Below are 230,686 nucleotides of genomic sequence, written 5' to 3'. Positions count from 1 at the left end.
CTAAGAAGGAAGTGAAGGGAATCTGGTTTTTGTGAAAGTCCTGATACTGTTTTGTGGCTTCGTGACAAGCGTATGTCATGTCGAATACGTTATCCTGTTGCTGTGAATAGAGCATTAGCGCATTCTGGTCTGCTTGTTTCATCGTTAACAGCAACTGGGTGATAAGCTGCTTGGCACGTACCTTTCGTACAGCACTCCGAGCGGTCAGCTCGTCGTTGTATTGTTCCAGTTCTTTCTGTAAGATTGATAGCGTCTGTTCGAGATCTTTCTCTTTCAGAACGGCATGGGTCTCTATACCGATAGACAATAGAAGTAGTAATATGGCTAAGAAACGTTTCATTTGATTAAAATGTTGTTTAGTTATGCAAAGATACGAAAAAAACTTCTTAATTCTGAAAAATAAGATTATTTATGGGGGAATTTAATGTATTTTTGATTACTTTTGCATCATAATCCTTATAATAGATTGAAAATGATACTGATTGCAGACAGTGGAAGTACAAAGACGGACTGGGCATTCGTACCTTCGGATGCGGACAGCCTTGAGATGTCATATCGCGTCTTTAGTACGCAAGGCATTAATCCATTTCATCAATCACAGGATGAGATATCTTCTATTCTTCAGGAAGAGTTGGTTCCTCAACTTCCTGAAGGAAAGGAAACCGTGACGAGCGTAAAATTTTATGGTAGTGGTGTGAGACCAGAATTTGAGATGCCGATGGTGCGACTTCTTCGTCAGTCGTTTTTATGTGCAGAGGATATTGAGGCACATAGTGATTTGTTGGGTACTGCTCGTAGCTTGTGTGGATGTAATGAGGGGATTGCGTGTATTTTGGGAACGGGTGCGAATTCCTGTTTGTATGATGGAAAGATTATTGTTAAGAACACTTCGGCTCTTGGTTATATCCTTGGCGACGAGGGAAGTGGCGCTGTGATTGGAAAGCATTTTTTGCATGCACTTTATATGGGCCTGTTGTCAGAAGAAATTAAGTCCCAATTTGAAAAACAGACAGGACTATCTTTGGCCTCGATTATTGATCGTGTCTATCGCCAACCTATGGCGAATCGTTTCTTGGCCAGTCTTTCAACGTTTATTTATGATCATCTTGATAATCCCGACATACGTTCACTTGTCGTTACGAGTTTTACTGACTTCTTCCGTTATCATATCTCACCATATAATCGTCATGATTTGCCTGTTTCATTTATTGGTTCAATTGCATGGTACTATCAGAAGGAATTATGCGAGGCGGCAGCCAGTCAGGGTTTCGTCGTAGGACAAATTCAAAAGAGTCCGATGGCCGGCTTATTGCGTTACCATAGGAAAACTCTTTCATGAAATGCCATCTGCTCGTTTTTCTAATGTGGTTTATAATACTCTTTGAGCGATTTCTGACACTCAATGCTCATTTGTCGTAAGTTTTATTATAATTATTTGGTTTTCTGAAGAAAAATGTGTATCTTTGCCATTGAATTAACCAGCCAATAATGATGAAACTGAAACTGTTCGTTACAATACTCTTTTTTATGGCGTTTGTGGCCTGTCGTGGACAACAGGGAGAACGTAGTGATTTCGTACGTGTGGCGAATGGACATTTTGTGAAGAACGGAAAACCCTATTATTACGTGGGTACTAATTTCTGGTACGGGGCAATTCTTGGCTCCGAGGGGCAAGGCGGAGATCGCGTGCGGCTCTGTCGGGAACTCGACTTTATGAAGTCTGTGGGAGTCGATAATCTTCGTATTCTTGTTGGAAGCGATGGGGAACGTGGGGTAACAACGAAGGTAGAGCCGACACTACAGGTGAAGCCTGGGGAATATAATGATACGATCCTTGCAGGTCTCGACTTCCTATTGCAAGAAATGGCTAAACGTGATATGGTGGCGGTTCTTTATTTGAATAACTCATGGGAGTGGAGTGGTGGTTATAGTTTCTATTTGGAACACGCGGGCGAAGGGCGGCAGCCACGCCCCAATGAAGATGGCTATCCTGTTTTTATGAATGCGATGACAAAATATGCAACCAACCAGAAAGCGCACGAATTGTTTTATGATTATGTGCGTTTTATCCTTGGTCGGACGAATCGCTATACAGGAGTGGCTTATAAGAATGATCCAGCCATTATGTCGTGGCAGATTGGTAATGAGCCGCGTGCTTTTTCTAGGGAGGCGTTGCCTGCTTTCGAGAAGTGGCTTGCCGAGGCTTCTTCTCTCATCCGTTCGCTTGATTCAAACCATCTGATTTCTATCGGTAGCGAGGGCGCGTGGGGCTGTGAAGGCGATTTCGATTGTTGGGAACGTATAAGTTCGGATGCCAATATTGACTATTGTAATATTCATCTGTGGCCTTACAATTGGGGCTGGGCGAAGGCTGATTCTTTAATTGAGAACTTGCCAAGGGCAAAAGAGTACACCCAGAAGTATATTGAACGTCATTTGGAGATATGTGCACGAATAGGGAAGCCTTTGGTGATGGAAGAATTTGGTTATCCACGTGATGATTTTCAATTCGCGTTGGGCACACCTACTAAAGGGCGTGATGGATTCTATGAGTACGTATTCTCACTGGTGGCTGATAATGCAGAAAAAGGTGGCTATTTCGCAGGCTGCAATTTCTGGGGGTGGGGTGGATTTGCTAAGCCCCAGCATTATGAACAGTGGCAGGTTGGTGATGACTATACGGGAGATCCTGCGCAGGAGGCTCAGGGACTGAATTCTGTTTTCACAGGTGATACTTCTACGTTGTCGGTTATTAAGTCACAAGCAGATAGGATGAAAAAGATAGAATAGTTATCAACTATAATTGTATTACATAAAGCAACTGCGTATGAAAAAATTATTTACCCTGATCGTTGTTGTGTGTCTTGCGACATATGCAAATGCACAGGAATGGGCTGAACAAGCTAAAGTGGAAGATACTCCGTTTGGTCTGATATCAGATCAGAATGTGAAGAAGAAAGCCACTCGTTCATTTGATGGGATTATATCTGCGGTTCTATGGGAAGGAGAATGCGTGTTTAATAATTCCCCGAATGAGGTTGGTATATGCATTGATGCAGAGGAATTCTCTCATGTTGCGGTTGGTGATGCTTTGGAGCTTGTATATTCTACATCATCTGTCGACATGGAGAATTGTTGTCAGATCAAGATGGTCAGTGCTAGTGTGGATGATGCCTTGGAAGGCAATGCTTCTGAGTTGAATGACAGAGGGTATGTCGTTGTTGAGGAGGGTTCGACGTTGTATGATATCATATTAACAGAGACCGATGTTGCCAATTTGAAGAAGAATGGATTGCGTGTAAGTGCCGACAATCTCGTGGTATCTCAAATCAATCTGATTAAATTGACTTCTTCTATTAAGGTTGCAGCCTCGGAATTTATACCGGCGAAAAAGAAAAAGAAGAAAACAAGTGTCAGTTATAATATGTCGGGTCAAGTGGTCGACGAAAATTATAAGGGTATAGTTATCCAGGATGGTGTAAAAATGGTAGTAAAATGAAATCCTTTAGTTCTTTGAGGTAGTTGAATACTATAGGCAAAAGACGAAGAAAACCGACTCTCTTTGTCTTTTGCCTTTTTAGTAAAAAAGTACTATAAATAGATAATATATTATTCTGCGTTTCGCTGTTTTTTGCGTAACTTTGCACCCGACAATTTGAAAGCTCAAAACTGTACATATAATGAAAAGACTGCTTGCTATTTTTCTTTGTTTAGCGACGTTGGGGAATCTGTATGCTCAGATTCGTGGTAATAATATTGTTGTGACTGTGCAACCAGACCATAGGGACTGGACTTATCAAACTAATGAGAAGGCAACATTTGTGATTAATGTGCTCAAATCTGGAACGTTACTTGATAATGTGAGTGTCGATTATGCTACCGGACCAGAGATGTATCAGAATGTCAAGAAGAACGTTGTCTTGAAAAATGGAACATTGAAGTTGACCGGCTCCATGAAGCAGCCTGGCTTTTTCCGTGTTGACGTGGTGGCTCATGTCAATGGCAAGAATTATAAAGGAGCCTGTAGCGTAGCCTTCTCACCAGAAAAACTGCAGCCGTCGACAGTCTTCCCACGCGATTTCTGCGATTTCTGGGAGAGTGCCATCCGTGAAGCACGTAAGACAGACCTGAATCCAACGAAACGGCTATTACCAGAGCGTTGCACAAAGGATGTGAACGTATATGAAGTTTCCTTCAATAATGAACGATGGGGGGTGCGTACCTATGGTATTTTATGTGTGCCCGTTAAAGAAGGCCGTTATCCTGCGTTGCTTAGAGTTCCTGGAGCAGGCGTGCGACCATATGCAGGCGATATTTATACGGCCTCTCAGGGAGCTATTACGCTCGAAATCGGTATACATGGCATCCCGGTAACAATGGAACAAGGAGTTTACGATGATTTGGGAAACGGTGCTCTTCAGGGGTACTGCGAGTATAATATGGAATCGCGTGAAAAACATTACTATCATCGTGTGATTATCGGTTGTATTCGTGCTCTTGATTACATTGCCGAATATACGCCGTGGAATGGACAGGAGCTGGGTGTGACAGGCTCCTCTCAGGGAGGTTTCCTGACATTGGCAACTGCCGGATTGGATCGACGTGTGACCTTTTATGCCCCTGTGCATGCGGCTCTCTGTGATCATACTAATTCGTTGCGTGGTATCGCATGCGGTTGGCCTCATTACTTTTATGGGAAACCCAATATTAAAGGATATCGATTACCCAATGAGCGTGACATAAGAACTACGCTTGACGACCAGATAGAGACCTCACGTTATTATGATGGTGTCAATTTTGCCCGTTTGATTACTGACAAACAGAAAGGATGGTTCTCTTTTGGTTATAATGATGACGTTGTGCCGCCTACAACGGCATGGGCCACTTATAACACAGTAAAAGGGCCCAAAGAAATCTCACCATATCAGGCCACATGGCATTTCTGGTATCAGGAACAATGGGATGAGTGGGAAGAGTGGCTATTGAAACAGATGAAGTTAAGATAGTATGTATATTCGTGGATTTATGAAGTAAGAATGATATGAAAAAGATTTATGTTATATCGATTATAGCGTTTGCTGTGACAGCTTGTTCTGCAGCGAAGCAGTCTGAACAGGAGAAGACAAAGGGTCAGCGGTTAATGGAACGCCTTGATACCCTTCGTCAGAGGGGATATATGTTTGGTCATCAGGATGATCCCTTTTATGGTCTGACATGGGAATACCAAAAAGACTCAAGTGATGTAAAAAATGTTTGTGGCGATTATCCTGCAGTGATGGGATTTGAACTGGGTGGTATCGAAATGGGTGACAAGAAAAGCCTTGATAGCGTTCCTTTTACGAAAATCACAGAGGAGATCATCAATCATTATAATCGTGGGGGCATCATTACTATTAGCTGGCATCCACGTAACCCGTTGACCACGATAGATGGAGGTGGTTTGGCTGGACAGAAGTTTCCTGAGGGTACTGCATGGGATATCAGTGATACAACTGTTGTGAGAAGTATTCTGAAGGGAGGAGAAAAATATGATCTTTTCCAGATCTGGATGCAACGCTTGTCTGATTTCCTTGCCACACTAAAGACGGAAGATGGTGAGAGAATACCCGTTATATTCCGCCCATGGCACGAGAATACCGGCTCTTGGTTTTGGTGGGGTGAGAGACTTTGTTCTGCGGAGGATTATAAGGCTTTGTGGAATATGCTTCAGGATAAACTAGATGCTGACGGATTTGATAATCTACTTTGGGCATACTCGCCGGGTATGGCTCCAGATCTCACGCAGGAGAAGTATTTAGAGCGTTATCCTGGCGACGATCGTGTCGGCTTGGTTGGTATCGATGGCTACCAGTGGGGTTCCAAGAAAGATTTTATAGCCCAACTGGATATGAATCTTACGATGCTCACGAGGTTTGCTGCAGAGCACGGTAAGGTAGCCGCTTTAACGGAATGTGGTTTGAAAAATCTCACTGACCCGACGTGGTGGACATCAACGCTTACTCCTGTACTTGATAAGCATCAGATAAGTTACTTCCTCGTGTGGCGTAATGCACGGCATGAGTGGTTCGGACCTTCACCATCGAAGCCTGATGCAGTCTTTTTTAAGGAAATGTACGATAAGAAGAACGTTCTTTTCTTAAAGGATATTACAGAATAATCAATAGAAAATAGAGATAAGGAAATGACAGAATTTGAAAAGAAAGTAGCAGCCCTGCGAAAGCGTCATGAGGAACTCCTGAATCGTAAAAACGAGGTTATGGAGTGGGACTGTTCGAATTCACCATTCTGCTATGCGGAGAATGGCATTTATGAGAAGTATAAGAACCCTGTTTTGACAGCTGCACATATCCCCTTGGAGTGGAAATATGATTTTAATGAAAAAGATAATCCGTATCTGATGCAGCGTATTATGTGTAATGCGACATTAAACTCGGGTGCCATCAAGTGGAACGACAAGTATCTGCTTATCGTCCGAGTGGAAGGAGCGGATCGTAAGAGCTATTTTGCGGTTGCAGAATCGCCCAATGGCATCGATAATTTCCGCTTTTGGGAGGAACCTATTACCATGCCAGACGACGTGATTCCTGCAACAAATATTTATGATATGCGTATAACAAAGCATGAGGACGGTTGGGTCTATGGTGTATTCTGTGCAGAACGCCATGATGATTCACAGCCAGGCAATCTCAGTGCTGCCACTGCCACTGCTGGTATTGCTCGTACAAAAGACTTGAAGACCTGGGAGCGCCTGCCAGACCTGAAGACAAAGAGTCAACAGCGTAATGTGGTACTCCATCCAGAATTCGTAGATGGCAAGTATGCCTTCTATACTCGTCCGCAAGACGGTTTTATTGATACCGGTTCAGGTGGAGGCATTGGGTGGGCACTGATCGATGATATTACCCATGCGGAGGTGAAAGAAGAAACTATTATCAATGCGCGTCACTATCATACGATTACGGAAGTGAAGAACGGAGAAGGCCCGCATCCCATCAAAACCCCGAAGGGTTGGCTTCACTTGGCTCATGGTGTACGTGCTACGGCTGATGGTCTGCGTTATGTGTTGTATATGTATATGACCTCGTTGGACGACCCCACAAAGGTTATTGCACAACCGGGTGGCTATTTCCTTGTACCAGAAGGTTATGAGTATCTCGGTGATGTGATGAACGTGGCTTTTGCAAATGGTTGGATTGCTGATGAGGATGGACGGGTATTCATTTACTATGCCTCTGCTGATACACGTATGCATGTGGCAACATCAACAATCGATAGGCTAATTGATTACTGTATGAACACACCAGAGGATGGCTTGACGACCGCCGCTTCTGTTGAGACAATCAAAAAACTGATTGCCAAGAATCGCAACTCGTAAATTCAAATCATAAACTGTCAATCAAAACACATTATCAAAATGGCAAAGTCTAAGTTAATTGAAAAAATCGGTTATGGCTTCGGCGATATGTCGTCGTCGACTTTCTGGAAGATCTTTTCCTATTATCTTCCTTTCTTCTATTCGAATATCTTCGGGCTGTCGCTCTTGGATGCCGGTGTCCTTGTGCTAATTACTCGTATATGGGATGCGGTCTCAGATCCGATGATGGGTATTATCGCCGACCGTACCAATACCAAGTGGGGTAAGTATCGCCCCTTCCTGCTTTGGGTGGCTCCGTTGTTTTCCATCTGTGGTATTCTCTTGTTTACGACTCCGGACTGGAATTACGGTGCGAAACTCATCTGGGCATATGTTACTTATATCATGATGATGACTGTCTATACGGGCATTAATGTACCATACGGTGCTATGCTTGGTGTGATGACCGACGACTCAAATGAGAAGACCGTGTTTTCTTCTTTCCGTATGTTCTTTGCCTATGGCGGATCGTTCCTCGCCCTGTTTCTGTGGGAGCCGTTGACGAATATGTTTGGTGGCTACAATACTGCTAACGGGTGGTTCTGGGGAATGGTTGTTGTCGCCTCGGCCTGTTTCGTGATGTTCATTCTGTGTTTCCTCCTGACTAGGGAACATCTGAAGACCATCTCGACAGTGAGCGTTGGTTCAGACTTTAAGTCGCTTCTCTCTAATAAGCCGTGGTGGTTGTTGATAGGTGCCGCCTTGTGCTCTAATCTTTTCAATACAGTCCGTGGAGCCACGGTTGCCTATTTCTTCCAGGATATCATAGGCCCGGATGTTAATTTGGTGTTCTTCACGATTTCCTTCCTCTTCTACGCAGGCCTGTTCCTTGGTATCGGTGAGGTGTCTAATATGGTTGGTGTGGCACTCTGTGTCCCCATCGCTAATAAATTAGGAAAGAAGACAACCTTTATCTTTGTGAACGCAGCCTTGGTTGTGCTCAGTATCGCTTTTTTCTTTGTACCATGTACACCTGGCGGTTTCTGGACAATGTTGATTTTGCAGATTGTCATAAGTGTCTTTACTGGTATCATGTCGCCGCTGATTTGGAGTATGTATGCTGACGTCAGTGACTATGCAGAATTGAAGAATAAGACAGCATCTACGGGCCTGATTTTCTCTTCTGCTTCTATGGCGCAGAAGTTTGGTGGTGCCATCGGTGGTGCGGCTGTACTCTGGTTGCTTTCTGCCTTCGGCTATGTTACAGATGTAGATCAAGTGGCAGCCTCTGTGGCGCAACCCGAAAGTGCTTTGATGGTACTTCGCTGGCTGATGAGCTTTATCCCTGCTGCTGTCGCACTGATTGCAATCCTCGTAGCCTGGTTCTACCCATTAACGACGGAGCGTATTGAAGAGATTAATACGGAACTGAAAAAGGTCCGTTCCATAGAATAAATATAAAAGCCAAACAATGTGTTTTAAAATGATGAGCGTGGAGATGCAGGATGTTCTACAGCAGAACATCCTGCGCTTCTGGCTCGATAAAATGGTTGATATCGAGAATGGCGGCTTCTATGGCCGTATTGACGGACATGGTATACTACACCCTGAGGCAGAGAAAGGTGCTATCCTCAATGCCAGAATCTTATGGTCGTTCTCTGCTGCTTATCGGGTGATGGGCTGTCCGGAGTATTTGGAGGCTGCAACGCGCGCCAAACGGTATTTCATCGATCATTTTATTGATCCAGAGTATGGTGGGGTGTATTGGAGCGTGGATTATAAGGGACAGCCTCTTGATACAAAGAAACAGTTCTATGCCATTGGCTTCGCCATTTATGGCTTGTCGGAATATGCTCGTGCAACTGGTGATCAGGAGGCGCTTGACTATGCGCTTCAACTTTTTGACTGTATAGAAGAGCATGCATACGATCCTGTTTATAATGGTTATATTGAGGCATGTACACGGGAGTGGGCTGAGATTGCCGACATGCGGCTCTCGGAATATGATGCCAATTATCCGAAGTCCCAGAACACACATCTGCATATTATTGAACCGTATGCCAATCTTTATCGCGTATTGAAGAGCCAGTATCCTGATAACCCCGATACATTAGGGGGCAGTGTTTTCGCACCGCAATACGGCCCTATGGCTTATTACGAGGATGTTATCCGAGTCGGACGCGCATTGCGAAACATTATAGGCATCTTCACGGATAAGATTCTTAATCCAGAGACACATCATTTAGACCTTTTCTTTGATATGGACTGGACGCGTGGTGCTGGGCATTTGGAGAGCTATGGACATGATATCGAGTGCTCATGGCTGTTGCATGAGGCGGCCATTGTACTTGGCGACTCGGAGGTCCTGGCAAAGGTTGAACCCATTGTGCAGATGGTCGCAAAAGCATCGGAGAAAGGTTTGCGCCCTGATGGTTCGATGATCCATGAGGCAAATCTTGATACTGGACATGTCGATGATGATCTTCATTGGTGGGTACAAGCAGAGAATGTGGTCGGTTGGTTTAACCTCTATCAGCATTTCGATGATCAGGATGCCTTGGAAAAGGCACAGCGTTGTTGGGATTATATCAAGAAACAACTGATTGATTACGACAACGGTGAGTGGTATTGGAGCAGGCATGCCGATGGTTCACTTAATACCGATGATGATAAGGCTGGCTTCTGGAAATGCCCATATCATAACAGTCGTATGTGTCTGGAGCTGATTGAACGTACTGCGGAGATGTAGAAAAGTTTTTCTCGTAAAGAAATTGTTTTATAGAAGAATTCTTCGTATATTTGCACTCGTTATGAAAAAGTTACTACTATTAATTGTGATGATGTGTGCGGCAGCTCAGCTACCAGCACATAATGAATTCGGAGAACGACCGAAACTTGTTGTTGGAATTGTAGTGGATCAGATGCGATGGGATTACCTGTCGCGGTATTACGACCAATTTCAAGATGATGGTTTCCGAAGGCTGATAGACAAGGGCTTCTCTTGTAATAACTGTCTTATCAACTATGTGCCGACGGTGACAGCTATCGGACATACAAGTGCTTATACGGGAACGACACCGGCATTCCATGGTATCTGCGGTAATAATTTCTTTATAGATGGCGAACCCGTCTATTGCTGTGCTGATCAGACCGTGGAACCTGTGGGAACTGATAATGCAAAGCGTGGTAAGATGTCACCACGTAACCTGCTTTCTACGACCATTGGTGATCAACTTAGGATGCATACCGATTTCCGTTCGAAGGTTATAGGTGTCAGTTACAAGGACCGTGCGGCAATCCTTCCTGCCGGGCGTTCGTCGGATGCTGCTTTCTGGCTTGACATAGACAATGGTCAGTTCATCACCAGTACTTACTATATGACGGAGTTGCCAGAGTGGGCGAAGGCTTATAACCGGGAACTGAAAAAGAATAAGCGTATGCAGGAACTGGGAAAGAGAATCGGTTATGATCCGTTGTGCGGTACAATAACAACGGAGATGGCGATTGCCGCTCTACAGGGAGAACAGCTTGGTAAAGGTGATGTGACGGACATGCTCTGCGTGAGTTATTCGCAGACGGATGTGATTGGTCATGAATGGGGCACGCGTGGAGAGCATACCGATGGCGCTTATTTGCAGCTTGACAGAGATATCGCCCGCCTATTGAAAGCTCTTGACGACCAAGTCGGTGAGGGAAACTATCTTGTATTCCTGACCGCTGATCATGGTGCTGCGCACAACTATCAATATATGGAGGATCATAAGATGAATGGTGGTGCGTGGAAAGGTGACATCGAGATGTTTGGAAGTGGCCTGGAAGGTTATCTTAAGGAGACGTTGGGTGCTGACTTATCCGTCATCAACAGTGTCAATGGTTATCGCGTATTTCTGAACAAGAAACGTATTGCAGAATTAGGTTTGGAAGGACAGAAAGTGAAGGATGCTATTATTGGCTATGCGCGGCAGATGCCCCATGTGCAGTTTGTGATGGATTTTGAGAAGGTGAATACATGGAGTGTACCCGACATTATCAGGAGCCGTGCCTTGCTCGGCTATCATCCTCGTCGTTCTGGTGATATACTGCTGGTGCTCGAAGCTGGATATTATGAGTTCTGGTCGGGTTCCTCGAAGACAGGTACTACGCATGGCGAATGGAATCCGTATGACGCACATATACCTCTGTTATTCTATGGCTGGAAGGTGGATCATGGATCAACAAGTCGTGAGGTGCATATCACGGATATTGCACCGACTGTATGTCAGATGTTACATATCCAACAAACGAATGCGTGTATCGGTGAGGCAATTCCGGAAGTAGTAAGATAAGAAGAAAGATTTTTATAAATATTCGGAAGATTTACAAATATTATTTGTACCTTTGCAGCGATTTTGCGGCAAAGGTACTTTTGTATCCGTGTAACTGCTTAAGAACGAGGACAATATTGTTATAATAGTATAATTACTTATGAATTTTACTTTGTTGATTACCGTCTTGTTGACGGCTTTAACATTGGTGGTAGGGGCTTACGTTGTTGCCAAGTTGATAGGACCACGATCCTACAATAAGGTGAAAGGTGAGCCCTACGAGTGTGGTATCCCCACACGAGGCACGTCATGGCTGCCTCTGAGCGTGGGATTCTACCTGTTTGCCATCCTATTCTTAATGTTCGACGTGGAGACAGTCTTTCTGTACCCGTGGGCAGTAGTCGTAAAAGACTTCGGTGCTCTCGCATTATTGAGCATTGGATTCTTTATGGTAGTATTGGTGTTGGGCCTGGCATATGCTTGGAAGAAAGGAGACTTGGAATGGAAGTAAGAAAGCCGAGAATCAAGAGTATTCCCTATGAGGAGTGGAACGACAATGCCTCATTGGAGAAGATCATCGAAGAACTCCATGAGGGAGGCGTTAATGTCGTTACAGGTTCTCTCGACCAATTGATTAACTGGGGACGATCAAACTCGCTGTGGTCATTGACCTTTGCCACCTCTTGCTGTGGTATCGAGTTTATGGCCTGTGGCTGTGCCCGCTATGACTTTGCCCGATTTGGCTTTGAGGTGACTCGTAACTCTCCTCGTCAAGCCGACTTGATCATGTGTGCTGGAACGATTACTCATAAGATGGCGCCTGCTTTGAAGCGTCTCTATGATGAGATGGCCGAACCGAAGTATGTGATTGCTGTCGGTGGCTGCGCTATCAGCGGTGGCCCCTTTAAGTCGAGCTATCATGTCGTAAAGGGTATCGAGGAGATCGTACCCGTTGATGTTTTTATCCCCGGCTGTCCTCCGCGTCCTGAGGCTATCATGTACGGCATGATGCAGCTTCAGCGTAAGGTGAAGATCGAGAAGTTCTTTGGTGGTGCCAACCATAAGCAGACTCAGGAAGAGCGCGAGCTTGGCGTATCCAACGAAGAGCTTACATTCCGTTATAAACTTGGTGATCATCGTCGTGAGCCAATTGTGGTAACCGATGTTCCCCAGGATTTTGTAGATGAGATGAAAACTGCGAGTGAGCAGGTTCGACCAGAGGTCAACCCTGCCCCGACAGAAGTAAAAGTAGAGGAGGACAAGGCATGAAATTAGAATTTCTATCATTCGATTTTGACAAGTTCGCCTCTGAGATGCAGAACTTGAAAGAGAAGAAACACTTCGACTACCTTGTTACCATTGTCGGAGAAGACTTTGGTGAAGAGGGACTCGGATGTGTCTATATTCTCGAGAATACTGATAACCATGAGCGTTGCTCGGTAAAGATGCTTGCCAAGACACAGATCTGTGGCGATGGCATGTCTTCCAATGGTACTGGTGTGACCGATGGTCAGCTGATCCCGTATATTCCTACGGTGTCAAACATCTGGCATGTTGCTGATCTGTTGGAACGTGAGGTCTATGATTTCTATGGGATAGTGTTCCTTGGGCATCCCGATATGCGCCGTCTGTTCCTTAGGAGTGACTTCAAGGGCCATCCTTTCCGTAAGGATTGGCAGTTTAATGATGAGTACACTCTGGAGGATGACATTGAGCCAGATTATGGCTTGGAGTACTATCTTGACAAGGATGGTCATCTCCAGTCTAAACAGAATAAGCTTTTCGGTCCCGATGACTATGTTATCAACATCGGTCCGCAGCACCCTTCTACTCATGGTGTGCTCCGTCTGCAGACGGTGCTCAACGGTGAGACGGTGAAGCGCGTATATCCACATCTTGGTTATATCCATCGTGGAATCGAGAAGATGTGTGAGAATATGACTTATCCTCAGACACTGGCTCTGACCGATCGTCTGAACTACCTCTCTGCTATGATGCACCGTCATGCTTTGGTCGGTGTTATTGAGGAGGGCATGGGTGTGGAACTCACAGATCGCATCAAGTATATCCGTACCATCATGGATGAGCTTCAGCGTCTTGACTCACACCTGTTGTACGTCGGTTGCTGTGCTCAGGATATGGGTGCTCTTACTGCGTTCCTTTATTCTATGCGAGACCGTGAGCACGTACTCAACTGCATGGAAGAGACGACAGGTGGACGACTGATCCAGAACTACTACCGTATTGGTGGTCTTCAGGATGATATTGATCCGAACTTCGTGAAGAACGTGAAGGATCTGGTGAAATACATGAAGCCCATCATTCAGGAGTATGTTGATGTGTTTGGTGATAATATCATCACCCATAACCGTTTTGAGAAGGTCGGTCCTATGTCGCTTGAGGATTGTATCTCATATGCCGTGACGGGTCCTGCCGGACGTGCTTCTGGTTGGAAGAATGATGTCCGCAAGAACCATCCGTACGATATGTATAGTCAGGTGGAGTGGGAGCAGATTACGATGACCGGTTGTGACACGATGGATCGTTACACTTGTCACATCCAGGAGATGTACCAGAGCCTCCACATCATCGAGCAGCTCATCGACAATATCCCCGAGGGCGACTTCTATGTGAAGCAGAAACCCATCATCAAGGTACCTGAAGGACAGTGGTACTTCTCGGTAGAGGGTGCCAGTGGCGAGTTTGGTGTATATCTCGATAGTCGTGGTGACAAGAGTCCATACCGTTTGAAGATGCGTCCGATGGGACTCTCGTTGACGGGGGCGCTCGATCCGATGTTGCGCGGACAGAAGATAGCCGACCTCGTGGCTACGGGTGCTGCTATTGACTTTGTTATTCCTGATATTGACAGATAGTCGGAGGATTGAAGAATTAAGAATTGAAAAATTGAAGTAATATGTTCGACTTTTCTATAGTTACACAATGGTTCGACGCTCTCCTTCGCGATACACTCGGTCTGGGAGATTTTCTGTCGATATTGATTGAGTGCGTGCTGGTAGGTGCAGGTATCCTTGTGGGATACGCCCTCATCGCTATCGTACTGATATTCATGGAGCGTAAGGTATGTGCCTATTTCCAGTGCCGTCTGGGCCCGATGCGAGTTGGTTACTGGGGTTTGCTTCAGGTGTTTGCCGATGTCTTGAAGATGCTCATTAAGGAGATCTTCTTCGTCGACAGGGCCGATAAGTTGCTTTATGCCGTGGCTCCGATTTTGGTGATCATCGGTTCTGTTGGTGCCTTCTCGTTCCTGCCGTGGAATAATGGTGCTACAGTGCTTGACTTTAATGTAGGTGTATTCCTGCTCACTGCCATCTCTTCGATTGGTGTAGTTGGAATCTTCCTTGCTGGTTGGGGTTCAAACAATAAATACTCTGTGGTTAGTGCCATGCGTGGTGCCGTGCAGATGATTTCTTACGAGATGTCGCTCTGCCTCTGTCTGATTACTGCTGTGATCCTGACGGGTACGATGCAGATGTCCGGTATCGTTGAGGCACAGACCGGTCCTTTCAAGTGGTTGATCTTCCAGGGACATATTCCCGCCATCATCGCCTTCCTCGTGTTCCTCGTGGCAGGTAATGCTGAGGCAAACCGTGGCCCGTTCGATATGGCTGAGGCTGAGAGTGAGTTGACCGCCGGACACCACACCGAGTATTCAGGTATGGGCTTTGGCTTCTTCTATCTCGCAGAGTTCCTTAATCTCTTTATCATCGCAGGTATCGCTGCTACGGTATTCCTCGGTGGTTGGGCTCCCATCAATATTGGTGTTGATGCTTTCGACACTGTAATGAACTACATTCCTGGTATTGTATGGTTCATGGGTAAAGCCTTTGCTTTGGTTTGGGTACTGATGTGGATTAAGTGGACTTTCCCACGTCTGCGTATTGACCAGATCCTGAAGCTGGAGTGGAAGTATCTGATGCCGCTTGGTCTTATCAATCTTGTGTTGATGACGGTCATCGTGGCTCTTGGATGGTATATTAAATAAGGTATAGCAATGGAAGATAATAAATCATATTTCGGAGAAATCGGACATGCTGTCAAGACGTTGGCTACAGGCATGAAGGTTACTTGGAAGGAATATTTCAAGGACTTCTTCACCAACAAGTCAACAGAGCAGTATCCCGAGAACCGCAAGACCACACTTCACGTGGCTAAGCGTCATCGCGGTCGTTTGGTGTTCAAGCGCAACGAAGATGGCAGCTACAAGTGCACGGCTTGCACATTGTGCGAAAAGGCCTGTCCTAATGGAACCATCAAGATTACTGCTCACATGGCAGAGGATCCGGAGACGGGTAAGAAAAAGAAGGTGCTTGACGACTATCTGTACGATCTGGGCGACTGTATGTTCTGCCAGCTTTGTACGAACGCCTGCAACTTCGACGCGATTGAGTTTACAAATGATTTCGAGAATGCTGTGTTCAATCGCAACAGTCTGGTGCTCCACCTCGACAAGGAAGTCTATGAGGGTGGGTCTTTGCCCAATCTGCTTGACGGTGGTGCACCGCTGACAATCGGTAAGTTTAACACCAAAACGAAGTAACGATATGGCAAACTATGTAATGTTTCTCATTCTCGCCGTTGTCATACTCGGTTCTGCCGTGATGTGTGTGACGACGAAGCGTATCATGCGAGCCGCAACATTCCTGTTGTTTGTGCTCTTTGGCGTGGCAGGTCTTTATTTCCTGCTCGACTATACGTTCCTTGGTGCTGCTCAGATATCAGTATATGCCGGAGGCGTGACAATGCTCTATGTCTTCGCCATCCAACTGGTGGGCAAGCGCTCTCTTCAGGGACTCGTAGAACGGATGAAGGGCAGTCGTGTCATCTATGGTGCGATGCTCTCGTTGGTAGGTCTGGCTACCGTCCTGTTCGTACTGCTTAAGAACAAGTTTATGTATGCTGCCTGTCAGGTAGCCGATGTGGAAGTACCGATGAAAGAAATCGGTATGTCGCTGCTCGGTACTGACAAGTACCAATATGTACTCCCCTTCGAGTTCATCTCAGTATTCCTGCTGGCATGTATTATTGGTGGTTTGGCAATCGCAAGAAAGGAGGAGAAGTAAGTTATGGTACCCGTACAGTATTATTTTATTCTCAGTGCACTGTTGTTTTTCATCGGTGTCTATGGCTTTGTCAGCCGTCGTAATCTGATCGCGATGCTCATCTCTGTGGAGTTGATTCTCAATGCCGTTGAGATTAATTTCGCTGCATTTAACCGTCTGTTGTTCCCTGGACAGCTCGAAGGCTTCTTCATGTCGCTCTTCGGTATCGGTGTGGCTGCAGCGGAGACGGCCGTAGCCATCGCCATCATTATCAATGTGTATCGCAACTTCAATAGCGATAATGTGGATAGTATTCAGAATATGAAACGATAGTTAAGGAGTTAAGAAGTAAAGACGTTAAGATTATGTTTAGTTACACGATATTTATTATGCTTCTGCCCCTGCTCTCGTTCATTGTTCTGGGCTTGGCTGGCATGAAGATGAAGCACAAGGTTGCTGGCTTGATCGGCACCTGTTCGCTTGCTCTCGTAACGGTACTCTCTTATCTCACGGCATTTCAGTATTTTGGAATGGATCGTGTGGATGGGGTTTATCAGACGGTTGTTCCGTATAATTTCACTTGGCTGCCGTTGGGCAGATTACATTTCGACTTGGGAATCCTGTTGGATCCGATCAGTGTTGTGATGCTGATCGTCATCTCTACGGTATCGCTGATGGTTCATATCTATTCATTCGGCTATATGCACGGTGAGAAGGGCTTTCAGCGTTACTATGCTTTCCTGAGTCTGTTCACGATGTCCATGTTAGGCTTGGTACTTGCCACGAACATCTTCCAGATGTATATGTTCTGGGAGCTTGTGGGTGTCAGCTCGTATTTGCTGATCGGTTTCTATTATCCGTTGAAGCCAGCCATTGCAGCCTCAAAGAAGGCCTTTATCGTGACTCGTTTTGCCGATATGTTCTTCCTGATTGGTATCCTGATGTTCGGCTATTTCACAGAGTCATTCAGCTTCTCGTTTGCAGGGCATGGGGCAAATGTCGTTATGGGTGCGGGCACCACACCGTTTATTCCTGTGGATATCGTAAGAGCCCTGAGTGCAGGAGCCTTTATCCTTCCGACAGCTCTTACGCTGATGTTCATTGGTGGTGCTGGTAAGTCCGCTATGTTCCCGTTGCATATCTGGCTGCCTGATGCCATGGAAGGTCCGACACCTGTGTCGGCACTCATCCACGCTGCAACGATGGTGGTGGCTGGTGTGTTCCAGATTGCCCGTATGTTCCCGCTTTGGATCACCTTTGCGCCTCATGCGCTGAGCATTGTGGTATGGGTGGGTGTATTCACGGCGTTCTATGCTGCTGCTGTAGCCTGTGCACAGAGTGACATCAAGCGTGTGCTCGCCTTCTCTACCATTTCTCAGATCGCGTTTATGATGGTGGCTCTGGGCGTGAGTCTGCCAGGCCATGGAACCATCTTTGACGATCATGCTCAGTTGGGTTATATGGCAGGTATGTTCCATCTGTTCACGCATGCGATGTTCAAGGCCTGTCTGTTCCTTGGTGCAGGATGTATCATCCATGCAGTCCATTCAAACGAGATGGCACTGATGGGTGGTCTGCGTAAGTATATGCCTATCACTCATGTGACCTTCCTCATCTCCTGTCTGGCTATTGCAGGTATCCCGTTCTTCTCTGGTTTCTGTTCGAAGGATGAGATTATTACAGCCTGCTTCAGTTACAGTCCGGTGGTTGGTTGGATCATGACAGGTATTGCTGCCATGACAGCTTTCTATATGTTCCGTCTGTACTATGGTATCTTCTGGGGTACGGAAAACAAAGAGGCTCATGCGCATCATACACCACATGAGGCTCCTTCATGTATGACCATACCTCTGATTGTGCTCAGTGTGATCACGGTTGGTGTCGGTATCTATTCCACGTTGGCAGGTTTCCTTGGATGGGGAGGCTCCTTCGGTAGTTTCGTCTCTTCGACGGGAAAGGATTATACCATCCACTTTGATACACAGATTGCTGTTACCTCAACGGTTATCGCCATCCTGAGTATATGTCTCGCTACTTATATCTATAAAGGGGAGAGTCAGCCGATTGCTGACCGTCTGTATAAGCAGTTCCCAAGATTGCATCGTGCAGCCTATAAACGCTTCTATCAAGACGAGATATGGCAGTTCGTTACGCACAGAATTATCTTTGCGCTCGTTTCTACGCCTATCGCCTGGTTCGACCGTCATATCGTTGATGGTACGTTCAACTTCCTGGCATGGAGCGCTAACGAAGCCGGTGAATCCATCCGTCCGTGGCAGAGTGGCGACGTGCGCCAGTATGCCGTCTGGTTCCTCACTGGTACGGTAGCGTTATCATTAATCCTTTTATGCATCTAAAAAGATATGAGTATATTAAGTGTTTTCGTATTGATTCCCGCCCTGATGCTTCTGGGATTATGGCTTGCCAAGAATCTCAATCAGGTGCGTGGCGTGATGGTGGCAGGTGCATCGTGTCTGCTTGCCCTTTCCATATGGCTGACCGTCTATTTCATTCAGCAGCGTGCGGCAGGTAACTCTGCAGAGATGTTGCTGACATATAGTGTGTCCTGGTTCAAACCACTGAACATTGCTTATTCGGTGGGCGTCGATGGTATCTCGGTGGTGATGTTGCTGCTGTCGAGCATTATCGTATTCACAGGAACCTTTGCCTCATGGCAGTTGAAGCCCATGACGAAAGAGTATTTCCTTTGGTTCACTCTTCTCTCAACGGGTGTGTTCGGTTTCTTCATCTCAACAGACCTCTTTACGATGTTCATGTTCTATGAGGTGGCTCTGATCCCGATGTACCTCCTGATAGGTGTCTGGGGGTCTGGTCGTAAGGAGTACTCAGCCATGAAGTTGACGCTGATGCTGATGGGAGGTTCTGCTCTGCTGATCCTCGGTCTGCTGGGCATCTATTTCTTTAATGGCCAATACAGTGGGTCATACACCTTTGAGTTGACCACGATTGCAGCCAATCACTGCATCCCTGGTCACATCCAGAACATCTTCTTCCCGTTTATCTTTATTGGCTTCGGTGTGCTGGGAGCTCTGTTCCCGTTCCACACATGGTCACCCGACGGTCATGCCTCTGCGCCTACCGCCGTGTCTATGCTCCATGCCGGTGTGCTGATGAAGTTGGGAGGTTATGGCTGTTTCCGTGTGGCTATGTATCTGTTGCCTGAGGCTGCTCAGGATCTCTCGTGGATCTTCCTGATTCTGACGACTATCTCGGTAGTCTATGGTGCACTGTCTGCCTGCGTACAGACCGACCTGAAGTATATCAATGCCTATTCCTCAGTGTCTCACTGTGGATTGGTGCTCTTCGCTCTTCTGATGATGAGTCAGACGGCTGTGACGGGTGCTATTCTCCAGATGCTTTCTCATGGTCTGATGACAGCTCTCTTCTTCGCACTGATCGGTATGATCTACGGTCGTACTCATACGCGTGATATCCGTGAGCTGGCCGGCTTGATGAAGATCATGCCTTTCCTCTCTGTCGGCTATGTGATTGCCGGTCTGGCCAACCTCGGTCTTCCCGGTTTCTCCGGCTTTATTGCTGAGATGACCATCTTCGTCGGCTCGTTCGGAGCTCATCCGCTCTCTGGCGATCCCAATACGTCGTTCCGTATGGTAGCCACCATTATCGCTTGTATGTCGATTGTCGTTACGGCTGTCTATATCCTGCGTGTGGTTGGTAAGATCCTTTATGGTGAGGTAGAGAACAAACACTACCTCGAGCTCACCGATGCTACATGGGATGAGCGCGTTGCAGTGATCTGTCTGATTTTCTGTGTAGCCGGTCTGGGTTGCGCACCTTTCGTGTTCAGCGATATGATATCACCGGCTGCTGGTTCGATCCTTCAGTCAATAGGTGTAATGTAAAAAAAGGAGGACTAAGATATGAATTATAGTGAATTCCTGAAAATGATGCCTGAGGCCTTCCTGGTTCTCTCGCTGATCATAGTTTTCTTTGGAGACTTCTTCCTGACGAAGGTAAAGGTTAAGGGATACCTCCTGCAATACCTGACAGTCGGCATGCTGGCCGTTACGGCCGTGGCAACACTGGCATATTCTGATCCTGTCTCAGCATTTGGCGGATTGTATGTCAGCTCACAGGCCGTCAATGTCATGAAGGTCATTCTCGCTTTTGGCACGATCATCGTCTGCATCATGGCCCAGCCTTGGATTGTCAAGTCGGCTATGAAATTGGAGGGCGAGTTCTATATGCTGGTACTGAGCACCCTGCTGGGTATGTTTGTCATGATGTCGAGTGGCAACTTCATGTTGTTCTTCCTCGGACTTGAGATGGCTTCGGTACCCATGGCCTGTATGGTCGCTTTCGATAAGTGGAAGAAGGATTCTGCCGAGGGTGCTGCGAAGTATATCCTGACCGCCACATTCTCCAGTGGTGTGATGCTCTATGGCATCTCGTTTATCTATGCTGCTACAGGCACTCTCTATTTCGACGATGTGGCTGCAACGATCACCGCTTCTCCATTGGCGATTATCGGTCTTGTGTTCTTCTTCAGCGGATTGGGCTTTAAGATCTCACTCGTACCTTTCCACTTCTGGACGGCCGACACCTATCAGGGAGCGCCGACGCCTGTGACTGGTTATCTGAGTGTCATCTCTAAGGGTGCCGCTGCTCTCACGCTGTGTATCATCCTGATGAAGGTGTTCCAGCCGCTGGTAGCTTATTGGGAGTATCTGCTCTATATCGTGATCGTGCTCTCTATCACCGTGGCCAACCTGTTTGCCATCCGTCAGAGTGAGCTTAAGCGCTTCATGGCGTTCAGCTCTATCTCACAGGCCGGCTATATCATGCTTGCTGTGGTGGGCAACGGACAACTTGGTGTGGCTGCGCTGACCTATTATGTGCTTGTCTATATCGTTGCCAACATGGCGGTCTTCACCGTCATCAATGTTGTTGAGAGCAATCACAACGGACGTACTGATATGGCTGCTTATAACGGATTCTACCAGACCAACCCCAAGCTGTCGTTCCTGATGACACTGGCCTTGTTCTCTCTGGCAGGTATCCCGCCGTTCGCAGGTATGTTCTCGAAGTTCTTCGTGTTCATGGCTGCTGCTCAGCAGGGTAGTGCCGCTGCCTATTTCGTGGTGTTCATTGCACTGATCAATACGGTGGTGTCACTCTACTACTATCTGCTCATTGTGAAGGCCATGTATATCACCAAGACCGACACACCGCTGCCCGCTTTCCAGAGCGACCTCAGCACCAAGGTGGCCCTGGCCCTTTGTACCGCTGGCATCGCCCTCTTTGGTATCGTCAGCTGTATCTATGAGTGGATTGCTGCCGCAGGTCTGTAATCCGTCATCAGATATTGATATAAACGACAGATCCCGATGATGTTTGATCATCGGGATCTGTCGTTTTTCGTATAGAGACGTCGACAGACGTGTCTGCTCCTTGTTCTCTTCTTATTTTAAGGCCTGTCCAAGGAATCGGGGTGTGTAGCCCTTCTTCGACTTGGCAATCTGTTCCGGGGTGCCGACAGAGAGAACCTGTCCACCCTTACGACCGCCTTCCGGTCCCATGTCGATGATCCAGTCGGCCAGCTTGATGACATCGAGGTTATGCTCGATGATGATGACGGTGTTACCACGGTCCACCAGTTTCTGGAGCACATCCATCAGAATACGGATATCCTCGAAGTGGAGACCCGTCGTCGGCTCGTCGAGGATGTAAAGGGTCTTGCCGGTATCCCGCTTCGACAGTTCGGTGGCGAGCTTCACGCGCTGGCTCTCTCCGCCGGAGAGGGTGGTGGACGACTGCCCGAGCTTGATGTATCCCAGTCCGACATCCTGTATGGTCTTGATCTTACGGAGGATATCCGGTACGTTCTCGAAGAACTCCACGGCCTGGTTGATGGTCATGTCGAGCACGTCGGCGATCGACTTGCCCTTGTAGCGCACCTCGAGCGTCTCACGATTATAGCGTTTGCCATGACATTCCTCGCAGGGCACCTGGATATCCGGAAGGAAGTTCATCTCGATGGTCTTGTAACCGTTACCGCCACAGGCCTCGCAGCGCCCACCTTTCACGTTGAACGAGAAACGACCAGGCTTATAGCCTCGTATCTTGGCTTCGGGCAGGTTGACGAAGAGGCTCCTGATATCTGAGAAGACACCCGTATAGGTCGCCGGGTTGGAACGCGGCGTGCGCCCGATGGGCGACTGGTCTACGTTCACCACCTTGTCGATATGCTCCAAGCCCTCGATGCGATCGTAGGGCATGGGACGTTTCAGGGAACGGTAGAAATGATGTGAGAGGATGGGCTGCAGCGTCTCGTTGATAAGTGTGGACTTACCCGAGCCGCTGACACCTGTGACGAGGATGAGACAGCCGAGAGGGAACTCCACGTCGACGTGCTTGAGGTTATTGCCCGTGCATCCCAAAAGACGGAGACGCTTGCCGGAGCCCTTACGACGCTGCTGTGGCAGTTCGATCTTCTTCGTTCCGTTGAGGTATTGTGCCGTGACGGTATCGGTCTGCAGCATCTCCTGTGGGGTGCCTTGGAACACCACCTCACCGCCCTTGCGCCCGGCACGGGGACCGATGTCAACGATATAATCGGCATTCAGCATCATGTCCTCGTCGTGTTCTACCACGATGACGGTATTACCTAAGTCGCGGAGCTCCTTGAGCGACCTGATGAGTCGCTCGTTGTCGCGCTGATGCAGACCAATCGAGGGCTCGTCGAGGATGTAGAGCACGTTGACGAGTTGTGAGCCTATCTGTGTGGCAAGACGGATGCGCTGACTCTCACCGCCTGAGAGCGAGGCCGACTGGCGGTTGAGCGCCAGATAGTCGAGTCCGACCTCAAGCAGGAAGTCGAGTCGTGTCCGTATCTCCTTCAGTATCTCTGCTGCAATCTGCTGTTGCTGGTGGTCGAGGTGTTCCTCTACATGGTCAAGCCACTCGCGCAGTTCGGCGATATCCATCGAGGCGAGCTCAGCGATGTTCTTGTCCCAGATCTTATACGAAAGTGCCTCTCTGTTCAGACGTTGACCGTGGCACTCGGGGCACTCGCACTCGGCGAGGAACTGGTCGGCCCATTTCTGTCCGGCGGCGGAGTCGTCGTTGTCCATGACGTTGCGCAGGTATTTGATGATACCGTCGAAGGCCACGAAATAGTCGCTGGACGTGTGTACTAGATCCTTGTCGATGCGTACGTTCTCGATGGCACCGTAGAGCACCTCACTGAGCGCCTCGTCAGAGATATCCTGAATAGGAGTCTTGAGACTATAGTCGTATTTCTTCAGAATGGCGTCGATCTGCCAGAAGATCATCTGGTTCTTGTATTTGCCCAGTGGAACGATACCGCCGTCGTGGATGTTGACCTTGCGGTCGGGGATCACTTTCTTCAGGTCGATCTGGTTGATGACACCCAGTCCTTTGCAGTGAGGACAGGCGCCCTGTGGTGAGTTGAAAGAGAAGTTATTGGGGGCGGGGTCGGAATAGCTGATGCCTGTCGTAGGACACATCAGTCGTTTGGAAAAGTACTTCACCTCTCCCTGTCCGCTTCCCTTGGAAGCAGCGTCGGTGACATCGAGGATCATGATCAGACCGTCGCCCTGTTTCATGGCGATGGCAACAGACTTCTTGAGGCGTTCCTCAGACATCTGAGCTCCACCTCCTTCGGAAGAGATAGCGGGGAGGCTCAGCTTATCGATGACCACCTCGATATCATGGTTCTTGTAGCGGTCCACCTTCATGCCTCTGACAATCTCCTTCATCTCGCCGTCTATCCGTATGTTCAGGTAGCCCTTGCGGCGCATGGCCTCGAAGAGCTCACGATAGTGACCCTTACGACTGCGGACGAGAGGGGCCAGGATAAAGATCTTCCTACCGGCATAGTCGTGGAGAATCATGTCGAGCACTTTCTCCTCCGTATATTTCACCATCTCCTCGCCAGTGGCGTAGCTGTAGGCCTTGCCGGCTCTGGCGAAGAGCAGACGCAGGTAGTCGTATATCTCCGTCGTCGTGCCCACCGTGGAGCGCGGGTTTTTGTTGGTAGTCTTCTGCTCGATGCTGATGACAGGCGACAGGCCTGTGATCTTATCCACGTCGGGGCGCTCCAGTCCGCCAAGGAAGTTACGGGCATAGGCCGAGAAGGTCTCTATATAGCGCCGCTGCCCTTCGGCATAGATGGTGTCGAAGGCCAGTGAGGACTTGCCGCTGCCGCTGAGTCCTGTGATGACGGTGAGAGACTGGCGCGGAATCTCTACGTCGATATTCTTCAGGTTATGTACACGGGCACCGTATACGTTGATCTTATCGTCTTCTCTTCTCATGTCTTAGTTCGTCGTCGTTCTTTCAGTATATCCCCTCAGCAGGTTCACGTCTCTGCGGATATGATAGGTCCGTCCGTCGGCCCCCTTGGCCTTGACGAGTACAAAGTATACGCCGTCTTTCACATCCTTCCCGTGGTAGGTGCCGTCCCATCCGTCGGCAGGGTCGGTCCACTCGTAGAGCTTCTGTCCCCAGCGGTTGAAGATGTAGGCATGGAACTCCACAAGACTCTGGTAGTCCTTGGCCTTGTAGATGTCGTTGATACCGTCACCGTTAGGCGAGAAGGCGTTGGGGAACGAGAGCTTACTCTCGCTGACGGTGACACGTATCACGACGGAGTCGAGACGCTCACCGGTGTCCCCCTTACTGACCAGGAGGGTGACTCTTGTCGTACCCGAGGTGGTGAAGGTGTATTGTGTGTTCTCCTCGTAGCGTACCATCATATCCTTGGCCTCTCCCTCCGTGCGGAAGTGCCACTCATAGGTGGGCGAGTAGTCTTCCATGGCGGTCGGGTTGGCACGGAAGGTCACCGTCAGTGGCGCCTGTCCTGCGAAGTCATCCGAGGTCTCGGTCTCCGCCCCGTTCTCGTCGGCATAGATGGCCGTAGGGGCCACGGAGGGCCGACTGCTCTGAGCTAGGCAGACGAAGGGAATCATAGCCGCGAAGAGGGGTAGGATGATCTGTCTTGTTCTCATGTATATGATAGTCAATTGAACGACAAAGATACGAAGAAATGTGGGAATATGGAAGGATTTTTAGTTTTTTTCGTGCGACTATTTGATAAATAGGTAAACGGTTGTAGTGTTTGTGCCAACGATCAGACTGTCGCGGGGTGATGCTGCCTGCTCGTTCCTGATCGTCCGATTGTCAAGAAAGAATGCCTAAAAAAGTGCCCGTCTGAAGTTGCAAACCAGAACAGCCAGGGGGCCTCTTTTATCCTCTTTTTGCCCTGTTTTGGCGTATCCGGAGTGGAGAAGGGGACTACTTGGGGTACCCCCGGCATCTTACAGTCAAGGAGATAATCTCCACGACCGTAAGGGATGGCACTTACGAGAGAAGGAGATTATCTCTTATAGGGTATAGGGATCATCCCTTTCACTCGTGAACCCTATCTCCACGACTCATAGGCCCTATCTCCTTGACTGTAAATTCCTACCTCTGTGCGGTATTTGTATAACTGGCTTGTTTTCAGCTGAATACGGAAATGGTCCAAAACTCGCGCCTACGACCCGCACTTCGCCGTTGATGACCTTGGCGCGAGTTATGAGCGTCGATTTGTCAAGATAATTACTGCTGTCGTCAAGCGATATGATGGCCTGTGGGAACACTGTTTGGTCAAAAGATGCTAAATAATTCCTAATTCTTAATTCTCAATTCACAATTATTTTGTACTTTTGTAGGCGGTAAGGATAAAACTTGGATTTATGACTCGACTATTAAGATATTGTTTGCTGTTGGTGACTTTCTTCCTGGCTGTCGGCATCATGTCGGCACAAGTGACGGATTCCATACGTGGTCTGCACAAGGTGAAGAAGAAGGAGACCATCTTCGGCATCTCACGGATGTACGGTCTTTCTATCGAGGAACTGATCCAGGCCAACCCTGAGATGAAGACGCCCGGCTACGAGCTGAAGAAGGGATTCGTCTTGCGGATTCCGTATCCTGGTAAGTCTGCGGTCGTCTCCCAACCCGTGCAGTCGGCCTCTAAGAGTCGGCCCGATGATGTGCGTGATCGCGCCATCCGTCTGGGCGTGATGCTCCCCTTGCATGATCTTAATGGCGACGGCAAACGGATGACGGAGTACTACCGTGGCGTGTTGATGGCCTGCGACAGTCTGAAGAAGTTGGGTATCTCGGTGGATGTGCATGCGTGGAACGCGGCCGAGGATGCTGATATGCTGAAGATCCTGAAGGACAAGGCGGCAGCGGAGTGTGACTTGATTATCGGTCCGCTCTATTCCAAACAGGTGGCTCTCCTGTCGGATTTCGTTCAGGAGCATGATATCCGTCTGGTGATCCCGTTCTCGATCAATGCCCCGCAGCTCGCGACCAACCGTCATATCTTCCAGGTGTGGCAGTCGCCGACGGAGATCAACGAGACGACGATCACCCGTTTCATGGAGCGCTTCAAGAAATACCATCCTGTCATCATCGACTGCAACGATTCGACGAGCAAGAAAGGGACGTTCACGACAGGACTGCGCCGACAACTCGAACAGCGTGGCATCGTCTATTCCCTCACGAGCCTGAAATCGGGCGAGGAAGAGTTCTCGAAGGCCTTCAGTCGTAAGGAGCGTAATGTCGTCATCCTGAACACGGCCCGTTCGCAGGAGTTGGGCGTTGCCTTCGCCAAGCTCAACGGTCTGAAGCATACCTATCCGGAACTGGAGATCTCGATGTTCGGCTATACGGAGTGGCTGATGTACAACCGTGCGCATCTGGAGAACTACTACAAGTTTGATACTTATATCCCCTCGGTATTCTATTATAATCCAGTCTCGCCGGCTACACAACGGTTCCAGCAGAAATACCGTTGGAATTTCCATGCCGACATGCAGAGCGTGCAGCCACGCTTTGCCATCACAGGCTTCGACCATGCCTATTTCTTCCTGAGAGGACTGAACAAGTATGGCATGAAGTTCAATGGGGCAAAGGGTATGTTCGGCTATCTGCCTATTCAGACAGCCTTACAGTTCGAGCGTTATGGCAATGGCGGCCTGCGCAACAGGACATTCCTCTTTGTTCACTATACGCCAGACCATGTGATCGAGACGATTAACTACTAACTGACGGGAGTCAAGGAACGCATTCTGTTTTATGAAGATAGTATTTGAGAAAATGATAGTGGGAAGATGGAAGCTGGTCATGTTGACGTTGGTCTTCGCTTTCCGCTTTTCGCTCATCACGTCGTATGCCCAGGTCGGCGAGTATCGTACCGACTTCGCCCTGGGTGTGAACGGCGGATATGTGATGAGTAATGTGTCTTTCGTTACGAAGGTCCCACAGGGATTGTTAGGGGGACTGACCGGCGGACTGACCGCCCGTTATACGTGTGAGAAATATTTCCATAGCATCTGTGCCGTCGTGGCGGAGGTGAACTATGCGCAGATAGGATGGAAGGAGAAGATCCTGACGATGGATGATAAGCCTGTGCCCTTGCATACGGACGAGACGCAGTCGCTGAGATACTCACGGAAGATGACGTACGTGCAGGTGCCCCTTCTGGCTCGTATGGGTTGGGGCCGCGAACGGAACGGTTTCCAGGGCTTCTTCCAGATAGGACCGCAGATAGGCTTCTATATGAAGGATGAGGTGGATGCCAATTTCGATGTGCGCCAGCCGGCGTTCGATCCAGGCAGGGACTACCCCAGGGAACAGAATCCGGAGTACCAGTACTATGGCAAGCGCGCCTCGCAGGTCGTGGCGCAGGATACCATGACGGTGAAGAACAAGTTTGACTACGGCATCGCCGTAGGTGCTGGTATGGAGTACAGTCATCGTCATCTGGGGCATTTCCTCATCGAGGGCCGTTATTACTATGGACTGGGGAACATCTATGGTGATTCGAAGCGTGACTACTTCGGACGGTCGAACTTCGGCAATATCGTCATCAAATGTACCTATCTGTTTGATATCGTCAGAACAAAAAACACTAAAATAAAATAATTAAAACATGTTCGAAAATCAACCAAAAAGTTTATTCGCGTTGGCATTGGCCAACACAGGTGAGCGCTTCGGCTACTACACGATGCTCGCCGTTTTCGCATTGTTCCTCCGTGCAAACTACGGACTCGATGCTGGTTGGGCAGGGGAGATCTACAGCGACTTCCTAATGCTCGTCTATTTCCTGCCTATCGTAGGCGGTTGGCTGGCCGACCGTTACGGCTTTGGTCGGATGGTGACCATCGGTATCCTCATCATGTTCGCAGGCTACCTGTTGCTCTCAGTGCCCTTGGGCGGTGATACGCTGGCACTGGTCGTGATGCTGGCCGCATTGGTGCTCATCGGTCTGGGTACTGGTCTCTTCAAGGGAAACCTCCAGGTGATGGTGGGCGATCTCTATAATGATCCGAAGTATGCCTCGCAGCGTGACTCGGGCTTCTCGATCTTCTACATGGCTATCAACATCGGTGCACTCTTCGCTCCGACGGCGGCCGTGCGCATCATGGAATGGGCCCAGCAGAACCTCGGCACAAGCGTCAACGACTCTTATCACTTTGCCTTTGCCGTGGCATGTGCCTCACTGATCCTCTCTATTGCCATCTACTATATCTTCCGTGGAACCTTCCGTCATGTGGAGGGCGGCACGAAGAAGGAGGGGGTGCAGGCTGAGGTCGAGGAACTGTCGAAGGAGGAGACGAAAGCGCGTATCGTGGCTCTCTGCCTGGTCTTCGCGGTGGTTATCTTCTTCTGGATGGCTTTCCATCAGAACGGTCTGTCGCTGACCTATTTCGCCGATGAGTTCACGGCTAGGACGTCGACAGGTGTCGAGAGTATGGCCTTCAGCGTGTGGAACCTCGTGGCCATCATCTTTATCGTCTATGCCCTGTTCTCACTGTTCCAGTCGAAGACTGCTAAGGGTAAGGCCATCTCTTTCGCTGTCATCGTGGTGGCTGTGGCCTTCCTGTTCTTCCAGTACGATGCGACGACGGGGCAGATCGTTGCTGTCTCGGCGCCTATCTTCCAGCAGTTCAACCCCTTCTATGTGGTGGCTCTGACACCTGTCAGCCTCGCCATTTTCGGCAGTCTGTCGGCCAAGGGTAAGGAGCCCTCAGCACCGCGTAAGATCGCTTATGGTATGGTGGTGGCCGGACTGGCTTACTGTCTGATGGCTGTCGCCTCGTTCGGACTGCCGATGCCGCAGACGACTGTTGGTGCCGACGGTGAATCCGTGGCCGTGCATGTGGCTGATGTCACACCGCAGTTGCTCATCTATACTTATCTGATTCTGACATTCGCCGAGCTGTTGCTATCGCCGATGGGTATCTCTTTCGTCTCGAAGGTGGCTCCTCCGAAGTATAAGGGTCTGATGATGGGTGGCTGGTTCGTGGCTACCGCCATCGGTAATAAGCTGGTTGGTGTGGGTGGCTATCTGTGGGGTAATATTCCTCTCTGGGCCGTATGGAGTGTCTTCATCGCACTCTGTCTCATCTCCGCAGTCTTTATGTTCTCCATCATGAAACGACTAGAGAAGGTGTGCTGAACCTGATACCCTTTTTAGTGCTCATCGCACTTATAACATGTTGCGTTACCGTCTTCGGTAACGCAACATTGGATGGGGCCAGTCAGGTCTCACTGCTGGTGGCATCGGCTGTCAGTGTGCTCATCGGTCATTTCTCTGGGCATCTGAAGTGGGAGAACCTGGAGAAGGAGGTGACGGATAAGATAGCCAGTTGTACACCGGCCATCATCATCCTTCTGCTGATTGGTGCCATTGGTGGCACGTGGATGGTGTCGGGCATTGTGCCTACGATGATTTATTATGGCATGCAACTGATTCGTCCAGAGGTGTTCTTGGTAAGCAGCAGCTTGCTCTGTGCCTTGGTGAGTCTCATGGTCGGTTCCTCATGGACCACCGTCGCTACGATCGGTGTCGCTCTGATGGGCATCGGAAAGGCACATGGCTTTGACGACGGATGGATCGCTGGCTCGATTATCACAGGGGCCTACTTCGGCGATAAGCTCTCGCCGCTGTCGGACACGACCGTTCTTGCCTCAAGTGTGTCAGGAACACCGCTCTTTACGCATATCCGATATATGCTCTACACGACAGTACCCACTTTCTGTATATCACTTTCCATCTTCCTGATAGCTGGTCTGACGATGGATGTCTCTGGGCATGGAAACGTGTCGGAGTTCATGGACGGTCTCCAGCATACCTTCGTCATCTCCCCGTGGCTGTTGATCGTACCCGTGTTGACGGGCGTCATGATTGCTCGTCGTTGGCCCTCGATGGTAGTGCTTTTCTTGGCCATCCTTCTTGCGGTTGTCGTCGCATTGGTTGTTCAGACACCGCTCGTCCATGCCATCTCTGAGGATGCAGAGGGTGGATTACTGGCCTCGTACAAAGGTATGATGCGGGTTTGTTATGGTAGTACGAACATAGAGACGGGTGTGCCAATGCTCAATGATCTGGTCCATACGAGTGGTATGGCGGGCATGATGCCGACAATCTGGCTGATTATCTGTGCCCAGACCTTTGGCGGTGCGCTTACGGCAACCGGTCAGTTACAGGATCTGATGCGCAGGGTCTTACGTCTCGTCAAGAGTACCGCCTCACTGGTGGCCTCTACTGTTGGTACGGCTCTCTTCTGCAATATCGCTACGGCTGATCAGTTCCTGTCGATCATGCTCTCCAGTTCTATGTTTAGGGAGACTTATCGGGAGAAGGGATATGAATCTCGTCTGCTGAGCCGTAGCTGTGAGGATGGTGCGACCGTCACTTCCGTGCTTGTGCCATGGAACACCTGTGGTCTGACGCAGAGTACTGTGCTTGGTGTGGCCACACTGACTTATCTGCCTTTCTGTTTCTTTAACTATCTTTCTCCTTTGACGAGTATCGTTGTTGCCGCCAGTGGATGGAAGATACATCGGACGAATAACAATCACTAAAAAACGATATCTGCTATGTCAATGTTTCTTGGACTTCTTATTTCTTCATTCCTCACATTGGTGGAGTATAATGTGGAGAATATCTTTGATACGCATCATGACGAGGGAAAGGATGATACGGAGTATCTGCCGGATGCCACTCGCCAGTGGACGGAAAAGCGTTATTGGAAGAAGTTGGACTGTATTGGGAAGGCTATCCTCTCTTGTTCCGAAGAGGGCATACCCGACTTGGTCGCCTTGTGTGAGGTGGAGAATGAGGTGACAATGCACGACCTGACCAAGCGCTCTCTCCTTCGGAATGCGGGATATGAGTATGTGATGACATCGTCGCCCGATGCCCGAGGTGTGGATGTGGCACTGCTTTATTCGCCGTTTTCCTTCTCTCTGGTCCGCTCATATGGCATTAGATTACCATTGATAGAGGGCATGAGACCGACACGTGATATTCTCTATGCTTGTGGTCAGTTGGTCTCGGGTGATACCTTACATGTGTTCGTGGTGCATGCTCCCAGCCGGCATGGAGGAGAGAAGGCTAGTCGACCGTTCCGCCTTCATGCTGCTGATCGGCTGTTGCAGTCGGTGGACTCTATCCGAGCTCTGTCACCGGATGCCTCAATCGTTATCACGGGTGATTTCAATGACTACCATGATTCCCCGGCATTGTTACGACTGTGTCAACATCATCTGAAGAATGTCACGAAAGAGGCTCCTGCCCGTTACGGCGTAGCAGGTACCTATCGATACAGGGGGGAATGGAACAGTCTGGATCATGTACTGGTGTCTCCTGTCGTAGCAGCTAAGGTGGATACGGCATTCATACAGTCGGAGAAGTTCTTGTTGGAAAAGGATAAGTTCTACGGCGGTTATCTGCCACGTCGAACCTACAAGGGTATGAAGTATCAGAAGGGCTATAGCGACCATCTCCCGTTAGTCACCCGATTCCGCTGGTAGCAGACGATCAGATAAGATACAGAATAATCAAGGCCCTATGAAGTAGGGCCTTGATTGGTTTATAGTGACAGCATGTTATACGCTTTCGTCTGTGGAATGAATTCCGGACTCAGCAGGTCGCGTTCTGCTTTGTACGACATGGTCTTGATACCTGCCAGACGGAATAGCATATGACAGACATTATCGGTCGTGAACTCCCGGTCGGCGGCCTGTTTGATTGTCTCCCATTCCGCCGTGTGCGACTGCTTCCATTTCTCAGAACACCAGACGATAAAGGGAATCTCTATCTGGTTCTTGATCAGTTCAGGCGTTATCTGATCTTGGCTAAGAATCTGTCGACCATAGAAGTCGCGGTAGTCGTACACCTCCTCACCATGGTCGGGGAAATAGATGAGTAAGGCGTTGGTCTCCTTCTCCATTGTCATGATCTGGTGGATAACAGCATCGTTATACCGAGTGGCATTGGCGTATTCGGCGATACGCTGACGACTCTCTTCATTGAGGTAGGGAGCATTGTCTTTGACATCCTTGGCAGTGAACACCTGATATTCCGGCACGTGAGGATACTGTGTGGTAGCAAGGAAATGCTGGCCTCCCAGATGGAAGATGATCAGGTTCCGTTTTCCCAGTCTGCCTTTTGTCTTCTTTTCGAAATCAGTGATGAGTCCTCCATCATAGGGCGCACCTGATTCGTTGATGGCCGTATAGGATAACTGCTGGATCCGCTCGTTGAACATTACCGAGTTGAGTGTAAAGGCCCAGGCTGCATCAGGATTCCATTTGTATTGGTTGTCCCAGAGCCACACATCATATCCTGCTTTCTTGAAGATGGCGGGGAAATACGGATAATCATACCAGCGTTCGTTCTCATGGACATTGTTGCTGCAGAGCACGTTCTTGAGGACGATACTGGTCATGTTGTGTGGCGACTTGACACGACTGAAAGCACAGAGTCTGTCCTCTGTCCGTTCTTCGCATTGGTATGGTGTGGTATCAAGGGTATAGCCGTAAAGTGAGGCATGATATTTGTTGTAAGACTCACCGATGACCACGATGATGTTCAGTGAATCACCGTTTTCGCAACTGACATCCTTGATGGCCTCTTCTGTTGCCCTGATCATGCTGTCGAGGTCTTGTCCTGCCAGATGGATCGCACTTAACGAATAGCATAGGTTGGGCATAGGCATACCATAGCGGAAAGGAACGTTCATCAGCCATCGTTCGGCCTCATAGGTGTTCCTGCATTTGATAAGACCAGCATATCTCCCAATGGCTGTGGCTCCGCAGATAACACCTGTGAGCACGAGAACAGTCAGCAGACATCTGATGACAGGCAGATTCAGTCTCTTACTGATCGCTTTCCTGAAACGCTCTCCGACGATGATCATGGTCAGTACAATGACGAAGGCACCAACGGTCTTGAGCATGCCGTCAGTCATCATATAGGTCTTGAAGAAGCCGGACACCTCCTTCGTGTTCGTCTCAAACATCAGAAGAAGGATCTTTGGAGAGATGTCTGTGCCAAAGGAATATCTCAGGTAGAAATTCACGATATAGACAACGAACAGTATGACATACAGGAGAAGATGTATACGAGTCTTCCTGAGAAGGTAACATACGACGTTGATGAGGTATGCCATGAAGATCATCTCCGCATAGCCCGACAGGATATCGCAGGTCTTATATTCGTGATAGAGGTGTTGATAGTAGAGAAGATCGAAGCCGCCCAGCATCAGAATGGAAAGAGCAAATAGGGGGATATTCCAATAGACAGGGGTTGTTATACAGGTGATACCTTTTGTAGAGATCTGTTTGATGGTTTGTAGGAGATGATGGTTCATGATAACAATTCATTTCTGGATATTGGGTCGTTGTAGACCATACCCTTTTTTCTTGTCGACGTACAACATGGACACGGCAATGATGGCTGCCCCCAGTGCCGTAAAACCGAAGATCAGCATCGATGTCGTATAGGTTGGGTCGGTCTCGTTGGCACGTCCCACGCAGACTGGTATGACAGCACGTCCGAAGTTCTGGATGAAAAAGATCATCGAATAGGCCGTGCCGAGACATTTCATGGGGATAATCTTAGGTACGCAGGGCCACAAGGCTGCAGGAGCCAGTGAATAACCGATAGAGAGGATCACCATCAGTGTGATGGCGATGGTGCTGCTGTGCATGGGTAGTGAGAAACCGAAATGGACGGCGGTCAGCATGAGGGCACCAGTGATGACCAGTGTCACGCCTTTACCATAGCGGTCGTAGATGAGTCCGAAGAGTGGTGTCATCAGGATCGTGCCGAAGGGGGCTATTGATGAGAAGAAGCCTGCCAAGTCTGCGTCCACACCATACTTGATAACCATCAGTTTGGTAGAGAACTTCAAGAATGGTGATACGGCGGAGTAAAAGAGCACGCAGAAGAGTGTGATCAGCCAGAAGCCGGGGTTACGGAGCGTCATACCGATATCGGAGAAACGGAACTCGTCGCTGCTGTCCTCAGATCTGACAGATGATCCGGCATCGGCGGATTTGTCTAATCGACGGTCCATCACGCAGAACACGAGGAACGCCAATAGCCCGATGATCAGAAAGGCCAGACTAAGGAGCAGGGGCGTAGAGAGGGAGAAGTGACGCGCTATCGGGGCAGAGATGCTGAGCGCGGCGGCTGTCCCCAGTCGGGCCATTGCCAGTTGGATGCCCATGGCCAGGGCAAGTTCATGACCTGTAAACCAGCGCACCATCGCCTTGGCGACCGTGATGCCTGTCATCTCATAGCCTACACCGAAGATGGCAAAGCCAAGACTGGCAACCGTTACAGACATGGGTAACTCGAAGCCTGCTAATGAGAAAACGGCCTCACCGAAATGTGCCGTGATGCCGTAGTACTTGAGAAGAGTTCCCGCTACCATCAGACTACAGGCGAGGACACCAGTGAAACGGATGCCCATCTTGTCGAGAATCAGTCCTGAGAAGAACAGCATGAGCAGAAAGACGTTGATCAGTCCGCTCGATCCGGAGAAGAATCCGTAGTCGCTAGGTGTCCATCCAAGACCGCCTGCCTCTTTCGGTAATTCCAACAACGTTTCCAGTGGCGACATGACGTCGTTTACGAAATAGCCCATCATCATGGCTGTTGCTACAATGAGCAGGACAGTCCATCGTGCCATGGGCGAGTCGTTGAGTCGTTGTCGGATTACCTCGGTCACGGTTGTCGCTATTTCTTCTTAACGGGGTCGCAAGTCAGATTACAGCCAAGCTTCTTGAAGATCTTGCGATCTACCTCTGAAAGCATGACCGTGGTGTGTACTTGACAATTGCGAAGCTTCGGCAACTGAGCCAAAGCCTTACGGCAATTCTCATCGTGAGTGGAGAGGACACTGAGTGCTACCAACACCTCGTCAGTATGCAAACGCGGGTTCTTACCACCCAGATATTCTATCTTCGTCTTCTGAACGGGTTCGATGAGACTCTGCGGAATGAGTTTTGCCTCGTGGTCGATCTCTGCCAGATACTTGGTGGCATTGAGTAGAAGAGCAGCACTGCAACCAAGAAGTGGCGTCGATTTGGCGGTGATGATGGTACCGTCCTCAAGTTCGATGGCTGCTGCCTGCAGACCAGTCTCCAGTTTCTTCTCGTAAGCAGCTGTCGTGACAGGGCGGAAAGCAGTGGTTATCTTCGCCTGATTGAAGAGCATGCGGATCTTGTTAACCTCACTCTCGTTGTCTGCGCCATCAGCCATCTTGTTGGTCGCATCGTAGAAACGACGGATGATTTCTTCCTTGGAGGCTTTGCAGCACACTTCATCGTCGCTGATGCAGAAGCCGATCATATTGACACCCATGTCTGTCGGCGACTTGTAGGGATTCTCACCATAGATACCCTCGAAGAGCGCATTCAGTACAGGGAAGATCTCAATATCGCGATTGTAGTTGACAGCCGTCTTCCCGTAGGCTTCCAGATGGAAGGGGTCGATCATGTTCACATCGTTCAGGTCGGCAGTGGCTGCTTCATAGGCGATGTTCACAGGATGCTTCAGCGGCAGGTTCCATACAGGGAAGGTCTCGAACTTGGCATAGCCGGCTCGGATGCCGCGCTTGTTCTCATTGTATAGCTGCGAGAGACAGGTTGCCATCTTACCGCTACCAGGACCAGGAGCAGTCACGATCACCAGCGGACGGGTGGTCTCTACATAGTCGTTCTTTCCAAAACCTTCATCAGATGCGATGAGCTCCACATTATGCGGGTAACCGTCGATGGGGTAGTGGATATACGACTTGATGCCCTCGCGCTGCAGACGGTGACGGAACTGGTCGGCAGCATGCTGACCGTTGTAGTGGGTAATGACAACTGAGCCTACCATGAAGTTACGACTCATGAATTCATCACGCAGACGGAGCACATCCTCGTCATAGGTGATGCCCAAGTCGGCACGTACTTTGTTCTTCTCAATATCCTCTGCACTGATAACAATGAGGATTTCGATGCTGTCGCGTAACTGAGCCAGCATGCGTAGTTTTGAGTCGGGCTTGAAACCTGGTAATACGCGTGAGGCGTGATGGTCGTCGAAGAGCTTACCACCTAACTCCATATAGAGCTTGCCGTCAAACTGAGCAATGCGCTCTTTGATATGCTCAGATTGTATCTTGAGATATTTGTCGTTATCGAAACCTATTTTCATAATAGCAGTGTATCTATGTGTTGATGTATTCCCTTGTTTACTCCGTGATGTTCGGAAGCTCCAGACCGATGCCTTTCTTACGGTCCACTACCTTAAGGACCAGCCCCAGGAGCAGGGCTGCCACACCCAGTGAGGCAAGCATGACGAGTGGAGCCGTATAATCGTAGCTGACAGCTGCTACATCGGGAGCAATCGTACCGTTCTTCACTCCCTCGACAATCTGCGGGTTGGTCTGGTCGAGCACCTTGCCGATGAGCAGGGGGAACAACCACAGACCGATGTTCTGAATCCAGAAGATCAGGGCATAGGCAGAGCCAATGACCTTAGCGTCAACCAACTTAGGCACTGAGGGCCACAGAGCGGCAGGCACCAGAGAGAACGAGGCACCCAATACGAGTATCGTCGTGTAGGCGATGATGATACCTCCCACGGCACTGTCCTTGAACATCGGCAGTACGAAAGCAAAGGTGAGGTGGCAGGCGATGAGCAGGAGCGATCCCAGTACCAGCATGGATGCAGCCTTTCCGTGATGATCGAGGTAGCTGCCCAGAATCGGGGTGATGAGCACGGCCAGCAGTGGGAATACTGCGAAGATGCTCTCTGCCGACTGGCGCATGAAGCCCATATAGCAATAAGTGATAAGTGCTGCGATTGACAAACCTAGCAAACCGTACTTCAGGTTGGCTTTCTTCTGGAAGTTTGAGGCGAAGCCGGCTGCGGCCACGACCAGCATGATCACATACTGGAAGATTGTTACGCTCGATGAGGCCCAGAACGAGTCGGCGTCAGGTGCCGTGAGTGTGAGGTTACACTGAAGCATATTCACGGCATACTTCTGGAAGGGGAAGATAGCGGAGTAGTAGAGCACACAAAGCAGTGCCACGATCCAGAAGCCCATGTCGGTCAGTATCTTGCCAAGGTCCGAGATCTTGAAGGGGTCGTCCTTCTCTTCGGCCTCACCAGTCTGAGTGTCAAGTTTCTTGTCCATGAAGAAATAGACGATTGACATGATCAGAGCAATGCACATCAGTACGACACCGAAGGCGACGCTGCGGCTGACGCTGACCTCACCGCCCAGACGGGCAAAGAACGGAGAGAAGATCATACAGGTGGCTACACCCAGACGGGCCAGAGCCATCTCGGATCCCATGGCCAGAGCCATCTCACGGCCTTTGAACCATTTCACGATACCGCGGCTAACGGTGATGCCTGCCATCTCACAGCCACATCCGAAGATCATGAAGCCACAGGCCGCAAACTTAGCTGAGGCAGGCATACCCTCGTAGAAGGGCGATACACCCAACTCATCGAAGACGGGGATGTAGTTGAGGTTGTTGTTAAACCATGTCTCAAGTCCACTTCCCATGAACGCCTCCGTCACCGCATACCATTTCACGCATGCACCAACGAGCATCACTGCGGCAGAGAGTACGGCTGTAAAGCGCACACCCATCTTGTCGAGGATGATTCCTGCGAAGATCAGGAAGAATACGAATACGTTGAGGAAAACCTCTGAACCCTGCATGGTTCCAAAGGCAGTGGAGTCCCAACCGCGAGTCTCTTGCATCAGGTCCTTGATGGGTGAGAGGATATCCATGAAGATGTAGGCACAGAACATGGCTAGTGCCAGAAGTAGTAGCGCTGTCCAGCGCATGGCTGCAGAGTCGCGCAGTGTTTTTTGAATTGCTTGAGTCATTATTCTATTACTTTATATTTTGCATCTATCGGTTTGCTCCGGGGAAACTCCCACTTTGCTCCGAGGAAAGTCCCACTTTGCTCCGAGGAAAGTCCCTCTCTACTTTAACCAACGATCGAGCCAGTTGAAGAACGTGCGCTGCCAGAGTATACCGTTCTGTGGCTTCAGCACCCAGTGGTTCTCGTCGGGGAAGATCAGCAACTCTGCCGGTATGCCACGCATACGGGCGGCATTGAATGCACCCATTCCCTGGTTGTAGACGATACGATAGTCTTTCTCGCCGTGGATACACAGGATAGGCGTGTCCCATTTGTCGACAAACTTATGGGGTGAATACTCGTAGGTACGTGTGGCATTAGCGGTCTGATCCTGGTTCCAATAGGCATCGTCGTATTCCCAGTTGGAGAAGAATACCTCTTCTGTGTCGGTATACATCGACTCCAGGTTGAAGGCACCGTCATGGGCGATGAAAGCCTTGAAACGCTTGTCGTGGTGACCAGCGAGATAGTAGACGGAGAACCCTCCGAACGAGGCACCCACGGCACCCAGCTTGTCTTTGTCGACATAGGGCAGGTTGTTAGCCGCATCATCGATGGCAGCGAGATAATCTTTCATGCACTGACCTGTCCAGTCGCCAGAGATCTGCTCCAGCCATTCCTGGCCGAAACCAGGTAGTCCGCGACGGTTAGGAGCTACGACGACATAGCCGTGGGAAGCCATGATCATGAAGTTCCAGCGATAGCTCCAGAATTGTGATACGGGACTCTGTGGACCACCCTCGCAGAAGAGCAAGGTGGGGTATTTCTTAGACTCGTCGAAGTTAGGTGGCAGGATAATCCACGTGAGCATGTCTTTGCCATCGGTAGTCTTCACCCAACGCTGTTGAACGGTGGGCTTGCCGAGTTGGTCGAGGATATGCTTGTTCTCGAAGGTGAGTTGCGTGACAGTGGTCTTCTCTGGCTTCTTAAAGGATGGCGTTACCACATAGAGGTCGGCAGGTGCTGTGTAAGAGTGGCGCTCCATGAGCAGCTGACGGCCATTGTTCATCAGGTGGATGGATCCGAAGTCGGCCCAAGTGTTGGTGAGTTGTTTCATTTCACCTTTCCAGTTGACGGCATAGAGATTCTCTGTGGCATGCCATACGCCGATGAAGTAGATCATCGCATCCTTAGAGTCGCTCCATACGAACTCATCGACGTTTGAGTCGAACGATTCCGTGAGATAGCGCTTTTCACCTGTAGCGAGGTTATAGCAGCACAGACGGTTACGGTCGGCCTCATAGCCGTTGCGCTCCATCGACAGCCACGCGATATACTTGCCGTCGGGCGAGAACTGGGGGTTGGTATCGTAGCCTACATTGTTCTTCAGGTTCTCCTCCGCATTGACCTTCTGGTATTTCATCGTCTTGGTAGGGTCGATCTCCGGCTCTACATATCCCTCCGGCTTGCAGAGGTTCTTTGTCTCTCCTGTACCTATATTATATAGGTAGATGTCGGAGTCGGTGGAGATGGCGTAGTTGATGCCTGTCTTTTTGCGGCAGGTATAGGCGATGGATTTCGAGTCGTTGCTCCATGCCAGTTGCTCAATCCCTCCGAAAGGCTCCATCGGGCACTCGTAGGGCTCGCCCTCAAGGATGTCTATACCGTCTTTGATGCCATCGGCAGTCACGTCAGCCACAAAGGGGTGTAGAATACTTTCCACATAGTGGTCCCAGTGACGGTACATCAGATCGGTCACCAGTCGGCCCGACGCCTTGGGCAGATCATCCGGGTTCTTCTTGATGATCTCGTTGAAGTCGATCGAGTGGAGCAGGATGACCTTACTGCCATCGGGTGAGAACTTGAAACCTTCGATGTCCTTGGATGTGTTGGATATCTGCTTGCGTTCAGAGCCGTCGGCATTCATCACCCAGAGCTGGCCATCGCACAAGAAGGCAATCTTGCCCTGATACCATGTGGGATCGGTCTCGCTCTTAGAGCCCGTGGTCAGCGTGGTGTTACCTGTACCATCGGCATTGATAACTGCAATCTTTTGTTGGCTCTTGTTGGCCTTGACGCTGTAGTAACCGATCTGGTATACAATCTGCTTACCGTCGGTACTTGCCTCTGCACTACCGATGCGCCCCATCGCCCATAGGGCCTCGGGGGTCATCAGGTCAGTTGACAACTTGATATTCTGTTTTCCGATCTTCACGTCGTCTTTTGCTTTTGAGGTGAGAGGGTGTAGTGTGAGTAATGCGAACAGAACTACGAGGGTTGATATCTTTTTCATGTTATTTTTTCTGTTGGTTCATGCGTTGGCGCTGCATCTCTTCGGCCTGCTTCTGCATGGCTTCGAGGCGAGCAGCGAGTCCGCTGGTTTTCTTTGTCGGATTATTCTTGTTCTTCTGATAGTTGGCTTCCAGAATGGCAAGTAACTTCTCGTCGTTGGTCGTCTTGCGGAGCACCCACATGATGGCTGCCGAGAGGAACAGCGAGATGAAGTAGTAGAAGTTCAGACCAGAAGAGTAGTCGTTAAGCAGGTAGAACATGAAGAGGGGCATGAGGTACATCATCCACTGCATCATCTTCATCTGCTCGGCTTGCTGACCCACCATCTGGTCTCTTTGCTGGCGCATGGTCATGTAGCTGTAGAGCACGTTGGCCACACAGAAGAGAATACAGGTCAACGACAGATGGTCGCCAATACCCCAGATATGGGTGCTCCATTCCACGATAGGATCGTAGGTCGAGAGATCATCAATCCAAAGGAAAGACTGACGTCGTAGCTGGATGGCGTTTGGTACGAAGTTGAACATCGCAATCCAGATGGGCATCTGGATGAGCATGGGCAGACAGCCACTCAGGGGCGAAACACCATACTGAGAGTACATCTGCATCATGGCCTGTTGCTTCTTCATCTGGTCTTCGGGCTTGTCGTACTGCTTGGTTGCCTCGTCGAGTTTCGGCTTCAGCACACGCATCTTGGCGGATGACATATAGCTCTTCTTGACCATGGGGAAGGTGATGGCCTTCAACAGCAGGGTAATCAGGATAAGTACGATACCCATCGAGAAGCCCCATGAGGTCAGCCAGTCAAACACATAGATCGTGAAGAAACGGTTGATATAGCGGAAGAGTGGCCATCCGAGATAGACAAGTTGTTCCAGATCGAGGTCTTTGCCGAAGGCACTCTGTTCCTCTACATCCTTGATCAGACGGAAGTCGTTAGGACCAAGATACATCTCAAACTCAGACGGACGTACGCCAGAGGGGTCGAAGGCGGTCTTCATTTTAGCGCAGAACTGCTTCAGATAACCTGATCCCTTTTCCTGGGGAATACTTGTCATCAGTGAGTTGGCTGCGAAGTCGTCTTTTGCAATCAGGGCGGCAGAGAAGAACTGATTCTTGAAGGCTACCCAATCGAGCGACTTCTCGATCTTCTCGTCGATCTTCTCCGACGTCTCGCTCAGGTAGTCGGTTCCTCCCTTACATTCTTTATAGGTGAGGGTAGAGTAGCGGTTCTCGAACGTGAAACCTTTTTCCTGTTGACGTGCGAGGTCAGTCCACTCAATATCCATCTCTTTGTAATTAGGTGCAAAGATGCCGTTCAGTCCCTTAACCTGTAGGGAGAAATGCAGCAGATAGTCTTTGCCAAGCGTATAGTCGAGCACAAGACTACCACCGTTGCCTGTCTGTGCCGTCATCGTCACCGTTGAGTCGGAAATGTTTGAGGGTGTGAAATACAGATCCTGCGTGATGATGTTCTCCGACTTGCCAGCCAACATGAAATTCATCTGCTGGGTCTTCTCGTCGAAGAGGGTTACATCCATTTTATTGTCACGGTCTTCGAAGCCTTTGATGACAGCCTTCGAGATGGTGCCGCCCTTGGTGCTGAAAGTCAGCTCAACCTTGTCGTTCTTGAGGATGACAGGCTGGTTGGTACCTTTAAGGGCAGAGAAGAAGATGGCCGTGGAATCGTCCGTGATTTCAGCCTCAGCCTGCGCTTTGCGCTCGGCCTCGCTGGCCTTCTGCTGCTTGACTGCGTTATCCTTGATGGCTGCTGCAATACTGTCTTGTTTTCGTGCGGCCTCGATCTCCTCGGCCGAGGGCTGGTTGTACCAGCTGAACCCGATTAATACCAAAGCGATGAGCACGAACCCGATAATGGTGTCTTTATTCATTGTTTATTCGTTTATGTTTTGCTTAATTTATATATTTACACAATAAATCAAGGTGCAAAATTACGAAAAAAATGCGAAAAGTATGCAATCGATAAAGAAAAAAATGTAACTTTGCAAATAGTTATGCGAAAACTAATATTATTCTTTGCGGCAGTCTCTGTGCTCAGCGCAGACGCCGCGCAGCCAAACGACACTCTGGACGGACGTTATTACCGTCTGTTCGCACCGTTGACGTTTTATCACAATGTAGCCGACAAGACGTTGGCTTTGAACTCAGAGTCGGCAGGTAAGGATGCTGTCATTGATGAGGTTGACGCTGCCCTGCTGAACATCTATCTGAATCGTCCGGATCTGGTAAGTACCACTGAAACGGAACTACAGGAGACTGGTAATATCCGTGAAGATGTGTATACACCGATAGAGAATCAGGTCGAGTTCGTGGAGAAGGTCGAGGCTCCTGTCATTGATGCGCCAGAAGAGATTATTGACACATTGATGGTTCAGAAACCTAAATTCTGGACCAGGAAGGGCGACGGTTTCCTTCAGTTCATGCAGAACTATGTATCTGGCAACTGGTATAAGGGCGGTGAAAGTAATTACTCTATGGTTGGTGCCCTGACGCTGGAGGCAAATTACGATAATAAGAATAAATGGAAGTGGGATAACAAACTGGAAATGAAGCTTGGCTTCCTCCGTTCTCGAACAGACTCGCTTCACAAGTTTAAGGCTAATGAGGACCTGCTCCGTTTTACAAGTAAATTGGGACTTGAGGCCGCAAAGAACTGGTACTATACGCTCCAGCTATTGGCATACACGCAGTTCACCAGGGGATTGAAATCTAACGATCCCTTTACCTACTCGGATTTCATGTCACCATTCAACCTGAACCTGGGTCTTGGTATGGACTACAAAGTTGAGAGCAAGAACAAACGACTGACGGGAACGATCAACCTCTCTCCGCTTGCTGTTAACTATCGTTATGTGGGACGTCTCCCCCTTGGACCTAGTTATGGCCTGAAGGTTGGTAAGCATACCTTGCTTGATTTCGGTTCTCAGTTGACGGCCGACTTGGTATGGAAGATGAATGAGAATGTCACATGGAAGTCAAGACTCTATGCCTTCACTTCTTACAAGCGAGCAGAGATCGAGTGGGAGAATACCTTTGAGTTGCGCGTCTCGAAGTATATCACAGCCAATCTGTTCCTCTTCCCGCGCTTTGACGATGCAGGAGTGTATGACAGCGACTTAGGCTATTGGCAGTTTAAGGAATACAGTTCGCTAGGTTTCACCTATGCGTTCTAAATCTAAAGCAGATAAGCAAACAGCCCACCAACTGGTGGGCTGTTTTAATTTATTTGGCTTCTGTCATATCGCCTTCAATGTAGAGTCTTGTCATCTCAACGGCTCCGTTGGTTCTTACCGTGATGGATTTCTTAAAATGACCTGGGAATTTACCCGTGCCGTTGTATGTCACTTTGAGTTTTCCTTGTTCTCCTGGTTTGACGGGAGTCTTCGTGTATTCGGGGACCGTACATCCACAACTGGCAACAGCTTGATTGATGACTAGGGGCTGCTCGCCAACGTTTGTATAGATGAAGGTATAGGTCACGATAGGATTTTTCTCAGAGAAAGTCCCGAAATCATGGGTTAACTTATCGAATTTGATCTCTGCAGGTTTCTGAGCAAATGCGGTAGTCATTCCGCATAAGAGCATCATTGTCAATACAATTAGTTTCTTCATCTCTGTATGTTTTTTTTGTTTAATTCGGTGGCAAAGATAATAAAAAATTAAGAAATAAGGAATAAGAATTAAGAATTATATTTGCTACTTATCATTTTTTTATGTAATTTTGCACCTCAAAAGAATAAAAAGAGATTAAATATGTATAGAAGCAAGACGTGTGGAGAGCTTAGGCTTTCTGATGCTGGTTGTGTTGTGACACTCGCAGGCTGGGTACAGCGTAGTCGTAAGATGGGAGGTATGACATTCGTCGACCTTCGTGACCGCTATGGTATTACGCAGTTGGTTTTCAACGAGGCCGTAGATGCAGAGCTTTGTGAGCGCGCGAACAAACTTGGCCGTGAGTTCTGTATTCAAGTAAAGGGAGAGGTCAGTGAGCGCCAGAGCAAGAACCCAAAGATGCCGACGGGCGATGTGGAGATTCTAGTGAAAGAACTGAATATTTTGAGTGAGAGTCTCACACCCCCCTTTACGATTGAAGATAATACCGATGGCGGAGACGATATCCGGATGAAGTATCGTTATCTCGATCTTCGTCGTGCTGCTGTCAGAAAGAATCTCGAGTTGCGTCATCGTATGACAATCCTGATTCGTAACTTCTTGGATTCAAAGGATTTCATTGAGGTTGAGACTCCGATTCTGATTGGTTCTACACCAGAAGGTGCACGTGATTTCGTAGTGCCTTCTCGTATGAATCCTGGGCAGTTCTATGCTTTGCCACAATCACCGCAGACATTAAAGCAGTTGCTGATGGTGAGTGGTTTTGATAGGTACTTCCAGATTGCCAAATGCTTCCGTGATGAAGATTTGCGTGCAGACCGTCAGCCTGAGTTTACACAGATCGACTGTGAGATGTCTTTCGTGGAACAGGAGGACGTGCTCCAGTTGTTCGAGGATATGGCTCGTCACCTGTTTAAGGAGGTTCGTGGTGTCGAACTGCCGCCTTTGCAGCGTATGACATGGCATGAGGCGATGCGCCGTTTCGGCTCCGACAAACCAGACCTCCGCTTTGGTATGGAGTTTGTCGAGCTGATGGATGTTCTCAAAGGAACGGGATCATTCCCAGTATTCAACGATGCTAATTATATCGGTGGTATCTGTGTGCCTGGTTGTGCGAACTATACCCGCAAACAGTTGGATCAGCTTACTGACTTTGTGAAGCGTCCGCAGGTCGGCGCCAAGGGACTCGTATATGTGAAGTTCAATGAGGATGGCTCTGTCAAGTCAAGCGTAGAAAAATTCTATGAGCCGGAAGTATGGGCAAGATTGAAGGAGGTGATGGGTGCCAAGGACGGTGACCTGGTATTGATTCTTAGTGGTGATAATGCCAATAAGACCCGAGTGCAGCTCTGCACGCTGCGTTTGGAGATGGGTGACCGTCTTGGACTTCGTGACAAGAATCAGTTCGTCTGTCTGTGGATTGTAGATTTCCCGCTCTTTGAGTGGAGCGATGAGGAGCAGCGTCTGATGGCTACGCATCATCCGTTTACGATGCCGAACCCCGATGATATACCTCTGCTTGATACGGCTCCGGAAAAAGTACGTGCTGTTGCCTACGATTTCGTCTGCAATGGCGTGGAGGTCGGCGGAGGATCACTTCGTATTCATGATGGAAAGTTGCAGGAGAAGATGTTCCAGATCCTTGGTTTCACACCAGAACGCGCGATGGCTCAGTTCGGTTTCCTTATCAATGCCTTCAAGTATGGCGCACCTCCTCACGCAGGTCTCGCTTTCGGCCTTGACCGTTTTGTCTCATTGATGGCTGGTCTCGATAGTATTCGTGACTGTATCGCCTTCCCGAAGAACAACAGTGGACGTGATGTGATGTTAGATGCTCCAGGCGAATTGGACCCCAAACAACTAGAAGAATTACAACTGAAATTGGATCTGCAATCGTCGGTTGACATACATCAAGAATAGGTTGCGTTTTGCTAAAAAAGCCTAAATATCAATAACTTGTCTGAAATAATAGTGGTATTTTTGCACACGAAAAATTTATGAGGAGTATTCACTTCAATACGAATTAATTTTTTTAACTATGGCAGAAAAGAAAGCAACAGCTAAGAAGGCTACTGAGACAAAGGCAGCCGCAGCTAAGAAAACCACAACTGTAAAGAAAGCAGCTGCTCCTAAGGCAGCAGCCAAAAAGTCTGTTCTCGCAGTGAATGCGGAGAACATCGGTTTCAAGGCAGGAGATGTTTATCAGGCACTGGCAGCAGCAGGAAAGGCGCTCACCGTGAAGGAGATCGCAAAGGCTGCAAAGATTTCAGAGGAGGAGACTCTTCTCGGTCTGGGTTGGCTCTTTAAAGAAGGCAAGCTCGTTAACGCCGGGGAGAAAGTTACATTAGCTTAATCCGTTAACGTACTATAGAAAAGGTCGGTAAGTTCGTGTTACCGACCTTTTTTAATCACATGACATACGACAGACAGATACTTCAAATCCTTACCGATGTTGGTGACAAGGGCATTAGCGTACAGCTGTTGGCCAAGCATGTTTATAACCTGAACTCTTCCTTGTTCTATACCCCGGATTTGGAGAATATCCATTCTTATGTCCAACAGTATCTTCTCAAGAATTCAAAATCTTCTTTATCTCTGATTGAGAGCATGGACCGTCGTGGATATTACCGCTTGAACATCCAGAATAATCAGGATGCTCGACAGTTGATGATTGATTTTAAACGGGATTTAGGCTCAGAGGAAAAAGAAGAGAAGTCTCCGAAAGACCTCTCTCTGGATCTGTTCCTCTGATTATAACTGCTTATATACTTTTTCGTAGACACTTAAAAGCATCTCTGCCGTTTGTCGCCAAGAGAACTGTTCCGCACGTCTGATACCTATATCTTCCTGCTTTCTGTAAAAAAGGTCATCCTCTTCTAACTGTATCATCTTATTCGCAATCTCATCGGGATCTTCTGGATTGACGAGAATGGCGTCAGGTCCTCCAATTTCTGGCATGGATGAAGTGTTGGATGTAATGACGGGAGTACCGCAAGCCATCGCTTCCAGAAGTGGGATCCCGAAGCTTTCTCTGAGAGAGGTGTAGAGGAATGCAAAAGCATTATTGTATATATATGGCAGGTCTTTGTTGACAATGTAGCCTGGAATGACTACTCTTCGCCAGATATTCTCGATATGGTTTTTCTCAATAATTGCTTTTAAGTACTCGTTATCAAGGTCGGCCATCAAGAGCTTGCGTTTAACATTCGATCTCTCCAGATATTTGGAATAAGCGATTAGTGTCCTTTCGGTGTTCTTCTTAGGGTCTGTATTGCCAAGGAAAAAGAAATAACCTTGAACGTCAATATACTTCTTGTATACCTGATTGAGGTCCTGAATAGGTTTGAACCAATCATTATAACCGTTATATATCATCACCATCTTTTCCTGGGGGATACCCAGTCTTGATTCGATATTGTTCTTCTCGTAGTTTGATACGGTGATAATACGTCTGCATTTTTTGAGGATCCGAGGTACGACCAATCGTCTGTAAAGCCATCCCATATTCTGGTAGAAGGACTTGTTCGACTTGTCACGAGGCTCCATGAAAATGATATCATGGAGCGTGAGTATTAGGGGTATACGACACCAGATTGGAGCTGTGTTGCTTGTGCAGTGTAAAATATCAATATTCCACTCCTTTGCTGCTCTTGGTAATGTGAACTGTTCCCATAAAGGATAGAAGCTGCCACCAATCTCAATGATATGAACATGCTTCGATTCTTCCAAGCATCTATCTTCGCCAGGCGCGACAAACACGAAATAGTCATTCTGGGTGTCCATCTTCTGTAGTTCCTTGATTTCTTGCAGAACCACATAATCCATTCCGTGCTTGTTCTTCCTGAAGATACGTTGCGCTTCTATACCTATTCTCATATCTGTTTGATAATTTTTGCAGGGATACCAGCTGCAAGTGAATGTGGTGGAATATCCTTCGTTACTACAGCACCTGCTGCAATGACAGAGTGCCTGCCGATTGTCACTCCCGGTAGAATAACAGCATTGGCACCAATCCACGTGTCGTCTTCTATTATGACCTGATCAGTGCTGACTCCTTGTTCATCGATTCTTTTCTGCGGATCTGAAAAAATGTGGTTGAGGGCTGTGATGGTAATCCCTTGGGCCAGGTTAACGTGACTGCCAATGACGACGGGACCAATGATTGTATTATGCAGACCGATACGAGTGTGATCGCCGATACTCACGTCACCCACGGCATTGTTAATGCATGCGAACGACTCGACGACAGAATAGTCTCCCAGGTGGAACTTCCTATAAGGAGGGGTGTCCATCCTGACAGATCCATGGATCACGGAATGTCTGCCTCGGTGCTGATATAAGGGCGCGAGCAGTCTGATATACCATCGCGGACGGGTTTCAACCTGATTCATGATGAACCAGGTCATTAGCTTCTTGAGTTTCGGACTAGCTTTCAATCTCTCTCTGATTCGCTCGTTGTCCATAGGCATATGTTATTAGTTGTTGATATTTTCGATGAGTTTTTTCCACTGTCCAATAATCTGGTCGATGTTAAATTGCTGGGCAATCTTGATGGCCTCTTCTGATTTTGATGGCCAGTCAATATGTGTGGCTTCTTCTAGTTGCTGTGCCAAAGAATCAATATCTCCATTTTTAAAATAGAGACCGAAATCACCCATGATTTCCAGACTTGTTGGCAGGTCTGAGGACACGACTGGTAGTCCGTGCGCCATGGCTTCAACGAGAACAAGTCCGAAGCCTTCCCATCTGGAACTGAGCACATAGATTTGAGCCTGGCTATAATAATCTTGTATGCGGTTCGTGAAAGGATGGATGGTGACTCTATCTTCTAAGTGAAGTTCTTGGATTAGCTCTCTGTACATTTCCTCTTCAACACCCTCGCCAACCAGATCTAGATGCCACTCTGTATTCTTTTGGGCAAACAGGTGAAAAGCTTTGATCAGTAGGTCGTATCCTTTATGTCGTCGTGAGAAGCGGCCAACAGACAGGAAGGTCTTAGAGTTTCCTACAGAACGCTTGTCAGGTATCAATGTTAAGGGATTATAGATGACGGTTGGCCGGAATCTTCTATCATATCGCTGATACGAGTCGGCATCATGATGGCAAAGTAGGATGACATCGTCCAACTCTCTGAACTGGTATACATAGTGGCGTTTCCGCTTTGCTCCGATGTAGATAAATGTATCACCGAATAGAGCCTCGAAAGAGTTGTGAATCCAACCGATAGTCTTAACTCCTGGCAGTTCCTTCTTGATGGTTGCCAATCTTCCTGCTAAAGGCGCATGGACACCGATAATAACTTGATAGTTGCCTTGTCTTAACTCTTCTGTCAGTGCTTGGCGGAGTTCATAAGGGAAAGAACTTCTGGCATAAAGATTGGATGCCCATTTGGAACTGGGACGGAGTTTCATGTAAAGTCCGCTATATGCTTTGCAAATTATATTCTTGTATCGTTTGACAGTCGGATATGTGAAGAAACGAAAGTGAATGTCAGTATCATTCAATTCATAGAGCGACAGGTCTTTGGCTTCTGGCTTGTCGAACGTGACGATAGTCACATCGTAGGTTTTTGCCAATTCCTTGGCAATCACAGCAGTAACACGTTGAACACCTCCGATGCTGAATATGCTGTCGACAAGAAAACAGATTCTCTTTCTCATCCAAATATCTCCTTAATTACGTGTCTCATCTGATTCTCCCACGATAGATCTTGGATAGAATCGCGAATGGCCTGAGGCGACATTCTTAACTGATGATAGAATCGAACAAGTTCATTGATGTCAATAGCAGACTCGTCGGCAGGCGCTTTCATAACGAACGGCTTGCAGTCAAAGTCTTGATCTGTTTCGGAATAAACAAACGGGATTCCTCTGGCTGCATATTCCCGATTCTTAAGTGTTTTGATGCTCTGGATTCCAACACGATGTCGTCCAAGACTACCGATGCCGAAGTCGCATGAGTCAAAAATACGGTCAAGTTCCTCTCCATGTTTCTTTCCGTGCAGAATCACATATTCATCCATCTGTAAGTCGGAGACTGTCTTCCTGAATTCCTTTTCTCCCTCAGCAGAGTAGAAGTATCCAACCACATGGAAGCGGACGATATAAGCAGGCTGTTGTGCGTAATAAACGGCAAGTCCTTTTACGACCCTATCGAAACCATGCCATCCGTGGATCTCAGCAACACCTATCAGATTCAATGATTTATTTGTGTCGTTTTCTGCTGTCTTAACCTTTACATTGCGGAAGTCAATGCCATTGGAGATTCTGATCGTCCGCTGTCCAAAGATCCTCTCATCGTCAGAGAATGTGATGATGGCATCCAAATGCCTGGCCAGTGAATGACGGAAAACCTTGTCAAGGAAGATCAGATTGTCCATTCCTTGTGCATGGTACTCTGTGTCATAAGGATATGTCGGAATCTCCAAGACAACCTTCATGCCAGCCTGCTTCATACGCTTCACCATTTTGATGGTGAATGGATTCGCATTATGATTCGAACGAATGTAGACAAAGTCGATATGTGAGTTGATAGCATATTTTACAATTGACGCGAACTCCGTTCTTTTAAGGATCTTGCTGATTGTACTATTGCCATAGTCTGCAATGACCGTATTGTCCACTATTCTTTTCTTAGAAGATGACTCGTCCATATAGCAGAGATGTACTTCCATGCCGCATGTCCTAAGTGCATCGACCTGGTACGAAACCTTTTTACTGATTCCATTATTGGGGTCAAATCCGTGGAATATGAGAAACAGGACTTTTTTCATAGCAGGTGTTTGTATTTGGCAATGACAGTGATGATGAAGACGGTAAGCCATCCTGGCAGGACTCCTAGTACGTAGAATGCGAGATTGGCCATCTTATATCTCTTGAAGGTCATAATCTCTAATAGAGAGGCAGGATGTTTCATCGCGTCTTTGATCGTTTTGTTTGTCAGAGCAGGGGTGATGATCTTCCTGTTTTTGATAAGTCCGGAAACGATATATAGCATCTGCGTCATACTCCTGGCGCATCTGGCTTCATAGTAGGGTTTCCCCTTCAAGGATTGGTTTTTGTTCTTGACGTAAGTGTAGATATCTATGAACTCCATAATCTCTTGCAGATTGATGGTATTTCTTCCTTGAAGGTTCGATAGGGAGTTATTTCGGATTACGTAATAGTAGGTGACATCAGGGAGTAATATGGCTTTAGTTACTAACGGCACCATGTCAGTACTGAAAATCACGTCTTCATGGAAACGACTTTGAGGAAATTCAAGCTGTTGTTCTTTTAAGAAACTGACAAGAAATAACGTGTTCCAGATATAATTCCGCAGGTTCTCATGGAGATTCTGGAATGCATAGGAGGCCAGTTCGTCGGGTTTGTTGAAAACCTTATATGGCTGTGAGAGGTAGCTGAGTTCAACGTTAGTGTTTATCGTCTTGACTGAACCATAAACGACCTCTGCCTGATTTTTTTCTGCTTCTGCATATAGCTTCTGTATACAGTCTGGGGTGATATAATCGTCGGAATCCACAAATAGCAAATACTTGCCTTGTGCTTTCTTGATAATCAGGTTTCTGGACATGCCAATACCCAGATTCTTTGATTGGGTGTGACAAAAGATCTGCTGTCCTTTGGGATGGGTCTCTTGTAGTTCTCTGATGATCTCCATCGTTTTGTCTGTGCAGCAGTCGTTGACAACCAGAATTTCCAGATTGCCGTCAAATGTCTGATTCAATATCGATAGCAAGCATTTCTGGATGTAATGCTCAACATTGTAGACGGGTATTCCGACTGTTACATCGTAAGTTGTTCCCATTTTAGACAGTAGCCGTTTTGATTTTATTGTGCTAAGGTAGCCATTTTTTTGATATCCCCCAAATAATCTGCCTGATTTTTTTGTTTTTCCGATAATAATTAGTACATTTGCGATGTATTCATAATCTGATGGAGGATGAAAAATCCCAAATATAAGATCGTATATTGTACACCTGCCTTGTATTCTGCTGGAGGGGTAGAGCGAATTGTTTCATTCAAGGCAAGCTACTTCGCGGAGCATCTCGGACACGATGTGACGATAATTGTGACGGAAGGGAAGGGACGTTCGTCATTCTTTCCTCTATCTGATCAAGTAAAGGTCGTTAATCTGGAACTGGGTTTTGAAGAACTGTGGACGGCTTCGTTTTTCAAAAAGGTTATTCTGTATCTCCATAAACAGTGGAAGTTCCGACGCATGTTGAGGGCAGAACTGATGCGTATCAGACCTGATTTTACGATTAGCATGCTTCGTCGTGAGATTAATTTCATAACAGGTATCCATGATGGCAGTAAAAAGATTGGAGAACTGCACGTCAACAGATCGAATTATCGTAACTTTGAGGCAAATGATACGAATCTTCTTAAGAAAGTCTTTGCCAGAATATGGATGGGTAGTTTGGTTGAAAAGCTGAAAAAATTGGACAGACTTGTCGTTCTGACAGAGAAAAATAAGGACGCATGGCCGGAATTGTCAAATGTTGTAGTTATTCCTGATCCTTTGCCCATTCAGTCTAAAACTTCAGCAGATGTGCATACAAAGAGGGTGATAACCATCGGACGCTATGCCTATCAGAAAGGCTACGATATGCTGATTCGTGCCTGGGCGGAAGTTGAGAAACGGTTCCCGGATTGGCAATTGTCTATTTATGGCATGGGAGATCAGTCGTCGTGCCGACAACTGATTTCTGATTTAGGAGTTGATCCCCAGCGCTGTCTGTTGAATGGTGCTGTTTCTGATGTGTGTCAGGAGTATATGAATAGTTCTGTCTTTATTTTGAGTTCTCGCTTCGAGGGTTTCGGTCTAGTCTTGATTGAGGCGATGTCTTGTGGGCTTCCTGTCGTTTCCTTTGATTGTCACACAGGACCTGATGAAATTATTTCTGATGGTCATGATGGTTTCCTTGTGCCAGCCAATGATATTCATGCATTGTCGAAGAAACTGATGGCTCTGATGGGGGATGAAGAACTGAGACGTCGTTTTTCGGAGAATGCTCGTTTGAGCTCCAGGAAGTATGATGCGGATAAAATCGCATCTCAGTGGACTTTATTATTCTCTCAGTTGAAATAGAAAATGAATTACGACGTGACCATAGGAATCCCAGTCTATCAGGCAGAGGCATATTTGACTCAGTCTTTGTTGTCTGCCTTGAATCAGTCGTATGCCTCGATAGAGTTCTTGGTCGTAGATGATGGTTGTACGGATCGTTCGATGGATGTCGTTCGTAAGTTCCAACGAGAACATTCCCGGGGGGATGATATACATATCCTGTCACATAAAACGAACAGGGGGGTGGCAGTCTCAAGGAACAGGATTATTGAGAAGGCCCAAGGTATTTTCCTGTATTTCATGGATGCCGATGATACTATCGACGAGAATTGCATTTCACTTTTGATGAGTCAGGTCCGGAAATATGATGCAGAGGTTGTTTTCGGTTCATATGAAAAGATAGAACTGTCAGGCCATAAGTCTTTATATTTGTATCCTTCACTTCTGTTGCTTGAGAAAGATCAGTTGGCCGATTATGCCTATCGCCGGTATGGGGGAATCCAGGCTTCTGCGTGCAACTTCGTGGTGAAATTGGCGTTGTTGTGTGAGAAACGACTTCGCTTTATCGAAACGAATTATTGGGAGGATATGGCATTTGTTCTTGATTTGATAACAGAAGTCTCCCGTGCAGTCTTGCTACCTAATGTTACCTACTGCTATCGTTGTCGAGAAGGTTCTCTTTCGCATTATCAGAAGAGAGAGATGATAGAGAAACGAGAGATTATACAGAATATGGAGACGATTGACTATCTGAAGAGATCCTCCCTACGCTTATGTGATAAAGAGTATTATCCCCGTCGGTGCTATTATGTCGTGATGACGGACTTGTATATGGCTTGTCACATTATCAGGTATCGAAGACATATAAGTCCTTCGGTCTCAAATCGTGAGGTGAGGGATATGCTTTCACATCCGGCTTCTTTTCGCCAGATATGTTCTTTTCGTCAGATGCGCATGCGTAATCTGCTATTATATGTGTTGGGTAAACTTCCGCCCTCTCTATGTGTGGCTACTGTATGGTGTATAAATCAATGTAAGAGACAATCTTAATTTTTTTTGTATGGCGTGGTATGATAAATATCTTTCAATTTACGGGAAGTCTTTTGACAAAATGCCTGACGATGTGCTTGACGATATCAAGACTCGTCTAGCCCAGAAGCAGAGCGAAAATCCTCTCGTATCGATAGTGGTCATTGCCTATAACGAAGAGAGACGACTAGCCGCCTGTCTGTGGTCTTTGAGTGAAATGACATCCCAATATCCAATAGAGATTCTTGGTGTAAATAATAATTCTGGAGACCGGACAGAGGAAGTCTATCAGCGTGTAGGACTGCCTTATTTCAACGAGACCCGACAGAGTCCAGGCTTCGCTCGACAATGCGGGTTGACGCATGCCCGTGGAAAGTTTCATTTCTGTATAGATGCGGATACACTCTATCCGCCTCGATACATTGATCTGATGATGTCGAAGCTGATAAAACCAGGTGTTTCCTGTGTCAGTTCTTTCTGGAGTTTCTTCCCAGATGAGAACCATTCCTCATTTGGACTGTTCCTTTTTGAACTGGTTCGGGATGCTTTCTTATATGTGCAGCATTTTAAACGTCCAGAGCTATGTGTCCGTGGGATGGTTTTTGCCTTTAATACGGAGTATGCCAGAAGTGTCAAAATCCGAACTGATATCCGCCGAGGTGAAGACGGATCCTTGGCGTTGTCATTGAAACCGTATGGAAAAATTGCCTTCCTTTATCACCGAAAAGCCCGTCCTGTGACTGGATACGGCACGATAGGTTCTCATTCGTTATGGCAGAGTTTTGTCCAACATGTCAGAATACAGAGTAGAGGTATTACGCGCATTTTTTCCAAACAAGACCATTATGAGGATAGAGAGGATAATCTACTAAATCCGCAACCATGAGAATCATGTATGTAAATGATGCTCTTGCCATCTGGGGAGGATTGGAGAGAGTGTTGATAGAGAAAGCAAATCTCCTGGCAACTCTGGCGGACTATGAGGTGTGTCTTGTAACCTTGAACCAAGGAAGCCACCAATTGCCTTATCCGATAAATCCTAAGGTCCGTTTCTATGATCTTGGAATACAACTCCATCGGCAGTACCAAAATCATGGACTGGTGAGACTTATCAAACGGTTAAGACTAAACCGTATGTACAAGCAACGTCTGCGTCAGAAAATACAAGAAGTATGTCCGGATGTTATTGTGTGTACAAGAGCAGAGTTGGTAAGCACTATTGTCAAGGTAAAGGGTGATATACCTTTGGTGTATGAGTCACATACCTCTCGTCGTGCCCATGAATTTCTTGGCTCAGATTTCTATACCCGTTTCAAGGTGGCTTGTAACAATCGTGATGTCAAGGCTGCTCAGATGGTGGTCGCCTTGACGGAGGGTGATGCAGAAGACTGGCGGGAGATCAATCCTCGGGTTTGTGTGATTCCGAATATGGTGACGCTTAATAATACGGATTCATATAGCGATTGTCAAGCGATGTCTGCAATCTTTGTGGGACGTTTTTCTACCCAGAAGGATATATCAACTCTTTTGCGGATATGGAAGAAGATACATCAACGATGTCCCTACTGGCAACTGCATTTGTATGGAGGATATGGAGAGGAGCAGGACAGATTGTTGCCTGTGATAAAAAAGATGCAAGCGAACATTGTCGTTCATGATCCTACTCCGGATATCTTTAATCGATACAAGGAGAATTCAATCCTTTTGTTGACCTCCCGCTTTGAGCCTTTCGGTTTGGTCCTTCCTGAGGCCATGAGTTGTGGCCTGCCTGTTGTCGCCTTCGATTGTCCGTACGGTCCGGCAGATATTATCTCAGACCGTATTGATGGTTTCTTGGTTCATGACCGTAGTGAAGAGGAATTCGTTGAAAAGGTTTGTTTGTTGATGGAGAACTCTGGCTTGAGACAGAGGATGGGACAAGCGGGGATCTTGTCTTCTCAACGGTATAAGGCCGATCGTATTTTGCCACTTTGGAAAGAGCTGTTTGAACACCTGTCTCGGAAATAGTGGTATTTGGCTTAGTAAAATTTGCTTGAATAAAAAAATGTTTGTATCTTTGCCAGTAGAATTAGAAAAGGAATGATACTTTAACTGAAAGCCTTATGATACCGAAGATCATACATCTCTGTTGGTTAAGTGGTGACCCATATCCTGCTAAGATCGCTAGATGTCTCAAAACGTGGGAGCAACATCTCCCAGATTATGAGGTTATCCTATGGGATACGAATCGGTTTGACCTGAATTCTTCTATTTGGGTGAAACAGGCTTTTGAGAAGAAAAAGTATGCTTTTGCGGCAGACTATATCCGTTTCTTTGCTTTGTATCACATGGGTGGAATCTATTTGGATTCCGATGTGGAGGTGCTTAAGAGTTTTGACGACTTGCTTGATCTCCCTTATTTCATGGGAGCAGAGAAAGCGCAGACCCCAGAAGCGGCTATCATGGGCGCCGAGAAGGGATGCGACTGGATAAAGGCTTGTCTGGACTACTATACAGATCGTCCGTTTATCAATGAAGATGGAAGCCTGAATATCCAGACTGTTCCTGATATCATGATCAGGCAGATAGAGCGGATCAAGCCAATACGTGTGCTCTCATTGGGCGATAGTTTGAACATCCGCAAATTGGATATGCAGAGGGAGGTGTTGGAGTTTAACGACGCATTCTTCTCACCGAAGGTCTTTGATTCTCGTGAGGTAGAGATAACTCCTTATACCTATGCCATCCATCATTATCAGAACTCTTGGTTCTCACCAAAGGCGAAAGCCTATTATCGTGCTCGTGCTTTCCTTGTCAAACTGTTTGGGCAGCGTCTCGTCCGTAAGGCGGAAGTTTTCTTGATGCCGTGGAAGTTCAAGAAATAATCTCATAATTGTATGGAAGAACAATATGACAACTCAAAGAATAGCATGCCTCTAGTTTCTATAGGTATGCCGATATACAATGTGGGCTCCTTTATAGAAAGGAGTTTGCTTTCTGTTTTAGATCAAACATATGATAACATAGAGATATTGGCCGTGGATGATTGTGGGTCTGATAACTCTATGGATATTGTAAAACATTTGCAAATTGAACATCCAAGAGGATCGGCCATAAGGATAATTCGTCATAGTGAGAATAAGGGACTCGGGGAGGCTCGTAATACTGCGATTGACCATGCAAGTGGTAAGTATTTGTACTTTATTGATTCTGATGATTATATTGAACCCGAGACCATCAGTATTATGGTCCCTGAGGCAGAGAAACATCATGCAGATGTAGTGCATACGGTTGCTAGGACTGTGTACGATAAGACGCATCGAGTTGAACATTCTTTCCCCGAACAACCATATAGAGTGTTAAAAGGGAAAGATGCTTTCGCAGATTTTGTCTGTCAAGATCATAGACGCCATGTAAGTTTTACGTCATGGAATATATTATTCAGCATAGAGTTCATAAGGAAAAATAATCTTCATTTCTACCCTATAACATGTGAGGATATCCTTTTCTTTTATGATTATTATCCATTAGTGGAAGTAGCTGTCTTAATGCCAAATGTTACATATAATTATTTAAAACGAGAAGGATCTATCATGGATAGCGCTAGAGGGGGACGGATACCTGTAAAAAGTATAAAAAAGTGGTTTGAAGCAAATAGTATTATGCTAGAACACTCTTTTCAATATGTTGACCGTCCTTTCTATTGTGTCCATTGTGCAAGGATGCTTAAACAAGATTTCCGTGCTGTCTGTATAGCTCTAAGACATCGTAAGCGATTTGATGGGGAACTAACAGATAAAGAAATTTGCCAAAACCTACGTCATCCTTCCACTTACGCGCAAATCCTCAAATTTAAGCGTTATCGGCTTGTCAATTTGTTCTTCAAGATTCTGGGTTCATTGCCTGTCTGGATGTGTGTACGACTATCTTATATAATCGGTAAGGCAATTCGCTGGATATGAGGTTGTTGATTATACATCGGTCATTTGCACTGGTCGGTGGCGCGGAACGCGTGATTATCGACAAGGCGAACTACATGTCTAATCATGGACATCAGGTCATGTTGGTGTCGTATGAGCAGGGAACGCATCTTGTGCCATTTCAGCTAAACCCTTCAGTCCTGTTAAAGGATCTGGATTGCCGTTTCTTTACCTTATCAAGATTCCCGATTCCTTTACGATTATACCATTTCTTTCATCTGAAGCATCAGTTGAGGAACGCGTTGAGGGAGACCTTCAAAGATTTTCAGCCAGATGTTGTGGTGTTGGCGTCTGATTGGCAGTTTCTGATAAATGTGGTCTTGGATGCAGCACAGTCGATACCTGTTATCGCTGAATTCCATAATGCATATGATTTTATCACTAAAAAGATTGGTAATACAGGTAATGGTATTATTGTAAAACTGACAAGGTTCTATTATCGACATTTCTTGAATCAGTTCCGAAAGTGTGCCCATCTGGTGGTACTGACAGAGAATGATGCCCAGCATTGGAGAAAACATTCTGACCATGTAACGGTTATCCCTAATCCTGTAACACATTATCCGGATGTAGTTGACGATGTGCCAAAAGAGGAGGGACGTATCATCTGTGTGGGACGATTGAATGGACAAAAGAGAATCGACAGACTCATTAGCGCTTTTTCAATGATAGCCGACAAATATCCGAAGTGGCATGTGGATATATACGGTGAGGGTGATCTGAAAGCGGCCTTGGAAAGGCAGATTCAAGAAAGTCATCTCCAGGGACGTGTGGTCATACATGAACCCGTGAAGACCATATATGAGGAGTATAAGAAGAGTCAGATGCTGGTTCTTAGCTCAGAGTATGAGGGGCGCCCGCTGGTATTGATAGAAGCGATGGCATGTGGTGTTCCTTGTGTCTCTTTTGACTGCCCATCTGGTCCGAGGGAGATCATAGAGGACGGTGTGACTGGTTTGTTGGCTGAGAAGGGGCATGTGGCGGATCTTGCGAAGAAGATAGAATGGATGATAACCCATGATCAAGAGCGTAAGGCGATGGGTGAGAAAGCTTATGCGGCAGCAACGGTATATAAACCGTCTGTCATCATGAAAAAGTGGGAGGTCTTTTATGAGAGTGTCGTGAAATAGTCTGTCACTTTTTTTGTTTACCCATTATCTCAAACTGGTAGCACCAGTGATGTTGGGGGTATCGTTTCCCTTGGATGCTGATGGAGTCGTTATCGCCTTGCGAGTCGCGTAGATTTCCTCTTGGTCCAATTTTCCAACCACTCTTGTTACGTTCACCATTGATAGCGTATCGGATCTTACACCCAATAGGCGACTCTTTGCATTTGATAACGATTGTGTCGCGATCCAATCTGACTTCAGAGATGATGTCCGTGTTGTCATTTCGTATAACATTGAAACCATAGTTGGCTACTTTCGTGACGTTATTTGTGTCTATGCAAAGTGGGGGATGGGGTACCTGAAAAAGAATGCGGATGTCATGACCATTGATAATTGCTTCGGTGGGAACCACACCTGTATTTCTTTTCTCCTTGCGTAGAATACCCAGGACCGATCTGGCCGCAAGGTTACCGAGTCGCTTCTGACCTATGGCGTCGATATGTAGCACATCCCTTACGAAAGAATATGGGTAGGTTGGTCCACTTGCCCATACGAGCGTGTCATCCCTGACAAGTTCCATGAGTGCTTCTGGCGTACGCGCCTCTGTACCCTCATAGTGATTGGGCATGTATCGCTCTCCCTTGGTGATAACATTTGTTTGGTAACAGATCATACGTACATCTTCTTTCTGCTGGGTGATATGCTTAATATCTGTATTAAGGTTATGGTACATCTGTCTGAACACTTTCTTATAGTCGTAATCGGGGTAGTTGGCAATATCCGACTCTCCCTGCATCCAACAGATGGCAGGAACAAAGAACTCCCATCCCTTTTCCTTCGCTTTCTTGTAGGCATGTGCAACTTCACTAATGAACTTGTTGTAAGGTTCAGATGGCTTCATCAGATCCGATATGGTGTTCATTCCATGGCCTCCCGGGAAGATACAGATAAGAGTATCTACCCCTAGCTGACGGACCAATGTCTCTGCCATGCCATATACAGATAACTCAAAGGCTTTCTTGTCATAGTGGAGAAGCCTTTTGATGTTTTGCTTTAATATACTACTGTGGTCATAATAGCCGAACGCATGGTCCAGGTTCTCTGTGACGATTCTTCCGTTGTTTCTAATTCTTAGACTGTCAAAGTCTGTTATTCTGACGGCCTCTTCTCCCAAAGCGAGGCTCTGCCCATATACAGGAATACATAGGACAACACGCTGTATGTCGTTTGTCTCTTTCCTGTTGAAATGTTGATAGACGAGGAATCCTATAAGGATTATGCTTGCAGTTATGAGGAACTTGTGGACGTATCTTGTGTTAATGTGCATCGGAGTTATGTTGTTAAATCATGTATGTTATTGGAATCCCATATCTTGTGCCATCTTCAGAATGGTCTTGGTCTTCTCCTTTGAGAACTCCTCCGGATGTGATGAGTGTGTCCCTATGACCGCAAAGGCTCTGCCTTCTTTGGCGCGAAGCAGGAGGCGTTTTACCTCCAAAGGATCCGTGTCTTTTGTAATGAAGATGCGCCCTATCTGGAAGACGCTTGTATCAGGGTTGATGATATGAGCCCCAGTAACCATCTGATAGCCTTTTCTCTGAATAGCTTCCCTGATATTTCTTGTGTTACAACCATATGGAGGGACAACAATCCTGATCTTCTTCATGTCAAAACCTCTCTGTTTCATATACGACTCGCAGAGGCCTATATCGGCCAGTATGCTGTCTACAGACCATTCTTTCCATCGATGGTGTTTGTAGCCGTGAATGGCTATTCCAAACCCTTCCCGCTGCCAAGCAACTAAAGTGTCGCAGATGGCCCGACTCGTCTTCATTGGAATCATAGCGTATGTCGCTTTCATACCAAGTTCATCGCAGATGTCTTTGATCTCATATATCCCATCTCCTGCATCGTCATCAATGAGTAGAAGCTTTGGACTTGCGTCCGCTATCTGACAATGTATATAATTGATGGCAGAAAGATATACTGTTTGCTTGGTCCAATCACCCATGATGATAGGAGCACGCAGATAGAGAAATGCTGCTATGAGAATGATTCCTCCTGTTGTGAGGATTGTCCAATGCTTGGGTTTCACTTTCTGATATGTGGTATGTCTTTACGATTCATTTTCCTGCAAAAATAGGGATTAATATTGAATCTTCCAAATGGTTTTATATGTTTTTCCCCGTATCTTATGGAGAAACAAAGAAAAATGCGTATCTTTGTCGCGACAAAAGTCAAACGGTTATGAATATAGGACTTATAATTGCTGGCGGATCAGGTAATCGGATGGGGCAGGAGATTCCCAAACAGTTTATGCATGTCGATGGTGCCCCAATCATTATCCATACATTGTTGTGTTTCCAACAACACCCCGATATAGGAAAGATCGCTGTGGTATGTCTGAGAGGGTGGGAGACGGTGTTGCAGAGTTATGCAAACCAGTTTAACATCACGAAACTAGCTCATATATTTCCTGGCGGAAATTCCGGTATGGAGTCCATCCATAATGGTATCTATGGTTTGAAGGAGGCAGGTTATGACGATAATGATCTTGTGTTGATTCATGATGCAGTCCGTCCCCTGCTCTCCCAGGAGATTATTAGCAGCAATATCGCTACCTGCAAGGCCTATGGCTATGCCGTGACAGGTATCAGATGTCGGGAGGCGATTTTGGAGAGTTCTGATGGCTTTTCTTCTATGACCACTATTCCTCGCGATACACTCATCCGTACTCAGACCCCTCAGACTTTCAGTCTGAAGAATATTATTGCGGCACATGAAGAGGCTAAGGAAAAGGGTATCACCGATTCTGTTGCCTCATGTACTTTGTGTGCGGAATTAGGTGGCCGGGAGATGCATATTGTCCCAGGATCGGAGAAGAACATTAAGGTTACGACTATTGAGGATTTGGAGATTCTCAAGGCTTTGATGCACACGTCGAAGGACAAGTGGTTAAAATAATCCCTTTGCGTCTTTTTTCCCCAATAATATAGGGAAGTGTCGCTTTGCAATCACGATAATGGGATAGAGCACTGCCAAGATAATGATGGTGACAGGAAGGGCTGTATACCAGTGATAGCAGATGTTTCCAGAAAGCCCGAGCAGATGTTTGAGAATGAGATTGGTCAGACTGACAAGTGGGTAATGGAGACCAATGATGACCAATGTACCGATGGAGAGATTGATGACGATATTTGCTTTGTACCTATCCAGAAGCAAACAGCCGTAAAGGGTCCCGAACAGAAATAGTAGGTTCACTGGGTAGAATAGGACGATATGCAACAGAAAGTTGCCTTCATGCAGGTGCCAGAAGAAAACAAGGAAACTTAGTGAAAAACAACCCAGACACATCAGTAGATCCCTCTTGAAATGACACTGACGGAACATCTTTCTTTGTTCCATGACATAGCCGATATAGTAATAGGGCAGTCGACTGAAGATGCCAATGGGTGTGAGGTTCGGTAAAAATTCGTATCTCTTATTAGCGGCGTAGAGAATAACGGAGAGAAAACATAGCGTGATCATAATCGCATGTAGATGCCGTCCTTTCCTGCACCAGTCGATTAGAAGATGCATGAATAGGATAGCTGGCAGGTACCAAAGAGAACCGTTCAAGGGTTCTGTAAAAGAGTTTTCGTGTTGGAACAGCAGGGCGCCGAGGATGGGACGCATAGCATGGAACAGATCAGGCATCCCTCCATTTTGCAGATAGAATCTGACCAGCCAGAAAGGGTAGACGAGTGCATTATACAGGAGGTAGGGGAGAATAAGGCTTATCCAGTATTTGTGCCAACGATCTTTCGTACTCTCCCTGTCCTTCTTTAAGTAGCCTGATGCCCAGAAAAATACGGTAATGATGGTTGCCTGGAGAAAGCGATAGTAAAACCACTCTTGCGACTGGGGCAAATGACAGAATACGACGGTACATACAGCCATGCATTTTCCCCAATCAATCCAGTTGATGCGCTCCCTCATAAGTTGTCAGCCCTTAGTCGCTCCTTCAATTCATTGCATAGTTGTTTGGAGAATTTCTCCGCACCTTGTCTGTTGAGATGACCAAAATCATAGAATAGTTCTGCGTGTCCCACGTATGCACTATCCCTAAAGTGGTCTATGATGGGGATGCCGTTTGCCTGCGCCAGTTCCTTAGGGAAACGATATATATCTTCCTGCGAACATATATACATGGGCGAAACGGTTATAAACAGCTTGATATCCTTTGACTTACAGTCTTGAATAAACCTTTTCATCAGTTGTGCTTTCTCTGAACTGATAGGGTATGGGTATTCTTCTGCTTTAACACCAGTGGTGTCGAGTGTTCCGTCCAACGGTTTCCAACCTTTCAGACTCCTGTCCATGGAACCATGACTGCCAGTAATTAGGTTAGGCAGGCTTCCAGTATATCTGTAGACCATAGACAGACGGTAAGGCCAATAATTCCCAGAGAGTTTCAGCATCTCGTCACAGGTTTCACTCATCCCACAATATGGGGCCAACGATCCAGCCCGCTCTTTTCCCGAGTAGGGCGTGTTCAGCCAGTCGCAGGGATGAATCTCGAAGACGATGATCTTGGGGGTATAGCGAGATAGGATATTCCCCAGCAATCCATAATGATAGTAGATATTTTTAATGCCCCAGTCGGCGGCATTGTAACATGACATCTGGAGTCCCTTCTCAAAAACCGAAGGTATGAAATGGTGCAGACATCTCGAACTGCCGATGAAGAGCAACGAGTCGTAGGTGCTCTCGTTCGAATAACTAATCTTGTACTCGTCTGTCGCATTCGATTGCCGATACAGATATCCCAACGCAGTTCCCAACGCACGATCCATAATAAAGAACAGACAGGCGATGATGACGATATGTATGAGTAGCTTTTTCATTTTAGAACTGGAAATAAATGAACTGGTTATTGTCGAATACACCGAAGAGCAGGATACAGACGATCTCAAAAGCCATCGTTAATTCATACCTCCATTGGTCCATCACTCGCGGAAGGGGAATTGTCGTCTTGGGGAACCATTCTTCTTGGATATCTGTATATATCAGGGCGATTGTGCAAAAGGCTGCATTGCACATTGTGGTCATATCTATAAATAGACCACCCGACCAGTGTGAGAAGATACAACTCCAAATGTTGAAGAACTCAGAGAGGGTCGACGAATGGAAGAACATTAAACCAAAGGCAACGATCAGGTATAGTCCTGCCATCTTCAACACGTATGGCTGAGTGGGCCAGCCATGTGAGTTGACCTCAATTTTCCTTTTTTTGAAAAATGCACCGTTTCTCATCAGAGGGATATACCAGAGTCCTTGGTAGATACCGAAGATGAGAAAGGTCCAGTCGGCACCGTGCCACATGCCAATAAATGCCATGTTAAGCATAATGGCGATGATGGTGCCGTTGACACCCAGTTTTCTGTATTTAATGTTCAAAGGCAGGAACACATAGTCTGTCAACCAACTCGTCAGTGACATGTGCCATCTGCTCCAGAACCCTGCTATGTCTGTGACGAAAAATGGCCGTTTGAAGTTCTCTGTCACCTTGAATCCCAGTATCAGTGCGACACCAATAGCCATCTCACTGTATCCGCCGAAGTCGGCATACATTTGGAGCGGATATAGTAATGATGCAAAGATGATGGATATCGTAGAATGGTGCTCGTAGTTGTTCCAGATAGCGCTCACATAAATGTCCAGCCGGTCGGCGATACACATTTTCAGAAACATTCCCCATAGGACTCGTCTGAAGCCAAGTGTGAAGTTGTCCGGGTTAAAGACTCGTACCTGATTAAGTTGCTTGAGGAAAGGCTTGGGACGGTCGATAGGGCCGGATAGGATTGTCGGAAAGAAAGCGATGAAGTTCGCGAAGCATATGAGGTCTTTTTCCTGATGAATCTTACCGTTGTATATGTCCAGCACGTAGCTCATCAACTTGAAGGTGAAAAAACTTAGACCTATGGGGACAACCAGGTGTAGCGTTGTCCAACTAAGGTGTAGTCCTACGGCTGAGGATAATGATACAATGGACTCTGCAAAGAAATTGAGGTATTTGAAATAGAACAGAGCACCGATGCCGATGACTACTCCCGCGTTGGTCAGTATGGCAGCCTTACGCTCGTCTTCCTTGTCAAGATAATGACTGACGCCCTTGCCGAGAAACCAGAATGCAAGTGTCAGAGCTGCTAGTCCTCCTGCCATCTTGATGCCCACCTGTGAATAGAACCAATACGAGCAGCCCAAAAGAAAAAGATTCTGCAGACTTCTCTTTGTCTGGCATATATAGTAGATGACCAGAATAATCAAGAAAAACCACAAGAAAGACAGAGAGTTGACTACCATCTTAGATTCTCTTCATGATACTGTCTATCAAGTCACCAACGTTTTCCCATGAGAGGATTTCGCGTGAGCTGAACTCAATGCCGAATACATTTTCAATGGCAGCAACCAACTGAACATGACTGAGCGAATCCCAGCCTTCTACGTCTTCAGCTGTCGCCTCGTCGTATAGTTCGATATCGCTCTGTCCCAGCTCTTCACGGAATATCTCTTCCACACGTTTTAATACTTCATCTCTTTCCATATGCTTGTTGGGTTAATATGAGTAAGGAAATCTTTTGCCATGCAAAAATAATATTTTTTGGTGAATTAACCAAATCTTAGATGTCTTATTTGTATCTTTGCAGTCAGAATGGCAACGCAACGGATAAGGTATATTGATGCAATGCGAGGGTTCACGATGATCCTCGTCGTGTTTGCGCATGTCTGCCATTTCTGCTTGGGCGATTCTAGAATGGGCTATAACACGGTATTCATCCTCTTCCGTTTGCCGTGTTTCTTTATGCTAAGTGGTTGGCTGTTTGAACCTGTTGCCCGTTATCCTTTCATGACGAATGTCCGCCATAAGTTCATGGTTCAGATTGTTCCTACGTTTATCTTCCTCATGCTCTTGGCCCCTCCGCCCTTGTTCTTCCATCAATTGGGTGCATTGAAGGGTGGTTATTGGTTCACGTTTGTGCTCTTCGAGTTTTTCATTCTGTATATGCTTTCAATTCGATTGGGCAGAAGGTGCAGTCTCCTAATGCCTTTGGCAATCAGTGTGGGAGCATACTGCTATGCTCGTTATTATAGCAGTATACAGTCATCGGCCGTTGGCATCCAAGCCTCTATGGTCAGTGTTCTTGGTTTCTTGAGTGTTGTCTTGTGGCGCTTCTTCTTCTTTTTCGCCATCGGTGCATGGATGAGGCGACATTTCGATGCTTTTATCTGCTGGACAAACAAGCCCGTTGTCTTTCTGACTATTGCGGTTGTATTCTGTGTCGTTGCCTCTTCGCCACATCTGTCAGATATGTGGTACGAAATGCTCCGATTCTATGTCGGAGGTATCTCGGGCATGTGGCTAGTGTTCACCTGTTTCCGTCTTACCTGTTCATGGCTTGAGCGTATACGTCTATCCAGGCCATTGCAGTATGTGGGACAACGGACGCTTGACATCTATCTGCTTCATTATTTCTTCCTGCCTCGATTCCTAATGCCATATGCAGATCGACTGCAAGCCTTTGATAGCCGACTTGTCGAGTTCGTGGCGATCATGGTCATCTCACTTGTAATTTTGGCACTCAGTCTACTGGCTAGCCGCATCATTCGCCTCAGTCCTTTTCTGGGGCACTATCTCTTCGGAGTGAAGTATGCGAAAGAACAGCCTATAGGTAAATGATGATGAAGAACGACGCAATCCAACCGATGATGCAGAATTGAATGAAATGATCTTTCACCAGAGCCTTCGTCGGACTACCGCTTAATCCATAGACAATCATGTTCTGCAGGTAGCGTAGCAGTCCTGCCAGCACCCATCCGCTTGTCAGATAGACATAGCGAGTTCCCATTCGTGCGATTACTTCTTCCGACATGGTATACATGATGTAGCACACCATCGTAATTGCGGCGATGATTGCTGTTGCCTCGTTGATGAATGTCTTGTTGTAGCCTGTAATGCTAACCCTCGGCTTTGTGCCCGTCTGCTCGAAGATACGATAATCGTCGTTACGTTTGGTAAAAGCGAGGAACAGTGTGACGAGGAAAGTCATCATCACAAGCCAGTGCGACACCCAGATGTCAGTTGCCAGTCCTCCGATGAGTACGCGCATCACGAAACCGATGGCGATGATTGATACATCGACGATGGCATACTGTTTCAGACGAACACAGTAGGCGATGTTCATGAGCCAGTAGGCGATGATGATACCATAGAGAAATGGGGCATTCTGACTCTGTATGAGTGTCAGCAGAGCAAAGGCGCTGATAGTGCAGAGAATCATCATCGTATATCCGCCGCTTGTCGATACAGCTCCCGAGGCTATCGGACGCTTACATTTCTTAGGATGCTGACGGTCGGCCTTTACATCCTGCAGGTCGTTGAAGCAGTAGATGGAACTGGAAATAAGGCAGAACGAAACGAACACGATGAACGTGGGCCAGAAGAATGCTTCTTTCAGCAGGTTACTACTAAAGAAAATAGGTGCGAACACGAACCCGTTTTTGAGCCACTGCAGAGGCCGAAGCAGTTGAATATAGGATTTGATTTTTTTCATGTCAGGTGGTCATTTGTCATTTTTCTATTGCAGTGAAGAATTGTTGGGCGAAGGTGTCCTTGTCGAAGAGCCTGGCATGCTCAATGGAAGCCTGCGCCATTGCCGCCCGTTTCTCAGGATGGTCATAGAGATCGAGAATGGCTGAAGTTAGGTGATCGACGAACTGATCGTCTGTGTCGAGCAGTATGGCATTATGTTCTGTTACTTCCTCTGGGATGCCGCCGCGTCGTGTAGCGATGATAGGCAGTCCCATCGCCTGTGCCTCCAGAACGGTAGTTGGGAAAGGGTCGTCCCAGACAGAGGGGATGACTGCCGCGTCAGCCAGTCGGATGTAATCCGGCACCTGCGAGTAGGGTATGAAACCCGTAAAGATAATCTGATTCTCAATATCCTTCGTCTTCTTCTGCAACAGGTTGATATATGAATCGTTGATGCCCGTATTGCCATAGAACGTGCTGCCTAGGACAAGCAGTCTGATATGCGCATACTCCTTCAGTCTGAGCATGGCATCAACTAATTCACTGATTCCCTTCTCTTTGTTGATCCGTCCACTGAACACAATGACGAAATCGTCATCGGAGAGTCGAACATCTTTCCTGCTGATTTCTCTTTTCGTGATTGGAGAGAAAGCCTTCAGGTCGATGCCGTTATGCACGGTGACACACTTGTTGTCTCCTGGAAGGATGGCCTGGACACACCTTGTGATATGGTCAGACACAGATACAATCACAGATGCCGCATCGTAGATCTCTTTGGCTTTAGGAGAGTTATAGCTTAATTTCTCGTTGTGTAGGTGGTAGACTAGCCTTGCTGTCGTCTCATCCTTTAGTTTAAGCGCATAACCAGGTCGGTTCTCTAGAACGATGAGGTCGTAGTGTCGCTTCTTGAGATGTCGCAGGGCCTGATCAAGGAAATATTCGATGGCGTAGTGGTAGTATTCCTTACCATGCGTTTTCTGGTAGATTTTCTTTCTGATCCTTGCAAAGAGGGAACGAACCTTGATATACACATAGTGGTTCACTTCTGATTTCTGGGCGGGATGCTTCTTTACATCAGGATGCCACACACTGTAGATGGTGATATCGTGAAGCCTATGCTGATTGTTATATGCCAGATAGAAGTCTATCAAGTTCTCTACAGCTCCTCCTTGTACGGCAGGAACGGGTAGGATGCCAGATGTCAGGATCGCGATTTTCATATGATCTACCAGTCTAAGATCTCTTTGCCGTTTTCAAAATGGAAGAAGTCGATAATTTTCGAAAAACTGTCCTCCGTGAACTGCTGTTCTCTGGTCTCCAGAAAACAAAGAGGTACTTCACCGATAAATGAAGCCCAACGGGAGTAGCTGCTGAAGGGACCGATGATACGGTCGCATATCGAGAGCGTATATAGATCAAGGATGGCGCCAGACGGCTCTTTACCGAAGCGACGACAATAGCAGTCCGGGAACATATCCATCGCGAAATCTTCATTGCTGCTAATGAAGAAGGCGACCTTTTTATTTTTGTATAACTTTTGAAGTCGTAGCATGAACTGGTGATAATCCTCCAATTCGTAGAAAAATCTTCCCTGGTTCCATGTCGCATAGTCTCCACGACGGATATGTACGCCAACGACCATATCGGCGGATTGCCTCATCTCACTCATCAGCCATTCCGCCTTGCTGGTGATATCGTCGTGAGGACGGAAAATGTGCTGAAGTTCATGTTTTGTCTGTTCTAGATAATGGGTGTCAGTTCGTGTACTCCATCCCTTGGTGCATCCGAAGAATTTGAATATCCGGTCCCATCGCTCGTTGTGCGTTACCTTCCAGGTCAGTCCCTTGTAATTATTCCAGCCATTGCCTCTCTCGAGATACCACTTATGGTATAAGGGGAAGTAGATGAATGGGCAGTGAAGCAGGTTGGGAAAGTCCTCGATTGTCCAGTCGAAGAAAAGAATAACCATTCTTTTCCTCTCGGCAATGCATCGTGCAATGGAGGTTACATATGTCCAAAGCCTATTGCACGTCTGTCCTGGAGCATCACAGATAATTCTCATGACCGTTGTACATTCTTTACATTTTCTGCAGTGCAAATATAGGATAATCTGTTGGATTATACAAGAAAAAGTAGTGTTTATTTGGGATATATAGAAATAAATCACTATTTTTGCAGTCAAACATCAGATGACATGAAGACATGTAGGATCTTCGCCGTTGTGATCTGTGCTGTCGTGGCTTTGGTACTCATCTTTGGCCTTCTATATCTACGATGGCGACATCTTTGGGCTCTTGACGAAGCTCGTCCTGCCTATGAGATGATCCGTCACCACGACGATACGTTGAGGGTAGTCATGATAGGGGATAGCTGGGCTGGACTGCATCAGACGATGATGGGCGACACTGTTTTTCAGGCTCTTTTGTCTCGTGAGGTTGGCAGACCTGTCCTGTTCCGCTCATCAGGCAAGGGAGGTGAGAAGAGTCGTGGCATCTATCATCTGATGTTTCAGGATGATGGCTATGGCACCCGTCCGTTGTTGGTTGAGCATCCCGACTTCTGCATTATCTCTGCCGGCATAAATGATGCAGCTGCCAATCTTGGGCCTCGTCAGTACTGCCATTATTATCGTCTGATACTCACTTTTTTATTGGATCATCAAATCCGTCCTGTCGTCTTGGAAATGCCAGATGTCGATATCTGGCATATCTATGGGGGAAAACCTATGAAGGATAGGGTGGGCGACTTCCTGAAATCCGTGATGACGGACTGTCGTATGTACAGTGTCACGGCATATCGCGAAGCCCTATTCCAGATGCTTAACGATGAGGCTCTGATGGATCAGATCGTTTATATTCCTGTGTCACGATGGAATAGAAATGGTCTGGGCATCAATCAATCGCTATTCATGGACGATCTGATTCATCTGAACCTCCGTGGTTACGAATTGCTCGATCTCTCTATCGCCAATGCAATAAAAGAATCTATTCTGAGGTTACTATGTACCAGTCACCATCGGGAACAGACTTGTAGCCTGTCAGCACGTAGTTGGTGCCAGCACCCTCTGCAGCATTGTTGGCAGGATCGAACTTGTAGAACCGGCCCCCCAGTACGGTAATCTTCGCAGCACCAGTATTCTGGTTCGTATCTTTATTGGTGCGGTTGGCATCAAAGCAGTTGAGGGTGAACTTGCTGCCGTCGGCATTGAACTCGCCACCATTGATGGTCAGATTGCCAGTATATACGTAGAAGAGCTCACCCTTTTCCAACTGACTGAACCTACCTCCGTTGACAACGCATGTGGGAATGCCGTCGTAGAGGGAACCGCTGGATTTCTTACCGCGCTCTGTCCAGACCATACGCGTTGGCGCGACATATTCTGCATTCCCGTTGAATGTCAGACTGGTGTTCGTGGCACTGGATGTCTTCATATAGCACATCGCATCTGTCGTCACATCGGAGGTCACCTTACCATTGCCTGTGAATGTCAGTCTACCACCATTGAAGAGATAGATGTTACTATAGAGCTTGGACTTGTCAGCAGAATTGGTGCCGAAGTTGTAACGTCCAGTAAACTTCAGATGATAACCGTTTAGGTTGATAGTCACATCATAGCCAGAGCCAAAGGAGAGATAGTCCTTACTGTCGATGTCGTTGTTCAGTTTGATGTTTATGACAGTATTCTTTTTAATGTAGTAGGCATAGTTATATGCCGCCTTGATGTTAGGGAAGGTATAGTATGTTCCAGTCTCTCCGTCGAGAGATAAAGAAACACGGCCTTCTTCAGGGTCAGAGGTTGGTGAAATTTGGTAGATACAGTCATATGTACCTCCTATGGTATTTATCTCTCCCCACCGAAGACCTTCATCGGCTGTCAGGAACACATTGATGTCTTTTTCCAACTTAATATTGTCAATGTTTCCTCCTGGGACCAGATTGAACACCTGGGCATTCGAACTGCTGGTTTTGATAGTCAGTGTCTTTGTCTTGTAGCTTACATCTGAGAGGATGCCTTGGTTTAGGGTACTCCAGATAATCTCCTTTAATGGCTCGTTGGTGGTTAAGGACTTGATGCCACAACCTGAACTGCCATATTTGCAATCGATGATAGCATTATCTGTGTTAACAACGAGATCGTCGACCATACCGTAGATCTCAGCACCGGCAGAGCCAGAGGAGAGATGAAGTTTTTTGATACTGTTACTGCCGCTATAGGTCATCTTTAGCATCGATGGGGAGCTATGTGTCACTGAGCCTGTTACTTTACATTTCGTCATGGTGGTCGTTCCACCTGTAATGATCATTGTACCGACGGTGACAACTTCCGCTTTGGAATCTTTGCTGCCAAGGGTGATGTCGTGGGCGGTTGTGATGACATCGATAAGGTTGTCCTTGTTGGTGGCGGTGATTGTTGTACCCATTGTGGAGTTGTTGATGATATTGTCCACCTTGCCACCATCAATGATGATGTTACCACCGTTAATGCTTAGGTTCTCCACTCTTACACCATGGCCAATGATTAGTGTATTGGTGGCGGTGGTGGCAGTGATTGACTTGTATACCGTGGTCGAGCCCGATGATTCCAGAGCCACAGTTGTCTTAGGCAGACTGATATCCAGACTGACGTCAGAAGCATCGGGCTGTGTAATGGTCAGACTATTCTGTGCCTCGCTAGAGTCGCTGGAAGAGTTGTCCGTGATAACCAATGGACTGGTAACGGATGTGCCGACAATCGGTTGAGCGAAGTTCAGTCCGATAGATGCGTTCCCGCCGATGTTTGGTATGGCGATGGTGTTGTCTCCATTTCCAGATTCTATACCACTTTCGGAGGCGCTGGTGATATTTACCTCAATCTTCTCACCATTTCCTATGGTACTGATTTTATCGCTGATCTCAGAAGGAGATCCTGCTGTTATATCCACGTAATTCACTTCTGCGCGATAGAGTTTGCCACGTGCGAACTCACGGCTTGTCCACGACTTGATGTCTCTGATCTCACCATGAACCTTTGCCTGTAGCTTCAGATCATAGGTGTTGGCAGGGATTGGTATGAACACTATACGGTTCTCCTGACTGGTCGTCTCTGGAAAGGTCACCTTCACTTGCTTAGCACCTCCGGAGACATAAGATAGCTTGGGCAGGGATGTTTCCGACAGACTGCCCGAGGTAAACGTACCTGAGAGGAACTGTGTGGATGACGATAAAATAATGTCCGATGTCCCCACAGGGAGGTTCTTGAATTTAATCCTGATCATAGCTGCCAGATGGTGGAACGCTAGGGAAGTATTCCACGATGCCCACATTGGAATGACTGTCTTCATCAGTTCTTTTTCGTCAACCGTCTGCGAACTGTAGGCGATTTCATTGGGTAGCGTCATGGTCAACTTCTTCGATGACAAAGCATCGACATTAGAGGCTGGGAAGACGGCATATGCCTCTGTGCCGTTTTCAATCACTGGTGCCCCTGCATAGGTGAAGCTGGCGCTCTGCTTGCCACTGTCTTTCGCTTTAATGTTCCATGTCTCGTCCTTAGAGCCGTCGCTGTTGAACACTTTAATAGCATCCTCACTGGTCCACACGATATTAACATCGTCGACAGCGGCACGAGTGGTACTCCCATTGTCGATAGTTGCTATGATACTCTTACAGATTAGAGACTCTTTAGAGAGTCTATCTTCGTTTGCGCATGCTGTTGCTAGCATGGAGATCGCAATTGTGAAAATGATTTGTGCGTATTTCCTCATGTCGTTTGTGGTTGGCGTTGTTTAGATATCTTCTGGATCAAAAGGATCGGCCGTACCGCTACCAGCTAATAGCTGCGGGTAGTTCTCTGTCTCATAAACCTTCATGCAAGGTCTTTCGTACTTTTTCTTTATCTCTTTCATTTTAATGATGTAGGTTTATTAATTAGCATAATGAATGATCAGATTTTAGGTCTTTTAAAGGACTGATGCAAAGGTATATAAATAATTTCTAATAGCCAAAACATATGGGTCTTTTTTGAGAATAAATGCATAACAACATATATTCAAAGGTTGCTGATGGCTTTCTGATTCCCGATGGACTCCATTCTGTCCAGAATTCAACTCCGACAAAAATATTTCTAACGGTGCTACAGTGTCGTAGCATGGTTGTAGATTATAGAAAGGATACTCCAACTGAAGATATGAAATAGTTGTAGGCAGTTTTTTACTGCCTACAACTATTTCTCGAGGGCTTCGAATAGACGATCGAGGGCCTCATCGGCATTGCTGCTCTCATTCAGCAGAGTGACAAACTTCGAACCGATGATGGCACCATTCGCATTCTGTTGGGCAGCCTCGAGGGTCTGCTTGTTGGAGATTCCGAAGCCAATCATACGGGGGTTGCGCAGATCCATTGCATTAATACGACGGAAGTAGTCTTGCTTGGCATCGTCGAAGCTCTTCTGAGCACCCGTGATGGCAGCTGATGAGACCATATAGATGAAACCGTCGGTGTGGTTGTCGATGAAACGGATACGATCCTCGGTGGTCTCAGGAGTGATGAGCATGATGACGCGCAGGTCGTACTTATCGGCGATGGGCTTCACAATATCTTGATAGTCTTTGAAGGGCAGGTCTGGGATGATCATGCCACTGACACCACTTTCGACGCAGCTTTGGCAGAAGGCCTCGAAACCGTATCGAAGGATGGGGTTGAGGTAGCCCATCAGCACCAGAGGTATCTCCACCTCGTCTTTGATGGCCTTCAGTTGGGCGAAGAGTGTCTTGAGGTTCATTCCGTTCTTCAGGGCCTGAGTAGCGGCTCCTTGGATGACGGGACCGTCGGCAAGAGGGTCACTGAATGGAATACCCACCTCAATCATTGCGATACCACGGCGCTGCATGGTCTTAATCACCTCGCCAGTACCCTCGAGTGTGGGACATCCGGCGCAGAAATAGAGCGAGAGAAGCTTGCGATTCTTGCTGTTTGCGAAAAGTTGATTGATCTTGTTTGTCATATTTTTTATTTACTTTCTTATTTCTTCAACGAATGTTTTGAGCTTGTTGATGTCTTTGAGGCCTGGGACAGTCTCAAAGCGTGAGTTGAGGTCGATACCGATGCAGTGCCCTATGTTTAACTTCCCGTGTTCCAAAAAGCTGTCACTGACGTGATTGTCGTGGAGGAATGAATATACTCGTTCGGCGTCTTTGGGACCGATGCCGCCACTGAGAATATAGGGCGTGGTACCGTGGTAGTGGACGAGTATGCTCCAGTCGAATTGCTCACCATTGCCGCCCACCATCTTTCCTTTTGTGTCGAAGAGGAAATAGTCTGCGAGACCGGCATAGGACTCCGTGAGTAGAAGATCATCGACCGTGGCGATGTTGAATGCCTTGATGATCTTGATGGTAGAAACACTGCCACAAGTGTTACGGAGGTCGCGAAGGAACTCGGGATGCTCACTACCATGCAACTGGATGATGTCCAATTGGTAGTTGTGTATGTGCTGACAGATATCTTCGAGACTGGCGTCGACGAATACACCCACCTTCTTGACATCCGTAGGCAGGTAACTCGGCGGGGTCGCCACATAGCGCTTCGACTTCGGCCAGAAAATCATTCCGAGCCAGTCAATGCCGAGGGCCTCGACCTCGCGAATATTCTCGGTCTCGCGCATGCCGCACACTTTGATGATGGGTCTGCTAGTCATAGCTGTGAGATGAAATTGCTGAGTGACTGTCCCGGATCGACGGTCTTCATGAAGGTCTCTCCGATAAGGAAACCACGGAAGCCCGCAGAGCGGAGAGCGCGGACGGTAGTAGGATCGGAGATGCCACTCTCACTGATGAGAACGGGGGCAGAGGTGCCATCGCATGCAGTACAAAGTTTATCGGCAAGACGGAAGGAGGTCTGCACATCAGTGATGAATGTGCCGAGATGGCGGTTGTTAATGCCGCACATGTCGGGCTCCAACTCGGCATACTCCAACTCGGCTTCGGCGTGTGTCTCGAGTAATACTTCGAGTCCCAACTCGTGGGCGATGGTGAGCAGTGATCTGCACTCCAGCTTTGTCAAGTCGGCTGCAATCAGTAGTACGGCACTAGCTCCGCAGAGACGTGCCTGAAATAACTGGTACTCGTCGATGATAAAGTTCTTGTAGAGGATGGGGATGGTGACACCGGCTGTCCGGGCTGCCTTAATAAAAGCGTCGCAGCCTCCGAAGAATTGCTCGTCGGTGAGTATGGACAAGGCTGCAGCACCATGCTGCTGATAGCTTAGGGGGATGATTTCGGCCTTCCCCTCTTCCTTAATCCAGCCCTTTGACGGTGAACGACGTTTGAACTCGGCGATGATGCCGGATGAGGACTCCCTGAGGGCGGTTGCCATTGATGCGGGACGGAAGTCGAGCAACGGTTCTACCATACGGTGTATATCGTGCTCGCTTAATTGCTCTTTGAAGCGCTTGACCTCCTCACGTTTGTGGGCTATGATTTCTTCTAAGATATCTGTCATGATACTTTCTTGTCTGTGATGGGTTATGAGTTCAACTCAACGAATTTCTTGAAGGTCCTGAGGGCTGAGCCGCTGTCGATAGACTCCTTAGCGATGGCAACACACTCCTCAATGCTCTTCTGCCCCTTTTCGAGCACTTGAATGGCAAAGGCGGCATTGGCAAGCACAATATTCTTCTGGGCAGGCAAGGCACGGTTCTCGAGCACACTGTCGAAGATGGCGGCTGCCTCTTCCTCTGTAGCACCACCAACCAGTTCCTCTGGCTTAGCGATGGCGAAGCCTAGATCCTGTGGTTTGAAGATACGCTCATACTGATTGGTGGTTACCTTGAAGTCGCCGGTGAGAGAGATCTCGTCGTAGCCGTCGATGGAGTTAACAATACCGTAGTCGATGCCAATCTTTTGGTATACCTGATGATAGAGGCGCATCTGGTCGAGGTTAGCTACGCCGAGTAACTGACATTGCGGCTGACTGGGGTTAACCAGTGGTCCCAGTAGGTTGAAGATGGTGGGGAATTGCAGAGCCTTGCGGATAGGTCCAACGAACTTCATGGCCTTGGCGAAGAGCTGTGCATGTAGGTAGACGATACCAGCCTCGTCGAGACTACGGTTCAGACGGTTCACGTCGTCTGTGAACTTGATGCCGTGGTGCTGGATTACGTTTGAGGCTCCGCTGACGGAGGTGGCAGCGTAATTGCCGTGCTTGGCCACCTTGTAGCCAGCGCCAGCGATGACGAAGCAACTCGTCGTGGAGATGTTGAAGGTGTTTTTACGATCTCCACCTGTGCCTACGACGTCGATGTAACGATCGGCGTTCAGAATAGCGGGCACACCCGTCTCGAGGATGCCGTCGCGGAAGCCGAGAAGCTCGTCGACCGTCACGCCACGCATCTGCAGGGCTGTGAGCAGTGCTGTAATCTGTTCTGTGGGATACTCACTCTGTGTGATGCCAATCAGAATGTTCTTCATTTCTTCACGAGACAGTTCCTCGTGGTTTAGCATCCTGTTCAGGATGTCTTTCATTGTCTGTGCCATATCTTTTATTTTTATTTCTTTTTCTTTTACAGGAACAACCAGTTTTGGAGCATTTTCCGTCCGTCTGGGGTGAGCACACTCTCGGGGTGGAACTGTATGCCTCGTATGTTTAGTGTCTTGTGACGTAGTGCCATAATCTGTCCCTCGTCGCTCTCAGCGGTCACTTCCAGACAGTCGGGCAGTCCATCCTTGGCCACCACCCACGAATGGTAGCGGCCCATCGTGATGCGCTTGGGCAGTCCGCTGAAAATCTCGTCGTTGCCAAATTGGGTGCCTTCGGTGGCTACACCATGGTACACATCGGAGAGGTTTTCCAGACGTGCACCGAACACCTCACCAATGGCCTGATGGCCGAGGCAGACGCCGAGAATGGGCTTCTTGCCAGCATAAGTGCGGATGACATTGAGTAGCAGGCCTGCCTCGGATGGGATACCAGGACCTGGCGAGAGGATAATCTTACTATAGGCCATAAGGTCGGAGAGCTCGAACTGGTCGTTGCGTACAACGGTCACCTCGGCTCCCAGTTCCTTGACCAGATGACTCAGATTATAGGTGAATGAGTCGTAGTTGTCTATAATTACTATCTTCATATTGGTTCGTTTTTTCTCTCACAGATTATATTAATCGCAATCTTTTGCCTTTTGTTTTTTAAAGGTTTTCTGCTTTAATAATCGCATTCCTTAATGCTCCTAGTTTATTGTTAACCTCTTGTAGCTCGTATTCTTCGTTGCTTTTGGCCACGATGCCACCGCCAGCTTGGAACCATAGTTCTCCGTTGCGTGATACGAACGTGCGGATGGTGATGGCTTGGTTCAGAGAACCATCCAATCCGATGTATCCGATGCAGCCACCATAGGCACCACGGTTGTGTGGCTCGTATTCTGAGATAAGTTGCATAGCGCGCACCTTAGGTGCGCCAGAGAGCGTGCCGGCAGGGAAGGTGTCGATGAAAGCTTTGATAGGATCGGCGCCCTTGTCGAGTTCACCGCTGACACGACTCACGAGATGAATAACATGAGAGTAGTACTGCAGATCCTTGTAAAAGTCAACCTTTACGTCGTGGCAGTTTCTTGAGAGGTCGTTGCGGGCCAGGTCGACTAGCATGACGTGTTCGGCATTTTCCTTTGGGTCGTTACGCAGAAACTCAGCTCCTTGACGGTCGGCCTCTGCGTCACCTGTACGCTTCGTTGTACCAGCGATGGGGTCGATGTAGGCTTTGTACATTGAACATTGATCATTGCTCATTGAACATTTCTCGATGCGACAGTGGGTCTCGGGCGAAGAGCCGAAGATGCGGAAGCCGCCAAAGTCGAAATAGAATAAATAAGGTGAAGGGTTAATACTGCGCAGAGCTCGGTAGAGCTTGAAATCGTCGCCCTCGTACCTTTGAATGAATCGTCGTGAGAGTACAATTTGGAAAACATCGCCTCGTAGACAATGTTTGATGCCCTTGCGGATATTGGCCTTGTGCTCTTCGTCGGTTAGTGGCGAGGTGGTCTCACCTATGGGGTGGAATTCATAGGCTTGTACGTTGGTCTTGTTCATTTGTTTGTAAATGGTGTCGAGTTCCTGCTCATCGCCCAACGTGACGATAGTAAGCTGGTTGTTGAAGTGATCGAACACGATGATATCCTTGTAGAGAATATATAGCATGTCGGGGGCATCGTTCTTCTGCTGGGTCTCGTCTTTTACGGCGATGTTCTCAAAATAGCGTACGGCATTGAATGAAGTGTAGCCATAGAGCCCGCAGATGTTGGCATGATCTCCCTCTACGTGGATGGTGTCAATGAGTGCGTGGATGGCTTTGTCAGAGCGGTATTCTGCATCTACGTGGTGTTGCTCGGTATGTCCGTCGGGGAAGGTGATGGTCGACTCTCCATGACCGATGGCGACACTAGCTATCGGGTTGATGCCGATAAACGAGCGGGAGTTGTTGGAGTCGTGGTAGTCGGAGCTCTCCATCAGGGCACTCTGGGGGTAGATGTCGCGGAGTCGCATATACACACCTACTGGGGTATAGAGATCCGCAAGGATGGTCTTCGATGTTGTGGTATAATGAAAAGTACTCATAGTCGTCTTTTTTCTTAGTATCTCAGTTTCTTCTGTTGAATGATTCTTTATTCATTAGAAATTGCCGTATTCTTTCGCCATAGCCTTGTTGCTGAGGTAGGTCTGTACATCCTTGTCGCCACGCCCGCTGACAGTAAGCACGACCAGATCGTCGGGCTTGAAAGTCAGTTTCTTCAGGGCTGCGATGGCGTGTGCACTTTCGATGGCAGGTATGATACCCTCCATGCGAGTCAGTTCATAGCCACCGTAGACAGCCTCGTCGTCGTTGATGCTGAGCACTTTCGTACGGCCTTTCTTCGCCATGTTACAATGCATGGGACCAACGCCGGGGTAGTCGAGGCCGGCCGAGATTGTAAAGGCCTCCTGTATTTGACCATCCTCATCCTGCATGACAAGCATCTTCGCACCATGCAGGATACCTGTTACCCCCTTGTGGATGGTAGCAGCCGTGTGGTCTGTCTGCCAACCGTGTCCGCCCGCCTCTGCTAGTACAATCTTCACACGCTCGTCGTCGACATAGTGGTAAATTGTGCCAGCGGCATTACTGCCGCCACCGATGCAGGCGATGAGATAGTCGGGATAGTCACGACCTTCTTTCTCTTCCAACTGCCATTTGATCTCTTCGGAGATGACGCTCTGCATCTGTGCCACAAGGTCGGGGTATGGGTGTGGTCCCATAGTCGAACCCACGATATAAAAGGTATCGGCAGGATGACAACACCAGTCGCGGATGGCAGCGCTACAAGCATCAGAGAGTGTCATGTTACCAGTGCGGACGGGATGAACCTCGGCTCCCAGCATCTTCATGCGTTCCACATTTGTGTGTTGCCGTTCCACGTCTGTCGCGCCCATGAACACTTCGCACTTCATATTCATCAGCGCACAGACGGTTGCTGTGGCTACACCGTGCTGTCCAGCACCTGTCTCTGCGATAATACGCGTCTTCCCCATCTTTTTAGCCAATAATATCTGTCCGATGGTGTTGTTGATCTTGTGCGCACCAGTATGGTTCAGGTCTTCACGCTTCAGATAGAGTTTACAGCCATATTTCTCACTCATTCGCTTGGCATAGTAGAGTGGTGAGGGACGCCCCACATAGTCTTTTAACAGGGCGTGGTACTCTTTCTTGAACTCCTCTGACTCGATGATGGGGCGATAGGCCTCCTGTAGGTCGTGTACGCACTTGTAGAGAATCTCTGGCACATAGGCACCACCGAACTCTCCGTAAAACCCTTTCTCATCTACAAGATAATTCTCTTTCATATATTTGGTTGTTTTTGTGATTGACATTAAAAAAGCTCGCCGCTGTCGCGACGAGCCCTTTGTATCTGTGGTTGAATAACATATACGGCTATCAGCCTCGCGACGTTTTTGATCTCGAGCTCTGCCACCACCAATAGTTATTCATCATTTTCATTTCAGAATTTCTTTTTTCTGGCTGCAAAGGTATATATATTTCTGTTTCTGTGCAAACTTTTCTGCGTTTTTTTTAATAAAATGAAAGAAATAGCTTAATTTTGCCGACAAATTCTTAGTTGACGATGACTTTAAAAGATTTTTTGGTACAGGGTGACCGTTTCGCAGCGGACAACGGCTGTATATTAAAAGAGGTTCGTGAAGGGTATGCTTGTGCGGAACTCATCGTGACATCACATCATCTGAACGCAGGAGGTGTTTGTCAGGGGGGAGCATATTTTACATTGGCTGATATTGCACTTGCCGCTGTTATGAACAGTCGGGGCGCGATGACCTTCGGTATAGAGAATCATATCGTGTTCCTGAAAAGTGCCAAGGAGGGTGATACGCTCATTGCTGAGGCCACGGAGATCTTCAACCATCATAAGATTCCCTATGTTGAGGTACGCGTCACAAACCAAAACGGTGATCTCTGTTGCGTACTTACGGGATTAGCCTACAGAAAAGCCGTCGACTTGAATGTCGACGGCCTGAAGTAATATCGGAATGTCCAGATGATTCCTATTGGATTTCCCAACCAATGGCGGAAGCACCAAGCACAGCAGCGCTGGCACCGTCTAGGCCACTCACGAGGAACTGTGCCTTGTTCTTAAATATCTTCAGCACATGCTCGTTATATGCCTCCCGGATAGGTTTCATGATGAGTTCACCTGCCTTCACCATACCTCCAAAGAAGATGAAAGCCTCTGGTGATGAGAAAGCAGCGAAATCGGCACAGGCCTCACCAAGCATATGACCCGTGAAGTCATAGATTTCCTTGGCCAGTTCGTCGCCCTTGCCAGCAGCAATACTTACATCGAGAGAGGTAATCTTCTCTGGATCAAGTTCGCGGAGTAGACTGGGGCGCTCTGTCTTCGATAATAACTCACGAGCCGTGCGAGCCACACCTGTAGCGGAGCAGTAGCATTCCAGACAACCCTTACGGCCACAGCCACACATGCGACCTTCCTCGCCGCGTACCATCGTTACATGCCCCAACTCACCAGCAAAGCCGTCGTGACCATAGAGCAGTTGGCCGTTGACCACAATACCTGATCCTACACCTGTTCCGAGGGTAATCACGATAAAGTTCTTCATGCCACGAGCCACACCGTATACCATCTCGCCGATGGCGGCAGCATTTGCGTCATTGGTCAATGCTACAGGGATTCCATTCAATCGTTCGCTGAACATCTTGGCCAAGGGCACTACACCGTCGTGAGCCCAAGGTAGGTTGGGGGCGAACTCGATAGTACCGTTATAGAAATTGCCATTAGGAGCGCCGATACCCATCGCCTTAATCTTCTCGATGCCGCCAACCTGGTCTATAATCACCTGCAGCACATCTACGCAGGCGTCAACATATTCTTCCACCTTCTCGTAGCTGCCCGTCTTGATGGCTGTGGTCGCCTTGATATCTCCACGCGCGTCTACAATACCGAATACAGAGTTTGTGCCTCCCAGGTCTAAGCCGATGACATACGGCTTCATAACAGTTTGATCATTCATATGTATTTTAAGTTTTATTGTTTATTGATTGTCTCTTCACGATTTCTATCGCAAAGTTACGTAAAATCTGTCAAACTCTGTGATATTTTACGGAAATTAACCATGAAATTTGTTTTTTCGGGCATTTCTTTGTATCTTTGCACTCGTTATGCCGTTTCATGTACCAATTAACATATTGGACTTTATTTTCAAGGGGATGATGATTGGCGTGATTGCCTCTGCCCCGATGGGTCCTGTAGGTATCCTTTGCGTACAGCGTACGCTGAATAAAGGACGCTGGTTTGGTCTTGCCACTGGGGTGGGAGCCGCAGCCAGTGATATCATCTATGCCGCCTTCGCAGGATTCGGCATGTCGTTTGTCATGGATCTGATCAATAACGATCAGAATCGTTTCTACCTACAGATCGTGGGAAGTGTGATGCTACTCTGCTTCGGTATCTATACCTATCGCACTGATCCGACGCGGAAGATGCACCAGTCGGGACAACAGAAGGGTACGCTCTGGTATAATACATGGACTGCCTTCCTCGTCACGTTCTCTAATCCACTGATTATCTTCCTCTTTTTGGCGATGTATGCACAGTTTGCGTTTGTGCTGCCGAATCATCCGTTCGAGATGCTCGTGGGGTTTGCCAGTATCGTGTGTGGTGCCCTCCTTTGGTGGTGGGGCCTGACGTGGTTGGTAGATAAGATTCGTACTAAGTTTGATACCAATGGCATCAAGATCATCAACCAAGTTATTGGCGTGGCTGTGATTATCGGAAGTGTTATCATGCTGCTTGGTACGACCACGAATCTTGTGAGATTCTTTTAAGAAATAATAAAGTAAAAAAGAAAAAAGTGTTTATTGCACAGGAACTGAGGAAAAAGAATATTGCCGAATATCTGTTGTATATGTGGCAGATTGAGGATACGATACGTGCATTTGACTGTTCATTGCGCAGGGTTCGTGATGAGTATGTGGCTCGTTTCGACTATAGTGACGAGCAGAAGGAGGAGGAGACCGACTGGTTTGGAAACTTAATTAGGATGATGAATCAGGAAGGTTGCCGTGAGAAAGGTCATCTGCAGATCAACAAGGTGACAATGCAGATGCTGACAGACTTGCATAACCAACTGCTACAGTCGACGAAGTTTCCATTTTATAATACTGCATATTATAAGGTCCTACCGTTTATTGTCGAGTTGCGCAATCGCGGGGCCGACAAGGAGGAAAATGAAATAGAGACCTGTCTAAATTCATTATACGGTGTGATGATGCTACGTCTGCAGAAGAAGGATATCTCGCCCGACACACTACATGCAGTGAAGGAAATATCGACATTCGTGGGCATGCTCTCTGACTATTACAAGAAGGACAAAGAGGAAGGACTGAAGTTCGAATAGACATGAAGATACTGGTGACGGGCTGTAAAGGCCAACTGGGAAACGAAATGCAGCTGCTGGAGGAAAAGAACCCCCAGCACCTCTATTTTAATACGGATGTTGAAGATCTCGATATTACAGACGAGGTGGCAATTGAACGTTATGTTGACGAGCATGAGATAGATGGTATCGTTAACTGTGCTGCCTATACTGCTGTCGATAAGGCCGAGGAGAATCCTTCCATTTGTCGTATGTTGAATGCGACCGCTCCAGGTTTTTTGGCTGCAGCGGTGGAGCGACGCGGTGGATGGATGATACAGATATCTACCGATTATGTGTTTGATGGCACAGGTCATCAGCCTTATGTGGAGACTGATCCGACATGTCCTGACAGCATCTATGGCACCACGAAGTTGGAAGGAGAGCAAACCGTGATGGCAACATGCCATCGAACGATGATTATCCGTACGGCGTGGCTCTATTCCGCTTTTGGCAATAACTTTGTAAAGACGATGATTCGTTTGGGCAAGGAGCGACAGGAGTTGGGCGTGATCTTCGATCAGGTCGGGACACCGACCTATGCGCGCGACCTGGCGGTGGCTATCTTTGCTGTTATCAATCAAGGAGTTGTGCCTGGCATCTATCACTTCTCGAATGAGGGCGTGATTTCCTGGTATGACTTCGCGAAGGCGATACATCGTATAGCTGGCATTACTGACTGTGAGGTCCGGCCGTTGCATACAGTCGATTATCCCACACCAGCCAGACGACCGCATTACTCTGTGCTTGACAAGACGAAGATCAAAGAGACCTATGGCATCAGCATTCCTTATTGGGAAGAATCACTTGCTGACTGCATGAAAGATATAACGAGAGAATTATGAATCAAGTTCCGAGCTTGCTCGTCTGAACATATATAAAAAGAAAAAATGCGTGAAGAAATAGGAAGAAGAAGGACATTTGCGATTATCTCGCACCCTGATGCAGGTAAGACAACGCTGACGGAGAAATTCCTGCTGTTTGGTGGACAAATACAAGTGGCTGGAGCTGTCAAGAACAACAAAATCAAGAAGACGGCTACTAGCGACTGGATGGATATTGAAAAACAGCGTGGCATCTCGGTTTCAACCTCTGTGATGGAGTTCGATTATACCCCTCAGGGCTCGGATATCGAATATAAGGTGAATATTCTCGACACTCCTGGACACCAGGACTTCGCGGAGGATACCTTCCGCACGCTGACTGCCGTTGACTCGGCTATCATAGTGGTCGACGGTGCCAAGGGTGTGGAGACGCAGACTCGAAAGTTGATGACAGTCTGTCGTATGCGTAAGACTCCTGTCATCATCTTTATCAATAAGATGGACCGTGAGGGACGTGACCCCTTTGATTTACTTGATGAGCTGGAGCAAGAGCTGGAGATTAAAGTGCGACCGTTGAGTTGGCCGATTAATCAAGGCGCAAAGTTCAAAGGTGTGTATAATATCTACGAAGAGAAACTCGATCTCTTCACACCTGATAAGCAACGTGTGACTGACAAGGTTGAGGTGGATATCAACAGTGTGGAGTTGGACGAACGGGTAGGTGAGGAGAATGCAGCCAAACTGCGTGAGGACTTGGAACTGGTAGAGGGGGTATACCCCACATTCGATGTGGAGTCATATCGTGAGGCGGAGGTTGCCCCTGTATTCTTTGGATCGGCATTGAACAACTTCGGTGTGCAGGAACTGCTGAACTGCTTCGTGGAAATTGCACCGAGTCCACGGCCAACAAAGGCCGAGGAACGTAATGTGCAGCCTGAGGAACCGAAATTTACTGGCTTTATTTTCAAGATTACCGCGAATATTGACCCGAACCATCGCTCGTGTATCGCTTTCTGTAAGGTCTGTAGCGGACAGTTCCGCCGCAACCAGCCTTATCTACATGTGAGACAGGGTAAGACGATGCGTTTCACCTCGCCTACGCAGTTTATGGCGCAGCGTAAATCGACAGTCGATGAGGCTTGGCCTGGAGATATCGTAGGACTCCCAGATACTGGTGGAATATTTAAGATCGGTGACACACTGACGGAGGGAGAACAGTTACATTTCCGCGGTCTGCCCTCTTTCTCTCCGGAACTGTTCAAGTATATCGAGAACGACGATCCGATGAAAGCCAAGCAGCTTCAGAAGGGTATTGACCAGTTGATGGACGAGGGTGTAGCACAGTTGTTCGTCAACCAGTTCAGTAATCGAAAGATCATCGGAACGGTAGGACAATTGCAGTTCGAGGTTATCCAGTACCGACTAGAGAATGAGTATAATGCCAAGTGTCGTTGGGAACCTGTGCACCTGTATAAGGCTTGCTGGATCGAGAGCGACGACGAGGCGGAACTGGAGAATTTCAAGAAACGGAAGTACCAGTATATGGCTAAGGACAAGGAAGGACGTGATGTGTTCCTTGCTGACTCTGGATATGTGCTTTCTATGGCACAGGAGGACTTTAAAAATATTAAGTTCCATTTCACAAGTGAATTCTAATGAAGATAGAAGAAGATATCAAAAAAGCAGTAGAGACGATGCGTAAGGGTGGAGTGATACTCTATCCGACAGACACAGTCTGGGGCATTGGTTGTGATGCGACGAATGCAGAAGCTGTCAAGCGGGTCTATGAGATCAAACAGCGTGACGATTCGAAGGCTCTGATCTGTCTGGTAGACAGCGATGCTCGTATGCAGCGCTATTTCAGACATGTACCTGATGTAGCGTGGCAGTTGATCGACAGTCTGAAGGATGATACTCCAATGGCAAAGAACGCTTCTCCGTCGACGAAGCCAACGACACTGGTGCTCGATGGAGCTATTAATCTGGCTGAGAACCTGATTGCGGATGATGGTAGCGTGGGTATCCGCATCACTAACGAGCCATTCTCAAAGGAACTCTGCTATCGTTTTCAAAAGGCTATCGTGTCGACCTCGGCAAACATCAGTGGGGAACCTGCTGCCCAGAACTACTGTGATATCGATCCTCATATTCTGGAGGCTGTCGACTATGTGTGCTGGAGTCGTAGACAGGAGCATAAGCCTCATACACCATCGTGTATCATCAGACTGCGTGAGAACGGTGAGGTTACAGTCATAAGGAAGTAATAGAACGTGGATGCAACGATAAGTGACAGAAGACCCAAGTGGCTTCAACGACTGCATGAGTGGCGTGTGGAGCATGTCAGTGAGAAGATGTTTATGATCATCCTCGCACTGGTTGTGGGTTTCTTTGCTGCCGTTGCCGCTTTCTCCTTGCATTGGATTATCAACCAGATAGTGCTCTTGCTGACGAGCTCGTTCGAGAAGTCGCATGCCAACTGGCTCTATCTGGTCTACCCCGTGGTGGGTATCTATCTCACATCACTCTTCGTGAGGTATATTGTTAAGGATAATATTTCACATGGAATCACGAGAATACTCTATGCCATATCGACCAACAAGTCGCGACTGAAGTCACATAATTGTTGGTCGTCGGTGATTGCTTCGGCCATCACCATCGGCTTTGGCGGTTCTGTTGGAGCAGAGGCCCCGATTGTACTGACGGGTTCGGCCATCGGGTCAAATCTTGGACAGTTGTTCCATCTTGATCGTAAGATGTTGATGACCTTGGTGGGATGTGGTGCGGCTGGTGCTATCGCAGGTATTTTCAAAGCGCCTATAGCGGGATTAGTTTTCACGCTTGAGGTGCTGATGATTGATATGACGATGTCGGCTTTGTTGCCAATCCTCGTCTCATGTGTGACAGCCACATGTTTTACCTACATCTTCAGTGGTGATGCATCTCTGTTCACCTTCCATCTCGACAACGAATGGTCCATACAACGTGCTCCTGCGTATATTCTGTTGGGCATCGCCTGTGGAATTGTATCACTCTACTTTATTCGGATGATGGGAGCCTGCGAGGATGTGTATGCTCGATTCAAGGACCATCCGCATATCAAACTGGCCATCGGCGGAACGATGCTGAGTCTGTTAATTTTCCTATTCCCTGCTCTGTATGGTGAGGGTTATAGTAGCATTAATCTGTTGTTAAATGGACAGACTGAGGCCGATTGGGATAGAATACTGAACAACTCACTCTTTTCTGGACAGGGATCGTTGCTGATTCCTTACATTGCATTGGTACTTCTGACGAAGGTGTTTGCCACCTCGGCTACGAATGGTGGTGGTGGCTGTGGTGGTACGTTTGCCCCCAGTCTTTTTATAGGTTGTTTTACTGGTTTCCTATTCTCCCGCCTGTGGAACATGCAACAGATTGGCGTTTATATTCCGGAGAAGAATTTCTCACTATTGGGTATGGCTGGCGTGATGTCGGGTGTGATGCATGCACCCTTGACGGGTATCTTCCTGATAGCGGAACTTACAGGTGGTTATAGTATGTTTATGCCGCTGATGATCGTCAGTGTGTGTGCTTATCTGACCATTATTATTTTTGAGCCTCACAGCATCTATGGCTCGCGTTTGGCCAAACAGGGAAAGTTGCTCACTCATCATACCGACCATGCAGTACTGACGCTGATGAACCTTGACAGTGTTATTGAACGCGATTATCTGGCTGTCAGTCCTGATATGGAATTGGGACAGATTGTGCATAAGATCAGTCGCAGCCATTCCACTGTACTTCCCGTGATTGATGGGGCGGGGACACTTCTGGGCGAGATTGATATCATGAAGATTCGCAATGTTGTGTTCCGTATAGAATTGTATCATCATTTCACGGCCTCCCAGTTGATGAGAGACCCTAAGGCTACCTTGAGCGATGATGCTCCGATGGTCGATGTAATGCGCATCTTCGATCGGACAGGAGCCAATTGGTTACCTGTCTTCGATGCACAGGCTCACCTGAAGGGTTATGTCTCGCGGCAGCGTATCTATACGATGTACAGGAAGATGGTGGCCGATATGAGTGAGGATTGATAAAGGGAAATAGAATGGAGAAGAAGAATTTACGAATAGTGTTTATGGGAACACCAGAGTTTGCGGTGGAGACACTGAAGGCTCTGGTGGAGAACGATTATCATGTGGTGGCAGTTGTGACTCAGCCCGACAAACCTGTTGGTAGGCATGGTAGCGTTTTACAACCATCCGCTGTGAAGCAGTATGCCGTGGAGCATGGAATACCAGTGTTACAACCAGTGAAGATGAAGGATCCTGCATTCGTGGAAACTCTCCGCAGTTTTCATGCCAACCTTCAGGTGGTCGTAGCCTTCCGTATGCTACCTGAGGTGGTATGGGATATGCCGGAGTATGGCACTTTCAATGTGCATGCTGCGTTGTTACCCCAGTATCGAGGGGCGGCGCCTATCAACTGGGCTGTCATCAATGGTGAGACCCAGACAGGTGTCACAACCTTTTTCCTCGATAAAAATATAGACACTGGTCGTGTGATTATGCAGAAGCCTTTCGATATTCCTGATACTGCAGATGTCGAATATGTCTATGATGGACTGATGCACCTTGGTGCGGAGATATGTCTGGATACCTTGGAACGACTCTTGGTTGCCGACGGTCATCTCGAGAGTATACCACAGGAGCAGTTGATCACTGCAGGTCAGGTGCTTCGGCATGCTCCAAAGATCTTCAAGGAAACCTGTGATATCGACTGGAATTTGCCCGCCAAGCAGATCTATGACTTTATACGTGGACTTTGTCCTGTACCATCAGCATGGACCACGTTATGCGATAGCACTGGCAGGCAGACTACGCTGAAAGTTTTCAAGGCAATGGTTTCGGATATCGTCCGTCCTGTTGATCCAGGAACTGTTGTTGTTGAAGGAAAGAAACTCTATATTGCAGCCAGGACAGGAAAACTCTTGCGCATTGACGAACTTCAGTTAGCAGGCAAGAAGAGGATGACGGCTATGGACTTCCTGAATGGCAACAAAAACATTACCGAAGCCCGCTGTATCCATACTAGTTCTGAGACTGAGACTGTATAATAGAACTTTCCCGTTTGATCTGTGACATAAAAAAAGAGAAATATATAATAAAGTAGGTGGTGTGTGCGTTTGTAGGATAGAGAACATCATATAAAGTGATTGCCTATGAAGCATTTTACTCCCGATGACGCGCTGTTGAACTTCGGAGGAAACCTGAAGCCTAGGGAACAGACGCTTATGCTAATCCGACAGGTTGCATACACCTATCGTAAGAACATTAAACAGGCATGTAGCCTAAACTGAGAAAATGGCATTAGTATCACCTTCATTACTCGCTGCCGACTTCCTGCATCTCGACCGCGACATCGACATGATTAACAGGAGTGAGGCCGATTGGCTTCACCTTGACGTGATGGACGGCTCGTTCGTCCCAAACATCTCCTTCGGTTTTCCTGTGCTGGAAGCTGTTGCCAAGGTTTGTAAGAAACCGCTTGATGTACATTACATGATTGAACGCCCAGAACGCTATATCAGTCAGACTGCTAAGTTGGGGGCAATGATGATGAATGTTCACTATGAGGCATCCACCCATATCCATCGTACGATACAGGAGATTCATGATGCTGGTATGAAGGCTGGCGTGACCCTAAACCCTTCGACACCTGTATGTGTGCTCGAGGACATTATCGGTGATGTGGATATGGTGCTGCTGATGAGTGTCAATCCGGGGTTTGGCGGACAAAAGTTTATCGAGAATACTATCGATAAGGTGAAACGCTTGCGTCAGATGATTACCGAGCAGCAGTGCCAGACGCTGATTGAGGTCGATGGTGGTGTACAGGGCGAGACTGCTCCCCGGCTGGTTGCAGCGGGTGTTGATGTGCTCGTCAGCGGTAGCTATGTCTTTAAGGCTCAGAATCCTGAGCAGATTATTCATGATCTAAAGGCTTTTAGACGTTAGCCTTTGCTTTTGCGATTTACCATTGGTTTTATTCCAGCGTTAGATTCATACCATACTGGTGACTGAGCTTGCGAAGGTTCATCAGTGCATAGCGCATGCGACCTAACGAGGTGTTGATGCTGACATGGGTCTGCTCGGCGATTTCTTTGAAAGACATCTCTTGGAAAAAGCGCATGAAGACCACTTCGCGTTGTGGCTCCGGAAGTGCTTTCATCAGTCGGCGAACATCACTTAGTACCTGAGCATTGCTTATTTGTCCCTCTCGGTTTCCTTCCAGTATTGAACTGCTATTTAGGTTGCTAAGGTCGTTCTCTTTATTCAGATCCACGACCTTACGCCCCTTCTGGGCTCGATAATGGTCGATAATCACGTTGTGTGCTATCCGCGTGACCCACCAGATGAATTTTCCCGACTCGGCATATCTTCCGCCCTGCATCTTTGTAATCACCTTCAGAAAGGTCTCCTGAAAGAGTTCATTGGCCAAATCCTCGTCTTTCACCACATACATGATGTAGTTGAAAACCTTGTCTTGGCTTCTGGAAAGCAACTCGTCGAACGCACTATTATTACCATCGATATAAGCTAATGCCAACTCTTCGTCGGACATCCTTTTTGTTGTACTCATACGAAATCATTTTGTATTGAGTAGAGTTGTTTCGATAGGCAATAATATTTTGTATAAATGGTGTTTAATGGCAGCAAAAGTATGCATTTTTGTCGAAACAGCCAAGAAAAAACAAAAAAAAGTTGTTATTTTACTCACTTATTATTACCTTTGTGACATAAATAACCCAACAAACATATGATAAAGCTTTTTGTTCCAGGTCGCTTGTGCCTGTTTGGAGAACACACAGACTGGGCAGGACATTATCGTACGATGAATGCCGACATCAAGCCAGGTGCTGCTATTGTGACAGGTATAGAACAGGGTATCTGTGCTGAGGTGGAGAAATCGAGTATCTTTGAGATGTACAGCACTGCAGGAGAGATTGATGACGTATGGCAGGACTTCTCATGCCGAATGGACGAAGGGGAGTTGAAGCGCATCGCCAAGTCGGGTTCCTTCTTCTGCTATTGTGCTGGGGTCGCCTCTTATATGCTGGAATGGTATAAGGTGGGGGGCGTGCGCATCCGTATCACCTCAATGACTCTTCCCATGAAGAGTGGGCTGTCTAGTTCTGCGGCCATCTGTGTGCTCGTCGCTCGCGCCTTCAATCTTTTATATAATCTCAACCTGAACACGTTGGGTGAGATGAATATCGCTTATTTAGGTGAACTCCGTACCAGTAGTCGTTGTGGTCGTCTCGATCAAGCCTGTGCCTTCGGTGTGAAACCCAACCTGATGACTTTCGATGGAGACGAGATTGAGGTGCGCTCATTGAATGTTAAGAAACACCTCTATTGGGTGTTCGCTGATCTCTGTGCCGAGAAGGATACAATCAGGATTCTGTCGGACTTAAACAAAGCCTACCCATTTCCGAGTAACGAGGCGGAAAAGGCAGAGCATGAGGCTCTCGGGTCTCGTAACTTGGAGATTGTCAATCGGGCTGTCAATTATATGGCAGAAGGCAAGGCCGAAGAACTCGGACGACTGATGACCGAGGCAGAGGCTTTGTTCGATGCCCAAGTTGCTCCGATGTCAGTTGCTCTTTGGTCACCAAAACTCCATGCTGTGTTGAACGATCCTGTTATTACACCGATGGTGTGGGGTGGCAAGGGTGTTGGTTCACATGGCGATGGGTCGGTGCAGTTCCTGGCTCGTAGCGAAGAAGACCAGTTGCGGTTGGCCGACTATCTGAACAAACAAGGGATGAAGGCTTATACGCTGACCCTTAAACCTGTACATACCGTGCGTCGTGCCATCATTCCAGTAGCAGGTTTTGGTACTCGCCTCTATCCTGCTACACGTGCCCTGAAGAAAGACTTTTTCCCGATACCATGTCCTGATGGTATGGTGCGTCCGGTGATTCTGATCTTATTAGAGGAGCTGGTGCAGAGCGGCATTGAAGAAATCTGTCTGGTACTGGGCTCCGAGGAAGAACGCAGACAATATGCCGACTTCTTTGAACATCCCTTGTCCGATGATCATCTCCAGAAGCTCAATCCCGAGGCTCAGGAGTACGAGAATCGCATTCTTGATATAGGCAAACGCCTCCGTTATGTGTACCAGCGAGAGAAGCGTGGCTTCGGTCATGCCGTCTATCAGGCCGCACAGTTTGCTGGCAACGAGCCTGTGCTGTTGCTGTTGGGAGACACCCTCTATCGTAGCGACAGCAATAAACCTTGTGCCTTGCAGATGGTCGAGGAGTATGAACGCTACAACTCGCTTTTGGTCAGTATCCACACGGTTCCTTTGTCGGAGGTCAGCCACTATGGTATCCTGCACGGAGTATGGGAAGACAAGGAACGTACAGCCCTGAGTGTCGATGTCATCAATGAGAAACCGAAGCCAAGCTATGCCGAGGAATTTTTGGGTGTTCGCAATAATAATGGTGAGAAAGAATATTACAGTGTGTTTGGACAATACATCCTCACTCCGGAGGTGTTTGAGCAGTTGCATTTGGATATTATGAAGGCTGAGATGGACAAGGATTATTCCCGTGAAATCGAACTTACATCGGCTCTCGAAGCAGTGCGCCAGCATAGTGGGATGATGGGCGTTCGCTTGAAGGGACGTATGTATGATATGGGTAATCCTGCAGCACTTGTCCGTGCTGTCACGGAGTTCTCCAAATAAAGATAAAGGCTCATCAATTGGTGAGCCTTTATCTTATCTACTTGATCAGATTCAGGAGATATCTGCCATATTCGTTCTTGGTCATCGGCTGGGCTGTCGCCCGAAGTTGTTCTTCTGTGATCCATCCCGACTTGTAAGCAATCTCCTCTAAACATGCGACCTTTAGTCCTTGGCGCTTCTCGATGACCTCGATGAAAGTCGATGCTTCCGAGAGTGAGTCGTGTGTGCCAGTGTCGAGCCAGGCAAAGCCTCGCTGTAGTGTCTGTACCTTCAGTATCTTCTGTTCCAAATAGGCCTGATTCACTGTTGTGATCTCCAGTTCGCCGCGAGCACTTGGCTTAATGTGCTTGGCTATCTCAACGACACTGTTCGGATAGAAATAGAGTCCTACCACAGCGTAATTCGACTTCGGATGCTCAGGCTTCTCCTCGATGCTAAGACAGTTCCCCTCGTCATCAAACTCAGCCACACCATATCGCTCGGGATCGTTCACATAGTAACCGAAAACAGTCGCCAGTCCTTTCTGCTCGGTTTGTCGCACACTCTCACGAAGGAGTCCTGTAAAACCGGAACCATAGAATATATTATCACCTAGCACCAGACAGACACTGTCGCTGCCAATGAAGTCCTCACCGATGATGAATGCCTGTGCCAGTCCGTCTGGCGAGGGCTGTTCAGCATATTCGAAGTGCACTCCAATCTCATGGCCATCACCTAGCAGACGCTTGAACCCTGGCAGGTCGTATGGGGTGGAGATGATGAGGATCTCACGGATACCAGCCAACATCAGAACCGAGATGGGGTAGTAGATCATCGGCTTGTCGAAGATAGGAATCAGTTGCTTACTGATTCCTTTTGTGATGGGATAGAGGCGTGTACCGGAACCCCCAGCTAATACGATTCCTTTCATGTGTAAAGATGTTTATGGCGCAAAGGTAATAAAAAATAGGAATCAAGAGATAAGAATTAAGAAAAAAGTTGTACCTTTGCAAGTGTATTTAATATCTAATAGAGATTATATGGGACTTTTTAATAAATTATTCGGAAAGAAAGATGAACAGAAGGCCGGTGGCATGGAAGACTTCATGACCCTGATTCGCGTGTACTTCCAGGCTGCTATGGCTGCTGATCTCGGCATTACGAACATGGCTGCGCTGCCAGACCTGCGTGTGTTCAAGACCACGTTGAAGGTACCTACAGTGAACAATAAGCTTGGCGTGGGCGAACGGAGTCGTTGTAAGAACATGCTGAAGACCATGTATGGCATGGAAGATGAGTTTTTCAAGGAGATCGACCAGAGCCTGCGCAAACACTGCAAGAAAATTCAGGATGCACAGACATACTTGTTGCAGTTCCAGGGTTTTACGCAAGATATCATGATGCTTACCGGTAACTTGATGAAATTCAAACTCCGTTTGCCGGGCTTCATGAAGAAGGCTCTTTACAGTATGACAGAGAAGACCGTCAATGATATCTTTAACAAGAATAACTTCTCGGACGCTGGTGTTCTCAAGGCTGTGGTCGCTGTTCGCGAGTACAACCGCCGATTGGGTTTTTCGCAGAAGTGGGTCACTGATTTTGTCTATAAAGTGGTGATGTTGGCAAAGAAAGAGCCAAAACCATCGACCACTGAGCAATAAAGAGTGGAAAACGGAGTGAAAAGTTAAAAAAAGGAAAATATTGTATACTTTTCTCTTTTCACTTTTTACTTTTCACATTTTCTTCATAACTTTGTATTGCAAATAGTTACGTGATGAGCCAAAATGAGAACACTTTGACAACGTTCGAGACGCGCGTGCGACAAATGATCCTCCGTTTTCAAGAATTGAGAAAGGAGAATGAAGAATTGCATACGCTCATCGGTAAAAACGAACAGGACATCCAGGAACTGCGTGCCAAGTTGACTCAGGCGGACAATGACTATAACTCACTGAAGATGGCCAAGATGATGGAAATCACCGATGGCGATTTGGAGCACGCAAAGGCGCGACTAGCTAAGTTGATCCGTGATGTGAATAAGTGCATTGCAATCCTCAGTGACGAACAGTAAAGGCGTAAGCAATGGCAGAAGTAAACAATGAGAAATTAAATATCCGGCTGCATGTCTACGATGAAGAGATTCAGGTAGCAATCAAGCGTTCCGATGAGGAACTCTATAGAAAGGCAGCTAAGCTCATTACTGACCGATATAATGCCTATGCACAGGCATATAATGGTCGGAAGGGTGAACATACGATCGCGTTGATGACGCTGATTGATATCGCCTTGATGTATGAGCGGGAGCACGGAAAGAATGATACAGCTCCTTATGACGGTATTCTCGAAAAGTTGACTTCTGAGATTGAGGAAGCGCTGAAAGACAAGTAGTGGGTGAGCCTACCTTGGAGAAGAGAATATCGTATTAACAATATATTTTATATGGACCTAATTATTACATTATTGATTGCTGCCGGCGCTCTTGTTTTAGGAGGAGTCGGTGGATATCTGGTTTTCCGTTATGTCATTAAGGGAAAATACAATGAGATGATTGACGCTGCTGAGAAAGAGGCGACGGTTATCAAAGAAAAGAAACTACTCGAAGTGAAAGAGAAGTTCCTGAACAAGAAAAGCGAATTGGAGAAGGAAGTGCAGCAGCGCAACCAGCATATCCAGCAGAGTGAGAACAAACTGAAGCAGCGCGAGATTTCACTGAACCAGCGTCAGGAAGAACTGGGTCGCCGCAAGGGTGAGCTCGACAACCAGCAGGTTCGCATCGACAACGAGAAGAAACTGTTGGCTGTGAAAGCCGAGGAGCTGGAGAAGATGCAGCTCAAGGAGCGTGAGAAGCTCGAGGAGGTTTCAGGTCTGAGTGCAGAGGAAGCCAAAAACCGTCTGGTTGAGGCCATGAAGGATGAGGCTAAGACTGCTGCTGCCAGCTATATTAATGAGATTATGGACGAGGCTAAACTCAATGCCAATCAGCAGGCCAAGAAGATTGTAATTCAGACTATCCAGCGTGTGGCAACTGAGACAGCCATTGAGAACTCCGTCAGCGTGTTCCATATTGACAACGACGAGGTGAAGGGTCGTATCATTGGTCGTGAAGGAAGAAATATCCGTGCTCTCGAAGCTGCCGCTGGTGTTGAGATCGTAGTAGATGATACTCCCGAGGCTATTGTCATTTCAGGCTTCGATCCTGTTCGCCGTGAGGTTTGTCGTTTGGCTTTGCATCAGCTGGTCAGCGACGGACGTATCCACCCCGCACGTATTGAGGAGGTGGTCGCCAAGGTAAAGAAACAGCTTGATAACGAGATTATCGAGACAGGTAAGCGCACAGCCATCGACCTTGGAATCCATGGCTTGCATCCTGAACTCATCCGCATCATCGGTAAGATGAAATACCGCTCTTCTTATGGTCAGAACCTCTTGCAGCATGCCCGCGAGACAGCTAATCTCTGTGCTGTGATGGCCTCAGAGTTGGGCTTGAATCCGAAGAAGGCTAAGCGTGCAGGACTGTTGCACGATATCGGTAAAGTGCCCGATGAGGAGAGCGAGTTGCCTCATGCTATCTATGGTGCTAAGATTGCAGAGAAGTTTAAGGAGAAACCCGATATTTGCAATGCCATTGGCGCTCACCATGATGAGATGGAGATGCAGACCCTGCTGGCTCCGATTGTTCAGGTGTGCGATGCTATCTCAGGTGCTCGTCCAGGTGCCCGTCGTGAGATTGTAGAAGCATATATCAAGCGACTCAATGATCTCGAGGCAATCGCCATGAGCTATCCTGGCGTGACGAAGACCTACGCCATTCAGGCTGGTCGTGAGCTCCGCGTTATTGTTGGTGCCGACAAGATGAACGATGCCGAGTCGGAGGCTCTCAGCGCCGATATCGCAACGAAGATACAAAACGAGATGACCTATCCTGGACAGGTAAAGATTACGGTGATTCGTGAGACGCGTTCGGTGGCTTATGCGAAATAAAAGGACTCATCCTATATAATTTTAAAAGCGGAATCTGCAGTGATTCCGCTTTTTTTGTTTCTTTACCTTATAATGATTAATAACAACTTGTGATACAGTCTATTTTATGCCTACCCAAAACTGATGATTTTGATATCTAGCTCTTGTGTCACTGATTTTTTCTGTTTAACTTTGCGGCCGATTTAATCAACCCAGTTAGTTAATTATCTAATTTATTTTGAGATGAGAAAGATTGTTTTAATGATGTTTGCCAGCATGCTCGTGGGGAGTATGATGGCTGGTAATGTGAATTTCAAGGTGACCAACATGCATTGTGGCAACTGTGCTAAGCGTGTTGAGAAAACACTGAAGGCCAACGAGGCTGTCAGTGAGGTCAAGGTCAATTTGGAGAAGAAGGTTGTTACAGTCGCTTTTGATGAGCAGAAAACGACAACAGATGATTTGCTAAATGCATTGACCGATGCCAAATTCCAAGCTGAAGTTGCTAAAGGTGGTTGTAATCATCACGCTAACAATGCTCAGCAGGAAGGTAAGGGCGGTTGCGGTCATCATGGTGGCGAGGCTCAACAAGGAGGAAAAGGTGGTTGTGGGCATCACGACAAGAAGGCTGAAGGCGACCAATAACTCTTTCCTTTATTCACAAATCAAGGCACCATCCTATTACAAGCTACGCCAATAGAACGCAATAGTGATGGTGCCTACTTAATTGATATAAGCATGGCAAAAGTAAATGTTTTTGCTGAGGTAATAAACTGTTTACCTCAGAAATCATCGCTATTTTTGATATTATTAACGACGCTTTTCTTTTTTTGTCCTAATCTGATGGCTAGGACAATCGTCGGCACTATTGTTGAGAGTAGTGAGAAACCATTGGTGGGAGCAACCGTTATGGTGATTAATTCCAAGAATGGCACGGTGACAGATATTGCTGGAAACTTCCATCTGAATCTGGAAAATCAGAATACTCCAGTAATATTAGTTATTAGGTATCTGGGTTATAAGACCCGTGAGATACGAATCTCTAATACTGCGGTGAAGGATCTGGGAATGATTGTGTTGGAGGAAGAAGGCTATTCGCTCAACGATGTGATGGTGATAGGATACGGACAGCAGTCGCGTAAGAAACTGACAGGCGCTGTTTCGAAAGTGAGGGGCGAGGAGGTCGCAACTTCCACCCAGGATGCCCCGATTCTTGGTCTCCAAGGTAAGGTCGCCGGTGTGTATGTGGAGCAAGCTTCTGGTGTTCCTGGAGGTGGTAATTCAGATTTTCATATCCGAGGTCAGAACACGTTATCAGGCGTAAAGAAACCGTTATATGTCATCGATGGAGTGCCCTTTAACTCCTATCCGAAAGATAATTCTGTGGTAGCTTATACCGGTACAGGTGTACTGGGTACTCCCGATGAGCTGGCTTTGCTGAATCCAGATGATATCGAGAGTATCGATATCCTGAAAGATGCTGATGCGACTGCCATCTATGGCACGCGTGGTTCCAACGGTGTGGTACTGATTACAACGAAGAAAGGTAAGGAAGGTCGCGTGAAAGTAAGCCTTAACATGAGCACCACCGCCCAGTTTGTCTGCAAGCGTCTCGACTTTCTCAGTACAGAGGAACTTCTGGATTTGCGTCGTAAGGCATTCGAGGCCGACAAGGCCAAGGGTTATGTGACAGATGCCGATTTGACACCAGCAAAGTTTCCTGATCTGACACTCTGGGACCAGCATGCCGATTACGACTGGCAGGAAATCCTGATGGGGGATACAGCTTGGGGCACGGATATTCAACTGAAAGTGTCAGGTGGAAATAAGAATACAACATTCCTCGTCAGTGGCGCCTATTATAACTCGGGTACAGTTGGAATTGGTGATGATGACTATACGCGTTGGACAGGACGCTCGAACATCCAGCATCACAGTGAAGATCGGCGTTTCACTCTCGATACAGACTTCTCTGTTACGAAACTGGCGATGAAAGCTGATGCTTCTGGAAATGGTTTCTCATATCTGAATACGATACCCAATACACCACCTTATGATGAAAACGGTGAGCCATATTGGTTACCTGACAATTCTAATTTCTCTTCACCGCTCTCAATGCTTAATTACGATGGAAGAAACGATGTCACCTCAATGAATGCCAGTTTTAATAGTAGCTACCGTTTCTGGAATCAGTTGACTGCCAAGGTGTCACTGGGCTATAGCTATAATTCGGGCAGTCAACACAACCTGTATGAGCGTACGTATTATCATCCGACGAAGAATAATCAGTATAATCAAGCACGATACTTTGACCAGAATAGCAGTACGTTTATCATAGAGCCGCAACTGACATACGGATGTAATATCATAAAGGGTAAGGCCGACTTCTTAATAGGGGCTACCTATCAGCGTTCTGATACGCATGTGCTGTTTTTCTATGGTCAGAAGTATCCTGGTGATATCTTTCTAAAGGATGCAAATTCTGCTTCCCTGATCAATATGCACAAGAATCCAGCGACACAGACAAAAAGTGCTTCACTGTTCGGTCGTATCACTTACGACTATAAGGACCGCTATCTGTTTAATGGCACTTTCCGCCGCGATGGAAGCTCTCGTTTCGGCGTCAATCATCGCTATGGCAATTTCTACTCTGTCGGTCTTGCCTGGCTATTCAGCAACGAGGCAATTATCAAGAACAAACTCAATTGGTTTAGCTATGGAAAACTGCGAGTATCGCAGGGGAGGACGGGTAACGACGGTATCGGCGACTATCAATACATGACCAAGTATAAATCCAGTCAGTATCCTTATGAGGGTAATGTGGGAATTAAGCCTGAAAATCTGGCCAACAAAAACTTGCGATGGGAGACTACCGATAAGTTTGATGTAGGTTTAGAACTTGGATTCTTCGATGATCGTTTCTTGCTGACTGTTAATTATTACAAGAATACGAGTAAAGATCTGCTCACGCGTGAATATCTTCCTACGCAGACAGGCTTTACTTACTTCATGTCAAACCTTAATGCGGAGATCGTGAATAAAGGATGGGAGTTTGAACTGAACACCCAGAACATCAAAACAAAGAACCTCCGATGGACCACCCAGTTGACGCTGACCATCCCTCGTAATCGACTCGCTAAATTTGAGAATTTAGAGAACTCTGGCTATTATAATACCTATGCTATCGGCCAATCCGTTAATGTCATTCGTGGTTATAAGTATCTCGGTGTGAACAACCAGAACGGAATGCCAGAGGTGGAGGACGTGAATCATGATGGTAAGATTACCAGTGCTGATGACTATCAGAATTTGGGCGATAAAGATCCGCGTTATTATGCAGGATTGAACAATACCCTGCAGTGGAATGGTTTTACGTTGGATGTCAACTTCTACTATCGTAACAAACCGCTCCAGACAGGATACCTTTGGCGCTTCTATTATCCGATAGGTATGGGATATAATGTGACTCATGAGATGGCAGAGAACTACTGGACCACACCAGGTGTAGATGCGAAATACCCAGGACTGACCACCAGTAGTGCCAGCGATATCTACAATGCCTATTACCGTTACCTTTCCTATAGCGATGCGGCCTATAGTAATGCCAGTTATCTGCGTCTGCAGAATGTGCGATTATCCTACGACTTCCCCCAAAAAGCGATTCGCTCACTGGGCATGAGTGCGCTGCAGTTCTATGTGCAGGGGAAGAACCTATTGACCATCACCGATTACGATGCATACGATCCTGAAACGGGTGATGCATCTATGCCGGCAGTCCAGTCGGTCGTATTCGGTCTGAATGTCACTTTCTAATCCAATAAAACAGAAAACGTTATGAAAAAGAAAAGTATAGCACTATTGTTGCTTGCTGCAATGACAATGATATCGTGTGAGGATATTCTCAACATTGACTCACCAACAGATTCTTTGACTGCCGATGTAACATTCAGTACACCAGAAGGTATCCGTACAGCAGCGATGGGGTTCTTCACTAGCAACTATCACACAAACATAATGTACTATCAGGCGCTGGAACTCTATGTCAGCGAGTTCTGCGATGAACTGAAGGCCCGTGATGTCACAATGGCCGAGTATTATCAGTCTTCCTATAGTGCCTCGACGTCGAATATTGAGAGCATGTGGACAAAACTCTATGAGAGTATCTATATTTCCAACGACTTCCTTATTCATGTGGAGGGTTCGACTGTTATTCCTCAGAAGGAGTTGGATATCTACCAAGGTGAGGCACTCTTCTTCCGTGCTTTAGATTACTTTTATTTGGTGAATCTCTTCGGTGATGTGCCTTTGTTGACAACCAGCGATGTGAGCGTGACGAGTGCGGCAGGACGAACACCGAAGGCCGAGGTCTACCAGCAGATTATTACCGACTTGCAGAATGCCCAGCGTATGTTACAGGGCTCGACCAATGGCAATACCCGCATCACGGTAGATGCGGCCACAGCCTTGTTGGCACGTGTCTATCTTTATCTTGAACAATGGGATAAGGCCATTGCAGAGGCAAATCGTATCCTGCCTGTCGTCGATGGTGGACAGAGTAATAAGTATCAGTTGGAAACGATTGATCGTGTGTTTAAGTCAAATAGTAGTGAGACGATTATGCAGTCTAATCAAGAGGGCTTCAGTGGTACGGGAAGCTATATCGGATATACCAGCATTGGTAATCTCTTTCTGCCTAATCCGCGAGTCACCTATACTAATTACTATTTCAGTGATGAGCTGGTGAATGATTTACGCTCGGTGCCCGAGGATCTGCGAAATGATTGGATAGGCGAGTTGCCGGGCAGTGGTGGTGTCATCTATTATTACCCCTATAAGTATAAGAACCTGAATACTCCAGGTTCTTCCGCAGACTATGAGTCTTATGTCATTCTGCGCCTGGCTGAAGAGTATCTTATTCGTGCTGAGGCTAACGCTCATCTTGGTAAGACCGGGGCTGCCATTAGTGATATCAACAGAATCCGTAAGCGTGCGGCCCTCTCCGACTATACGGGAGGCACATCGCAGAATGATGTACTGAAGGAAATTGAGGTACAACGCCGCAAGGAGTTTTTCCACGAACAGGGTCACCGTTGGTTTGATCTGAACCGTACAGGTCGTACCGATGAGGTGTGCAGGAACATCGGATACAAAAAGGCCAACTGGAAAGCGTATAAGTCGCTGTTGCCTATCCCCGAGCATCAGATAGGACGCAATCGTAACCTGACTCAGAATCCTGGTTATGAGGATATATAAAATGGTCATTTCTAGGTATTTCGCATGTCATATATTATCTGTACCTTTGCAACCGCGAAAGCGCATTGTGTAGTTATATATAAATAAGGTATAAAAGATTATGAAGATTGAAAAGATTCATGCAAGAGAAATCCTCGACTCAAGAGGTAATCCGACTGTCGAAGTAGAAGTAACACTTGAGAATGGTGTGATGGGCCGGGCCGCCGTGCCTTCTGGCGCATCAACAGGTGAGAACGAGGCTTTGGAGCTTCGTGATGGTGACAAAGGACGCTATCTTGGAAAGGGTGTACTGAAGGCTGTCGAGAATGTGAACACGGTGATTGCACCTGCTCTGAAGGGCGATTGTGTATTGGAGCAGCGTGCCATCGACTATAAGATGCTGGCTATCGATGGTACACCTACGAAGTCGAAGCTGGGGGCCAATGCCATTCTTGGCGTGTCACTGGCTTGTGCTCAGGCAGCTGCTCAGGCATTGAATATCCCCCTTTATAGGTATATTGGTGGCTGCAACGCCTATACGCTTCCTGTTCCAATGATGAACATCGTAAATGGTGGCGCTCACTCTGCAGCTCCCATCGCATTTCAGGAGTTCATGATTCGTCCGGTAGGAGCTAGCACAGAGAAAGAGGCTATCCGTATGGGTGCTGAGGTTTTCCACAATCTGGCTAAGTTACTAAAGGCTCGTGGTCTCTCTACTGCCGTGGGCGATGAAGGTGGCTACGCTCCTAACTTCGATGGCATTGAGGATGCGCTTGACACCATCGTCGAGGCTATTAAGAAAGCAGGATACGAGCCGGGCAAAGATGTGAAGATTGCCATGGACTGTGCTGCTTCAGAGTTTGCTACCTGTGAGGATGGCAAGTGGTTCTACGACTATCGCCAACTGAAGAATGGTGCCAAGAAGGATCCTAACGGCAAGAAGCTCTCTGCCGATGAACAGATTGCCTATCTGGAGCAACTTATTACAAAGTATCCTATTGATAGTATTGAGGACGGTCTTGACGAGAACGACTGGGACAACTGGGTGAAGCTGACAGAGAAGATCGGCGACCGTTGTCAGTTGGTGGGGGATGATCTGTTTGTAACCAACACCAAATTTCTGGAGAAAGGTATCAAGATGGGGGCAGCCAACTCTATTCTGATCAAAGTGAATCAGATTGGTTCGCTCACGGAGACACTGGAGGCTATTGAGATGGCTCACCGTCATGGTTACACCACAGTGACCTCTCACCGTTCTGGCGAGACAGAAGATACCACGATTGCTGATATCGCTGTGGCCACCAATAGTGGTCAGATTAAGACAGGTTCGTTGAGTCGTACAGACCGTATGGCCAAGTATAACCAGTTGATCCGTATCGAGGAGGAGCTTGGTGAGCAGGCTACCTATGGTTATCAGCGTCTGAAGTAGAATAAGATATAAACAACTTTTTTTGTATAAATCATTGACAATGAAAAATGCGGATAGGCTGTGAAGTCTGTCCGCATTTATTATTGAATGATAAAGGATGTTAGAACTTAGGCAAGGTAGGAATGTCAACCGCCTTCACGGCCATGCATTCCATCTCAATGAGCCAACCGGGACGACATACGGGTGCGTGGACGATGACGTAGGGCGTGCCATGGAACCGCTCCTCGAAGAGTGCCTTCACCACTTGGTAGTCTGCCGTGTCACGTAGGTAGACCACCATCTCGCTCACCTCCTCGAAGGTGCAATCAGCCTCGGCCAACAGGGCCTCCACATTCTCCCACATTCGGCGGGTCTGCTTCACGATATCCTTCGGGTACATGATCTCGCCTTTGTTGTTGATGCTTGCCGTACCAGAGATAAAGACCTGTCGGCGGTCGGCATAGTCGATATAGGTGCCGCGCTCAAACGACACTCCATAGTCGCTGGTGCGGTTCAGATGCGTGGATGCATAGAGAAAATGACGCTGCTCGGGTTGCAGTCCGGCGATGGCGTAGTTGTCCATCTGCGAGAGCACGTTCGGATCCTGTTGACGTCCGCCGATGCCTGTTGACGAGATAAAGTGCGTGTTCACTGTCAGTCCCTGCGTGAAGAAGAACTGGTTGCGTGCGCGCACCACACCGCCGTAGTTCAGGTCGATATCGTTGACGAAGAACCATGTGCGGATACAGTTGTCTTTCAGCGTGCACCCCTCTTGTAGCAGTTGCATGTTATATTCATTGAACAGCAGTCGGGTCTGATACTCCGAGTTGGCAGCCATGTTATGGGCGCTACCGTTCCACAGGTGTCGGAAGTCTCCATGCTTAACCTCATAGAGCCCGCTCTCTCCGATGCAAGTCTGCACACCCGTCATCAAGTATACCCACAGTGCGATCTTCGTCCCGTCGAGGGGAGCCTGTTCGATGATACTTTTGGCACAGTCAGTCACGTCACCGATGATCACAGCATCGGCCTGATTGGCTGCGTCGCTGAGGAAATAGCGTTTAAACACAGCCTGTGCGCCCTTCATGGGTCCGTCAAGTAGTTGACTATAAGCATTGAATATCGCCTCCAATTGTTCGCTGAATGGCAAACATGGTGAGCTCACGTGTATCATCGCATGATACTCCTTTACCTCTGTCCCGTTGTCGAAACAGAAGATATCGGTCGTCGTATGCTTATCAGTGATATGAGTTAGGTTTTGATTCATTGTTTTGTCTTTGGGGTGCAAAATTAATAAAAAAAGAGGGAATATACAAATTTTATTTGTACTTTTCAGTTTGTGCATCGTTTGTGATGCTTATGGCGGACCGATATGACAAGCGGTAGGGCGAGAAAAAGAGCGATGAGTACAATCAGGTAAGGCGAGGTCAGACTGACCTTCCGACCGTTGCCTCCATACTGGCATTGGTACTGTATCATGCGGTCGATGCACTGGTCGGCATATTCCCAGTTACCTGCCTGTACCTCTCTGTTGAGGCGAGCAAACACCTCGTGCATGTACTTCCTGTGCTCCATACCCACTGTCTCTGGAATCGAGTCGGTGGGTGCATACCATACGGTCTGTCCGTTGGCGCTCAAGTGGGGGAACACCCGCAGTGTCCGTCCGCTGTGCAGTTCTTCCACGAGCATCTGTCCCTGTGCGTTGCCATAGAGCAGAGGTTCCCCAAGCCAGTCGTCGTAGAAGAAGACGAGTCCTGAGAACACCTGCTCGGCTGTATAGTCGCCATATCTTGTCTCGCCACATAGCATCGTGGTGAGATGTTCTGCGTACAGACTCAGAGGGTAGATGCTGCCCTTGCCATCGTTGACGAGCAGGCGGCAGAACCGTTTTGCTTGTTCCTTAGGCATGACCCTTGGTGCTGCATTCATGACAACTGACCCTGCTAGAAGCAGGGCCAGTATCAGGAAATGTCGTATGATGTGTGTCTGTGTGTGCATATCAGATCGACTCGAGGAATTTCACGACCGCGTCGCGGTCGGCCTTAGGTAGGTTATAGAACTTCTCCGTTGCTCGATAGGCATCCGATTGCTTGCTGTAGCCGTGCCACATGATTGCCTCGATAAGTGTGCGTGCCCGACAGTCGTGCAGACGGTCGTCGGCACCAGTTAACTGGCGTGACAGTCCACGTCCCCAGAGTGGAGTCGTACGGCACCAGCCCGTTCGTATATCGTTTTTCATGAATAGTCGGTGCTGTACCATGTCGGTGTATGGCCAGATGGTCTGGTTTGCATATTTCGGCAGTAGCTTGGTGTAGTCGCCATCCTTCGCCAGACGGTTTGCATCGGCATACGCCTTGATGCTCGCATCTACCCACATGTTGTCGGCCCCCGTTTTCCAGGACGGGCGATGGCACTGGGCGCAGCCTATCTCCGAGAATAGTTTCTTGCCTCGTTTCACGGCCTCGTTGTTCAGGTTGCGTGCAGCAGGCACAGCCAGTCCGCGATGCCATACCATGAACTGATAATACTGCTTGTCGTTCATCTCTTCCTCACCGTTATAGGGCGCTCCGTTGAGCAAGAATTTCTCAAAGGTGTCTTTGAAACCAATCGACGAGGCACTCAGAATCTCGTAGATACGAGCAGAGATGCCCTCATCGGTGCCGTCGGCATAGTAGGGGTGCAACATACTCACCATAGGCTCACCATGCTCCTTGATATACTTAATCACCTCAGGATCCTCGCTCTGAGCCTTTGCCCATGCGGCGGTGGTGTAGAGCCAGTGGCGGTCGCTGCGTGTCACGTTCGTGATGTTCCAGATGGCGTTGGCCCCGGCACCGTCCTGCAGTGTGCCGCGTGTCATGGCATAAGTGAAGCGCTTCAGTGGTCCGCGTGTGCCATGGAATGAACCAGTGTTGTTGTAGGGCGCACTGTAATAGGCCGAGGCTTTGAAGGTACCTGCCTCCTTGTCCCACATGGCGGGGTTCAGTTCGACGAAGCGCGACTCTGATTTCCATTGTGCCTCTATATCCTCGTCGGCGATAGCGTCGAGCAATCCTGTGCCGTAGACACCGATGGTAGACTCCAAGCGCACATCGTAGTTCACGGGCTTAGGGTCGGTATTGAAGGCCGACTGCGGTATGCGCACCTCTGGGTATATCAGTTCGTAGCTCTCACCATCGGGGAAGGTCATGGCTAGTCCGCTTTCCATCTCGTTGACTGTCTTCCAGTCTATCTGTATCTGACTCTCGTCAATCGGTGCCTTAAACGGACTCATGGCCGCCGTCTGCGGCATGCCCGTCACCTCCGATATATAAGCGTTGTTGTCGGGATGGTAGATCACGAGCAGATAACCGTTGCCGATGGTGTTGGCACGATATTCTGTCTGGCGCTTGCCGTGGCCGTAGTTTGGGTGACAGGCGATACAGCTATTACGCACCCAGGCCGGACCGAGTCCTTTACGTGGTGCTACATCGAAGGTGTACAGATGCTCGAAGAAGTCCTCGCCCGTGTTGAAGTCACTCTCCATACCTCTGATGTTTTCTACGGCAGGTGCAGGTGCCGAGTAGCTTGCCTTCGTGGTCGTTCCCAGTTCTCCGCCAGGGAACCACTCCTCGGCGCTGAAAGTGTCGTTGGCCTTACCGAACTCCACATCCTCGGGCACCAATGGCCCTAGCTCGGTACCGTTGTCATCGTCGGTGCAGCTTGTCATGGTGAATATCGCCACCATAGTCATTAGGGCCAGTCTGGTAAATCTTAGATCTCTTTTCATAAAGTTTGTCTCGTTTTTTATTTTAACCGTGAAAGCGTCTCACCCTTTCAGGTGAGGCGCTTCGTGATATTTCATGCTTAGTGGTTTACTCCTCTACTTCCCAGTCCTCGTCGTCCTCGAAGGCGATGCCCCAGATGGAGCTGCAGTACTTCACGAACGGTGACGGCATGTTGCTGATAGCCTCGATGGCACCTACATATGCGTTTTCCACCTTCTGGTTGGTCGTCTCATTCTTCACGCTGGCGAAGAAGGTGTGGAAACTGTAGTCGTTGGCAGTCTTGTCGGTCGATCCCAGCCAGATGTTACGGATGGAACGGATATTATCGCGGAAGTCAGTGATAGAGTTGTAGCTATATGGTGACTCTACATATGAGATGTCACCGGCAGCAAACGGATTGGCGATCTTCGCTGTGCCCACCTCATTGGCGATGCCCACACAACTGCCCTCATCGTCGGAGAGAACCTGAGCGATGGCAGCCTTCAGAGTGGGGAAGGTGCTCTTGCTTCCTTCGAGACCGGCAGTGATCAGGTTGTCGCCGAATGACAGACCCGCCTCGGTGGTGTAATCGAGATTGGCAGCCTTGACGACGGCCACACGACTAGCGTTGGCACTGGTCTCGCCCTCCCAAGCCACCTGTAGCTGGAAGGTGCGCTGCTTCAGCAGGGTGCAGATAGTCTGTGCGTAGGCCAGTTCCTTGGCGCCGCTGATCTTCTCGAAGTTCTTATAAGTATCGTTAGCCTGTAGCTCGGCAACCTTACGAGGCTGTCCGTCGCGGAACAGGATAAACTCCAGCGCGTGGAACCCCAGGATGGTAGCATCCTCGAGCATCTCGTCGTTCATGCCGTTGTTGAAGTAGCTCAACAGCAGAGAGCGGTTCAGTGGCCATGAGTCAATGGTCGGGTCGATGTCGAAGTCGCCTGCAGCACCCATGAGGAATGCCTCACTACGCTCCCAGTATTTACGAGCCTCCTTGAAGTCTTCGCAGGCTGCATTGATCTGATCCTGGGTGATCGTGTTCACGGTCAGACCGTTCAGTGTGCTCTCCAACTTCTCCGTCTCATTAGCGAGTTGTGTGTAGGTCGGTACGATCACGTTGTCTACAAGGTTCTTCAGCACCTTGTAGAGATACTCCTCCTGCGCCTCCGACAGATGTGACTGCTGGATGACTGCATTGGCTGCAGTCAGCTGATCCACGAGGTCGCCACAGTTGTCGATGGCATCTTCACCGAAAGATTTCTTCGCGTAGTTCTCGGCCGTCGTATTGGCCGTGTAGGCATCCTGATCGACAACAGGTGTTGTCTTGACCAGTTCAAACGTTGTCTCCTCATTCTCATTCTTGTCATCATCATCGCATGATGTCAGTGTCAGTGCGCCCATGATCAGTGCAACCGACAGGAATTTCAATTCTTTCATTTCTTTTTATTTTTTAATGTCAGATATCATAAGAACCATCCCTCATACGTCACGGCGATATTCACTGCCGGCTCGTTGTTGTAGAGACTCTTCAAAAAGCGCTTCGTATATTCTGCCTTGATGGCAATCTGTGGCACAGGGTGGTAGTTCACTCCTGCGGCCATGCGCTTCACTGCCGTGTAGTCGTAGGCCGTACCCTTTGTGTTGCTCGCATAAGGATTGTACTGCTCATAGCGGCCGAATACATACATCTTCTGCTGGTCTGCATGCAACCGCTGTATCTGTGAGAAGATGTCATAGCCAGCCTCGATTCCTACGGCGTAAGCGTTCTTGCTCACAAAGGCCGAGTGCTTGTAGGGCGACTTCGAGTTCAGACGGTTATATACATATTTCAGTTGGTCGGCATCACCCAGATAACCATAGTCTGCCTGTCCGCGTACGATCCAGTTGTGGCCCTTGTAGGTAAAGTCGATAGCCCCTACGGCCACCTTGCCTTTGAACTCCGCATCCACACCGTTGGCATTCCTGGGGTAGCTGTTGCCGATGCTGTGTCCGTAGTAACCGCTCAGACCGATACGTAGTCCTTTTACAGAATAATTATCTATGCGGAGGGCCACACCGTATTTATTCGCTACATCGAATTCCAATGGCGACATATGTCCCTTGTTGATCCAACCCGTGTTTGTGAAGTTGTCTGCATTCAGTCCGGCGAGGAACTGTGCCTCGTAACGGAAGTCACCTGTGCGTCCCCAGAAGCTCACACCCGTCTGGTGCCATGTCGATGGCAGCATCGCACGCTCGCCCTCCGGACGGTATGCTGTGAAGAAGTTCAGTGGTTCATGATACGCATTGGTCAGTCCCACGGGTACCACGATATGTCCGAACCTCAGATGGGCTGCCTTCGAAAACGTCTTCTGTATCCAGAGTTGTTCCATTTCTACCTCACCGCCTTTCTCTGTCTCCTGTTCCCATTCGCCGCCTTCCTCGTCCTCTTTCTCGTAGGCGATACCGGCACCACCATGTTCGAACTCTATCTCTGTGCCGAATGACCATCCCTTACCGAAGTCGTAACCTATGTATATGACGGCATGCGGCATGTCGAACCGTCCGTGGCTCGGGTCGTCCTTATGCGACTCTGGCTGACTGTACCGGCTCACGTGGTCACTAAAAAAGTTGCGGCCATAGACGATCTCGCCATAGCCGCCAACGGAGAGCTTCTTGCTGGATGCGTGTTGCATCACACTATCACCGGCCACTTCCTGTGCCCCTGTGCCTGTCGTGCATAGACAGGCCAGGGCACATATAGATAATCTGCAAAATTGTTTTTTCATTACTTTATGAATCACTTAATTTCCTGAAATCGGCTGCAAAGGTACGGCGATTCGGGGGAACGCGCAATACCTAAAAATGATGAAATAGCCTGAAAACGCCTCTGTGGCCGATGACAAATACGGGGAAAATACCTAGATATGATTATTGTGTATCTCGGAAATAATGTATAATTTTGCAGCCGTAATCATAACTAGGTAGCAGACGATGAAAAATCAGAAAATGTACGAGGCCGATGACAAGATGATCTCGCTTATCCGCGACAACTACGACCTCCTGCAGTCGCTGGGCAGTTTCGGTATCAGTCTGGGCTTCGGCGACAAGACCGTGCAGGAGACCTGTGACGACAATCATGTCGACACCTACACGTTCCTGGCAGTGGTTAACTTCACCATCAATGGGTATGGTGATTTTGAGACCGACGAGCGCATCTCCGTACAAACGCTTCTTCACTATCTTGAGGCCAGTCATGCCTATTTCCTCGACTTCCAGTTGCCCTATATCCGTCGCGAGCTCACCGAGTCGCTCGATGCCAACGATTCCTTGGCGCAGCTGATCCTGAAGTTCTATGATGAGTATGCCCATGAGATACGCCGTCACATGCAGTATGAGCAGAAGACCCTCTTCCCTTATGTCGAGAGTCTGCTCGACGGTCGTCCTGGTAATGATTATAATGTGGAGACTTTTTCGAAGCATCATGGCGCTGCCGATAAGAAACTGCGAGAGCTGAAGCTCCTTATCATCAAGTATCTGCCGTCCGACGGTCTGCACAACAACCAGCTGACAGCTACCCTTCATGATATCTACGACAACGAGGCCTGGCTGCGACAGCATGCTTTGGTCGAGGATCATATTTTCGTGCCGGCTATCCGTCGTTTGGAGCAAACCACCAAACAGAGCGATGTCTCTCGTAATATCTCTGATATGGTGTTCAAGGGTGGAAGCGGTCAGAACAGTGATGCCCTCAGCGACCGAGAGAAAGATGTCGTGGTGTCGTTAGTTCAGGGTATGTCCAACAAGGAGATCGCCGACCATCTGTGTATCTCCATCAATACCGTCATCACTCACCGTCGTAATATCGCCCGTAAGCTGCAGATTCATAGTCCTGCCGGCCTCACCATCTACGCCATCGTCAATGGTCTCGTCGACATCTCCAGCGTCAAGTTGTAGTTTACATAAATGAGTATGACATAAAAGACAATCAATAAAAGAGGGGATGCTGCTCCCGGTGTTATGGGTTAACACCGATGATTGTCGTGTAGCATGGTTTCTTGTTATGAGTCTCGGTGTTGATAAAACCAGCGTCTTTGAGGAAGGCCTCCAGTTGTTCCGACGAATAGACCGTCATGCCATCCACAACGTTGGTCCACACGGAATCGGCATCAACGGCTTCCACCATGATGACGAACTTACCACCATGTTTCAGAACGCGTTTTACCTCTTGTGTGCACTGGGGCATGTTCTGCCAGAAATACACCGTCTCGACAGCGGTGACAAGGTCGAAATGCTCGTTCTCATAAGGCAGGCTCTCTGCAGACCCTTGACAGATAAATGCTTGTTTGTCAAGTACGTCGGCATTTACCTTCTTGGCCTTTGCTACACTCTCCTCAGAGATGTCGAGACCATAGACCTTGCTGTCCTTGCTTCGTTTCAACAGCCTTTGCAGTGTGGCTCCTCCGCCACAGCCGATGTCAAGCATCGTCCATCCGTCCTGGATGTCTGCGAGATCCAGTCCCCAGTTTGTCAGCGGTGCATGACTAAAGTTCATTAATTGCAGAATGATGCGCCCCATCCGTCCTTTCGGATGAGCGCAATTGGTGAAAATCTTGGTAAACAATCCCATTCCTTAGTGCTTGTACTTATTTGATATGGTGCCATCACAGTACCGACGAAGAGCCTCGTTGTGTCCTGCGAAAAGGCGGTGCAAAGGTACTGCTATTAGATGACTCCCGCAATACCTAAAAATGGGTGTTTTCAGACGGGTCTTTCTGTGTTTTTTCATCCTCTATCCCGATACTATCTGCATATAAAGTATGACAAAAAAAGGGGGCGCCGCCGCGCCCCTACGTTGTCAACTTCAATTGGAAAACACGCTGCAAAGTATTCGGTTTTACCTATGGATAATGGGAAAAACCACCGAATGCATATGGTTGATTATACCAGTCTTTTATTCTTGAGTCGTTGCTAATGCTTTTCTTATCCTCTGCAAAAGTAAGGAGTTTATTTTGACTATACAAGCCCTGACGGTCAATTTCATAACCATTGGGTATGCCCTTCCCGTAAGGGACTTCGTCTGATACTCATTACAAGCTAACTATACATGATTATCTTGTCGCTTTCATACTAAAGTATCATCATCTTGTTTAACTATCTGGACGGCGGTTTACAACGTAACATGACGCTTCTGATGGAAGTGGCACAGGCTTTCCTGACAGTAAAACAAGTTGTTTTACTGTTGAAGGGATGCCTCCTTCGACTCATAGAGATACCTTCTATGAAGGTAAAACAAGTTGTTTTACTTTTACGTTCTACCTTTCTTTCTTCGTAAGGGCCTATCCCTTTGTGGGATGCCGATGTTTGTTTTCATCAAGGATGTGCTTTGTTGTTCGCATCAGATATAATACTTTCTTTGCAATCTCTTCATCATTCTTTTTCTTTCACGTAAATTTTATCCCGTTTTTCTTGCGTATTCTGCTGATATACGTATATTTGCAGTGTTGTTAACATAATAATTGGTTTTTGTTATATAAGAAGTTGACAGTTTATTGGGGTGCGGCGGCGCCCCATTTTTTGAGGGCCTGTTTTCATGAAACAATTGGTGTTTTTACTCGAAAAGACTCAAATCTATTAGACTGATCCTTCGATTTACGTATCTTTGTCGTCCAGACGAAAAAAAGGAAACCTGTTCCTTTGTTCTGCACTTGTTTTTTTGTATCTTCGCAGACAAGAAATACCTATAACAATGAAACAGATAACTAACCGTATCCTGATCCTAACGATGATGGGACTGATGTGGGCATGGCAGCGCATGGCACAGGAGCCCCCGATGGTGATTACCGCTTATGTGACCTCGTGGACTGACGAGGTGCCAGACCCTAACGTGATGACTCACATCAACTACTCGTTCGGCCATGTGAACAGGGAGTTCAATGGCGTGATTATCAGCAATCCCGACCGTCTGAGAATGATCGTGCAACTGAAACAGCAGAACCCGAAATTGAAGGTGTGTCTGTCAATAGGCGGATGGGGCAGCGGACGGTTCAGTGAGATGGCAGCCTCGAAGGAGAACAGAGAGGCATTTGCCAATGACTGCAGACGGGTGGTGGAGGAATACGGGCTCGACGGCATCGACATCGACTGGGAATATCCCACCCAGAGTACGGCCAACATCTCCTCGTCGCCTGACGACACGGCTAACTTCACGCTGCTGATGCGTGACCTGCGGAGCGTACTCGGACAAGAGAGACTGTTGACGGCAGCGACGGTCTGCGATGCCTTGTATATCGACTTCAAGGGGTGTATCGACTATCTGGATATGGTGAACGTGATGGCTTACGATATGAGCGATGATGCCAGTGCACACCATGCGGCACTCTATCCCTCGGCGATATCGGGCGACTGTACCTCGAGCGAGGCGGTGGAAGCCCACTTGAAGGCCGGTGTGCCCAAGGAGAAGCTGGTGATGGGCATGCCCTTCTACGGCAAGGGTGACAGGAAAGATACCGGCATAAGGGAGTTCTGGAGGACGGGTGTGCTGCCTCTGGGCTATGAACGTCGGTGGAGCGAGGAGAGTCAGGTGCCGTATGTGGTCAACGAGTCGGGGAAGTTCGTGTGGGGCGGCGAGAACGTGGAGTCGCTGACTGCGAAGTGCCAGTATATCCTTGACCATGGTCTCAGGGGTGGCATGTACTGGGATTACGCCAGCGACACACCTGACCATGCGTTCAGTCAGACACTTTACCGTATGCTGCTGAATAGATAGAGACAAAAATCCTTCGCTTTACAGATCCAAGGGTTTGCCCGCCGATACGAATCTGCAGGATATTGTAATATCTGTATGCGGAATACTTGGGGGGAACTTGTGGGGGCATAATATAAAGGGGGCGCTTGTTGGCGCCCCCAGAACTTAGTAAAGAATGACGGCATCACTGCCACTGAAAAGGATAATTTAAGGCTTGATCGTTCGCTGGGAGCGTGTCCAGTCGAAAAGGCGCTCCATGAGTCCGACCGACTCCTGATTGGGGTTGGCGATGAGGGTGGCGCCGTTCCTGAACTGCATCACGCACTCCTCTTTGGGATCGAGGCTGAAGGCGGGCCAGTATGGCAGTCCTTTGCCGTTGGGGTTCATGTGCTTCGCGAAGTTCGTCCAGTACTGCTGTATCATCTCAGAGACAGCATATTCGTGAGGGTACTTCTCGGGCTCATCGTCGAAAGCGCCACCCACATAGAGACAGTCGTCGGCATGGGCGGCGCCGCGCAGGTTGCCACGGCCCAAGATGGTACGCTCCGACTTCTGGGCGAAGTAGGCATAATAGACGGGACTCTTGCCTGTCTTGGTCTGCATCTTGGCCCAGCTGTCAATGTCGGCGGCATAGTTCAGGTCGCGAACCATGTCGCGGATGGCGAAGAGCGCCTGCTCTTCGTTCTCGGCAGGATAGCAGATGAACATACTGTCGACAAACTGTTCGGGATAGTCTCTGAGCTCCTCCTGATACTCGTCGAGCGTCACACTTTCAATTCCTGCGCCCCCCTCGTCGTTGTTGTACATGACGATCACAGGCACATCGTTATACTCGCCACGCTCATAGAGGTCGAAAAGCTCGGCATTGAGCACATAGCCGTCGAAGACGGGAGTGCAGGGAGGGTAGACGCCTTCGCCTGTGAGCGAACGACTATCCATCTGGCGCAACTCCTCGACAGACTTCTTGCCCAACCGCTCCTGGTATTTCACGCCCCATGTCTCGGCATCTCTCTGGGTGAGGGGGTGCATGGGCGTGAAGAAAGCGCCGCTGTGACTGATACAGGCGCGGAAGAGGCCCTTGGCGAGGGGGGAGGCACAGAGGATGTTACAGCTCATGCCACCCGACGACTCACCAAAGATCGTCACTTTTGAAGGATCGCCGCCGAAGTTCTTGATGTTACGCTGTATCCACTGCAGCGCGTAGATCTGGTCGAGAATGCCGTAGTTGCCAGAATGACCGTCGGGCGACTCCTTCGAGAGCTCAGGATGAGCGAGGAAGCCAAGGGCGCCGACACGATACGCAATGGATACGGTGATGACACCACGACGGGCCAGGTTCTGCCACAGAGTAGCACTATAGTGCTCAGTCATGAAGCCCCCGCCATGGATATACACCATCACGGGCAGGGCCTCGTCGACCGTCTTGGCGGGAGTGACGACACTGAGGTAGAGGCAGTCCTCGCTCATCATGTCGTAACTCACGTCGCCACGTTCAGGCTGTGGGGGCCACTTGGCACACTCCTCAGCCTTCAGCACGCCCTTCCAGGGCTTGGCGGGCTGTGGTGCCTTCCAGCGCAGATCGCCCACAGGAGGCGCAGCGAAAGGAATGGCTTTGTAAACAGCGAGGTCCGTACCTTCGAGTACACCCTCCAGATCACCTGTCTCCACATGGGTCTTCAGTAGCGGCTGGGCTTGAACGGTCATCGCACCCAACAGTCCGCAAATAGCAATGAATTGTTTCTTGTTCATGTTGCTTATCATTTTAATAATATCGTTTATACTTCTCTCTGCTTAACGTCATAGGCAGAATATCACGACGAATCCATCAAACGCCGTACCAGAAGTGTAACGTACTGATAATCAATATGCTGTTAAATCGACGAACCAACGCCATGTCCAGAAATTAGACACTCCTTGTCTAACTTCTGGACATACCACAGGATTGATACGATGATATGAGCCGACAGATAAATTGAGAAACGCAAAAAACAATAATTGTCTTGTCTACCTCTTGGGGAGGCACTTGTCAATGAGGTGGTGGGAGATGATGCCAAGCAGTGTGCAGAGGAGCATGAGCCCAAGGGTGATGGCATCGTGCCATGGGGCGGGAATGGCGACCAGATGGTGCACGATGGCGTAGAAGAAGATGCCCTGGATGAGGAAAATCTCCAGACTGGCATTGCCCACTCGCGCCATGATGCCGTTCAAGGGCTTGGTGATCCTGCAGAGGAGGATCAGACCGTAGACAAAGACTGGCAGCAGGAAGGCAAGGGAGAGGTATTTGTAGTTGTATATGTCGTGATGTCGGGGGAAGAGCACAAGGAAGAAGGGAATGCCGATGAACATGATGATATAGAAGTATCTGATCGGCGCCTTGGTCTTCAGCCAGTAGGCACAGGTCATGCCGAACAGGAAGGCGGGAATCCTGTAAAGCAGGAAGAAATGGGGCTCCTTCTCGTAAATCAATTCTCTGTCGACAAGCAGGTAGGCGACAAGGTAAATGGCGATGACGGTCAGCGAGAGGATGACGGCCCAGCCTTTCTTGTCGAAAAGGACCTTCAGACAAGGTGACAGGAGATAGAGCAGGACGAGTGAAGGGATATACCAGTCGCAATACAGGCTGTCAGTCCAGAACCCCAGTGTGGTGTAGCGGAACAGGTAGTCGATGATACCATCGTTGAAGACAAAGAAACTGTAGAAGGCACCAATGATGTAATAGGCGGGGAAGATACGCAGCCATCTTCTCTTATAGTATGAGCGCAGGCTGGTGCTTTTCTCCAGTGCAAAGAAGAGACCATATCCAGAGACAAAGAGGAAGATGTCGACACCTATGATGCCGTACTGGGCAACGAAGCCCAACGGCTTCAGTTGGATAAAGGTGAAATGCAGCATCATCACCCATACGATGGCCCATCCCATCAACTCCGAACGGTAGCGGGAGATGTCGTGGTAGTCGTTCATGACGACATGCTTTCTCAGTAGACCAAAGATGGATGCGATCATGCGGCACTTGTTAATTGAATATCTTTCTCTTCAGCAGCACATCCCAGTTGCTGACCCTGAAGTCATGGGGTAGTGGGCGAAGGACATGTCTGGAATAGAGCACCTGGTGCGTGTTGTTGAACTGATGCTCATGCACAGGGTGATAGCCCGCCGTGTGGAGGATGCTGTCTGTCAGTGCCAGAGGCTGCGAGAAGTCGGACACCAGAATGAAGTCGGCTGTCCCCTTCCTGACCCCGTCCAACTGTGAGCCGAGCATCTCCTGGGTCGCACCCATCTGGGATGACCAGTACCGTGTTCCTGGTAGGGCGTCGACGGGGGTGCCGATGCCTTTCTCCATGCTGGTGTAGTAGATGATGGTAGGCTTCTTAACCTGAGACATGTAATAGGCTGCCTCATAGTACCACTGGCGACCGTCGTTGTTCATGAAGAACAGGTCCTGGTTGACATACCCTTGTGTGAACATGTTGGAGAAAAGGGTGTACAGGATGAGGACAGACGAGCTCATACATAGGATTCTGCGTGATGAGGCGGCGTACTTCTCTTGAAGATAGCCCACGGAGCCGATGCACAGCCATATCGGAAAGAACAGGCAGATGCACATGTACTGGATGCGGTAGGAGGAACTGTGGTGGATGGCAATCGCATAGAAGGCGAGGAAGGACAACAGGAAGAAGTACTTGTATCGTCTGACCCTGTGGGCCATCATCAGCGCACCTGCACAACAGACCGTGAAGAGCACGACGTATAGGGGATCGTAGGTGAGGAAGAGCCACTCCTTGACATACATGGATGAGTTGTTGAACGAGTCGATGGTCTGCATCGTGTTCAGGAAATACTCTCGGATGAAGGCATCGAGATTACCTGCGCTCAGCATATAGAGGTAGAAGGGAGCCATGACAAGCAACAGTCCCGCGACAAAAGTCAGGACGGCAAGGAGGATGTTCTTCCGTTCTCGGATGAGGGCATAGAGGACATACAGGGCCAGCAGTCCGAGCATGACGGTGATGTTATACTTGATGAGCAGGGTGGCGGCCATGCTGATACCATAGAGGAAGCAGGTGAGGAAGACATGTCTGTCGCTCTTCCCCTCGTCAGTATACAGGAAACGACACAGATGGTAGAACAGGAGTGCGATGAAGAGATGGGCCCAGTCTTCCGCCCTGATCTCATAATGGTACCACTTACAGAAGAAAGCGGCGATCATCAGGAGTACAACGAAGAACGCGTGCCTCGTGTCCTTGAGGAAGATGAAGGCGGTCTTGTAGACATAGTAGAAGATGAAGGCATATAACACGACACTGAGCCAGAACATACCGAGGTAGTTATGGGGCGAGAGCAGATAGCCTATGCCATAGATAAGCCACAGGAGCGGTCCCTTGCTGTCGGCGAAGTCGACATAGGGAATCATCCCGTTCATCCACGCCTTTCCGCAGGTGAAGAACCAGGCGGTGTCGATGCGGAAGAACAGGTCGTGTGTATACGAGTCGGGAGAGATGATAAACAGCACGCCCAATGCCAGTATGAAGAGTAGGCCGAATAGCTTAAACGGTGATGTCTGCATCGTGGGTCTCTATTTGGGGGTTATACAAAGGGAATGATACGCTGTTGTATGCGCCATCTGATCTTGTCCTTGCTGGCAAGGAAGCAGACGGGGGGCATCAGACAGACGAAGAGCAGGAACCTGTGCCAGGTGGTCTTGTGAATGATGGATAGTGACATGCGGCATACCCTGCTCCAGAACCTGAGCCATTGGGCGACGGACTTGATGTTTGCCAGTTCCACCAGACAACTGAGAAGGTTGACGGCCAGATACTGGCGTTGGTACTTGTTGGCGCCTCCTTTCCTGATGTCGGTCAGGTAGACCCCACTGGTCCACAAGCGTGACGTGAACCATTTCATGCGTGTACTCTTCTTGGGCGAGGTCATCATGCTCCCCTCATTAATATAATAGGTGTATAGGCCCTTGTGGGTGAACGACACGGCCTTGACATGCTTGGCGATGAAGTAGCCCCAGTACATATCCTCTGTGAAATAGCCCTCAGGGAAATAGAGCTTGTGAGTCAGTACGAAGTCTCTCCGGATAAGACGGTTCCATGCTACAGTGGTGATCTCGCTGAGCATGATCCTGTAGATGACTGCTGCGTCGGCAGTGTATTCCGGCATCTCACGCTGGAAACCGTAGGAACTGATGGTACCATCTTCGGCCAGGATATTACCTTGGGCAAAGTCGATGTCGGGGTATTTCCCGAAAAGAGCCAGAAGGCTCTCGATACAGTCGTCGACGATCGTATCGTCGCTGTCGAGGAAAAAGAGATAGTCGCCTGTCGCCGCATCGATGCCCGTATTCCTGGCAGCGGCCAGTCCGCGGTTCTTGGTGTGGTGCAGGAACTTGAAGACGATAGGACCCTGATAGGTCTGGATGTAGTCCTCGGCTATCTGCACACTGTGGTCGTTGCCGCAGTCGTCGACAAGGATACACTCGATATCCTGACAGGTCTGGGCTGTCACGGAATCAAGACATCTGACGAGATAGTTCTCTACGTTGTATACGGGGATGATGATGCTTACCTTCATAGTTTGTGGGTCGTGATTCTGATCATGCGACGGGCAAACATACGCATGCCTGCCGTTAGGATGTATAGCGTGATGAATGTGGTGACGATGAAGAAGAGTAGGGAGACGGTCAGCCATACCACGAGCATGAGCCAGTCGGAACCATCCTGCCAGACGTAGAAGTGCTGATACAATGCCTTGGCGAGACAGGCGAAGACAAGTAGTACGGCGCAGTGGACAACGAACTGGAGATAGTAGGACAGAGGTGATGCTCCCAGTCCTTTACGGAAGGTATAGTAGGGCTTCCATATCAGTACGATGATAATCTGACTGAGGATGCCGCCCAGGAGGATACCGTTCAGTCCCCAGAAATAGCCTAACAGGATGGCGCCTCCCAGATGGATGGCGGCCTCGGCGATGGGTGCCCACACATCCGCGAATAGCTGATAGGCGTTCTTGAAAGAGTCGACGACGGAACGCGTGATGCGGATAAACATCGTTGCCACGAGCAGTAGTAGGGTGGTCTCGCCCAACAGGTATCTGCTGCCGATCCACAGGGTGATGAAGGGACCGATAAAGAGGTACAGTCCATAGCAGGCGATGCCCGCGATCCAGATGCGTGACGTGAACAGTTCCCAGAAGACATCGAGCGTATGTGCTCTGTTCTTCTCCGCCACGAGGTTGCCGATAGAGGCTCCCATTCCCTCGAAGACCACGTTCATGAGGGTGACCACATAGCCGATGAGTATCATGTAGTTACCATAGAAGGTCACCATCGTGAGGGATACGAAGGCATAGATGATCAGAGGGGCTGTCTGCTCGATGACGAACAGAGCGATCTTATGAACGAAGACCTGCTTGGTCTTGACGATCAGTCCGTGGTACTTATGGATCAGGTCCTTCGTGGATGTCTTCTCGGCATAGAGCCACGGATACTCTTTCCGCATGACATAGTTGATGGCGAGGACGGTGGCCACATTGCCAATAAACTCGATGATAATCCATCCCCAGATACCCCAACTGAAGAAGATCAGGACAAAGATCTGCAGCAGGATCTTCACATACCTCAAACCATGAACCCAAGGCATCAGCTTGTAGTTCTTCTGGTCGGCCTGTATCAACACCTGTCGGTAGTTCCACAGATAGCCGAAGATGGAGCCGCTCAGGAAGACGATGTAGGCCACATAGACATAGGCGATGCCACATGCTGTGGAGGGGAAGATAAAAGGAAGGGCGATGATGATCGGGATGCTCAGCAGGCACAACAACAGGGCGATGCGCTTGTATAGGAAACCCTGTACACCGAGGATCTCACGGATGGTGTGACGGTCCTGATCGTGGATAGGCTGATACAGCGATGTCGCCATGGCGATGCCGATGCCCAGTTCCGCGAGATTCAGGAATCCCAGGATATTACCCAGGGTGGTGTTCAGACCGATCACCTCGTCGCCAAGGTGGTCGAGGAAGACCTTACGAGAGTAGAACCCGATCAATACCTGAATCAGGAATAGCAGCAGTGACATCTGACTATTCTGAATGGTCCGTTTTGTACGACTCCCTTCCATCATCTATGAATTGTGCTCCGTATGAATAAAGTCAGTACTCTTCCTGTCCATGTGCAGGATGTTCGTCAGCATCCTGAATACCAGTCCAGGGATGGTGAAGACCTTTGTGATGGTTCGAAGGCGCAACTGACAGGGAAGGGCGATGAACAGGGAAAGGACAAGCAGTCCTAAAAGGAGCCACCATTTCTCGCACCAGACGGGTACCAGCAGCGTCACCAGTATGGAGATGACTGTCAAGAGAACGATCAGAATGGAACGAGGAATCAGGGCCTGTTGGATGGTCTTGTCGATGAAGTTGATGTTGCCATGGAAGATGGCGCGAGGGAGCTTGGGGAGATTGCTGAGCAGACTCTGTACCTGTGCTGTCATCCAGCGCATACGCTGCCGTTGGAAAGTGTCCTGACTATTCACCTTCTCGTCGTAGACATGGATCTCGGGGGCATACTTGATATAGACATCCTGTTGGAGCAGTAGGGCTTCCATCTCACGGTCTTCGCCAGCCGTGGACAACTGGAACACGTTCTGTTTAAACAGATCATAGCTGAAGCACATGCCTGAGCCGATGAGCGCTGACGACAATCCCAGACGGTTGTGGGCTTTGCGGAAGATGGTGTTGTTGATCTCCTCACTGGCTCCGTCGAGCACAGCCACATCGTTGTCAGCGTTCTTGGCACAACGGTGGCACTGGACGGCATCGTAGATCGTGCAGAGCACATTCAGCTTGGAGAGAAAGTCTGGACGTACGATATTATCGGCGTCGAGGATGACAACGTGGTCGAAGTCGCCCTTGACTTCATTGATGGCATACTGCATGGCTTTCGCCTTGGAGCTTTTCTCGAAGGTGGGCGTCAGCAAGGTGATGGGGAGCTTCCCAAGTGCCTCGTTGGTCTCGGGCTGCATGTGATCGGAGATGACAGCCACCGTGTAATGGTCCTGGGGATATTCCTGTTCCAGGAATGTCTCGACGGCGTTGGTGATGACCGCATCTTCCTGATAGGCAGGGAAGAGAATCAGGAATCTGTTCATACGACCACTGAGAGAGGCCGCATGGATGGCCAACTGGTCTTCTTTGTCGTAGAAGAGGGAGATGAAAGTGAAGAATACCACATATGCGACAGACCCTAAGATCAACAACCAGAGGGCGATATCGATGATATGTAGGATTGTCCACATCATTTACGCTTTCCTAACAGTCTGACATTAATTAATCCCCATAGACTCACGAATGGCGAGCGAAGGAAGGTCTTGTCCCACATCTCATCAACCAGATAGTCGGGGGTGGCTAGCGCGAAGAAGAACAGAGCCAGTGCACCTAGTATCCACCATTTGATGACGAGTGTGACGTAGATAAACGGCAGGACGATGCTCATCACCATGATGATGCCCATCAGCGTTGTTCTCGGAACGAGCATCCATTGTATGATCTTGTCCGCGAGGTCATATTGCTTCCTGAAGATCGCGCCTGGCAGGAAGCGGATGTTACGGATGAAATTATGGAGCTGTTGTGAGGCCCAGCGTCCGCGCTGTTCGTTGAGTTTAGCCGTGCTCCGTTTCTTCTCGCCATAGACGTAGATATGGTCGAAATAGTCGATGAAGATCTCCTGACGCAGCAGCAGCGCCTCAAGTTCCTTATCCTCGCCAGAGGTCTTCGTTCGCATGACATTGGTCTTGAACCATGTGAAGTCGTAGGCTGTGCCAGAACCCGCTATGGCGGATGACAGTCCGAGGTTGATATGTCCTTTACGGAAGATGGCGTTGTTAATCTCTTCAAAGATGGCATCCATTCGAGCGGCAGCCGTGTCTCTGTTCCTGGATATACGATGCAGTTGAATAGCTTTAGTAGCTGCTACGTCAAAAGCATTGTTGACATTCTCCAGGAAATCCTGTTCCACGATATTGTCGGCATCCAGTACGAGTGCGATGTCGTAGATCTTGAACTCTGGCAGGTTCAGGATGGCGTATTGCAGGGATTTGGCCTTCGTGCTCTCTTCGAAGTTGGGTGTCAGCAGTGTGATGGGATATTGTGCCAGACGCATGTTGGTCATCTCGTCCTGATGGTCGGAGATCACCGTGACATCGAACATGCGCTGGGGGTAGGCCTGTCCCAGGATGGAGATGACCGTATGCTCAATGACTGCATCTTGCTTGTAGGCAGGGATGAGTACCACGATGCGCTTCTGCTTCTTGGCTTTCTGGAGCACGCTTGTTCGATTGAATAACGATGCAATCGAGAAGATGCCCAGATAGAGTACTGTGCCAGCTGTTGCGATAAACAGAATTCCGTCGATGATGTATAGTAGTTGCCAAAAATCCATATGCTTTTACGATTTCATTGATGATGATACGTTGAGGCTGAAGTCTCGTAATCCTTTATAGGTTGCCTTGGCGAGATTGAATCGGCCTTTTGTGATGTGTCTGAGCATGTCGCGGGGTGCGACGACTGCAGTGAGATAGGCGTAGGATAGTCCTCTGAGGATGCCCCGCCTGTTACGTCTGACGAACAGCAGTCTGTTACGAGTAATATAATAGGTGCGCAGAGGACTGTCTTGTCCTGTGGCCTGACTCTCCTTGTGATAGATGGTGCACTTCGGCTCGTACCATATCTGGTAGCCTGCTCTGGTGAACATCATCGACCAGTCTATCTCCTCGTAATAGAGGAAGTAGCATTCTGGCATCAGTCCCACCTTGTCGATTGCCTCTCGCTTGACGAGCATCGCTGCCCCGTGGGCATATGGCGTGGGGTGGGCTGTCTCATACTGTCCATGATCATCCTCGCCATAGCCGATGGACCGATTCCGCATCGTCACCTTGCTCAGCATGGTGTAGCCAGCAAACTGAATGGGGTTCTTGTCCCAGGCAAAGCGTATCTTGGGACAGACAATCCCAATGTCGGATGAGGACTCCAGTCTGTCGATCAGGGCAGAGATGTTGAAGTCCTTGAATACCGTGTCGTTGTTGACGAGAAAGAGGTATGTGCCTTGGGCGGCCTGGATACCGAGATTGTTTCCTCCTGCGAAGCCTACGTTCCTCTCGCTCTTGATAACCTTCACCTGAGGAAATCGCTCTGCGATGGTGTCTGCTTCCTGATGGTCTGAGGCATTATCTACCACGATCACCTCCATGTCTTCATTGAAGGGAATCGTCTCAATCAATGCACAGGTATCTGCCAGCCCATTGTAATTGATTGTGATAATAGATGTCTTGATGCTCAACGTTCAATTATCAGTTTTCAATCTCTTTATACTCGTGATGCTAATTTCTTTTCCCGTTTGATTCGTTTCTTCTCTTCCTGTCTCTCGTACATCTTGTTCTCCATCTCAATCCATGCCGGCTCGAGGTAGGGCAGGACATAGACGATGGCCAGACCTCCATAGAAGGTCAGACAGTTAGGCATCTGCATCAAGATCTGGTTTCCATAGCCTCCTAACTGGATGGCGACAAAGGCACCGCATAGTCCACCTCCGATACCTATAAGCGACTTGTTCTTGAGTTTGAAGAGTACCACCCTACAGGCACCTCCCAGCATGATGAGCATGGTGATGACGAAGATCGTGATGCCTATAGGTCCTGTTCTCAGCCAGATGAACACATACTCGGAGTCGGGGGGGATCGTAGCCAGTCGCCAATACTTATTGTTAGCAGGCACATGCTCCATGCCCATACCCAGTCCGATACCCCATGGGGCGTCCTTGATATGTTTCTTCATGACCTCCTGGTTAATCTCACGCACACTCGCAGACGCGTCGTCCTTGTTGAACGCCGATCGCATTCTTCGGATTTGCTGGTTGCTGTTTCCGATATTGGTGAACATCAGTATAAAGGCGAAGATACCAAAGACGATGGTGAACGGAATGGCAATCTTAAACGACTTCGACAAGAAGATATATACCAGCAGTCCGGCTGCCAGACAGAAGATGGCTGTTCGAGTACCCGATTGGAACATGCCCCATATCACTGCAATGGCAATAATACCGAAGAACAACTTGAATTTCTTGATCTTATTGGTGATGGCAAAGATGATAAAGGCGGCCGATGTCGCTGCGGCATAACAACCATAACAGGCAGCATCATTAAAGGTCGACCAGTATCGTATCAGTGTACCAGCATTCAGCAAGTGCGTCGTATATCCGCTTGTCTGCAGCCAGACATTCTCCTTGACAGTCAGACCGAGGTAGACCTGCTTCCATGTCCAGAAGGCGGAGAATAACGATAGTAATGCCCATAGTATCAGGTAGTTCTTCAACGTCTCGGGTGTCGAGATGTATAATGAGAACACGATAAAGATATATAGGAGCTGGAAAGCCATCAGTCGGGCTCCATTATACCATCGTGCGATGCTGATGCCCAGGTTACAGGTGTCGTTGAGAATCTCTAATAAGCAGAAGCCGCACCAGATTACCAGGGCGAAGAACATCAGATTACCGATTCGTCCAAAGGGTGAGGTCTGACGGATGTCGATCACGGCGATGGCCATAAGGATGATCTGCAGCATCTCGTTGGGCAGTGACACCGGGATAGGCAGTGTGACATCCTTCATCTGTACAAAGAAGTTAATGATGATCAGTGCCCAGAACGTCGACATCCTCCATCTGAATGCGACATAGATACAGAAGATCAGTACTGGTATGATACAGATGGTCGCAAAGGCAGAGAAGCCGGCTGTAACGAATTCGTATATGGCAAGTAAAAACAGGAGAAAGAGTAACAGGACTCTTCCTCCGTTTTCATGTGTGTATTCTGATAGTCTATGTGAAGAACTACTTGGCATTTATTCTATTTCGCGTGACTGTTTTCAATTGCAGTGAGACCCATCTGCGACATCCGATATACGAAGTTGTTGAACCTGGTATATGGTGGCAACTGTCCTACGAACTCCTCTACCGCATAGCGCTGGGCTTCGGTCAGATACATATATAAGGTGTTCTGGTCCTCCAGCTGTGACTGGAGCTCCTTCAGGGCTTTCTGGTCAACGTCTTTCCAAGTACGGTTGGCGCGTGTTACCATGAGGTTCACAGTACCCATGTTCAGCAATGCTGGTGGGATAGAGTGGTCGTCGAGGTTAGGATATTCCACAATGGCAATCTCGTTGGGCAGGATGTCGGCGCAGATGTCCTTGATGTCCTTGGCCATGATAAAGCGACTGTCTTCAGCGAGGAAGTCCTCATCGTATGTCAGGCGACGTACCTGCAGGCCGATAGAGATCCAGTAGTTCTCCAGCTCCTGTGCCAGATAACTCTTTCCGTTGGCAGCGTCTGTAGAGAGCAGGTTCAGTACATTCTGCTGACCCTCCTTGAAGTGTGGCAGCAGGGCCTTACTCAACTGGCGCAGTGCCATATCGGCGATGGTCTTGTTGAAACGGCGATAGCGTAGGGTGCTCTCCTTCGGGAAGCAGCCCATGACAGGAATCTTGGTGATACGTTCCGAACGCATACGGTCACGTAGCGTGCGATCCAACAGCTCGATGATGAAGAAGTACATGGCTGTGAGCACGAAGGTCAGCATGAACGCACCCAACAGGATCATCAGACGGTTGGTGGGCTGGGCGTTCATGGGGAACATCGGCGGATTCAGCACGCGCAGGGTGGCTGTCGTCATCTGGAGGTTCTTCTGACGGAGACGGGCCGAGTTCAATGCTTTCAGCATCTCCATATAGTTACCCTCGATGAAGCTGATATGACGGTCCTTACGGGCGATGGTCGCACCGATAGGAGCGTAGTACAGAATCTGCTTGTCGAGCTTCTGGCGCATGATATCCTGAGCGCTCAACTCAGCCTTGGTCTTCTCGAGCAGCAACACCTGATCCAGCCATTTGCTGATCATCTCGTTGGCCTTGACACCAGTCTCGGTGCTATAGGTACCAGCCTCGATATCCTTCACAAGACTGCGTACGTTATTAGAGGCATCTTGCAGCATTCTCTCGGCTTTGGCGAGCTCCTGCTGTGATTCGATACCACTGCCACCGCCTTCACTATTCATGAGGCGTAGGTTAGATATTCTGGACTGGATACGTGAGATATCTGTTACCTGGTTGGTGAACTCCTTGTTGGCCTTGATAATCTTGGCACGGTCACCCAACTGCCGCTCCAGATAGTCCATCAGCGCACGTGTCGTCGTCTGGTTCTTCAGCAGGTCATTGTCGGATGTCTGCTGAGTGGCATCAAGTCCTGTAAGGGCCTTGGTCTGCTCACCGTAGTTGATGATACGCTTCTCTACATTGTAGCGGATCAGGTCATCCTCTGCGCCAGTCAATATACGATACAGACGGGCAACCTCGCGCTCAAAGAACTTAATCACATTATTGGTCTCACCATAACGAAGCTGTGCATACTGACGGGCGAAGACCTCGTTCAGGATGTCCAGTGTGTTGTAGGCGATACCTGCGTCGTTGGTGGTATAGCTGATATCAATGATATCACTCTTTTGGAGCTGTTGTACCTTCAGACGACTGGTGATGCTGTTGATGCCAAACCACTGGTTGTAGTTCAGGAGTCCGAAGATATAGTTGTCCTGCGACGGACGCTCATATGCCTTCAGGTTCGCATAAGTGGCATTCTCACTGTTGTGATTGATCAGCGCCTTGACATCTGTCGGCACACTGTTGTTAAGCTGACGGAAGTGCTCTGCAGAGATGTAGTTATTGTCTTTGTTGGCGTTACCATACATCATACAACGGGCAAACAGGCGTAGTGACACCTCGTGGATCGTTGCGTCAGTGGTAATCAGCAACATCAGGTTCGTCATATTCGTCTGCGACTGTCCTCCAGCCGTTCCCACCGTTCCTTCAATATTGTATCCAGTGATCATACCTGTATAGATCGTGGTGTTGGTGTCATAGACCCTCTCCATGTTACGAGTCATGAACCAAGCAACTACCAGAGCTATGAGTGGTAGGATAATGAGAAACCAACGAATCTTGTATAAAAACCGAACTATATACCTAAATAAATCCATCGTTGTATTGTTTTTGCGTTCTACATTTGTTTTTTAGCCGCTTTCGCAGCAGCCCGTTCAGCCTTCAGCTCTGCTTTCTCAAGAGCCTTCATCTTCTTCTCGCTCTCTTCAACAGATTTCTTGATACGCTTCTCTACTGCCTTGTTTTCCTTGGCAATCTCCTTCTCCGACTTCTGAATGGTTCTGTCGAGCGTGATCTCTGTTGTCGAGTTCGTGATAATAGGCGTGTGTGTTAGAATTTCCAAGGTAATAATATCCGTCGTGATCTCCGTCTGCAAGGCCTGATAGCTTGTGACCTGACCACTCTCATACAATTTTGTATGTGCGTACGACTGGATATCCAGATTACCGTTCTCAAAGTCCTCTCTGTTCAATGCGCCAGCACCTTGATAGGCGGCAGCAGCCTCACCGAGGGTCTTCAGGGACACGAGGTTATTCGTAATCTTGACGAACAACGATGCGATCTGTAATTTTAATTGATCGTATGCAATATCTTTGGCGATAATCGCCTGATCGACCTCCAGCTTCTTACGCTTGACAGCTGCTGTCAGGTCGAGGATGTCCTCTACAGGGATGGCCAGATGAACACCAACGTTCCAATAGCTTTGTTCTGTTCCCTGATACTGATAGATCATCTGATTGTACGAGGAAGAGTTGTTTCCCCACATGTCGGCCATACCATAGCTATAGCTTGCATGACCAGTCAGATACGAGAAGATGTGACGCTTCTGCTTGGCGACCTCTGCCTGAGCGATCTGCCTTGCTTTCTCCAGCGTCATGATCTGCGGAGTAGACTTCGCATTCTCAAATAATATGGACAATGGCGGTAGGTGGAACTCAGAATAGTTGATATCCTTCTCCTTACTCGAGTCGAAGAATCCTGCCGCAATACCGCTCTCGTCAAACTGAGCGAAAGCAGTGGAACCGATGCTTGTTGTTGTTATAATTAATAACAGTCGTCTTAACTTGTTCATCGTTAGAAAACTATCTATATTGTCTATACATTATCTTTCTGTATAAAAGCCGTCAAAGTGCGGAATATGATTTTCATATCCAGAGCGAAATTGTAGGTCTGGCCATAGATGATGTCGAGCTGCTTGCGCTCTTCTGCCGACATCATGCCGCCCTTGCCGCGTTCCTCCACCTGCCAGAGACCTGTCAGTCCGGCTGGTGCCATGAACCTGTCGATGCTGGAGTCGACAGTGAGTTTCTCCGCCTCGTAGAGTGGAAGCGGACGGTTACCAACGATAGACATGTCGCCTCGCAGGATGTTAAAGAGCTGCGGCAACTCGTCGATGCTGTATTTGCGGATGAAGCGGCCCACTTTCGTGATGCGTGGGTCGTTCTCGATCTTCACGAATGCATTATTGTTCTCTACCTCTTTCTCTTTGTTGAAGTCGGACTCGGCCACCACGTAGTCGTCGCCAACCAACATGACCTCGTCGTCGCTGATCATCATGTCGGACTCCATGCCGAGATTCATCATCATCTCCTCAGCCTCCTCACCTAAAGGAGCTGTGATGACGCTCTTCGGGTCTTTGTCATCTTCCCTCTCTGCATATTGGTTGCCCGACTCTTTCGTGACTTCCTTCAGACGTTGCTCGGCATCTGCGTACATTGAACGGAACTTCAGGAAATCAAAGATCGTGTAGTTGGTACCCACACGCTTGGACTTGAAGACGATAGGACCCTTGCTCTCCAGTCTGATGGCAATGGCTGTCAGAATGAAAATAGGGGATAGGATGATGATACCTAAGGCAGAGAAAACGATATCGAACAAGCGTTTCCAAAGGGGTATCTTAAAACGAAGAATACGATGCTTAGAAGGAGCATCGTCGAACAGCATCCCTTCACGGTCTGCAATAAACTGTATCTTCTTATTCAACTCGGTGATGGAGGCACCGACGTCGATCGTGTCGTTGATTCCACATTTCTGGTACATCTTCCTGTCATCGATCGTCAACTGATGTGTCAGCAGGATGATGTATACGTTCTTACATCTTTTCTTAATGTAGGTGATGGCGGTGATATCTTCTGTCTGAACATTCTGTTCATAGAACATGATGAAATGCTCATTGCGAACATGCGGGGCGCAGACAGCGGCTGCGTCCTTGTAGTTCTTTGTGTATTGTACCAATCGACCGGGAATGTATTTCAGGCGCTCCTCGGTTTCTGGATTGCTACCAAGATATACAACACCTATCATAATCTAAACACTCCCGTCAAGGGATAATCTTCTTTACGCGTATCTTCAATTCCATCGGGTTAAACGGCTTCACGATATAGTCTTCGGCTCCAATCTCTAGCAGACGGATGCGCTCACTGGTAGAGTCCTCACTGGAAAGCATGATGACTGGAATATGCTGAAACAACTCGTTCTGCTTAATCCACTCAAGAAAGTCGTCGCCTCGCATACCGGGCATACGTATATCTGAAATAATTAGGTCGGGCGTGTTTCCTGCTTGGAGCCATTTGACTCCTTGCAATCCGTCAGGCAACCACTGTACGTCGTAGTCGCTCATCAGGTAGATTGAGAGGACCTTGGCAATGGTCTCTTTGTCGTCAAGTATTAGTATTTTCTTCTTCATATATGAATAATATTTATCCTTCGGTTACGTTATTCTGCAGGCAAAGGTAAAAAAAATATTTTAATTCAACACAAAATATGGTAAAAAAATCATTTTTTTTTGAAAAAAGATTGTGTGATTGAAAAAAAATGGGGAAATTTGCAGTTAATCCGTATTATAAGATAGATATATAATCGAATTGTAATAAAATAGTTATGGCAAATAGATATCTATTGGGTTTTGATGTCGGTAGCTCTTCAGTGAAGGCATCTCTTGTTAATGCCGATAGCGGCAAGTGTGTGGCAACGGCTTTCTATCCTGAGAAGGAGGCGCCGATCCTGGCCGTTAAGGCAGGATGGGCTGAGCAGGATCCCCAGATGTGGTGGGAAAATGCGAAGTTGAGCCTTCAGAAGATCATGGCAGAATCAGGTGTTACTGCTGATGAGATTAAAGCTATCGGTATTTCTTACCAGATGCATGGTCTTGTCTGTGTGGACAAGAATCTGAACACCTTGCGTCCTTCCATTATCTGGTGCGACTCCAGAGCTGTGCCTTATGGCGAGAAAGCCTTCAAGGATCTGGGTGCAGACCAGTGTCTGGGACACCTGCTGAACTCTCCTGGCAACTTCACAGCCGCCAAGTTGGCTTGGGTCAAGGAGAACGAGCCAGAGCTCTATAGCCAGATATATAAGATTATGCTGCCTGGTGATTATATCGCCATGCGTCTGAGTGGTGTTGCTAACACAACTGTCAGTGGACTGAGTGAGGGCATGTTCTGGGATTTCAAGAACAATCAGGTGGCCGACTTCCTGATGAAGTACTATGGCTTCGATAGTTCTCTGATCGCAGATATCGTTCCTACGTTTGCCGAACAGAGCGTTGTCAGTGCCGAGGCTGCTGCTGAGTTGGGTCTGAAGGCAGGCACACCTATTACCTATCGTGGTGGTGACCAGCCCAATAACGCCCTCTCGCTGAATGTGCTGAATCCTGGTGAAATCGCTGCTACAGCAGGTACGTCAGGTGTCGTATATGGTGTGCTGGGCGACGTGAACTACGACAAGCTGAGTCGTGTGAACACCTTTGCTCATGTGAACCATACGGCCGAGCAGACCCGTCTGGGTGTGCTGCTCTGTATCAACGGAACAGGTATCCTGAATGCATGGACACATCGTAATATCACGCCTGAGATCGGCTACGCTGAGATGAATGACTTGGCAGCCTCAGTGCCCATCGGCAGTGAGGGCGTCACCATTATTCCTTTTGGAAACGGTGCTGAGCGTGTGCTTGAGAACAAGGAGACAGGCTGCTCGATTAACGGCCTGAACTTCAATAAACATAATAAGGCTCATCTGGTGCGTGCAGCCCAGGAGGGTATCGTCTTCTCATTCTGCTATGGCATGGAGATCATGCAGCAGATGGGTATGGACATCAAGAAGATCCATGCAGGTAAGGCCAATATGTTCCTCAGTCCGCTCTTCCGCGACACGCTGGCTGGCGTAAGTGGCGCAACAATCGAGTTGTACGATACTGACGGCTCGGTGGGTGCTGCCAAGGGTGCAGGTATAGGCGCTGGCATCTACAAGAATAGTGATGAGGCCTTCGCTACTCTGGACAAACTGCAGGTTATCGAGCCAGACGAGAAGCATCGTCAAGACTATCAGAACGCATATGCGGCCTGGAAGGAGACTTTGAAAAGAATCAAAGAGTAATAATATAGTTTAAAACTTCAAAAACAAAAACAATTATGGCAAAAGAGTATTTTCCGTTTACCGGTAAAATTCCTTTCGAGGGAAAGGACAGTAAGAATGTAATGGCTTTCCACTATTACGAGCCTGAGAAGGTCGTGATGGGAAAGAAGATGAAGGACTGGCTGAAGTTCGCTATGGCTTGGTGGCATACACTGGGTGGCGCTTCTGCTGACCAGTTTGGTGGTCAGACTCGTTCTTATGAGTGGGATAAGGCTGCTGACGCCGTTCAGCGCGCAAAGGATAAGATGGACGCTGGTTTTGAGATCATGGACAAGCTGGGTATCGAGTACTTCTGCTTCCACGATGTTGACCTCGTTGAAGAGGGTGAGACGATCGCTGAGTACGAGCGTCGCATGAAGGAGATCACAGACTACGCTCTGGTGAAGATGAAGGAATATCCCAACATCAAGCTCCTCTGGGGTACAGCTAACGTATTTGGCAACAAGCGCTATGCAAATGGTGCTTCTACCAACCCTGATTTCGACGTTGTGGCTCGCGCCATCGTTCAGATCAAGAACGCTATCGATGCTACCATCAAGTTGGGTGGTACCAACTATGTATTCTGGGGCGGTCGTGAGGGTTATATGAGCCTTCTGAACACTGACCAGAAGCGTGAGAAGGAGCACATGGCAACCATGCTGACCATGGCTCGCGACTACGCTCGCGCTAAGGGCTTCAAGGGTACGTTCCTGATTGAGCCGAAGCCCATGGAGCCTTCAAAGCACCAGTACGATGTTGACACTGAGACCGTATGCGGTTTCCTCCGTGCTCATGGTCTGGACAAGGACTTCAAGGTGAACATCGAGGTAAACCACGCTACTCTGGCAGGTCACACCTTCGAGCACGAGCTGGCTTGCGCTGTCGACAACGGTATGCTCGGTTCTATCGACGCTAACCGTGGTGATGCTCAGAACGGTTGGGATACTGACCAGTTCCCCATCGACAACTTCGAGCTGACACAGGCTATGCTGGAGATCATCCGCAATGGTGGTCTGGGCAATGGCGGTACCAACTTCGACGCTAAGATCCGTCGTAACTCTACCGACCTCGAGGATCTCTTCATCGCTCACATCAGCGGTATGGATGCTATGGCACGCGCCCTGATGAATGCTGCTGCTATCCTGGAGGAGAGCGAGCTGCCGAAGATGAAGAAGGAGCGTTATGCTTCATTCGACAACGGTATTGGTAAGGACTTCGAGGATGGCAAGCTGACTCTCGAGCAGGCTTACGAGTACGGTAAGAAGGTTGAGGAGCCCAAGCAGACTTCTGGTAAGCAGGAGAAGTACGAGACCATCGTAGCTCTCTACACCAAGTAAGTATCGGTACTCTCTATAAAAAGAATGCCTCCTACGATTGGTAGGAGGCATTTCTTTTTGACCAAATCCGGCGGTTTTGCCAACCAAATCCGGCGGTTTTGGTTATCAATTTCGGCGGTTTTGGTTCAGACTCTGCTGATACCATTCGAAGAGTCTACGTACGCCGTCTTCGATCTCGACCTGATGTGTCCAACCCAGGGAGTGGAGTTTTGAGACGTCGATGAGCTTGCGCATGGTGCCATCGGGCTTGGATGTGTCAAACTCGACTGTTCCCTCAAAGCCAACGGCCTCAACCACCAATTCTGAGAGTTGGCGGATGGTCAACTCCTTGCCAGTGCCTACGTTGATATGACAATTGCGGATCTCGCCCAGAGATGGAATCGCTCCGCCACGGCCTGCTGAATGGTTGCGATCGACGGCACCATTGGTGGATGCACCATAATGAACACTACTATATTTCTCGATGCCGATGATATCTGAGAAGTTCACATTCAGAAGCACATGCACACTGGCGTCTGCCATGTCCTCACTCCAAAGGAACTCGCGCAATGGGGTGCCTGTTCCCCAGAGCACAACCTTATTGTCGAAAATACCATATTTGGCAAGAATCTCAAGAATCTCGTCGTGGGTGGCCTTGCCTGTGACACCTTCAACAGGACGTTTGTCGAGGTCGACCGCAATCTTTTCCCAATCACCATCATGGATGAGCTTGGCCAGATATACCTTGCGCATCATGGCTGGCATGACATGACTGTTCTCCAGATGGAAATTGTCGTTGGGACCATAGAGGTTGGTTGGCATCACAGCGATATAGTTAGTGCCATATTGCAGGTTGTAGCTCTCGCACATCTTCAGGCCAGCAATCTTCGCGATAGCGTATTCCTCGTTGGTGTACTCCAGTGGTGATGTCAGCAGACAGTCTTCCTTCATGGGTTGTGGCGCATTCTTCGGATAGATGCAGGTTGAACCAAGGAAGAGTAATTTTTTGACACCATGGGCATACGATTCGGAGATGACATGACACTGCATCTTCATGTTCTGCATGATGAAGTCGGCGCGATAGAGCGAGTTGGCCATGATGCCACCAACAAAGGCAGCGGCTAGCACCACAGCATCAGGACGCTCCTCATCGAAGAACTTCCTGACAGCCAACTGGTCTGTCAGGTCCAACTCCTGATGACTGCGGCCAACAAGATTGGTGTAGCCACGCTGCAGGAGATTATTCCAAATAGCGGAACCCACAAGGCCGTGGTGTCCCGCTACATATATCTTGCTATTCTTATCCAGACTCATTCTGCTACCTGTGCTTTGATAAACAACTTCTTGACAAACTTCATGTCGTGCTGTACCATAATCTTCACCAGGTCGTGGAAGGATGTCTTCTGTGGATTCCAGCCTAACTTCTCTTTAGCCTTTGTCGGATCGCCAAGTAACTGGTCAACCTCTGCAGGACGGAAATACTTGGGGTCGACCTCTACTAAAGCCTTACCAGTAGCTTTGTCGTATCCTTTCTCGTCGACGCCTTCACCCTTCCATTCCAGTTCGATGCCTACTTCCTTGAAAGCGAGGGTTGCAAACTCGCGGACGGTGTGGTAGGCGCCAGTGGCAATGACGAAATCGTCAGGCTCTGGCTGCTGGAGGATGAGCCACATACACTCGATGTAGTCCTTGGCATATCCCCAGTCGCGGAGCGAGTTCAGGTTGCCAAGATACAGCTTATCTTGATACCCCTGGGCAATACGTGCGGCAGCCAGGGTGATCTTCCTCGTTACAAAGGTCTCGCCACGACGCTCACTCTCATGATTGAAAAGAATACCATTACAGCAATACATGCCGTATGACTCACGATAGTTTTTCATAATCCAAAAACCGTAGAGCTTGGCCACAGCATAGGGGGAGCGGGGGTAGAACGGCGTCGTCTCGCGTTGGGGCACCTCCTGAACTTTTCCATAAAGTTCAGATGTGGAGGCCTGATAGATGCGGCATGTCTTTTCAAGTCCACAGATACGGACAGCCTCAAGCAGACGGAGCACACCAACAGCATCAGTGTCGGCAGTGTACTCAGGGACGTCGAAGGAGACCTTGACGTGACTCTGTGCTGCCAGGTTATATATCTCAGAGGGTTTCGTTTCGCCAATGATACGGATGAGCGATGAAGAATCAGTCATGTCTGCCCAATGAAGGTTTACAAGACGCTTCTTCTTCATGTCGCGTACCCACTCATCGAGGTAGAGGTGCTCAATACGTCCTGTGTTAAAAGAGGACGAGCGGCGCAGAAGACCGTGTACCTCATAACCTTTTTCGATGAGAAATTCTGCCAGGTATGAACCGTCTTGTCCTGTGATACCTGTAATAAGAGCAACTTTTTTATCCATAAAATCTAATTATTCGTTTCCTGAAAATTGTTTGATACGCTGTTCCTCGGAGAGCTTGCAGATCAAGAGTGTGTTGTCATTCTCCGCCACGATATAGCCGTCGAGACCTTGGATGACGACCTTCTTCTCTTGTGTGGTGTGAATAATGCAGTTGTGGCTCTCAACGATATCAATCTGCGGGCCGATACATGCGTTTCCATAGAGGTCCTTTTTACTCTGCTCGTGCAGTGATCCCCATGTGCCAAGGTCGCTCCATCCGAAGTCGGCAGGACAGACGAAGATCTCTTCGGCCTTTTCCATGATGGCATAGTCGACAGAGATGTTCTCGCATTCTGGGAAAAGATGGTTGATCTCTTCCTGTTCCTTTTCCGTGCCATAGACTGGGAGCATAGACTCGAAGATTTTCGCCATCGACGGCTGGTATACTCGGAATGCATTAACAATGGTGTTGACATTCCAGATGAAGATTCCTGCGTTCCAAAAATAGTTATTCTTCTTGATGTATTCCTGAGCTGTCTGGAGATTGGGCTTCTCACGGAAGGAGTCTACTCTGAAGACCTCCTTGTTGCGTAGAGAACTCGTGCTGAGGTCTGCCTGAATATAGCCATATCCAGTCTCTGGACGGTTGGGCTTCATGCCTAAGGTAACGATGGCATCTGTCTCGCTGGTGAACACCATGCATTCTTTGATAACGCGCTGGAACTCCGTCTTATCTGTGACGATATGATCGCTGGGTGTAACAACAATATTGGCTTTAGGGTCCTGCGACTTAATCTTCCAACTGACGTAGGCTATACATGGTGCCGTATTTCGGCGACAGGGTTCACACAGAATATTACCCTCTGGCATCTCTGGAAGCTGCTCTCTGACGATTGATGCGTATTTCTGGTTTGTGACAACCCAGATGTTCTCTGGCTTGACCAGATTGCCAAAGCGCTCAACCGTCAACTGAAGCAATGTCTTCCCAATCCCGAGGACATCAATAAATTGCTTCGGATTCTCTGACGTACTCATAGGCCAGAAACGGCTTCCTACACCGCCTGCCATGATCACCAGATGATTGTTTGTTCTCGCCATATGATATTATTGCTGATAATAATATGCAAATATAGATAAAAAGAATGAAAATAAAGAAGAAACGAACAAAAAACAACGTATTATGCCTGCTTTTCCTGCTTTTTCTTAACCCATGCCTTGAACGAGAAGTATACGATTGCTGCAACGATCAGGGCTAATATGACAATCTTAATGTATTCGGCATATTCACTGATCTTGTCGTTCAACTGATCCTCTGGAACAATGGCATGCAGATACCAACCTAATGCAGCAAGCACACTATGCCAGCCTCCTGCTCCAATGGTCGTGAATAGAATAAACTTCCCATAGTTCATACGAGCGAGTCCGGCAGGAATAGATATCAGGTGGCGAATAACAGGCACAAAACGGCCTGTAAGCGTTGCTGCAATACCGTGATCGTCAAAATATTTCTCGCTACGTTCGACCTTCTCTTGGTTCAGTAGGCACATCTTTCCCCATTTGCTGTTGGCAAAACGATAAACGACGGGGCGCCCCACATATAAGGCTACAAAATAATTGATGCTTGCTCCGATATCGGCTCCTAAGGTCGCAAAGAGAATGACTAGGAAAACATTCAGTGAGCCACTGGCTGCGTGGTAGGCTGCAGGCGTGACGACAAACTCGGAAGGTACAGGTACGACAGTACTTTCCAAGAGCATAAGAAAGAATACCGTAGGATACCAGCCGAGACTGTTTAATATATTTGTTATGAAGTTCATACTTCGTTTTGCTTGATTTTGTTCAACATATACTCATAATACTCCTCAGGAGCCATTCCTTGTGGGAAATACGGGGAGAGTACAAGTTTCGCCTCTTTAGGGTTCTTTTCTGCTGCAATCTTAATGAACGAAAGGAATTCGTCAGTCTTTTTCATCTCCAGACAACAGATGGCCATGTAGGAATATCCCTCATTCCAATCGTCACTGACATGCTGTAGGAAGATTTTAAACAGATGGTAAGATGAGTGAAGGTAACCATTATCGAATAAGGATACAATGATGCGAAGCATGGTTCTCTCAGAGTTGCTTGAAAGCTGAAGTGCCTTTCTGAAAGCTCTTTCTGCCTCTTCCAGTCTCTCGTCGGCTAAGAGGATATGACCTCTGGCAACTTCAAGGTTGACATGATCGCATGGCATGCTCTGGGCCTTATCAATGTAATAGAGTGCAGCCTCTGTCTTGTGGAGCTCACAATGGGCAAACGCCTGTTCCTGATAGATCTCCGAGAGGTAGGGAGAAGCGTCTCCTGCTGCTTTTTCTCCTTCGAGCAAAGCCTGTATGGCCTCTTCGTATCTTCCGAGATTGATCAGACACATACCTTGGTGCAGATAGCCGGCCTCGTCGTGAGGGACCTTGTCGCTATACTTCCTGTAAAACGATAAAGCGATATCGTAGTTCTCTAAGTTGTATAAACTGTTTGCCTTGGAGAGCAGCCCTTCCGTATCATCAGGATTGATAGCGATAGCATATTCGCTACTCGTGATGGCTGCACCATAGTCCTCACTCATGTATTGCGCATTTGCCAGTGCATTCCAATAACGGGATGAGTAGGGGTTATGGTCAATCAGCTCATTAAAGATACGTTCGCTATCCTTATATTTCCCGAGTCCGAAAAGAGTATGGGCCAACAGTTCCTTGAAGTCATCAGAACCGTCTCCCTTCGTGCGCATAATCCACTCAAAGGCCTTTTCGAATGCATCGTAATCGGAGAAGATGTTGGCCACGTCATAGGCATAGTCTGTATGCTCATCGGCCATCACATCTTTTTGGTGCTCCCTAAAGAATTCGTCGGCCTCTTCTATGTGACCTTCGCAAATCATCATCTCTCCTTGAAAGTACAAACCTTCCAGATAATCGGCAGCCAGGATACGTTCAGCATAGGTCTTTGCAGTGTCGAAGTCATTTTTGAATAGGGCTTCGCGACCTTTGAAAAGCAAGGGACCAACAGCGTCAGGATTGAATTCCAATGCCAGGTTTACAGCCTGACAGGCCTCTTCCTGACGATTATGGTATTGATAATAGTCTGCAATGTCTGCCAGGTCGTCGGCATCCATATAAATAGCATGTCCTGACTCGACAGATTCTTCGTATTTTCTCAGGATATCCTTGAACTCCTTGCTCTCAAAATATGCTGTGTCGTCTGTCATTTACTTATTGATCTTCGCCCATGTGTCTTTAAGTCCGACAGTCTTGTTGAAGACAGGCTTATCAGGGGTGGAGTCTGTATCTGGCGTGAAATATCCAATGCGCTGGAACTGCAGATATGTCAACGGCTTCATGGCGGCGGCATAGGGCTCTATGTAACAGTTCTTTATGACGGACAGAGAGTCGGGATTGATCATCTGCTTCATGGCTGTCACGGCATCGCAATTCTGCTCTTCACGGATACGAGCCAACTCATCGCGAGGATTCTCAACTTTCCATAGACGCTCATAAAGTCTCACCTCTGCCTTAACAGCATGCTGACAGCTAACCCAGTGGAGGGTCTTACCCTTGATCTTGCGGTTGGAACCAGGCAGTCCGCTACGCGATTCTGGGTCAAAGGTGCAGTAGATGGTGGTGATACGGCCATTCTCGTCTTCATCGCAGGGATGCTCTTCGTCGCATTTGATGATATAGGCGTTCTTCAGACGAACCTCCTTACCAGGAGCCAGACGCATGAACTTCTTCTCTGCTTCTTTCATGAAGTCGTCACGTTCGATCCATATCTCACGACTAAACTCAACAGTGTGTGTGCCATCGGCCTCGTTTTCTGGGTTGTTAACAGCAGTCAGCTGCTCAACTTGTCCTTCTGGATAGTTAGTGATAACCACCTTTACAGGGTCGAGCACGGCGCTGACACGGATGGCCCGACTGTTCAAATCGTCGCGGACAGCACTCTCCAGGAGAGCCATCTCATTCAGAGCATCGTATGTGGTGTATCCGATCTTATCGATGAACTTGATGATACTCTCAGGACTATAGCCACGACGGCGGAATCCGCAGATGGTCGGCATACGAGGATCGTCCCATCCGTCAACAAGTCCTTCGTTGACAAGTGCCAGGAGGTTACGTTTCGACATCAGTGTATAGCTGAGGTTCAGCTTGTTGAACTCCGTCTGACGAGGACGGTTATCCTCAATATTCTCTGTCTCACCTTTGTATTCCTTCATCCACGTGACAAACAGGTCGTAGAGGGGACGGTGCTCCACAAACTCCAAAGTGCACCATGAGTGAGTAACCCCTTCAAGGTAGTCGCTCTGTCCATGCGTGAAATCGTACATCGGATAAGCATTCCACTTGTTTCCTGTCTTGATGTGGGGGATGTTCAGAACACGATAGATCAGCGGGTCGCGGAACAGCATGTTAGGATGGGCCATGTCGATCTTGGCACGCAGTACGAGTGTTCCAGGTTCGCACTTGCCACTGTTCATATACTCGAAGAGTCTCAGGTTCTCCTCAACAGGGCGATCGCGATAGGGACTGTTGGTGCCAGGACTGGTCGTCGTTCCTTTTTGCTGGGCGATGACCTCAGAACTTTGCTCGTCGACATATGCTCTGCCCTGTTTGATGAGCCAGACGGCAAAGTCCCACAACTCCTGGAAGTAGTCGCTGGCATAGTAGATATTTGCCCACTTGAATCCCAACCACTCGATATCGTGCTTGATACTCTCGATATACTCTGTATCTTCTTTGATAGGGTTGGTGTCGTCGAAGCGGAGGTTGCAAATACCGCCATATTTCTTGGCGAGTCCGAAGTCAATGGCAATAGCCTTGGCATGACCGATGTGCAGGTATCCGTTAGGCTCTGGTGGGAATCGCGTTTGTAGTCTTCCGCCATTCTTGCCTTCTGCCAGATCGTCTTTCACCATCTGCTCCACAAAACTGAGGCTCTTTTTCTCCTCTGTGTCGCCATTTTTTCCTTCGGCTACTGATCGTATGTTCATGTTGTTCTCTTCCATATAATCGTCTTATTATTATTTGCGGCTGCAAAGTTACGAATTAATTCTCAATTTTCATCTCTTCACCTTGATTTATTTAATACCGCGGTCGTTGAGTGCTTGAGCATATCTTGCTGCATTTTTCAAATGATCTTGGTAGTTGCTTGCGAAGTTGTGCGTGCCAGAGAAGTCTTCCTTGGCGCACATATACAGGTAATCATGTTCAACCCTGTTGAGAACAGCATCGATACCAGCGACGGATGCAATCTTGATAGGACCTGGTGGAAGACCCGTATTCTTGTAGGTGTTGTATGGACTGTTGTAATTCAACATGTCATGGTAGATCCGGCGGAGGGCAAAGTTCTTGAGCGCGAATTTGACTGTTGGATCGGCCTGTAAGGGCATCCCCTTTTTCAGACGGTTCAAATACATGCCTGCTATCATCGGCTTCTCTGCATTGTTGGCTGTCTCTTCGTCGATGATACTGGCTAATGTGCAGACCTCGTTCTCTGTCAGTCCCAGGGATGTGGCCTTTGCAATGCGTTGTCCGTTCCAAAAATGGTCATGTTCTTTTCGCAGTCTTTCCATCAAGAGGTCGAGTGGGGTGTTCCAGTAAATCTCGTAGGTGTCAGGAACGAAAAGACTGGCGATGGTAGCTGTATCGTAGCCTAGGTGCGCACAGAAAGCAGAGTCTTGCAGACTGGTTGCCAGTGTCAGACTGTCAAGCATTAGTTTTTTGGACAAGAAGCCTGCCAGGCGGTCCATGGTCCTGCTTTCTGGAATGGTTAATCTGACTGGAGTCTGATGACCGTTCTTCAGATGTCGGAATACAGTGATTGTACTCTCATCAGGGGTAATCGCATAACGTCCGCTCCTGATGTGGTCGGCATATCTCCAGTGTCTAGACAACATGCGGAAAACCCCGATTTTCTGTTCTGAGGCAATAGGCTCCAACTTGACGCATACAGAGTCCAGATCGTCGTCGTTGTCGATAAAAACGTACTCCGTTTCTTCCGACTTAGAGAAACAACCCAGAACGATAAAGTATGTCAACGCTGCCAACCCCAGCAGACAAACAATAGTAGGTATCAGATAATACTTTTTCTTTATGATATTCATGTCTTTTGGCGATGATAAATCGTCTGCAAAATTAATAAAAAACTCTTAACTCATCACTTAATATCCTAACTTTTTTATATCTTTGCTCCTAAATATACAAGATATGAAGCTGAAGTTTGCCATCAGGTATGGAACACAGTGGGGAGAGAACCTCTATGTTATAGTTACTTACAGGAGTCTCGATGGGACGGAGAAGTCTTGTAGATTGGCTATGACAACCACCGATGGGTGGCAGTGGGAGTTGGAAACTTCAGCTCTTGAATCACGGCAGCATCCGATCGATTCGTTTGTCTATTACTATCAGGTGGAGGATTCCGAGGGTTCTGTCCTCCGCAAGGAATGGAAGATGGTGCCTCGCTGCTATCATTTTGATTCGTCAAAGAACTATGTGCTGGCAGATCAATGGAGAGATATTCCATTGCAATATCATCTATATAGTAATGCCTATCGTACGACGGCAGGTCTTCCACTAGATGATGAGGTTAAGACTTTAAGAGTGCCATTATACCGAAAGACACTCCTGTTCCGTGTCTCCGCGCCACAGTTGAGTGAAGGTCAATCGTTGGCTGTCATAGGAAGTCATCCTGCCCTTGGTAGTTGGAACACTGCGCGTTATCTGAAAATGACATATGTTGGTTGCTATGACTGGTTGTTGTCAGTCGATGCCGATGCCATACCTTTTCCTCTTGAATACAAATATGTGGTGGTGGACGATAATACTCATGGATTGTTGGCATGGGAAGATGGTGACAACCGTGTGATTGATGAGACCTTTCTTATGGGACTTGCTTCAGCGCCCTATGAGGAGGTGCCAATGTCACAGGCTCAGATACGCGACGGGGCTGTGCTGGTGGTCTATGGCGAGACCTTACGTCTCAAGGAACAGACATGGCGTGCCGCAGGGGTTGCTGTTCCTCTGTTCTCATTACGTAGCACCCATTCCTATGGGGTCGGTGATTTCGGTGATCTGCGCAGGATGGTCAGTTGGGCGGCGGCAACAGGCATGAAATTGATTCAGCTTTTGCCTGTGAACGATACATCCTTGTCGCATACTTGGAGCGACTCCAATCCTTATCGCATCATTTCTGCATTCGCCCTTCATCCTCAGTACATGGACTTGGAAGCCTTAGGCAGCCTGAGAAAGAAGAGCCGGATGACCATGTATTATCGACAGCGGCAGGAGTTGAATGCTCTTCCCTACAGCGATTACGAGGCGGTGGAACGGGTCAAAGGGGCGTACATTCGTGAGATCTATGATGAGAAAGGGAAGGCAACCATAGAGTCCAAGGAGTTTAAGCGGTGGCTTGAGGAGAACAGGGAGTGGCTGGAGCCGTATGCCCTGTGGTTGAACCGCCGTTCCGCTCATGATGATGATACGTTGTTTGTATATTATGTGCAATACCATCTACATCTGCAACTGAAGACTGCTGCAGATGAAGCTCGTTCGAAGGGTATCTTTATCAAGGGGGATCTTCCTATCGGGGTCAATCACGAAAGTGTAGAGACATCTCTCCATCCGGAGTTCTTCAACCTTGACTGTCAGATGGGAGCTCCGCCGGATACCTTTTCTCAGAATGGACAGAATTGGCGTTTCCCCACATATAATTGGAGTCAGACGGAGTTGACAACATGGTTCCGTCGTCGTCTTTGTTGGATGGCGCAGTATTTCGATGCTGTCCGCATTGATCACGTGTTAGGCTTCTTCCGTATCTGGGAGATACCAGAGAATGCTGTAGATGGACTGATGGGGCATTTCTCCCCAGCTCTCCCGATGACCGTTGGTGAGATTGAATATTTTGGTCTTTCTTTCCGAAAGGATTTTCTTACTCGGCCATTTATCAATGACCGTGTCCTTGACCGTCTCTTCGGCTTGCATGCAACCTATGTACGTGAGCATTTCCTTGTAAATCGTTCGTATGGGTTGTATGACCTGAAGTCGGCATATGATACTCAGAAGAAAGTACGTGCCTATTTTGAAGGGAAAGGCGATGAGAACAGTTTATGGATACGTGATGGACTGTACCGTCTTATCAGTGGTGTACTGTTTTTGGAGGATCCTCATCAGCCTGAAATGTATCATCCACGTATCGGCGCATATCGTGAGCCTGTATTTGATGCGCTTACAGCGGAAGAGAAAGATGCGTATATGCGGCTTTACAATAACTACTATTATCAACGTCATAATCATTTCTGGGCGTCAATGGCCATTCGTCGTCTGAAGGACATCTATGGGGAGTCGAAAATGCTTTGTTGTGCAGAGGATCTGGGTATGCTTCCGGATGGTGTTGGTCACGTACTTGACCAACTCCGTATGTTGAGTTTGGAGATACAATCGATGCCTAAGCAGAATGGTTTCGAGTTCGCACATCTTAACGCTAATCCTTATCGCTCTGTGGCCACCATTACTACGCACGACATGTCGCCGCTAAGGCTATGGTGGGAGGAGAGCCCAGAACGTACACAGCGATATTATGTGACGATGATTCAGAAACAAGGACATGCGCCAGAGCATTTGCCTGCTCATTTGGCGGAGGAGATCGTGGCACGGCATCTCTATTGTCCGTCGATGCTCTGTGTCCTTTCCTTACAAGACTGGTTGGCTATGGATGGAGAGCTTCGCTCGAAGAGCCCGCGTGAAGAGCGTATCAATATACCAGGAGACACGCACAACCGTTGGAAATACAGGATGCATCTGACATTAGAGGAACTTCTTGATGCCACGAGATATAACAATAAAGTACGGACAATGATAACAAGAAGTAAACGATGATGTATTCAACCTATATTTTTGATCTTGACGGAACATTGCTGAATACATTGGATGATCTGGCAGCGTCTGTAAACTATGCTTTGCGTCAGTACGGTATGCCTGAGCATCCTGTTGATGCAGTCCGACGTTTTGTTGGAAATGGTGTTCGTCTGCTTATGCAACGTGCTGTCCCTGAAGGGGCAGATAATCCGATGTTTGAGGAAATCTTTGCGACTTTCCGCCAATATTATATGGCACATTCTCTAGATACGACAAAACCTTATGAGAATATGCCACAGGTCTTGGCAACACTGAGATCCAATGGTTGTCGCATTGCTGTTGTCAGCAATAAGATGATGGCTGCTACACAGGAACTCTGCCGTTACTTTTTTCCAGATACGGTCGAGGTGGCTATTGGTGAGGATGAAGCCTCTGGTATCCGCAAGAAACCTGCACCAGATACTGTTGATGCGGCCTTACAGGCTCTTGGTGTAGAAAAGGATGGGGCGGTCTATGTGGGTGACAGTGATGTCGATATCCTGACTGCTTGTCATGCTGGAATACCGTGTATCTCTGTCCTTTGGGGATTTCGTGACAAGGCGTTCCTCCAAAGTCATGGGGCCACGACCTATATCACTCATCCCGATGAATTGCTAAAACTATAACTGTTGTAGTCTGGCGATGTATTTGCCGAGAATGTCGAATTCCAGATTGACAACGCTACCAACTTTAATGTCACAGAAGTTTGTGTGCTCGAGTGTGTAGGGAATGATAGCTACTTGAAATGTGTTGTTGGTAGGATTACATACTGTCAGTGAGACACCATTAACGGTTACGGATCCCTTGTCAACAGTGAAGTAGCCTTTCTTGGCCATTTCGCGGTTCTCAGGATATTCGAAAGTGAAATAGGTGCTGCCATTTGCATCCTCCACGGCAATGCAACGAGCAGTTTCGTCGACGTGTCCTTGTACGATATGACCATCAAGTCGGCCGTTCATGAGCATGGAGCGCTCGACGTTCACCTTGTCGCCAACCTTCAGCAAACCCAGGTTCGTTCTGTCAAGTGTTTCCTTCATGGCAGTGACTGTGTAGGTATCGTTGTCGATACGGACAACTGTAAGGCACACACCGTTATGAGCGACGCTTTGATCGATACCCAACTCGTTGACGAAAGAACACTGAAGGGTGAGGTCGATATTATCGCGGTCGTTCTTAACAGCCACAACAGTGGCGAATTCTTCGATGATTCCCGAAAACATAATGATTAATTATCGTATTATACATAAATAAAAAAGCGGGTTCGTGCCGATGATTTGGTGAAAACTCCTGTTTCACACGATATGGGGGCTCCCTGCTGTTGTAATCCACCGGCATTGCTGCTCTCCCGTAAGGGATGACTGTGGCCCGCCATTGGCAAGGGAAACGGTCCCGATGATTATTTTAATGTAGAGTATCCCGATCTATGCGGCACGACCCGTGTTTCTGTGTGCAAAGGTACAAAAAAGAACTGAAGGAGCGAAGTGCAAGAGATGAAAAAGTGCAGTGCCTTGTCTTTTTTTAACTCTTCACTTCCAGAGTTGTTTTGAATCAGTTGTTCTTTTGAATGCAGATATTTTTCTCGTAAATTGCTTCCCATGTCAGAAGAAATCGTTATCTTTGCAATATCAATTCATATGGTATGGCGAAGAGAATATGTATTATTGCTGGTGCAAGACCAAATTTTGTTAAGGTTTCACCACTAGTCCGGGCTATTGAGAGACATCCTAGTGCTGAATGTATGCTTATTTATGCCGGACGGGCTGATGACCCAACTCTGGAAGATTCTCTTTTTGATGATCTTCAGATGCCGCGACCACAATATTTCTTGGATGTAGACAGTACGAGTCTCAACGAGATTACGAGTCGTGTGATGGCTACCTTCGACAGATTTCTTGATGAGCATCCTGTTGATGTAGTAATTGTTGTTGATGATCTTGCCTCTACGATGGCCGCCGCTATCGTTACAAAGAAAAGAGGCATACGTCTAGCCCACCTGGTCGCCGGCACCCGTTCATTTGATATCAATATGCCTAAAGAGATCAACCGTCTGGTTATTGATGCGCTCAGCGATGATCTTTTCACTGCAGGTGTCCGTAGTACAGGTATCGCTACTCGAGAACAGTCGGAGAATTCGCAAACCTACTTGGTGGGAAATATTCTTATGGATACGTTGCGATACAATTATGATAGATTCAAGAAACCAGTCTCTCTGCCGGATTTGTCGGAAGGACAATACATTGTGTTTACACTCAATCGGCGTGCGTTGATAGCTGACAAAGAGAACCTCGCAAGAATGGTTCATGCGATGGTGGCTGCTGCCGGAGACGTACCTGTTATAGCGCCATTACGAGGAAATGCTCGTAAGGCAGTTGAGGAAATGAATGAAAAAGTTCGTATTGTCAATCCGTTAAGTTACTTGGAGTTCGGATGGCTTACTTCCCATGCAAAAGGCGTTATCACGGATTCTGGTAATGTGGCAGAAGAAGCAACATTCAACAGCGTGCCATGTATCACGCTCAACAACTATACGGAACATCAGGAGACGGTAACTATTGGTTCTAATGTGTTGGTCGGCGAAGATGCAGAGAAGCTCCGTGAATCTGTGGGTCAGATGGTTAAGGGTGAGTGGAAGAAATGTGCTCTGCCAGATCGATGGGATGGACGTACCGCAGAACGTATCGTACAAATATTGGTATAGATAATATCTGAAAAATTAGAGTTGATAGTTGTTATAGCTATCAACTCTAAAAATATAATTCAATAATTCTCTGCCTTAACCTGGAAGTAAGCTTGGGCATGGTTGCATACAGGGCATTCCTCTGGTGCTTTCTTACCAATAACGATATGTCCACAGTTAGAACACTGCCAAATAACGTCATGATCCTTTGAGAACACACACTCGTTCTTGATGTTATCAAGTAACTTGCGATAGCGCTCTTCGTGCTCTTTTTCGATTTTACCAACACCTTCGAACTTATCGGCTATTTCGTCGAAGCCTTCCTCACGAGCTTCCTTGGCCATCCGGGCATACATGTCTGTCCATTCAAAGTTCTCACCATTGGCGGCATCTTCCAGATTGTCGATGGTACCACTGATTTTTCCACCATTCAGATACTTATACCACAATTCGGCATGTTCTTTTTCATTGGCTGCTGTCTCCTCAAATATCTTGGAAATCTGGACATAGCCGTCTTTTTTGGCCTTTGAAGCGAAAAAAGTGTATTTGTTACGTGCTTGTGACTCACCTGCGAAAGCCTCCTGCAGGTTCTTCTCTGTCTTTGTTCCTTTCAAACTCTTCATAATTGTACTCCGTTTAATTTTAGTAAATGATGTGTCTACAAAGATACAAAAAGAAAACGAAAAACAAAATGAATTAAAGTTTTTTTTGATAGTTAAACTCCCTTCTATATCAAATGGCGTTCAATAGCTGTGCGTACCATTGCTGCACTATTGCTGCAGCCAAGTTTTTGACGGATGTACTTGGTGTAGCTGTGTATGGTCTCAAAGCCAAGACAAAGTCTATCTGCAATTTCTTTTTGGGTCAGTCCTGCCACAATCAGACGTAGGATTTCCAATTCGCGTTTGGTTAGCTCAGGTGGCGCCTCGCCATGACCTATCATCAGTTCCTGTGCTTCCTTGCAAATGTAGATGTCACCTTTGGCAACGACCATGATCCCATCTGTCAATTCGTCTGCTTCGGAATTTTTTAGAATGTAGCCATCTGCTCCATTATCCATAGCACGTTGTATGACTGCTGGTTCAGCATAACTTGTGACAACAATGATGCGCATTGACGGGTGAACATCTGTAAACATCTTGATCGCGTCAATGCCGTCGCCATCAGGCATGGCCACGTCTACCAGAAGAATGTCGGGTTTATGAGTGGCCAATAGCGATATGGCCATGCTGATACTATTGGCGATGGCTATGACCTCGATCTTTTGGCATGCACCGATAATCTTTGCTACACCTTCGGCCACTAACTGATGGTCGTCGACAATGATGACGCGGATCATACTATGTTATTATTAATGTCGTTTAACGGGGGCAAATATACTTTATTTTTTTCAATTTAGCAACCCCCCAATTGTGGGTTTTTACAAGTTTGTATCTCAATGTTGATCTCTGTGCCTTCTCCAGGCTTTGAGTAAATGTCAAGTTTTCCGCCAATGGCATCTACACGCTCTCTGATATTACGGAGCCCACAGCCACCATTACATTCATCTGTTGATAATCGTCCATTGCCATCGTCGCTGACGTTAATTGCAGTATAGTCTTCATCTGCAATGAGTTGTACGAAAATATGTTCGGCGTTGGCACTTTTCACGGCATTGTTCACCAATTCATAAACGATGCAGTAGATCACCTCTTCATACATCTTGTCAAGACGTTGTTCTTCCCCAGAGAAACTGAATTTGACGTTTTTCAACGTCCTACAGTAATCGCGCAGTGCGGTGCGCAAACCGTATCGACTGAGAGAGTCGGGTAGTAAGTGGTGTGAAATGTTGCGCATCTCCCGAATTGCATCATCTGTGAGCTTGGCACCGTTGGAGTCAGGTGACAATGTATGCTTGATACTTGTCAGAACGCCCCCGAGCCGATCATGTAAATCTCTTGCAAGTCGTACGCGTTCACCGATTTCTCCGTTGAGCTTTGCTTGAATGAGAGCGGTTCTCCGTTTCAGTTTGAGTCCTCGCCAGAGAAGGAAAAAAGTCGTGGCTGTAAGCAGTAGCACAAGTGTCGTCAGAATACCTCCCCAGAGAAACCATCGTTTCTCTCGTGTCAATTGCAGAATCTCTGATTCCTTCTTCTTAGTCTCATAGAGTACCTCTGTCTGACTAAGGGCGCTCTGATAATGCTCTGTGGCGAATCGTTCCATAGTAGTACGTACCTTTTTTATATAAAGGCAGGCTTTTTCCTTGTCTCCGAGTTGTGTGTATATATTAGCTAATGTCTCATAACCGTCAGCATCGGAATAGGTCGCCTCGCTATCATTCTCATGTATAGACTTTAGAGCATAATCCAGAGCCTGTTGCCATCGCTTTTCTTTCATAGCCACCATCGCGGCGGCACCATAGACATCGCATCGTGTTTCTGTGCCAACTCTGTCATTGATGAGACTGAGGGCTTCATGAGCATATTTTCTTGCCAGATTAAGATTCTCATGTCCCTCCATTAAATACATCTTAACCATCGAGGAAAGAGTCTCAGGGTAATCGTTTGTCTCTTCGTAACTGTGAGCATGATAATAACGATAGGCGGGTAATAGCGTTTCCTTGGCCTTATCGTAAAGGCCTTTGCCTATATAAATCTTGACCAACCCCTTTCTAGGCAAGAACATCATCAAAGAGTCGCCAGACTGTGTGCCTTTTTCTATGGCAAGTAAGTATTCCTTTTCTGCTTTCTCATCGTTGCCCATTGACAGCCATAATTCCGCAGAATTATGGTGGAGTATGCATTGGCTCTGCAACCATCCGTTTTTCTCGAAAATCGTCAGCGCCTTTTGATACCATTCAATAGCTATCAATGCTTGGTCCTGTATATTGTATAGATTACCAAGTGCACCATAAATCTGTGATCGATTATCATCGATGGTACTTGCTGTATAGCGTTTGTCATTGACCATCGAGTCTGTCAGGGATAAAGCCCATTTGAAGTATTGCTCTGCTTCCTTCCATCGGTCCTGCCCGTAATATTGTAATCCTAGGTGATAGAGAACTCTCTCTCTGGCATTCTTGCTGTCAAGTTGATAGGAAAGCGCTAATGCCTTACGACAATAATCATTGTGCATTCTCGTATCTTTTCCCAGATAACCACGTATCAGTTCCATGTAACAACTCATTAGATCGTTACCTTTTGGAGGGGTCTTGCTATTAAGTAGTGCCTCTACAGAATCTACTTTTGTATAGCGATGATCTGTGTAAGCAGCAGCAGACAGTGTTGACAATAGGCACAGCAACCACATAGTCGTTGCTGTTTTGATGGTTGTTAAGGTAATTGATTTTGTCATAGGCATATAGTCATAATTATGTTCTCACATATTTCATTTGCAAAGATATTCTTTTTTTTCAATATAAAATCTACTTTATATGAAAAAACCCCAATTGGGGTGTTGCGATTTCTAAAATAATTGTTTATATTTGCACCCAGAAGAGAAAGAGAACAAACAATTTATTAATCCTTTTAAAACAAATAGCTTATGAAGAAACTATTGATGATGGCATGTATGATGCTGTGTAGTACCACTATGTTTGCAGAACAGGGCGACAAGGCATTTGGCGTAAATCTGAACTACGGCCTGCATTCTGACTACAAGAATCTTGGCCTGGGCGTGAAAGGCCAGTATGAGTTTATTGATAATGTCCGCGGAGAGGCATCTTTCAACTATTATCTGAAAAAGGACAATGTCTCGATGTGGGAACTTAATGCCAATGTGCATTATCTGTTCCATATAACAGATCAGGTGACACTTTATCCGTTGGCAGGACTGACTATGCTTACAGCGAAGGTTGAGGCGGCAGATTTTGGAGGCATCAAGACGAGCGCTAGTGATACGAACATAGGCTTGAATCTCGGTGCTGGTATTGAGTATCCGCTGAGCGATACTGTCAAACTGAATGGCGAGATCAAGTATCAAATCGTCAACGACTTTGACAGACCGGTAATTTCTGTCGGTCTTACGTTCGCATTATAAGTTTAGTATTGTTATTATAGGGGCGTGTCTGTTGAGATACGCCCCTATCTGTTAAAATTCCCCCATTTGGGGAATTGCATAATTCAGATGGATTGCGTAACTTTGCCCTTAGATTTGTTTATTCACTTAAAACCAACAATCACATGATGAAAAGATTAGTATTTTTGTTGATGGTGATGGCGTCATTTGCTGTCAACGCCGATGCGCAGGGATTCCTGAAAAGATTGAAGGAAAAAGCAATTAATGCTGCAGAAAATGCTGTGGAACGTAAGGTGGAACGTAAAGTTGACCGTGAGACTGAGGATGCAATGGATGAGGTGCTTGATGGAAAGAAAACCAAGTCGAGCAAAAAGTCAGATAGAACAAGGAATGACGATGTAGATGATGGAGTCGATGATTATCAGAATGACACAAAAAACGTCAAGAGTGATTTCGTGCGTGGCTCAGTGATTATGTTTGAGGATGACTTTGCAAATGAGCAAGTTGGCGAGTTTCCTTCGAAGTGGGATCTCGTTAGAGGTAGTGCTGAGGTGGCTGTCATCAATGGTACAAAATGTATTGAGATGGATAAGCACGACTGTTGGTTATCTCCGCTAGTCAAAGGAGGTGTTAAGAACTATCTGGGCGATGTTTTTACCATTGAATATGATATGTTGTATGATGACAGGCAGAAAGATGGTGCATCTTCTGTAGAACTTGACATTATGCATGAGACATCGTCTCGTGATAATGAATTGTTTACAATTGAGTATTGGTTAGGAGACGATAAACAGACTTTTAATTGTAATTACTGCCTGACTTCAGAACAGAGTTTTACGCACAAAGAAGGCCATGCAAGTTCTCAGGGGGGGACGTATAATGACGGACGCTGGCATCATTATGCTCTCTCGTTCAACAAGCGTGCCGTTAAGTTCTATGTTGATGGTAGACGTGTAATCAATGTCCCGAATGCCAAACCTGGTGCAGGATGGATAACATGGTTCAGTAGAGGAGGAAGTCATCATACCTATATGAAGAATGTTGTTATTGCTAAAGGTGCTGTTGAACTTTATGAACGTAATGCAACTGATATTGATGCAAAGATCGCTGCCGTCGAGAAAGCCATTGCGGAGACGGGCAAGTTTGTAACAAACAACATCTTGTTTGAAACTGGCAAAGCGACGTTGATGCCAGAGTCGTTGGCAGAAATCCAGAAGATAGCTGATTACATGAAAAAGAATCCTTCTGTGCGCTTCGAGGTGCAGGGGCATACGGACAATCAAGGTTCTGACAAGGTGAATGACCCTCTTTCTCAGCAACGTGCCGAGGCAGTTGTTAAGGCTCTTGAGGGAATGGGCTGTGATGCCTTTAATCTTCGTGCAGTTGGTAAGGGCTCACATGAACCTGTCGCTGATAATTCAACTGATGTTGGGCGTGCCAAGAACCGCAGAGTAGAGTTTATTAAAAAGTAATATCTGGAATCAAATAAATTAATAGACTATGAGTAATCTGCAAGAGAGTTTTGAGGAGAAATTCTCAACCATTAACAACACTGTGGATACGACCTCAGAGTATGATCCGCAGGACATCGAGGAAAACAAATTCATGGCTATCCTTGCCTATTTCGGCATTCTGGTCATTATTCCCATCTTGGCTGCCAAAGATTCGAAATTTGCGCGTTTCCATTCTAACCAAGGACTAATCCTCTGTATTACTGCCATTCTTTATTCTTTGGCATACCAAATCTTTGCAGGTGTCATTATTTCCATCTCTTATCATCTATCATGGATGGTTGGCATCGTGGGATTATTGGGAGTCGTTCTCCTCATTTGGTTCATCATTGGTATTGTCAATGCCAGTAAAGGGCGCGCCAAAGAATTACCTTTCATTGGCCATTTCAAACTTCTGAGAGTGTAATGATACCTTGCTATGTATAATTAAAAACTGAGATTTTATATGAAAAGAGTATATTTTTCTTTAATGGTAATAGCTGCTGTATTTAGTAGTTGTGGTTCAAAGCCCGGAGGAAATACCTCAAGTAATGATTCTAACGATTCAGGCCTTGCAGAAGGTAAGTGGCCTGCAGCTATATATGATAAGTATGGTATCCCGGAGATAGAGACGAAGGGCAGAATCGTATATACAAATTTCTCAGGAGATGACGATTCTTACCAGTATCAGGTTTTTTATAATGGTGTGACCAAAGAAGAGATGCAAACCTGGGTGAAGGTGTTGAAGGAAAAAGGCTTTAGAGTTCCGAAGTACACGCAGGAACGCATCGATGCCGGCCACAGAGATTATGATGCCTTCCTATATCAGAAAGAGCCGCAGAAAGATAAACGTCTGAGAATGCAGTTCGATTTTGATACCCCAATGTCATTCGAATACTATGCTGATGAGCCTAATCCTGCCTATGAGGTGGTGGAGCGTGATGGCGAACAGTACATTGATTATAATTTCACGGTATCGCTCAACCCATTGAAGGACAAGGTCGAGATGGCAGGAGCCATTGAGGCATTAACCTTGAAGGCTGATGAAATGGCAGGCATTCCTGGAGTTAGGGTGGTTCGTATGTCAGATAGTCAGATGGGACCAAGCATGGATGTGAGCTTCTATAGCGACCATCAGTTGACGAAGGAGAGCATTGAGGGCGTGCATAAAAAGGTGCTTGAAGTGCTGACGGCTAAAGGGTGCAAGTTCCAGCATGCATTTAGTGGCAAGGAAATGACTCCGGAAGAATTGGCTGCCAATGGTATTCACAGCTATGGTGTGACGTTAAACGATCAGAAGTTCCTCATGATGACCATCTCCGATGATCGTGTTGGCGACTTCGGCGGTAGCATCAAATTCATGTTCAACAAATCAAGAAAATAGGAATTAAACCGTAATCTCGCCACGAAGACTTTGTCCCATCAGGCGACGTATGGTGTCGGGATCATCTGGATAATGTGACTGCAAGAACATGAGTTTCGTGACGGCCGATTCAACGGTCTGATCATAACCACTCACGACTCCGGCTTCCTGTAGATGGAAGCCGCAGTCGTATCTGCTCATCTCGACGGCTCCCTGCATGCATTGGCTGATGTTCACAATTACCTTGCCGTTGCGTGTTCCTTCTCGAAGGGCTTTCAACAGCCACGGTGATTGCGGTGCATTACCACTACCGAAGGTGCGCATGACAATGGCCTTCAGGTTGGGGGTGTGGATGATATGACGAATCAGGTCTTCACGGATACCAGGGAATAGTGAGAAAATAATCACGTTGTTGTCAAGACGAAAGTGTGGGGTCATGGGTTTCTCCCAGTCTGGTTTTAGCATTCGTTCACGGTGGTAGGTAATGTTTACCCCTGCATTGACAAGGTGGGGGTAGTTGAAGGACTCGAAAGCGTTGAACTCCTCAGCACTCTGTTTGGTGGTACGGTTTCCACGTAACAGATGACCGCCGAAGTAGATTCCTACTTCTGGTACCATGGCGTGCCCCTCCTCATCTCTGGCAGTGGCAATCTCTACCGCTGTAATCAGATTCTCTTTTCCGTCTGTCCTCAACTGACCGATAGGTAGCTGTGATCCCGTGATGATGACAGGCTTAGTCAGATTCTCGAGCATATAGGAGAGTGCCGATGCTGTATATGCCATCGTGTCTGTACCGTGGAGTACGATAAAGCCGTCATAGTCGTTGTAGTGGTCGGCAATGCAATGGCTGAGGTCTGTCCAATGACGTGGTGACATGTCGCTGGAGTCAATCGGCGGGTCAAACTGATAAGTGTCTATCTGTGTGTCGAACTGCTTGAGTTCTGGTACGTTATATAGGAGGTGCTCGAAATCGAAAGGCTCTAACGCACCAGTGTGGGGGTTGCGGTTCATGCCGATGGTGCCTCCTGTATAGATGAGAAGGACTTTGCTGCGGTATGTCATTGTTTTCGTTATTTTTCTGCAAAGATAGAGAAAGTTTCGGAGAATTATTCGTAACTTTGCAGAAAATTTTAAAAACGAAATCTAAAACAAAAGAAGATGAAACAGTTCAATGACGATAATTTCGTGCTAGAGACTCAGGTCGCTCAGGACTTGTACCACAACCATGCGGCAAAGATGCCAATTATTGATTACCATTGTCACCTTAATCCGGAGATGGTGGCCAACGATCATCAGTTCAAGAGTATCACGGAACTATGGCTTGGAGGCGATCACTACAAATGGCGTGCTATGCGCACTAATGGTGTGGATGAACGCTATTGTACCGGCAAGGAAACCAGTGATTGGGAAAAGTTCGAGAAATGGGCCGAGACAGTGCCATATACTTTTCGTAACCCTCTTTATCATTGGACACACTTGGAATTGAAAACAGCTTTCGGCATTACAAAATTACTCTCGCCAGAGACTGCTCGTGAGATTTTTGATGAGTGTAACGAGAAATTGAGACAGCCAGATTTTTCTGCTCGTGGTTTGATGAAGCACTATCATGTAGAGTGTGTCTGTACTACAGATGATCCTGTGGACGATCTGCACAATCACATCGCGTATGCCAAAAGCAAGGCCACTGATGATCCCATCATGATTCCTGCATGGCGTCCTGACAGGGCAATGAATATTGAGAAACCCGACTTCCCGAAATATGTGGAAAAGTTGGCTGAAGTCAGCGGTGTTAGTATTACGAAGTTCGCTGATATGGTTGATGCTTTGCAGAAACGTCATGATTTCTTTGCCGCCCATGGCTGTAAGCTCTCCGATCATGGTCTTGAGGAGTTTTATGACGAGGACTATACCGACTCTGAGATTGAGACGATCTTCGAGAAAGCCATGCGTGGTCTGTCCCTGTCGGACCTGGAAGTGCGGCAGTTCAAAAACTGCTTCCTGACGGTGATGGGCGAGATGGATGCTGATGCCGACTGGACACAGCAATACCATTACGGTGCCATCCGTGACAATAATACCGCGATGTACAACCAGATAGGCGCTGATACAGGCTTCGACTCTATCGGTGAGTTCAATACAGCCAAGGCCATGTCCGCGTTCCTGAATAAGTTGAATACGAAGGGGAAACTCACACGTACCATCATTTATACGTTGAATCCGTGTGCCAATGAGATGATTGCCACGATGCTGGGCAACTTCCAGGGCGGTGAACCCGGGAAGATCCAGTTTGGTTCCGGCTGGTGGTTCAATGACCAGATGGATGGAATGGTACGGCAGATGAATGCCCTCTCCGTACTTGGCTTGCTGAGCCGTTTCGTAGGTATGCTCACTGACAGCCGCTCTTTCCTGAGTTATCCGCGTCATGAGTATTTCCGCCGTATCCTCTGTAACCTTCTTGGTAATGATGTAGAGAAAGGTCTGCTGCCAAATGATCAGAAGATCCTGGGACGTATGGTAGAGGATATCAGTTATCATAACGCACGACGTTATTTTAAGTTCTACTAAGATCATATGAGATATAATAGTGGGTATAACCGTGAAGGCGACTATGAGCATCTGACCGTAAAGGAACCGATGCCGTTGCTGGATTTCCTGTTGGTAAATGTGAAGCAGTCGAGATCGAAGATCAAGGCTACCCTGCAGGGTAGGGGAATTAAGGTCGATGGGAAGACCGTCAGTCAGTTCGATTTCCCTTTACAGCCTGGCATGAAGGTCGCAGTGAGCAAGACGAAACGCAACCAGATGGGATTCAAGAGCCGCTATGTGAAGATTGTCTATGAGGATCGTTGGTTGATCGTCGTCGAAAAGGCTATCGGCATTCTGTCGATGGCTGCAGGGCACTCCTCGCTGAACGTGAAGTCGGTGCTTGATGATTACTTCAAGAAATCGCGTCAGAAATGTACGGCGCATGTGGTGCATCGTCTGGATAGAGACACCAGTGGATTAATGGTCTATGCGAAGGATATGGAGACGGAGCAGATTCTTGAGCACAATTGGCACGACATCGTCTATGACCGTCGTTATGTTGCTGTTTGTTCCGGTGAGATGGAGAACGATGAGGGAACGATTGCCAACTGGTTGAAAGACAATAAGGCATATGTTACCTACTCGTCGCCTGTCGACAATGGTGGAAAGTATGCGGTGACCCATTATCATGTGATGGATCGAACGACAGAGCACTCACTCATAGAGTTCAAGTTAGAGACGGGCCGGAAGAATCAGATTCGTGTTCATTCGGCAGATATGGGACATCCTGTATGTGGAGATCCGAAGTATGGCAATGGTGACGACCCACTGCACCGCCTTTGCCTGCATGCTTGGCTCCTTTGTTTCCACCATCCGGTGACGGGTGAACCGATGGAGTTTGAGACACCCGTGCCGACCGCATTCAGAAAACTATTTAAGTAAATGGAGGGTATCGGATACTATTTGTTTGTCCTAGCAGCGATTATCGTGGGCTTCTTGGTTGTGAAGAAGGTCGCGTCGTGTCTTATCAAGACGGCTGTCATGATATTGTTGGTAACTGCGTTGGCTGTGATTTACTATCTGTATTTCAGGTAGACTCCTCGGTAAAGATTCTCTCGAATGCTTCACGCAGCTTGTCGGGTTGTGTAATTAGATTGCGTAACTCGTTGAGTTTTATGGCATTGGGTGAATTCGGAATCCAAAGGCGTATGTACCCGTCTTTTGAATACTTGTTGTCCAGATGTTCCTTGAATCGCTGCCATTGCCCCTCCTTGTCCAGTTCAGGGTAGTTGCTCAGCCCGTATTGGATGGTGCGACGAATGACAATCTGTGTGTCAATGTCACGGTCGGCCTCAGCAACAATCTTTCCGTAGATGCTTCTGGGAGCACGACTGGCAGAGGCTCGATGGTCCTCTACTGCCTCTTTCATGATCTTAATCTGTTCTGGGGAAAACCATTTTCTTAGTCTGGTATCAGCAGCTAGGATTTTTCCACCACGTATATGGTGGTCTGCCCGATGCCCACACATCCCCAGGTCATGATAAGCTGCAATGGCGTAGGCCATATTAATGTCTGCTCCAGTGGTCTTCACCAGTTCCATGGAACGTCGGATGACACGCGTGACATGTTCCATGTTATGGGCACGGTCGAAGGAAGCATACTGGGGGAGAATCTGAGTTTCAATAAACTCCACAAGATCCAAACTTGGTGTGTTTGCGAGCATAAAAAGTAATGATTATTTTTGCAAATGTACGATTTTCTATTTACTTTTGCAAGAAAAAACAGAAAATAGTGATGGAAGAGACACGAATAAAGACCAATTCCGTGAGAGCGTGGCTACTTGCTGCTCGTCCGAAAACTCTCTCAGGCGCTGCCGTACCCGTGATGATTGGTGGAACCCTTGCATATGTTGATGCTCCTTTATATGGGGATGATGTGTTCGGATGGTCGGCTGTGATTCTGTGCCTTTTGTTCTCTTTTGCTATGCAGATTGATGCTAACTTCATCAATGATTTCTTTGACTTTGCCAATGGTACTGATGATGTGGAGACTCGCTTGGGACCGCGACGTGCCTGCGCCCAGGGTTGGGTGACGCTTGACATGATGAAAAAGGCGATAGCGATTACGACATGCCTGGCATGTGTGATCGGTTTACCGTTGGCCTGGTATGGTGGTCTGGAGATGATACTTGTCGGGATACTGTGCGTTGTGTTTGCTTTCCTGTATACGACATTCTTTTCTTATCAGGGATTAGGTGATATCCTAGTACTGCTTTTTTTTGGGATCGTACCCGTTTGCTGTACATACTACGTACAGTTACATACCCTTACATGGGAGGTCTTTCTTGCATCTGTGGCATGTGGCTTGGTGATAGATGCATTACTGATCGTGAACAATTTCCGTGATCGCGATAATGACCAACAAGTTGGGAAGAAAACCCTGATCGTACATCTTGGACCTGATCTTGGTCTTCGCTTGTATTTGGGCGTGGGTCTTGGAGCCTTGATTCTGGGGACAGCGTTTTGGGCGAACGGTCATCTGCTGGCATTCCTATTCCCTTTCTTCTATTTCATCCTTCATGTCTTCACCTTCTTAAAGATCAAGCGTATCTATCAAGGAAAAGCGCTGAATCTCTGCTTAGGAGAAACAGCGCGTAATATCTTTATTTACGGATTATGTGTGTGCGTCGGCCTACTACTGGTCTGATGCTTTAATTGTAGAAATTCCAAGAGACTCCGAAGTGGAGGACGGAACCATTGGTGGGGTAGTGGGGAGTAAGGAACTTCATGTGGTTACCAGAACCGTTGTTCACGTGACTCATCATCACGAAGAAACGTACACCTTTAAGTACCATGTTCGCATAGACATCCACAAAAGGATATCCGCCTAGTTCCACCTGGCTGTTCTTGTTTTGCTGTATAGCAAACTGATTGATGGCCGGGCAGAAGTCTGGTGCATAATATTTACTGAAGTAGGTCGCATCGGCTCCAAGTTCCACACCAAGTACTTTCGCTATCTTGAACTTCAAGTACAGGTTGGAGAAGATGTTCCAAGTCGGCAGGGGCAGAACATCTGACTTGTTGCAGTCCTGATAGGTGATGATGTTTTCCCAATGAACGGGACCAATATGGAAGTCCTGATGCAGTTGAGCGGTAATCAGGTTGATATGGTCGGACTCCTGATATATTCCAGCCGTCATGTTAGTACGTTTGTCCTTGGTGGCATCATAACTCATCCCATAGTAAGTGTAGTCTTTTATCTCATCGATGGCTACACGAAGCTTGGTGTTTGTCTTTGGATAGCTGAAGACGCCTTCCAGATGGGTACGCTTCTCGGCGGACAAGTCATCCTCTTTATCCCACCAAAGATGTTTGGAATGGTATTTGGCTTGGAAGAAGGCTGGGTAAATCTTATGGAAATAAGCATTGGCAGCCAGTTGCACGGTATCACCAAAGAGTGGGAAATTCAGGTCGGTACTGAAGTCAAGCGTTAACTGCTTGGCATTGGGGCCGGCAATCCACGCTTCTAGGCCTGCGTTGAAGTGTAAAGTCTTTCCTTGTGTCTTACTAAGTTGGGCTCCAATACTGAGGTCACCTTCCGTCCATTTACTCTGGCTGATAATGCCGTTGACGGTGTCGGGGAGTTGATAACTACAATAATCGTAGGTGATGAATCCTTTGAGGCCTGCTTTCACATATTTGTTGAAACCTTCTAACAGGGCTAAAGCGAAGGTGTTCTTCGCCTGCATGTGCTTTGTTTGATCATAGATGGAATCGTTACCGTATCTGATTCCTCGTTCATAATATCTGTTGAGATAATAGTCGGTAGGCGTGTCGTATGCTTGGTAGATATGGCGATAGTTGTGCCATTCTAACGTGTGAATGAAACTGGTGACGGGTACATACTCCCGTTTCATGGTGGCATCAATGGAATCTTGCATGGCCTGTAAACGGTTCAGACTGTCAATGGCAGCTTGACCTTCGACTTTGATACGGGTACTGTCAACCGCCACAGCTATAGAGTCTACCTTCGGCTCTGCTCCCATGATGCGGGCACCGTCCGGTCGACCACTATGACGCTTTTCCTGTTTTGTTCCGCCCTTCCTGTTCTTGTCTTCTCCTCTGTCTGCCATCTTGAGTTCCTTTTCCTGCTTTGATTCCATGGCGAACTGTCTGGCTTTCAGCTCCTCGTCAGTCATCTTTACTTTCCGGTAGAAACCAATGTTATATCGGTGACTCAAGAAAAGATGTTGGTGGTCGTTACGGTTCCAGTTCTGTGACAGGATTGTCGGGATTTCATTTTCAGAATAGCTGTCTTGGAAAGACTCTGGATGAGTGATATATTCGTCGTTGGTGATACCGCCATTCTCTGCCGCCTTCTGATGACTGGTCGTGAACAGTGCATGCATTTGGTATCTGTCACCGATATAAGAGCTAAAGAGCGTACTGTTGAAATGTGAAATGTTCTGGTTGCTGAAATAGCCCCTTGCGTACTCGTAGTCCAGGTCAAAGCCGAAACTAAGGCGCTTGTTGGCATTCACAGCAAACTTTGCATCGATGTGATCCTCACCATTGGTTTTGTCACCACAGTTGTCATAGAGGATGTTTGTAAATGGCGATAATGTATTGATGAATAAAAAATCTTCTGGACGTTTAAGCGCAAAACTGTATGGCTGGGTGAAGACAAAGTTCTCGGTGTCATGGCGGTTGATGAAGATACGACTCAGGCGCGGGGTATAATTGCTTCCTGTGCTGTTGTATTCTCCATACATGCCGCTATTGAAGGTGGAATTCATGAATAGATGAGGCACTGTGTCGGGGGTGGCTGGTATGACATCACCAAACCTCCTGTCAACGGTCCATACATATAGTCCCTTGGGAATTTCCTTGTGTTGCGTCGTGTCGTTATTGTGCTTGTTGAAGTTCCTGTTTTCGCTGCGTTCTGTGATATTACCCATCTCGTCAATCTGGTTGTAGGTATCCTGGGCCATGACGTGTGTCAGTGCCGGCAGCATCAGAAGTATGAGTGTCAGTCTTGCTTTCATTTAATCATCCTCATCGCAGATTCCGTAATCTTGACGCACATGGCCAAAAGGATGATGTACAACCCTCTCATGTGTGTCATTTCGTTTTTCGATAGGAACATAATCACTCCGATCACAGCCATGACCATGAAGATAATGTTCAGCCAGTTGCGTATTTGTTTTTTGTTCATTTGCTTTCGTTTAGTATGGTCTCAAATTTATTGAATATGAAATCTTTACGATCAATAGTCTTGCGACGGAACTTTCCCGAGATGGGATAAAGTTTTGTGCGCTTCTTGTTCACGGCATACTTGTCTGTAATCCACTCTTCTGCACGGTAGCGGATGGGTTTTCTTTCAACGTCATAATCGTAGAAGATATTTGTCATCTTGATTTCTGCCTTCCCGTCAGTACAGTTTACGAGAATTCGGAAATTGAACTTCGTCTGGTCTAGGGAGAGAGACACACTTTTGAAAACCAACCATTCATGGAAGACAGCTCCTAACTGGTGAAGAACAGAGTCCTGCAATGCAACTCTGCTGTATTCTAATTGATTGGCCTCTTTGGTCATCTTTGTCAACTGCTTGAGTAGAATGTGATATATCTGATCTGCTGTCTTCCCTGGAGCCTCGATAATGGTCTTAAAGCATACTTTTCCATCGCTGACGGGAATCGCATCGGGACTCAGGTATTTCGCATCTGGATTTTCTACGGGCTCTTGCTCGATTTTCTCCCATGTGTTGTCTTGCGCTGAAGCAGCCAACGGCACTAGCATGATGATGACAAAGAATAATTTTCTCATATTTATCATGATTATCTCGATTTTCTCGGCAAAATTACGAATTCTTATTCGATATCTTGGTACCTAATACTTATTCTTTTGATTTTTTCACTTTTTTACTTCATTTCTTCCCTACTTCATCTCCAGTTCTTTCTGTAGGCGAATAACCTCATCACGGTATTGTGCGGCCTGGAGGAAATCGAGGTTCTTGGCAGCCTCCTTCATGAGGCGCGTGACCTCCGCAATGCTCTTTTCCAGTTGAGGCCTGGTCATCCGTTCAATAATAGGATCTGCAGCGATGTCCATGTCAGTACCAGAAACTAACAGGGCTCGTCGTAATTCCCTGACATCCGGTCGATTCTCCTGTGTCAAAGACATTTCACTGGTATTCTTTACAATCTGTTTCGGGGTGATGCCGTGTGTCTCGTTATAATGGATCTGCTTCTCTCGGCGACGAAGGGTCTCGTCAATAGTCTGATGCATGGATGCCGTGATGGTGTCAGCATACATGATGACCTTACCATTTACATTACGAGCAGCTCGTCCCGCTGTCTGTGTAAGACTGCGGTGACTGCGCAGGAACCCTTCCTTGTCAGCGTCGAGAATTGCAACGAGGGATACTTCTGGGAGATCAAGACCTTCTCGGAGAAGATTGACACCAACAAGAACGTCATATTCGCCTTTTCGTAAACTTGCAAGAATCCTAACTCGGTCGAGCGTTGCAACGTCGCTATGTATATATGCTGTCTTTACACCATGGTTCAACAAATACTCGCTCAGTTCTTCTGCCATGCGCTTGGTGAGTGTTGTCACCAAAACACGCTCATTCCGATGAGTACGCGTCAGTATCTCGTCCATCAGATCGTCAATCTGATTTTCGCTGGGGCGTACTTCTATCTCTGGGTCAAGTAGGCCGGTGGGACGAATCACTTGCTCAACAACGATACCCTCTGCCTCGGCTAACTCAAAGTCGGCGGGGGTGGCACTGACGTAAATCACTTGGTTGATTTCCTGTTGGAACTCTTCGAAACGGAGTGGACGATTATCAAAAGCGGCAGGTAGTCTGAAACCGTATTCAACTAGATTGCTCTTTCTGCTGCGGTCACCGCCGTACATAGCACTTAGTTGTGGTACACTGACATGACTCTCGTCGATGAACAAAAGATAGTCTTTGGGGAAGAAATCAAGCAAGCAGTAGGGGCGTTCTCCAGCTTTTCGACCATCAAAATAACGACTGTAGTTCTCTATACCTGAACAATGCCCCAACTCTTTAATCATTTCCATGTCGTATTCGACACGTTCCTTGATGCGCTGAGCCTTAATCGGGTCACCGATGCTCTCAAAGAATTCCACTTGTTTCGTGAGGTCATCTTGAATATCATGTATAGCGATATTCGTCTGTTCTTGGGATGTCATGAATAGATTAGCTGGATAAAGCTTATATTCTTCGAAACGGGCAAGATGATCGTAGCTGACGGCATCCACTTCTTCGATGGCATCTATTTCGTCATCCCAGAATGTGATTCGTAATACGACTTCGCTGTAGGCCATGAAAATATCTACGGTATCTCCCTTCACCCGAAAATGGCCACGTTGCAGATCAAGATCGTTTCGAACATAGAGAGACTGTACTAGTTTTCTTAACAAAGCGTTGCGATCTATCTTCTGTCCGACATGTAGCTCAATCACATTCTCTTGCAAAGCAACAGGGCTACCCATACCATATATACACGAAACAGACGATACAACAATAACGTCGTTTCTTCCTGAAAGTAAGTTTGATACGGCTGATAATCTGAGACGATCTATTTCGTCGTTGATAGCAAGATCTTTCTCAATATAGGTGTCTGTGGTCGGCAGATATGCCTCAGGTTGATAATAGTCATAATAGCTGACATAATACTCGACTGCATTTTGTGGGAAAAAGCCTTTCATTTCCTCATACAGCTGGTGTGCTAATGTCTTGTTGTGACTGAGGATCAGAGTAGGACGGTTGCGATTGGCAATCACATTGGCCATTGTAAAGGTCTTGCCTGATCCGGTTACACCCAGCAATACTTGTGAACGGTCACCACGCTCAAGGCCTTCCGTTAGTTGACGAATGGCTTCGGGCTGGTCGCCCGTTGGTTGGTAACTGGATTCTAATATGAATTTTCCCATAATAAAGTGCAAAGATAGTTAATTTTGCTCATAAAGGACGCAAAGAACACGAAAAATCAATAATTTTTTGTATCTTTCGTATCCTGAGTGGATTTTTTTTATTAATTTTGCACCCCGTATGAAGAGATGTGTCGTTATACTGTCATGTGCAGCCATGCTGATGTGCGGCTGTGCCTCGGAATTCAACAGCGTTTATAAGTCTGCTGATATGGACTACAAGTACGAGTATGCTAAAGAGTGCTTTGCTCGTAATAAGTTCCAGCAGGCCATCACGCTACTGGAAGAATTGGTTACTATCAAAAAAGGTTCCGATGAAGCGCAGGAGTGCCTGTACATGCTAGCGATGGCACAATACTGCAATTCTGATTTCGAGGCTGCATCTGAGACTTTTAAGAAGTATGGTTCAAGTTATCCTCGGGGCACTTATGCAGAATCGGCTGCCTTTTATGTCGGACAGTCACTCTATCAGAGTGCGCCGGAACCGCGTTTGGATCAGTCACCGACCAATGGCGCTATTACAGCGTATCAGCAGTTCATGGATCAATACCCAGATTCAAAGCTTCGTCCTCAGGCTCAGGAACGTCTCTATGAACTATATGATAAACTCATTCAGAAAGAGTATCTGTCTGCAGAGCTTTATTACAATCTGGGTGGTTATTTTGGTAATATCAATTCCAACGAGGAGAGCAACTATACGTCGTGCATTATTACTGCGCAAAATGCGTTGAAGAATTATCCTTATTGTAGTTTGCGTGAGGATTTCATGTTGCTGATCATGAAGAGTAAGTTTGAACTTGCGGAGAATAGTTCTGAGGAAAAGCGACTGGATCGCTATCGTGAGGCGGAGGATGAGTGCTATGGCTTCCTTAACGAATTCCCAGAATCCAAGAATGCTGCTATAGCAGAGAAGTTTATTGCAAAATGTAAGAAAGTTATTAAGGACTAATATAGAGAACAGTAATTGTAAATAGTAAATACGCAATGGATTACAAGAAATCAAAAGCACCGGTGAATACCGTGACCCGTAACATTATGGACCTCTGCCGTGATACAAATAATATCTATGAGAGTGTAGCTATTATTTCTAAGAGGGCTAACCAGATTAGTGTTCAGATCAAGGAAGACCTGAGCAAGAAGTTGGCAGAGTTCGCCTCATATAACGACTCTCTGGAGGAGGTGTTCGAGAACCGTGAGCAGATAGAGATCTCTCGTTATTACGAGAAGTTACCCAAGGCAACACTTCTGGCTACACAGGAGTTTGTTGAGGATAAGGTCTACTGGCGTGATCCGTCTCGTGACAATGTTGTTGCAGAGAGCTAATTCCAGAAGTGATGATACAACGTAAGCAAACACTTTATCTTATGGCGGCCATTGTGATGACCGTCATTTGTCTTTGTATGCAGATAGGTTCATTCCGAGTGGCAGGCATTGAAGTGGCTCGAGTATACAATCTATGGTTTACTGATCCTCTTGGAAAACATCATTTTGATACGTGGCCTCTGATGGCGGTTCTGCTCCCAACGGCAGCCCTCGCGACCTATACCATATTCATTTATCACAATCGGAAGGTTCAAGCGCTTTTCTGTGCGCTGAATGCGTTACTGATTGTTGGGTGGTATGTGTGCTTCTTTGTCGTTTCTCAGATGGTCGGTGACAAATCGTGGGGAACAGTGAATTTCCGTCCTTTGTGGCCTGCCGTCTTTCCGGCAATAGCACTGATCTTTTATTTAATGGCCCGTCGGGCTATTAAGGCAGATGAGAAGTTAGTTCGTTCTATGGACAGAATCCGGTAAGATTCTGCTCTCGCGTCTGCAGATGTTTAACATAGCCAATAAATAAAAACGAATGAAAGTATACTCATTGATGTGCATGGCAGTTTTTTTTGCTGGATGCACATCTGCTATTAGTGTGGATCGACAGGTAGACGAGTTCTATGAGAAACTGTCGCAGGAAGAACGCATTGCTCAGTTGAGAAGTATGTACATGGATATGCTCTTCGATGAGCAGGGACGGTTAGATACGGTGAAATGCCATGAATTGATTCCCAATGGTATTGGGCACTTTTCGCAGTATGCCAGTCAGAAACCCCGTGATCCTAATGAACTGCGTGATCGCGTCGCTGCTGTGCAAGACTGGCTAATGCATCATACACCTCATGGCATTCCTGCGCTTTTTCATGAGGAGGTCCTGTCAGGAGTTAATACAAGTGGAGCTACGATTTATCCCCAGCAGATAGGACAAGCCTGCTCGTTCAATCCGGAATTGGCAGAACTGAAGACCCGTCAGACGGGCATCGTGATGCGTAAGATGGGGGGTGTTCTTTCACTCTCACCGATGGTAGACGTTTGTCGTACACCAAGTTTTAACCGTTTGGAGGAATCGTATGGTGAAGATGCTTATCTGTCGGCGGTGATGGGAGTGGCTTTCGTTAAAGGATTACAGCAGGGAGATCTGAAGAAGGGTACAGGAGCCTGTTCAAAACATTACCTTGGTTATGGTGGTGGAGGCAACGCTGATGAGAAAGAATTGATGGAAGAGATTCTACTGCCTCATGAGACGATGATCCGACTAGCAGGAAGTAAGGTTGTTATGCCTGGTTATCATGCGATGTTGGATGAAAACGGAGAGTCTACCAACTGTGTTGCTAATGGTAGGATCCTGAAAGATATCCTGCGGGATTATATTGGTTTTGACGGTATGATCGTCAGCGATTATACTGCGATTGATCAGTTGCCCGGTATTGATGATCCTGTGCGTAAGGCTGCAGCTGCCATCAACGCAGGCAACGATGTTGATTTCCCTACTGGCGCAAATTATAAGTACCTGCAGGAGGCTGTCGAACAAGGACTCGTGAAGTCTGAGGCGCTTGAACGTGCTGTGAAGAATGTGTTGCGATATAAGTTTCGTGCAGGTCTGTTCGATAAAGATGCTTATCTGTATAGTCGCCAAGACATCGTGCTCGATACACCAGATGAGCGTCAGACAGCGTATCAGATTGCTACGCAGTCGGTGGTACTCTTGGAGAATAATGGTGTTCTGCCCTTGAATGCTTCTTCCCCGAATATCTTTGTCACTGGTCCAAACGCTAATTCTATGTGGGCGATGTGTGGTGACTATTCTTTCCCCTCCATGACTTATTTCTGGAAAAAGATAGAGAAAGATTTGGATCATCCGCATGTGATAGGATTGCTGGAGGGTATGAAGGCGCACAACTCTGGTAATTTCAACATCATGTATTCTCGTGGCTGTGACTGGACTGAGGACATCGAGACTAAGTATACTAAGGGAGGAGATGAACGTGCCTGGGAGTATGCTCTCCTGCATCGTAAGGTTGATTCCGGTGAGAAAGTTGATAGGAAAGAGGCTCTTGAGATGGCTCGGAAAAGCGATGTTATCATTGCTGCCGTAGGTGAAAACGTCATGCTTTGTGGAGAGAACCGTGACCGTCAGGGGCTTCGTCTGCCCGGTAAACAGGAACAGTATGTAGAGGAACTTTTGAAAACGGGAAAACCTGTCGTCTTGGTTGTATTTGGAGGACGGGCTCAGGTTATCTCTGGTATTGCTGAGCGCTGTGCAGCCGTTATTCAGGCTTGGTACCCAGGTGAGGAAGGTGGAAATGCCGTGGCTGATATCCTATATGGAAACGTAGCGCCGTCAGCAAAACTTTCTGTCAGCTATCCGAAGACAGAGGTGTACGAACCGCTATGTTATAACTATTCTGCGGAGATGGATGCACGTGTGCAGTGGCCCTTTGGTTACGGTTTGAGTTATACCACGTTTGATTATCAAAGCTTGCGATTGCCTCAGGAGGTTTCAACAACTGATGAAGGTATAAGCCTGGCATTCGAAGTGAGAAATACAGGAAAGATGGCTGCTGACGAGATTGCGCAAGTTTATATCTCTCCCGGAGATGACGATTTGCCAATCCGACCGATACAGTTGCAGGGTTTTGCTCGCATATCACTGCAACCCGGTGAGACGAAGACTGTAAAGATGAAACTCTATACAGAGCAGTTGGGCTTCTATAGTCACTCTGACTCGGATGCCTCTCAAGGTAATACTAAACAACAGCGTCAGTGGAATGTGCGTCCTGGTAAGTATGTCGTAAAGGTTGGATCTTCATCCACAGATATCCGCTTGCAGCAGGAGATTGTTTTAAAGGGGGAATCGTTACGTAAACCGTTGCGTACATACTATTTCTCAGAAGTCGAGTAAAGTCAGGATAAGTGATATCAATCATAAGGGGCGAACCATTTGGTTCGCCCCTTATGATTTTATAAATAGTGTCAGATATGTCGTTGTTATTTCCCACGAAGGGCGGCAATAGACTCTTTCAGAGCTGCAATCTTTTCTTCTGAATCGCTCTGTTTTTTGCGCTCAAGGGCAACAACCGCCTCTGGTGCATTGGCAACGAAACGCTCGTTGCTAAGCTTCTTCTTAACACCAGCGAGGAAACCTTCAAGGTGTTGTAACTGGGCTTCCATCTTTGCAATCTCTGCCTCCACATCGATCATGTCACCGACAGGCACTGCAAATTCGTCGGTGCCAACCATGAAGGCAGAAGCAGTCGCATCTTTCTCTGCAACGACATTGATGACTTTCAAATTAGCCATTTTGATGACAACAGCATCAAATGCCGCATAGGCATTTTTGCCAACTACTTGAAGCTCGAGTTGTTCCTTGGGTGCGATATTCTTAGAACTACGAACCATACGAACACCTGATACAATCTGCTTAACACTCTCAATCTGAGCAGAAAGCGTGTTGTCAGCAGCTGTAGGAGCAGAAATCTCAAGTTTGTCTCGCATGATACTTTCTCCCTCCTTGCGATCGTAGAGATGCTGCCAGAGCTCTTCAGTAATGAACGGCATAAATGGATGAAGCATCTTCAATAGTATTTCGAAGAATTCGAGGGTTTTATCATAGGTCTGCTTGTCAATAGGCTGTGCCTCACCATTGACATAGGCAGGTTTCACCATCTCAAGATACCATGATGAGAATTCGTCCCAGAAAAGTTTGTAAACAGCCATCAATGCCTCAGAGATACGATATTTTTTAAAGAGATCGTCGACCTCAGCATTGGTTTGGCGGAGCTTTGCTTCGAACCATGAGGTGGCAATCTTGCCAGCTTCCGACTGTTTGATATCTGCGACCTTCCAACCCTTCACCAGACGGAAGGCATTCCAAATTTTATTATTGAAGTTACGGCCCTGTTCACAGAGAGATTCGTCAAAGAGAATATCGTTACCTGCAGGCGCAGAGAGCATCATACCCATGCGAACACCGTCGGCACCGAATTTCTCGATGAGCTCGATAGGATCGGGTGAGTTTCCTAATGACTTAGACATCTTACGACCCAACTTGTCGCGAACGATACCAGTGAAATAGACGTTCTTGAATGGGAAGGTGCCCATATACTCCTCACCAGCCATAATCATACGAGCTACCCAGAAGAAAATGATATCGGGAGCTGTTACAAGGTCAGAGGTGGGGTAGTAGTATTTAATTTCCTCGTTGCCGGGATTGTTGATGCCGTCGAAGAGCGAGATTGGCCACAGCCATGAAGAGAACCAAGTGTCGAGGGCATCCTCATCCTGACGCAGATCAGCATCCGTCACCTTCGGATCCTTCTGCTGAGCCAGTTTCAGGGCCTCATCACGTGTCTCGGCCACAACGTAATCGTCGTTATTATTGTAATAGTAGGCGGGAATACGATGTCCCCACCATAACTGACGCGAAATACACCAGTCTTGGATGTTTTCCAACCAGTTCTTGTAAGTGTTCACGTACTTCTGGGGATAGAACTTCATCTCACCATTGAGCACTGGTGGCAGAGCTATGTCGGCAAAATGCTGCATTTTAAGAAACCATTGCAGTGAGAGACGTGGTTCAATCGCCGTATCAGGATTACGCTCGGAGTATCCGACTTTATTTGTATAATCTTCTATCTTTTCCATTAAACCAGCCTCCTGCAGATCTTTGGCTATCTGCTTGCGGCAGTCCATACGGTCCATCCCCACGTAGATAGGTGACTGATCTGAGATGGAGCCATCAGGGTTGAAGATATCGATAGTCTCGAGATTGTGGGTTTTACCCAACATATAGTCGTTGGTGTCGTGGGCAGGTGTTACCTTCAGACAACCTGTACCAAACTCGATGTCAACATATCGGTCTTCAATAACAGGGATGACACGGTTTACGAGTGGAACGATCACCTTGCGGCCTTTCAACCACTGGTTCTTTGGATCTTTCGGGTTGATACACATAGCGGTATCTCCCATGATAGTCTCAGGACGTGTGGTGGCAACAACGGCATAATAGCCTTTTTCATCCTTGTGGATGATGTTACCTTCGGCTTTCAGAGTCTCTTCGTTGTCGATGGCTGCTAATCCATCAACATAATATTTCAGATGGAACAAATGGCTTTGCTCTTCTTTGTAGATAACCTCTTCTGTAGAGAGGGCTGTGAGTGCCTTCGGATCCCAGTTTACCATGCGCAGGCCACGGTAGATAAGTCCTTTGTTATAGAGGTCAACAAATACCTTGATAACGCTTTCCGAACGCTTTTCATCCATGGTGAATGCTGTGCGATCCCAATCACAACTGGCACCCAGACGGCGCAACTGCTTCAGGATAATGCCACCATGCTCGTGAGTCCAGTCCCAGGCATGCTCCAAAAATTGCTCACGGGTAAGATCATGCTTTTTAATACCTTCGCTGGCGAGTTTCTTTACCACCTTAGCTTCGGTGGCTATTGAGGCATGGTCGGTACCAGGCACCCAGCAGGCATTCTTGCCTTCCATCCGTGCTCGACGCACAAGAATATCCTGAATCGTATTGTTCAGCATATGTCCCATATGAAGCACACCTGTCACATTGGGCGGTGGAATGACGATCGTATAGGGTTCACGTCCGTCGGGTTTGCTGGAAAAAAGCTTGTTGTCAAGCCAGTACTGATACCATTTCGCTTCGACCTCTTTGGGGTCGTATTTACTTGCAAGTTCCATGTCTATTTGATGTTATTCTCTAAAATTCGGTGCAAAATTATAAAATAATTGTGAATTATGAATTATGAATTATGAATTATTTTGTATCTTTGTCCCATTAATTTGACGATTATGCACACAAAAGAGGAAAAAATGCAGGCTTTCGGTCGTTTTCTTGACGTGCTTGATGCTCTGAGGACTAACTGTCCGTGGGATAAGAAGCAGACGAATGAAAGCTTGCGTCCCAATACCATAGAGGAAACATATGAGCTTTGCGACGCTTTGATGAAAAGCGATACGCACGAAATCTGCAAGGAACTGGGCGATGTCTTGTTGCATATTTGTTTTTATGCTAGGATTGCTCAGGAAAAAGGCGATTTCGATATTGCTGATGTCTGTGATGCGTTAACTCGTAAGATGATTGTTCGTCATCCTCATGTATATCACCCGTCGCAGATTGATGCGGTGGAGCCTAAGCCGTTGCCATATGTGCCGGAAGATGTTGGAGACGTCTCCCATTCTGATAAAGTGACCACTGTTTCTCAGGTCTTGGATAATTGGGAACAGATCAAATTGAAGGAGAAAGATGGTAATAAAAGTGTTCTTTCTGGAGTCCCAGATGCACTACCTTCCCTCATAAAAGCTTATCGTATTCAGGATAAAGCACGTCATGTGGGATTTGATTGGGAAAAGAAACAGGATGTTTGGACGAAAGTCCGTGAAGAACTGGATGAGTTGGAAACAGAGTTGAACAAAGAAGACAAGGAACGTTCCACGGAAGAACTTGGTGATTTCCTTTTCAGTGTGATTAATGCTGCAAGGCTTTATAAATTGAATCCTGATAATGCATTAGAGAAAACGAATCGTAAATTCATTGATCGCTTCAATTATATCGAGGCACATAGCATTAAGAAGGGTAAGCCTTTGACGGAGATGAGTTTAGGTGAGATGGATCAACTTTGGAATGAAGCAAAGGAAAAACTGGGATAATAACAAAACACAGATTGATATGAAAAAGATTACTTGGATCGGAATGTTTTTTGCCGGTGTGGTGACCTTCGGCAGTTGTGGCGGAAACAGGCAACAATATGTCTCTGCAGACGATGATTCTACTTCTACGATGGATCTCGTACCTCGTGATCAGACCATATATGGACTTTGCGGAAATGGTACCGCTATGAACACGCTGGAGCTGATCACTGATAGCGGAGACACATTGACGTTAAGTCTGACAAAAGCCCAAGAGAATGGAAAGGTGTTTGGTGGCATGGCGGTTGCAGACCGTATGGCTGTCGTGGCTGACAAAGCGAGGAAAGAGGCTCAGGTCGTCATCAATCTGAATACGCTGATGGGCGACTGGGTGATGCCGAACCCTATCGATGGGAGTGACGAGGTCGGAATCCGTATTAAGGAAGGTGGTGTCGCAGAGAGCATTGAACAGAGCGTGATTATCTACAGAACGTGGAAGATTTTTAATGGCGATCTGATTCTCGAACTGGTTCGTGAAGGTGGCGGCGATGAGCAGGAGACCAACCGCTATGAGATCTTGACGCTCGGTGCCGACTCGTTGGCTTTCAGAACCATTGATAAGCCGCGCGACGAAACGGAGACATTCGAATATAGTAGATGGAAGGAGAAACCGAAAGCCGACCTCCATGGTTTGCAGCTCGAGGAGACTAGCGATGAGTTTAATAAGATCTGATATTTTTTGTGGAACCGTTTAAGATTCATATACTAGGGTGTGGAAGTGCGCTTCCCACCCTTCGTCATTACGCATCCTCACAGGTTGTTGAAATTCGTGAGAAGGTCCTTATGCTCGACTGTGCAGAAGGGGCACAGATGCAACTCCGTAAATGTCGTGTGCGTTTTACGAAACTAAGTCATGTCTTTATTACCCATTTGCATGGCGATCATTGTTTCGGACTTCTTGGTATGATTTCTACTTTCGGTCTTTTGGGGCGCACAGCCCCTCTTCATATTCATGCACCGAAAGCACTCGGACCGGAACTGGATCGACAGATAAAGTTCTTTACCCACGATCTAGGCTATGAGATTGTTTTTTATCCTGTCGACACAACCGAACGCCAGGTCGTCTATGAGGATAGGAGTATGATGGTGGAGAGTATTCCCTTGGAACATCGGGTGCCGTGTTGTGGGTATCTAATCACAGAAAAGCCGTCTCTCCCTCATATCCGTAGGGATATGATGGATTGTTATGGGATACCCATGAGCCAGGTCGGGAATATCAAGAATGGCGCTGATTGGGTGACAGATGATGGAGAGATTATTCCGAACGCCCGTTTGGTGCGACCTGCAGATCCTCCTCGTAGCTATGCATATATGACGGATACTCGATATATGCCAAATCTGCATGAGCAGTTGAAAGGGGTTACCACACTTTATCATGAAAGCACTTATGGAATGGATAACCTTCTACAGGCTGAGAAGTATTACCATTCGACAGCTCGACAGGCGGGCACTGTTGCACGTGATGCAGGGGTTGGAAAACTTCTACTGGGACATTACAGTTCGCGATATGAGGATGAGGAAGTCTTGTTGAAAGAAGCAAAGGAGGTATTTGACAATACTTTTCTAACCTCAGAGATGGCTGTGTTTGATGCCTGATGATAGAAAGAACAGCTTTTTTGTGCAAAATATTTTGTAGTTTCAACGGAAAGACTTATCTTTGCAGCATCTATTGATGTGGATCATGCGGAGAAATCTGACTATATTCGTTGTGATGACTATGCTGGCAATTCCTAGCATGGCAGAGCCGTTTCTTTTGGAACGGACTGCTTCAGAGCAGGTAGACGACAGGGTGACCGTCACAGTCGAAGGTGGTGCTGTCATGGTTTGTGGCGCTCAAGGAAAAGTTTTAGAGGTTATCTCCTTGACAGGTCGGCAGGTCGCCCAGTTCCGTATTGATAGTCCGGCACAGCGTGTAGAACTTAATCTGTCAAAAGGGTGTTATGTCCTCAAGGTAGGCAAGCTTGTGCGCAAGGTGTCTATACGTTAGCATTGCTGCTTGCGAGTGCCTGTGCGTTTTTGGCTTCCTGTACGGAGGGAAGCCACAATCCGTCTGAGACTGATCTTTCTGCCTTTGGCGAATATGTTCTTGCATTGGATACACCTCAATTAGCACAGAATTATGCAAGGATCCTCAAAGCAGACTCGTCGGTATGGGAAGGGGATGCGGCAATCCGGCGGCGATATGCTGATGTGGCTCATGTCGAGGATACTCCCTTATGGTTTTCGCGAATGGGTGTGTCATCACAGGCTGATTCCCTACTGGCGCTTATGCGTCGTGAACTGCCATATAATGGTCTCGATAGTACAGCATTCTATCTTCCACAGATTGCGGAAGATCTGGATATCGTTCATCGTCTCGCTTTTGATTCTGTGGGTAGGAGCATCAATGAAGTGTTACCTCATCTGGATTATTATCTGTCGAAGGCTTATCTACGTTATACCGTTGGACTTCGTTACGGGTTCATGCAACCGCAGCGTTTCCTGAACCGAATGGATTATAAGCCAACGGGTGATTACGCTCGTCTCTTTGATTATGAGGTGGAGGCTCCAGACTATGGGAGTTCTATTCGTAGATTGGAATCATCTGAACGGATGTCTTTCTTGGAACAGTCACAGCCAACTGGTCATGTGTACAGAGCACTTCAGGAACAGATGAAAAGGACTGCTGATAAAGGAGAACGTCATCGATTGGCAGTTAACATGGAACGGTGCCGCTGGCGGATGAAGCATCCGGGTGAGAATGAAAGAATGGTCTTGGTGAATATCCCGGCTTTGCAGTTGTGGGCTGTAGGCGGTGATTCTGTCCTGTCTATGCGGATCTGTTGTGGCGCGACTGCCACAAAAACACCTCTGCTGCATAGCGCAATCAGTTATATGCAGGTCAATCCGGAATGGATTATTCCTCAGAATATCATTAATACAGAAGTGGCGCAACATGGCGGCGATTCTGCCTATTTCGCGCGTCACCGTTATTATATTATAGATAAAAGCACGGGCGACACACTTAACCCGATAGATGTGGGGGCATCGCAGATGAGAACAGGTAATCTGCGTGTCGGACAAAAAGGCGGAGCGGGCAATTCCCTTGGACGTATAGTCTTCCGCTTTCCGAATAACTTCTCAGTCTATCTACACGACACGAACAACAGAGGGGCATTTAATAGCGACCGACGTACACTTTCGCATGGATGTATTCGAGTGCAGAAGCCTTTTGAGTTGGCTTGCTTCCTTTTGCCTGATGCCGATGACTGGAAAAGGGATTGTTTGCGGATATCTATGGGTATGCGGCCTGAGACAGATCGTGGACAGAGTTTTCTGCAGGAACATAATGGCGTCTCGCAGCCATTTCGTCTGCTGACATATCTGGACGTGTCGCCTCGCGTACCATTATATATTGTATATTATACAGCTTATCCTAATCCAAAGACAGGAATGGTGGAGACATGGCCTGACCTCTATGGCTACGATAAGGTAATTAGTCGTGAGATTAAGTCTTTTTTGCTTTAGGTTGTACGATGGATATGGATAAATTCGATGATAAGCATATCAAAAAGCTACTCTCTGACACTCGGACTCAGCGTAAGGGGTTTGAGTTGTTGGTACGGCAATATAGTGAGAAACTGTATTGGCAGGTAAGACGTATCGTACTCACCCACGATGATGCCAACGATGTGCTACAGAATGTCTATATCAAGGCGTGGAATGGCCTCGACACATTCCATGGCGATTCCAGATTGTTCACATGGCTGTCGCGCATCGCTATTAATGAGAGCCTGGACTTCGTACGTCGTCAGAAAACGATGAATGCCATGAGTGCTGATGATGGAGGACAGAGTATTGCCAGTATGCTGATGGCCGATGAGTATTTCGATGGCGACAGAACGGTCGCATTGCTGCAGGAAGCTGTAGCCAGTCTTCCGGATGTACAGCGCACGGTGTTCTGTCTTCGTTATTACGACAATATGAAATATAGTGAGATAAGTCAGCTGTTGGATACCTCGGAAGGTGCGCTGAAGGCCTCCTATCATATTGCTGTGGGGAAAATTACGCAATTTTTTAAAGAGCACGATTAAACCTTTTGAATATCAATACGTCATATATACGATGAAAGAAGAAAAGTACATAACAGACATGGTCGGGAACCAGAATCCGTTCCGGGTTCCCGAAGGGTATTTTGACGGCCTTACCGAACAGGTGATGCGGTCACTACCAGAACGCAGACAACGGGCGAAGTCCGTATGGATGCGTCCTGTATTCTATGTCGCAGCCTCTGTATGTGCGTTGCTTATCTGTGGCGCTGCCTACTTGTTCCTGTCGGGCGTTGGACAGCAGGATTCCCTGCAGGCGCAGGTCCCAGCTATGCAGGAGTCTAGTGATGTGTCCTTTGACGAGGCAGCCGATTATATGATGCTTGATAATCAGGACATCTATGCCTGTTTGGCAGGTTTTTAATGAAGGAAGTGATGAAGAAGTTTTTTGTTACAATGGTGTTCGTATGCATGTGTATGCTTAACGTTCATGCAGAAGAACCACAGAGGTTCTCCCCAGAGAAGTTTCAGACGGCCATGGAGCAGTTTATTGCCCATGAAGCTTGTCTGACACCTGAGGAGTCCGCAAATTTTTTCCCTCTTTTCCGTGAGATGCAGAATAAGCAGCGTAGCGTCTTCGCTCGCATTAAGAAAGAATGTAGTGTGAAACCTGTTGATGCTGCGGAATGTAAGAAGATGGTGCAGAAACGTGATATGTATGAACTGGAATTGAAAAGTATCCAGCAAACCTATCATAATAAGTTTTTCAGTGTGATTCCTCCCTCGAAGGTCTATGATGTTATTAGGGCTGAAGACAGGTTCCATCGCCATGCTTTTAGGAATTGGGGACATGGCGGTTGGATGAGACCACAGGGAAGGTGACCGTTATTCAAGTTTTGAGCCCTCGATCAGTTTGGGGCAGAGTTTTTCCAGTTCACATTTCTCACAGTTTGGCTTGCGTGATGTGCAGACATATCTGCCATGCAGTAAAAGCCAATGGTGCGCGTCAGGCACATCCTCTTCAGGGATGTGCCTGATGAGTGCTTGCTCCACCTTATATGGTGTGTTCTCTTGTTTTGAGACAAGTCCCAACCGATGGGCTACACGGTAGACATGAGTGTCTACTGCCAGTGCCGACTTCCCGAATGCGACGCTCCTGATCACGTTGGCGGTCTTCCGTCCAACACCTGGCAGATCGAGAAGTGCATTCATGTCGGAAGGCACTTCACCGTTATGTTTTTCCATGAGTGCGCGCGCCATCTTAACAAGATGGGCCGCTTTGGCATTCGGATACGATACGCTACGTATGTATTCTAACACCTCTTCCTCTTCTGCCTCGGCCATCGTTCTCGCATCAGGATATCGACGGAACAACGCTGGTGTCACTTGATTGATGCGTTTGTCCGTGCATTGTGCACTGAGGATGACAGCTACAAGCAGTTGAAACACACTGCCGAATTCCAGCTCGGTAGTGACATGGGGCATTTGCTCACGGAAATGATCTAATACCCTTTTATATCTTTCTTCTTTTCTCATGGCTGATGTGTATCTAGATGCAAAGGTACGAAAAACCTAAGACTAAAATGTAGGAAATGGTTTCTTTTTTGAAAAGGTCCTATTATAGGACAAGTCTTTCAAGATAGAAACTTATATTTTCTTTCTTTTTTCTCACGAATTCTTCGTATCTTTGTGCCATCAATGTCATTTTTATTATACAAAATATGAAAAAACTACTACTATCTGCTTTTTGTGTTATGTCTGCGATGACATACGCAGACAACTCACCTGTATGGAAGAATCCCAGTGTGAACCAACAGAACCGTGAGGCACGTCGTGCCGACTTCTTTGCCTTTGAGAGTGTTGAGAAGGCGAAAGGAGAGAAAAGTGCTTCGGACCGGTATCTCTCAATGGAGGGAATGTGGAAGTTCAACTTTGTCAGAAACCACCAAGAGGCTCCAAAGGACTTTTATACCTTGAAGTACGATGACTCATCATGGACTGATTTTCCCGTGCCAGGTCTCTTTGAACTGAATGGCTATGGCGACAAGACTTATGTGAATGCGGGGTATGCGTGGAATACAACCTTTAAGAATGACCCTCCTTATATTGGTGAGACGAATAATTATACCGGTTCGTATCGTCGGGTCTTCGACCTGCCTACCGGTTGGAAAGGACAGGAGGTCTTTTTCCATGTCGGTTCTGCAACGAGTAATCTCATGCTTTGGGTGAATGGTAAGTATGTAGGCTACTCGGAGGACTCGAAAGTGGCTGCCGAGTTTAACATCACCAGGTATCTTAAACCTGGCAAGAACCTGATTGCCATGCAGGTGATGCGCTGGTGTGATGGAAGCTATCTGGAGGATCAGGACTTCTGGCGTTTCACTGGTATTGCCCGCGAGGTGTATCTTTATGCCACGCCGAAATGTCATATCAAGGATATTACAGTCGGTCAAGACTATCTGGATGGAAAAGGCTTGCTCGATGTGAATGTTGAAATAGTCAGCGGTAAGGGAGCATCCGTGGAGGCACAACTGTTCGATGCCGACGGAAAAATGGTGGCTGAAGGTCTGAAGACCACAGTAGAGAATGTGAAGCCATGGACTGCCGAGACTCCCCATCTTTATACATTATATATATTATTAAAGAAAGACAACAAGGTTGTCGAGGCTATCCGTAAGAAAGTGGGCTTCCGTCGCATTGAGATTAAGAACGGTCAGTTGCTGGTAAACGGTCAGCCTATCTTGATCAAGGGCGTCGACCGTCATGAGCTTGATCCGGATGGCGGCTATATCGTCAGCGTAGAACGGATGATACAGGACATCCGGATTATGAAGCAGTTGAATATCAACGCTGTCCGTACCTGTCATTATCCTGATGATCCCCGTTGGTATGACCTTTGTGATGAATATGGTATTTATTTGACGGCCGAGTCGAATCTGGAAAGTCATGGGATGGGCTATCATGAGAAGACGTTGGCTAAGAATGCTGCATTCGAAAAGATGCATATCGAGCGTCAGGAGGGAAATGTTATCTCGTTCAAGAACCATCCGAGCATTATCGTTTGGTCGTTGGGAAATGAGGCTGGTTACGGACCAAACTTTGAGAAGGCATATGATTGGGTGAAGGCATACGATAAAACACGTCCTGTGCAGTTTGAACAGGCTGGTCAGAACGGTAAGACGGATATCTTCTGTCCGATGTATTATGGTTATGAGGGTTGTGAGAAATATGCGCAGGGTGATAACCCACGTCCCTTGATCCAGTGTGAGTATGCTCATGCCATGGGCAACTCTATGGGTGGCTTCAAAGAGTACTGGGATATCATCAGAAAGTATCCGAAGTATCAAGGAGGTTACATCTGGGATTTCGTTGATCAAGGACTCCGTGACAAGAGCCCTGTCACAGGTAAGGAGATCTTTACGTATGGTGGTGACTATGGGCGCTATCCGGCCAGTGACTATAACTTTAATTGCAATGGTATTATCGCGCCCGACCGTCGGTTGAATCCGCATGCTTACGAGGTGGGCTATTATTATCAGAACGTCTGGGTAACAGACTGTGGTCTGAAAGATGGTCGCCTGGAGATCTACAACGAGAATTTCTTCAAGTCGCTCGATGACTTGGAACTGGCTTGGTTTGTGGGCGGTGCCTCTGGTATGCATCATCATGGCGGTGACCGTCCGACTGGTATGACCTTTGGGCATGGTGGTGTCATCAATATCAGTGGGATTGGACCGCAGCAGCGGAAAACGATAACGGACGAGACACTGAAGAATACCATCGCCCGTGTGTTGGGACATCATGGCGATCAGGAGATCTTCGTCATCTTCCAATTTAAATCTCGCGAGGCTCAGCCTCTGATAGAGAAAGGACAGGTGTTGGCTCGCCAACAGTTCGTGCTGAATCCATACCAATTCCCTGAGATATCGGATAAGAATAGTGTGTCAAGGGAAACCGGAATCCATAAGGAGGAAACGGAAAGCTATGTGAAGTACGAGGCTGCCGGCACCTCACTGACAATCGGTAAGTGGAGTGGATGGATCGACTATCTTGATGTTGATGGTGAACCGATGCTGATTGACCGTCAGTCTGTTACCCCTGAGTTCTGGCGCGCACCAACGGATAATGACTATGGCGCACAGTTGCAGAACCGTCTTTCTGTATGGCGGAATCCGCAGATGAGGCTCAAGACGATTGACGTTAAAGATAATCAGACGACAGCTTCTTTTGATCTCCCCGACGTGAAGGCAGTGCTTACAATGACCTATACGCTGACGGCCGAAGGACGTGTCATCGTAAGACAGCAGCTTACCGCTGATAAAGAATCACAAGTGAGCCCACTTTTCCGTTATGGCATGCAACTGCAGATGCCGAAGGCGTTTGACCGGATTTGCTATTATGGACGTGGACCTGTGGAAAACTATATCGACCGCAACTCGTCTGAGTTCTTGGGCGTCTATGAGAACCTGGTAACCGACGAGTATTTCCCGTATATCCGCCCGCAGGAGTCAGGCAATCATACTGATGTCCGCTGGTTCCGTGTATATAATGCAAAAGGTAAAGGACTGGAGTTCTATAGCAATGCGGCGATGGAGGTTAGTGCCTTGAATTATCTGACAGCAGACCTGGATGACGGACCGGTCAAAGATAAGGTCTGGGGACATCACTCTGGCGACCTCGTGGAGCGCCCGGTCACACAGGTACATATCCAACAGCGACAGATGGGACTTGGTTGTGTGAACTCATGGGGGGCATGGCCACGACGGGAGTATCTTCTGCCATATCAGAACTACGATTTTACCTTCGTTATAAACCCCTATAAATCAGAAAAGTAGGTTATTTAGCCTCTTATTGAACAAAATGATACCGCTTACGGCTTGACTTTAATCAAAAAGAAGGCCGTAAGCGGATATTTTATGAATTTTTTGCCAAAAAGTGTTGGTGGGGTACTTATAAATTGCTAACTTTGCACCCGAAAAAGAAATGATTTGAATAAAAATCGGAAAATGTAATAACAGTTTTTTAAGAAGATTGAAAGGGATGAAGAAGATGTATGAGATGAAGAAAATGGTACTCGTAGGAATGATGATTCTTATGGGTGGTATGTCTTATGCTGAAGAAACACAGATTACTAATGAGATTGATACTACTTATATCAAGCTCGATGAGAACCTGGAGCCTGTCAACTTTGTCAATTCGACATTTGAGGACCTTCAGGAGGCTGTCGGCGAACTTGAGACGATTCTTGAAACGGAGTCGTTCCAGTTGTATGGCGCAGGCGACTATACTTATAAGGTAGAGAATGGCATGGTAACCTCTATGGCCATTCAGATTGCTGACGAGAAAAATGATAAGGTCATCTATAACAAGATCCTGAATGCTCTGGCTAAGAGTAATTCTATCAAGGATACTCATAACACTGGTGGTAACTACTATCAGTATGCTAGCTTCCAGGTGCAGTTTGATGATTTTGAGGGATATGAGAAACTGACTTTCTCAGTGATTCCTGAGTAAATGACAGAATAAGGGTTTTTTGGTATGGATAACGGGAGATCCTCAGAAATGAGTCTCTCGTTATTTTTTTGTATTATAAAGAAAGGAAATAGCCGAGACGATATAACTTGAAGACTAAAAGACAAGGACGTGTGCCGCAGAGGTTCTTGCGTTCCAGATGACCCAATAGATGGTGCCACAGACGAATCGTTGACAGAATGACAGGAATATGTATGTTCCCGACAAAAGTGAGTAGTCTGGAGTAACCACGTAGATCCTCACGGAACTGGTGGAGCGTGCGCAATCCTTCCTCGGTCTTGGCGACATACTCGGGATTGGATTCAAAATCGCAGAACAGAACAGGATTGTCAATGTGTGAGATGGCGATACGATGCTGTCGCAGTGTCTTTCCTAATAACACATCTTCATAGCCATAATGGCGGAAGCGCTCGTCGAAAGGATACTGGAGCATGATATCACGACGGATGAGTAGGTTGGCAGTGTGCAGATGCTGATACGGTGTCTGGCATCGTTGTTCCGCAGTGTGTCGTGCCTCTTCGGATTTCTCATATAGATAGCGAAGATTTCCTTTTAGCAACTTGTCGTCTCCACAGATGTCCACTCCGCCGTCAATGACGGTATCACAAGGGTTTTGCAGATAGTTGCTCAGGAACAGCGGATCTCCGATTCTCATATCGCTGTCGATAAACAATAGATAATCGTATCTTGCCGTCTTGGCGAGGATATTGCGGATGGCTGCTCGCCCCACATTCTCCTGTCTGACAAGATACTGACAATTGGGGATTTCTGCAATGGATTGGTTGGTGCCGATAGCCTGAGTGTCGGTAGAACCGTCGTCTGCCACGATGATCTCATAGGTCAGAGACAGCTTCACGGCCTGCTCATAAAGCGTCCGTACCAAGTCCACACAGATGGTGTTATAGGTAGGGATGAGGATTGATAGTTCCGTCTTAACTTGTTCCATGATGGCAAAATTACGAAAAAAAAGGGAACTATCTATAGTATTTGGAAGAAAAAACAGTAACTTTGCAGCATGCTTTTTAATTCTTGGATATTTGTCGGTCTGGTCATCGCTACGACACTGGTATACTATCTGCCGTTCATAAGACGTTGGCAGGTATATGTTCTGTTGGTATCAAGTGCCTTGTTCTATGCCTATGATAGTATAGGTCTCTTACTGTTGCTGATCGCGTCGGGAATGGTCAATGCTATCGCCAGTTACGGTGCCATGTTTCGTAGGCACTCCCGTACCTATGCGACGGTGGGTGTCGTTATGAACCTGTGTCTGTTAGCGCTATTCAAGTACGGTGGCCTGATTTCTACTTCTTTCCTCGACGTTAGTGCAGGTGTCGGACAGTTTCTTTGTCGACTGCCCCTGCCGTTGGGTATATCGTTCTATACCTTTAGTGGTATTAGTCTGATTGTCGATGCATACAGAGGGCGTTATGATGGAGAGCAGGTGTCCTCGCCTCCTTCTTTTCTGCAACATGTCAGGAAGACGCTTCTTTATATATGTTTCTTCCCCAAGCTTTTAGCTGGTCCTATCGCTAAGTCTAAGGAGTTCTTCGGTGAGATAGCTCCTAAACAGTTCTCTCTGATTGATTGGACGTTTGTCTTTAAGTCACTTGTCGTGGGCTATTTCCTGAAGATGGTCATCGCCGATAACCTGAAGGACTTTACCTTTTGGATGACGTATCCGTATTTTGTGCATCGTGGTACGGGGAGTCTGTTGCTGATGGTGTTTGGCTATTCCATTCAGATGTTTGCCGACTTTGCCGGCTATTCCCTGATAGCTATTGGCGTGGCGGCTATCTTCGGCTATCGACTGCCTACGAATTTCAATTTCCCGTATATCGCTTCGTCCTTCCGTGAGTTCTGGAAACGGTGGCATATTACCCTGTCTCAGTTCCTGATGGAGTATCTGTATATTTCTTTGGGCGGAAACCGGAAAGGAAAGGTGAGAACCTATCTCAATCTCTTGCTTACGATGATGCTTGGCGGCTTGTGGCATGGTGCGGCATGGAGTTATCTGGTGTGGGGAACCTATCATGGTCTTTGTCTGGTCGTAGAAAGGGCCATATGCGGTAGGAGAGAGAACTGCATATCTGTCATGCGTTGGCAGAAAGTCTCACATGGACTGTCGGTGACGTTTGTATTCGTCATGGTATCATTTGGCTGGCTATTGTTCATGCTGCCCAATTTCAGCGAGGCAGTATTATATGTCAGATGTATCTTTAGTAATTACGATTCTGGCGCTTTCATTGATTTGAAACTCATACCGATAGCTATCTATGCGATACCGGTAGTCATGTATCATGCCATATACTGTCTGAGAGAGAGGGCGTGGGTGCAGAGATATATCTTGCGCTTTGACTATATTCTTTATGGCATCATGCTGTTCCTGATACTGACCAATAGCGGTAGTGCCAGTTCTTTTGTATATTTTCAATTCTAAGACGCTGCTGATGATATGATAAAGAGAAGTATTCTTTGCTTTGCGGTCTTGTTTGGCATACACCTTGTCATCGTGTTGCTGAACCCTATGGTGGGGATGGCCACTCATCAGTGGCAGGACAATGTCATCAAGGCTCAGCAGTTCATATATGCAGAAAAGTCAGATACGGTGATGGTCGGCACCTCCCTATCTGCGAGGATTATCCGCGACAGTATTCCCACCGTCAAGTCGGTCTCGTTTGGTGGCTGTGCCGTTGAGGACGGTCTGAGGATTATTCTTTCGAAGGGTGATCTTCCTCGGTTTATTCTGGCAGAGACCAACCTGTTCTTTCTTGACGGTAACCCGGAGCTGGTCTCCAAGATGACCGAGGGCGTTATGCCGATGTTAAGGCGGTGGATACCGTCTTTGCGTGAACAGTATCAGCCCATCTGTATGCTTGCTTCCATGATGGCGAGCGCGGCAGACATCAACCCACAGGCTGGCACATCGACGGTTGATATGGACCTGTTGAATGAGAGTATTGAGCATCATATCAAGTATGACTGGCAGATGCCGGAGCCGCAGGCAGAGACCCGAATGGGTGACATGAAACGACTGGTTGAGATGTTTGAGGCTAAAGGTACGCGGGTGCTATTCTTTGAGATGCCCGTCAACGAACGACTGACGCATTTGAAAAGGTATGATCAGACGAGAGAGCTCATGCAGAAGACTTTCCCTGCCGACAGATACACCTATCTGCCTTTCGATACAACCCGTTATGTAACGACCGACGGTGAACATCTTGACTATGAGGGACAACAGGTGTTCTCTCATTATTTTAAAGGGGTTCTGTCTGATTTAGGTCGTTCGGCGCAAGACCGGAATTAGAAAAAAATCGTGAAAAAAGAAAAGATAACGAAAAATATATTTGGAGAATCCGCGGAAAAGTAGTACCTTTGCAGCCGCTATTACGAGATAATAGCATGAAATTCAATTAATAACAACAAATTATCATTTAAAAAATGGCAACAAAAATCAGATTGCAGCGTGGTGGTCGTAAAGGTTATGCTTTCTATAGCATCGTGATCGCTGACGCTCGTGCACCACGAGATGGTAGATTTACTGAGAAGATTGGTACTTACAACCCTAATACCAATCCTGCCACAGTAGACTTGAATTTCGATCGTGCACTCTATTGGGTTGAGACTGGTGCTCAGCCAACAGACACTGTACGTAACATTCTTAGCCGTGAGGGCGTATACCTGATGAAGCACCTTCGTGGTGGCGTGAAGAAGGGCGCTTTCGACGAGGCTGCAGCTCAGAAGAAGTTCGATGCCTGGAAGGCTGACAAGCAGAATGGCTTGAACAAGATCGCTGAGGCTGACGCAAAGGCAAAGAAAGAGGCTGCTGCTAATGCACTGAAGGCAGAGAAGGCCGTCAACGAGGCTATTGCCAAGAAGGTAGCCGACAAGAAGGCCGCCGAGGCTGCTGCTAAGGCAGAGGAAGAGGCTGCAAAGGCTGCTGAGGCCGCTGCTGCTGAGGCAACTGAGGCTCCTGCTGAAGAGGCTGCTCCTGCTGCTGAGGCTCCTGCAGAGGCATAAAGCTTCAAGGAAAAAGACTATTGAAGCCGGGTATCTACTGATATCCGGCTTTTTTACTAAAAGAACATGCATATACTGGAGATACCCTCGTTCTTTATCCCCTATGGTGGGGGCTTCTGTCTCGATCAGGCCAAGGCTTTGAAGGGACAGGGGCATCAGGTGCGTATCCTGAGCAACATACAGTTGTCGGTGAAGAAAGGTGCCAGATCCTTCTTGTCTCTTCCTTATACCACGAAAGAAGAGATGATGGACGATATTCTGGTCGTCCGGCATTTCCAGCGTGGTATTCCCCTGGTCATACGTCCCAACGTCAATGGGTGGGTAAGAACCGTACAAAGGATGTTCCGTGATTATGTTGTCAGATATGGCAAGCCCGACGTGATTCACGCCCATTGCGCTAAGTGGGCTGGTTATGCGGCTATGCTCATCAGTGAGGCGTATGATATTCCCTATGTCGTGACGGAGCATCTCTCGCGGATGAGTCTGGAGACAGAGTTCGGAAAACCGCCTTCTGATGCATGGCAGGTTGCCATGCTGCGCAAGACTTATCAACGTGCCAGTCGGGTGCTGCCGGTCGCAGAGGAGTTGGTGACTGATACGGCATGCTATTATGGGGATGACTATCGGTGGGAGACGGTGTCGAACGTGGTAGATACGGCTCTCTTTCATTATCAGTCCAGGAAACCGTTAAATGACCGACCGTTCGTATTCTGTTGTTTGGCAAACTACGATTACCGGAAAGGGTATGATGTGCTGGCATCCGCATTCCGTGAAGTGAAGACCCGAGAGAGTCGGGTGGAGCTGTATGTGGCGGGTGATGGTACAGACAGTAAGGCCTGTCGGCGTTTGTTGGATATGGAAGGCGTTAAGATCTTCGGTCTGCTTGATAAGCACGAGGTGGCACAACTGCTATATCAGAGCGATGCCTTGGTGTTGGCCAGTAGGGATGAGGTGCAGTCGTTGGCAGTACTGGAGGCCATGAGCACGGGCATACCCGTGGTAACAACGGACACTGTTCCGAAGAGCCTGAGAGACACGGATGGCTGTCACACGGTTCCTGTAGATGATGCGAAGGCTTTGGCGTCGGAAATGCTGAATGTATGCCGGCATACCGACTATGATGGCAGGGCCTTCTCGGAATGGGTCAGACGGACGGCCTCTCCCGAGGTAATCGGCGCAAGACTATCTGAGATATTTGCGGAGGCGCAACAGCAGACGCCATAAAGGAGGGTATTGCAACACAAGACGTCTCATCCTGATGCCGTATGTGGTTTTGACTGCCCATAGCTTTTGGCAGGCGACAGCCTCGTGAAAGAGTTGAGGGGCGTATGCCCGGAAAGCATGCATCAAAAGTGCGATGACACGTCTTCGGAAGAAGTCCTTTGTAATATCAGATTCTATGTTGTACTTGCCTGATAACGAGAAACTTTGCATGGTCACGTTCCTGTAGAACGCGAACAACTTCCGCTCGTCTTTTGATGCGGAGATGGTCTCTGGCCCTTGACTGTAGCAGAGGGTGATATCTGGTATGTAAGCAATGTTCCCGGCAAGTGCCATATGGAACGTGATCGGCAGATCCTCACAGGCGCCTTCTCGGAATAAGTCCGTGTTCTTCTCGTATTCCCGACGGATGGTCTCGGCACGGTAGAGTGCTGTACAAAGATGAATGACGGGCATACGCGTCTGAGTGAGAATAGCCTCGAGCATCTTCTTGCCGTCTGTCAGAGGGGCAGGGAAGGGCTGTGGGGGAGAAGCACTCTCTTGCTTTGTCGTCTCGTCATAATAATGCCATCCTGTGTGAACAAGGGTGATGCTGCTGTCGGCCTCCATCAGCCGTGATGCTTTCTCCAACTTCTGGTCGTCTATCCAGAAATCATCTCCGGCACAGTCGGCGATATAATCTCCCTGACAGGCGAGCAGACAGTCGAAATAGTTGTCTACAATCCCTTTGTTGTGGTCGTTGCAGAACAGACGAATCTGCGGATAACGTGCCGCGTATTCCTGACAGATCTCACGGGTGTGGTCTGTAGAGCAGTCCTCGCCGATGATGATCTCTACGGGCAGATGGCACCGTTGCCTGAGAATGGAGTCGAGTGTGCGGGCAATGGTCTTCTCCTGATTATATGTCGTTACAATGACCGATATCATAGTCTGTCGTTCAGCGCTCTTGTGGAAGCATGGGAACCAGTCGCATCAGCAGGGACCGTCCTTTCTGACTGTTGGATAGCCGACGGAACCAGACATACTTCTGGGTATAGTCGTGATCGGGAAGCGGGAAGAGCCCCTGACGGTGCAGTTCTTCTATGCGTCTGTCCAGATAATGACGTGAACGGGTCTGAAGGATGACATTGTAGAGATAGTCCATCGTGAGTTGGGCGATACGTCGCTGTAGGGCTGTCCGGTCTTCTGCTGGCATCCGGTCGGCGATGATGTTCAGTCGGCTGATGATACCCTTGGCATCGTTCAACCGTTTCAGTCTGTTCCTGATATGTGAGCTGGTCATGATCGATTCCCGTTGCCGGCGATAGTAGTAGGCCTTGGCACTGGTGACGCATACGTGCTCGGCACGTAACAGTAACTGAGGGGTGAACTCCTCGTCTTCATGCCAGATGCCCGGAGTGAACCTCAGATCACCGAGGATGCTTCTCTGAAAGAGATAGCCGCATGCAGAACCGTGAATATTATGGTGGTGCATATATTCTGCACCCGTCTGACTGTTGGTGGCATCGAAACTGGCGACCTCTCTCTTGCTGTCGGTCAGGTGGAATGTCACGATCTCTGGTTTGTTGAAACGAATCTGATCGAGACAGTGCTCATAGGGGACGGTCAGGAGCAGGTCGTCGGCGTCGACGAACTGGATATATGTGCCTTGTGCCATACGGAGTCCTGTGTTACGTGCCTCACTGAGTCCCAGGTGCTGCTGGCGCAGGTAGAGCACTTGACTGGTCAGGTCGCCAAGTGATGATACCGGACTGTTCGATGAACCGTCGTCCACGATGATGATCTCTCGCTCAGAGGGACGAAGCGATAGGGCGAGAATGCTCTCAACACATTCCCGTAGTAGTCTGACTGGCAACTCATAGTAGGCAATGATGAAGCTTACCAGAGGCCTTGATGTCTGATTTGTTGTTAAGTTCATTTGTTTTTTATGCCATGTGCATGTAACTTCGCGGTCTAATGACCGCAAAGTTACGAAATATGTTCGTTATTTAAAAATAAAAACAGTACTTTTGCGTTTGAAATACAAAATCATGGAAGAAAAGGATGTAACTTACAACCATGTTCTGAAGTATACGGGCATTTTCGGTGGTGTACAAGGATTGAACATCGGACTGGGTCTTGTCCGTACCAAACTGGTTGCCCTTCTGCTCGGACCGTCGGGCATGGGGTTGGCATCCTTGTTCAATACCACCGTCAACATGATCTTCCAGGCCACGAACCTGGGTCTTCCCTTCAGTGCTGTCCGACGTATCTCGGAACTGCATCAGAAGGGTGATCAGTCCGCATTGGCACACTATGTGAAGGTGGTGCGTGGATGGACGTTGCTCACGGCCCTGATAGGCATACTCGTCTGCGTGGTCATCGGACCGTTCCTGAGTCATACGACATTTGCATGGGGCGACCATACCTTACATTTTGTGCTGCTGGCACCGGCCGTGGGTATGCTGACGATAACGGGTGGCGAGACGGCCATCCTGAAAGGTGTTCATCGGGTGGGTGCGCTCGCCGTCATTCAGGTGGTCTCTATTCTGGCCGCCTTGGTCATCTCTGTCCCTGTTTATTTCTTCTTCGGTGCCTCTGGCATCGTGCCTGTGATTGTCTTGATGGCACTGGCCACGATGCTTGTCACGGTGAGATGCTCTTGGCGTGCCGTGCCTTTGCAGTTGACAGGCGTCAGACATATCATGGGCGAGGGAACAGGGATGATACGCTTGGGAGTCGCTTATACCTTAGCCATCGTGATTGGCAGTCTCACAGAACTGGTTATCCGCTCGTATCTGAATGTGACAGGTGATCTCGATATTCTGGGTCTGTATAATGCGGGGTATATGCTGACCATCACGTATGCGGGCATGGTGTTCTCGGCGATGGAGACCGACTATTTCCCGCGCTTGTCTGCTGTACAGGGCGATGATGGCGCTGTCAATGAGACGGTCAACCGTCAGACGGAGGTGTCCTTACTGCTGCTATCACCGATGCTCGTGACTTTCATGGTTACGCTTCCTATCCTGATTCCCTTGTTGTTCAGTCGTGCGTTCCTGCCTGTTGTCGGGATGGCGCAAGTGGCTGCCTTGGCCATGTACCTGAAGGTGCTGACGATGCCGGTGGCATATATCACTCTGGCTCGGGGCCAGGCGCTGGCATATCTCATATTAGAGAGTCTCTACTGTGTGGCCCTGATTCTGCTCATCATCTTCTGTTACCAGCGATGGGGACTCTATGGAACGGGTGTGGCGGTTACTCTGGCTTATCTGTTCGACTTCCTGATCGTTATGGGGTATGCCTATAAGAAAAACGGCTACCGCTGTTCGGCAACCGTTTTCCGTTATGCTGTTGTGCAGGTGCTGTTGGGACTGCTTTCTTATATCACAGTATGTGTCTTGTCAGGGATTGCCTATTGGCTGGTGGGAGGAATACTCATCTTGTTAAGTACGTGCTATTCCCTCCGGATCCTTCGTCGTAAGACGCATCTGTGGCAGGCGCTGATGCGCCGCTTCCGCTCTTCAACTACACAGCCTGTATCTGATTGATCTAGAATCTGAAATCAAGTTCCACGTCAACGAAGTTGTAACTGTCGTGGGTGGCACGCTCGTTCACACGGGCATACTCCATATTCAGTTGCAGGTTCTTCGTGAAGAAGTAGTTCACACCAACTTCGTACATGGTCTTTGAGGTGCTCCACTCCTTCGATTGGCGGTAGAGGTTGTAACGGGCCTTGGCATGTAGCTTCGACTTGATGACGGGCACGATACCGAAGGCATACCAGCCATCAGCCTTGTCGCCCTTACTGTAGTCGATCTCACGCACGTTGTTGGCGGCCTTTGCAGCGCCCCAGCCCTGACTGTGGATATACTCTGTACGGAATGTCCACTCGTCCTTGTCATACTCGGCTGAGATGGCGTAACGGTTTTTTTCTACGCTGCGTTTGGTACCTGTCACAGGGTCAAGCATGCCACCGCGACTGCCTGTCCATCCGAAGGCGCCGATACGCAGGCCCTTGATTGGCATCACCCAGGCACCGCCGATGATATCCTTGCGGTTGTCCTTGTCCTTCTCGTTGATACCTTCACCGTTGTACACACCCAACTGGTAGTGGAACAGACGGCGACCAGCAGCATTCGGGAAGAGGTCACCCTGTACTTGGATGCCAATGTCACGTCCGCCCGAAGATTTCTCTCCAGTACGGTCGCCGAAGCCCGACAGGTTGTTGATCACCATTGCATAGCTATACCATCCCTGTGTGATGGGGTGGGTGGGGTTTTCGTAAGTGAAGGCGCGCTTGAACTGACCGACCTTAACGCGGAACGCCTTGTGTTTTACCCACTCTGCATAGAGGTCAACGAGCTGTACGGTGGGCTCACCCGGACCTTTTACGTTGGTTCCCTGAATCTGTGCACGCCAATCAAAGTCGCCAATCTTGCCGTCGAGGATAAAACGGGCCAGACGAAGGTTGAATGTATTGGTATGGGCACCTTCTTTGTCCTCACCCTGATATTGAAGCATGCCATAACCACTGAACTTGATGTTCTTAACCCACTGCGGAACTTCTACAACTGCCTTTTTGTCTTGTTGCGTTTCCTGAACCTCTTGAACGTTTGCATTAAGCAACTCGGGCTCTTCTGCATTCATGGTGCCTGCAAAACCTGTCATCAGCACGATGAGTAAAAAAAACTTCTTTATCATAAATTCCTTGTCTTAGATTATATATTTCCTTTACATATTTTCATCTGCAAGCCTGTCGTAGTTATCCACATATTCTGTATTTTGATCAAATATATCCATTTCCTGCTTTGTGATATTCCCAATGCCGTCGTACCGATAATACCGTCCATTCTCAGCCGTAAACTCAATTATACAGTAATTATCATCTGTAACGCCCTTGGGATAGTACTGTTCATCACCCTCTTTCCAACACTTCTCTTTATATTCTTTCTCAAAATGAACGATAGCTTTTCCTTGAAAACAAACACCCTCAAAAACTTGGCTGTTTTCAAAATAAAGACATGCTGAAGGATTCAATAAAAGGGCTTGTACATGCATTGAGGAGGTATTTGTAGAAATCAGATGCTTTCCCACCCCTTTATGCCATGTACAAAATACTCTTCTGATGCTTGGACTTCCATTCGCATCAATAAACCCGATATCTGCAAACATCGAATCTGCAATAAGTTTGTTAATTTCTTCTATTGTCATCATGATTCATCCTCAATTATTTAGATTATACTATTTTATCGTTGCTCAAGTAATACTACGTTTTCCACATGCGGTGTATGTGGAAACATATCTACGGGCTGTACGGCTGCAACCTTGTAGGCCTCGTCGAGGTCTTGTAGGTCGCGCGCTTGGGTAGCGGGATTACAACTGACGTAGACAATACGCTTAGGTGCAGCACGTAATATGGTCTTCACAACATCGGGGTGCATACCGGCACGTGGAGGATCAGTGATAATCACATCGGGACGGCCGTGTTCCGCAATGAAGTCATCGGTTAGGATGTCTTTCATGTCGCCAGCATAGAAAAGTGTGTTGTCGATATGGTTTACCTCAGAGTTTATCTTAGCATCCTCGATAGCTTCTGGTACATACTCTATACCAATAACCTTACGTGCCTTTTTGGCAACAAAGTTAGCTATTGTACCAGTACCGGTATAAAGGTCGTATACGAGCTCGTCACCTTTTAAGTTTGCCAACTCGCGAGCCACGCAATACAGATGGTAGGCCTGTTCGGTGTTTGTCTGATAGAAACTCTTCGGCCCAACTTTAAACTTCAGGTCTTCCATCGTTTCAAAGATATGGTCATTACCCTTGAAAACAAGAATTTCCTGATCTCCTATCGTATCATTGCATTTCTGGTTGTTCAGATATAGTAATGCGCTGATATTGCTAAATTTATCGGCTATATGCTGCAGTAATCCAAGAGCCTCTTTCTCGCCTCCGGTCTCGTCATAGTGGAACTGGATAATAACCATCCATTCACCAGTGTTCGAATTACGGATAATAACATCGCGAAGAAGACCTTTTTGCTGTCTGAGGTCAAAGAATGACATACCATTCTTCATGGCGTAGTCGCGGATTTCGTTACGAATCTGATTATGCAGATCATCCATCAACCAGCATTTCTCGATAGGCAGAATCTTATCGAAGGCCCCCGTGATATGAAAGCCGATGGCAGGTATGTCTTTCAGACTCTGACTCTCATCATTGGGCAAGGTCGCTATCTCCTGTTTCGTCAGGTAGCGTTTATTCGCACAACCAAAGTCGAGCTTATTGCGGTAGGCCTGTGTCTTTACACTGCCGAGTATAGGACGAAACTCCGGCAACTCAACCTTTCCAATACGAGTCAACTGGTCGTGCACCTGTTTTTGCTTGTTCTTCAACTGTTCCTCGTATGGCAGGTTCTGCCATTTACATCCACCGCAGACACCGAAATGCTGACAGAAAGGAGTTGCGCGTACATTACTATATTTTATGAAGCGAATCACTTCTGCCTCCATGAAACTGTGCTTCTTGCGACGCACCTGCAGGTCAACCACGTCACCTGGAACCGTCCAGGGTACGAACACCACCATATCGTTGACCCGGGCAAGGCTCTTACCTTCTGCGGCCACGTCTGTGATGGTTACATTTTCTAGAATTGGCAATGGTTTCTTTGTTCTACTCATATTGTTTTCATTCCTTATTGAGCGCAAAATTACGAAAAAAAACGGTAAAAAACTATCAAAAGGCTTAAAAGAGTAACTAAAAATCGTAAAATGTAAGGTCGACTTAGCAGTTTTTCCTTCATTTTTTTGGGATTATCTTCGTTTTTCATTATCTTTGCAGAATTGAAAAAATACAATTAATTACAATTAATATAGTTATACTGACTTATGAGTACAAAGAGAGTCTACACCTTCGGTAATGGTAAGGCTGAAGGAAATGCAAAAATGCGTGAGGAACTCGGTGGTAAGGGAGCAAACCTGGCCGAGATGAACCTGATCGGCGTTCCCGTTCCTCCTGGTTTTACAATCACCACCGACTGCTGTAATGAGTATTATCAGGTAGGACAGCAGAAGATCATGGAGTTGTTGAACGACGACGTGATGGCAGCCGTGAAACACATTGAGAATCTGATGAATTCAAAGTTCGGCGACAAGGAGAATCCGCTGCTTGTCTCCGTCCGTTCCGGTGCCCGTGCTTCCATGCCAGGTATGATGGATACAATCCTGAACCTCGGTCTGAACGACGAGGTGGCTGAGGGAATGGTTAAGAAGACCAACAATCCTCACTTCGTTTACGATAGCTATCGTCGTTTCGTACAGATGTACGGTGACGTGGTGCTGGAGATGAAGCCAGTCAACAAGACCGATATCGATCCGTTCGAGGAGATTATCGAGGGCGTGAAGAAAGAAAGTGGTGTCGTGCTTGACAAGGATCTTTCTGTTGACGACCTGAAGAAACTGGTGAAATTGTTTAAGGCTGCTATCAAAGAGCGCACCGGCAAGGACTTCCCCGACAATCCTATCGAGCAGCTGTGGGGTGCCATTTGCGCTGTGTTCCGTTCTTGGATGAACGAGCGCGCTATCCTCTATCGTAAGATGGAAGGAATCCCCGACGAGTGGGGTACAGCCGTCAGCGTGATGGCCATGGTGTTTGGTAATATGGGTGACACTTCTGCTACTGGTGTATGCTTCAGCCGTGATGCCGCTAATGGTGAGAACCTGTTCAATGGTGAGTATCTGGTGAACGCACAGGGTGAGGACGTTGTGGCTGGTATCCGTACACCGCAGCAGATCACGAAGGTCGGTTCTCAGCGTTGGGCCGAGCGCGCAGGTATCAGCGAGGCTGAGCGTGTTGCCAAGTATCCTTCTATGGAGGAGGCCATGCCTGAGATCTATAACGAGCTGAATGATATCCAGGATAAGCTGGAGCACCACTATCACGATATGCAGGATATGGAGTTCACCGTACAGGAGGGCAAGCTCTGGTTCCTCCAGACCCGTAACGGAAAGCGTACAGGTGCCGCTATGGTGAAGATTGCCATCGATCTGCTCCACGAGGGTATGATCGACGAGAAGACCGCCATCCAGCGCTGCGAGCCCCAGAAGCTCGACGAGCTGCTGCATCCTGTGTTCGACAAGAAGGCACTCTCTGCCGCTAAGGTGATTGCCCAGGGTCTGCCCGCATCTCCAGGTGCTGCCTGCGGTCAGATTGTGTTCCATGCCGACGACGCTAAGGAGTGGCACGAGAACGGTCACAAGGTTGTGCTCGTACGTATCGAGACCTCTCCTGAGGATCTGGCCGGTATGGCTGCTGCCGAGGGTATCCTCACCGCTCGTGGTGGTATGACCTCTCACGCTGCCGTTGTGGCTCGTGGTATGGGTAAGTGCTGCGTATCGGGTGTAGGTGCTCTGAATGTAAGCTATAAGAATAAGACTGTCGAGATTGACGGCATCGTATATAAGGAGGGCGACTATATTTCTCTGAATGGTACCACTGGTCAGGTATATGCCGGTGAGGTTCCCACAAAGGCTGCCGAGCTTTCTGGCGACTTCAAGGAGTTGATGGACCTCTGCGACAAGTACACCAAGCTCCAGGTTCGTACCAATGCCGACACACCGCACGATGCACAGGTGGCTCGTGCTTTCGGTGCCAAGGGTATCGGTCTGACCCGTACCGAGCACATGTTCTTCGAGGATCAGAAGATTGTTGCTATGCGTGAGATGATTCTGGCCGACAGCGTTGCCGGACGTGAGAAGGCGCTCGCCAAGCTGCTGCCTTATCAGAAGGCCGACTTCAAGGGTATCCTCGAGGCCATGGACGGACTGCCCGTTAACATCCGTCTGCTCGATCCCCCTCTCCACGAGTTTGTTCCCCACGATCTGGTTGGTCAGCAGACCATGGCCAAGGAGATGGGTGTCAGCCTGGAGGAGATCCAGCGTCGTGTCGACTCACTCGCTGAGAACAACCCCATGCTGGGTCACCGTGGATGTCGTCTGGGTATCACCTTCCCTGAGATCACCGCTATGCAGACCAAGGCTATCCTCTCTGCAGCTTGCGAGCTGAAGAAGGAAGGTAAGAACCCCATGCCGGAGATTATGGTGCCGCTGATTGGTACTATCAACGAGCTCAAGCAGCAGAAGGAAGTGATCCAGTATGCCGCTAAGGAGGTATTCGCCGAGTACGGTATCGAGGTAGAGTTCGAGATTGGTACGATGATTGAGATCCCACGTGCTGCCCTCACAGCCGATCTGATCGCTTCAGAGGCACAGTACTTCTCATTCGGTACCAACGACCTCACCCAGATGACCTTCGGTTACAGCCGCGACGATATCGCATCGTTCCTGCCTGTATACCTCGACAAGAAGATCCTGAAGGTCGATCCGTTCCAGGTACTCGACCAGAAGGGTGTTGGCCGTCTCATCAAGTTCGCCGTGAAGGAAGGTCGCGAGGTTCGTCCAGAGCTCCGTTGCGGTATCTGTGGTGAGCACGGTGGTGAGCCCAGCTCAGTGAAGTTCTGCGCCAAGATTGGCATGAACTACGCGTCTTGCTCTCCGTTCCGTGTGCCCATCGCCCGTCTCGCGGCGGCGCAGGCGGCTGTTGAGGAGTAGAATACTCATATATAAACTGCAAAGGGACCTGTTCACTTGGCAGGTCCCTTTTTTTATATTTATGCCTGTACGAGCATATAGAGAACAGTATCATAAACAGATTAATCGTTATTAATTAAAGAAAGGAAAATCAAATGAAACAGTATGTTGTAGATGCTTTCACAGACTCAGTGTTTCACGGCAATCAGGCTGCCGTATGTGTGATGGAGAAATGGCCAAGCGAGGAAATGATGATGAACATCACTCGTGAGAACAATTTCTCCGAGACCGCCTTTACGGTCAAAGAGGGTGAGAAATGGCATTTGCGTTGGTTCACCCCTGGAGGTGAGATTGATCTTTGTGGACATGCCACCTTGGGAACAGCTTTCGTCTTGTTCAAAGATTATGAAAAGGAAGCAGACCAGGTCGTATTTACCACTTTAAGCGGCGAATTAATCGTGACACGCAAGGGAGCCTTATATGAGATGGAGTTTCCTGCCTATGATTTGAAGCCGACAGCCGTAACGCCTGCTATGGAGGATGCTTTGGGCGTTTCTATCCGAGAGGCTTATATTGCCCGTGACTTGCTATGTGTACTGGATGATGAGCAGGCTGTTTTGAGTCTGAATCCTGATCTGGAGAAAATTAAACAGATAGATGGTCTGCTAGTTCATGTCACGGCCAAAGGAGAGAAGGAAGATTGCGTTTCACGTAGTTTCGGTCCGAAGCTTAACATTCCTGAAGACCCTGTTTGCGGTTCCGGCCACTGCCATATCATCCCCTACTGGGTAGACACGTTAGGAAAAGAAGAGTTGGTGGCCTTCCAGGCATCAAAACGTGGTGGAACACTTTATTGCAGGAAAGAAGGCAACAAGATATTTCTTGCAGGCAATGCCGTTTTGTATTCTGTTGACGAACTATATGTAGATGCGGATTAATTGAGTAAAAACGTCGCATAATATGCGATATAAATAAATCCCACCATGAGAGAATAACATGGTGGGATTTTTTCATCTAGTCGGTTTCTTCAAGCGTAAATATCTCGTTGACCGATTTGCCAAAAACGGCCGCCATCTTCAATGCCAGAACGGTCGAAGGCACGTATTTGCCCGCCTCAATGGCATTGATGGTCTGCCTGGCCACGCCGATACGTTCAGCAAGTTGTTGCTGCGTCATTCTCAGCACGGCCCGCTCCACGCGGATGTTATTCTTCATCGTTTACCCCCTTTCTCATTTGGTGCAGTTCCAATTGGAATTTGGCGAGATAGATGAGGAAGAGCGAGAGGAACCAAAACAGTACGAACCAGAGGTAGAGACCGCCAAAGAAGAACCAAGTCCCAAGAATAAACAGAACGGTGTTCACTTTGATCGCCCATGCAAACGAGTGTAGCCGCAGATGCTCTACATACTCATCCTCATCGCGCTCGCGTGCAAAAGCCACAAAAAGAAGCCCCACCGACATCGCTACGAGGCAAATCTCATCAAACATCCCTTGGCGACCCACCTCAAAAAGAAATCCTTTTGCTTCATGCCCCCCATGGAAGGTGTTAAGCTCGCCCATCATGATCATAAGCGTCTTGAAACTGATGAAGTCGTCGTCAATCACGTGAAAACACCCATACGCCAGAAAGAATAGGAGCGCAAACGGGATAAACAAGCTCCACCCAATCCACTTGAACTGATACGGAAATAAATAATCCTTTTTCATCTTCTTACTTTTTTTTTAATGTTATCACTATCTTTGTCAGCATGCTGTGTGAATATGGCTGCTGCGCAATACAACCATTATCACGCTGCAAAAGTAATGATTGTTTTCCAAAAAGTCAAGTAAACGTGACAAAATGTACCAAATATTAGACTTAATTAACAGATGGACCTGCTAATATCAACGAGACCAAAAATAGGTACGAAGCTATTCGCTGTAGTTGTGATCAACAACGATGGCCACCTGTATTCCAGGTACCAAGGGTTGAATCTCACTGGTGAGCCGGCATCCATAACGATAGCCACCGAACTGGCCAAGATACCTAGACTTTGTTCATTACATTCTCATCTTTTTGTCAGGTGGTAGGTTTGCAAAGTTACGAATCTTTTTCTCATCTCAATATTTTTTCTGCAAGAAAAACGTGCTTGATGTGTGGAATGTCATAGAAAATCGTTAATTTTGCGTGCAAAAAGTGTATGATGTGCTTATTAGAAATCAGAGATTGTGAGAACAAAGAGGTTGCCAAGGAGTTGATTCGTGAGTATGCAACAATCAAGGGAGCAGAGCAGTGTTTCGTGTCGCTCGACAAAGAGTTGGCCGACCTCGATGCCTATTATGAGGGTGGTGCCCTGCTGATCGGCTACGACCATGCCAACCCAGTGGCCACCATAGCTATTAGGAAGGTAGACGACACTGCTTGTGAGATCAAACGGCTCTATGTAAAACCCGATTATCGGGGTAAGGGATATGCCCGGAAACTGATTGAGGCCATCCTTGAGAGGGCAAAGAGGCTGGGGTTCGTCGAAGCCCGCCTTACAACCAAACCAGCCGTGATGGGCGTCGCCTACGACTTGTACAAACGTATGGGATTCGAGGAAATTGAGAACAAAGAGGGGACAGTAGCCATGAAGATGCGCTTATCTTCGTTAAGAGCATAGTTCGTATTTTTGTAAGCAAAAGCAGTATAGATATATTATAGAAGCAATATTGTTTACTGCTAAAGGACATCCCCGGTGCCAAACGCCCCAGTTACTCCATCGTCTATGATGCAGAGGACCTGACACAATTCTTCACTGAGGTAAACATTACTGAGGAGAATGGATAGTAAATAAATCGGAATTTATGGAGATAAAAAACAGACCCAATCCAAATGAGGCTTTTCCGAATCCGAAGATTCCAAGCCTCTGCTTCATCAAGAACGTGGTGAAGAACCCGCGTATCATCATCGGTGATTACACCTATTACGATGATGTGGATGGTGCAGACCAGTTCGAGAAGCATGTCACTCATTTTTACGACTTCATAGGTGACCGGCTGATTATTGGCAAATTCTGCGCTATTGCCAAAGGTGTAGAGTTTGTCATGAATGGAGCCAACCATAGGATGGACGGCGTGACAACCTATCCGTTTTACGTCATTGGTGGCGACTGGGGAAGTGCCATTGCTCCAGTGAAAGATGAATTGCCTCTAAAGGGTGATACCGTTGTGGGCAATGACGTTTGGATTGGTCAGAATGTCACTGTCATGCCAGGCGTTCATATTGGCGATGGAGCTATTATCGGTACAAACTCTGTGGTAGCCTCTGACATTCCTCCTTACGCTGTTGCCGTGGGGAATTCTTGCCGAGTGGTCAGAATGCGTTTTGATGACGAATTTATCGCCTATCTGCTGAAACTGAAATGGTGGGATTGGGACATAGAGAAGATAGAGGCAAATTTTGAAGCATTGTCAAGTGGCGATTTGTCGTTGATAAAGAAAATCATTGTGTAAATTCCAATTTAGCTTATAGTTATGACAGAATTTGAAAAGATGCGCCGTGAAGAGTTCTATGACTTTACAAGCGAGGAATGTTTGGCGAGTTACTATAGGGCAAAGCATATATGCGCAAAATTGCAGACCATGACCACCGAGGATGAAGACTACAGAAAGACTATAGAAGATCTGATTCCCGGTATTCCCGAGTCATCCACTGTATCACCGCCATTTCATTGCGACCATGGGCATGGCATCAAACTGGGTGAGAATGTCTTCATCAACTACAACGGAACGATGCTCGACGGAGGCTTGATAACTATCGGCTCCAACACTCAGGTTGGCCCAAACTGCCAGTTCCTGACTCCGAACCATCCTATTGACTACGTTGAACGTCGCAAGCCTATAGAGCGATGTTCTCCGATAGCCATTGGAGAAGACTGCTGGCTGGGTGGTGGCGTTACAGTGTGCCCTGGAGTCACCATTGGCGACCGTTGCATCATCGGTGCAGGCAGTGTAGTAGTGAAGGACATCCCGTCCGATTCAATAGCTGTTGGCAATCCTTGCCGGGTTATCCGAAGGATAAATACCAATTAATAAAATGTCTAAAGACAAGAATTTCATAGCAATCATTCTGGCAATACTTGCTGCCGCTTTGTATGCCATCAGCACACCTGTTGTAGAGGACATACCTGGTGCCAAACGCCCCAGTTACTCCATCGTCTATGATGCAGAAGATCTCACTCAGTTCTAAGTAATTAAAAATCCCACCATGTTCTTCTCTCATGGTGGGATTTTTTCATCTAGTCGGTTTCCAACATAACGGGTACGTCATATCGTATTAAAGAAACAAAAAAAATAAAGAGCGATAAGTCATGTATAATCAACTTTTTGTATATTTGTAGCAGTGAAGGCGAAGATGAGTAATACCATAGACATCAACCCCAGGAGGCAACAGCTGAAAGAGGAATACGAACGCCTGCAACGCGATTATTCCGATCTCATCGCACGACGTGACGACCTGTTACTGCACGACGGGCCATTACTGGAGACTGTTTATATGGAAACGATCGGGCAGTTGCAATATGAAATGCTATGCCTTCAATACGACATCTATATCCTAAAACTGCAGCGCGACCTGTTGCAGGCATATATCAACAGGGGTGAGCGACCGGATATGCAGACGGTGAAAAAGAAAGTGAAGGTGGCATCCTGGACTTTCCATATGAACATCCAACAGGAAGAGGAGAAAATCAAGGAATCCAAGACGTACAAGGAACAACACTCACAGGAGTACAAGGCGTTCACCGAACATCAGTCAGAGAAACCCGATAAAGACCTGGAGGCAGAGAAGATAGAGTTAAAGAATCTCTATAAGCGCCTGGTACACAGACTGCATCCCGACCTGCATCCCGAGCAGTCGGAGTGGGAGCGGGAACTGTTCCTGAAGGTGCAGGAAGCATACAGAGACGGTAACCTGAAAAGACTGCGCGAACTGGAAGCAGAGCTGAATGCAGGCATGCCCTCTGATTCCGTAGGCAGCAGTACCATCGAGGAATGGGAAGAGCGCATCAGGATCCTGAAGGAGCAGATAGAGGCCATCCGGCATAAGATAGAGGACATCGAGAACGACTTCCCGTTTACCTACCGGGAGAAGTTGCAAGATCAGGAGTGGATCGCCGCCAGGCAGGAGGAGATCCGCATCAGCATAGAACAACTGAAGGCCGAAAAGGAGCGACTACAGAAGATAGTAGAGATATTAATGGAGCAGGCGAATGGATAACCAGATAGTCAAGATCAGTCCGGAGCTGCTGGAGATGATGGGGTCAAAGTTACCCAACAGCCTCCAACCGTTCAGCAGAGAGATATTCCTGTTGGACATCATTGTGGCAGGCACAACACACTGCCCGCAGATAGCTCAGGTATATCCCCATTTGAAGAAAGGGATGGTACTCCGGATGCAGCGACAGCCGACTAACAAGCACGACAAGAATGCCATCGCCATCTTATACGAGAAGATACGTATCGGCTATGTGCCTCGCGAGCTGAACCTGATCATCTCCCGTCTGATGGATGCCGGAAAGGCCTTCTTCTGCCGGATAGAAGATGTGGAGCTGGTAGATAACTACTGGGTGAAGATCAACTCAAAGATATACATGGTGGAATGACATTGAAGAAACACCCCTAAGGATAAGCTTCCGCCACCTCACCCAAGACCTCCGCGCCATCAACGAGAAATACGTCTGTTTCTCTTTAAGAAACAATGTGCGGAGAGTATAATACTTTGAATTTGAAGGAAATAATAGAAAATGATGAATGAAATAATTGCATTAGAAATCAGAGATTGTGAGAACAAAGAGGTAGCAAAAGAGCTTATCCTGGAGTATTCTACGATAAAAGGAGCGGAACAGTGTTTTGTCTCTTTGAATAAGGAACTTGCCGACTTGGATGCTTTTTATCAGGATGGTGCCTTATTGATAGGTTACAGACATGATATCCCTGTGGCAACCATCGCTATCAAGAAGGATGACGCACGTACTTGCGAAATCAAACGACTCTATGTAAAACCTGATTACCGGGGGCTGGGCTATGCGAGGAGGCTGATGGAGGCCGCCATGGAAAAGGCCAGGCAGTTAGGCTTTGAAGAGGCCCGCCTTACGACGAAACCTGCTGTCATGGAAGTGGCATACGGACTATATAAGCGGATGGGATTCGAGGAACTGGAGAACAATGAGGGAACGGTGGCCATGAAGATGGCATTATAGGCGAAAGCCCCAAAGAGCATGAGATAGTTGAGTATGAAGATAGAGCATGTGGCATTATTTTGTCGCGACCTTGAAGCGATGCGGCAGTTCTTCCTCGATTACTTCGAGGCGGTAAGCAATGAGCAGTACCACAATCCTCGTACAGGACTTCGGACGTATATCCTTTCTTTCCCCAACGGGGGAGCGCGGCTGGAGCTGATGCAGCGCCCTGACACGATCGATGCTGACCCATCGAAGTCTCATATCGGTTTCATCCATGTCTCGTTTGCCGTCGGCAGTAAGGAGGCTGTGGATGCCAAGACCGTTGAGCTACGCGACGCCGGCTATCAGGTTATTAGTGGCCCGCGAACCACTGGCGACGGGTATTATGAGAGTTGCATCCTCGGTCCAGAGGGTATTCAGATAGAGATAACCATATAACATCATATAGATAGAAATGAAGAAGATCATGATGACAATGATGCTGATCATCGCGGTGGTGACGGCATCGCCCCATTGCCCACCGCCAGCCTAACACTGAAGAGCAAATAACCATATGCAGTGGACTGTTTTATCAGACAACCGGTCGTGCAATCCTGCGCTTGAGACGGAGCATGGACTGTCAATCCTGTTAGCAACAGAGCAACACAAGATTCTGCTTGACACAGGAGCGAGTGATGTGTTTATTCGGAATGCTGAGCTGTTGGGCGTAGATCTCAACGATGTGGACTCTGTTTTCATTTCTCATGGACATAGTGACCATGCAGGCGGCTTACGGTACTTCTTAGAGTCTAATCGTCAGGCTCGAACGGCGTTCAAGGTCATCGTCTCGCCCGATGCAATGAGTGGTAGATTCTTTTCCAAGCGGGGGAATCTGCACAGCATTACTACGGAGTGGCCGGAGATAGATGATGACAGACTCGTCTTGACTGACCAGACCTGCGAGATCGCTAAAGGCATCTATGTGATTGCCCATATCCCTCAGATGCATCCGATGCCCAAGGGGAATAAAAACCTCTATGTGCAGGATGCCCACGGTGATTATATCCACGACGATTTCCGACATGAGTTGGCTCTGTATGTCGATGGTCTGCTATTTACAGGCTGTGCTCACAGCGGTCTGGAGAACATCCTGGCAGCCTGTCCTTGGCCCGTTCATACCGTTGTCGGTGGTTTCCACTTACTTGACGGACAAGAGAGGGATGAAGAAATAAAAGCTCTGGCTCAAAGACTGACAGAAAGATATCCTGAAACGCAGTTCTACACCAGCCATTGTACAGGTGACATGGTATATGAGGTGATGAAAGGCGTGATGGGTGAACAGCTACTGTCTTTCAGATGCGGAACCGTCATTTCGCAATTGTAATACCTATTTATGATTAATCTGCTTCGGCAGGTTGGCGGTGGTGCGCAATACTTAAACACTCTGTTTTAGGTATTGCGCACTTCGTATAATCCTCGTACCTTTGTGCCCGAGAAATTGAACTGATAATGACAACAAAGAGAACGACGTTTCCCACTGAGATAAAGGTACTGATGAATCATATCTATGAGTTGCATAAGGGCGTGCGACAGATGGTGCTGTTTACCTGTAACAAGAAATACGGCCAACTGGCGGTCGACCGGCTGGAGAGTCAGGGCATTCCCTACGTGCTGCAGCCTGCCGGACAGCAGAACCTGAATGTGTACTTCGGGCGCCGTGAGTGTCTGGAGGCCATCCGTCTCATCGTCACTCGTCCGCTGAACCAGCTCACACCTGAGGAGGACTTTATCCTTGGGGCGATGCTCGGCTACGATATCTGTGCTCAGTGTCAGCGTTATTGTCAGCGCAAATGTAAAGAGAGGTGCATCAACAGGAATTAATTATTCAATAAGAACATTAAAATGAACGCAACAATTGTTATCTATGGTTCCTCTACAGGAACCTGTGAGGCCATCGCAGAGAAGATTGCCTCGAAACTGGGCTGTGAGGCCGTTAACGTACAGGACCTGACGGCTGATATCGTCAGCAACAACCAGAATCTGATTCTCGGTACTTCGACATGGGGTGCCGGTGAGCTGCAGGACGACTGGTACGACGGTCTGAAGACCCTGCAGGGGGCTGATCTTAACGGTAAGACCATCGCTATCTTCGGCTGTGGCGACTGTCAGTCGTATGGCGACACCTTCGTCGGTGGCATGGGCGAGCTTTATAATGGCATCAAGGCCAGCGGTGCTCGTTTCATCGGAAGCGTTGAGACCGACGGCTATACTTACGATGACTCTGAGGCCGTCATCGACGGAAAGTTCATCGGTCTGCCTCTCGACGATATCAACGAGGACGATAAGACCGACGCTCGTATCGAGGCTTGGGTCGCCGCGATCACTCCAGACTTGTAATCATAGGTATAAATTCATAAAGTATTTGTTTAGTTTAGTATTGATAGGGGCCGACCGCGATGGTCGGCCTCTTTTTTCTTGTCTCTCAGATGACGAACGAAGGGCTATATATGCAACCGGGTTGCGTGATCTTTGTGATACCTTTGCACTCGGATTAACAAACAATAGAGAAGATGACAGATCAGATGAAGAGTTCTCCGCAGAACAAAACAACGGTACAGAAGGCTTATAGGTTTAGCAGGCATTTCTACGACGATGCCATCACACAGGGTAAGTGGTGGAGTCGTTTGTATTTCAAACTGCTCTGGGGTGGGGTAGACGACAACGAGATCGCCCGCAGGGTACTGGGTTGGATTCCTGACGATTTCGCGGGCAGGATGCTCGATGTACCTGTGGGAACGGCAGTGTTCACTACGGAGAAGTACAGGAGGATGAGACAGGCTGATATCACTTGTGTGGACTATAGTCTGGATATGCTGGAACAGGCTGAATACCGGTTTCGTGGCACTGGCGTCACGCATATCAAGACGATGCAGGGTGATGTCGGTGCACTGCCTTTCGGGGATGAGGCGTTCGACCTCATACTCTGTATGAATGGGCTCCATGTGTTTCCCGATAAGGAGAAGGCATACGCAGAGATCCTTCGTACGCTAAGGGTTGGCGGCGAACTTCTTGCCTGTTTCTATGTGGCCGGTGAGCGGAAATCTGCCGACTGGCTCGCTAAGACCGTGATGACGCGTATGGGGTGGTTTACACCGCCTTTCGATACGGCTGGTGATGTGCGTCAGCGACTAGAGCCTTATTATGATATTCTCGACTTCCATGTGGAGGGTGCCATGGTGTATCTCAGGGCCAGGAAACGATAAGACCTCATGATAGGGGTATGCAAGTGCGCAATGCTTATCACCGAAGGGTTAGAGCATTGCGCACATCATTACTAACCAGAATGTCTAGAAACTGTATTTTAATTTAAGGAATACCTCCGAGTTCTTGTCGTAGACGGTGAACATGCCGCGGTCGGCCTGGAACAGGTCGTAGCCCATGATGGCGTGCAACTGGTCGTTCATCGCATAGTCGGCACTCAGACGGTTATAGATGCCGCCGTTGGTCACGTCGATATAGGCAAAGCTCTGGAGCGCCAGTGTGTTGTGAAGCAGTTCCTTGGAGATGCGAAGGGTAGCCAGTCCCGTATGGCGGTGATCTCCCCATGCCACATATTTGTGGGCATATTGGGCTGAGAGCGACCAGTCGTTGCCGGCATACCAGTCGATGCCCAGGAGTGCATTCGTAGAGGCTGCTCTTGGCATCTCCTCGACGTCCATGGCCGTCTGGGCCTCGTCCAGATACTCGGCCACCTCACCTCTGACGACGAACTTCCCCACAGGCACCGACAGGTCGGCTCCCAGCATGGTCATCCGCCGGTATTCGCCGACACCATTGCAGACGACCGGCATCTTGTTCCAGGTATGGAGGGCCGACAATGAGATATCGATGCCGCTGTTGAAGAACGACAGACGGGCACCATATTCCATATTACATAGCTTATGACGGGGTTCTGCCTGGATGGGAACAGGTCCGATGGACCACGGGTTCTCTCCATCGGTCGGGAGCTCGAAGAAGGCGCTGACTGGTATGGCTACCGCCTCGACACTCCATTTCTCACGCGAGTAGCGCAGTCGCAGACCGCCCACGGGAATGCGGATATCGTCGTAGTCCTGTGCCAGGAACTCCGTATAGTCCATGGGCGATATCACATCCGTCAATCGCAGACCGTCGGCCACGCCCCAGGCAATGATCTGTCTGCCGGCGCGCAGGTCCCAGTTGTCGTCGGAGTAGTAGGCGTAGGCCTCACGCACCTGCAGACCTGTCCGGTCTTTCAGGATGGCGTTGTGCACCAGGTTGGCCGAGACGAAGGCTCCCGCAGGTCCTTTCTCCAGAGACACCTCGCCACGCACCCGGGTTCTTGACGACATCCAGTCGTTAGGTCGTTCTGTACGCAAGGCGTGATAGGTATCGACAAACCCCTTCACACCGACACGCAGGGAATCCTCGTCCTGCGCAAGGGCAGGACGAGGAAGTGCGCACCATAGGAGCGCCATGATGATTACAGATCTCATAAGCCTTTTTCCAGTTTGGCGACGGTGAAGAGGGCCTTGTCGATGGAGATGTCATACTTAGGGTTCTTCACCAGGATCACGGTACTGTGTTCGGTCTGCACGTTCTTCATCTCCATCTTGTGGATGGTCCAGAAGCCCTGTACCTTCTTAACGTCTGATATGGTCAATACGCGATGCAGCTTGTTCAGCTTGTCGTAGTACTCCACATAGGCGGCTGTCAGACAGTCCTGTCTGATCCATGACACCTTCCGACTGTATATCTCGTGCTTGTCGACGGGTACCGACTCGACCACCCAGCACTTGTGCCCGTTCTTCACTTCCTCACGGAGCAGTTTATGCTTGTCTTCATCGACATGCCGTGAGCCCATATCATCATAAGTGAAGTCGGTACCCATGAAATAGTCGGTCTTCGACGAGGAACCGCTGATGCGTCGTGTCTTCTTCATGGCAGGCAGATAGAGCCATTTCGCATCTTCCTTACCGATCTGGTCGTAGTCCCAGGTCAGGAAACCTGTTCCCTTCACGTCGCCTGGATAGGTGAAGAACATCATCTTCTTGGTGTCCTTACCCTCATCCATCGCCCACGAGGTGATCTTGCGCTGTCGGGTCGTACCGTTCTTCTTCTTCAGTGTCAGTTCCATCTCGCCATAGCGGGTGTTACCGTCAGGACGGTCTTTTACTTTCTGTATGATGTCACGCCCCGTCAGTTGCTGAGCCCCCATCTCACCCGCCGCCATCATACAAGCGGCCAAAACTAATACAATCTTTTTCATAATCTATTCAGTGATCTTAATTCTTAATTCTTAACTTTCTCCTTTCCAAACACCTTACACTTGCTGACCAGGATCGGGGTTACCAGGAGGTCGGCAGCGAGGGCCGACATGATACCGATGATAGCCGTCAGTCCGAAGTTGATACACATGGTACAGGCCGAGGTGCAGAAACTGGCGAACACGGCCGAGGTGATGATTGAGGTGATGACGATAGCCACACCTACCACACGGAAGGTCCTTTGGATAGCACTTTTGTAGTGACTGGTACGATCGTATTCCAGTTTTGAGTGGTTGATGAAGTGGATGGTGTCATCGACAGCCATACCTAGCATCATCGGCAGTAGCGTAGCCGTCATCATGTCGAGGGGGATACCCATCCAACCCATATAGCCGCCTACAAACACGGCTGGCATCATGTTCGGTATCAGTCCGATGAGACCCACACGGATGCTCTGGAAGGCAATCATCAGGATGATACCGATGATCAGGATCGAGATGATAAACGACAACATCTGTCCTCTCACCAGATACTGCATCATCGTGACATACTGCGGGATATTACCCACCACGGTGATCTTGGCACCGGGGAACAGCGCTTCGGCGTCTGCCTGGATCGTTGCTATCTCGCGCTCCACCTGAGCCGAGTTGAAATCGGAGATCTCTACCATCAGGCGCAAGCGACGATAGTCATAGTCCACCCAGTATTCCGACTCCGTACCACCGGCATTCTCATAGAGCAGAATCTCTTGTGCCACTTCCTCTTCCGTGTCGGGGATACGGTAGTAAGCGCTGTCACCGTCGTTCAGGGTCTGGTTCAAGTCTTTCAGGATGTCGAGGATCGAGGTGGTGCGTTTGGTCAACTTATAGCCTGCCACTTTCTGTTGCAGCTGGTCCAGCAGCTTCAGGTTCTTGGGCTCTTTGGCCATGTCGTCATCGGACAGCTCCACGATCAGGTCATACGAGTAGAGCGATCCCAGCTCCGAACGACCCACGTCCATCACCTCTTTCACGTATGGCACATCCTCACCCATGGTCCGCTCGATATCGAAGGCTGCCTCAATCTTCCACAGACCGATGCAGAGCAGGATGCAGACGACGAGGAACGAGAGACCGATCTTACGGGGATTCCTCATGACGACGTTGCTCAGATCCACCATGACCTTGGTCCATCGAGTATCGCTCTCCTCGGTGAAGCCCTCTATAGGTCGTTTGTTCTTACCGAACGACAGCAGCACGGGCGAGATGATGAGTGAGGTGAGCAATACGAACAGTACACTCATCGAACTGATCACACCAACACACTGCATCGGACGGATGGGGATGACGAGGAACGACAGCAGTGATACCAGGGTGGTGAAGCCACAGAAGAACACAGACCAGCCGATCTCTTTCAGGGTCTCTATGATGGCTTTCTTACGCTCTCCGTGGATACGCATCCGTCCTCTGAAATACGAGAAGATATGGATGTTGTAGGCGATGGCCACTGCAAACGACAGGATAGTGGGAATCATCAGCACCGTCGAGTCGACATACATCTGTGTATAGCCTGCGATGCCATAGGTGATGAACAGACCGCCAATCACGGAGATGATTGGTGCCAGGATGCCCCTTAGTGAACGGGTCATACAGAGCATCACCACGATACAGATCAGAGTGGCGATCATCATCAGCCTTCCCATCTCCTTACCGATATACTCTGTCTTACAGTTGGTGACATACGGCATGCCTGTTCCTTTGGGGCTCAGTGAGGCATATTCTGGCTTCTTGATGATACGCTCCACCTCCTGACCGGTGATGATATCCGGTGACACGTTACCCTGTTTCTTCCATACACTGTCTTTCGGGAAGGCGCGCAGCTTCACCATGATCCACGACAGGTCGCCTTCCTTTGATATCAGTTTCTTGGCTACGTGGGGTTTGCTGTAGGCTCTGGCCTTGATGCTATCCATGGCGGGCGTACCGTCGTCGGGAATGTCGTCGGGCACAATCTGCTCGATGGTCATACCGTCATCGCTGCCTACCATAAACTCGATGTCGGTCAGTGAGGTCACCTTGTCGGCATACGACAGACTGTCGAGCAGTTCGTTGGACAGGGCACGTAGTGTCGACAGGTTCTCTTTTGTGAAATGGTTGTCGCACTGTGTCAGCACACCGACGTAGTAGTCATTGCCGAAGTGTGACTTAAACTCCTCTGTCTTCACCAGCATGGGATCATCCTCGATGAAGTAGTCGTCGAACGAGGTCTCCTTCACCATACGTTTCATGCCTATGACCGACAGGACTATCACCAGCGCGAAGATGCCTAATGTCATCCAGCGCATCTTCAGCAGTCGTTCGGCAAACCTGCCGAACAGTTCATTGATCTTTTCAATTTTCATTGTCTTATATGTTATTTGGGTTCATGATTGCTCTCCATCCTGAGAATTCAAACTGTATGTAGTCCTCAATGGCTTTTTTCATCTCCCGGGGCTTCAGGTCGTGCTTGATGACCTCCGAGATGAAATTAAACATCCATACCATATGTACGTGATAGGTGAACGGACTGAGGTCTACACGGAAATCCGGATAACTGTGCTTAAACGCTTTCATAAACTTCAACACCTCTTTCGTACATGCCTCAGTATATACATCAATATAGGTCTCGAGTGTTGACCCCTGTGACTTGTACAGGATCAGTTTCAGTTCGTCGCGATGATTGTTGATCAGACTCAGGTATTCCTGCACGTGATTCATCATCATCTCGTCGTTCTCATCACGGGTATATTGCAGAAACTGCTCATGGTCCTTCACGTTGTGATGGTCGTGCATCATCCTTTCCATCTCCGTCGTGAGTGGCGTCACGATATGTCTGAACAACTCGTCCTTGCTGTTGAAGTAGTTGTATATGTTACTTACGCCAATGCCACAGCCCTTGGCGATGTCGCGCATGGATGTCTTGGCAAAGCCCTTCTTGAGGAAGACTCCTTTGGCCACCGTCACAATCTGCTCACGTGTGTATTCCTTTTTTATCTGCATAGTCTGACGCTTAAAAACGAACAATACTCTAATTTGTTCACAAAAAAAAGAGGACTCACACCTGTAGGAGTCCTCTTCTTAGTCATCGTTATATCCTGATGTCTGTTGTACCTTATCATACTATTCCATTTTCCGGGTGCAAAGGTATGACGAAAAAACGAGATGCACAATACCTAAAACAGAGTGTTTTAAGCACCGTGCATCTCTCATGACCTAATCAGATGTAGGTATTACTCCGACAGCATGGTCACCTCGATACAACGCTTGGCGGCCAACAGCCGTTGGGCCATGCGCTGCACATCCTCGGCCGTCATCTCCTGTACCATCTTACAATAGTCGCGGTCGAAGTCGGCATCATCGTCGAGCTCATGCCAGATGATGTAGCTCCAGTAGTCGTTGGTGATGGCCACTTGGGCATACTGCTTCACAAGATACTCCTTCACCTTCTGCATCGATGTGGCAGAAGGACCGTGGTCGGCGATATGTTTCAGTTGCTGGTAGATGATCGGGTTCAGCTCCTCGTAGCGCGACGGGTCGGCATTATAGGAGATGCTGAACGTGGTGTTGGGCTTGTCGTCTTTCTCCAGCTCAAAGTTCACGCTGACCCCGTAGGTGCCGCCCTTCTCCTCGCGCACAGAGTCGGTATAAGCGATGGAGAGACAACGCTTCAGGAAGTCGAGCTCTAAGTCGCTCTTCGGGGTGAAGGGCACGTCGGCCGTCAGGTAGATGCTGACATTGGCTAATGGAGTGGCCTGCTGCTTGGAGAATGTCACCACCTTCTCACCGTCCACGATACGGGGCACGTTCTGGTAGTTGGTCTGCTCATGCTTACCAGTAGCAGGCAGCGTGGCCAGATACTGACAGACGAGCGCACGCAGCTCCTGCTCGTCGTAGTTGCCGATGATGACCGTCTTGAAGTTCGACGCATCACTGAACCGCTCCTTGTAGATCTCGAGGATACGGTCGTAGTCGGCTTGGTCGAGGGTCTCCTGCACGACGGGTGCCAGTCGGGGGTTGTGTCCATAGAGGACGGCACGGATGGAGTCGTTGTAGTCGACCTTCGGCGAGGCATTTCTATTAGAGAGGAACGAGCGAGTGCGGTTGATGAGTGAGGCATAGGCTCCAGCATCTTTACGCGGTTGGGTAAAGTAGAGATAGGCCAGTTGGAACATCGTCTTCATGTCTTTCACCGACGCTCCACCGTTGATGCTCTGTCCCTTGGTGCCCACCGACGGGCTGACCCGTACGCTCTTACCCGTCAGCATCTTACGCAGACTGACGGCATCGAAGTGACCCACACCGCCCTCGGTGACAGCACTTGTGATGAGTGAGAAGTTCGGGATGTCCTCGTCGCCATAGAGCGAGGTGCCGCCCTCGGCCCTCATGCTCAGTGAGACGGCATCGGCTTCATAGTCGGTCTTCTTGGCATAGACCTTCATGCCGTTGCTGAGTGTGAGCTCGGTGAAACCGTGCGCCCAGGGCCGTTCGTTGGTGATGGTGCCTGCCTGTGGCAGCTCACTCACCAGGTCGGTGGCCAACTGCTCTTCCGTGTAGGGGGCATAGCTCAGCTGCTGGGCTGCGAGGATGACCTGGCGCAGCTGCTCTTCCGTGGGGATGACGATACCCTCCTTGTCGGGGGCATACATCACTACCACTTGGTTCTGGTCGGTGATCAGCTCCTTCACGGCAGCGTTCACCTCGGTCAGCGTCACCTCACGGTCGAGCTTCTGCGTGTTCTTCAGTGCAAAGTCGACCGACACGAGCGGCTCACCGGTCAGGAAGTTATCCACACAAGCATTCACATAGTGCGAGTTACGGTAGTCGGCCTGCATCTTCGTACGGCGCTCGGCAGCGTTCAGGCGCAGTTTCTTAGCCCGATCAAGCTCAGACTGTGTGAAACCGTGCTGGCGGGCCCGTTCGGCCACACCCACGGCAGCGATGATACCTCCCAGGATGTTGTCGCTCTTACAACTGACACTCAGGGAGAAGGCGTCTTTCGTCCGACTGAGGAAGAAGATCGACGACCGGCCGGTGGCGCTCTGGAAGGGCGCGTCCGACTGCTGCCGCAGTTCTACGTAACGGTCGTTGAGCATGGTGGTGATCAGTCCGTCCACATAGTCGTCGCGCAGGTATTTCTCCGAGTTCTTCTCGCGGTCGGGTGTGGCGTCTCTTTTCTGATAGAGGTGACAGAGGGCAATAGGCTGTTCCTTGTCCTTCTCGATGGCCACGATCATCGTGTCGTTATCATTGACGGGGTAGTAGATACGTTCCGCGGCCTTCTTCGGCATGGGGATGGATGAGAACGTCTTCTTGATCTTCTTCTCCATCTTGTCCACATCGATATCACCTACCACGATGATGGCTTGCAGGTCGGGACGATACCATTTCTGGTAGTAGTCGCGCAGATCCTGATAGGGGAAATGGTCCACGATGTCCATCGAACCGATGGGCATACAGTCCTCATACTTGGTGCCTTGGTAGATCTTGGGCATGGCCTGCTCCTGCAGGCGCTGCACCGCCATACCGGCACGACGGGTGCGCCACTCCTCGTGGATCACACCGCGCTCCTTGTCGATCTCCGCATCTTCGAGCAGTAGGTAGTGACTCCAGTCGTGGAGCACCAGCAGACAACTGTCGATGATGCCTTCGCGCTTCAGCGGGGCAGAACCGATATGATAGACCGTCTGGTCGATAGAGGTATAAGCATTCAGGTTGGCGCCGAACTTCACGCCGATGCTCTCGCACCAAGGCACGATGCCGAGGCGCTTGCCCTTGCCGGGGAAGTTCTTGGTGCCGTTGAAGGCCATGTGCTCCAGGAAATGCGCCAGTCCGCGCTGACGGGGTTCCTCCAGGATGCTGCCCACACGCTGGGCGATGTAGAAGTCGGCCAACCCCGTCTCCTTCGCATTGTGACGGATATAGTAGGTCATGCCGTTCTTCAGTTGGCCCTTGCGCACGGTGGGGTCTTGCGGAAGCCCCTGTGCCACTGCCGTCGCCGACAGTAGCGTGAGGGCCCATAGAACATATATTTTCTTCATTGTCATCATTTATTTGAACAGTGAGGGCTTGGCTTCGGGCGTGAAATCGTTGGTCGAGTTGTTCGTGTCCACATACTTGCCGTCGCTGCCGGTCTTACGGATCACGGCCTTGCCATAGCGTGTCTTATCATTGAGCGTCTTACCGCAGTAGGTCCAGCCGTTGTCGATATGGGCGGGCAGCACGTTCCACTGCCACTCTTCCTCGACACTCAGGTTGATGCCGTCGATGACCCATGACATGGGCACCTTATAGGTCTTGCTCACCTCCATATTGTATACGTTACCGTTAGCCTTCATCACGTACTTGCCGTTGTAGACATACTTCTCCAACCAGTTGTCCTTGCTTTCTTTCATCTTGGCGATGGCTATCGACCTGAAACCGCGGTTGTGCATGCTATAGAGCGAAGCGGTATAGCAGAACCACTTGTCGAGGTTGGGCACGCTGGCATTATCCACATCATTATAGGTGGGGTTGCTGCTGATGTCATAGAATTCGTAGTCGGCTCCGCGCAGGTCGATGGAGTTGGCATTACCCTCCAGATGGTTGATGGCGTTGACGGCCAGGGTGATTGATTGACCGGGCTCTACGGGTACACTGGTACCGTTGCCGGGAATCATGTAGACGGCATCCACAGCCATGGTGTCCTTGCTGATGTCGGGCACATACTCGTAGTTGTTCACCGTGAGGAACGACGACTCCAGAAAGGCGATGCTGTCAGCATAGAGCGTCACGTCGCTGTTGTTGGTGATGATCATATACTGGTCGTTGCTGTACTGCTTACCCTCGGGGGTGGTGGTGCCGGTGAAGAACACCTCACTGATCACGAAGCCGCCCTTGGCTGTGAAGGTGTTGATGGTGACCTTCATCGCGGTGGCTGTGCGGGAGAGCGTGATATTCTCCTGACTGACCTCGAACTTACTGGTACCGGCCACACCGTTGATAGTGAACGCCAGCTCACCAGTGGCATGCAGGTCGTAGGTGCCTTCCTCCACCTCGTTGAAGGTAGCCACAAAACCGTTGGCCGTCTTCTGGATGGCGTTGATCAGCACTTTGGTCTGGTTGGCGTTGACGTTGGTCAGGGTGATGTTACTATTGGTTACCTCCACATCCTCCAGGTTGAGAGGCATCTCCAGCGACAGGGTTACGGGATCGTTGATGATGACGGGATCGTCGTCGCTGTCGCACGATGTCACACCCAGTCCTAATGAAAGGAGCGCCAGGCTCCACATGAAAATCTTCTTCATAATGTCTTTACTTTTTTATTTGATGAATATTGTTTTTTAGAATGATATGCCTAATGTCATGGTCAGGTGCTGCTCCTGTTCACCTTCAGAACAGAAGGTGACGCCTCCGCCCAGTATGCCGAAGAGCGCCATACGCCCGGCTCCGATGGCGTGGTCGTACCTCACCTGTGCATCGACGACCGTATAGTCGGCCTTCAGATAACGGTAGTTATGGTTCAGCATCTTCACGGCTGCCACCTCCGTGTTCAGTACGGGGATGCTCAGTCGACTGTCAAGGTTTCGCAGACAGGTCGCTGTCAGGGCACACGTCAGCACTCCCTTGTGACCGACCGCGGCGATATGCTGTGCACCCAACCGACCGTACAGTCGACGGGTCTCCTGACGGCGCTCCGGCTCCACGTATGTCTCTTTGTTCTCCGTATAACCCGCCTTCAGAGCGATATGCCAGTCGGTGTGCCGTCGCTGACCGTAGACCACGTTCATGCTGGCATCGATGAGGGTGTTCTTATACATGGTCAGTGTGGTCAGGATGGGGTAGTTGTTCGACAGCGACGAGCCTACCATGTTCTCATCGCCCAATCGACGGGTATAATGGGCGTCGCCATAGACGGCCCAATGGGTCTTTCCGTCTTTCCGCCAGCCGGTCTGCAGCTTCGCCTCCTCGCGGTAGAGCTTGGTGAGGGGCAGAGAATTGAGTGAGGCGGCAACCCGCTCATAGCGGTGTTCACCGACGGTGATGTTCGCGAATAGTCCACGACCGTCAGTCGGTTGGGCGTTCAGATAGAGTTGGGCACCGCCCCCGTTGAAATACAGGTTGTTCACCTCGCCCGAGAAACGCACGTAGACGGCACCTAAGCCTGTCATCTGGAACTCGGGAATGACACCCGTCTCACGGTAGAAGGCCACATTGTCCGTCTGCTTGTAGATATTCGCCTCGGCAGCCGCTCCCCAGTGGTAGGTGTTTGTCTCGTAGGCCGCCCCCGCCCGTAGGGTCAGATCGGTCACGATGGCCCGCATACGCGGGTCGGTGGTGCGGTATTCATGTTCGGCACGGAAGAGCATCTCACCCCCCAGAAGGAGTCGGTTGAGTCGTGTGGCATAGCCCCCTTCAAACACATAACGCTCCCGTTCGGTGTTGCCGCCCATGGTGTCGGCCAGGATATAAGGCTCCAGCAGCTCATAGTCTGATACCGAGCTCCATGTGATATGACGGCTCTTGCCGGTCATATACGAGGCCTTGCCCCATACCGTGGAATGGTTCGACAGATGCAGGTAGGTGTTGGCCTCCATCTCGTAGAGCGTGCTGCCCGTACCTTTCTGTAACACAAACGCTTCTGTCTGGTCGGTGTAGTGAAGGTCGAGCGCCAGTTGGGTGTAGTCCGTCCTGAAGGCCTGACCGTGAAGGGCCGGGTTCTTCCACGTGTCGGTATCCAGCAGTTGCCAGACCGACCGGTGCTCTGTCTGCACGGAGTCGGGGGTGGCCGCTGCCAGCGAGACGGTCGTCATCATATAGAATAAGATGGTGATGGGTCGTAACTGTATGCTCATTCTTCCAGAAGTGTTATGGGTAGTTCTGCCTCGCTCATCGGTCTGTCGGCAAAGGGTGTGTAGTCGGAGTGCGCACGGTAGTGACGGGTACGGGTCGCCCCGTCCTGTCCGGTATATCTCACCATGCCGTTCACATCCACCTTATAGGCCCCACGCAGGACGGTGGCCTCGAAGGTGTGACCGTTCATGTCGGCCGTCGACGTGGTGGTCGTGGTGTTCAGACTCTGCAGGGTCATCGTGCCCTGTATCCGTATCACGTCGATGGTGTCGGGGAGTCCGAGGGTCACCCTAGCTACCGTATGGTAGTCGGTCAGCTCCTGGTGACAGCCGGCGAGCACCATGGTCAACAGGATGAGCGTATATCTGTTCAGTCTTTTCTTCATATCTTCATATTCATTTCAAGTCCGAAATAAGGTGTCACATGACGGCGGAAGGTGTAGCCCTTGCGCTTGTAGTCGGGGGTGTAGTCCCATATCTTATTACAGAACATGGCTATCTGCAGACGGTCGTCAAACAGCTTCTTCGTTACCTTCAGGTTGAGGTTCATCGACAGAGGCACGCGGGTCAGCTCATAGAGTGTCTCACTGTTGGTTCTGATGAGCCATTGCAGATAGGTGTCGGTCTCGTCGCCGCTCTGCCAGTCGTGGGTGCTGCCGTCGGGAGCGATATACTGGTCGGGTGTGTTACTGATCCGGTCGCGCTGCGACATGGTGTACCACAGGAACTGTGCCGAGAGTGAGAAGCCGAGCTTCAGACGGGGCACGTCGGTGTCGAAGGTGAAGTTGGTGTTGAACGACTCGCTCATCGTGCCGTCGGCATCCTGGTACAGACCGACGTACTGCAGACTCCTGTCGCCTACCACCATACTGGGACGGTAGGTCTCGAGCATCGAGTTGCGGTAGTGGGTATGCAGCCATGCCCCGTTGATGGTCAGTCGTGTCAGCACCTTCGGCAGGCGCACGGTCTCGAGCGTGTATTCGATACCCTGCTTGTCGGTCTCACTGCCATTGGTGTAGTAGCCATACCCAGCCAGCTCGTCTCTCACCGTATAGGTCATGTCGCTGAGGGCGGGTGGGGAAGTGAGTGTGGTCCCGTCGATGGTCGAGGCATCGTATTCCTTATAGCTGAAGCTCTCGTAGTGCGTCTGACTGCGGAAGCCCGAGCTCATCTTCTCGCGGAAGTACGTGATGTTCAGTCGGTTGCCACCGATATTGATATCTGCCGACACCTCCCATTTCAGGTTCCTCGCTGCCTCCAGTGCCACGTTCCTGGGATCGCGGATATACGTCATGAGGTTCACCCTGCGGTAGTCGGCCTTCTCGTGATAATAGTTCAGTTGGATGAAGTCGATATATAACTTGTCTGGGAAGAGCTGCTCCATCGTTGGCATCTTCGTGTGCTGTCCGACACCCCCTGCCAGTCGGATGAAGGTGGGCTTGCCCATGACGGTGATCTTCGGGAACGTATAGCCCACATTGAGGCGCGGGTCCACGTACATCCTGCCATGCATGGCGTATGTCTCGGGCAGGTTCAGCATCTCTGTGGCACGTAGACCGCCCGCTGCCTCGAAGGTACCTATGGCGGTGGGCCATTTCAAGGTCTCCTCGGCAAAGAGCGACCACCGGTGGTTGGCCGGTATGTCGTAGAGCGGTCGACGACGCGTTGAGATGCCGGGGTAGAGTGGGCGCTCAGGGTCGAACACCTGTCCGCGTCCGTAGTTCTTGTCCATGTTCCAGTCGGCCCCTAACAGCAAGGTGTTCGAGACCTTCGTTGTGGGCACCTGCAGGCGTGCCGACAGTTTGGCGTAGATATTCAGCGGTTTTCCCTCCACCTCGTGGTCGGCCATGTATTTCCACGGCAGCAACAAGGCGTCGGCCTCGCCCTCCTCGCAGTTGGTGGCCGCCACCGTCGTGCGTTGTAACTGTATCAGGCGGCGCCGTCTGATGTCATCATACTCGTAGGCCGCCGAGCACATCAGTCCGGCACTCTTCAGCCACGACTCCCGACGGGTCTTGAGGGTCAGGTCGCCCATCCACGCCAGACGGTTATACTGCGACTTATAAGAGTCTTCCACATGGAAGTTCAGGTCGGGGTCCACTTTGTCGTTATCGAACGAGCCCGTGTAGTCGGCATTGGTCGACAGGCTCACGTCGTAATGGTCGTGCAACCACTGTTTGTGCAGACGGGCAGAGAGCGTCACTCGTTTGTAGTTCTCCAGCGTGTTACGGGGGTCGGCCTTGGCGTCGAGGTAGTCGGCACTGAGGTTCAGACTCAGGTGACGAGGCTTCCATTCCAGTCCTTTCGACAGATAGAACAGCTTCGAGCTCATGTCGGCCTTCAGTCTCACGTGCAGGTCGGCACCCCCCTTCTTTCGCTCGATCTTCACCAGGCCGCTGGTCAGGTCGCCGTACTCTACCGAGGCGATGCCGCGCACGATCTCCACCTTCTCGATATCATCGGTCGAAAGCGAGCGCATGTCGACGCCCGCATTGGTGAAGTCGCGGTAGGTACTCTCGGTGTCCCATGCCCCACTGACATACTGCATGTTGGCATTGGTGGAGATGGGTGCACCATCGATCATAAACTGAGTGCCCAGCGACGAGGTCATATACTGACTGCCGCCCGAGGCTGCCTCACGGATATGGATCACGTTTGGGGTGCTCAGCGAGGGTGTCTCCGCCCGTCCACCGGGCAACAGCTCCAGTAGGTCGGCGAAGCTCGAGGGCTGCAGGTGCTCCATGGCATGCTTGCCGATGGTCGAGGCACTCGTCAGTCCGCGACTCTCCTGAGCCGTCACCACCACCTCACCCAGTCGACTGATCTCAGCCTCCATCAGGTAACGGCCGTTTCTGACCATGGTGGTTGTGAGTGTCTTATACCCGATATAGGTGATACGGATCTGTCCTGCCTCATCATTTTTAGGTATGGCGAACCTGCCCTCCGCATCGGTCACGGTGAGAGGCTTCCCTTTCCTGGCATCATGGATGGTGGCTCCGATGATGGGTTCCTGTGTATCCTTGTCAAGTACGATGGCCTGTAAAACACCCTGTGCGTGAGTGACTTGTAACAGGATGACAGCCAGAAATGTAATAATTATCCTTTTTTGATGCATCTTCTTTTTACCGAGGTACAAAGGTACATGGTCTCTCCGATGTGTGCAATACCAAAAAATTGGTATTTTTCAATCCGATATGTTCTAATCTCGTTTTATTTCCGTACCTTTGTCGCATGCTAATTGGATTACTGATTCCCCTGTTGGGAACGATGCTTGGCTCGGCCTTTGTCTTTCTGATGAGAGATGAGATGTCGGTACGCATGCAGAAGTGGCTGTTGGGCTTCGCCTCCGGGGTGATGGTGGCCGCGTCGGTATGGTCGTTGCTCATCCCGTCGATGGCGATGGAGGAGGGCAGCGGCAAGTGGAGCGTGGTGCCCGCCGCCGTGGGCTTCCTGTTGGGCATGGGCTTCCTGCTGCTCATCGACGTGCTGACGCCACACCTGCATATCGGTACCGACAAGCCAGAGGGTCTCCGCGCCCATCTCTCACGCACGGCCATGCTTGCCCTGGCCGTCACCATCCACAACCTGCCCGAGGGCATGGCCGTCGGTGTGGTCTTTGCCGGTGCCAGCAGTGGTGACACACCCATCACGCTCACCAGTGCCCTGGCCGTGGCCGTGGGTATCGCCATCCAGAATATCCCCGAGGGGGCCATCATCTCTATGCCAATGCGGGCCGCCGGCAACAGTCGCCGCCGCTCGTTCCTCATCGGCTCGCTGAGTGGTGCCGTCGAGCCTGTCGGTGCTGTCGCCGTCGTCTTACTGGCCTCACTGCTCATGCCCGTCCTTCCCTATATGCTGGCCTTTGCCGCAGGTGCTATGTTCTACGTGGTCATCGAGGAACTGATACCCGAGGCCTCCAGTGGTCAGCACTCGAACCTCAGCACCATCGGCTTCTCCGTGGGGTTTGTGCTGATGATGGTGCTCGATGTGGTGATGGGCTGACGCCCCCGATTGTTATTTAAAGCTAAAGTTAACATGGAGTTTTGCAATTTCATGAGATTGTTTTATACCTTTGTAACCGAATAACTTAATTAACGAAATCATAAATAAGTATTATCACAGATGGATACTTTTTCTGAAGCACTATTAAGCACTAAGGCCTACAAGATTCCCGAGGATTATGACTGGTTCGCGCCGCTGATCGGCGACTGGGACTGTGACTATTACGACGGTCCCGACGACCAGAAGCGTCATGTGAAAGGCGAGTGGATCTTCCGGTATATCCTGGAGGGAACGGGCGTACAGGATATCTTTATCTTCCCTTCCAGAAGCACCAAGGAAGAGCATCCCGAGCCGGATGGCGAATATGGCACATCCCTGCGAATGTTCAACAAGCAGCAGCTATGCTACGATGTGGTCTACACCTGCGACCACAGCATGAAACGACTGTGCTTTACCCGCGAGGGCGACAAGCTGGTGGGTAAGGTTCTGGCCGAGACATGTACCTACTGGATCTTCTCGGACATCACGGCCGACAGTTTCCATTGGGAGAATGTGCAGATCTTCGACGATGGTCGTCGGAACCTGATCTGTGAGATCTTCGGGAAGCGCATCGGATAACTTTTTCCTGGATGGTTGTTGAAAAATAGGATATATGGAAGAGTATCAGAAGAGAGTTGGCGTATTCGAGGACGACATTCCCTATGAGGTCCGGATGAAGTATCTCATTGCGGCCTACCGCAAGGATCTGCGTCGACTGGAGGAACTGAGCAGCTATGCGAAGGGCTTGGAGGAGGAGAACGTCCTCTTGCAGAGGCGCCTTGAGAAGGCCGAGGCGGGAGTCGTGGACGATCCCGACAAGGATGCCACCATCAAGAGACTGATGAGTGAGATCAAGGCACTGAAGACGAAGATCACCGTGACCTTCCCCAGACGGGTGGTTAAGATGCACGACCTGCGCAAGCGGATCACCCATCTGGAGATCTATATCCGTGAACTGCAGTCGTTGCTGATGTCAAAAGGCATCCCTTATGAGCAGTGGAAGCGCCGGCCGTCTAAGTTGGACGGTCTCGACATCAGCAAGTTGGACATCTATGCCGTACGAAGCGCCAAGGAATGCCTTGACCTCGATAACCTCGAAGAGGGCGGCACCGACGAAGACGCGGATGACGATTGATGATGTTATCTGATACGCCTTATGATCGTGTCATAGGGATTAGTTACACCAAAACAACTTGTTTTACCTTTAAAGAAGCTATTTTTATAGTTGAAAGGAATATCGTTTAAGAAGGTAAAACAAGTTGTTTTACTTTTATAGATGACGTTCCTTTAATTGTTGCGCCTAATCTTTTAGGAACTCAAGGGCGGCTTGGTTGAATGACAAGGGCCGTTGGTGGGCGATGAAATGATTGCCCGGGAGGATGACAAGGGTGGCGTCGGGGATGCTGGCGGCTATGAGACGGGTGTGCTGTTCCTTGATCATATCGTTGGTACCGGCGATGACGAGCGTCTTCGACTGTATCGACGACAACTCAGTGGGAGCCACGGCGGGGTCGTTCACCATCAGTCCCAACAGTTCGGCATGCTGTAGGGCGGCGGCACTACGCTTGGCGAAGAGGCGGGCCACGCGATAGCCGATCTCAATGGGGATCTGGATGCGTCTCTTCACCCCGGTCGTGTCGAGGTTGGCACCGTTCAAGATGAGACGGTCCACACGCTCGGGATAGCGGAGGGCGAAGATCATGGCGATATTACCGCCATCGGAGAAACCTAACAGATGGGCGCGTTCGATATGGTGGACATCCATAAAGACCAACAGGTCGTCGGCAAACTGACGGATGGTGAAGGGACGGGTGCCTCGTGGGGTCTGTCCGTGACCACGGGTGTCGAGGGCGTACACATGGAAGTGCTGGGCGAACACGTCGATCTGGTGGTCGAAATAGGTGCAGTCCTCTCCGTTGCCATGAAGCAGAATGAGGGGATGACCCTGACCTTTCTCTACATAGTAGTGCGTGATATCCATCATAGGGCGGGGATGTGGAAACGACGGTCGTTACTTCTTTGCCAGAGTGACGATGAAGCGGGTGATGTCGGGACAGTTGGTGTCGAGCTTGACATCACCGCCCAGACGACGGGCCAGACTGCGGGCGACGGTCAGGCCGACGCCAGTGCCGTTGTAGTACTCGTCGAGCTGTACGAACTCGTTGAAGATATGCTCAGCCTCCTCGGGCGGGATGCCGATACCGGTATCGTCGACCGTGAAGCAGACGGTGTTGCCATCGGCTCCGACGGTCATGGTGACCTGCTCCTTCTGCTGCTCTTGGTTCTGCGACAGATAGGCTTCCGACGGACGGGTGAACTTGATGGCGTTGTCGAGCAGCAGTTCCACGATGCGGACGGCGGCACGCAGGTCGGTATAGAACGAACACTCGGCGCCGACCTCCTGTTGCAGGATGAACGACAGATGATCGGCATCGCCAATGCCGGAGGCCTTGATGGCCTGTTGGGCGATCTTCAGAGGTGTGGTCTTGTCGTTACGCGCCAGCACAACCTGACTGCTGATATCGGAGAGCTCGAGCATCTTGTTCACCAGACCCGTGATGCGGTCGGTGCTCTTGATGATCTGCTGCGAGGCTTCAGACTGATCCTTCTCGGAGAGCTTGATGCCCGGTGAGGTGAGGATCTGGGTGAAGCCGCTGAGGATATTCAGAGGGGTACGTATCTCGTGGGATATCTGCTTGATGAAATTGCTCTTCATGCGTGTCGACTCCTCGGCACGGGCGTTGGCTATCTGCAGCTGCTCGTTCTTCTCGGCCATCTGGTCGTAGGCCGACTGCAGCTGCTGGTGAGCCTGCTGCAGCCGTTTGCTGTAACGGTGGCGGTTGATACTGTAGATGGCCAGATAGATAATGGTGAGCAGCATCAGCACGCCCCAGATCCACAGGGGCACCTTGATGGAACCGAACTGGGTGAGCACGTTGTCGCCATACACCTCGTCGATGATGCCTTCCTCGTCCATGCGGCGTAGTTCGGCATTGATGGCGTTGATCAGACGGGGGTCGTGACTGGCGTAGCAGTACTCACGCGGCTCCAGCGACAGCTCCTCTGTCTGCAACTGTTTCTCCAGGTGCAGCGTACTGATATTGTACTGGGCCTGGAAACGGTAGCAGATCAGTCCGTCGTACTTACCGGCGGCCAGATCGCGGAAGGCCTCACTCAGGTCGGTGATCGACACATCGTTGGCCTCGGCATTCTTGAGCATCAGTCCGATGGGGCGCGACTTCATGTAAGCGATCGTCTTACCCTTCAGGTGACGGAAATCGAAGTCGGTATAGTCTTTCTTGCGATATACAATCTGGTAGTACATGCGGAACACGGCATGCGAATAGTTCGTGAGTTCCTTGCGATACGACGAGTAGACCAGCATGCCCACGTCGTACTTGCCCTCGATGATGCCGGGCGACATCTTGTCCCAGATATTGGGCGAGAAAGTATAGGGGATGCCCATACGATTCATCAGGATCTTGGTAAACTCAACATCGTAGCCGCTTGGTGTTCCCTTGTCGTCAACGTATTGCAGGGGAGCGTAGCTGGTGTTCATGCCCATGACCAGAGGCCTCTCCTTAGAGAACCCGAGTTTGGTGGCCAACGGACTGATGACCGGGGCCTTGTCTGACGGGTGGAAAAGCTCTTTCAGATTGTCGGCGCAGGCACTAATCATCCCAACAGACAGCAGGATGATAAAATAAGATAGTAGTCTTTTTTTCTTGCGTCGCAACATGCAGTGGTTAATTATTTGGGTGCAAAATTACGAAAAAACGAGAGAAATGCAAAATAAAAGTTTGTTTTCTTTTGCATTCCTTCATTTTCTTTTAGTTACGAGAAAGAAACCGAGCCCTTAGAGCCCCTTGGTAAGGGGCGGCTATAATGCAGGGTTCCACCCTGCTGGGATGTTCTTTTTCTCTGGCGCAGAGAAAAGAACCAAAAGGTTTTGCAGGGTTTCACCCTGCAGGTTCACCAACAACCCCAACCCCTTCTTGTCCTTAAGAAGGGGCTTCGAACCACTCCCCAAACCCCTCGCCAATCGTTGGCAAGGGGCTTAACCGCTCCTCCTGTCGCTCTTACATTAAGGTAAGCTGGGACCATCACAGGTCCCGCTTATCACTCTCGGCTGGCGCACAGCTTCTTCGAAAACATTCCGCACGAGGAGGTCTTTAGAGGCTGTCCTATTTTCGGAGCCATATTGAGTCTTGGCTCGGGAAGCGAGCCAAGGAACGAAATACGAAATGCTGTCTGAGCGAAGCGAGCCCATTGAGTGGCTACTAAAATCGGACAACCGGCCTCCGAGACAGGACGTTTTCGCACTCTTTCTTTTGCTTCGGTTTTCTTTCTGGTGACAGAAAGAAAATGAAGACAACAGCAGGGTGGAACCCTGCAAAAAGCCCCCCTCTTGGCGAGGGGGGGGGGAAGGGGGCGTTAGAAGGCATATCCGACACTGACGTACGGCGTGAAGACCCTCTTGACACCATGCTTGTCATTGGGCTGTATGGAAGGGATCACACCGGCGCGGAACTGGAATCCTTTTTTGGACTGGTAGCGATACCCGATGTTACCATAGTAGTAGTAACCCCATGTGGAATGCGAGTCCTTCCCGATCAGTACGCTTTCATATACTGTTACTCCGTGATCCTCGCCAACGGGCACCATACCGTAATTGTTGTATTTCTCTTTGTAGTAGCCGAAATTGACACCGAGACCTAATTCGAGCTTGCTGCTTTTCTTTCCCAACAGATAGTTCAGTTCCAAAGGGATGTCGGGACCTTGTAGGGAACGGGAGTGAGCGAACATGTTGGAACGCTCGCTGTAGACGTAGCCGATACCCACACGATAGCCCCAGGGCGATCCGGTCTTGAAGCGTGAGTCGTAGTTGACGCCGACAAGGCCCGATGCACCGAGCACTTCGAGGTTGACACTACGTTTGGGATTGTACGTCTCGTTCTGTGCGGCCGCCTCCATGGAGATCATGGCGGCCAGGATCATAAGAATCTGTTTCATAATACTAATGGTTTATAATAGTTGAATTCGTTATTATGCTACGGATGTGATATCTTGATGATTCACACTGCAAAGGAACAACAAAATCTCTGATGTGGCAAAGGAATTTCCCTATACGGGGTGGGGGATTTCCCTATAGATGGTTCTTTTCTTATTAAGCAGAATAATATTCTGTGTTATTTGGTTATGTCGATACAAATGCAGTATGTTTTTCCGAATTTAAAGGAAAGTCTTGTTGGTCTGCACGGAGTTACATATCTTTGCACCCGGAAAATGAAGATCAAGAATTTAAATCATAAACCGACTATGACAGTAAAAAAGACATCCGTGATAGGATTCCCACGTATCGGGAGAAAGCGCGAACTGAAGTTCGCATGTGAGAAGTTTTTCAAGGGTGAGATCTCTGGGGATGAACTCCAACGAGTAGGAGCCGAGATGCGCCGGTATGGTTGGCAGAGACAACAGGAGAGGGGTATCTCGTTGATTCCGTCGAACGATTTCTCTTTCTATGATAATGTGCTCGACACGGCATTCCTCTTGGGCGTGGTGCCAGAGCGCTACCGCCAGTTGGGCCTCTCTGAGTTGGAGACCTATTTCGCCGCGGCCCATGGTTATCAGGGTGAGAAGGGCGACGTGAAGGCTCTCCCGATGAAGAAGTGGTTCAACACAAACTACCATTATATAGAACCAGAGCTCGACGATGACACCGTGCTGAGGTTGCAGGGCGACAAGCCCGTGAGGGACTACGCGGAGGCGAAGGCACTGGGTATTGACACGGTGCCGGCTTTGATAGGTGCCTACACCTTCCTGCACCTGGCCCGTTACTGTGGTCAGAAACGTGCTGCTGACTTTGTGGAGGCGGCCGTGGAGGCATACGCACAGATCGGTGGACAACTGGCGGCGGCGGGTGCCTCGTGGATCAGCATCGCTGAGCCGGCACTGGTGCTCGACGTGACCGCCGAGGAACGGGCATTGTTCAAGGCGATCTATGCCTCGCTCGTAGGACGACTGCATGCCACCGGACTGAAGGTGCTCCTTCAGACGTATTTCGGGGATATCCGCGATGTGTATCGCGATGTGGTGGCCCTCGGCTTCGATGGCATCGGTCTCGACTTCGTGGAAGGACAGAAGTCGCTCGAACTGTTGCAGACGGGCTTCCCCAAGGACGCACTGCTCTTCGCTGGTGTCGTGAACGGCAAGAACATCTGGCGGGCCGACTATGCACAGAAGAATGCGCTGATCGCCAGCATCGAGCAGTTGGTGGCACCGGAGCGCGTGGTGATATCGACATCGTGCTCTCTCCTGCACGTGCCCTACACGGTGGCTGCCGAGGAGAGACTGTCGACCGATATTCTTGATTATTTTGCCTTCGCCGAGGAGAAGCTCACGGAGTTGGTCGACCTCGCCAGTGGCGACACGGCCGCACTTGGACGCAATAAGACGTTGTTCGCCGGCGTGCGCACAGTCCCCCATGCTGATGTGAGAAATGCTCTGGCACAACTGTCGGAGGCCGACTTCGAGCGTACGCCTGCTCGTCTTGCGCGTCGTCAGGTGCAGAAGGAGGTGTTCCGTCTGCCGGCACTGCCCACGACCACCATCGGCTCTTTCCCGCAGACGGCAGAGGTGCGTGCCGCCCGTACGGCCTTCAGAAAGGGTACGATCTCACGCGAACAGTATATAGACTTCAACAGAAACAAGATACTGGAGTGCATCAAACTGCAAGAGAGCATCGGGCTCGACGTGCTGGTGCATGGTGAGTTCGAGCGCAACGACATGGTGGAGTACTTCGGTTCGAAGATGGACGGGTATGTGTTTACGCAGAATGCCTGGGTACAGAGCTATGGTACACGATGCGTCAAACCGCCGATCGTCTGGGGAGATGTCAGTCGGAGTGCGCCGATGACGGTCGACTGGTCGGTCTTCGCCCAGAGTTGTACCAACAAGCCCGTCAAGGGTATGTTGACAGGACCGGTCACCATCCTCAACTGGTCGTTCCCACGTGAGGATATCTCTCTCAAAGAACAGGCACTACAGATAGCTCTGGCCATCCGCGACGAAGTGCTCGACCTCGAAAGCAACGGCATCAGGATTATCCAGATCGACGAGGCGGCACTGCGTGAGAAACTGCCCCTACGCAAGAGCTGTTGGCACAGCGATTATCTGGACTGGGCTATACCGGCCTTCCGACTGGTGCATGCGAAGGTGAAGCCAGAGACTCAGATACATACACATATGTGTTACAGTGAGTTCGGGGATATCGTCAGGGATATCGATGCAATGGATGCCGATGTCATCACGTTCGAGGCCAGTCGTTCCGACCTGAAGCTGCTCGATGCTCTGAAAGCGGTGCAGTTTGAGACGGAGGTGGGACCGGGTGTCTATGATATCCACTCGCCGCGTGTGCCGTCGGTCGACGAGATCGTCGGGGTGCTACATAAGATCATCGCGAAGATCCCGAAGGAGAATGTGTGGGTGAACCCGGACTGCGGTCTGAAGACCCGTGGAGAACAGGAGACCACACAGAGTCTTAAGAACCTGGTCGAGGCTGCCAAGCGACTCCGCTCGGAGGTGTTCTAAGGTTTCTCAGAAAAACAAACTATAAATGATAGGGCAGTTGTCGAAAGAAGACCGATGACTGCCCTTAATAACTATAATTGCCTGTCGTGGCTCCCGTCTGCTCCTTGATATTGAGAACCCCGACCTCTCATTGGGTTACTTTTATCTCGGCAAACTGGTTGGTTACATCACCATATATATATA

The 230,686-nt window shown here is 48.4% G+C and carries 200 protein-coding genes (1 of these 200 cut by a window edge); 108 read left to right on the top strand and 92 right to left on the bottom strand.

Annotated features, from left to right (window positions below; translation table 11 throughout):
• Positions 1–340, bottom strand: partial view of a mechanosensitive ion channel family protein gene (locus BMY63_RS03520; RefSeq protein WP_091899776.1) — the 5' end (the start) only. The gene continues 1,997 nt to the left of window position 1, outside the view; only the first 340 of its 2,337 coding nucleotides appear in the window; the start codon lies at positions 338–340; the stop codon falls past the left edge of the window.
• Between the two features lie 132 nt (positions 341–472).
• On the opposite strand from BMY63_RS03520, the gene BMY63_RS03515 reads away from it, so the two are divergent.
• The 19 genes from BMY63_RS03515 to BMY63_RS03425 all read left to right on the top strand — a co-directional run bounded on the left by BMY63_RS03515 (position 473) and on the right by BMY63_RS03425 (position 22,054).
• Complete coding sequence (locus BMY63_RS03515) at positions 473–1,339, top strand: hypothetical protein (RefSeq protein WP_091899775.1); 867 nt, start codon at positions 473–475, stop codon at positions 1,337–1,339.
• A gap of 149 nt (positions 1,340–1,488) precedes the next feature.
• Positions 1,489–2,790, top strand: a complete 1,302-nt coding sequence (locus tag BMY63_RS03510; protein ID WP_369807692.1) for a glycoside hydrolase 5 family protein — start codon at positions 1,489–1,491, stop codon at positions 2,788–2,790.
• 37 nt (positions 2,791–2,827) lie between these two features.
• Positions 2,828–3,499 (top strand): hypothetical protein, encoded by a 672-nt coding sequence (locus BMY63_RS03505; protein WP_091899774.1) that lies wholly within the window; start codon positions 2,828–2,830, stop codon positions 3,497–3,499.
• A gap of 181 nt (positions 3,500–3,680) precedes the next feature.
• The gene (locus BMY63_RS03500) at positions 3,681–5,006 is read left to right on the top strand and encodes an acetylxylan esterase (protein ID WP_091899773.1); all 1,326 of its coding nucleotides are present in this window, start codon (positions 3,681–3,683) and stop codon (positions 5,004–5,006) included.
• Between the two features lie 35 nt (positions 5,007–5,041).
• Entirely contained in the window at positions 5,042–6,157 is a 1,116-nt protein-coding gene (locus tag BMY63_RS03495) for a glycoside hydrolase family 26 protein (RefSeq protein ID WP_091899772.1), read from the top strand.
• Between the two features lie 24 nt (positions 6,158–6,181).
• Complete coding sequence (locus tag BMY63_RS03490; protein WP_091914724.1) at positions 6,182–7,375, top strand: glycoside hydrolase family 130 protein; 1,194 nt, start codon at positions 6,182–6,184, stop codon at positions 7,373–7,375.
• A 39-nt stretch (positions 7,376–7,414) separates the two neighbouring features.
• Positions 7,415–8,809 (top strand): MFS transporter, encoded by a 1,395-nt coding sequence (locus BMY63_RS03485; RefSeq protein ID WP_091899770.1) that lies wholly within the window; start codon positions 7,415–7,417, stop codon positions 8,807–8,809.
• Positions 8,810–8,825: 16 nt separating this feature from the next.
• Positions 8,826–10,103: an AGE family epimerase/isomerase gene (locus tag BMY63_RS03480; RefSeq protein ID WP_091899769.1), complete on the top strand. Its 1,278-nt coding sequence runs from the start codon at positions 8,826–8,828 to the stop codon at positions 10,101–10,103.
• 61 nt (positions 10,104–10,164) lie between these two features.
• A complete protein-coding gene (locus BMY63_RS03475) occupies positions 10,165–11,679 on the top strand; it encodes an alkaline phosphatase family protein (RefSeq protein ID WP_091914722.1) in 1,515 nt (504 codons plus the stop codon).
• Positions 11,680–11,818: 139 nt separating this feature from the next.
• Positions 11,819–12,169, top strand: coding sequence for an NADH-quinone oxidoreductase subunit A (locus tag BMY63_RS03470; RefSeq protein WP_091899767.1), 351 nt, complete (start codon positions 11,819–11,821; stop codon positions 12,167–12,169).
• Positions 12,160–12,927: an NADH-quinone oxidoreductase subunit B gene (locus tag BMY63_RS03465; RefSeq protein WP_256218919.1), complete on the top strand. Its 768-nt coding sequence runs from the start codon at positions 12,160–12,162 to the stop codon at positions 12,925–12,927. Before BMY63_RS03470 ends, BMY63_RS03465 begins: the two co-directional genes overlap by 10 nt.
• On the top strand, positions 12,924–14,534 hold the full coding sequence (locus tag BMY63_RS03460) for an NADH-quinone oxidoreductase subunit D-related protein (protein WP_091914720.1): 1,611 nt from the start codon (positions 12,924–12,926) through the stop codon (positions 14,532–14,534). The genes BMY63_RS03465 and BMY63_RS03460 overlap by 4 nt, the downstream gene beginning before the upstream one ends.
• 41 nt (positions 14,535–14,575) lie before the next feature.
• Positions 14,576–15,664 (top strand): NADH-quinone oxidoreductase subunit NuoH, encoded by a 1,089-nt coding sequence (gene nuoH, locus BMY63_RS03455; protein WP_091914719.1) that lies wholly within the window; start codon positions 14,576–14,578, stop codon positions 15,662–15,664.
• A 9-nt stretch (positions 15,665–15,673) separates the two neighbouring features.
• Positions 15,674–16,219, top strand: a complete 546-nt coding sequence (locus tag BMY63_RS03450; RefSeq protein ID WP_091914717.1) for a 4Fe-4S dicluster domain-containing protein — start codon at positions 15,674–15,676, stop codon at positions 16,217–16,219.
• 4 nt (positions 16,220–16,223) lie between these two features.
• Positions 16,224–16,742 carry an NADH-quinone oxidoreductase subunit J family protein gene (locus BMY63_RS03445; RefSeq protein ID WP_091899763.1) on the top strand — a complete coding sequence of 173 codons (519 nt, stop codon included), beginning with the start codon at positions 16,224–16,226 and terminating at the stop codon, positions 16,740–16,742.
• A 3-nt stretch (positions 16,743–16,745) separates the two neighbouring features.
• On the top strand, positions 16,746–17,054 hold the full coding sequence (gene nuoK / locus BMY63_RS03440; RefSeq protein WP_091914715.1) for an NADH-quinone oxidoreductase subunit NuoK: 309 nt from the start codon (positions 16,746–16,748) through the stop codon (positions 17,052–17,054).
• A gap of 32 nt (positions 17,055–17,086) precedes the next feature.
• On the top strand, positions 17,087–19,078 hold the full coding sequence (gene nuoL / locus BMY63_RS03435; protein ID WP_091914713.1) for an NADH-quinone oxidoreductase subunit L: 1,992 nt from the start codon (positions 17,087–17,089) through the stop codon (positions 19,076–19,078).
• 6 nt (positions 19,079–19,084) lie between these two features.
• Positions 19,085–20,605: a complex I subunit 4 family protein gene (locus BMY63_RS03430; protein ID WP_091914711.1), complete on the top strand. Its 1,521-nt coding sequence runs from the start codon at positions 19,085–19,087 to the stop codon at positions 20,603–20,605.
• Between the two features lie 18 nt (positions 20,606–20,623).
• Positions 20,624–22,054: an NADH-quinone oxidoreductase subunit N gene (locus BMY63_RS03425; RefSeq protein WP_091914709.1), complete on the top strand. Its 1,431-nt coding sequence runs from the start codon at positions 20,624–20,626 to the stop codon at positions 22,052–22,054.
• A 111-nt stretch (positions 22,055–22,165) separates the two neighbouring features.
• Here BMY63_RS03425 and uvrA read toward each other — a convergent pair whose 3' ends face one another.
• The gene (gene uvrA, locus BMY63_RS03420) at positions 22,166–25,042 is read right to left on the bottom strand and encodes an excinuclease ABC subunit UvrA (protein WP_091914707.1); all 2,877 of its coding nucleotides are present in this window, start codon (positions 25,040–25,042) and stop codon (positions 22,166–22,168) included.
• A gap of 3 nt (positions 25,043–25,045) precedes the next feature.
• Positions 25,046–25,735: a T9SS type B sorting domain-containing protein gene (locus tag BMY63_RS03415; RefSeq protein ID WP_091914705.1), complete on the bottom strand. Its 690-nt coding sequence runs from the start codon at positions 25,733–25,735 to the stop codon at positions 25,046–25,048.
• Between the two features lie 729 nt (positions 25,736–26,464).
• Here BMY63_RS03415 and BMY63_RS03410 point away from each other — a divergent pair.
• From BMY63_RS03410 to BMY63_RS03390, 5 genes are all read left to right on the top strand, one after another.
• Positions 26,465–27,826 carry a PBP1 and LysM peptidoglycan-binding domain-containing protein gene (locus tag BMY63_RS03410; protein WP_091914703.1) on the top strand — a complete coding sequence of 454 codons (1,362 nt, stop codon included), beginning with the start codon at positions 26,465–26,467 and terminating at the stop codon, positions 27,824–27,826.
• 79 nt (positions 27,827–27,905) lie between these two features.
• The gene (locus BMY63_RS03405; RefSeq protein ID WP_091914967.1) at positions 27,906–28,706 is read left to right on the top strand and encodes a porin family protein; all 801 of its coding nucleotides are present in this window, start codon (positions 27,906–27,908) and stop codon (positions 28,704–28,706) included.
• Positions 28,707–28,713: 7 nt separating this feature from the next.
• A complete protein-coding gene (locus BMY63_RS03400; RefSeq protein WP_091914701.1) occupies positions 28,714–30,243 on the top strand; it encodes a peptide MFS transporter in 1,530 nt (509 codons plus the stop codon).
• Positions 30,237–31,652, top strand: a complete 1,416-nt coding sequence (nhaC, locus tag BMY63_RS03395) for a Na+/H+ antiporter NhaC (RefSeq protein WP_091914699.1) — start codon at positions 30,237–30,239, stop codon at positions 31,650–31,652. The genes BMY63_RS03400 and nhaC overlap by 7 nt, the downstream gene beginning before the upstream one ends.
• Before the next feature lie 21 nt (positions 31,653–31,673).
• Positions 31,674–32,603, top strand: a complete 930-nt coding sequence (locus BMY63_RS03390) for an endonuclease/exonuclease/phosphatase family protein (RefSeq protein WP_091914697.1) — start codon at positions 31,674–31,676, stop codon at positions 32,601–32,603.
• 59 nt (positions 32,604–32,662) lie between these two features.
• On the opposite strand, the gene BMY63_RS03385 is transcribed toward BMY63_RS03390, so the two are convergent.
• The 6 genes from BMY63_RS03385 to yidC all read right to left on the bottom strand — a co-directional run bounded on the left by BMY63_RS03385 (position 32,663) and on the right by yidC (position 43,139).
• Positions 32,663–34,444, bottom strand: coding sequence for a phosphoethanolamine transferase (locus tag BMY63_RS03385; protein WP_091914695.1), 1,782 nt, complete (start codon positions 34,442–34,444; stop codon positions 32,663–32,665).
• A gap of 9 nt (positions 34,445–34,453) precedes the next feature.
• Positions 34,454–35,809 (bottom strand): MFS transporter, encoded by a 1,356-nt coding sequence (locus BMY63_RS03380; protein WP_091914693.1) that lies wholly within the window; start codon positions 35,807–35,809, stop codon positions 34,454–34,456.
• Positions 35,810–35,817: 8 nt separating this feature from the next.
• Positions 35,818–37,281: a DUF1846 domain-containing protein gene (locus BMY63_RS03375; RefSeq protein WP_091899749.1), complete on the bottom strand. Its 1,464-nt coding sequence runs from the start codon at positions 37,279–37,281 to the stop codon at positions 35,818–35,820.
• A 37-nt stretch (positions 37,282–37,318) separates the two neighbouring features.
• Complete coding sequence (locus BMY63_RS03370; RefSeq protein WP_091914691.1) at positions 37,319–38,977, bottom strand: MFS transporter; 1,659 nt, start codon at positions 38,975–38,977, stop codon at positions 37,319–37,321.
• Positions 38,978–39,076: 99 nt separating this feature from the next.
• Positions 39,077–41,248: a dipeptidyl-peptidase Dpp5 gene (locus BMY63_RS03365; protein WP_091914690.1), complete on the bottom strand. Its 2,172-nt coding sequence runs from the start codon at positions 41,246–41,248 to the stop codon at positions 39,077–39,079.
• A gap of 1 nt (position 41,249) precedes the next feature.
• A complete protein-coding gene (yidC, locus tag BMY63_RS03360; protein WP_091914688.1) occupies positions 41,250–43,139 on the bottom strand; it encodes a membrane protein insertase YidC in 1,890 nt (629 codons plus the stop codon).
• 123 nt (positions 43,140–43,262) lie between these two features.
• Between yidC and BMY63_RS03355 the strand changes: the two genes are divergently transcribed.
• Complete coding sequence (locus tag BMY63_RS03355) at positions 43,263–44,441, top strand: DUF3078 domain-containing protein (protein ID WP_091914686.1); 1,179 nt, start codon at positions 43,263–43,265, stop codon at positions 44,439–44,441.
• A gap of 49 nt (positions 44,442–44,490) precedes the next feature.
• On the opposite strand, the gene BMY63_RS03350 is transcribed toward BMY63_RS03355, so the two are convergent.
• Complete coding sequence (locus BMY63_RS03350) at positions 44,491–44,880, bottom strand: DUF1573 domain-containing protein (protein WP_091914684.1); 390 nt, start codon at positions 44,878–44,880, stop codon at positions 44,491–44,493.
• 141 nt (positions 44,881–45,021) lie between these two features.
• Here BMY63_RS03350 and aspS point away from each other — a divergent pair, with 141 nt between their 5' ends.
• The 3 genes from aspS to BMY63_RS03335 all read left to right on the top strand — a co-directional run bounded on the left by aspS (position 45,022) and on the right by BMY63_RS03335 (position 47,631).
• Positions 45,022–46,800 carry an aspartate--tRNA ligase gene (gene aspS, locus BMY63_RS03345; RefSeq protein WP_091914682.1) on the top strand — a complete coding sequence of 593 codons (1,779 nt, stop codon included), beginning with the start codon at positions 45,022–45,024 and terminating at the stop codon, positions 46,798–46,800.
• Positions 46,801–46,918: 118 nt separating this feature from the next.
• Entirely contained in the window at positions 46,919–47,233 is a 315-nt protein-coding gene (locus BMY63_RS03340; protein WP_091899742.1) for a winged helix-turn-helix domain-containing protein, read from the top strand.
• A gap of 59 nt (positions 47,234–47,292) precedes the next feature.
• Positions 47,293–47,631: a hypothetical protein gene (locus BMY63_RS03335; protein ID WP_091914680.1), complete on the top strand. Its 339-nt coding sequence runs from the start codon at positions 47,293–47,295 to the stop codon at positions 47,629–47,631.
• Here the strand turns inward: BMY63_RS03335 and BMY63_RS03330 are convergent, their stop codons facing one another.
• The 5 genes from BMY63_RS03330 to BMY63_RS03310 are packed head-to-tail and all read right to left on the bottom strand — an operon-like array spanning position 47,632 to position 52,686.
• Entirely contained in the window at positions 47,632–48,756 is a 1,125-nt protein-coding gene (locus tag BMY63_RS03330) for a glycosyltransferase family 4 protein (protein ID WP_091914678.1), read from the bottom strand.
• A complete protein-coding gene (locus BMY63_RS03325; protein WP_091914676.1) occupies positions 48,753–49,343 on the bottom strand; it encodes an acyltransferase in 591 nt (196 codons plus the stop codon). Before BMY63_RS03325 ends, BMY63_RS03330 begins: the two co-directional genes overlap by 4 nt.
• A 12-nt stretch (positions 49,344–49,355) precedes the next feature.
• Positions 49,356–50,540, bottom strand: coding sequence for a glycosyltransferase (locus tag BMY63_RS03320; RefSeq protein ID WP_091914674.1), 1,185 nt, complete (start codon positions 50,538–50,540; stop codon positions 49,356–49,358).
• Positions 50,537–51,652 carry a glycosyltransferase family protein gene (locus tag BMY63_RS03315; protein ID WP_091914672.1) on the bottom strand — a complete coding sequence of 372 codons (1,116 nt, stop codon included), beginning with the start codon at positions 51,650–51,652 and terminating at the stop codon, positions 50,537–50,539. The genes BMY63_RS03320 and BMY63_RS03315 overlap by 4 nt, the downstream gene beginning before the upstream one ends.
• Positions 51,649–52,686 carry a glycosyltransferase family 2 protein gene (locus BMY63_RS03310; RefSeq protein ID WP_091914670.1) on the bottom strand — a complete coding sequence of 346 codons (1,038 nt, stop codon included), beginning with the start codon at positions 52,684–52,686 and terminating at the stop codon, positions 51,649–51,651. Before BMY63_RS03310 ends, BMY63_RS03315 begins: the two co-directional genes overlap by 4 nt.
• 135 nt (positions 52,687–52,821) lie before the next feature.
• Between BMY63_RS03310 and BMY63_RS03305 the strand changes: the two genes are divergently transcribed.
• The 7 genes from BMY63_RS03305 (at position 52,822) to BMY63_RS03275 (ending at position 60,070) form a co-directional block, all read left to right on the top strand.
• On the top strand, positions 52,822–53,973 hold the full coding sequence (locus BMY63_RS03305) for a glycosyltransferase family 4 protein (RefSeq protein WP_091899735.1): 1,152 nt from the start codon (positions 52,822–52,824) through the stop codon (positions 53,971–53,973).
• A 3-nt stretch (positions 53,974–53,976) separates the two neighbouring features.
• Positions 53,977–55,002, top strand: a complete 1,026-nt coding sequence (locus tag BMY63_RS03300; protein WP_091899734.1) for a glycosyltransferase family 2 protein — start codon at positions 53,977–53,979, stop codon at positions 55,000–55,002.
• Positions 55,003–55,012: 10 nt separating this feature from the next.
• Positions 55,013–55,867 carry a glycosyltransferase family 2 protein gene (locus BMY63_RS03295; protein ID WP_091899733.1) on the top strand — a complete coding sequence of 285 codons (855 nt, stop codon included), beginning with the start codon at positions 55,013–55,015 and terminating at the stop codon, positions 55,865–55,867.
• A complete protein-coding gene (locus BMY63_RS03290) occupies positions 55,864–56,988 on the top strand; it encodes a glycosyltransferase (RefSeq protein ID WP_091899732.1) in 1,125 nt (374 codons plus the stop codon). The genes BMY63_RS03295 and BMY63_RS03290 overlap by 4 nt, the downstream gene beginning before the upstream one ends.
• 95 nt (positions 56,989–57,083) lie before the next feature.
• Positions 57,084–57,845: a glycosyltransferase family 32 protein gene (locus tag BMY63_RS03285; RefSeq protein ID WP_091899731.1), complete on the top strand. Its 762-nt coding sequence runs from the start codon at positions 57,084–57,086 to the stop codon at positions 57,843–57,845.
• 12 nt (positions 57,846–57,857) lie between these two features.
• Positions 57,858–58,922: a glycosyltransferase family 2 protein gene (locus BMY63_RS03280; protein WP_091914668.1), complete on the top strand. Its 1,065-nt coding sequence runs from the start codon at positions 57,858–57,860 to the stop codon at positions 58,920–58,922.
• Positions 58,919–60,070 carry a glycosyltransferase family 4 protein gene (locus tag BMY63_RS03275; protein ID WP_091914666.1) on the top strand — a complete coding sequence of 384 codons (1,152 nt, stop codon included), beginning with the start codon at positions 58,919–58,921 and terminating at the stop codon, positions 60,068–60,070. The genes BMY63_RS03280 and BMY63_RS03275 overlap by 4 nt, the downstream gene beginning before the upstream one ends.
• 4 nt (positions 60,071–60,074) lie before the next feature.
• Here BMY63_RS03275 and BMY63_RS03270 read toward each other — a convergent pair whose 3' ends face one another.
• Positions 60,075–61,376 carry a sialate O-acetylesterase gene (locus tag BMY63_RS03270; RefSeq protein ID WP_091899728.1) on the bottom strand — a complete coding sequence of 434 codons (1,302 nt, stop codon included), beginning with the start codon at positions 61,374–61,376 and terminating at the stop codon, positions 60,075–60,077.
• A 27-nt stretch (positions 61,377–61,403) separates the two neighbouring features.
• Positions 61,404–62,144 (bottom strand): polysaccharide deacetylase family protein, encoded by a 741-nt coding sequence (locus BMY63_RS03265; RefSeq protein ID WP_143065705.1) that lies wholly within the window; start codon positions 62,142–62,144, stop codon positions 61,404–61,406.
• A gap of 152 nt (positions 62,145–62,296) precedes the next feature.
• Here BMY63_RS03265 and BMY63_RS03260 point away from each other — a divergent pair, with 152 nt between their 5' ends.
• On the top strand, positions 62,297–63,013 hold the full coding sequence (locus BMY63_RS03260) for an IspD/TarI family cytidylyltransferase (protein WP_091899726.1): 717 nt from the start codon (positions 62,297–62,299) through the stop codon (positions 63,011–63,013).
• Here BMY63_RS03260 and BMY63_RS03255 read toward each other — a convergent pair.
• The 4 genes from BMY63_RS03255 to BMY63_RS03240 are packed head-to-tail and all read right to left on the bottom strand — an operon-like array spanning position 63,005 to position 66,635.
• Positions 63,005–64,027, bottom strand: coding sequence for an acyltransferase family protein (locus tag BMY63_RS03255; RefSeq protein ID WP_091914664.1), 1,023 nt, complete (start codon positions 64,025–64,027; stop codon positions 63,005–63,007). The two genes, BMY63_RS03260 and BMY63_RS03255, sit on opposite strands and share 9 nt — an antisense overlap.
• Complete coding sequence (locus BMY63_RS03250) at positions 64,024–64,935, bottom strand: hypothetical protein (protein ID WP_091899724.1); 912 nt, start codon at positions 64,933–64,935, stop codon at positions 64,024–64,026. The genes BMY63_RS03255 and BMY63_RS03250 overlap by 4 nt, the downstream gene beginning before the upstream one ends.
• Position 64,936: 1 nt before the next feature.
• The gene (locus BMY63_RS03245; protein ID WP_091914653.1) at positions 64,937–66,394 is read right to left on the bottom strand and encodes an MBOAT family O-acyltransferase; all 1,458 of its coding nucleotides are present in this window, start codon (positions 66,392–66,394) and stop codon (positions 64,937–64,939) included.
• A 1-nt stretch (position 66,395) separates the two neighbouring features.
• Entirely contained in the window at positions 66,396–66,635 is a 240-nt protein-coding gene (locus BMY63_RS03240; RefSeq protein ID WP_091899722.1) for an acyl carrier protein, read from the bottom strand.
• Between the two features lie 108 nt (positions 66,636–66,743).
• On the opposite strand from BMY63_RS03240, the gene BMY63_RS03235 reads away from it, so the two are divergent.
• Positions 66,744–67,769, top strand: coding sequence for an acyltransferase family protein (locus tag BMY63_RS03235; RefSeq protein ID WP_091899721.1), 1,026 nt, complete (start codon positions 66,744–66,746; stop codon positions 67,767–67,769).
• On the opposite strand, the gene BMY63_RS03230 is transcribed toward BMY63_RS03235, so the two are convergent.
• Genes BMY63_RS03230 through BMY63_RS03220 form a run of 3 tightly spaced genes read right to left on the bottom strand, consistent with a single transcriptional unit; the run spans position 67,756 to position 70,590 of the window.
• Positions 67,756–68,643 (bottom strand): UbiA prenyltransferase family protein, encoded by an 888-nt coding sequence (locus BMY63_RS03230; RefSeq protein WP_255397426.1) that lies wholly within the window; start codon positions 68,641–68,643, stop codon positions 67,756–67,758. The genes BMY63_RS03235 and BMY63_RS03230 overlap by 14 nt on opposite strands.
• A 16-nt stretch (positions 68,644–68,659) precedes the next feature.
• Positions 68,660–69,841, bottom strand: a complete 1,182-nt coding sequence (locus BMY63_RS03225) for a glycosyltransferase family 4 protein (protein ID WP_091899720.1) — start codon at positions 69,839–69,841, stop codon at positions 68,660–68,662.
• A gap of 5 nt (positions 69,842–69,846) precedes the next feature.
• Positions 69,847–70,590 carry an alpha-1,2-fucosyltransferase gene (locus tag BMY63_RS03220; RefSeq protein WP_176771022.1) on the bottom strand — a complete coding sequence of 248 codons (744 nt, stop codon included), beginning with the start codon at positions 70,588–70,590 and terminating at the stop codon, positions 69,847–69,849.
• Between the two features lie 225 nt (positions 70,591–70,815).
• On the opposite strand from BMY63_RS03220, the gene BMY63_RS03215 reads away from it, so the two are divergent.
• The gene (locus BMY63_RS03215) at positions 70,816–71,739 is read left to right on the top strand and encodes an SGNH/GDSL hydrolase family protein (protein WP_091899718.1); all 924 of its coding nucleotides are present in this window, start codon (positions 70,816–70,818) and stop codon (positions 71,737–71,739) included.
• Positions 71,740–74,823: 3,084 nt separating this feature from the next.
• Here BMY63_RS03215 and trpA read toward each other — a convergent pair.
• From trpA to trpB, 7 genes are read right to left on the bottom strand one after another with little or no spacing between them, the layout of a single operon-like run.
• Positions 74,824–75,603, bottom strand: coding sequence for a tryptophan synthase subunit alpha (gene trpA / locus BMY63_RS03210; protein ID WP_091899717.1), 780 nt, complete (start codon positions 75,601–75,603; stop codon positions 74,824–74,826).
• A 9-nt stretch (positions 75,604–75,612) separates the two neighbouring features.
• Positions 75,613–76,296 carry a phosphoribosylanthranilate isomerase gene (locus BMY63_RS03205; protein WP_091899716.1) on the bottom strand — a complete coding sequence of 228 codons (684 nt, stop codon included), beginning with the start codon at positions 76,294–76,296 and terminating at the stop codon, positions 75,613–75,615.
• Complete coding sequence (gene trpC / locus BMY63_RS03200; RefSeq protein WP_091899715.1) at positions 76,293–77,099, bottom strand: indole-3-glycerol phosphate synthase TrpC; 807 nt, start codon at positions 77,097–77,099, stop codon at positions 76,293–76,295. Before trpC ends, BMY63_RS03205 begins: the two co-directional genes overlap by 4 nt.
• Positions 77,100–77,122: 23 nt before the next feature.
• On the bottom strand, positions 77,123–78,121 hold the full coding sequence (gene trpD / locus BMY63_RS03195; protein WP_091899941.1) for an anthranilate phosphoribosyltransferase: 999 nt from the start codon (positions 78,119–78,121) through the stop codon (positions 77,123–77,125).
• Positions 78,122–78,159: 38 nt separating this feature from the next.
• Complete coding sequence (locus BMY63_RS03190; protein ID WP_091899714.1) at positions 78,160–78,723, bottom strand: anthranilate synthase component II; 564 nt, start codon at positions 78,721–78,723, stop codon at positions 78,160–78,162.
• Between the two features lie 58 nt (positions 78,724–78,781).
• Entirely contained in the window at positions 78,782–80,203 is a 1,422-nt protein-coding gene (locus tag BMY63_RS03185; RefSeq protein WP_091899713.1) for an anthranilate synthase component I family protein, read from the bottom strand.
• 54 nt (positions 80,204–80,257) lie between these two features.
• A complete protein-coding gene (gene trpB / locus BMY63_RS03180; protein WP_091899712.1) occupies positions 80,258–81,466 on the bottom strand; it encodes a tryptophan synthase subunit beta in 1,209 nt (402 codons plus the stop codon).
• Positions 81,467–81,744: 278 nt separating this feature from the next.
• Between trpB and BMY63_RS03175 the strand changes: the two genes are divergently transcribed.
• Positions 81,745–82,158 (top strand): PaaI family thioesterase, encoded by a 414-nt coding sequence (locus BMY63_RS03175; protein WP_091899711.1) that lies wholly within the window; start codon positions 81,745–81,747, stop codon positions 82,156–82,158.
• A gap of 22 nt (positions 82,159–82,180) precedes the next feature.
• Here the strand turns inward: BMY63_RS03175 and BMY63_RS03170 are convergent, their stop codons facing one another.
• Positions 82,181–83,167, bottom strand: coding sequence for an ROK family protein (locus tag BMY63_RS03170; protein WP_091899710.1), 987 nt, complete (start codon positions 83,165–83,167; stop codon positions 82,181–82,183).
• Positions 83,168–83,315: 148 nt separating this feature from the next.
• Between BMY63_RS03170 and BMY63_RS03165 the strand changes: the two genes are divergently transcribed.
• The 9 genes from BMY63_RS03165 to rpe all read left to right on the top strand — a co-directional run bounded on the left by BMY63_RS03165 (position 83,316) and on the right by rpe (position 91,394).
• On the top strand, positions 83,316–83,981 hold the full coding sequence (locus BMY63_RS03165) for a LysE family translocator (RefSeq protein ID WP_091914651.1): 666 nt from the start codon (positions 83,316–83,318) through the stop codon (positions 83,979–83,981).
• 26 nt (positions 83,982–84,007) lie between these two features.
• A complete protein-coding gene (locus tag BMY63_RS03160; protein WP_091914650.1) occupies positions 84,008–84,553 on the top strand; it encodes a DUF4924 family protein in 546 nt (181 codons plus the stop codon).
• Positions 84,554–84,555: 2 nt separating this feature from the next.
• Positions 84,556–85,416: a dTDP-4-dehydrorhamnose reductase gene (gene rfbD / locus BMY63_RS03155; protein WP_091914648.1), complete on the top strand. Its 861-nt coding sequence runs from the start codon at positions 84,556–84,558 to the stop codon at positions 85,414–85,416.
• A 45-nt stretch (positions 85,417–85,461) separates the two neighbouring features.
• Positions 85,462–87,051, top strand: a complete 1,590-nt coding sequence (locus BMY63_RS03150; protein ID WP_091899706.1) for a peptide chain release factor 3 — start codon at positions 85,462–85,464, stop codon at positions 87,049–87,051.
• The gene (locus tag BMY63_RS03145) at positions 87,051–87,659 is read left to right on the top strand and encodes an L-threonylcarbamoyladenylate synthase (protein WP_091899705.1); all 609 of its coding nucleotides are present in this window, start codon (positions 87,051–87,053) and stop codon (positions 87,657–87,659) included. Before BMY63_RS03150 ends, BMY63_RS03145 begins: the two co-directional genes overlap by 1 nt.
• Positions 87,660–87,665: 6 nt before the next feature.
• Positions 87,666–89,471, top strand: a complete 1,806-nt coding sequence (locus tag BMY63_RS03140; protein WP_176771021.1) for a chloride channel protein — start codon at positions 87,666–87,668, stop codon at positions 89,469–89,471.
• A 14-nt stretch (positions 89,472–89,485) separates the two neighbouring features.
• Entirely contained in the window at positions 89,486–90,493 is a 1,008-nt protein-coding gene (gene fmt / locus BMY63_RS03135; RefSeq protein ID WP_091914646.1) for a methionyl-tRNA formyltransferase, read from the top strand.
• Between the two features lie 105 nt (positions 90,494–90,598).
• Positions 90,599–90,736: a hypothetical protein gene (locus BMY63_RS12280; protein WP_176771020.1), complete on the top strand. Its 138-nt coding sequence runs from the start codon at positions 90,599–90,601 to the stop codon at positions 90,734–90,736.
• A gap of 4 nt (positions 90,737–90,740) precedes the next feature.
• Positions 90,741–91,394, top strand: coding sequence for a ribulose-phosphate 3-epimerase (rpe, locus tag BMY63_RS03130; RefSeq protein WP_091899702.1), 654 nt, complete (start codon positions 90,741–90,743; stop codon positions 91,392–91,394).
• Between the two features lie 28 nt (positions 91,395–91,422).
• On the opposite strand, the gene BMY63_RS03125 is transcribed toward rpe, so the two are convergent.
• Complete coding sequence (locus BMY63_RS03125; RefSeq protein WP_255397424.1) at positions 91,423–92,019, bottom strand: sigma-70 family RNA polymerase sigma factor; 597 nt, start codon at positions 92,017–92,019, stop codon at positions 91,423–91,425.
• 177 nt (positions 92,020–92,196) lie between these two features.
• Here BMY63_RS03125 and BMY63_RS03120 point away from each other — a divergent pair, with 177 nt between their 5' ends.
• A complete protein-coding gene (locus BMY63_RS03120) occupies positions 92,197–94,131 on the top strand; it encodes a sugar phosphate nucleotidyltransferase (protein WP_091899700.1) in 1,935 nt (644 codons plus the stop codon).
• Positions 94,132–94,168: 37 nt separating this feature from the next.
• On the opposite strand, the gene rfbA is transcribed toward BMY63_RS03120, so the two are convergent.
• On the bottom strand, positions 94,169–95,041 hold the full coding sequence (gene rfbA / locus BMY63_RS03115) for a glucose-1-phosphate thymidylyltransferase RfbA (RefSeq protein WP_091899699.1): 873 nt from the start codon (positions 95,039–95,041) through the stop codon (positions 94,169–94,171).
• A gap of 109 nt (positions 95,042–95,150) precedes the next feature.
• On the opposite strand from rfbA, the gene BMY63_RS03110 reads away from it, so the two are divergent.
• The 8 genes from BMY63_RS03110 (at position 95,151) to eno (ending at position 104,731) form a co-directional block, all read left to right on the top strand.
• On the top strand, positions 95,151–95,771 hold the full coding sequence (locus BMY63_RS03110) for a hypothetical protein (protein ID WP_091899698.1): 621 nt from the start codon (positions 95,151–95,153) through the stop codon (positions 95,769–95,771).
• A gap of 113 nt (positions 95,772–95,884) precedes the next feature.
• Positions 95,885–96,181 (top strand): hypothetical protein, encoded by a 297-nt coding sequence (locus tag BMY63_RS03105; RefSeq protein WP_091899697.1) that lies wholly within the window; start codon positions 95,885–95,887, stop codon positions 96,179–96,181.
• Between the two features lie 11 nt (positions 96,182–96,192).
• Positions 96,193–96,498: a cell division protein ZapA gene (locus tag BMY63_RS03100; RefSeq protein ID WP_091899696.1), complete on the top strand. Its 306-nt coding sequence runs from the start codon at positions 96,193–96,195 to the stop codon at positions 96,496–96,498.
• A 51-nt stretch (positions 96,499–96,549) separates the two neighbouring features.
• On the top strand, positions 96,550–98,091 hold the full coding sequence (rny, locus tag BMY63_RS03095) for a ribonuclease Y (protein ID WP_091899695.1): 1,542 nt from the start codon (positions 96,550–96,552) through the stop codon (positions 98,089–98,091).
• A 222-nt stretch (positions 98,092–98,313) separates the two neighbouring features.
• Positions 98,314–98,715 carry a heavy-metal-associated domain-containing protein gene (locus BMY63_RS03090; protein ID WP_091899694.1) on the top strand — a complete coding sequence of 134 codons (402 nt, stop codon included), beginning with the start codon at positions 98,314–98,316 and terminating at the stop codon, positions 98,713–98,715.
• Between the two features lie 198 nt (positions 98,716–98,913).
• Entirely contained in the window at positions 98,914–101,883 is a 2,970-nt protein-coding gene (locus BMY63_RS03085; RefSeq protein WP_176771019.1) for a SusC/RagA family TonB-linked outer membrane protein, read from the top strand.
• Between the two features lie 21 nt (positions 101,884–101,904).
• Positions 101,905–103,323, top strand: a complete 1,419-nt coding sequence (locus BMY63_RS03080; RefSeq protein WP_091899692.1) for a RagB/SusD family nutrient uptake outer membrane protein — start codon at positions 101,905–101,907, stop codon at positions 103,321–103,323.
• 100 nt (positions 103,324–103,423) lie between these two features.
• A complete protein-coding gene (gene eno, locus BMY63_RS03075; protein WP_091899691.1) occupies positions 103,424–104,731 on the top strand; it encodes a phosphopyruvate hydratase in 1,308 nt (435 codons plus the stop codon).
• A gap of 100 nt (positions 104,732–104,831) precedes the next feature.
• Here the strand turns inward: eno and BMY63_RS03070 are convergent, their stop codons facing one another.
• The 5 genes from BMY63_RS03070 to BMY63_RS03050 all read right to left on the bottom strand — a co-directional run bounded on the left by BMY63_RS03070 (position 104,832) and on the right by BMY63_RS03050 (position 111,224).
• Entirely contained in the window at positions 104,832–105,977 is a 1,146-nt protein-coding gene (locus BMY63_RS03070; protein ID WP_091914644.1) for a Rid family hydrolase, read from the bottom strand.
• Positions 105,978–106,042: 65 nt separating this feature from the next.
• Positions 106,043–106,708, bottom strand: a complete 666-nt coding sequence (locus tag BMY63_RS03065; protein WP_091914642.1) for a hypothetical protein — start codon at positions 106,706–106,708, stop codon at positions 106,043–106,045.
• Between the two features lies 1 nt (position 106,709).
• Positions 106,710–108,479: a di-heme oxidoredictase family protein gene (locus tag BMY63_RS03060; protein WP_091914640.1), complete on the bottom strand. Its 1,770-nt coding sequence runs from the start codon at positions 108,477–108,479 to the stop codon at positions 106,710–106,712.
• A gap of 85 nt (positions 108,480–108,564) precedes the next feature.
• On the bottom strand, positions 108,565–109,893 hold the full coding sequence (locus tag BMY63_RS03055; RefSeq protein ID WP_091914638.1) for an imelysin family protein: 1,329 nt from the start codon (positions 109,891–109,893) through the stop codon (positions 108,565–108,567).
• 26 nt (positions 109,894–109,919) lie between these two features.
• Positions 109,920–111,224: a hypothetical protein gene (locus BMY63_RS03050; protein WP_091914965.1), complete on the bottom strand. Its 1,305-nt coding sequence runs from the start codon at positions 111,222–111,224 to the stop codon at positions 109,920–109,922.
• A 205-nt stretch (positions 111,225–111,429) separates the two neighbouring features.
• Between BMY63_RS03050 and BMY63_RS03045 the strand changes: the two genes are divergently transcribed.
• On the top strand, positions 111,430–112,392 hold the full coding sequence (locus tag BMY63_RS03045) for a LuxR C-terminal-related transcriptional regulator (protein WP_091899685.1): 963 nt from the start codon (positions 111,430–111,432) through the stop codon (positions 112,390–112,392).
• A 61-nt stretch (positions 112,393–112,453) separates the two neighbouring features.
• Here the strand turns inward: BMY63_RS03045 and BMY63_RS03040 are convergent, their stop codons facing one another.
• Positions 112,454–113,065 (bottom strand): class I SAM-dependent methyltransferase, encoded by a 612-nt coding sequence (locus BMY63_RS03040; RefSeq protein WP_091914636.1) that lies wholly within the window; start codon positions 113,063–113,065, stop codon positions 112,454–112,456.
• A 1,119-nt stretch (positions 113,066–114,184) separates the two neighbouring features.
• Between BMY63_RS03040 and BMY63_RS03035 the strand changes: the two genes are divergently transcribed.
• Positions 114,185–115,204, top strand: a complete 1,020-nt coding sequence (locus BMY63_RS03035; RefSeq protein ID WP_091914634.1) for a glycoside hydrolase family 18 protein — start codon at positions 114,185–114,187, stop codon at positions 115,202–115,204.
• 186 nt (positions 115,205–115,390) lie between these two features.
• Here BMY63_RS03035 and BMY63_RS03030 read toward each other — a convergent pair whose 3' ends face one another.
• From BMY63_RS03030 to BMY63_RS02965, 13 genes are all read right to left on the bottom strand, one after another.
• Complete coding sequence (locus BMY63_RS03030; RefSeq protein WP_256218911.1) at positions 115,391–116,932, bottom strand: carboxylesterase/lipase family protein; 1,542 nt, start codon at positions 116,930–116,932, stop codon at positions 115,391–115,393.
• Between the two features lie 255 nt (positions 116,933–117,187).
• Positions 117,188–118,186, bottom strand: coding sequence for an acyltransferase family protein (locus BMY63_RS03025; protein ID WP_091914632.1), 999 nt, complete (start codon positions 118,184–118,186; stop codon positions 117,188–117,190).
• Positions 118,187–118,196: 10 nt separating this feature from the next.
• Positions 118,197–119,747: a hypothetical protein gene (locus tag BMY63_RS03020; RefSeq protein ID WP_091914630.1), complete on the bottom strand. Its 1,551-nt coding sequence runs from the start codon at positions 119,745–119,747 to the stop codon at positions 118,197–118,199.
• 20 nt (positions 119,748–119,767) lie between these two features.
• A complete protein-coding gene (locus tag BMY63_RS03015) occupies positions 119,768–120,760 on the bottom strand; it encodes a glycosyltransferase family 2 protein (RefSeq protein ID WP_177178365.1) in 993 nt (330 codons plus the stop codon).
• A complete protein-coding gene (locus BMY63_RS12275; RefSeq protein WP_177178364.1) occupies positions 120,757–122,307 on the bottom strand; it encodes a lipopolysaccharide biosynthesis protein in 1,551 nt (516 codons plus the stop codon). The genes BMY63_RS03015 and BMY63_RS12275 overlap by 4 nt, the downstream gene beginning before the upstream one ends.
• On the bottom strand, positions 122,308–123,480 hold the full coding sequence (locus BMY63_RS03000; RefSeq protein ID WP_091899678.1) for a glycosyltransferase family 2 protein: 1,173 nt from the start codon (positions 123,478–123,480) through the stop codon (positions 122,308–122,310).
• Positions 123,477–124,619 carry a glycosyltransferase family 2 protein gene (locus tag BMY63_RS02995; RefSeq protein ID WP_091899677.1) on the bottom strand — a complete coding sequence of 381 codons (1,143 nt, stop codon included), beginning with the start codon at positions 124,617–124,619 and terminating at the stop codon, positions 123,477–123,479. Before BMY63_RS02995 ends, BMY63_RS03000 begins: the two co-directional genes overlap by 4 nt.
• A 6-nt stretch (positions 124,620–124,625) precedes the next feature.
• Positions 124,626–125,516 carry a glycosyltransferase family 2 protein gene (locus tag BMY63_RS02990; protein WP_091899676.1) on the bottom strand — a complete coding sequence of 297 codons (891 nt, stop codon included), beginning with the start codon at positions 125,514–125,516 and terminating at the stop codon, positions 124,626–124,628.
• A 26-nt stretch (positions 125,517–125,542) separates the two neighbouring features.
• Complete coding sequence (locus tag BMY63_RS02985) at positions 125,543–127,072, bottom strand: O-antigen ligase family protein (protein WP_091914624.1); 1,530 nt, start codon at positions 127,070–127,072, stop codon at positions 125,543–125,545.
• A gap of 5 nt (positions 127,073–127,077) precedes the next feature.
• A complete protein-coding gene (locus tag BMY63_RS02980; protein WP_256218910.1) occupies positions 127,078–129,150 on the bottom strand; it encodes a GumC family protein in 2,073 nt (690 codons plus the stop codon).
• A 125-nt stretch (positions 129,151–129,275) separates the two neighbouring features.
• Positions 129,276–130,229, bottom strand: coding sequence for a TolC family protein (locus tag BMY63_RS02975; RefSeq protein WP_091899673.1), 954 nt, complete (start codon positions 130,227–130,229; stop codon positions 129,276–129,278).
• Positions 130,230–130,252: 23 nt separating this feature from the next.
• The gene (locus tag BMY63_RS02970; RefSeq protein ID WP_091899672.1) at positions 130,253–131,461 is read right to left on the bottom strand and encodes a sugar transferase; all 1,209 of its coding nucleotides are present in this window, start codon (positions 131,459–131,461) and stop codon (positions 130,253–130,255) included.
• Positions 131,462–131,477: 16 nt separating this feature from the next.
• On the bottom strand, positions 131,478–131,843 hold the full coding sequence (locus tag BMY63_RS02965; RefSeq protein ID WP_036912994.1) for a response regulator transcription factor: 366 nt from the start codon (positions 131,841–131,843) through the stop codon (positions 131,478–131,480).
• A 194-nt stretch (positions 131,844–132,037) separates the two neighbouring features.
• Here BMY63_RS02965 and BMY63_RS02960 point away from each other — a divergent pair, with 194 nt between their 5' ends.
• Both BMY63_RS02960 and xylA read left to right on the top strand, forming a co-directional pair.
• The gene (locus BMY63_RS02960; RefSeq protein WP_091899671.1) at positions 132,038–133,531 is read left to right on the top strand and encodes a xylulokinase; all 1,494 of its coding nucleotides are present in this window, start codon (positions 132,038–132,040) and stop codon (positions 133,529–133,531) included.
• A 32-nt stretch (positions 133,532–133,563) separates the two neighbouring features.
• A complete protein-coding gene (gene xylA, locus BMY63_RS02955; RefSeq protein WP_091899670.1) occupies positions 133,564–134,886 on the top strand; it encodes a xylose isomerase in 1,323 nt (440 codons plus the stop codon).
• 105 nt (positions 134,887–134,991) lie between these two features.
• Here xylA and BMY63_RS02950 read toward each other — a convergent pair whose 3' ends face one another.
• The 7 genes from BMY63_RS02950 to mltG form a co-directional block, all read right to left on the bottom strand.
• On the bottom strand, positions 134,992–136,179 hold the full coding sequence (locus tag BMY63_RS02950; RefSeq protein ID WP_091914622.1) for a GDP-L-fucose synthase family protein: 1,188 nt from the start codon (positions 136,177–136,179) through the stop codon (positions 134,992–134,994).
• The gene (gene gmd, locus BMY63_RS02945) at positions 136,176–137,261 is read right to left on the bottom strand and encodes a GDP-mannose 4,6-dehydratase (RefSeq protein WP_091914620.1); all 1,086 of its coding nucleotides are present in this window, start codon (positions 137,259–137,261) and stop codon (positions 136,176–136,178) included. Before gmd ends, BMY63_RS02950 begins: the two co-directional genes overlap by 4 nt.
• A 9-nt stretch (positions 137,262–137,270) precedes the next feature.
• A complete protein-coding gene (locus BMY63_RS02940) occupies positions 137,271–138,338 on the bottom strand; it encodes a mannose-1-phosphate guanylyltransferase (RefSeq protein ID WP_091899667.1) in 1,068 nt (355 codons plus the stop codon).
• An 80-nt stretch (positions 138,339–138,418) separates the two neighbouring features.
• Entirely contained in the window at positions 138,419–139,057 is a 639-nt protein-coding gene (locus tag BMY63_RS02935) for a DedA family protein (RefSeq protein ID WP_091914618.1), read from the bottom strand.
• On the bottom strand, positions 139,054–140,481 hold the full coding sequence (locus BMY63_RS02930) for a tetratricopeptide repeat protein (RefSeq protein ID WP_091899665.1): 1,428 nt from the start codon (positions 140,479–140,481) through the stop codon (positions 139,054–139,056). The genes BMY63_RS02935 and BMY63_RS02930 overlap by 4 nt, the downstream gene beginning before the upstream one ends.
• The gene (locus tag BMY63_RS02925) at positions 140,482–142,260 is read right to left on the bottom strand and encodes a glutamine--tRNA ligase/YqeY domain fusion protein (RefSeq protein WP_091914960.1); all 1,779 of its coding nucleotides are present in this window, start codon (positions 142,258–142,260) and stop codon (positions 140,482–140,484) included. It abuts the gene before it with no gap.
• 87 nt (positions 142,261–142,347) lie between these two features.
• Positions 142,348–143,373 carry an endolytic transglycosylase MltG gene (gene mltG, locus BMY63_RS02920; protein WP_091914616.1) on the bottom strand — a complete coding sequence of 342 codons (1,026 nt, stop codon included), beginning with the start codon at positions 143,371–143,373 and terminating at the stop codon, positions 142,348–142,350.
• Positions 143,374–143,476: 103 nt separating this feature from the next.
• On the opposite strand from mltG, the gene BMY63_RS02915 reads away from it, so the two are divergent.
• The gene (locus BMY63_RS02915; RefSeq protein WP_091914614.1) at positions 143,477–146,143 is read left to right on the top strand and encodes a 4-alpha-glucanotransferase; all 2,667 of its coding nucleotides are present in this window, start codon (positions 143,477–143,479) and stop codon (positions 146,141–146,143) included.
• Positions 146,140–146,787: an HAD family hydrolase gene (locus tag BMY63_RS02910; RefSeq protein ID WP_091914612.1), complete on the top strand. Its 648-nt coding sequence runs from the start codon at positions 146,140–146,142 to the stop codon at positions 146,785–146,787. Before BMY63_RS02915 ends, BMY63_RS02910 begins: the two co-directional genes overlap by 4 nt.
• Here the strand turns inward: BMY63_RS02910 and BMY63_RS02905 are convergent.
• Entirely contained in the window at positions 146,782–147,381 is a 600-nt protein-coding gene (locus BMY63_RS02905) for a riboflavin synthase (protein WP_091899661.1), read from the bottom strand. The genes BMY63_RS02910 and BMY63_RS02905 overlap by 6 nt on opposite strands.
• 419 nt (positions 147,382–147,800) lie before the next feature.
• Between BMY63_RS02905 and wecB the strand changes: the two genes are divergently transcribed.
• Complete coding sequence (wecB, locus tag BMY63_RS02900; protein WP_091899660.1) at positions 147,801–148,859, top strand: non-hydrolyzing UDP-N-acetylglucosamine 2-epimerase; 1,059 nt, start codon at positions 147,801–147,803, stop codon at positions 148,857–148,859.
• Between the two features lie 59 nt (positions 148,860–148,918).
• On the opposite strand, the gene rbr is transcribed toward wecB, so the two are convergent.
• From rbr to BMY63_RS02885, 3 genes are all read right to left on the bottom strand, one after another.
• The gene (gene rbr, locus BMY63_RS02895; protein WP_091899659.1) at positions 148,919–149,461 is read right to left on the bottom strand and encodes a rubrerythrin; all 543 of its coding nucleotides are present in this window, start codon (positions 149,459–149,461) and stop codon (positions 148,919–148,921) included.
• 104 nt (positions 149,462–149,565) lie between these two features.
• On the bottom strand, positions 149,566–150,177 hold the full coding sequence (locus tag BMY63_RS02890) for a response regulator transcription factor (protein ID WP_091899658.1): 612 nt from the start codon (positions 150,175–150,177) through the stop codon (positions 149,566–149,568).
• Positions 150,178–150,233: 56 nt separating this feature from the next.
• On the bottom strand, positions 150,234–152,003 hold the full coding sequence (locus BMY63_RS02885; protein ID WP_176771016.1) for a tetratricopeptide repeat-containing sensor histidine kinase: 1,770 nt from the start codon (positions 152,001–152,003) through the stop codon (positions 150,234–150,236).
• 357 nt (positions 152,004–152,360) lie between these two features.
• On the opposite strand from BMY63_RS02885, the gene BMY63_RS02880 reads away from it, so the two are divergent.
• From BMY63_RS02880 to BMY63_RS02865, 4 genes are all read left to right on the top strand, one after another.
• The gene (locus tag BMY63_RS02880) at positions 152,361–152,855 is read left to right on the top strand and encodes an outer membrane protein (RefSeq protein WP_091914610.1); all 495 of its coding nucleotides are present in this window, start codon (positions 152,361–152,363) and stop codon (positions 152,853–152,855) included.
• A 143-nt stretch (positions 152,856–152,998) separates the two neighbouring features.
• Complete coding sequence (locus tag BMY63_RS12445; protein WP_091899655.1) at positions 152,999–154,306, top strand: OmpA family protein; 1,308 nt, start codon at positions 152,999–153,001, stop codon at positions 154,304–154,306.
• A gap of 28 nt (positions 154,307–154,334) precedes the next feature.
• Positions 154,335–154,751, top strand: a complete 417-nt coding sequence (locus BMY63_RS02870) for a magnetosome magnetite crystal formation protein family (RefSeq protein ID WP_091899654.1) — start codon at positions 154,335–154,337, stop codon at positions 154,749–154,751.
• Positions 154,752–154,814: 63 nt separating this feature from the next.
• Positions 154,815–155,708 carry a hypothetical protein gene (locus BMY63_RS02865; RefSeq protein WP_091899653.1) on the top strand — a complete coding sequence of 298 codons (894 nt, stop codon included), beginning with the start codon at positions 154,815–154,817 and terminating at the stop codon, positions 155,706–155,708.
• A 3-nt stretch (positions 155,709–155,711) separates the two neighbouring features.
• Here BMY63_RS02865 and BMY63_RS02860 read toward each other — a convergent pair whose 3' ends face one another.
• Positions 155,712–156,749, bottom strand: coding sequence for an asparaginase (locus BMY63_RS02860; protein WP_091914609.1), 1,038 nt, complete (start codon positions 156,747–156,749; stop codon positions 155,712–155,714).
• Between the two features lie 96 nt (positions 156,750–156,845).
• On the opposite strand from BMY63_RS02860, the gene uxaC reads away from it, so the two are divergent.
• Entirely contained in the window at positions 156,846–158,252 is a 1,407-nt protein-coding gene (gene uxaC, locus BMY63_RS02855; RefSeq protein WP_091914608.1) for a glucuronate isomerase, read from the top strand.
• 6 nt (positions 158,253–158,258) lie between these two features.
• Positions 158,259–159,155, top strand: coding sequence for an RluA family pseudouridine synthase (locus BMY63_RS02850; protein WP_091899650.1), 897 nt, complete (start codon positions 158,259–158,261; stop codon positions 159,153–159,155).
• A gap of 145 nt (positions 159,156–159,300) precedes the next feature.
• On the opposite strand, the gene BMY63_RS02845 is transcribed toward BMY63_RS02850, so the two are convergent.
• Entirely contained in the window at positions 159,301–159,936 is a 636-nt protein-coding gene (locus BMY63_RS02845; RefSeq protein ID WP_091914606.1) for an HD domain-containing protein, read from the bottom strand.
• A 71-nt stretch (positions 159,937–160,007) separates the two neighbouring features.
• Here BMY63_RS02845 and menA point away from each other — a divergent pair, with 71 nt between their 5' ends.
• Positions 160,008–160,919 (top strand): 1,4-dihydroxy-2-naphthoate octaprenyltransferase, encoded by a 912-nt coding sequence (gene menA / locus BMY63_RS02840; RefSeq protein WP_091899938.1) that lies wholly within the window; start codon positions 160,008–160,010, stop codon positions 160,917–160,919.
• A 4-nt stretch (positions 160,920–160,923) separates the two neighbouring features.
• Here the strand turns inward: menA and BMY63_RS02835 are convergent, their stop codons facing one another.
• From BMY63_RS02835 to uvrB, 4 genes are all read right to left on the bottom strand, one after another.
• On the bottom strand, positions 160,924–163,257 hold the full coding sequence (locus BMY63_RS02835) for a putative porin (RefSeq protein ID WP_091914604.1): 2,334 nt from the start codon (positions 163,255–163,257) through the stop codon (positions 160,924–160,926).
• Positions 163,254–163,427 carry a hypothetical protein gene (locus tag BMY63_RS12270; RefSeq protein WP_176771015.1) on the bottom strand — a complete coding sequence of 58 codons (174 nt, stop codon included), beginning with the start codon at positions 163,425–163,427 and terminating at the stop codon, positions 163,254–163,256. The genes BMY63_RS02835 and BMY63_RS12270 overlap by 4 nt, the downstream gene beginning before the upstream one ends.
• The gene (locus BMY63_RS02830) at positions 163,424–164,038 is read right to left on the bottom strand and encodes a DUF4468 domain-containing protein (protein WP_177178363.1); all 615 of its coding nucleotides are present in this window, start codon (positions 164,036–164,038) and stop codon (positions 163,424–163,426) included. Before BMY63_RS02830 ends, BMY63_RS12270 begins: the two co-directional genes overlap by 4 nt.
• Before the next feature lie 111 nt (positions 164,039–164,149).
• The gene (uvrB, locus tag BMY63_RS02825) at positions 164,150–166,177 is read right to left on the bottom strand and encodes an excinuclease ABC subunit UvrB (RefSeq protein WP_091914600.1); all 2,028 of its coding nucleotides are present in this window, start codon (positions 166,175–166,177) and stop codon (positions 164,150–164,152) included.
• A gap of 118 nt (positions 166,178–166,295) precedes the next feature.
• Here uvrB and BMY63_RS02820 point away from each other — a divergent pair, with 118 nt between their 5' ends.
• From BMY63_RS02820 to BMY63_RS02805, 4 genes are all read left to right on the top strand, one after another.
• Positions 166,296–167,123, top strand: a complete 828-nt coding sequence (locus BMY63_RS02820; protein ID WP_091914598.1) for an outer membrane protein assembly factor BamD — start codon at positions 166,296–166,298, stop codon at positions 167,121–167,123.
• Positions 167,124–167,158: 35 nt separating this feature from the next.
• Entirely contained in the window at positions 167,159–167,497 is a 339-nt protein-coding gene (locus tag BMY63_RS02815) for a DNA-directed RNA polymerase subunit omega (protein WP_091914596.1), read from the top strand.
• Positions 167,498–167,508: 11 nt separating this feature from the next.
• Entirely contained in the window at positions 167,509–167,970 is a 462-nt protein-coding gene (locus BMY63_RS02810; RefSeq protein ID WP_091914594.1) for a DUF4293 domain-containing protein, read from the top strand.
• Between the two features lie 115 nt (positions 167,971–168,085).
• Entirely contained in the window at positions 168,086–170,392 is a 2,307-nt protein-coding gene (locus BMY63_RS02805; protein ID WP_256218908.1) for a glycoside hydrolase family 3 C-terminal domain-containing protein, read from the top strand.
• Between the two features lie 86 nt (positions 170,393–170,478).
• Here the strand turns inward: BMY63_RS02805 and BMY63_RS02800 are convergent, their stop codons facing one another.
• Positions 170,479–173,184, bottom strand: a complete 2,706-nt coding sequence (locus tag BMY63_RS02800; protein ID WP_091914590.1) for a valine--tRNA ligase — start codon at positions 173,182–173,184, stop codon at positions 170,479–170,481.
• Between the two features lie 111 nt (positions 173,185–173,295).
• On the opposite strand from BMY63_RS02800, the gene mazG reads away from it, so the two are divergent.
• The 8 genes from mazG (at position 173,296) to BMY63_RS02760 (ending at position 179,102) form a co-directional block, all read left to right on the top strand.
• Entirely contained in the window at positions 173,296–174,153 is an 858-nt protein-coding gene (mazG, locus tag BMY63_RS02795; RefSeq protein WP_091914588.1) for a nucleoside triphosphate pyrophosphohydrolase, read from the top strand.
• Positions 174,154–174,172: 19 nt separating this feature from the next.
• The gene (locus tag BMY63_RS02790) at positions 174,173–174,865 is read left to right on the top strand and encodes a lipocalin family protein (RefSeq protein WP_176771013.1); all 693 of its coding nucleotides are present in this window, start codon (positions 174,173–174,175) and stop codon (positions 174,863–174,865) included.
• Between the two features lie 8 nt (positions 174,866–174,873).
• A complete protein-coding gene (locus BMY63_RS02785) occupies positions 174,874–175,788 on the top strand; it encodes a ribonuclease Z (RefSeq protein WP_091914586.1) in 915 nt (304 codons plus the stop codon).
• A gap of 121 nt (positions 175,789–175,909) precedes the next feature.
• Positions 175,910–176,179, top strand: a complete 270-nt coding sequence (locus BMY63_RS02780) for a T9SS type A sorting domain-containing protein (RefSeq protein WP_143065703.1) — start codon at positions 175,910–175,912, stop codon at positions 176,177–176,179.
• 29 nt (positions 176,180–176,208) lie between these two features.
• Positions 176,209–177,699 carry a L,D-transpeptidase family protein gene (locus tag BMY63_RS02775; protein WP_091914584.1) on the top strand — a complete coding sequence of 497 codons (1,491 nt, stop codon included), beginning with the start codon at positions 176,209–176,211 and terminating at the stop codon, positions 177,697–177,699.
• Positions 177,700–177,713: 14 nt separating this feature from the next.
• The gene (locus tag BMY63_RS02770; RefSeq protein ID WP_091899937.1) at positions 177,714–178,265 is read left to right on the top strand and encodes an RNA polymerase sigma factor; all 552 of its coding nucleotides are present in this window, start codon (positions 177,714–177,716) and stop codon (positions 178,263–178,265) included.
• Between the two features lie 31 nt (positions 178,266–178,296).
• A complete protein-coding gene (locus tag BMY63_RS02765) occupies positions 178,297–178,644 on the top strand; it encodes a hypothetical protein (protein WP_091914582.1) in 348 nt (115 codons plus the stop codon).
• 11 nt (positions 178,645–178,655) lie between these two features.
• Complete coding sequence (locus BMY63_RS02760) at positions 178,656–179,102, top strand: hypothetical protein (RefSeq protein ID WP_091899936.1); 447 nt, start codon at positions 178,656–178,658, stop codon at positions 179,100–179,102.
• 3 nt (positions 179,103–179,105) lie between these two features.
• Here BMY63_RS02760 and nth read toward each other — a convergent pair whose 3' ends face one another.
• Positions 179,106–179,756 carry an endonuclease III gene (gene nth, locus BMY63_RS02755; protein WP_091899634.1) on the bottom strand — a complete coding sequence of 217 codons (651 nt, stop codon included), beginning with the start codon at positions 179,754–179,756 and terminating at the stop codon, positions 179,106–179,108.
• 185 nt (positions 179,757–179,941) lie between these two features.
• Here nth and BMY63_RS02750 point away from each other — a divergent pair, with 185 nt between their 5' ends.
• Together BMY63_RS02750 and BMY63_RS02745 are read left to right on the top strand one after the other, a co-directional pair.
• On the top strand, positions 179,942–183,055 hold the full coding sequence (locus tag BMY63_RS02750) for a glycoside hydrolase family 2 TIM barrel-domain containing protein (protein ID WP_091914580.1): 3,114 nt from the start codon (positions 179,942–179,944) through the stop codon (positions 183,053–183,055).
• 205 nt (positions 183,056–183,260) lie between these two features.
• The gene (locus tag BMY63_RS02745) at positions 183,261–183,734 is read left to right on the top strand and encodes a hypothetical protein (protein WP_091899632.1); all 474 of its coding nucleotides are present in this window, start codon (positions 183,261–183,263) and stop codon (positions 183,732–183,734) included.
• Positions 183,735–183,807: 73 nt separating this feature from the next.
• On the opposite strand, the gene BMY63_RS02740 is transcribed toward BMY63_RS02745, so the two are convergent.
• On the bottom strand, positions 183,808–184,698 hold the full coding sequence (locus BMY63_RS02740) for a glycosyltransferase family 2 protein (RefSeq protein ID WP_091914577.1): 891 nt from the start codon (positions 184,696–184,698) through the stop codon (positions 183,808–183,810).
• Positions 184,699–184,767: 69 nt separating this feature from the next.
• Here BMY63_RS02740 and BMY63_RS02735 point away from each other — a divergent pair, with 69 nt between their 5' ends.
• The 4 genes from BMY63_RS02735 (at position 184,768) to BMY63_RS02720 (ending at position 188,993) form a co-directional block, all read left to right on the top strand.
• Positions 184,768–186,189, top strand: coding sequence for an MBOAT family O-acyltransferase (locus BMY63_RS02735; protein ID WP_091914575.1), 1,422 nt, complete (start codon positions 184,768–184,770; stop codon positions 186,187–186,189).
• Between the two features lie 15 nt (positions 186,190–186,204).
• Positions 186,205–187,056 (top strand): hypothetical protein, encoded by an 852-nt coding sequence (locus tag BMY63_RS02730; protein WP_143065702.1) that lies wholly within the window; start codon positions 186,205–186,207, stop codon positions 187,054–187,056.
• A gap of 134 nt (positions 187,057–187,190) precedes the next feature.
• Positions 187,191–187,769 carry a 30S ribosomal protein S16 gene (locus BMY63_RS02725; RefSeq protein WP_091899628.1) on the top strand — a complete coding sequence of 193 codons (579 nt, stop codon included), beginning with the start codon at positions 187,191–187,193 and terminating at the stop codon, positions 187,767–187,769.
• 66 nt (positions 187,770–187,835) lie between these two features.
• Positions 187,836–188,993, top strand: coding sequence for a glycosyltransferase (locus BMY63_RS02720; protein WP_091914570.1), 1,158 nt, complete (start codon positions 187,836–187,838; stop codon positions 188,991–188,993).
• On the opposite strand, the gene BMY63_RS02715 is transcribed toward BMY63_RS02720, so the two are convergent.
• Entirely contained in the window at positions 188,952–189,917 is a 966-nt protein-coding gene (locus tag BMY63_RS02715; RefSeq protein ID WP_091914568.1) for a glycosyltransferase family 2 protein, read from the bottom strand. The genes BMY63_RS02720 and BMY63_RS02715 overlap by 42 nt on opposite strands.
• Positions 189,918–189,927: 10 nt before the next feature.
• Entirely contained in the window at positions 189,928–190,908 is a 981-nt protein-coding gene (locus tag BMY63_RS02710) for a glycosyltransferase family 2 protein (RefSeq protein ID WP_091914566.1), read from the bottom strand.
• Between the two features lie 112 nt (positions 190,909–191,020).
• Here BMY63_RS02710 and BMY63_RS02705 point away from each other — a divergent pair, with 112 nt between their 5' ends.
• Positions 191,021–192,520, top strand: a complete 1,500-nt coding sequence (locus BMY63_RS02705) for an oligosaccharide flippase family protein (RefSeq protein WP_091914564.1) — start codon at positions 191,021–191,023, stop codon at positions 192,518–192,520.
• 1 nt (position 192,521) lies between these two features.
• On the opposite strand, the gene BMY63_RS02700 is transcribed toward BMY63_RS02705, so the two are convergent.
• The 3 genes from BMY63_RS02700 to rlmD are packed head-to-tail and all read right to left on the bottom strand — an operon-like array spanning position 192,522 to position 195,652.
• Entirely contained in the window at positions 192,522–193,673 is a 1,152-nt protein-coding gene (locus tag BMY63_RS02700) for a porin (protein WP_255397420.1), read from the bottom strand.
• Between the two features lie 30 nt (positions 193,674–193,703).
• The gene (locus tag BMY63_RS02695) at positions 193,704–194,186 is read right to left on the bottom strand and encodes a pyridoxamine 5'-phosphate oxidase family protein (RefSeq protein WP_091914562.1); all 483 of its coding nucleotides are present in this window, start codon (positions 194,184–194,186) and stop codon (positions 193,704–193,706) included.
• 32 nt (positions 194,187–194,218) lie between these two features.
• Positions 194,219–195,652, bottom strand: a complete 1,434-nt coding sequence (gene rlmD / locus BMY63_RS02690; RefSeq protein WP_091914560.1) for a 23S rRNA (uracil(1939)-C(5))-methyltransferase RlmD — start codon at positions 195,650–195,652, stop codon at positions 194,219–194,221.
• 207 nt (positions 195,653–195,859) lie between these two features.
• Between rlmD and ppdK the strand changes: the two genes are divergently transcribed.
• Together ppdK and BMY63_RS02680 are read left to right on the top strand one after the other, a co-directional pair.
• Positions 195,860–198,580 carry a pyruvate, phosphate dikinase gene (gene ppdK, locus BMY63_RS02685; protein ID WP_091914558.1) on the top strand — a complete coding sequence of 907 codons (2,721 nt, stop codon included), beginning with the start codon at positions 195,860–195,862 and terminating at the stop codon, positions 198,578–198,580.
• Between the two features lie 134 nt (positions 198,581–198,714).
• Positions 198,715–199,497, top strand: coding sequence for a PhzF family phenazine biosynthesis protein (locus tag BMY63_RS02680; RefSeq protein WP_091914556.1), 783 nt, complete (start codon positions 198,715–198,717; stop codon positions 199,495–199,497).
• A 76-nt stretch (positions 199,498–199,573) separates the two neighbouring features.
• On the opposite strand, the gene BMY63_RS02675 is transcribed toward BMY63_RS02680, so the two are convergent.
• Both BMY63_RS02675 and BMY63_RS02670 read right to left on the bottom strand, forming a co-directional pair.
• Complete coding sequence (locus tag BMY63_RS02675; protein WP_218141882.1) at positions 199,574–199,774, bottom strand: helix-turn-helix transcriptional regulator; 201 nt, start codon at positions 199,772–199,774, stop codon at positions 199,574–199,576.
• Entirely contained in the window at positions 199,764–200,267 is a 504-nt protein-coding gene (locus BMY63_RS02670) for a hypothetical protein (RefSeq protein WP_091914555.1), read from the bottom strand. Before BMY63_RS02670 ends, BMY63_RS02675 begins: the two co-directional genes overlap by 11 nt.
• A 473-nt stretch (positions 200,268–200,740) precedes the next feature.
• Between BMY63_RS02670 and BMY63_RS02665 the strand changes: the two genes are divergently transcribed.
• The 12 genes from BMY63_RS02665 (at position 200,741) to BMY63_RS02615 (ending at position 208,005) form a co-directional block, all read left to right on the top strand.
• Positions 200,741–201,202: a GNAT family N-acetyltransferase gene (locus BMY63_RS02665; RefSeq protein WP_091914553.1), complete on the top strand. Its 462-nt coding sequence runs from the start codon at positions 200,741–200,743 to the stop codon at positions 201,200–201,202.
• A gap of 184 nt (positions 201,203–201,386) precedes the next feature.
• Entirely contained in the window at positions 201,387–202,034 is a 648-nt protein-coding gene (locus tag BMY63_RS02660; RefSeq protein WP_177178362.1) for a CatB-related O-acetyltransferase, read from the top strand.
• A 21-nt stretch (positions 202,035–202,055) separates the two neighbouring features.
• A complete protein-coding gene (locus BMY63_RS02655) occupies positions 202,056–202,613 on the top strand; it encodes a sugar O-acetyltransferase (protein WP_091914551.1) in 558 nt (185 codons plus the stop codon).
• 4 nt (positions 202,614–202,617) lie between these two features.
• Positions 202,618–202,770 carry a hypothetical protein gene (locus BMY63_RS12265; RefSeq protein ID WP_177178340.1) on the top strand — a complete coding sequence of 51 codons (153 nt, stop codon included), beginning with the start codon at positions 202,618–202,620 and terminating at the stop codon, positions 202,768–202,770.
• A gap of 165 nt (positions 202,771–202,935) precedes the next feature.
• Positions 202,936–203,799, top strand: coding sequence for a hypothetical protein (locus tag BMY63_RS02650; protein ID WP_091914539.1), 864 nt, complete (start codon positions 202,936–202,938; stop codon positions 203,797–203,799).
• Positions 203,792–204,184, top strand: coding sequence for an HIRAN domain-containing protein (locus BMY63_RS02645; protein WP_091914537.1), 393 nt, complete (start codon positions 203,792–203,794; stop codon positions 204,182–204,184). The genes BMY63_RS02650 and BMY63_RS02645 overlap by 8 nt, the downstream gene beginning before the upstream one ends.
• 144 nt (positions 204,185–204,328) lie before the next feature.
• Positions 204,329–204,781 carry a GNAT family N-acetyltransferase gene (locus BMY63_RS02640; protein ID WP_218141881.1) on the top strand — a complete coding sequence of 151 codons (453 nt, stop codon included), beginning with the start codon at positions 204,329–204,331 and terminating at the stop codon, positions 204,779–204,781.
• 33 nt (positions 204,782–204,814) lie between these two features.
• Positions 204,815–205,201, top strand: coding sequence for a VOC family protein (locus BMY63_RS02635; protein ID WP_091914533.1), 387 nt, complete (start codon positions 204,815–204,817; stop codon positions 205,199–205,201).
• A gap of 115 nt (positions 205,202–205,316) precedes the next feature.
• Entirely contained in the window at positions 205,317–206,126 is an 810-nt protein-coding gene (locus BMY63_RS02630; RefSeq protein ID WP_091914531.1) for an MBL fold metallo-hydrolase, read from the top strand.
• Positions 206,127–206,251: 125 nt separating this feature from the next.
• Positions 206,252–206,623: a DUF2023 family protein gene (locus BMY63_RS02625; RefSeq protein WP_091914529.1), complete on the top strand. Its 372-nt coding sequence runs from the start codon at positions 206,252–206,254 to the stop codon at positions 206,621–206,623.
• A 21-nt stretch (positions 206,624–206,644) separates the two neighbouring features.
• Positions 206,645–207,139, top strand: a complete 495-nt coding sequence (gene fldA / locus BMY63_RS02620) for a flavodoxin FldA (protein ID WP_091914527.1) — start codon at positions 206,645–206,647, stop codon at positions 207,137–207,139.
• 173 nt (positions 207,140–207,312) lie between these two features.
• Positions 207,313–208,005 (top strand): class I SAM-dependent methyltransferase, encoded by a 693-nt coding sequence (locus BMY63_RS02615; RefSeq protein ID WP_091914525.1) that lies wholly within the window; start codon positions 207,313–207,315, stop codon positions 208,003–208,005.
• Positions 208,006–208,089: 84 nt separating this feature from the next.
• Here BMY63_RS02615 and BMY63_RS02610 read toward each other — a convergent pair whose 3' ends face one another.
• The 9 genes from BMY63_RS02610 to BMY63_RS02570 all read right to left on the bottom strand — a co-directional run bounded on the left by BMY63_RS02610 (position 208,090) and on the right by BMY63_RS02570 (position 221,987).
• Positions 208,090–209,256: a DUF1302 family protein gene (locus BMY63_RS02610; protein ID WP_091914524.1), complete on the bottom strand. Its 1,167-nt coding sequence runs from the start codon at positions 209,254–209,256 to the stop codon at positions 208,090–208,092.
• Entirely contained in the window at positions 209,253–210,029 is a 777-nt protein-coding gene (locus BMY63_RS02605) for an outer membrane lipoprotein-sorting protein (protein ID WP_091914522.1), read from the bottom strand. The genes BMY63_RS02610 and BMY63_RS02605 overlap by 4 nt, the downstream gene beginning before the upstream one ends.
• A gap of 23 nt (positions 210,030–210,052) precedes the next feature.
• A complete protein-coding gene (locus tag BMY63_RS02600) occupies positions 210,053–212,407 on the bottom strand; it encodes an efflux RND transporter permease subunit (RefSeq protein WP_091914520.1) in 2,355 nt (784 codons plus the stop codon).
• Positions 212,408–212,411: 4 nt separating this feature from the next.
• Entirely contained in the window at positions 212,412–213,044 is a 633-nt protein-coding gene (locus tag BMY63_RS02595; RefSeq protein ID WP_091914518.1) for a TetR/AcrR family transcriptional regulator, read from the bottom strand.
• Between the two features lie 230 nt (positions 213,045–213,274).
• Entirely contained in the window at positions 213,275–216,082 is a 2,808-nt protein-coding gene (locus BMY63_RS02590; protein ID WP_091914954.1) for a M16 family metallopeptidase, read from the bottom strand.
• A gap of 9 nt (positions 216,083–216,091) precedes the next feature.
• Positions 216,092–217,327 carry a DUF4876 domain-containing protein gene (locus tag BMY63_RS02585; RefSeq protein ID WP_091914516.1) on the bottom strand — a complete coding sequence of 412 codons (1,236 nt, stop codon included), beginning with the start codon at positions 217,325–217,327 and terminating at the stop codon, positions 216,092–216,094.
• A gap of 36 nt (positions 217,328–217,363) precedes the next feature.
• Positions 217,364–218,875, bottom strand: a complete 1,512-nt coding sequence (locus BMY63_RS02580; protein WP_091914514.1) for a DUF6850 family outer membrane beta-barrel protein — start codon at positions 218,873–218,875, stop codon at positions 217,364–217,366.
• Positions 218,872–219,258, bottom strand: a complete 387-nt coding sequence (locus BMY63_RS02575) for a hypothetical protein (RefSeq protein WP_091914512.1) — start codon at positions 219,256–219,258, stop codon at positions 218,872–218,874. The genes BMY63_RS02580 and BMY63_RS02575 overlap by 4 nt, the downstream gene beginning before the upstream one ends.
• Positions 219,255–221,987 (bottom strand): TonB-dependent receptor, encoded by a 2,733-nt coding sequence (locus BMY63_RS02570; RefSeq protein ID WP_091914952.1) that lies wholly within the window; start codon positions 221,985–221,987, stop codon positions 219,255–219,257. Before BMY63_RS02570 ends, BMY63_RS02575 begins: the two co-directional genes overlap by 4 nt.
• A 116-nt stretch (positions 221,988–222,103) precedes the next feature.
• On the opposite strand from BMY63_RS02570, the gene BMY63_RS02565 reads away from it, so the two are divergent.
• From BMY63_RS02565 to BMY63_RS02555, 3 genes are all read left to right on the top strand, one after another.
• Entirely contained in the window at positions 222,104–222,874 is a 771-nt protein-coding gene (locus tag BMY63_RS02565) for a ZIP family metal transporter (RefSeq protein WP_091914510.1), read from the top strand.
• Between the two features lie 120 nt (positions 222,875–222,994).
• The gene (locus BMY63_RS02560) at positions 222,995–223,492 is read left to right on the top strand and encodes a hypothetical protein (RefSeq protein ID WP_091914508.1); all 498 of its coding nucleotides are present in this window, start codon (positions 222,995–222,997) and stop codon (positions 223,490–223,492) included.
• A gap of 34 nt (positions 223,493–223,526) precedes the next feature.
• Entirely contained in the window at positions 223,527–224,048 is a 522-nt protein-coding gene (locus BMY63_RS02555; RefSeq protein WP_091914506.1) for a hypothetical protein, read from the top strand.
• Between the two features lie 165 nt (positions 224,049–224,213).
• Here BMY63_RS02555 and BMY63_RS02550 read toward each other — a convergent pair whose 3' ends face one another.
• The 3 genes from BMY63_RS02550 to BMY63_RS02540 form a co-directional block, all read right to left on the bottom strand.
• A complete protein-coding gene (locus tag BMY63_RS02550; RefSeq protein ID WP_218141880.1) occupies positions 224,214–224,897 on the bottom strand; it encodes an alpha/beta fold hydrolase in 684 nt (227 codons plus the stop codon).
• A 27-nt stretch (positions 224,898–224,924) separates the two neighbouring features.
• Positions 224,925–226,592 carry an ATP-binding protein gene (locus BMY63_RS02545; RefSeq protein ID WP_177178361.1) on the bottom strand — a complete coding sequence of 556 codons (1,668 nt, stop codon included), beginning with the start codon at positions 226,590–226,592 and terminating at the stop codon, positions 224,925–224,927.
• Positions 226,593–227,347: 755 nt separating this feature from the next.
• Positions 227,348–227,926: a hypothetical protein gene (locus tag BMY63_RS02540; protein WP_091914502.1), complete on the bottom strand. Its 579-nt coding sequence runs from the start codon at positions 227,924–227,926 to the stop codon at positions 227,348–227,350.
• Between the two features lie 306 nt (positions 227,927–228,232).
• Between BMY63_RS02540 and metE the strand changes: the two genes are divergently transcribed.
• Positions 228,233–230,503 (top strand): 5-methyltetrahydropteroyltriglutamate--homocysteine S-methyltransferase, encoded by a 2,271-nt coding sequence (metE, locus tag BMY63_RS02535; protein ID WP_091914948.1) that lies wholly within the window; start codon positions 228,233–228,235, stop codon positions 230,501–230,503.
• Positions 230,504–230,686 lie beyond the last annotated feature (183 nt).

Source organism: Prevotella aff. ruminicola Tc2-24 (assembly GCF_900110895.1).
Classification (GTDB): Bacteria; Bacteroidota; Bacteroidia; order Bacteroidales; family Bacteroidaceae; genus Prevotella.
This window is presented reverse-complemented; position numbering and strand designations above follow the sequence as displayed.

Coding starts and splice junctions, on each gene's coding strand:
- BMY63_RS03515 (WP_091899775.1), top strand. CDS start 473: ATGATACTGATTGCAGACAGTGGAAGTACAAAGACGGACTGGGCATTC.
- BMY63_RS03510 (WP_369807692.1), top strand. CDS start 1,489: ATGATGAAACTGAAACTGTTCGTTACAATACTCTTTTTTATGGCGTTT.
- BMY63_RS03505 (WP_091899774.1), top strand. CDS start 2,828: ATGAAAAAATTATTTACCCTGATCGTTGTTGTGTGTCTTGCGACATAT.
- BMY63_RS03500 (WP_091899773.1), top strand. CDS start 3,681: ATGAAAAGACTGCTTGCTATTTTTCTTTGTTTAGCGACGTTGGGGAAT.
- BMY63_RS03495 (WP_091899772.1), top strand. CDS start 5,042: ATGAAAAAGATTTATGTTATATCGATTATAGCGTTTGCTGTGACAGCT.
- BMY63_RS03490 (WP_091914724.1), top strand. CDS start 6,182: ATGACAGAATTTGAAAAGAAAGTAGCAGCCCTGCGAAAGCGTCATGAG.
- BMY63_RS03485 (WP_091899770.1), top strand. CDS start 7,415: ATGGCAAAGTCTAAGTTAATTGAAAAAATCGGTTATGGCTTCGGCGAT.
- BMY63_RS03480 (WP_091899769.1), top strand. CDS start 8,826: ATGTGTTTTAAAATGATGAGCGTGGAGATGCAGGATGTTCTACAGCAG.
- BMY63_RS03475 (WP_091914722.1), top strand. CDS start 10,165: ATGAAAAAGTTACTACTATTAATTGTGATGATGTGTGCGGCAGCTCAG.
- BMY63_RS03470 (WP_091899767.1), top strand. CDS start 11,819: ATGAATTTTACTTTGTTGATTACCGTCTTGTTGACGGCTTTAACATTG.
- BMY63_RS03465 (WP_256218919.1), top strand. CDS start 12,160: ATGGAAGTAAGAAAGCCGAGAATCAAGAGTATTCCCTATGAGGAGTGG.
- BMY63_RS03460 (WP_091914720.1), top strand. CDS start 12,924: ATGAAATTAGAATTTCTATCATTCGATTTTGACAAGTTCGCCTCTGAG.
- nuoH (WP_091914719.1), top strand. CDS start 14,576: ATGTTCGACTTTTCTATAGTTACACAATGGTTCGACGCTCTCCTTCGC.
- BMY63_RS03450 (WP_091914717.1), top strand. CDS start 15,674: ATGGAAGATAATAAATCATATTTCGGAGAAATCGGACATGCTGTCAAG.
- BMY63_RS03445 (WP_091899763.1), top strand. CDS start 16,224: ATGGCAAACTATGTAATGTTTCTCATTCTCGCCGTTGTCATACTCGGT.
- nuoK (WP_091914715.1), top strand. CDS start 16,746: ATGGTACCCGTACAGTATTATTTTATTCTCAGTGCACTGTTGTTTTTC.
- nuoL (WP_091914713.1), top strand. CDS start 17,087: ATGTTTAGTTACACGATATTTATTATGCTTCTGCCCCTGCTCTCGTTC.
- BMY63_RS03430 (WP_091914711.1), top strand. CDS start 19,085: ATGAGTATATTAAGTGTTTTCGTATTGATTCCCGCCCTGATGCTTCTG.
- BMY63_RS03425 (WP_091914709.1), top strand. CDS start 20,624: ATGAATTATAGTGAATTCCTGAAAATGATGCCTGAGGCCTTCCTGGTT.
- uvrA (WP_091914707.1), bottom strand. CDS start 25,042: ATGAGAAGAGAAGACGATAAGATCAACGTATACGGTGCCCGTGTACAT.
- BMY63_RS03415 (WP_091914705.1), bottom strand. CDS start 25,735: ATGAGAACAAGACAGATCATCCTACCCCTCTTCGCGGCTATGATTCCC.
- BMY63_RS03410 (WP_091914703.1), top strand. CDS start 26,465: ATGACTCGACTATTAAGATATTGTTTGCTGTTGGTGACTTTCTTCCTG.
- BMY63_RS03405 (WP_091914967.1), top strand. CDS start 27,906: ATGTTGACGTTGGTCTTCGCTTTCCGCTTTTCGCTCATCACGTCGTAT.
- BMY63_RS03400 (WP_091914701.1), top strand. CDS start 28,714: ATGTTCGAAAATCAACCAAAAAGTTTATTCGCGTTGGCATTGGCCAAC.
- BMY63_RS03390 (WP_091914697.1), top strand. CDS start 31,674: ATGTTTCTTGGACTTCTTATTTCTTCATTCCTCACATTGGTGGAGTAT.
- BMY63_RS03385 (WP_091914695.1), bottom strand. CDS start 34,444: ATGAACCATCATCTCCTACAAACCATCAAACAGATCTCTACAAAAGGT.
- BMY63_RS03375 (WP_091899749.1), bottom strand. CDS start 37,281: ATGAAAATAGGTTTCGATAACGACAAATATCTCAAGATACAATCTGAG.
- BMY63_RS03370 (WP_091914691.1), bottom strand. CDS start 38,977: ATGACTCAAGCAATTCAAAAAACACTGCGCGACTCTGCAGCCATGCGC.
- BMY63_RS03365 (WP_091914690.1), bottom strand. CDS start 41,248: ATGAAAAAGATATCAACCCTCGTAGTTCTGTTCGCATTACTCACACTA.
- yidC (WP_091914688.1), bottom strand. CDS start 43,139: ATGAATAAAGACACCATTATCGGGTTCGTGCTCATCGCTTTGGTATTA.
- BMY63_RS03355 (WP_091914686.1), top strand. CDS start 43,263: ATGCGAAAACTAATATTATTCTTTGCGGCAGTCTCTGTGCTCAGCGCA.
- BMY63_RS03350 (WP_091914684.1), bottom strand. CDS start 44,880: ATGAAGAAACTAATTGTATTGACAATGATGCTCTTATGCGGAATGACT.
- aspS (WP_091914682.1), top strand. CDS start 45,022: ATGTATAGAAGCAAGACGTGTGGAGAGCTTAGGCTTTCTGATGCTGGT.
- BMY63_RS03340 (WP_091899742.1), top strand. CDS start 46,919: ATGGCAGAAAAGAAAGCAACAGCTAAGAAGGCTACTGAGACAAAGGCA.
- BMY63_RS03335 (WP_091914680.1), top strand. CDS start 47,293: ATGACATACGACAGACAGATACTTCAAATCCTTACCGATGTTGGTGAC.
- BMY63_RS03330 (WP_091914678.1), bottom strand. CDS start 48,756: ATGAGAATAGGTATAGAAGCGCAACGTATCTTCAGGAAGAACAAGCAC.
- BMY63_RS03325 (WP_091914676.1), bottom strand. CDS start 49,343: ATGGACAACGAGCGAATCAGAGAGAGATTGAAAGCTAGTCCGAAACTC.
- BMY63_RS03320 (WP_091914674.1), bottom strand. CDS start 50,540: ATGAGAAAGAGAATCTGTTTTCTTGTCGACAGCATATTCAGCATCGGA.
- BMY63_RS03315 (WP_091914672.1), bottom strand. CDS start 51,652: ATGAAAAAAGTCCTGTTTCTCATATTCCACGGATTTGACCCCAATAAT.
- BMY63_RS03310 (WP_091914670.1), bottom strand. CDS start 52,686: ATGGGAACAACTTACGATGTAACAGTCGGAATACCCGTCTACAATGTT.
- BMY63_RS03305 (WP_091899735.1), top strand. CDS start 52,822: ATGAAAAATCCCAAATATAAGATCGTATATTGTACACCTGCCTTGTAT.
- BMY63_RS03300 (WP_091899734.1), top strand. CDS start 53,977: ATGAATTACGACGTGACCATAGGAATCCCAGTCTATCAGGCAGAGGCA.
- BMY63_RS03295 (WP_091899733.1), top strand. CDS start 55,013: ATGGCGTGGTATGATAAATATCTTTCAATTTACGGGAAGTCTTTTGAC.
- BMY63_RS03290 (WP_091899732.1), top strand. CDS start 55,864: ATGAGAATCATGTATGTAAATGATGCTCTTGCCATCTGGGGAGGATTG.
- BMY63_RS03285 (WP_091899731.1), top strand. CDS start 57,084: ATGATACCGAAGATCATACATCTCTGTTGGTTAAGTGGTGACCCATAT.
- BMY63_RS03280 (WP_091914668.1), top strand. CDS start 57,858: ATGGAAGAACAATATGACAACTCAAAGAATAGCATGCCTCTAGTTTCT.
- BMY63_RS03275 (WP_091914666.1), top strand. CDS start 58,919: ATGAGGTTGTTGATTATACATCGGTCATTTGCACTGGTCGGTGGCGCG.
- BMY63_RS03270 (WP_091899728.1), bottom strand. CDS start 61,376: ATGCACATTAACACAAGATACGTCCACAAGTTCCTCATAACTGCAAGC.
- BMY63_RS03260 (WP_091899726.1), top strand. CDS start 62,297: ATGAATATAGGACTTATAATTGCTGGCGGATCAGGTAATCGGATGGGG.
- BMY63_RS03255 (WP_091914664.1), bottom strand. CDS start 64,027: ATGAGGGAGCGCATCAACTGGATTGATTGGGGAAAATGCATGGCTGTA.
- BMY63_RS03250 (WP_091899724.1), bottom strand. CDS start 64,935: ATGAAAAAGCTACTCATACATATCGTCATCATCGCCTGTCTGTTCTTT.
- BMY63_RS03245 (WP_091914653.1), bottom strand. CDS start 66,394: ATGGTAGTCAACTCTCTGTCTTTCTTGTGGTTTTTCTTGATTATTCTG.
- BMY63_RS03240 (WP_091899722.1), bottom strand. CDS start 66,635: ATGGAAAGAGATGAAGTATTAAAACGTGTGGAAGAGATATTCCGTGAA.
- BMY63_RS03235 (WP_091899721.1), top strand. CDS start 66,744: ATGGCAACGCAACGGATAAGGTATATTGATGCAATGCGAGGGTTCACG.
- BMY63_RS03230 (WP_255397426.1), bottom strand. CDS start 68,643: ATGAAAAAAATCAAATCCTATATTCAACTGCTTCGGCCTCTGCAGTGG.
- BMY63_RS03225 (WP_091899720.1), bottom strand. CDS start 69,841: ATGAAAATCGCGATCCTGACATCTGGCATCCTACCCGTTCCTGCCGTA.
- BMY63_RS03220 (WP_176771022.1), bottom strand. CDS start 70,590: ATGGTTATTCTTTTCTTCGACTGGACAATCGAGGACTTTCCCAACCTG.
- BMY63_RS03215 (WP_091899718.1), top strand. CDS start 70,816: ATGAAGACATGTAGGATCTTCGCCGTTGTGATCTGTGCTGTCGTGGCT.
- trpA (WP_091899717.1), bottom strand. CDS start 75,603: ATGACAAACAAGATCAATCAACTTTTCGCAAACAGCAAGAATCGCAAG.
- BMY63_RS03205 (WP_091899716.1), bottom strand. CDS start 76,296: ATGACTAGCAGACCCATCATCAAAGTGTGCGGCATGCGCGAGACCGAG.
- trpC (WP_091899715.1), bottom strand. CDS start 77,099: ATGACAGATATCTTAGAAGAAATCATAGCCCACAAACGTGAGGAGGTC.
- trpD (WP_091899941.1), bottom strand. CDS start 78,121: ATGAAAGACATCCTGAACAGGATGCTAAACCACGAGGAACTGTCTCGT.
- BMY63_RS03190 (WP_091899714.1), bottom strand. CDS start 78,723: ATGAAGATAGTAATTATAGACAACTACGACTCATTCACCTATAATCTG.
- BMY63_RS03185 (WP_091899713.1), bottom strand. CDS start 80,203: ATGAGTACTTTTCATTATACCACAACATCGAAGACCATCCTTGCGGAT.
- trpB (WP_091899712.1), bottom strand. CDS start 81,466: ATGAAAGAGAATTATCTTGTAGATGAGAAAGGGTTTTACGGAGAGTTC.
- BMY63_RS03175 (WP_091899711.1), top strand. CDS start 81,745: ATGACTTTAAAAGATTTTTTGGTACAGGGTGACCGTTTCGCAGCGGAC.
- BMY63_RS03170 (WP_091899710.1), bottom strand. CDS start 83,167: ATGAATGATCAAACTGTTATGAAGCCGTATGTCATCGGCTTAGACCTG.
- BMY63_RS03165 (WP_091914651.1), top strand. CDS start 83,316: ATGCCGTTTCATGTACCAATTAACATATTGGACTTTATTTTCAAGGGG.
- rfbD (WP_091914648.1), top strand. CDS start 84,556: ATGAAGATACTGGTGACGGGCTGTAAAGGCCAACTGGGAAACGAAATG.
- BMY63_RS03150 (WP_091899706.1), top strand. CDS start 85,462: ATGCGTGAAGAAATAGGAAGAAGAAGGACATTTGCGATTATCTCGCAC.
- BMY63_RS03145 (WP_091899705.1), top strand. CDS start 87,051: ATGAAGATAGAAGAAGATATCAAAAAAGCAGTAGAGACGATGCGTAAG.
- fmt (WP_091914646.1), top strand. CDS start 89,486: ATGGAGAAGAAGAATTTACGAATAGTGTTTATGGGAACACCAGAGTTT.
- BMY63_RS12280 (WP_176771020.1), top strand. CDS start 90,599: ATGAAGCATTTTACTCCCGATGACGCGCTGTTGAACTTCGGAGGAAAC.
- rpe (WP_091899702.1), top strand. CDS start 90,741: ATGGCATTAGTATCACCTTCATTACTCGCTGCCGACTTCCTGCATCTC.
- BMY63_RS03125 (WP_255397424.1), bottom strand. CDS start 92,019: ATGAGTACAACAAAAAGGATGTCCGACGAAGAGTTGGCATTAGCTTAT.
- BMY63_RS03120 (WP_091899700.1), top strand. CDS start 92,197: ATGATAAAGCTTTTTGTTCCAGGTCGCTTGTGCCTGTTTGGAGAACAC.
- rfbA (WP_091899699.1), bottom strand. CDS start 95,041: ATGAAAGGAATCGTATTAGCTGGGGGTTCCGGTACACGCCTCTATCCC.
- BMY63_RS03110 (WP_091899698.1), top strand. CDS start 95,151: ATGGGACTTTTTAATAAATTATTCGGAAAGAAAGATGAACAGAAGGCC.
- BMY63_RS03105 (WP_091899697.1), top strand. CDS start 95,885: ATGAGCCAAAATGAGAACACTTTGACAACGTTCGAGACGCGCGTGCGA.
- BMY63_RS03100 (WP_091899696.1), top strand. CDS start 96,193: ATGGCAGAAGTAAACAATGAGAAATTAAATATCCGGCTGCATGTCTAC.
- rny (WP_091899695.1), top strand. CDS start 96,550: ATGGACCTAATTATTACATTATTGATTGCTGCCGGCGCTCTTGTTTTA.
- BMY63_RS03090 (WP_091899694.1), top strand. CDS start 98,314: ATGAGAAAGATTGTTTTAATGATGTTTGCCAGCATGCTCGTGGGGAGT.
- BMY63_RS03085 (WP_176771019.1), top strand. CDS start 98,914: ATGGCTAGGACAATCGTCGGCACTATTGTTGAGAGTAGTGAGAAACCA.
- BMY63_RS03080 (WP_091899692.1), top strand. CDS start 101,905: ATGAAAAAGAAAAGTATAGCACTATTGTTGCTTGCTGCAATGACAATG.
- eno (WP_091899691.1), top strand. CDS start 103,424: ATGAAGATTGAAAAGATTCATGCAAGAGAAATCCTCGACTCAAGAGGT.
- BMY63_RS03070 (WP_091914644.1), bottom strand. CDS start 105,977: ATGAATCAAAACCTAACTCATATCACTGATAAGCATACGACGACCGAT.
- BMY63_RS03065 (WP_091914642.1), bottom strand. CDS start 106,708: ATGCACACACAGACACACATCATACGACATTTCCTGATACTGGCCCTG.
- BMY63_RS03060 (WP_091914640.1), bottom strand. CDS start 108,479: ATGAAAAGAGATCTAAGATTTACCAGACTGGCCCTAATGACTATGGTG.
- BMY63_RS03055 (WP_091914638.1), bottom strand. CDS start 109,893: ATGAAAGAATTGAAATTCCTGTCGGTTGCACTGATCATGGGCGCACTG.
- BMY63_RS03050 (WP_091914965.1), bottom strand. CDS start 111,224: ATGAAAAAACAATTTTGCAGATTATCTATATGTGCCCTGGCCTGTCTA.
- BMY63_RS03045 (WP_091899685.1), top strand. CDS start 111,430: ATGAAAAATCAGAAAATGTACGAGGCCGATGACAAGATGATCTCGCTT.
- BMY63_RS03040 (WP_091914636.1), bottom strand. CDS start 113,065: ATGGGATTGTTTACCAAGATTTTCACCAATTGCGCTCATCCGAAAGGA.
- BMY63_RS03035 (WP_091914634.1), top strand. CDS start 114,185: ATGAAACAGATAACTAACCGTATCCTGATCCTAACGATGATGGGACTG.
- BMY63_RS03030 (WP_256218911.1), bottom strand. CDS start 116,932: ATGAACAAGAAACAATTCATTGCTATTTGCGGACTGTTGGGTGCGATG.
- BMY63_RS03025 (WP_091914632.1), bottom strand. CDS start 118,186: ATGATCGCATCCATCTTTGGTCTACTGAGAAAGCATGTCGTCATGAAC.
- BMY63_RS03020 (WP_091914630.1), bottom strand. CDS start 119,747: ATGCAGACATCACCGTTTAAGCTATTCGGCCTACTCTTCATACTGGCA.
- BMY63_RS03015 (WP_177178365.1), bottom strand. CDS start 120,760: ATGAAGGTAAGCATCATCATCCCCGTATACAACGTAGAGAACTATCTC.
- BMY63_RS12275 (WP_177178364.1), bottom strand. CDS start 122,307: ATGATGGAAGGGAGTCGTACAAAACGGACCATTCAGAATAGTCAGATG.
- BMY63_RS03000 (WP_091899678.1), bottom strand. CDS start 123,480: ATGATGTGGACAATCCTACATATCATCGATATCGCCCTCTGGTTGTTG.
- BMY63_RS02995 (WP_091899677.1), bottom strand. CDS start 124,619: ATGGATTTTTGGCAACTACTATACATCATCGACGGAATTCTGTTTATC.
- BMY63_RS02985 (WP_091914624.1), bottom strand. CDS start 127,072: ATGCCAAGTAGTTCTTCACATAGACTATCAGAATACACACATGAAAAC.
- BMY63_RS02980 (WP_256218910.1), bottom strand. CDS start 129,150: ATGGAGAGGGTCTATGACACCAACACCACGATCTATACAGGTATGATC.
- BMY63_RS02975 (WP_091899673.1), bottom strand. CDS start 130,229: ATGAACAAGTTAAGACGACTGTTATTAATTATAACAACAACAAGCATC.
- BMY63_RS02970 (WP_091899672.1), bottom strand. CDS start 131,461: ATGATAGGTGTTGTATATCTTGGTAGCAATCCAGAAACCGAGGAGCGC.
- BMY63_RS02965 (WP_036912994.1), bottom strand. CDS start 131,843: ATGAAGAAGAAAATACTAATACTTGACGACAAAGAGACCATTGCCAAG.
- BMY63_RS02960 (WP_091899671.1), top strand. CDS start 132,038: ATGGCAAATAGATATCTATTGGGTTTTGATGTCGGTAGCTCTTCAGTG.
- BMY63_RS02950 (WP_091914622.1), bottom strand. CDS start 136,179: ATGAGTCTGGATAAGAATAGCAAGATATATGTAGCGGGACACCACGGC.
- gmd (WP_091914620.1), bottom strand. CDS start 137,261: ATGGATAAAAAAGTTGCTCTTATTACAGGTATCACAGGACAAGACGGT.
- BMY63_RS02940 (WP_091899667.1), bottom strand. CDS start 138,338: ATGGCGAGAACAAACAATCATCTGGTGATCATGGCAGGCGGTGTAGGA.
- BMY63_RS02935 (WP_091914618.1), bottom strand. CDS start 139,057: ATGAACTTCATAACAAATATATTAAACAGTCTCGGCTGGTATCCTACG.
- BMY63_RS02930 (WP_091899665.1), bottom strand. CDS start 140,481: ATGACAGACGACACAGCATATTTTGAGAGCAAGGAGTTCAAGGATATC.
- BMY63_RS02925 (WP_091914960.1), bottom strand. CDS start 142,260: ATGAACATACGATCAGTAGCCGAAGGAAAAAATGGCGACACAGAGGAG.
- mltG (WP_091914616.1), bottom strand. CDS start 143,373: ATGAATATCATAAAGAAAAAGTATTATCTGATACCTACTATTGTTTGT.
- BMY63_RS02915 (WP_091914614.1), top strand. CDS start 143,477: ATGAAGCTGAAGTTTGCCATCAGGTATGGAACACAGTGGGGAGAGAAC.
- BMY63_RS02910 (WP_091914612.1), top strand. CDS start 146,140: ATGATGTATTCAACCTATATTTTTGATCTTGACGGAACATTGCTGAAT.
- BMY63_RS02905 (WP_091899661.1), bottom strand. CDS start 147,381: ATGTTTTCGGGAATCATCGAAGAATTCGCCACTGTTGTGGCTGTTAAG.
- wecB (WP_091899660.1), top strand. CDS start 147,801: ATGGCGAAGAGAATATGTATTATTGCTGGTGCAAGACCAAATTTTGTT.
- rbr (WP_091899659.1), bottom strand. CDS start 149,461: ATGAAGAGTTTGAAAGGAACAAAGACAGAGAAGAACCTGCAGGAGGCT.
- BMY63_RS02890 (WP_091899658.1), bottom strand. CDS start 150,177: ATGATCCGCGTCATCATTGTCGACGACCATCAGTTAGTGGCCGAAGGT.
- BMY63_RS02885 (WP_176771016.1), bottom strand. CDS start 152,003: ATGAGTTGTTACATGGAACTGATACGTGGTTATCTGGGAAAAGATACG.
- BMY63_RS02880 (WP_091914610.1), top strand. CDS start 152,361: ATGAAGAAACTATTGATGATGGCATGTATGATGCTGTGTAGTACCACT.
- BMY63_RS12445 (WP_091899655.1), top strand. CDS start 152,999: ATGATGAAAAGATTAGTATTTTTGTTGATGGTGATGGCGTCATTTGCT.
- BMY63_RS02870 (WP_091899654.1), top strand. CDS start 154,335: ATGAGTAATCTGCAAGAGAGTTTTGAGGAGAAATTCTCAACCATTAAC.
- BMY63_RS02865 (WP_091899653.1), top strand. CDS start 154,815: ATGGTAATAGCTGCTGTATTTAGTAGTTGTGGTTCAAAGCCCGGAGGA.
- BMY63_RS02860 (WP_091914609.1), bottom strand. CDS start 156,749: ATGACATACCGCAGCAAAGTCCTTCTCATCTATACAGGAGGCACCATC.
- uxaC (WP_091914608.1), top strand. CDS start 156,846: ATGAAACAGTTCAATGACGATAATTTCGTGCTAGAGACTCAGGTCGCT.
- BMY63_RS02850 (WP_091899650.1), top strand. CDS start 158,259: ATGAGATATAATAGTGGGTATAACCGTGAAGGCGACTATGAGCATCTG.
- BMY63_RS02845 (WP_091914606.1), bottom strand. CDS start 159,936: ATGCTCGCAAACACACCAAGTTTGGATCTTGTGGAGTTTATTGAAACT.
- menA (WP_091899938.1), top strand. CDS start 160,008: ATGGAAGAGACACGAATAAAGACCAATTCCGTGAGAGCGTGGCTACTT.
- BMY63_RS02835 (WP_091914604.1), bottom strand. CDS start 163,257: ATGAAAGCAAGACTGACACTCATACTTCTGATGCTGCCGGCACTGACA.
- BMY63_RS12270 (WP_176771015.1), bottom strand. CDS start 163,427: ATGAACAAAAAACAAATACGCAACTGGCTGAACATTATCTTCATGGTC.
- BMY63_RS02830 (WP_177178363.1), bottom strand. CDS start 164,038: ATGAGAAAATTATTCTTTGTCATCATCATGCTAGTGCCGTTGGCTGCT.
- uvrB (WP_091914600.1), bottom strand. CDS start 166,177: ATGGGAAAATTCATATTAGAATCCAGTTACCAACCAACGGGCGACCAG.
- BMY63_RS02820 (WP_091914598.1), top strand. CDS start 166,296: ATGAAGAGATGTGTCGTTATACTGTCATGTGCAGCCATGCTGATGTGC.
- BMY63_RS02815 (WP_091914596.1), top strand. CDS start 167,159: ATGGATTACAAGAAATCAAAAGCACCGGTGAATACCGTGACCCGTAAC.
- BMY63_RS02810 (WP_091914594.1), top strand. CDS start 167,509: ATGATACAACGTAAGCAAACACTTTATCTTATGGCGGCCATTGTGATG.
- BMY63_RS02800 (WP_091914590.1), bottom strand. CDS start 173,184: ATGGAACTTGCAAGTAAATACGACCCCAAAGAGGTCGAAGCGAAATGG.
- mazG (WP_091914588.1), top strand. CDS start 173,296: ATGCACACAAAAGAGGAAAAAATGCAGGCTTTCGGTCGTTTTCTTGAC.
- BMY63_RS02790 (WP_176771013.1), top strand. CDS start 174,173: ATGAAAAAGATTACTTGGATCGGAATGTTTTTTGCCGGTGTGGTGACC.
- BMY63_RS02780 (WP_143065703.1), top strand. CDS start 175,910: ATGCTGGCAATTCCTAGCATGGCAGAGCCGTTTCTTTTGGAACGGACT.
- BMY63_RS02770 (WP_091899937.1), top strand. CDS start 177,714: ATGGATAAATTCGATGATAAGCATATCAAAAAGCTACTCTCTGACACT.
- BMY63_RS02765 (WP_091914582.1), top strand. CDS start 178,297: ATGAAAGAAGAAAAGTACATAACAGACATGGTCGGGAACCAGAATCCG.
- BMY63_RS02760 (WP_091899936.1), top strand. CDS start 178,656: ATGAAGAAGTTTTTTGTTACAATGGTGTTCGTATGCATGTGTATGCTT.
- nth (WP_091899634.1), bottom strand. CDS start 179,756: ATGAGAAAAGAAGAAAGATATAAAAGGGTATTAGATCATTTCCGTGAG.
- BMY63_RS02750 (WP_091914580.1), top strand. CDS start 179,942: ATGAAAAAACTACTACTATCTGCTTTTTGTGTTATGTCTGCGATGACA.
- BMY63_RS02745 (WP_091899632.1), top strand. CDS start 183,261: ATGAAGAAGATGTATGAGATGAAGAAAATGGTACTCGTAGGAATGATG.
- BMY63_RS02740 (WP_091914577.1), bottom strand. CDS start 184,698: ATGGAACAAGTTAAGACGGAACTATCAATCCTCATCCCTACCTATAAC.
- BMY63_RS02735 (WP_091914575.1), top strand. CDS start 184,768: ATGCTTTTTAATTCTTGGATATTTGTCGGTCTGGTCATCGCTACGACA.
- BMY63_RS02730 (WP_143065702.1), top strand. CDS start 186,205: ATGATAAAGAGAAGTATTCTTTGCTTTGCGGTCTTGTTTGGCATACAC.
- BMY63_RS02725 (WP_091899628.1), top strand. CDS start 187,191: ATGGCAACAAAAATCAGATTGCAGCGTGGTGGTCGTAAAGGTTATGCT.
- BMY63_RS02720 (WP_091914570.1), top strand. CDS start 187,836: ATGCATATACTGGAGATACCCTCGTTCTTTATCCCCTATGGTGGGGGC.
- BMY63_RS02715 (WP_091914568.1), bottom strand. CDS start 189,917: ATGATATCGGTCATTGTAACGACATATAATCAGGAGAAGACCATTGCC.
- BMY63_RS02710 (WP_091914566.1), bottom strand. CDS start 190,908: ATGAACTTAACAACAAATCAGACATCAAGGCCTCTGGTAAGCTTCATC.
- BMY63_RS02705 (WP_091914564.1), top strand. CDS start 191,021: ATGGAAGAAAAGGATGTAACTTACAACCATGTTCTGAAGTATACGGGC.
- BMY63_RS02700 (WP_255397420.1), bottom strand. CDS start 193,673: ATGATAAAGAAGTTTTTTTTACTCATCGTGCTGATGACAGGTTTTGCA.
- BMY63_RS02695 (WP_091914562.1), bottom strand. CDS start 194,186: ATGATGACAATAGAAGAAATTAACAAACTTATTGCAGATTCGATGTTT.
- rlmD (WP_091914560.1), bottom strand. CDS start 195,652: ATGAGTAGAACAAAGAAACCATTGCCAATTCTAGAAAATGTAACCATC.
- ppdK (WP_091914558.1), top strand. CDS start 195,860: ATGAGTACAAAGAGAGTCTACACCTTCGGTAATGGTAAGGCTGAAGGA.
- BMY63_RS02680 (WP_091914556.1), top strand. CDS start 198,715: ATGAAACAGTATGTTGTAGATGCTTTCACAGACTCAGTGTTTCACGGC.
- BMY63_RS02675 (WP_218141882.1), bottom strand. CDS start 199,774: ATGAAGAATAACATCCGCGTGGAGCGGGCCGTGCTGAGAATGACGCAG.
- BMY63_RS02670 (WP_091914555.1), bottom strand. CDS start 200,267: ATGAAAAAGGATTATTTATTTCCGTATCAGTTCAAGTGGATTGGGTGG.
- BMY63_RS02665 (WP_091914553.1), top strand. CDS start 200,741: ATGATGTGCTTATTAGAAATCAGAGATTGTGAGAACAAAGAGGTTGCC.
- BMY63_RS02660 (WP_177178362.1), top strand. CDS start 201,387: ATGGAGATAAAAAACAGACCCAATCCAAATGAGGCTTTTCCGAATCCG.
- BMY63_RS02655 (WP_091914551.1), top strand. CDS start 202,056: ATGACAGAATTTGAAAAGATGCGCCGTGAAGAGTTCTATGACTTTACA.
- BMY63_RS12265 (WP_177178340.1), top strand. CDS start 202,618: ATGTCTAAAGACAAGAATTTCATAGCAATCATTCTGGCAATACTTGCT.
- BMY63_RS02650 (WP_091914539.1), top strand. CDS start 202,936: ATGAGTAATACCATAGACATCAACCCCAGGAGGCAACAGCTGAAAGAG.
- BMY63_RS02645 (WP_091914537.1), top strand. CDS start 203,792: ATGGATAACCAGATAGTCAAGATCAGTCCGGAGCTGCTGGAGATGATG.
- BMY63_RS02640 (WP_218141881.1), top strand. CDS start 204,329: ATGAATGAAATAATTGCATTAGAAATCAGAGATTGTGAGAACAAAGAG.
- BMY63_RS02635 (WP_091914533.1), top strand. CDS start 204,815: ATGAAGATAGAGCATGTGGCATTATTTTGTCGCGACCTTGAAGCGATG.
- BMY63_RS02630 (WP_091914531.1), top strand. CDS start 205,317: ATGCAGTGGACTGTTTTATCAGACAACCGGTCGTGCAATCCTGCGCTT.
- BMY63_RS02625 (WP_091914529.1), top strand. CDS start 206,252: ATGACAACAAAGAGAACGACGTTTCCCACTGAGATAAAGGTACTGATG.
- fldA (WP_091914527.1), top strand. CDS start 206,645: ATGAACGCAACAATTGTTATCTATGGTTCCTCTACAGGAACCTGTGAG.
- BMY63_RS02615 (WP_091914525.1), top strand. CDS start 207,313: ATGACAGATCAGATGAAGAGTTCTCCGCAGAACAAAACAACGGTACAG.
- BMY63_RS02610 (WP_091914524.1), bottom strand. CDS start 209,256: ATGAGATCTGTAATCATCATGGCGCTCCTATGGTGCGCACTTCCTCGT.
- BMY63_RS02605 (WP_091914522.1), bottom strand. CDS start 210,029: ATGAAAAAGATTGTATTAGTTTTGGCCGCTTGTATGATGGCGGCGGGT.
- BMY63_RS02600 (WP_091914520.1), bottom strand. CDS start 212,407: ATGAAAATTGAAAAGATCAATGAACTGTTCGGCAGGTTTGCCGAACGA.
- BMY63_RS02595 (WP_091914518.1), bottom strand. CDS start 213,044: ATGCAGATAAAAAAGGAATACACACGTGAGCAGATTGTGACGGTGGCC.
- BMY63_RS02590 (WP_091914954.1), bottom strand. CDS start 216,082: ATGAAGAAAATATATGTTCTATGGGCCCTCACGCTACTGTCGGCGACG.
- BMY63_RS02585 (WP_091914516.1), bottom strand. CDS start 217,327: ATGAAGAAGATTTTCATGTGGAGCCTGGCGCTCCTTTCATTAGGACTG.
- BMY63_RS02580 (WP_091914514.1), bottom strand. CDS start 218,875: ATGAGCATACAGTTACGACCCATCACCATCTTATTCTATATGATGACG.
- BMY63_RS02575 (WP_091914512.1), bottom strand. CDS start 219,258: ATGAAGAAAAGACTGAACAGATATACGCTCATCCTGTTGACCATGGTG.
- BMY63_RS02570 (WP_091914952.1), bottom strand. CDS start 221,987: ATGCATCAAAAAAGGATAATTATTACATTTCTGGCTGTCATCCTGTTA.
- BMY63_RS02565 (WP_091914510.1), top strand. CDS start 222,104: ATGCTAATTGGATTACTGATTCCCCTGTTGGGAACGATGCTTGGCTCG.
- BMY63_RS02560 (WP_091914508.1), top strand. CDS start 222,995: ATGGATACTTTTTCTGAAGCACTATTAAGCACTAAGGCCTACAAGATT.
- BMY63_RS02555 (WP_091914506.1), top strand. CDS start 223,527: ATGGAAGAGTATCAGAAGAGAGTTGGCGTATTCGAGGACGACATTCCC.
- BMY63_RS02550 (WP_218141880.1), bottom strand. CDS start 224,897: ATGATGGATATCACGCACTACTATGTAGAGAAAGGTCAGGGTCATCCC.
- BMY63_RS02545 (WP_177178361.1), bottom strand. CDS start 226,592: ATGATTAGTGCCTGCGCCGACAATCTGAAAGAGCTTTTCCACCCGTCA.
- BMY63_RS02540 (WP_091914502.1), bottom strand. CDS start 227,926: ATGAAACAGATTCTTATGATCCTGGCCGCCATGATCTCCATGGAGGCG.
- metE (WP_091914948.1), top strand. CDS start 228,233: ATGACAGTAAAAAAGACATCCGTGATAGGATTCCCACGTATCGGGAGA.